The sequence below is a fragment of the Rhizobium tumorigenes genome (assembly GCF_003240565.2).
GTDB classification, from domain to species: Bacteria; Pseudomonadota; Alphaproteobacteria; order Rhizobiales; family Rhizobiaceae; genus Rhizobium; species Rhizobium tumorigenes.
In genome coordinates, this window is the sequence record NZ_CP117255.1 from 2,375,822 (window position 1) to 2,606,507 (window position 230,686).

The 230,686-nt window shown below is 60.8% G+C and carries 208 protein-coding genes, 1 tRNA gene, 1 other RNA gene and 3 pseudogenes (2 of these 213 cut by a window edge); 99 read left to right on the forward strand and 114 right to left on the reverse strand.

All coding sequences use genetic code 11. From position 1 onward, the window contains the following. Positions 1–277: the end of a glycosyltransferase gene (locus PR017_RS11635; protein ID WP_111222408.1), read on the forward strand. Its footprint begins 554 nt before the window's first position; 277 of the gene's 831 nt are visible here — the last part of the coding sequence; the start codon falls outside the window, past its left edge; the stop codon is at positions 275–277. Next, positions 274–1,203, forward strand: a complete 930-nt coding sequence (locus PR017_RS11640) for an NAD-dependent epimerase/dehydratase family protein (protein WP_111222407.1) — start codon at positions 274–276, stop codon at positions 1,201–1,203. The genes PR017_RS11635 and PR017_RS11640 overlap by 4 nt, the downstream gene beginning before the upstream one ends. 35 nt (positions 1,204–1,238) lie before the next feature. On the opposite strand, the gene PR017_RS11645 is transcribed toward PR017_RS11640, so the two are convergent. From PR017_RS11645 to ruvC, 6 genes are all read right to left on the reverse strand, one after another. Further along, the gene (locus PR017_RS11645; RefSeq protein WP_111222406.1) at positions 1,239–1,457 is read right to left on the reverse strand and encodes a hypervirulence associated TUDOR domain-containing protein; all 219 of its coding nucleotides are present in this window, start codon (positions 1,455–1,457) and stop codon (positions 1,239–1,241) included. Positions 1,458–1,521: 64 nt separating this feature from the next. After that, positions 1,522–2,562: a Holliday junction branch migration DNA helicase RuvB gene (ruvB, locus tag PR017_RS11650; protein WP_111222405.1), complete on the reverse strand. Its 1,041-nt coding sequence runs from the start codon at positions 2,560–2,562 to the stop codon at positions 1,522–1,524. After that, positions 2,559–2,963, reverse strand: coding sequence for a type II toxin-antitoxin system VapC family toxin (locus PR017_RS11655; RefSeq protein ID WP_111222404.1), 405 nt, complete (start codon positions 2,961–2,963; stop codon positions 2,559–2,561). The genes ruvB and PR017_RS11655 overlap by 4 nt, the downstream gene beginning before the upstream one ends. After that, positions 2,960–3,247: an AbrB/MazE/SpoVT family DNA-binding domain-containing protein gene (locus PR017_RS11660; protein WP_206423231.1), complete on the reverse strand. Its 288-nt coding sequence runs from the start codon at positions 3,245–3,247 to the stop codon at positions 2,960–2,962. Before PR017_RS11660 ends, PR017_RS11655 begins: the two co-directional genes overlap by 4 nt. A gap of 73 nt (positions 3,248–3,320) precedes the next feature. After that, positions 3,321–3,935, reverse strand: a complete 615-nt coding sequence (gene ruvA, locus PR017_RS11665; protein WP_111222403.1) for a Holliday junction branch migration protein RuvA — start codon at positions 3,933–3,935, stop codon at positions 3,321–3,323. 42 nt (positions 3,936–3,977) lie between these two features. After that, positions 3,978–4,493 carry a crossover junction endodeoxyribonuclease RuvC gene (gene ruvC / locus PR017_RS11670; protein WP_111222980.1) on the reverse strand — a complete coding sequence of 172 codons (516 nt, stop codon included), beginning with the start codon at positions 4,491–4,493 and terminating at the stop codon, positions 3,978–3,980. 234 nt (positions 4,494–4,727) lie between these two features. Here ruvC and PR017_RS11675 point away from each other — a divergent pair, with 234 nt between their 5' ends. Then, the gene (locus PR017_RS11675; protein WP_111222402.1) at positions 4,728–7,043 is read left to right on the forward strand and encodes a methyl-accepting chemotaxis protein; all 2,316 of its coding nucleotides are present in this window, start codon (positions 4,728–4,730) and stop codon (positions 7,041–7,043) included. 133 nt (positions 7,044–7,176) lie between these two features. On the opposite strand, the gene PR017_RS11680 is transcribed toward PR017_RS11675, so the two are convergent. After that, positions 7,177–7,923, reverse strand: a complete 747-nt coding sequence (locus tag PR017_RS11680; RefSeq protein ID WP_111222401.1) for a YebC/PmpR family DNA-binding transcriptional regulator — start codon at positions 7,921–7,923, stop codon at positions 7,177–7,179. Positions 7,924–8,080: 157 nt separating this feature from the next. Here PR017_RS11680 and PR017_RS11685 point away from each other — a divergent pair, with 157 nt between their 5' ends. After that, the gene (locus PR017_RS11685; protein ID WP_111222400.1) at positions 8,081–8,584 is read left to right on the forward strand and encodes a pyridoxamine 5'-phosphate oxidase family protein; all 504 of its coding nucleotides are present in this window, start codon (positions 8,081–8,083) and stop codon (positions 8,582–8,584) included. A 58-nt stretch (positions 8,585–8,642) separates the two neighbouring features. On the opposite strand, the gene PR017_RS11690 is transcribed toward PR017_RS11685, so the two are convergent. From PR017_RS11690 to PR017_RS11730, 9 genes are all read right to left on the reverse strand, one after another. After that, positions 8,643–9,467: a TIGR00282 family metallophosphoesterase gene (locus tag PR017_RS11690; RefSeq protein ID WP_111222399.1), complete on the reverse strand. Its 825-nt coding sequence runs from the start codon at positions 9,465–9,467 to the stop codon at positions 8,643–8,645. Between the two features lie 17 nt (positions 9,468–9,484). Continuing rightward, entirely contained in the window at positions 9,485–10,057 is a 573-nt protein-coding gene (locus PR017_RS11695) for a 5-formyltetrahydrofolate cyclo-ligase (RefSeq protein WP_111222979.1), read from the reverse strand. Positions 10,058–10,101: 44 nt separating this feature from the next. Further along, on the reverse strand, positions 10,102–10,773 hold the full coding sequence (locus PR017_RS11700) for an HAD-IA family hydrolase (protein ID WP_111222398.1): 672 nt from the start codon (positions 10,771–10,773) through the stop codon (positions 10,102–10,104). A 151-nt stretch (positions 10,774–10,924) separates the two neighbouring features. Further along, the gene (locus PR017_RS11705) at positions 10,925–12,304 is read right to left on the reverse strand and encodes a virulence factor (protein WP_111222397.1); all 1,380 of its coding nucleotides are present in this window, start codon (positions 12,302–12,304) and stop codon (positions 10,925–10,927) included. Beyond that, positions 12,301–14,844, reverse strand: coding sequence for a bifunctional lysylphosphatidylglycerol flippase/synthetase MprF (gene mprF, locus PR017_RS11710; protein ID WP_275113055.1), 2,544 nt, complete (start codon positions 14,842–14,844; stop codon positions 12,301–12,303). The genes PR017_RS11705 and mprF overlap by 4 nt, the downstream gene beginning before the upstream one ends. A gap of 330 nt (positions 14,845–15,174) precedes the next feature. Continuing rightward, positions 15,175–15,333: non-coding RNA, 6S RNA (gene ssrS / locus PR017_RS11715), on the reverse strand. A 103-nt stretch (positions 15,334–15,436) separates the two neighbouring features. Continuing rightward, entirely contained in the window at positions 15,437–15,943 is a 507-nt protein-coding gene (locus tag PR017_RS11720) for a class I SAM-dependent methyltransferase (protein WP_111222395.1), read from the reverse strand. A gap of 135 nt (positions 15,944–16,078) precedes the next feature. Next, positions 16,079–16,456 carry a cell division protein ZapA gene (locus PR017_RS11725; RefSeq protein WP_111222394.1) on the reverse strand — a complete coding sequence of 126 codons (378 nt, stop codon included), beginning with the start codon at positions 16,454–16,456 and terminating at the stop codon, positions 16,079–16,081. A gap of 54 nt (positions 16,457–16,510) precedes the next feature. Next, positions 16,511–16,786: a DUF4164 domain-containing protein gene (locus tag PR017_RS11730; protein ID WP_111222393.1), complete on the reverse strand. Its 276-nt coding sequence runs from the start codon at positions 16,784–16,786 to the stop codon at positions 16,511–16,513. Between the two features lie 390 nt (positions 16,787–17,176). Here PR017_RS11730 and tkt point away from each other — a divergent pair, with 390 nt between their 5' ends. From tkt to PR017_RS11755, 5 genes are all read left to right on the forward strand, one after another. Beyond that, positions 17,177–19,159 carry a transketolase gene (gene tkt, locus PR017_RS11735; RefSeq protein ID WP_111222392.1) on the forward strand — a complete coding sequence of 661 codons (1,983 nt, stop codon included), beginning with the start codon at positions 17,177–17,179 and terminating at the stop codon, positions 19,157–19,159. Positions 19,160–19,229: 70 nt separating this feature from the next. After that, positions 19,230–20,240, forward strand: coding sequence for a type I glyceraldehyde-3-phosphate dehydrogenase (gene gap, locus PR017_RS11740; RefSeq protein WP_111222391.1), 1,011 nt, complete (start codon positions 19,230–19,232; stop codon positions 20,238–20,240). 568 nt (positions 20,241–20,808) lie between these two features. Beyond that, positions 20,809–22,659, forward strand: coding sequence for a potassium/proton antiporter (locus PR017_RS11745; protein WP_111222390.1), 1,851 nt, complete (start codon positions 20,809–20,811; stop codon positions 22,657–22,659). A gap of 71 nt (positions 22,660–22,730) precedes the next feature. Further along, positions 22,731–23,939 carry a phosphoglycerate kinase gene (locus PR017_RS11750; protein WP_111222389.1) on the forward strand — a complete coding sequence of 403 codons (1,209 nt, stop codon included), beginning with the start codon at positions 22,731–22,733 and terminating at the stop codon, positions 23,937–23,939. A gap of 329 nt (positions 23,940–24,268) precedes the next feature. Continuing rightward, positions 24,269–25,165, forward strand: coding sequence for a fructose bisphosphate aldolase (locus PR017_RS11755; protein ID WP_111222388.1), 897 nt, complete (start codon positions 24,269–24,271; stop codon positions 25,163–25,165). 105 nt (positions 25,166–25,270) lie between these two features. Here the strand turns inward: PR017_RS11755 and PR017_RS11760 are convergent, their stop codons facing one another. Next, entirely contained in the window at positions 25,271–25,432 is a 162-nt protein-coding gene (locus tag PR017_RS11760; protein ID WP_164498262.1) for a hypothetical protein, read from the reverse strand. 132 nt (positions 25,433–25,564) lie between these two features. On the opposite strand from PR017_RS11760, the gene PR017_RS11765 reads away from it, so the two are divergent. From PR017_RS11765 to rcdA, 3 genes are all read left to right on the forward strand, one after another. After that, the gene (locus PR017_RS11765; RefSeq protein ID WP_111222387.1) at positions 25,565–26,842 is read left to right on the forward strand and encodes an MFS transporter; all 1,278 of its coding nucleotides are present in this window, start codon (positions 25,565–25,567) and stop codon (positions 26,840–26,842) included. Positions 26,843–26,855: 13 nt separating this feature from the next. Continuing rightward, positions 26,856–27,047: a DUF1192 domain-containing protein gene (locus PR017_RS11770; RefSeq protein ID WP_111222386.1), complete on the forward strand. Its 192-nt coding sequence runs from the start codon at positions 26,856–26,858 to the stop codon at positions 27,045–27,047. Positions 27,048–27,427: 380 nt separating this feature from the next. Beyond that, the gene (rcdA, locus tag PR017_RS11775; protein ID WP_111222385.1) at positions 27,428–27,940 is read left to right on the forward strand and encodes a protease adaptor protein RcdA; all 513 of its coding nucleotides are present in this window, start codon (positions 27,428–27,430) and stop codon (positions 27,938–27,940) included. Positions 27,941–28,079: 139 nt separating this feature from the next. Here the strand turns inward: rcdA and rpmE are convergent, their stop codons facing one another. Continuing rightward, entirely contained in the window at positions 28,080–28,301 is a 222-nt protein-coding gene (gene rpmE / locus PR017_RS11780) for a 50S ribosomal protein L31 (protein ID WP_111222384.1), read from the reverse strand. Between the two features lie 192 nt (positions 28,302–28,493). On the opposite strand from rpmE, the gene PR017_RS11785 reads away from it, so the two are divergent. Then, positions 28,494–30,296, forward strand: coding sequence for an ABC transporter transmembrane domain-containing protein (locus PR017_RS11785; RefSeq protein ID WP_240539147.1), 1,803 nt, complete (start codon positions 28,494–28,496; stop codon positions 30,294–30,296). A 169-nt stretch (positions 30,297–30,465) separates the two neighbouring features. Further along, positions 30,466–30,654 carry a YegP family protein gene (locus PR017_RS11790; RefSeq protein WP_111222382.1) on the forward strand — a complete coding sequence of 63 codons (189 nt, stop codon included), beginning with the start codon at positions 30,466–30,468 and terminating at the stop codon, positions 30,652–30,654. Between the two features lie 94 nt (positions 30,655–30,748). Here PR017_RS11790 and PR017_RS11795 read toward each other — a convergent pair whose 3' ends face one another. The 14 genes and pseudogenes from PR017_RS11795 to PR017_RS11855 form a co-directional block, all read right to left on the reverse strand. Next, the gene (locus PR017_RS11795; RefSeq protein WP_111222381.1) at positions 30,749–31,780 is read right to left on the reverse strand and encodes a peptidoglycan -binding protein; all 1,032 of its coding nucleotides are present in this window, start codon (positions 31,778–31,780) and stop codon (positions 30,749–30,751) included. A gap of 2 nt (positions 31,781–31,782) precedes the next feature. Continuing rightward, entirely contained in the window at positions 31,783–32,823 is a 1,041-nt protein-coding gene (locus PR017_RS11800; protein ID WP_111222380.1) for a MotA/TolQ/ExbB proton channel family protein, read from the reverse strand. A gap of 134 nt (positions 32,824–32,957) precedes the next feature. Next, positions 32,958–33,758, reverse strand: coding sequence for an inositol monophosphatase family protein (locus PR017_RS11805; RefSeq protein WP_111222379.1), 801 nt, complete (start codon positions 33,756–33,758; stop codon positions 32,958–32,960). Positions 33,759–34,019: 261 nt separating this feature from the next. Then, positions 34,020–35,114: a protein-glutamate methylesterase/protein-glutamine glutaminase gene (locus PR017_RS11810; RefSeq protein ID WP_111222378.1), complete on the reverse strand. Its 1,095-nt coding sequence runs from the start codon at positions 35,112–35,114 to the stop codon at positions 34,020–34,022. Between the two features lie 15 nt (positions 35,115–35,129). Continuing rightward, complete coding sequence (locus PR017_RS11815; RefSeq protein ID WP_111222377.1) at positions 35,130–35,984, reverse strand: CheR family methyltransferase; 855 nt, start codon at positions 35,982–35,984, stop codon at positions 35,130–35,132. 11 nt (positions 35,985–35,995) lie between these two features. Further along, positions 35,996–36,484: a chemotaxis protein CheW gene (locus tag PR017_RS11820; RefSeq protein WP_111222376.1), complete on the reverse strand. Its 489-nt coding sequence runs from the start codon at positions 36,482–36,484 to the stop codon at positions 35,996–35,998. A 2-nt stretch (positions 36,485–36,486) separates the two neighbouring features. Next, a complete protein-coding gene (locus PR017_RS11825) occupies positions 36,487–38,298 on the reverse strand; it encodes a methyl-accepting chemotaxis protein (RefSeq protein WP_111222375.1) in 1,812 nt (603 codons plus the stop codon). A gap of 199 nt (positions 38,299–38,497) precedes the next feature. After that, a pseudogene (locus tag PR017_RS11830) lies at positions 38,498–39,844 on the reverse strand (methyl-accepting chemotaxis protein); the annotation flags it as partial. 132 nt (positions 39,845–39,976) lie between these two features. Next, a pseudogene (locus PR017_RS28650) lies at positions 39,977–40,699 on the reverse strand (MCP four helix bundle domain-containing protein); the annotation flags it as partial. Between the two features lie 9 nt (positions 40,700–40,708). Further along, complete coding sequence (locus PR017_RS11835) at positions 40,709–42,403, reverse strand: methyl-accepting chemotaxis protein (protein WP_111222373.1); 1,695 nt, start codon at positions 42,401–42,403, stop codon at positions 40,709–40,711. A 38-nt stretch (positions 42,404–42,441) separates the two neighbouring features. Continuing rightward, positions 42,442–42,939: a chemotaxis protein CheW gene (locus tag PR017_RS11840; RefSeq protein ID WP_111222372.1), complete on the reverse strand. Its 498-nt coding sequence runs from the start codon at positions 42,937–42,939 to the stop codon at positions 42,442–42,444. Continuing rightward, a complete protein-coding gene (locus PR017_RS11845) occupies positions 42,936–44,948 on the reverse strand; it encodes a chemotaxis protein CheA (RefSeq protein ID WP_111222371.1) in 2,013 nt (670 codons plus the stop codon). The genes PR017_RS11840 and PR017_RS11845 overlap by 4 nt, the downstream gene beginning before the upstream one ends. Beyond that, complete coding sequence (locus tag PR017_RS11850; RefSeq protein ID WP_111222370.1) at positions 44,945–45,313, reverse strand: response regulator; 369 nt, start codon at positions 45,311–45,313, stop codon at positions 44,945–44,947. Before PR017_RS11850 ends, PR017_RS11845 begins: the two co-directional genes overlap by 4 nt. Continuing rightward, the gene (locus PR017_RS11855) at positions 45,310–45,639 is read right to left on the reverse strand and encodes a hypothetical protein (protein WP_240539146.1); all 330 of its coding nucleotides are present in this window, start codon (positions 45,637–45,639) and stop codon (positions 45,310–45,312) included. Before PR017_RS11855 ends, PR017_RS11850 begins: the two co-directional genes overlap by 4 nt. A 351-nt stretch (positions 45,640–45,990) precedes the next feature. Here PR017_RS11855 and PR017_RS11860 point away from each other — a divergent pair, with 351 nt between their 5' ends. Next, the gene (locus PR017_RS11860) at positions 45,991–47,733 is read left to right on the forward strand and encodes a chemotaxis protein (RefSeq protein WP_111222369.1); all 1,743 of its coding nucleotides are present in this window, start codon (positions 45,991–45,993) and stop codon (positions 47,731–47,733) included. Between the two features lie 76 nt (positions 47,734–47,809). Here PR017_RS11860 and PR017_RS11865 read toward each other — a convergent pair whose 3' ends face one another. The 3 genes from PR017_RS11865 to PR017_RS11875 all read right to left on the reverse strand — a co-directional run bounded on the left by PR017_RS11865 (position 47,810) and on the right by PR017_RS11875 (position 50,131). Continuing rightward, on the reverse strand, positions 47,810–48,955 hold the full coding sequence (locus PR017_RS11865) for an SEL1-like repeat protein (protein WP_111222368.1): 1,146 nt from the start codon (positions 48,953–48,955) through the stop codon (positions 47,810–47,812). Between the two features lie 9 nt (positions 48,956–48,964). Next, the gene (locus tag PR017_RS11870) at positions 48,965–49,618 is read right to left on the reverse strand and encodes a thiamine phosphate synthase (RefSeq protein WP_111222367.1); all 654 of its coding nucleotides are present in this window, start codon (positions 49,616–49,618) and stop codon (positions 48,965–48,967) included. 339 nt (positions 49,619–49,957) lie between these two features. Then, positions 49,958–50,131, reverse strand: coding sequence for a YdcH family protein (locus PR017_RS11875; protein ID WP_111222366.1), 174 nt, complete (start codon positions 50,129–50,131; stop codon positions 49,958–49,960). 233 nt (positions 50,132–50,364) lie between these two features. On the opposite strand from PR017_RS11875, the gene PR017_RS11880 reads away from it, so the two are divergent. From PR017_RS11880 to PR017_RS11905, 6 genes are all read left to right on the forward strand, one after another. Continuing rightward, positions 50,365–50,568 carry a YdcH family protein gene (locus PR017_RS11880; protein ID WP_111222365.1) on the forward strand — a complete coding sequence of 68 codons (204 nt, stop codon included), beginning with the start codon at positions 50,365–50,367 and terminating at the stop codon, positions 50,566–50,568. Positions 50,569–50,582: 14 nt separating this feature from the next. Continuing rightward, positions 50,583–51,077, forward strand: a complete 495-nt coding sequence (purE, locus tag PR017_RS11885; RefSeq protein WP_111222364.1) for a 5-(carboxyamino)imidazole ribonucleotide mutase — start codon at positions 50,583–50,585, stop codon at positions 51,075–51,077. Further along, a complete protein-coding gene (locus PR017_RS11890; RefSeq protein ID WP_111222363.1) occupies positions 51,074–52,129 on the forward strand; it encodes a 5-(carboxyamino)imidazole ribonucleotide synthase in 1,056 nt (351 codons plus the stop codon). The genes purE and PR017_RS11890 overlap by 4 nt, the downstream gene beginning before the upstream one ends. A gap of 169 nt (positions 52,130–52,298) precedes the next feature. After that, on the forward strand, positions 52,299–52,424 hold the full coding sequence (gene ykgO, locus PR017_RS11895; protein ID WP_111222362.1) for a type B 50S ribosomal protein L36: 126 nt from the start codon (positions 52,299–52,301) through the stop codon (positions 52,422–52,424). Positions 52,425–52,547: 123 nt separating this feature from the next. Next, positions 52,548–53,162 carry a tetratricopeptide repeat protein gene (locus PR017_RS11900; protein ID WP_111222361.1) on the forward strand — a complete coding sequence of 205 codons (615 nt, stop codon included), beginning with the start codon at positions 52,548–52,550 and terminating at the stop codon, positions 53,160–53,162. 85 nt (positions 53,163–53,247) lie between these two features. Next, positions 53,248–54,249 (forward strand): alpha/beta fold hydrolase, encoded by a 1,002-nt coding sequence (locus PR017_RS11905; RefSeq protein WP_111222360.1) that lies wholly within the window; start codon positions 53,248–53,250, stop codon positions 54,247–54,249. Here the strand turns inward: PR017_RS11905 and PR017_RS11910 are convergent. Then, positions 54,242–55,162: a LysR substrate-binding domain-containing protein gene (locus tag PR017_RS11910; RefSeq protein WP_111222359.1), complete on the reverse strand. Its 921-nt coding sequence runs from the start codon at positions 55,160–55,162 to the stop codon at positions 54,242–54,244. The two genes, PR017_RS11905 and PR017_RS11910, sit on opposite strands and share 8 nt — an antisense overlap. A 105-nt stretch (positions 55,163–55,267) precedes the next feature. On the opposite strand from PR017_RS11910, the gene PR017_RS11915 reads away from it, so the two are divergent. The 4 genes from PR017_RS11915 (at position 55,268) to PR017_RS11930 (ending at position 57,712) form a co-directional block, all read left to right on the forward strand. After that, positions 55,268–55,657 (forward strand): tautomerase family protein, encoded by a 390-nt coding sequence (locus PR017_RS11915; RefSeq protein ID WP_111222358.1) that lies wholly within the window; start codon positions 55,268–55,270, stop codon positions 55,655–55,657. Positions 55,658–55,661: 4 nt separating this feature from the next. Next, entirely contained in the window at positions 55,662–56,066 is a 405-nt protein-coding gene (locus PR017_RS11920) for a cupin domain-containing protein (protein WP_111222357.1), read from the forward strand. Beyond that, on the forward strand, positions 56,063–56,635 hold the full coding sequence (locus PR017_RS11925; protein WP_111222356.1) for a DUF4865 family protein: 573 nt from the start codon (positions 56,063–56,065) through the stop codon (positions 56,633–56,635). The genes PR017_RS11920 and PR017_RS11925 overlap by 4 nt, the downstream gene beginning before the upstream one ends. 108 nt (positions 56,636–56,743) lie before the next feature. Then, on the forward strand, positions 56,744–57,712 hold the full coding sequence (locus PR017_RS11930) for a threonine ammonia-lyase (protein WP_111222977.1): 969 nt from the start codon (positions 56,744–56,746) through the stop codon (positions 57,710–57,712). A 99-nt stretch (positions 57,713–57,811) separates the two neighbouring features. Here the strand turns inward: PR017_RS11930 and PR017_RS11935 are convergent, their stop codons facing one another. The 9 genes from PR017_RS11935 to PR017_RS11975 form a co-directional block, all read right to left on the reverse strand. After that, positions 57,812–59,086 carry a PQQ-dependent sugar dehydrogenase gene (locus tag PR017_RS11935; protein ID WP_240539161.1) on the reverse strand — a complete coding sequence of 425 codons (1,275 nt, stop codon included), beginning with the start codon at positions 59,084–59,086 and terminating at the stop codon, positions 57,812–57,814. Positions 59,087–59,151: 65 nt separating this feature from the next. After that, positions 59,152–59,598, reverse strand: a complete 447-nt coding sequence (locus tag PR017_RS11940) for a DUF2231 domain-containing protein (protein ID WP_111222354.1) — start codon at positions 59,596–59,598, stop codon at positions 59,152–59,154. 147 nt (positions 59,599–59,745) lie between these two features. Beyond that, positions 59,746–60,120 carry an outer membrane lipoprotein Omp10 gene (omp10, locus tag PR017_RS11945; RefSeq protein ID WP_111222353.1) on the reverse strand — a complete coding sequence of 125 codons (375 nt, stop codon included), beginning with the start codon at positions 60,118–60,120 and terminating at the stop codon, positions 59,746–59,748. A 173-nt stretch (positions 60,121–60,293) separates the two neighbouring features. Next, the gene (locus PR017_RS11950; RefSeq protein WP_111222352.1) at positions 60,294–61,745 is read right to left on the reverse strand and encodes a homospermidine synthase; all 1,452 of its coding nucleotides are present in this window, start codon (positions 61,743–61,745) and stop codon (positions 60,294–60,296) included. A gap of 133 nt (positions 61,746–61,878) precedes the next feature. Continuing rightward, positions 61,879–62,250, reverse strand: coding sequence for a nuclear transport factor 2 family protein (locus PR017_RS11955; RefSeq protein WP_111222351.1), 372 nt, complete (start codon positions 62,248–62,250; stop codon positions 61,879–61,881). Positions 62,251–62,253: 3 nt separating this feature from the next. Next, positions 62,254–62,538, reverse strand: a complete 285-nt coding sequence (locus PR017_RS11960; RefSeq protein ID WP_111222350.1) for a YciI family protein — start codon at positions 62,536–62,538, stop codon at positions 62,254–62,256. Between the two features lie 124 nt (positions 62,539–62,662). Beyond that, complete coding sequence (locus PR017_RS11965) at positions 62,663–63,340, reverse strand: aminotransferase class IV family protein (RefSeq protein ID WP_111222976.1); 678 nt, start codon at positions 63,338–63,340, stop codon at positions 62,663–62,665. After that, the gene (locus tag PR017_RS11970) at positions 63,289–64,446 is read right to left on the reverse strand and encodes an aminodeoxychorismate synthase component I (protein WP_111222349.1); all 1,158 of its coding nucleotides are present in this window, start codon (positions 64,444–64,446) and stop codon (positions 63,289–63,291) included. The genes PR017_RS11965 and PR017_RS11970 overlap by 52 nt, the downstream gene beginning before the upstream one ends. A gap of 40 nt (positions 64,447–64,486) precedes the next feature. Continuing rightward, positions 64,487–66,343: a M3 family oligoendopeptidase gene (locus tag PR017_RS11975; RefSeq protein WP_111222348.1), complete on the reverse strand. Its 1,857-nt coding sequence runs from the start codon at positions 66,341–66,343 to the stop codon at positions 64,487–64,489. 215 nt (positions 66,344–66,558) lie between these two features. Here PR017_RS11975 and PR017_RS11980 point away from each other — a divergent pair, with 215 nt between their 5' ends. Both PR017_RS11980 and PR017_RS11985 read left to right on the forward strand, forming a co-directional pair. After that, a complete protein-coding gene (locus PR017_RS11980; protein WP_111222347.1) occupies positions 66,559–68,139 on the forward strand; it encodes a sigma-54-dependent transcriptional regulator in 1,581 nt (526 codons plus the stop codon). A gap of 175 nt (positions 68,140–68,314) precedes the next feature. Further along, positions 68,315–70,252 carry a peptidoglycan L,D-endopeptidase MepK gene (locus PR017_RS11985; protein ID WP_111222346.1) on the forward strand — a complete coding sequence of 646 codons (1,938 nt, stop codon included), beginning with the start codon at positions 68,315–68,317 and terminating at the stop codon, positions 70,250–70,252. Between the two features lie 95 nt (positions 70,253–70,347). Here PR017_RS11985 and PR017_RS11990 read toward each other — a convergent pair whose 3' ends face one another. The 3 genes from PR017_RS11990 to PR017_RS12000 all read right to left on the reverse strand — a co-directional run bounded on the left by PR017_RS11990 (position 70,348) and on the right by PR017_RS12000 (position 71,878). Beyond that, a complete protein-coding gene (locus PR017_RS11990; protein WP_111222345.1) occupies positions 70,348–70,602 on the reverse strand; it encodes a DUF2312 domain-containing protein in 255 nt (84 codons plus the stop codon). A gap of 166 nt (positions 70,603–70,768) precedes the next feature. After that, positions 70,769–71,074: a DUF1244 domain-containing protein gene (locus PR017_RS11995; RefSeq protein ID WP_111222344.1), complete on the reverse strand. Its 306-nt coding sequence runs from the start codon at positions 71,072–71,074 to the stop codon at positions 70,769–70,771. Positions 71,075–71,083: 9 nt separating this feature from the next. Beyond that, complete coding sequence (locus PR017_RS12000) at positions 71,084–71,878, reverse strand: N-formylglutamate amidohydrolase (protein ID WP_111222343.1); 795 nt, start codon at positions 71,876–71,878, stop codon at positions 71,084–71,086. Between the two features lie 198 nt (positions 71,879–72,076). On the opposite strand from PR017_RS12000, the gene PR017_RS12005 reads away from it, so the two are divergent. From PR017_RS12005 to hemH, 4 genes are all read left to right on the forward strand, one after another. Further along, on the forward strand, positions 72,077–72,562 hold the full coding sequence (locus tag PR017_RS12005; RefSeq protein ID WP_111222342.1) for a DUF1036 domain-containing protein: 486 nt from the start codon (positions 72,077–72,079) through the stop codon (positions 72,560–72,562). Next, positions 72,562–74,001, forward strand: a complete 1,440-nt coding sequence (gene pyk / locus PR017_RS12010) for a pyruvate kinase (protein WP_111222341.1) — start codon at positions 72,562–72,564, stop codon at positions 73,999–74,001. Before PR017_RS12005 ends, pyk begins: the two co-directional genes overlap by 1 nt. A 212-nt stretch (positions 74,002–74,213) precedes the next feature. Continuing rightward, positions 74,214–76,226, forward strand: coding sequence for a 5'-nucleotidase C-terminal domain-containing protein (locus PR017_RS12015; RefSeq protein ID WP_111222340.1), 2,013 nt, complete (start codon positions 74,214–74,216; stop codon positions 76,224–76,226). Positions 76,227–76,351: 125 nt separating this feature from the next. Then, positions 76,352–77,386, forward strand: coding sequence for a ferrochelatase (hemH, locus tag PR017_RS12020; RefSeq protein ID WP_111222339.1), 1,035 nt, complete (start codon positions 76,352–76,354; stop codon positions 77,384–77,386). An 85-nt stretch (positions 77,387–77,471) separates the two neighbouring features. On the opposite strand, the gene PR017_RS12025 is transcribed toward hemH, so the two are convergent. Beyond that, a complete protein-coding gene (locus PR017_RS12025; protein WP_206423230.1) occupies positions 77,472–78,377 on the reverse strand; it encodes a LysR family transcriptional regulator in 906 nt (301 codons plus the stop codon). A 97-nt stretch (positions 78,378–78,474) separates the two neighbouring features. Between PR017_RS12025 and PR017_RS12030 the strand changes: the two genes are divergently transcribed. Next, the gene (locus tag PR017_RS12030; RefSeq protein WP_111222337.1) at positions 78,475–78,846 is read left to right on the forward strand and encodes a DoxX family protein; all 372 of its coding nucleotides are present in this window, start codon (positions 78,475–78,477) and stop codon (positions 78,844–78,846) included. Between the two features lie 18 nt (positions 78,847–78,864). Here PR017_RS12030 and queE read toward each other — a convergent pair whose 3' ends face one another. From queE to queC, 3 genes are read right to left on the reverse strand one after another with little or no spacing between them, the layout of a single operon-like run. Beyond that, entirely contained in the window at positions 78,865–79,602 is a 738-nt protein-coding gene (gene queE / locus PR017_RS12035; protein WP_111222336.1) for a 7-carboxy-7-deazaguanine synthase QueE, read from the reverse strand. Continuing rightward, positions 79,599–79,955: a 6-carboxytetrahydropterin synthase QueD gene (gene queD / locus PR017_RS12040; protein ID WP_111222335.1), complete on the reverse strand. Its 357-nt coding sequence runs from the start codon at positions 79,953–79,955 to the stop codon at positions 79,599–79,601. The genes queE and queD overlap by 4 nt, the downstream gene beginning before the upstream one ends. A gap of 2 nt (positions 79,956–79,957) precedes the next feature. Then, positions 79,958–80,665, reverse strand: coding sequence for a 7-cyano-7-deazaguanine synthase QueC (queC, locus tag PR017_RS12045; protein WP_111222334.1), 708 nt, complete (start codon positions 80,663–80,665; stop codon positions 79,958–79,960). A 190-nt stretch (positions 80,666–80,855) separates the two neighbouring features. On the opposite strand from queC, the gene PR017_RS12050 reads away from it, so the two are divergent. Next, positions 80,856–81,881 carry an SPFH domain-containing protein gene (locus PR017_RS12050; protein WP_111222975.1) on the forward strand — a complete coding sequence of 342 codons (1,026 nt, stop codon included), beginning with the start codon at positions 80,856–80,858 and terminating at the stop codon, positions 81,879–81,881. Between the two features lie 3 nt (positions 81,882–81,884). Then, the gene (locus tag PR017_RS12055; protein WP_111222333.1) at positions 81,885–82,343 is read left to right on the forward strand and encodes an NfeD family protein; all 459 of its coding nucleotides are present in this window, start codon (positions 81,885–81,887) and stop codon (positions 82,341–82,343) included. Here PR017_RS12055 and PR017_RS12060 read toward each other — a convergent pair whose 3' ends face one another. Next, the gene (locus PR017_RS12060) at positions 82,344–83,339 is read right to left on the reverse strand and encodes a KpsF/GutQ family sugar-phosphate isomerase (RefSeq protein ID WP_111222332.1); all 996 of its coding nucleotides are present in this window, start codon (positions 83,337–83,339) and stop codon (positions 82,344–82,346) included. Positions 83,340–83,492: 153 nt separating this feature from the next. Between PR017_RS12060 and PR017_RS12065 the strand changes: the two genes are divergently transcribed. Then, positions 83,493–85,013 carry an outer membrane beta-barrel protein gene (locus PR017_RS12065; protein WP_111222331.1) on the forward strand — a complete coding sequence of 507 codons (1,521 nt, stop codon included), beginning with the start codon at positions 83,493–83,495 and terminating at the stop codon, positions 85,011–85,013. Positions 85,014–85,067: 54 nt separating this feature from the next. On the opposite strand, the gene galU is transcribed toward PR017_RS12065, so the two are convergent. Then, positions 85,068–85,955 carry a UTP--glucose-1-phosphate uridylyltransferase GalU gene (gene galU, locus PR017_RS12070; RefSeq protein ID WP_142830588.1) on the reverse strand — a complete coding sequence of 296 codons (888 nt, stop codon included), beginning with the start codon at positions 85,953–85,955 and terminating at the stop codon, positions 85,068–85,070. 199 nt (positions 85,956–86,154) lie between these two features. Between galU and PR017_RS12075 the strand changes: the two genes are divergently transcribed. Both PR017_RS12075 and PR017_RS12080 read left to right on the forward strand, forming a co-directional pair. Then, entirely contained in the window at positions 86,155–87,378 is a 1,224-nt protein-coding gene (locus PR017_RS12075) for a lytic murein transglycosylase (RefSeq protein WP_111220942.1), read from the forward strand. A gap of 52 nt (positions 87,379–87,430) precedes the next feature. Further along, entirely contained in the window at positions 87,431–88,636 is a 1,206-nt protein-coding gene (locus PR017_RS12080) for an SGNH/GDSL hydrolase family protein (protein WP_111220941.1), read from the forward strand. Between the two features lie 12 nt (positions 88,637–88,648). On the opposite strand, the gene PR017_RS12085 is transcribed toward PR017_RS12080, so the two are convergent. The 5 genes from PR017_RS12085 to gltB all read right to left on the reverse strand — a co-directional run bounded on the left by PR017_RS12085 (position 88,649) and on the right by gltB (position 96,231). Then, positions 88,649–89,221 carry a nucleoside 2-deoxyribosyltransferase gene (locus tag PR017_RS12085; protein ID WP_111220940.1) on the reverse strand — a complete coding sequence of 191 codons (573 nt, stop codon included), beginning with the start codon at positions 89,219–89,221 and terminating at the stop codon, positions 88,649–88,651. Positions 89,222–89,293: 72 nt separating this feature from the next. Beyond that, positions 89,294–90,748: a glutamate synthase subunit beta gene (locus PR017_RS12090; protein ID WP_111220939.1), complete on the reverse strand. Its 1,455-nt coding sequence runs from the start codon at positions 90,746–90,748 to the stop codon at positions 89,294–89,296. Positions 90,749–90,780: 32 nt separating this feature from the next. Beyond that, on the reverse strand, positions 90,781–91,167 hold the full coding sequence (locus PR017_RS12095) for a type II toxin-antitoxin system VapC family toxin (protein WP_111220945.1): 387 nt from the start codon (positions 91,165–91,167) through the stop codon (positions 90,781–90,783). An 8-nt stretch (positions 91,168–91,175) separates the two neighbouring features. Further along, entirely contained in the window at positions 91,176–91,448 is a 273-nt protein-coding gene (locus tag PR017_RS12100) for an antitoxin (RefSeq protein WP_161959337.1), read from the reverse strand. A gap of 58 nt (positions 91,449–91,506) precedes the next feature. Then, positions 91,507–96,231 carry a glutamate synthase large subunit gene (gene gltB / locus PR017_RS12105; RefSeq protein ID WP_425069996.1) on the reverse strand — a complete coding sequence of 1,575 codons (4,725 nt, stop codon included), beginning with the start codon at positions 96,229–96,231 and terminating at the stop codon, positions 91,507–91,509. A 522-nt stretch (positions 96,232–96,753) separates the two neighbouring features. Here gltB and PR017_RS12110 point away from each other — a divergent pair. Further along, positions 96,754–97,800, forward strand: a complete 1,047-nt coding sequence (locus tag PR017_RS12110) for a threonine aldolase family protein (RefSeq protein WP_111220936.1) — start codon at positions 96,754–96,756, stop codon at positions 97,798–97,800. A gap of 299 nt (positions 97,801–98,099) precedes the next feature. Here the strand turns inward: PR017_RS12110 and PR017_RS12115 are convergent, their stop codons facing one another. Then, positions 98,100–98,957 (reverse strand): LysR substrate-binding domain-containing protein, encoded by an 858-nt coding sequence (locus PR017_RS12115; RefSeq protein WP_111220944.1) that lies wholly within the window; start codon positions 98,955–98,957, stop codon positions 98,100–98,102. 95 nt (positions 98,958–99,052) lie between these two features. Between PR017_RS12115 and PR017_RS12120 the strand changes: the two genes are divergently transcribed. After that, positions 99,053–100,087 carry a bile acid:sodium symporter family protein gene (locus PR017_RS12120; RefSeq protein ID WP_111220935.1) on the forward strand — a complete coding sequence of 345 codons (1,035 nt, stop codon included), beginning with the start codon at positions 99,053–99,055 and terminating at the stop codon, positions 100,085–100,087. Positions 100,088–100,165: 78 nt separating this feature from the next. Here PR017_RS12120 and PR017_RS12125 read toward each other — a convergent pair whose 3' ends face one another. Continuing rightward, positions 100,166–100,630 carry an Hsp20 family protein gene (locus PR017_RS12125; protein ID WP_111220934.1) on the reverse strand — a complete coding sequence of 155 codons (465 nt, stop codon included), beginning with the start codon at positions 100,628–100,630 and terminating at the stop codon, positions 100,166–100,168. A gap of 390 nt (positions 100,631–101,020) precedes the next feature. Between PR017_RS12125 and PR017_RS12130 the strand changes: the two genes are divergently transcribed. Continuing rightward, positions 101,021–101,998 (forward strand): alpha/beta fold hydrolase, encoded by a 978-nt coding sequence (locus tag PR017_RS12130; protein ID WP_240539018.1) that lies wholly within the window; start codon positions 101,021–101,023, stop codon positions 101,996–101,998. A 22-nt stretch (positions 101,999–102,020) separates the two neighbouring features. On the opposite strand, the gene PR017_RS12135 is transcribed toward PR017_RS12130, so the two are convergent. The 3 genes from PR017_RS12135 to PR017_RS12145 form a co-directional block, all read right to left on the reverse strand. Then, a complete protein-coding gene (locus PR017_RS12135; protein ID WP_133255605.1) occupies positions 102,021–102,680 on the reverse strand; it encodes a hypothetical protein in 660 nt (219 codons plus the stop codon). A gap of 186 nt (positions 102,681–102,866) precedes the next feature. Then, positions 102,867–103,640 carry a histidinol-phosphatase gene (hisN, locus tag PR017_RS12140; RefSeq protein WP_111220931.1) on the reverse strand — a complete coding sequence of 258 codons (774 nt, stop codon included), beginning with the start codon at positions 103,638–103,640 and terminating at the stop codon, positions 102,867–102,869. A 241-nt stretch (positions 103,641–103,881) separates the two neighbouring features. After that, complete coding sequence (locus tag PR017_RS12145; protein WP_111220943.1) at positions 103,882–104,766, reverse strand: N-formylglutamate amidohydrolase; 885 nt, start codon at positions 104,764–104,766, stop codon at positions 103,882–103,884. Positions 104,767–104,949: 183 nt separating this feature from the next. Here PR017_RS12145 and cpdR1 point away from each other — a divergent pair, with 183 nt between their 5' ends. The 6 genes from cpdR1 (at position 104,950) to PR017_RS12175 (ending at position 113,725) form a co-directional block, all read left to right on the forward strand. Next, positions 104,950–105,312, forward strand: coding sequence for a response regulator CpdR1 (cpdR1, locus tag PR017_RS12150; RefSeq protein ID WP_111162680.1), 363 nt, complete (start codon positions 104,950–104,952; stop codon positions 105,310–105,312). A gap of 83 nt (positions 105,313–105,395) precedes the next feature. Next, positions 105,396–105,470: transfer RNA gene (locus PR017_RS12155), tRNA-Val, on the forward strand. 695 nt (positions 105,471–106,165) lie between these two features. Beyond that, the gene (locus PR017_RS12160) at positions 106,166–110,170 is read left to right on the forward strand and encodes a beta strand repeat-containing protein (protein WP_279619506.1); all 4,005 of its coding nucleotides are present in this window, start codon (positions 106,166–106,168) and stop codon (positions 110,168–110,170) included. A 214-nt stretch (positions 110,171–110,384) separates the two neighbouring features. After that, positions 110,385–112,433 carry an O-linked N-acetylglucosamine transferase, SPINDLY family protein gene (locus PR017_RS12165; protein ID WP_111222038.1) on the forward strand — a complete coding sequence of 683 codons (2,049 nt, stop codon included), beginning with the start codon at positions 110,385–110,387 and terminating at the stop codon, positions 112,431–112,433. Between the two features lie 114 nt (positions 112,434–112,547). Beyond that, positions 112,548–113,324: a hypothetical protein gene (locus PR017_RS12170; RefSeq protein WP_111222037.1), complete on the forward strand. Its 777-nt coding sequence runs from the start codon at positions 112,548–112,550 to the stop codon at positions 113,322–113,324. A gap of 152 nt (positions 113,325–113,476) precedes the next feature. Then, entirely contained in the window at positions 113,477–113,725 is a 249-nt protein-coding gene (locus PR017_RS12175) for a hypothetical protein (RefSeq protein ID WP_111222036.1), read from the forward strand. Positions 113,726–113,744: 19 nt separating this feature from the next. On the opposite strand, the gene PR017_RS12180 is transcribed toward PR017_RS12175, so the two are convergent. Continuing rightward, on the reverse strand, positions 113,745–114,056 hold the full coding sequence (locus tag PR017_RS12180) for a hypothetical protein (protein ID WP_111222035.1): 312 nt from the start codon (positions 114,054–114,056) through the stop codon (positions 113,745–113,747). A 353-nt stretch (positions 114,057–114,409) separates the two neighbouring features. Between PR017_RS12180 and PR017_RS12185 the strand changes: the two genes are divergently transcribed. Continuing rightward, positions 114,410–114,652: a hypothetical protein gene (locus PR017_RS12185; RefSeq protein ID WP_111222034.1), complete on the forward strand. Its 243-nt coding sequence runs from the start codon at positions 114,410–114,412 to the stop codon at positions 114,650–114,652. An 11-nt stretch (positions 114,653–114,663) separates the two neighbouring features. After that, positions 114,664–114,879 (forward strand): hypothetical protein, encoded by a 216-nt coding sequence (locus PR017_RS12190; RefSeq protein ID WP_111222033.1) that lies wholly within the window; start codon positions 114,664–114,666, stop codon positions 114,877–114,879. Between the two features lie 57 nt (positions 114,880–114,936). Here the strand turns inward: PR017_RS12190 and PR017_RS12195 are convergent, their stop codons facing one another. After that, positions 114,937–115,332: a hypothetical protein gene (locus PR017_RS12195; protein ID WP_111222032.1), complete on the reverse strand. Its 396-nt coding sequence runs from the start codon at positions 115,330–115,332 to the stop codon at positions 114,937–114,939. A gap of 216 nt (positions 115,333–115,548) precedes the next feature. Between PR017_RS12195 and PR017_RS12200 the strand changes: the two genes are divergently transcribed. After that, the gene (locus tag PR017_RS12200) at positions 115,549–116,022 is read left to right on the forward strand and encodes a hypothetical protein (RefSeq protein WP_111222031.1); all 474 of its coding nucleotides are present in this window, start codon (positions 115,549–115,551) and stop codon (positions 116,020–116,022) included. Between the two features lie 55 nt (positions 116,023–116,077). Here the strand turns inward: PR017_RS12200 and PR017_RS12205 are convergent, their stop codons facing one another. Beyond that, positions 116,078–116,284, reverse strand: a complete 207-nt coding sequence (locus PR017_RS12205; protein WP_111222030.1) for a hypothetical protein — start codon at positions 116,282–116,284, stop codon at positions 116,078–116,080. Between the two features lie 331 nt (positions 116,285–116,615). On the opposite strand from PR017_RS12205, the gene PR017_RS12210 reads away from it, so the two are divergent. The 13 genes from PR017_RS12210 to PR017_RS12270 all read left to right on the forward strand — a co-directional run bounded on the left by PR017_RS12210 (position 116,616) and on the right by PR017_RS12270 (position 139,368). After that, positions 116,616–117,734, forward strand: coding sequence for a DUF475 domain-containing protein (locus PR017_RS12210; RefSeq protein WP_425069997.1), 1,119 nt, complete (start codon positions 116,616–116,618; stop codon positions 117,732–117,734). Between the two features lie 258 nt (positions 117,735–117,992). Next, the gene (locus PR017_RS12215) at positions 117,993–119,420 is read left to right on the forward strand and encodes a mannose-1-phosphate guanylyltransferase/mannose-6-phosphate isomerase (RefSeq protein WP_279619507.1); all 1,428 of its coding nucleotides are present in this window, start codon (positions 117,993–117,995) and stop codon (positions 119,418–119,420) included. A 149-nt stretch (positions 119,421–119,569) separates the two neighbouring features. Continuing rightward, complete coding sequence (locus tag PR017_RS12220) at positions 119,570–122,890, forward strand: transglutaminase family protein (RefSeq protein ID WP_111218752.1); 3,321 nt, start codon at positions 119,570–119,572, stop codon at positions 122,888–122,890. A gap of 12 nt (positions 122,891–122,902) precedes the next feature. Continuing rightward, complete coding sequence (locus PR017_RS12225) at positions 122,903–125,320, forward strand: circularly permuted type 2 ATP-grasp protein (protein ID WP_111218754.1); 2,418 nt, start codon at positions 122,903–122,905, stop codon at positions 125,318–125,320. A gap of 3 nt (positions 125,321–125,323) precedes the next feature. Next, positions 125,324–126,202, forward strand: coding sequence for a transglutaminase family protein (locus PR017_RS12230; RefSeq protein ID WP_111218756.1), 879 nt, complete (start codon positions 125,324–125,326; stop codon positions 126,200–126,202). A gap of 120 nt (positions 126,203–126,322) precedes the next feature. Then, entirely contained in the window at positions 126,323–127,513 is a 1,191-nt protein-coding gene (locus PR017_RS12235) for a pilus assembly protein (protein WP_111219017.1), read from the forward strand. 278 nt (positions 127,514–127,791) lie between these two features. Then, positions 127,792–130,251 carry a glycogen/starch/alpha-glucan phosphorylase gene (locus tag PR017_RS12240; RefSeq protein WP_111218758.1) on the forward strand — a complete coding sequence of 820 codons (2,460 nt, stop codon included), beginning with the start codon at positions 127,792–127,794 and terminating at the stop codon, positions 130,249–130,251. Then, complete coding sequence (glgB, locus tag PR017_RS12245; RefSeq protein WP_111218760.1) at positions 130,251–132,458, forward strand: 1,4-alpha-glucan branching protein GlgB; 2,208 nt, start codon at positions 130,251–130,253, stop codon at positions 132,456–132,458. Before PR017_RS12240 ends, glgB begins: the two co-directional genes overlap by 1 nt. A gap of 20 nt (positions 132,459–132,478) precedes the next feature. Continuing rightward, positions 132,479–133,741: a glucose-1-phosphate adenylyltransferase gene (gene glgC / locus PR017_RS12250; protein ID WP_111218762.1), complete on the forward strand. Its 1,263-nt coding sequence runs from the start codon at positions 132,479–132,481 to the stop codon at positions 133,739–133,741. A 4-nt stretch (positions 133,742–133,745) separates the two neighbouring features. Next, the gene (gene glgA / locus PR017_RS12255; RefSeq protein WP_111218764.1) at positions 133,746–135,188 is read left to right on the forward strand and encodes a glycogen synthase GlgA; all 1,443 of its coding nucleotides are present in this window, start codon (positions 133,746–133,748) and stop codon (positions 135,186–135,188) included. A gap of 4 nt (positions 135,189–135,192) precedes the next feature. Then, complete coding sequence (locus PR017_RS12260) at positions 135,193–136,824, forward strand: alpha-D-glucose phosphate-specific phosphoglucomutase (protein WP_111218766.1); 1,632 nt, start codon at positions 135,193–135,195, stop codon at positions 136,822–136,824. 8 nt (positions 136,825–136,832) lie between these two features. Next, positions 136,833–138,800: a glycogen debranching protein GlgX gene (gene glgX, locus PR017_RS12265; RefSeq protein WP_111218768.1), complete on the forward strand. Its 1,968-nt coding sequence runs from the start codon at positions 136,833–136,835 to the stop codon at positions 138,798–138,800. A 76-nt stretch (positions 138,801–138,876) separates the two neighbouring features. Further along, entirely contained in the window at positions 138,877–139,368 is a 492-nt protein-coding gene (locus PR017_RS12270; RefSeq protein ID WP_111218770.1) for a MaoC family dehydratase, read from the forward strand. Positions 139,369–139,511: 143 nt separating this feature from the next. On the opposite strand, the gene PR017_RS12275 is transcribed toward PR017_RS12270, so the two are convergent. The 5 genes from PR017_RS12275 to PR017_RS12295 all read right to left on the reverse strand — a co-directional run bounded on the left by PR017_RS12275 (position 139,512) and on the right by PR017_RS12295 (position 146,007). After that, complete coding sequence (locus tag PR017_RS12275) at positions 139,512–140,060, reverse strand: sarcosine oxidase subunit gamma (RefSeq protein ID WP_111218772.1); 549 nt, start codon at positions 140,058–140,060, stop codon at positions 139,512–139,514. Beyond that, positions 140,053–143,046: a sarcosine oxidase subunit alpha gene (locus tag PR017_RS12280; protein ID WP_111218774.1), complete on the reverse strand. Its 2,994-nt coding sequence runs from the start codon at positions 143,044–143,046 to the stop codon at positions 140,053–140,055. Before PR017_RS12280 ends, PR017_RS12275 begins: the two co-directional genes overlap by 8 nt. Beyond that, positions 143,043–143,384: a sarcosine oxidase subunit delta family protein gene (locus PR017_RS12285; RefSeq protein WP_111218776.1), complete on the reverse strand. Its 342-nt coding sequence runs from the start codon at positions 143,382–143,384 to the stop codon at positions 143,043–143,045. Before PR017_RS12285 ends, PR017_RS12280 begins: the two co-directional genes overlap by 4 nt. 235 nt (positions 143,385–143,619) lie before the next feature. Beyond that, positions 143,620–144,873, reverse strand: a complete 1,254-nt coding sequence (locus tag PR017_RS12290; RefSeq protein WP_111218778.1) for a sarcosine oxidase subunit beta family protein — start codon at positions 144,871–144,873, stop codon at positions 143,620–143,622. A 258-nt stretch (positions 144,874–145,131) separates the two neighbouring features. Continuing rightward, a complete protein-coding gene (locus tag PR017_RS12295; protein ID WP_111218780.1) occupies positions 145,132–146,007 on the reverse strand; it encodes a helix-turn-helix domain-containing protein in 876 nt (291 codons plus the stop codon). Positions 146,008–146,114: 107 nt separating this feature from the next. Here PR017_RS12295 and PR017_RS12300 point away from each other — a divergent pair, with 107 nt between their 5' ends. The 3 genes from PR017_RS12300 to PR017_RS12310 all read left to right on the forward strand — a co-directional run bounded on the left by PR017_RS12300 (position 146,115) and on the right by PR017_RS12310 (position 149,757). Then, positions 146,115–146,888 carry an SDR family oxidoreductase gene (locus PR017_RS12300; RefSeq protein WP_206423145.1) on the forward strand — a complete coding sequence of 258 codons (774 nt, stop codon included), beginning with the start codon at positions 146,115–146,117 and terminating at the stop codon, positions 146,886–146,888. A 746-nt stretch (positions 146,889–147,634) separates the two neighbouring features. Continuing rightward, the gene (locus PR017_RS12305) at positions 147,635–148,498 is read left to right on the forward strand and encodes a tetratricopeptide repeat protein (RefSeq protein WP_240538943.1); all 864 of its coding nucleotides are present in this window, start codon (positions 147,635–147,637) and stop codon (positions 148,496–148,498) included. Between the two features lie 158 nt (positions 148,499–148,656). After that, positions 148,657–149,757, forward strand: coding sequence for an NAD(P)/FAD-dependent oxidoreductase (locus PR017_RS12310; protein WP_111219021.1), 1,101 nt, complete (start codon positions 148,657–148,659; stop codon positions 149,755–149,757). Positions 149,758–149,779: 22 nt separating this feature from the next. Here the strand turns inward: PR017_RS12310 and PR017_RS12315 are convergent, their stop codons facing one another. The 4 genes and pseudogenes from PR017_RS12315 to PR017_RS12330 all read right to left on the reverse strand — a co-directional run bounded on the left by PR017_RS12315 (position 149,780) and on the right by PR017_RS12330 (position 154,680). Further along, positions 149,780–150,004: an aa3-type cytochrome c oxidase subunit IV gene (locus tag PR017_RS12315; protein WP_111218784.1), complete on the reverse strand. Its 225-nt coding sequence runs from the start codon at positions 150,002–150,004 to the stop codon at positions 149,780–149,782. 134 nt (positions 150,005–150,138) lie between these two features. After that, positions 150,139–150,890: pseudogene (locus PR017_RS12320) on the reverse strand (N-acyl amino acid synthase FeeM domain-containing protein). Positions 150,891–151,077: 187 nt separating this feature from the next. After that, the gene (locus PR017_RS12325; RefSeq protein WP_111218786.1) at positions 151,078–153,381 is read right to left on the reverse strand and encodes a putative bifunctional diguanylate cyclase/phosphodiesterase; all 2,304 of its coding nucleotides are present in this window, start codon (positions 153,379–153,381) and stop codon (positions 151,078–151,080) included. A gap of 189 nt (positions 153,382–153,570) precedes the next feature. Continuing rightward, positions 153,571–154,680, reverse strand: a complete 1,110-nt coding sequence (locus PR017_RS12330) for a TRAP transporter substrate-binding protein (protein WP_111218788.1) — start codon at positions 154,678–154,680, stop codon at positions 153,571–153,573. A gap of 193 nt (positions 154,681–154,873) precedes the next feature. On the opposite strand from PR017_RS12330, the gene PR017_RS12335 reads away from it, so the two are divergent. Beyond that, entirely contained in the window at positions 154,874–155,632 is a 759-nt protein-coding gene (locus tag PR017_RS12335; protein ID WP_111218790.1) for a gamma-glutamyl-gamma-aminobutyrate hydrolase family protein, read from the forward strand. Between the two features lie 13 nt (positions 155,633–155,645). Here the strand turns inward: PR017_RS12335 and PR017_RS12340 are convergent, their stop codons facing one another. The 3 genes from PR017_RS12340 to PR017_RS12350 all read right to left on the reverse strand — a co-directional run bounded on the left by PR017_RS12340 (position 155,646) and on the right by PR017_RS12350 (position 158,258). After that, entirely contained in the window at positions 155,646–156,605 is a 960-nt protein-coding gene (locus tag PR017_RS12340) for a 2-hydroxyacid dehydrogenase (RefSeq protein WP_111218792.1), read from the reverse strand. A gap of 20 nt (positions 156,606–156,625) precedes the next feature. Beyond that, positions 156,626–157,648, reverse strand: a complete 1,023-nt coding sequence (locus PR017_RS12345) for a LacI family DNA-binding transcriptional regulator (protein WP_111218794.1) — start codon at positions 157,646–157,648, stop codon at positions 156,626–156,628. 94 nt (positions 157,649–157,742) lie between these two features. Beyond that, a complete protein-coding gene (locus tag PR017_RS12350; protein WP_111218796.1) occupies positions 157,743–158,258 on the reverse strand; it encodes a MarR family winged helix-turn-helix transcriptional regulator in 516 nt (171 codons plus the stop codon). 85 nt (positions 158,259–158,343) lie between these two features. Here PR017_RS12350 and PR017_RS12355 point away from each other — a divergent pair, with 85 nt between their 5' ends. The 5 genes from PR017_RS12355 to PR017_RS12375 all read left to right on the forward strand — a co-directional run bounded on the left by PR017_RS12355 (position 158,344) and on the right by PR017_RS12375 (position 162,080). Beyond that, a complete protein-coding gene (locus PR017_RS12355; protein ID WP_111218798.1) occupies positions 158,344–159,135 on the forward strand; it encodes a creatininase family protein in 792 nt (263 codons plus the stop codon). A gap of 69 nt (positions 159,136–159,204) precedes the next feature. Then, positions 159,205–159,474, forward strand: a complete 270-nt coding sequence (locus PR017_RS12360) for a type II toxin-antitoxin system Phd/YefM family antitoxin (RefSeq protein ID WP_111218800.1) — start codon at positions 159,205–159,207, stop codon at positions 159,472–159,474. Further along, complete coding sequence (locus PR017_RS12365; RefSeq protein ID WP_111218802.1) at positions 159,471–159,860, forward strand: type II toxin-antitoxin system VapC family toxin; 390 nt, start codon at positions 159,471–159,473, stop codon at positions 159,858–159,860. The genes PR017_RS12360 and PR017_RS12365 overlap by 4 nt, the downstream gene beginning before the upstream one ends. A 112-nt stretch (positions 159,861–159,972) precedes the next feature. Then, complete coding sequence (locus PR017_RS12370) at positions 159,973–161,091, forward strand: CobW family GTP-binding protein (RefSeq protein WP_111218804.1); 1,119 nt, start codon at positions 159,973–159,975, stop codon at positions 161,089–161,091. Next, complete coding sequence (locus PR017_RS12375) at positions 161,091–162,080, forward strand: WD40 repeat domain-containing protein (protein WP_111218806.1); 990 nt, start codon at positions 161,091–161,093, stop codon at positions 162,078–162,080. Before PR017_RS12370 ends, PR017_RS12375 begins: the two co-directional genes overlap by 1 nt. Before the next feature lie 233 nt (positions 162,081–162,313). On the opposite strand, the gene PR017_RS12380 is transcribed toward PR017_RS12375, so the two are convergent. Together PR017_RS12380 and odc2 are read right to left on the reverse strand one after the other, a co-directional pair. After that, positions 162,314–162,904 (reverse strand): GNAT family N-acetyltransferase, encoded by a 591-nt coding sequence (locus PR017_RS12380; protein ID WP_111218808.1) that lies wholly within the window; start codon positions 162,902–162,904, stop codon positions 162,314–162,316. Positions 162,905–162,997: 93 nt separating this feature from the next. Beyond that, complete coding sequence (gene odc2, locus PR017_RS12385) at positions 162,998–164,131, reverse strand: ornithine/lysine decarboxylase (protein ID WP_111218810.1); 1,134 nt, start codon at positions 164,129–164,131, stop codon at positions 162,998–163,000. A 643-nt stretch (positions 164,132–164,774) separates the two neighbouring features. Here odc2 and PR017_RS12390 point away from each other — a divergent pair. The 3 genes from PR017_RS12390 (at position 164,775) to PR017_RS12400 (ending at position 167,475) form a co-directional block, all read left to right on the forward strand. Next, a complete protein-coding gene (locus PR017_RS12390; RefSeq protein WP_111218812.1) occupies positions 164,775–165,668 on the forward strand; it encodes a LysR family transcriptional regulator in 894 nt (297 codons plus the stop codon). Between the two features lie 89 nt (positions 165,669–165,757). Then, complete coding sequence (locus PR017_RS12395) at positions 165,758–166,402, forward strand: DUF1007 family protein (protein ID WP_111218814.1); 645 nt, start codon at positions 165,758–165,760, stop codon at positions 166,400–166,402. Next, a complete protein-coding gene (locus tag PR017_RS12400) occupies positions 166,396–167,475 on the forward strand; it encodes a nickel/cobalt transporter (RefSeq protein ID WP_111218816.1) in 1,080 nt (359 codons plus the stop codon). Before PR017_RS12395 ends, PR017_RS12400 begins: the two co-directional genes overlap by 7 nt. A gap of 3 nt (positions 167,476–167,478) precedes the next feature. Here the strand turns inward: PR017_RS12400 and PR017_RS12405 are convergent, their stop codons facing one another. Together PR017_RS12405 and PR017_RS12410 are read right to left on the reverse strand one after the other, a co-directional pair. Continuing rightward, positions 167,479–167,694: a hypothetical protein gene (locus tag PR017_RS12405; protein ID WP_111218818.1), complete on the reverse strand. Its 216-nt coding sequence runs from the start codon at positions 167,692–167,694 to the stop codon at positions 167,479–167,481. Positions 167,695–167,793: 99 nt separating this feature from the next. Next, complete coding sequence (locus PR017_RS12410) at positions 167,794–168,432, reverse strand: 2-dehydro-3-deoxy-phosphogluconate aldolase (protein WP_111218820.1); 639 nt, start codon at positions 168,430–168,432, stop codon at positions 167,794–167,796. Between the two features lie 158 nt (positions 168,433–168,590). Between PR017_RS12410 and PR017_RS12415 the strand changes: the two genes are divergently transcribed. After that, on the forward strand, positions 168,591–169,049 hold the full coding sequence (locus tag PR017_RS12415; protein ID WP_111218822.1) for a CYTH domain-containing protein: 459 nt from the start codon (positions 168,591–168,593) through the stop codon (positions 169,047–169,049). Positions 169,050–169,142: 93 nt separating this feature from the next. Continuing rightward, positions 169,143–170,081, forward strand: a complete 939-nt coding sequence (gene trhO, locus PR017_RS12420; RefSeq protein ID WP_111219023.1) for an oxygen-dependent tRNA uridine(34) hydroxylase TrhO — start codon at positions 169,143–169,145, stop codon at positions 170,079–170,081. A 27-nt stretch (positions 170,082–170,108) separates the two neighbouring features. Here trhO and PR017_RS12425 read toward each other — a convergent pair whose 3' ends face one another. The 3 genes from PR017_RS12425 to PR017_RS12435 all read right to left on the reverse strand — a co-directional run bounded on the left by PR017_RS12425 (position 170,109) and on the right by PR017_RS12435 (position 175,526). After that, positions 170,109–172,340 carry a bifunctional diguanylate cyclase/phosphodiesterase gene (locus tag PR017_RS12425; RefSeq protein ID WP_111218824.1) on the reverse strand — a complete coding sequence of 744 codons (2,232 nt, stop codon included), beginning with the start codon at positions 172,338–172,340 and terminating at the stop codon, positions 170,109–170,111. A gap of 158 nt (positions 172,341–172,498) precedes the next feature. Beyond that, positions 172,499–173,872, reverse strand: coding sequence for a GH1 family beta-glucosidase (locus tag PR017_RS12430; RefSeq protein WP_111218826.1), 1,374 nt, complete (start codon positions 173,870–173,872; stop codon positions 172,499–172,501). A gap of 301 nt (positions 173,873–174,173) precedes the next feature. Next, complete coding sequence (locus tag PR017_RS12435) at positions 174,174–175,526, reverse strand: HD-GYP domain-containing protein (RefSeq protein ID WP_111218830.1); 1,353 nt, start codon at positions 175,524–175,526, stop codon at positions 174,174–174,176. Between the two features lie 464 nt (positions 175,527–175,990). Between PR017_RS12435 and PR017_RS12440 the strand changes: the two genes are divergently transcribed. Beyond that, positions 175,991–176,950, forward strand: coding sequence for an acetylxylan esterase (locus PR017_RS12440; RefSeq protein WP_111218832.1), 960 nt, complete (start codon positions 175,991–175,993; stop codon positions 176,948–176,950). Beyond that, a complete protein-coding gene (locus tag PR017_RS12445; protein WP_111218834.1) occupies positions 176,947–177,675 on the forward strand; it encodes an esterase family protein in 729 nt (242 codons plus the stop codon). The genes PR017_RS12440 and PR017_RS12445 overlap by 4 nt, the downstream gene beginning before the upstream one ends. 36 nt (positions 177,676–177,711) lie before the next feature. Here the strand turns inward: PR017_RS12445 and PR017_RS12450 are convergent, their stop codons facing one another. Together PR017_RS12450 and PR017_RS12455 are read right to left on the reverse strand one after the other, a co-directional pair. Beyond that, complete coding sequence (locus tag PR017_RS12450) at positions 177,712–178,899, reverse strand: Gfo/Idh/MocA family protein (protein ID WP_111218836.1); 1,188 nt, start codon at positions 178,897–178,899, stop codon at positions 177,712–177,714. 153 nt (positions 178,900–179,052) lie between these two features. After that, positions 179,053–180,105: a sugar phosphate isomerase/epimerase family protein gene (locus PR017_RS12455; protein ID WP_111218838.1), complete on the reverse strand. Its 1,053-nt coding sequence runs from the start codon at positions 180,103–180,105 to the stop codon at positions 179,053–179,055. A gap of 372 nt (positions 180,106–180,477) precedes the next feature. On the opposite strand from PR017_RS12455, the gene PR017_RS12460 reads away from it, so the two are divergent. Next, positions 180,478–180,828: a hypothetical protein gene (locus tag PR017_RS12460; RefSeq protein WP_240538944.1), complete on the forward strand. Its 351-nt coding sequence runs from the start codon at positions 180,478–180,480 to the stop codon at positions 180,826–180,828. 453 nt (positions 180,829–181,281) lie between these two features. Further along, complete coding sequence (locus PR017_RS12465; protein ID WP_111218840.1) at positions 181,282–182,073, forward strand: aldolase; 792 nt, start codon at positions 181,282–181,284, stop codon at positions 182,071–182,073. A 252-nt stretch (positions 182,074–182,325) separates the two neighbouring features. On the opposite strand, the gene PR017_RS12470 is transcribed toward PR017_RS12465, so the two are convergent. The 3 genes from PR017_RS12470 to PR017_RS12480 all read right to left on the reverse strand — a co-directional run bounded on the left by PR017_RS12470 (position 182,326) and on the right by PR017_RS12480 (position 185,886). Further along, complete coding sequence (locus PR017_RS12470; protein WP_111218842.1) at positions 182,326–183,273, reverse strand: substrate-binding domain-containing protein; 948 nt, start codon at positions 183,271–183,273, stop codon at positions 182,326–182,328. A gap of 73 nt (positions 183,274–183,346) precedes the next feature. Further along, complete coding sequence (locus PR017_RS12475; protein WP_425070029.1) at positions 183,347–184,321, reverse strand: ABC transporter permease; 975 nt, start codon at positions 184,319–184,321, stop codon at positions 183,347–183,349. A 44-nt stretch (positions 184,322–184,365) separates the two neighbouring features. Further along, positions 184,366–185,886, reverse strand: a complete 1,521-nt coding sequence (locus tag PR017_RS12480; RefSeq protein ID WP_111218844.1) for a sugar ABC transporter ATP-binding protein — start codon at positions 185,884–185,886, stop codon at positions 184,366–184,368. Between the two features lie 251 nt (positions 185,887–186,137). Between PR017_RS12480 and PR017_RS12485 the strand changes: the two genes are divergently transcribed. Together PR017_RS12485 and PR017_RS12490 are read left to right on the forward strand one after the other, a co-directional pair. Further along, positions 186,138–186,443 (forward strand): type II toxin-antitoxin system RelE/ParE family toxin, encoded by a 306-nt coding sequence (locus tag PR017_RS12485; RefSeq protein WP_111218848.1) that lies wholly within the window; start codon positions 186,138–186,140, stop codon positions 186,441–186,443. Continuing rightward, positions 186,436–186,726 carry an addiction module antidote protein gene (locus PR017_RS12490; protein ID WP_111218850.1) on the forward strand — a complete coding sequence of 97 codons (291 nt, stop codon included), beginning with the start codon at positions 186,436–186,438 and terminating at the stop codon, positions 186,724–186,726. The genes PR017_RS12485 and PR017_RS12490 overlap by 8 nt, the downstream gene beginning before the upstream one ends. 44 nt (positions 186,727–186,770) lie before the next feature. Here PR017_RS12490 and xylA read toward each other — a convergent pair whose 3' ends face one another. The 6 genes from xylA to PR017_RS12520 all read right to left on the reverse strand — a co-directional run bounded on the left by xylA (position 186,771) and on the right by PR017_RS12520 (position 194,784). After that, positions 186,771–188,081: a xylose isomerase gene (xylA, locus tag PR017_RS12495; RefSeq protein WP_111218852.1), complete on the reverse strand. Its 1,311-nt coding sequence runs from the start codon at positions 188,079–188,081 to the stop codon at positions 186,771–186,773. 114 nt (positions 188,082–188,195) lie between these two features. Next, entirely contained in the window at positions 188,196–189,650 is a 1,455-nt protein-coding gene (xylB, locus tag PR017_RS12500; protein WP_111218854.1) for a xylulokinase, read from the reverse strand. A gap of 24 nt (positions 189,651–189,674) precedes the next feature. Beyond that, on the reverse strand, positions 189,675–190,700 hold the full coding sequence (locus PR017_RS12505) for a LacI family DNA-binding transcriptional regulator (RefSeq protein ID WP_111218856.1): 1,026 nt from the start codon (positions 190,698–190,700) through the stop codon (positions 189,675–189,677). A gap of 108 nt (positions 190,701–190,808) precedes the next feature. Beyond that, entirely contained in the window at positions 190,809–191,816 is a 1,008-nt protein-coding gene (locus PR017_RS12510) for an alpha/beta fold hydrolase (RefSeq protein WP_111219029.1), read from the reverse strand. A 132-nt stretch (positions 191,817–191,948) separates the two neighbouring features. Continuing rightward, entirely contained in the window at positions 191,949–193,547 is a 1,599-nt protein-coding gene (locus PR017_RS12515; protein WP_111218858.1) for a DHA2 family efflux MFS transporter permease subunit, read from the reverse strand. Between the two features lie 16 nt (positions 193,548–193,563). Further along, positions 193,564–194,784, reverse strand: coding sequence for an HlyD family secretion protein (locus PR017_RS12520; protein ID WP_111218860.1), 1,221 nt, complete (start codon positions 194,782–194,784; stop codon positions 193,564–193,566). A 149-nt stretch (positions 194,785–194,933) separates the two neighbouring features. Here PR017_RS12520 and PR017_RS12525 point away from each other — a divergent pair, with 149 nt between their 5' ends. The 4 genes from PR017_RS12525 (at position 194,934) to lysS (ending at position 199,866) form a co-directional block, all read left to right on the forward strand. Beyond that, positions 194,934–195,611: a TetR/AcrR family transcriptional regulator gene (locus PR017_RS12525; protein WP_111219031.1), complete on the forward strand. Its 678-nt coding sequence runs from the start codon at positions 194,934–194,936 to the stop codon at positions 195,609–195,611. Between the two features lie 94 nt (positions 195,612–195,705). Beyond that, positions 195,706–196,452, forward strand: a complete 747-nt coding sequence (locus PR017_RS12530; RefSeq protein WP_111218862.1) for a TerC family protein — start codon at positions 195,706–195,708, stop codon at positions 196,450–196,452. Between the two features lie 258 nt (positions 196,453–196,710). Further along, positions 196,711–198,168, forward strand: a complete 1,458-nt coding sequence (gene gltX / locus PR017_RS12535) for a glutamate--tRNA ligase (protein ID WP_111218864.1) — start codon at positions 196,711–196,713, stop codon at positions 198,166–198,168. 201 nt (positions 198,169–198,369) lie between these two features. After that, positions 198,370–199,866 (forward strand): lysine--tRNA ligase, encoded by a 1,497-nt coding sequence (gene lysS / locus PR017_RS12540; RefSeq protein WP_111218866.1) that lies wholly within the window; start codon positions 198,370–198,372, stop codon positions 199,864–199,866. 46 nt (positions 199,867–199,912) lie between these two features. Here lysS and PR017_RS12545 read toward each other — a convergent pair whose 3' ends face one another. Further along, positions 199,913–200,746, reverse strand: coding sequence for a hypothetical protein (locus PR017_RS12545; RefSeq protein ID WP_206423146.1), 834 nt, complete (start codon positions 200,744–200,746; stop codon positions 199,913–199,915). A gap of 504 nt (positions 200,747–201,250) precedes the next feature. Here PR017_RS12545 and PR017_RS12550 point away from each other — a divergent pair. Further along, a complete protein-coding gene (locus PR017_RS12550; protein WP_111218868.1) occupies positions 201,251–202,678 on the forward strand; it encodes a gamma-aminobutyraldehyde dehydrogenase in 1,428 nt (475 codons plus the stop codon). A gap of 113 nt (positions 202,679–202,791) precedes the next feature. Beyond that, on the forward strand, positions 202,792–202,965 hold the full coding sequence (locus PR017_RS12555; protein ID WP_111218870.1) for a DUF1328 domain-containing protein: 174 nt from the start codon (positions 202,792–202,794) through the stop codon (positions 202,963–202,965). 49 nt (positions 202,966–203,014) lie between these two features. On the opposite strand, the gene PR017_RS12560 is transcribed toward PR017_RS12555, so the two are convergent. The 3 genes from PR017_RS12560 to PR017_RS12570 form a co-directional block, all read right to left on the reverse strand. Next, on the reverse strand, positions 203,015–204,196 hold the full coding sequence (locus PR017_RS12560; RefSeq protein ID WP_111218872.1) for a GAF domain-containing sensor histidine kinase: 1,182 nt from the start codon (positions 204,194–204,196) through the stop codon (positions 203,015–203,017). Between the two features lie 178 nt (positions 204,197–204,374). Further along, positions 204,375–205,055, reverse strand: coding sequence for a DUF1345 domain-containing protein (locus PR017_RS12565; RefSeq protein WP_111218874.1), 681 nt, complete (start codon positions 205,053–205,055; stop codon positions 204,375–204,377). 137 nt (positions 205,056–205,192) lie between these two features. Next, positions 205,193–205,924 (reverse strand): SDR family oxidoreductase, encoded by a 732-nt coding sequence (locus tag PR017_RS12570; protein WP_111218876.1) that lies wholly within the window; start codon positions 205,922–205,924, stop codon positions 205,193–205,195. 283 nt (positions 205,925–206,207) lie between these two features. Between PR017_RS12570 and PR017_RS12575 the strand changes: the two genes are divergently transcribed. Next, entirely contained in the window at positions 206,208–206,996 is a 789-nt protein-coding gene (locus PR017_RS12575) for an IclR family transcriptional regulator (RefSeq protein ID WP_111218878.1), read from the forward strand. Between the two features lie 60 nt (positions 206,997–207,056). Beyond that, positions 207,057–207,893 (forward strand): amidohydrolase family protein, encoded by an 837-nt coding sequence (locus PR017_RS12580; protein WP_111218880.1) that lies wholly within the window; start codon positions 207,057–207,059, stop codon positions 207,891–207,893. A gap of 72 nt (positions 207,894–207,965) precedes the next feature. On the opposite strand, the gene tal is transcribed toward PR017_RS12580, so the two are convergent. Further along, entirely contained in the window at positions 207,966–208,925 is a 960-nt protein-coding gene (gene tal / locus PR017_RS12585) for a transaldolase (protein WP_111218882.1), read from the reverse strand. A 445-nt stretch (positions 208,926–209,370) separates the two neighbouring features. Here tal and PR017_RS12590 point away from each other — a divergent pair, with 445 nt between their 5' ends. Then, entirely contained in the window at positions 209,371–210,360 is a 990-nt protein-coding gene (locus PR017_RS12590; RefSeq protein WP_111219033.1) for a sugar-binding transcriptional regulator, read from the forward strand. Positions 210,361–210,362: 2 nt separating this feature from the next. Here the strand turns inward: PR017_RS12590 and PR017_RS12595 are convergent, their stop codons facing one another. Next, entirely contained in the window at positions 210,363–211,235 is an 873-nt protein-coding gene (locus PR017_RS12595; protein ID WP_111218884.1) for a methylated-DNA--[protein]-cysteine S-methyltransferase, read from the reverse strand. A gap of 67 nt (positions 211,236–211,302) precedes the next feature. Continuing rightward, positions 211,303–211,800, reverse strand: coding sequence for a DUF2244 domain-containing protein (locus PR017_RS12600; RefSeq protein WP_111218886.1), 498 nt, complete (start codon positions 211,798–211,800; stop codon positions 211,303–211,305). A gap of 22 nt (positions 211,801–211,822) precedes the next feature. Here PR017_RS12600 and nth point away from each other — a divergent pair, with 22 nt between their 5' ends. Continuing rightward, positions 211,823–212,590: an endonuclease III gene (nth, locus tag PR017_RS12605; RefSeq protein ID WP_111218888.1), complete on the forward strand. Its 768-nt coding sequence runs from the start codon at positions 211,823–211,825 to the stop codon at positions 212,588–212,590. On the opposite strand, the gene PR017_RS12610 is transcribed toward nth, so the two are convergent. After that, positions 212,564–213,277 carry a sulfate transporter family protein gene (locus tag PR017_RS12610; RefSeq protein WP_111218890.1) on the reverse strand — a complete coding sequence of 238 codons (714 nt, stop codon included), beginning with the start codon at positions 213,275–213,277 and terminating at the stop codon, positions 212,564–212,566. The two genes, nth and PR017_RS12610, sit on opposite strands and share 27 nt — an antisense overlap. A gap of 231 nt (positions 213,278–213,508) precedes the next feature. Here PR017_RS12610 and PR017_RS12615 point away from each other — a divergent pair, with 231 nt between their 5' ends. Beyond that, complete coding sequence (locus PR017_RS12615; RefSeq protein WP_111218892.1) at positions 213,509–214,360, forward strand: MurR/RpiR family transcriptional regulator; 852 nt, start codon at positions 213,509–213,511, stop codon at positions 214,358–214,360. A 116-nt stretch (positions 214,361–214,476) separates the two neighbouring features. On the opposite strand, the gene PR017_RS12620 is transcribed toward PR017_RS12615, so the two are convergent. The 9 genes from PR017_RS12620 to PR017_RS12660 all read right to left on the reverse strand — a co-directional run bounded on the left by PR017_RS12620 (position 214,477) and on the right by PR017_RS12660 (position 224,242). Continuing rightward, positions 214,477–216,060: an FGGY-family carbohydrate kinase gene (locus tag PR017_RS12620; RefSeq protein ID WP_111218894.1), complete on the reverse strand. Its 1,584-nt coding sequence runs from the start codon at positions 216,058–216,060 to the stop codon at positions 214,477–214,479. After that, a complete protein-coding gene (locus PR017_RS12625; RefSeq protein WP_111219035.1) occupies positions 216,060–216,752 on the reverse strand; it encodes an HAD family hydrolase in 693 nt (230 codons plus the stop codon). The genes PR017_RS12620 and PR017_RS12625 overlap by 1 nt, the downstream gene beginning before the upstream one ends. Before the next feature lie 57 nt (positions 216,753–216,809). Beyond that, complete coding sequence (locus tag PR017_RS12630) at positions 216,810–218,288, reverse strand: mannitol dehydrogenase family protein (RefSeq protein ID WP_111219037.1); 1,479 nt, start codon at positions 218,286–218,288, stop codon at positions 216,810–216,812. Between the two features lie 126 nt (positions 218,289–218,414). Further along, positions 218,415–219,419: an ABC transporter ATP-binding protein gene (locus tag PR017_RS12635; RefSeq protein ID WP_111218896.1), complete on the reverse strand. Its 1,005-nt coding sequence runs from the start codon at positions 219,417–219,419 to the stop codon at positions 218,415–218,417. 18 nt (positions 219,420–219,437) lie between these two features. Next, entirely contained in the window at positions 219,438–220,268 is an 831-nt protein-coding gene (locus PR017_RS12640; RefSeq protein ID WP_111218898.1) for a carbohydrate ABC transporter permease, read from the reverse strand. 1 nt (position 220,269) lies between these two features. Then, the gene (locus PR017_RS12645) at positions 220,270–221,142 is read right to left on the reverse strand and encodes a carbohydrate ABC transporter permease (RefSeq protein WP_111218900.1); all 873 of its coding nucleotides are present in this window, start codon (positions 221,140–221,142) and stop codon (positions 220,270–220,272) included. Positions 221,143–221,287: 145 nt separating this feature from the next. Further along, a complete protein-coding gene (locus tag PR017_RS12650) occupies positions 221,288–222,598 on the reverse strand; it encodes an ABC transporter substrate-binding protein (protein ID WP_111218902.1) in 1,311 nt (436 codons plus the stop codon). 145 nt (positions 222,599–222,743) lie between these two features. Beyond that, a complete protein-coding gene (locus PR017_RS12655) occupies positions 222,744–223,697 on the reverse strand; it encodes a sugar-binding transcriptional regulator (RefSeq protein WP_111218904.1) in 954 nt (317 codons plus the stop codon). 89 nt (positions 223,698–223,786) lie between these two features. Further along, the gene (locus PR017_RS12660; protein ID WP_111218906.1) at positions 223,787–224,242 is read right to left on the reverse strand and encodes an RbsD/FucU family protein; all 456 of its coding nucleotides are present in this window, start codon (positions 224,240–224,242) and stop codon (positions 223,787–223,789) included. Between the two features lie 233 nt (positions 224,243–224,475). Between PR017_RS12660 and PR017_RS12665 the strand changes: the two genes are divergently transcribed. The 6 genes from PR017_RS12665 to PR017_RS12690 form a co-directional block, all read left to right on the forward strand. Continuing rightward, the gene (locus PR017_RS12665) at positions 224,476–225,135 is read left to right on the forward strand and encodes a response regulator (protein WP_111218908.1); all 660 of its coding nucleotides are present in this window, start codon (positions 224,476–224,478) and stop codon (positions 225,133–225,135) included. Then, positions 225,135–226,499: a sensor histidine kinase gene (locus tag PR017_RS12670; RefSeq protein ID WP_111218910.1), complete on the forward strand. Its 1,365-nt coding sequence runs from the start codon at positions 225,135–225,137 to the stop codon at positions 226,497–226,499. The genes PR017_RS12665 and PR017_RS12670 overlap by 1 nt, the downstream gene beginning before the upstream one ends. Before the next feature lie 62 nt (positions 226,500–226,561). Continuing rightward, positions 226,562–227,488: an ROK family protein gene (locus tag PR017_RS12675; RefSeq protein ID WP_111218912.1), complete on the forward strand. Its 927-nt coding sequence runs from the start codon at positions 226,562–226,564 to the stop codon at positions 227,486–227,488. After that, the gene (locus PR017_RS12680; protein WP_111218914.1) at positions 227,460–228,188 is read left to right on the forward strand and encodes a copper homeostasis protein CutC; all 729 of its coding nucleotides are present in this window, start codon (positions 227,460–227,462) and stop codon (positions 228,186–228,188) included. The genes PR017_RS12675 and PR017_RS12680 overlap by 29 nt, the downstream gene beginning before the upstream one ends. A 165-nt stretch (positions 228,189–228,353) precedes the next feature. Further along, positions 228,354–229,172, forward strand: a complete 819-nt coding sequence (locus PR017_RS12685; protein WP_111218916.1) for a DUF6030 family protein — start codon at positions 228,354–228,356, stop codon at positions 229,170–229,172. Between the two features lie 304 nt (positions 229,173–229,476). After that, on the forward strand, positions 229,477–230,686 hold the 5' portion of the coding sequence (locus tag PR017_RS12690; RefSeq protein ID WP_111218918.1) for a UDP-glucose dehydrogenase family protein. 116 nt of this gene lie beyond the right edge of the window; the window shows 1,210 of its 1,326 coding nt (coding positions 1–1,210); its start codon is at positions 229,477–229,479; its stop codon lies off the right edge, out of view.

Genomic DNA, 230,686 nt, shown 5'->3' on the forward strand with positions numbered 1-230,686 from the left:
GAAGCGCACCGACCAGACCTTTCTGGAAACGTTTTTCCCGGATTGGCACGGCCTGCCCGTTTATATGAACATGCTGCAATATGTGTGGTTTACCATGCCCTTGCTTTGGGACTGGAAGAGTATTTCGATCCTGCACTACCAATATGAAAAGCCATGGGAGACGAATCATCCCAAGGCTGACAGACTGGCACCGCTGATCGATCTCTGGCAGCGATTCCATCAGGATCTGGACATTCCGGACATCGCGGCGTTGGCCAACCCGAAAGTAACGACATGAAAGTTTTGGTATCCGGTGGGACGGGCCTCGTCGGTCGCTACATCGTCGAGGATCTTCTCGCCCATGGCTATGCGGTCGCAGTCGGTGGCCGGCATCAGCCGGAGCCCGGCCTGTTTTCAAAGCCCGTCAGCTTCGTTCCGCTGCGGCTCGATCCGAACGCAGAGCAGGGTCACGCATTCGACGACGCCTATTTCTTCGTCCACGCCGGCTTCCATCATGTCGCTGGCCGTTATCGTGGCGGGGAAGGCGACGACCCCGCATCCTTCCAGAGGCTCAATCTCGACGGCAGCGTCAAACTGTTCGAGACTGCCCAGCGCGCCGGAATCCGCCGCTGTGTCTTCCTGTCGACGCGCGCCGTCTATGGCGATCGCTCCGCCAGCGAGGTGCTTTTTGAAACCTCGGAGGCCAACCCGAATACGCTCTATGGCCGCGTCAAGCTGGACGCCGAGCGCGCGCTCTCCGCGATCAACGCCCCCGGCTTTGCCGCCGCAAACCTCCGCCTGACCGGCGTCTATGGCGATCTCCGGCCCAACAAGTGGACCGACATCTTCGGTAATTACCTTGCCGGCAAGCCTGTCCCGTCGCGCGCCGGCACCGAGGTTCACGGACGCGACGTGGGACAGGCCGTCCGTCTCATGCTCGAAACCGACACTGCCCGCATTGCCAATGAAGTCTTCAATGTCTCCGACGTCCTGACGGAAACCCACGAGATCCTCGCCATTCTGCAGCGCGTCACCGGCAGCAGTCACCCGCTGCCAGCCCGCGCACCGGCCAACATCGTCAGCGAGATGGACACATCCAAGGTTACAGCACTCGGTTGGCGCGGCGGCGGCAGAGCGCTGCTGGAAAAGACGATCACATCGCTGGCGCGGGGACTGCCGCATGCCCCGGAGGCGGTTCCGGCAATGTCCTCTAAGCGGGTCTAGTCCTTCCGACATTGACGGAGGCTTTCACCCCGACCTCAGGAAGCAGCCTTGATTTCGGAGTGGCTTTTCAGCACTCGCCCGCCGTCTTCCTGTTCGATAAGATAAGCTGGCTCTTCGGCGCTGGCCTTACGCTTGATCACCGACCCCTCGATAGTTCTCTCCACATCGTCGGTAAAACTCTCCGTCACCTTGCCAGTGCCGGTTCCCTTGCCCCACTTCCACTCGACCTTGGACCCCACGCGAAATTTATGCATTGCGATGCTCCTCTCGAAGCCTCCCAAATGCAAACGCCGGGCTCGTTGTTCCCTCAACTGGCGATCATTCCTCTTCCTGGAACAGCCGGAACTGGGCCGCTTCCAGGTCTTTGGGCGGCTGCAGGTCCAGATGACGCCAGGCGGTCGGTGTCAGCACGCGGCCACGGGGCGTGCGCTGGATGAAACCCTGCTGGATCATGTAGGGCTCAATGATATCCTCGATGGCATCGCGCGGCTCGGACAAGCCGGCTGCGATGGTCTCGATACCAACCGGTCCGCCACCGAAGTTGACGGCGATCATGTTGAGATAGCGCTTGTCGAGCTGGTCGAGCCCAAGATTATCGACCAGCAGCCGCGTCAGCGCCTCGTCGGCAATCTGCCGCGTGACTGATTCCGCCCGCGCCACCTCGGCGAAATCGCGGACGCGGCGCAAAAGCCGGCCTGCGATACGCGGTGTCCCGCGCGCCCGCCGGGCAATCTCCCGCGCCCCGTCATCGGCAATCGGCAGACCCATAAGCCTAGCGCCACGCCGGACGATCAGCTCCAGCTCCTCGACCGTGTAGAAGTTGAGCCGCACGGGGATGCCAAACCGGTCGCGCAACGGTGTCGTCAGCAGACCGAGCCGGGTGGTGGCGGCGACCAGCGTGAATTTCGCCAGGTCGATTTTCACCGAACGCGCCGCCGGGCCCTCGCCGATGATCAGGTCCAGCTGGAAATCCTCCATCGCCGGATAGAGAATTTCCTCGACTGCAGGGCTCAGCCTGTGAATTTCGTCGATGAACAGGACATCGCGGTCCTCGAGATTGGTCAGAAGTGCGGCCAAGTCGCCGGCCTTGGCAATGACCGGCCCTGAAGTCGAGCGGAAATTGACGCCGAGCTCCTTGGCCATGATCTGCGCTAGCGTCGTCTTGCCGAGACCGGGCGGACCGACGAACAGCACGTGATCCAGCGCCTCGCCCCGGTTCTTCGCTGCCTCGATGAACACTTTCAGGTTGGCGCGGGCATCCGCCTGGCCCGTGAACTCGTCGAGCGACTGCGGCCGCAGCGTCGTATCCAGGTCTTCGCCACGCTTCTCGGGCGTGATCAGGCGGGCGGGTTCGGTCATACGAGCAGTTCCATTCCAGGGACGCGGGACGCAGCTTTCTTGTCAAACGTCTTCGTCGACCGACACCCGGCCTCCTCCGAACGAAACGAGATCAGAGCATCGGCGAAATCGATATTTTCATTGGAGACGAATCGCAGGGCTTTGATAATCAGGTTGTGCGATTCAAACTCGAGCCCACGCACCTGCAGCAGCTTACCCACAGCCCGCACGACATCCCGACGGGAAAATCCAAGTCCCGAACGCAAGGCCCAGTCGAGTTCGACAACGGTCAGCAACGAGACGAAGGCGGTGTAGTCTCTTCCTAGTCCTTCGGCAAATTCGAGGGCTAAACGACGCTGCTGCGGATCGTCGTTCGTCAGAAGACGAATGACCACGTTGGTATCCAGACCATACATGGTCATGCCGCGACATCCGAGCTGTCGTCATCCCTTGTATCGAACACGCTTGCGCCGGCAGCGGAAACCGCAGCAGCATCGATATCGGCAATGTCAGCATGTCCCTTCGGCGAATTGCCGAGGTAACCGGCCAGGTCCTTGAGCTCGATCGTCTTCGCCGTCATGACCACCTCGCCGTCGATCACGCTATAGACCAACTGGTCGCCAGGCCGCAAATTGAGGGCCTCACGCATTTCCTTCGGGATCGTCACTTGCCCCTTGGCCGACAACGTCGCTTCCCAGATGGTCATCGCAATTCTCCCGCCCTACATGCTGGGAAGAAAATAACACGTTTTTCCGACGAAATCAAAAATGTCGGAATTCTCACTTCGACAGTTCCCTTAGCCCCAGCCTGATGAGCTTGGCGCTGTCCGCATCTTCGCCCGCCGTCTTCATGGCGGCGGCAACGGCGTTGGCGGCCTGATCGCGCGAGTAGCCGAGATTGGTGAGGGCCGAAACGGCATCCGACACCGGCGCTGCGGCAACGCCCTCGCCGATCTCCTGCTTGAGGCCCATGTTCAGCGCCTCGCCTGCAAACGCCGGAGCCTTGTTCTTCAATTCCAGCACCATGCGCATCGCCACCTTGGGGCCGACACCGGGTGCTCGCGAAATAACGGTCTTGTCCTGTAGGGCAATGGCGTTGGCAAGCTCCGAGGTGGTCAGCGTCGACAGCACCGCCAGCGCCACCTTGGCCCCGACGCCCTGAACGCTCTGCAGCAGAGTGAACCACTCGCGCTCCAGCACGGTGAGGAAGCCGAACAGCTTCAGCTGGTCCTCGCGCACATAAGTTTCGATGAACAGCACGCAGGCCTCGCCAACGCCGCCCAGTCTTGCCAGCGTCCTGCTGGAGCAATAGGCGACATAGCAAACTCCGTGGACATCGACGAGTGCATAGTCCTCGCCGATCTCCTCGATGGTGCCTTTAAGTTTGCCGATCATGGGATATCCATCAGGGTTTGGGGGTGGTCGCGTCTCGAAGCGCTATCCGGCGGCCAGCAGGGCCTGCCGCATGCGGTTGCCACCACGATTATGGGCATGGCATATGGCGATAGCCAGCGCATCGGCGGCATCGTTGCCCTTGAACTCCGCCTTCGGCATCAGGATCTTCAGCATCATGTGAATCTGCTGCTTTTCGCCATGGCCGACCCCTATGACCGCCTTCTTGACCGCGTTCGGGGCATATTCGGCTACTGGGAGACCTGCCCGAGCCGGCACCAGCATGGCGATGCCGCGGGCCTGGCCGAGCTTCAGCGTTGCCACAGCATCCTTATTGACGAAAGTCTGCTCCACCGCCGCCTCATGGGGCTGGTGGGTGTGCACCACATCCGACAGCCCGTCATGAAGCTGGCAAAGCCGCGACGCCAGATCCATGTCGCCATCAGACAGCACCGTGCCCGAGGCAACAAAACGCAATGAGTTGCCGAGCACGTCAATGATGCCCCAGCCCATGCGGCGCAGGCCTGGATCTATGCCGATGATACGAATCGTGTTCTGCATGGTCGTCAACCTACCGTTCATGGCAACCATGTGCCAGAAAAATGTGAACAAAGCGAAAACATCGCGATAATTCATCACGCGTCTTTACGTGTGATTAAGCCATTTTGCGGACTCTTCCCCGATATTGCCTTTGCAGGTGGTTCGGCTGAGTCAGGACCCCAGTTTACATTTGACAGCTTTTTCACTGCACATCGTTTCGCGCCATCGACGAAACGAGAGTTTAGAGGTTACGCCATGTCGCGCCGGTTCCAGTCACTGTCCTTCAAGGTGATCGCCACCTTCCTGCTGCTGACGCTGTTGTCGGTTGCCGTCCTCGACGGCCTCGCCTATATCGCCAGCAACAGGCTTTCGGACGATCAGGCGCTCGAGGCAAAGAAGAGCGTGCTGGTTTTCCGCGGCGACATGTTGCAGGACCAGTTGCAGCAGATCGGCACGCAGGCGGATTCGATTGCCCGCATCGAGGCGGTACAGATGACGATCACCAGCCTTAGAAGCGGCTGGAAAACCATCGAGAAGACCTCCGGCGACGCCCGCGCGGAATTGCAGAAAGTATTTGTCAGCCAGAACCCCAATCCGGCGGACCAGCGTGAAAAGCTTCTGAAGCCCGTCGGCCCCAGCGGGTTCTATTACTCCAGCCACGAGACCGCCCAGACGGAAATCGGCCGTGACCTTCAGGGCTCGCCCTTCAGCGACCTGCTGATTGCCGACATGGATGGCGCGGTAATCTATTCCTACAAAAAGGGCCCCGCCTTCGCAGAAAACCTCAAGAGTCCGGCCTGGATCGCATCGAGCCTCGGGAAAACCTACGCCGATGCTGTCGCAAACGTCGCCAAGGCAACCAGCGACACGGCCCCAAGCGCCTTTTCCGGCCTGCATGTAGACCCCGCGACCCAAAAGGGCGCGGTCTACTTTGCTGTCCCCATCCTCAAGCTTGGCGCGCCCAAGGGCGTGATGATTTTCCAGGTGCGCGACGACATCCTCGCCTCCATCCTGTCCAAGGGCAACGCCGCCACGAGCACGGCCCGATCCGTCGTCGTTTCGGAAGACGGCTCGGTTATCGGCGTCGACGAAGCTGGACACCTCATAGCTGTCGATGGCGCCGCTTATAGTTTTGCGGCTGAGGCATTGGCCGGCAACGATATCAGCGTCGCTGGCCTCATGCGTCCCGATGGTGAGGCGCGCGCCTATGCCCGCCCGATCGCTTTCGCCGGCAAGCATTTCCTGATCGTCGAGAGCCTGCTTAAAAGCGAACTGAATGCCGGGTCGATCGCGGTTGCCAAGTTGCTGACGCTCATCGGCGTCGGCATACTCGTTCTCGTGGCGCTGGCAACAGGCGTTGTGATGAAGCTGCTCTTTGCGCCGCTTGCCCGTCTGGCCGCTGTTACCCGCGATGTCGCGGATGGCAAGCTCGACAGCGAGATCGGCAGTCAGGATCGCAACGACGAGATCGGGACGATGGCGAAGGCCCTTGCACGCTTCCGCCAGTCGCTCGTCGATCAGCGCCTGCTGGAGGCGGCCAGCGCCGAGGCTCGTAGAAACGCGGAAGCCGAGCGCCAGGCAAGGCTGACGGAGCGCGAGTCGGAAGCCCGCGTGCTGCAGGATGTCGTCGAAAACCTGGACGAGGGTCTGCACCATCTGGCCACCGGCGATCTCGCCTACCGCTTCGACACCGCCTTCCCCGTGGAACTCGAAGGCCTGCGCGTCAATTTCAACAAGGCTCTGGCAACGCTTAGCGAGACCATGACGGCGATCGGCGGCAACTCCATGGCTGTCCATTCCGGCTCGGAGGAAATGCGCGGCGGTGCCACCGAGCTTGCCGGCCGCACAGAACGCCAGGCCGCCTCGATCACCGAGACGGCAAGTGCTGTCGGCGCCATCACCGATGCCGTCCGTCTGCAGATCACCCGCGCGGAGCAGGCCGAGCGCATAGCACGCGACGCACAGGCCGAAACGCAAGGGTCGGGTCGCATCATGCGCGAGACGATCGCCGCCATGGAAGCCATCCAGGGCTCGTCGCGACAGATGAACCAGATCATCAGCGTCATCGACGGCATTGCCTTCCAGACCAATCTCCTGGCACTCAATGCCGGCGTCGAAGCGGCCCGTGCGGGTGAAGCTGGCAAAGGCTTTGCAGTCGTCGCCCACGAAGTGCGGGAACTGGCACAGCGCTCGTCCAGCGCCGCCAAGGAGATTGCTGGACTGCTGGCGAAATCGACCGGGGAAGTTGAAAACGGCGTAGCGCTGGTCGAACGCGCCGGCGTCGCACTCGACGGCATCAGCACCCATGTCGAGAACATCAACGTTCAGATCCGCGAAATCATGCGCTCGACGCACGAGGAAGCCGAGACGCTTCGACAGATCAACAGTGCCGTCACCGATCTCGACGCGATGACACAGCAGAACGCCGCGATGGTGGAGGAAACGACCGCCGCAATCCATCGCCTCGCCTCCGAGGCGGGCGAGATGGACAACAGGCTCGGCAATTTCACGCTGACAGATCCCGTACGACGCAAGACCGCCGAGATCCACTTCCTGCACCGCCGCCGCTGAGGCTGCGGGCACGGCTGTTGGATCGGCCACCTTGCCAGCTTGCCACGACGGACCTGGCCTAAAAGCAAAAACACCCACCGTCCGCAGTCGCGGAGGTGGGTGTTGTAGCCCGCTAGCCCATTAAACTAAAACGTCAGGCCGACAGCTTGGCCATGACCTCGTCGGAAACCTCGAAGTTCGAATAGACGGACTGGACGTCATCGTCGTCCTCCAGGCTGTCGATCAGCTTCATCACCGACAGCGCCTTTTCCTCGTCAACAGGCACTGTGTTTTGAGCCTTCCAGACAATCTTGACGGTTTCCGCCTCGCCCAGCGTTGCTTCCAGCGCCTTGGAAACTTCGTTCAGCGCTTCGAAGCCGCAGATGATCGTGTGGCCTTCTTCATCGGTGGCGACGTCGTCGGCGCCGGCCTCGATTGCCGCTTCCATCACCTTGTCTGCATCGCCGACCGCAAGCTTGTAGGTGATTTCGCCGACATGGTCGAAGGAGAAGGAAACCGAGCCTGTTTCGCCAAGCGTGCCACCGGCCTTGGTGAACGTCGAGCGCACGTTCGAGGCGGTGCGGTTGCGGTTGTCGGTCAGCGCTTCGACGATCACTGCAGTGCCGCCGGGGCCGTAGCCTTCGTAGCGGATCTGCTCGTAGTTTTCGCCTTCGCTACCCGATGCCTTCTTGATCGCACGGTCGATGTTGTCCTTCGGCATCGACTGCGCCTTGGCGTTCTGGATAGCGAGACGCAAGGCAGCGTTCATCGTCGGGTCGGGCAGTCCGGCCTTGGCGGCGACGGTGATTTCGCGCGCCAGCTTGGAGAACATTTTCGACCGCACGGAATCCTGGCGACCCTTGCGATGCATGATGTTTTTAAACTGTGAATGGCCAGCCATGGCACCCCTGCTCAGTCTTTTGATGTGAATGGCGCCTTATAGGTGCGAAGCCACACGCATTCAAGCGAAAAGCCCTGCATCGCCGGTGGTTGGCGGAAGGAACAAAGGTGGCCTACCTCACGTTTCAGGACGCATTATCAAAACGAAAGGATTGGCCATGGCCAGCTTCAGCGAAGCACAGGAACATCCGGCAAAGCAGTTGTGGGAGCAGATCGATATGGTGCACGCCGGCATGCTGGGCATCGACGGCATCGACATGCACATGCAGCCTATGGCGCCCCACGCCGATCCGACGACGAACACCATCTGGTTCTACACCAAGACCGATGCCGACATCGTCAAGAGCATCAAGACCGGCGCCCGAGCCCGCTTCTGCGTGGTTGGCAAGGATCACGATTATCATGCCAGCCTCGCCGGCAAGATCGAGGTCCGCGCCGACCAGGCGAAGATCGACGAGTACTGGAGTTCGGTGACCGCAGCTTGGTATCATGACGGCAAGAAGGACCCGACCCTGGCGATGCTTGCGATGCATGTCGAAGATGCGGAACTATGGATCTCGACCGGCAGCAAGCTGAAATTCGGCTGGGAGATCGCCAAGGCCAATCTCGACGATGACAAGATGCCGGACGTCGGCGTCAAGCGTCATCTGACGTTCGCCTGAACGAAAGTAGCCCGGGCGGTCAAAGGACAACCCGGGCTACTTCATGATCTCTTATGGATCAGTTCCAGAACGAGGGAACAGTCTCAGCGAGGCGAGGCCCGATCCGCAACGGCGCGATCTTTTCCGCCAGGCCGGTCGAATCGGAGATTTCCACGCCGACCCCACATATCGTCGCCGGCCCGGATGCGGCTTCGAAGCGGCCTTTCGGCATCTTCGAAATAAACCGGTTGAGCGGCTCTTCTTTTTCCATGCCCAGCGAGGAATCATAGTCGCCACACATGCCGGCATCGGACATGTAGGCGGTTCCGCCGTTAAGGATCTGCGCATCGGCTGTCGGCACATGGGTGTGGGTCCCGACGACGAAGCTGGCGCGGCCATCGACGAAATGGCCGAAGCACTGCTTTTCGCTGGTAGCCTCCGCATGAAAGTCGAAGACGATCGCATCCGCTTGCTCCTTCAGGGGGCAGGCAGCGAGAATGGCTTCAGCCGACTTGAACGGATCGTCAAGTTCGGGATGCATGAACACGCGGCCCATGATGTTGGCGACCAGCACGCGGGCGCCATTGCGCGCATAATAGAGGCCGGAGCCGCGTCCGGGCGTTCCGGCCGGATAATTGGCCGGGCGCAGGAACTGGTCGTGTCGGCCGGCAAAGGAAACCGCTTCCTTCTGGTCCCACACATGATTGCCGGTCGTCACAACGTCGGCGCCGGCATTGATCGTCTCGAGGAAAATTTCTTCGGTGATGCCGAAGCCGCCCGCCGCATTCTCACCGTTGACGATGACAAAATCGAGCTTGAAATCGGACACCAGCCCCGGCAGGCGGTTCCAGACACTCACGCGCCCGGTCTTGCCAACCATGTCACCCAGAAATAGCAGTCTCATTCCACGTCGGTCTCCGGTCAGAAAATGCGAAGGCCGCTTTCGGTCAGAATGGCGTCAAGGGGAACGTCGTGCGGCTCGGCGGGTACTGATGGCACTTCTTGGCAATCGAATGCAATGCCGATCAAGCGACGCGCAAGGCCTTTCCGTCGTAAAAGCGCAATCGCCCTGTCATAATAGCCGCCACCGTAGCCAATCCGCCGTCCGGCAGCGTCGAAGGCCGACAGCGGCACCAGCAGGATTTCCGGTTCGAGCAAGACTGCGGTCTCGTCAGGGCCGAGGGTACCGAAGGCACCGGGAACAAGCGAACGGGCATCTGCCAGTTCGCGAAAGACGATCGTTTCCCTGTCGACAACTACAGGGAGGCAGACCCGCGCGCCCCGCGATCGCAATAGATCGAGCAACGGCCGGATATCAGCCTCGGAGCGGATGGGCAGGAAGCCAGCAATAACTGCTCTCGGCTCGAAGCGGATTTCCGCATCACCACACCGCACCATGGTGGCGCTTTTTTGCGCCCGCAAGTGCCCCGGCAGCGCGTCGCGCGTCGCCAGCCGTTCCTTGCGAATCTGTGCTTTTATCTCACTCGAAGCCATGTCGTCCATCCCGCAAGCCAACGCCACGGGCGTGGCTGCACCCCTCAGGCGCGCACGACCGCCAGTTTTCCGTTGGCGCCGATACGGGCGCGAACATTATCATAATTGGGGATCGTCGCGTGCGGTGTCTCCATCGGGTGGCTATGCGTCGCGGTGATGACCATGACGTCGGCGCCTGCCGCCTCGCCAGCCTTGATACCAGCCGGCACGTCCTCGAACACCAGGCATTCGGCAACGCTTACGCCCAGCCGTTCGGCACCCAGAATGTAGCACTGCGGATTGGGCTTGCCGACCTTGACGTCTTCGGCCGTCACGATGAAACGCGGCATCGGGATCCCCGCCTCCGCCAGGCGCGCCTTGGCAAGCGCAATCGGCGACGAGGTAACGATGGCCCAGCGGTCGGCAGGCAGCGAGGCAAGGAAATCGATGGCACCCGAAATCGGCACGACGCCGGCAACATCGGCGATCTCGTCCCTCTCGATTGCAGCGGCTTCGACGGCCGGATCTACGCCGGGAAGATTGAGGTTGCGGATCGTATCGATACCACGGGCGCCGTGCATGGTGGGCATGAATTTCTCGACATCCAGGCCCTGACGCTTAGCCCAGGCACCCCAGACCCGTTCGGCAGAAGCGATCGAGTTCATGATTGTCCCGTCCATGTCGAACAGGAAGGCGGCGTAGCTTTTATCGAAGACGGAAACGTTATCAGCGGACAAGGAGTATCTCTTTCGGTTGGCGGACGATCGACCGGGACAACGCAGGCGTCGCAGGTCGAAGATTGCCCCAGACACCGTCGCCGCAGTCACATGCAAAGCTAGATAGTCTTGCCGGGGCACTGCGACAAGCAATGACCCGGCGGGATGTTCCCTATTCGCCGAGGCGGCTTTTGACGCCGGCGATGATCGTCTTCGACAATGTCTCGTAATCGTCGTCGAAATGGTGCCCGCCGGCCATGGCGACGACTTCGGCGCCGGTGCCCTTCAGATCGGGGCAGGCAACGTCCTCGTCGTCATCCGTGCCATACACGCACTGGACAATCTTCGGGTTGATCTTCTTCAGGTCCTTGAGCGGATCGCCGCCCTTGCCCTCGCTGGAAGCGCCGAGCCAGCCCATTACCGAGATGACGTAGTCGACCTTGCGCGACAGCGACAGCAGCGACATCTGCACCACCTGGCTGCGTTCCTTCGGCTTCAGCAGATTGTAGCTGGCCGGGATGACGTCGGCACCGAAAGAATAGCCTACCAGCACGACGTGCTGCACATTGAAGTGCTTGGTGTAGTAATCGATGATACGGCCCAGGTCGTCTGCCGTTTCCTGCGGCTTACGCTCCGACCAGAAATAATGGAGCGTATCGACGCCGACCACCGGGATCCCCTGATCCTGGAGGTAGGAGCCGACTTCCTTGTCGATGTCGCGCCATCCGCCGTCGCCGGAATAGATGATCGCCAGCGTGTCCTCGGTCGGCTTGGTTTCAAGCACGTTGATGGGCAGGCCCAGCGGCGACTTTTCGGCGCTCAGCGACTTCACCAGATCGACCAGGGTGTTGCTGAGGGTCGTCATGGCGTCGTCCGTGGAATCGCGGATTTCGATTTCCGGATGATCCTTCTGCATCGCCTCGACATGGTCGCGGCCATCCTTGGGCGCTGCAGGGGTGAAGCTGGCAATGATCGGGTTTGGCAGCACGCCGTCCATCAGGCCGATGACGACGTTGTCGCCGGTCTTGACCTTTTCGGCGGGCGTGCAGAGATCCTTGGTGAGGGCGATGCCTGCGGCAGGATCGACGGCCAGCGTCTGTGACACAGTGGCGTCCGGTGTCTGCGCGGCAATTGCCAGCGCCATGGTGCCACCAGCGCCAACGCCGGCGATGATCGGCAGCTCGTAGGCGCTGTCGGCGACAGACCGCTGGACCTGCTGGCTCAGCGACTCGATGTCCGACACCATGTAGATGCAGCCATCGTTTTGGCTGACGTCGTAATTGTTGAGTGCCTTCAGGAAGGACGGGTAATCGATGCCGATGACCATCGAGCCCTTCGCCAGCAGCGTCTGTGCAACGGCGTTTTCCTTGTCGCCCCAGCCACCGATATCCGAGATCAGCACGACTTCGCCGACCACCTTGCCGGTCGGCACGAGGATGTGCGGCGACGGGATGATGCCGGTGTCGTATTTCTTGTTGACCTCGTCCGCATGGGCGACACCCAGTGTGAACAAGGCCGCCATTGCGAAGGAAGCTGCGTATTTCAAGATCATTTCCTGACGACTCCTCTTAGTCCGCCGCCGATCAGGAACGTCGCGTCCATCAGCGCAATCATCGGACTGACCCCGCCTGAAACCGCAAGATAGCGCGGCTGCCAGTCGGGATGAAATTTTGCTTTGAAGGCTCTTAGCCCTTTGAAGTTATAAAACCGTTCACCGTGTTCGAAAACCGTGCCGCCGATCCGGTCCCAGACCGGCGCCGATTCGCGCTTCGACATTCCGGATAGAGGTGCCATCCCGAGGTTAAAGCGCTGAAATCCGGCATTCCTAAGATGCTCCAGGATCTGGACGAAGAGAAAGTCCATGGAACCCTTCGGTGCGTCGGGCGAAAAGCGCATCAGGTCGATCGAGCCCTCTTCATGGGTCGACGTCACGAGTATGTTTGCAAAGGCAACGATGCGGCCTTCCTTCTTGAGAACGCCCACCGGCTGCGACAGTATATAGTCTGGATCGAAGGCGCCGAGGGAGAAGCCCTTTTCCTTGGCGTTGTGATCTTCCAGCCAGGCATTCGAGACTGCCGCGAGTTCGTCCAGCACCTCGCCCACGTCCTGCGGCTCGATGACCGAGAATTCAAGCCCGTCGCGCACCGCACGGCTTGCCGTCTGGCGGAGATTGGCCCACTTGCCGCCCTTCAGCTCGAATGTATTGAGATTGACGACGGCGAGTTCGCCGAGCTTGTAGGCCCGCATTCCAGCATCGGCGCAGTGCGACAGGAGCCCCGGCGAGATCTGGTAGAACACCGACCGACAGCCCGCCGTACGGGCGGATTCGACAAAGCGCCAGACAAGATCGGCCAGCGCGTGCCGCGGTCCGATCGGGTCGAACAGGGCGATCCAGGAGCGACCGCGCTTGCCGTACATGATGAAGGCATCGCCCTTTTCGGAGAACATGATGCTCTTGTCGCGCATCCGAACCAGATTGGCGTCGGCAATGCCGTGCGCCTCGACGATGGCAACCGCCCGCTCGACATCGTCGTCCGAGACAGGCTGCAGCCGCGAGGTCGCCGGACGGAGCAGGCTGAACGCGGCAATACCGGAGGCAACGATGCAAAGGCCGAGCACGGCACGCAGGCCGCGTGGCGCTTCATCGGCAAACTCGAACTGCCACCAGAGCTGGTTGCTGTAGGCGACGTCGCGATAGACGAAGAACAGGATGACAATGGCGCAGATGCAGATGACCGCAATGGCCATCAGCCATCCGGCAGTCAGCGCCTGATTGACGAGCGAAGCCGGGCGATTGAACAACTTTCGGCTGACGAACAGGCCGAAGATGAAGAACAGCAGGAACGACGCCTCGACGAGCGCGATTGCCTTCAGCAGCGACAGCGTTACCGCCGCGACCGCGCAGCACACCGAAACCCACCAGGCGCCATCGAGGCGCTGGCCGAGGCCACGGGCTGCGACGACCATGGCAAGGCCGACGAGGCTCGACAGGAAGTGGGCTCCTTCGACGACAGGCAGGGCCAGATAATCCGACAGGAATTCAAGATTTTCATCGGGCGTCGGCGTGACGCTCGAAAAGATCAGCATGACGCCCAGCAACAGAGCGAAAGTCGACAGCAGTTGCGGCATAAGCCGCCCACCGACGCGTCGCACGCTGGAAGCGGCGGGATGGTCGACGAAGCGGCGAAGTTCGGTGGCCGCTACGACCATGATCGCAAGCAGCAGCGGGATCACGTGGTAGATCACCCGGTAAAGAACCAGCGAGCCCAGCACCGCATCGACGTTGACGGCGCTGCCGAGCGACGCGACGATCACGGTTTCGAACACGCCAAGACCGGCCGGAACATGGCTGAGAACGCCGAGGCCGACGGCGATGGCATAGACCGCGAGGAATGTCGGCCAGCCGATCGACGATTCCGGCAGCAGCACGTAGAGAACGGTCGCCGACGCCGCGATATCGAAGGCGGTGACAAGGAACTGGCGCGACCAGGTGCGCGAATCCGGCAGGCGCAGTGTGAAGCTGCCGATGGAAATCACCCGCCCGCCGCGGCCCATGTAAAGCAAGACCGCCAATAGACCCAGGATGACGCCGGCGACGCCGCGCAGCACGAGGCTGTCGACATTGATCAGCGGCCCCATTTCATCGGCAATGATCATCAGCGCGATCGAACCTACGGCGGCAAGGCCAAGGCCGAACGATAGCGTCACAAAGGCGACGATGCGGCCGATGTCTTCCGGTGTCAGCCCCATGCGCGAATAGGCGCGGTAACGGATCGCGCCTGCGCTCAACGCGCCGAAACCGGCGGTGTTGCCGACGGCGTAGGCGCTGAACGCCGTCAGCGCCACATGCGGAAAAGGCACCTTCTTGTCGATGAATTCGAGCGCATTGGTATCGTAGAAAATCAGCGCGAAGAAGCTGAGGCCGGTAAACAGCAGCGCAAGCAGGATCGCACGGGCGGAGGTGTCGCTCAATGCGAGCACGATATCGTCGTAGCGGACTTCAGTCGTCAGGTGAAAAATCGCGTAGGCGACCATCCCGAAGACGACGACGCTGCCCAGCGCCAGCAACTGCGTGCGGTAACGGCGCAACATCGTGACCAGCCAGCCGCGCTCCTCGAGGTCGTCTTCGGCTGGTTCCAGATCGATCGGGCTCGACATACTTTACCTGTTTGAATGGGTCACTTCTGCGCCCCGCTTAGCAGATGTACGTCAACGCGAATATTTCTATTCGGCGGTTGTACGCAGATTCTTTCAAGGCGACGACATGTCGTTGTCACATCTCTCTGAATTCAGGCATTTTTGGCGCAGCGCATTGATACGCGACAATATTCTCTTCGAAAAAGGGAAGTTTAAAGTGCGCGCGCCGGGCGCAAAGACAGAAGTCGCAGGGCAAATTGCGTAAAACCCGCCCGAAGGCAGAAGGTGCGATCCACGACGACCGGTGGTTTTTTACGATCCTGGGTGCCTACAAACGTAGGTGGGCGCCATATGTCCAAGCCCACGGGCCTGGCCAGGGACAGCTCCCTTTGGATCGAGTATGGCCCCAGGGATTGTGGTACCTGCCGGGAAGCGCAGACCGCAACTCGACATATAATGCGCTTTGCGTTTGCGCACCAGTGGCATCTGCGGAGAATTAACGGTCGGCGATTTCATCGACGAACGGAACTCTCCACGGCTTTGCCGTTCAGGGTTTTATCGCCGTCATGTTCAAATGCCAGGGTTCGCAATCTATGCCGGAGAGCTGGCGCGCAATCTGCCAATAACCGAATTCCGAAAGCAGCGCGGTCATCGTCCGCTCCGTATATCCCCATCGATGTGCGTCTTCGCGATTGCCGCCGCGGCTCTCGTCGCGCCATCCGAAGAACCCGGCAAACGCGTGCGCCTGTTGATCGGCAAACGTGCTGAAGCTGGAGCCCAGCAACTGACGGCAATGAAATTCCAGATCGGGGACGACGATGTTGAGCGCTCCTCCCGAGCGCAGCGCCTGAAACCAGCGTGCCAGCGTCCGCCGGGCATCGTTCGGATCCAGATGCTCCAGCATGTGTCGCGTATAGATTTCGTCCACGCTGGCGTCGTCGATCGTTTCGAGACCCCAGGCATCGGACACGATGTCAGGCTTGGCATCGGCACGCACGTCCACGCTCAAAAAGCCTTCACGGCGCGTAGAACCTGCACCTATATTCAGTCTCATCGGCAACCTCCAAAGGGTAGGATCTGGACACACGGGCGAACACAGAACCGGGTTCAGGCAGGCATCCTTATATCAAGGGCGTCATATACGGTGACAATAGTGAGCCTCGTCGGCTAGAGGCACCGTTATCTTACCTCAGTGCGCTTCCGCACCCGGCTTGGCGACCAGTTTTTCGGTGATGCCGCGAATGCTGCTGGCAACTTCGTCTAGAACGCCGGCCAGCTCCTCTTCCGTCTGTGCACTGGCAGCCAGCGCGGTGTCGCGGTTACCGCGCAAAGCGTCCAGTTCTGCCTCAAGCCCGGTCACCTTGCGCGTCAGGTCGGACACTTCGTCCATAATCATGATGCCGGCCATGACGGTCACCCGGAGATCGCCGATCTCGCCGAACTGCTCCTTCAGGTGGCTGACGTAGCGATCGAAACGGGTGGCGAGATCCGTCAGGTGATCTTCCTGCCCCTCCTCGCAGGCCATGCGATAGGCCTTGCCGTCGATCGTTACCGTTACCTGCGCCATGCGATATTCCGTCCTGTCTTGCCCGATGCGGCAAAGGTTGTCTGCAACGCTGCGTCAGCGATCGAGCACGGCCCTGATCGTTTCCATGGCGGTGACCAGCCGGCGGGAAACCTCGCGATTGACCTCCTCCAGCCGATTGGCGCGAAACTCCGCCTGGTCGAGTTCCTGTGCCAGCCTTGAGCGGTCGGCGTGGGTCCGGCGCACCTCAGCGTCGATCTCGCTTCTCTCGCGCTCCCGTTCGAAGCGCACGTCGACCGCATTATCCAGCGCTGCCAGCGCCTGACGCAGTGACGTGATGGCCGCGTCCACTGTCTTGCCTGTGGGCATCATGTCTTCCCGGTTCCACGCACAATGCTCCGAATCGCCATGGTGGCGCATTGCCCTGATCTGTCACAGTATTCAACTCGGCAACTGGCCGTCAATAAAGGCCTGCATGCGGCAAGGCCGCTAAACTGTGGATGACATGCGACTTTCCTCTATTCTGGCAGCCAATCACGCTCATGTCGTCTTTTGTACAAGACAAAAGGCAAATGTTAAATATTTGCGACGGAGGCCGGGTTTGGCCGCCGGATTTATTGACTTGCTCGCCCCAACTGCTATGTCTCAGCCGCCTGAGGCAGACTGTGATCCAGGGTTCAAAGCATCCCTCCATCGCTGTGCCTTCCAACCGGTGGTCCATCCTCTCGAGACCGAGACCATCCCAAACCTTGCGGAACGACCATGATCTCTCGCGAAAAACACGACCGGATGGCAAACGCGATCCGTTTCCTTGCCATGGATGCCGTTGAGAAGGCCAATTCCGGCCATCCCGGCCTGCCGATGGGCATGGCTGACGTCGCCACCGTACTCTTCTCCAAATACCTGAAATTCGATCCGAAATCGCCCCATTGGGCTAACCGCGACCGCTTCGTGCTGTCGGCCGGCCACGGCTCGATGCTGCTTTACTCGCTTCTGTATCTGACCGGTTATGAAGACATGTCGGTTGAGGATCTGAAGAATTTCCGCCAGCTCGGCTCCAAGACTGCCGGCCATCCGGAATACGGTCACGCCACCGGCATCGAAACGACCACGGGTCCGCTCGGCCAGGGCATTGCCAACGCCGTCGGCATGGCGATTGCAGAACGCAAGCTCGCCGTCGAGTTCGGCTCAGAACTGCAGGATCACCACACCTACGTGATGTGCGGCGACGGCTGCCTGATGGAAGGCATCAGCCACGAGGCAATCGCGCTTGCCGGCCACCTGAAGCTCAATAAGCTCATCCTGTTCTGGGACAACAACTCGATCACCATCGACGGCGCCGTTTCGCTGTCGGACTCGACCGACCAGGTTGCCCGCTTCAAGGCTGTCCACTGGAACACGATCGAAGTCGACGGCCATGAGCCGGACCAGATCTCTGCCGCGATCGAGGCAGCCCAGAAGTCGGACCGTCCGACCCTGATCGCCTGCAAGACGATCATCGGCTTCGGCGCTCCGCACAAGCAGGGCACCCACAAGGTCCACGGTTCGCCGCTCGGTGCCGAGGAAATTGCGGCTACCCGCAAGGCACTCAATTGGGATGCCGAGCCCTTCGTCATTCCGGCCGACGTTCTCGACGCCTGGCGCGAAGCCGGCAAGCGTGCCGTTCCGGATATGAAGGACTGGCAGTCGCGTCTCGCTGCAGCAGATGAAGCCAAGAAGGCCGAGTTCAACCGCCGTTTCGCCGGCGACCTGCCGGCTGGCTTCGACGCCGCCATCAGCGACTACAAGAAGAAGCTGGCCGAGACCAAGGCGAGCGTCGCGACTCGCAAGGCGTCGGAAGACGTGCTTGAGGTCATCAACGGCTTCCTGCCTGAAACGCTCGGCGGCTCAGCCGACCTGACGCCGTCGAACAACACCAAGACCAGCCAGATGGTGTCGATCACGCCAACGGATTTCGCCGGCCGCTACATGCACTGGGGCATCCGCGAACACGGCATGGCATCGGCTATGAACGGCATCGCGCTGCACGGTGGCCTGATCCCTTATGGCGGCGGCTTCATGATCTTCTCGGACTATTGCCGTCCGCCAATCCGCTTGGCTTCGCTGATGGGTATCCGCGTTATCCACGTTCTGACCCATGACTCGATCGGCGTCGGCGAAGACGGCCCGACCCACCAGCCCGTCGAACAGATGGCCTCGCTTCGCGCCATCCCGAACCTGATGATGTTCCGCCCTGCCGATGCCACGGAAACGGCCGAATGCTGGCAGATTGCGCTGAAGACCAAGGACCGCCCATCGGGTCTGGCACTCACCCGCCAGAACATGGTCGCAGCCCGTCTGGAATACAGCGAGAAGAACCTCTGCGAGCTTGGTGCATACAATCTGGCCGGTTCTGCCGATGCCAAGGTGACGATCTTCGCTTCGGGCTCCGAAGTTGAAATCGCCGTTGCCGCCCGCACAGCGCTTGAAGCCAAGGGCATCACGGTCCGCGTCGTCTCGGTTCCCTCGACGGAATTGTTCTTCGAGCAGCCCGATGCCTACAAGGCGGAAATCCTCGGCAGCTCGCCAGTCAAGATCGCCGTCGAAGCCGGCGTCCGCGAAGGCTGGGATGCCTTCATCGGACCGGAAGGCACGTTTATCGGCATGAAGGGCTTTGGCGCTTCCGGCCCGGCCAAGGAAGTCTACAAGCACTTCGGCATCACGACGGAAGCCGTCGTCGCTGCTGCGGAAGCGAAGCTTTCCTGACCAATTCAGGGCGCTTCGGCGCCCTGCACCATCACATAGAAAAGTCCTGTCCGATTTGGGAGTGTCCACCATGACTGTAAAAGTTGCCATCAACGGCTTCGGCCGCATCGGCCGCAACATCCTGCGCGCCATCGTCGAATCCGGCCGCACCGACATCGAAGTCGTTGCCATCAACGACCTCGGCCCGGTCGAAACCAATGCTCACCTGCTGCGCTACGACTCGATCCACGGCAAGTTCCCGGCTTCGGTCAAGGTCGAAGGCGACACGATCATCGTCGGCAACGGAAAGCCGATCAAAGTCACCGCGATCAAGGATCCGGCAGCACTGCCCCACGGCGAACTCGGCGTCGACATCGCCATGGAATGCACCGGCATCTTCACGTCGCGTGAAAAGGCCGCCCTGCACCTGGCCGCAGGCGCCAAGCGCGTCATCGTCTCGGCCCCTGCCGACGGTGCAGACCTCACCGTCGTCTTCGGCGTCAACGACGACCAGCTGACCAAGGAACACCTGGTCATCTCCAACGCCTCTTGCACCACCAACTGCCTGGTGCCGGTCGTCAAGGTCCTGAACGACGCCATCGGCATCGACCATGGCTTCATGACCACCATCCACTCCTACACCGGCGACCAGCCGACGCTGGACACGATGCACAAGGACCTGTACCGCGCCCGCGCCGCAGCCCTCTCCATGATCCCGACATCGACCGGCGCTGCCAAGGCCGTCGGTCTCGTGCTGCCGGAACTGAAGGGCAAGCTGGACGGCACTTCGATCCGCGTTCCGACGCCGAACGTTTCCGTCGTCGACTTCAAGTTCGTCGCCAAGCGCAACACCACGGTTGAAGAGATCAACCAGGTGATCAAGTCTGCCTCCGACGGCAAGCTTAAGGGCATTCTCGGCTACACCGACGAGCCGCTCGTCTCGCGCGACTTCAACCACGACAGCCACTCGTCGATCTTCGCCTTCGACCAGACCAAGGTCCTGGAAGGCAATTTCGTCCGCGTGCTCTCCTGGTACGACAACGAATGGGGCTTCTCCAGCCGCATGTCCGACACCGCCGTCGCCTTCGCCAAGACCATCTGAGTATCGAATATATCGACATTTCCGAACGGCCCGGGCAACCGGGCCGTTTGCGTTTGCGACGCGCAGATGCGCGCATCGCCCCTTCTCGTGCAGAGAATAACATATCGCCCACCCCTCATTCCTGTGACTGTCACAGGAATCCAGTGCAGCGCGTCTGCGCTGCGGGAAGCTCCGATGTGGCTGCAAGAGTTCTTTCACCGCGCAGACGCGCGGTTGCTGGATTCCTGTGACAAGCACAGGGACGAGTGAAGTGGGAGGCTTCTGCGGGTGGAGGAAACTCAGAAGGCCGAGGCTGACAGGGGGTATTGCAAACTGACACTCGGCGATAACCAAATCCAGAACCATTATCGGCGGCGCGGACACTTGATACTCACCATTTCGCCCCGCTCTCGACCAGATTGCTCATTAGGCCTTGGAGAGCGAATCCTGATCGCCTACACTTTAGCGGTCATCGGTCGCGCTGGGGGATTCGGCGTCGGGGACGGGAGCGCAGGGAGGGCTCGCGTCGCGGCTACGGGCTGACGTGGGGCGTTCGGCATCGGCCGGATGCGAGAAAAGGGAAGTGTCCGTGGAAGCATTTTATGTCGTCGTCCTGGTCTGCACCGTCCTGATCCTCATCGCCGCCTTTTCCAGCCTTCTCGCCTTCCGCTTCGGCGCGCCATTGCTGCTGCTGTTTCTCGTCATCGGCCTTCTGGCCGGCCAGGATGGGCTCGGCATAGCCTTCAGCAACAATTACCTCGCCTATATCCTTGGCTCGATCGCGCTGGCCGTCATTCTTTTCGATTCCGGCTTCGGCACCTCGCTATCCTCCTTCAAGGCCGCCGCCGTCCCGGCTCTGACGATCGCTTCGCTAGGCGTCATCATTACGGCGTCCATTTTCGGGCTGGCCGCATCCTGGCTTCTCGGTTTCAGCTGGATGGAAGGCCTGCTGCTCGGCTCGATCGTCGCCTCGACGGATGCTGCCGCCGTCTTCTTCCTGCTGCGCATCGGCGGCATCAACATCCGCGACAAGGTGCGCTCGACGCTGGAGGTCGAATCCGGCACCAACGACCCGATGGCGATCTTCCTGACCATTGCTCTGGTGCAGGCAATCGGCAGCGGCGAAGGCGTCGGCGGCGTCAACATCGCCATGCTCGCCATGTTCGTCCAGCAGATGGGCCTCGGCGTCATTCTCGGCCTTCTCGGCGGCATGATGATCGTGCTGGTCGCGGGCAAGCTCGAAACCGACCGCGGCCTGACACCTATCTTCGTGCTGGCACTCGCGCTGCTGGTGTTCTCGTTCACCGGCGCCGTCGGCGGCAGCGGCTTCCTTGCGGTCTATGTCGCGGGCATCTACGCCGGCAACCACAAGATGCCAGCGTCCGCCACCATCAAGCGCTTCCAGGACGGCATGACCTGGCTTGCCCAGATCATCATGTTCCTCGTGCTCGGCCTCCTCGCCTCGCCGTCGGAGTTTCCAGCCATCGCCATCCCGGCCGTGCTGCTGGCGTTGGTGCTGATCTTCGTGGCACGTCCGGTTGCCGTCTGGCTCTGTCTGCTGCCGTTCGACTATACCCAGCGCGAGACGGGCTTCCTCGCCTGGGTCGGCCTGCGCGGCGCCGTCTCCATCCTGCTTGCCATCATGCCCATCCTCGGCAATCTCGATTTCGGCCAGACCTATTTTAACGTCGCCTTCATCATCGTGCTCGTCTCGCTGATGATGCAGGGCTGGACAATCAAGCCGGTGGCAAAAAAGCTCGGCCTGATCATTCCGCCGCGTATCGGTGCCGTCGACAAGGTGGAAGTCGACCTACCCGGCGCTGCCAACCACGAGCTTCTTTCCTACCGCGTCGTCAAGGACAGCCCTGTGCTGCTGGGCGAGCGGATCCCGCGCTGGGCCATGCCATCGCTGGTGGTGCGCGACGGCAAGTCGATGCGCTATCAATATGCCGGACGGCTGCGGGAAAACGATCTGGTCTACCTGTTCATCGCGCCAAGCTTTTCGCGGCTGCTCGACCGGCTTTTCGCCACCCGTGCACCGGTAGATCCCGAAGATACGGAGTTCTTCGGCGCCTTCTCCATCTCACCGCAGCGGCATGCAGCGGATCTCGATGCGGCCTATGGACCGGGGCTTCTGAACGAACACGAAAAGACCCTGACGATCGCCGAACTGATGCGCCAGCGCCTGGGCGGCAAGGCGGACTATGCCGACCGGGTGCGGCTTGGATCGCTGATATTGATCGTCCGCGACCTCGACGAAAACGATCACATCAAGGCGGTCGGCATGTCTCTCGAAGTGGTCGATTCCACTGATGCGCTGCCGCTGTTCATCAACATGCGCGAGATCGCCCACCGCATTCGCGATGCCCTGAGACGCCGCCGCGCGCGGGCCGCAAAAGCGATTTCAAACGATTCGAATAGCGACGAAAACCAGGGTTGACCGCCTTGCGTCTCGGACCATCCGTAGTATGGTCGCGCATCTTCCGACCATACCAATTCCGGATATTTGCCATGCCAAGCTTCAAGACCCTCGACGATCTCAACGATATTGCCGGCAAGCGCGTGCTCGTGCGCGTCGATCTCAACGTGCCGATGAAGGACGGGAAAGTCAGCGACGTAACGCGCATCGAGCGTGTCGCGCCGACCATTCTCGAACTGTCGTCCAAGGGCGCCAAGGTCATCCTGATGGCCCATTTCGGCCGCCCCAAGGACGGCCCGACACCGGAATTTTCACTCTCGCAGATCGTCTCCTCGGTCAAGTCGGTGCTCGGCCACGACATCCTTTTCGCCTCCGATGCCATCGGCGCGCCCGCCACGGAAGCGATCGCCAAGATGAAGGACGGCGATATCCTGCTTCTCGAAAACACACGTTTCCACAAGGGTGAGGAAAAGAACGATCCTGCCTTCACCCAGTCGTTGGCCGACAACGGCGACATCTACATCAACGACGCCTTCTCGGCTGCCCATCGCGCCCATGCCTCGACCGAAGGTCTGGCAAAGCTTCTGCCGGCCTATGCCGGGCGGACAATGCAGGCTGAACTTGAAGCCCTCGAAAAAGGCCTGGGCAATCCCGTCCGCCCGGTAGTTGCCATCGTCGGTGGCGCCAAGGTGTCGAGCAAGATCGATCTGCTGATGAACCTCGTCAAGAAGGTCGATGCACTGGTGATCGGTGGCGGCATGGCCAACACCTTCATCGCCGCCCGTGGCACCGAAGTCGGCAAGTCGCTCTGCGAGCACGACCTTGCCGATACGGCACGCCAGATCATGCTTGAAGCAGCCCAGTCCGGCTGCACCATCGTGCTGCCGGAAGACGGCGTGGTTGCCCGCGAATTCAAGGCCGGCGCTGCGAACGAAGTCGTCACCATCGACAGCATTCCAGCCGACGCCATGGTCCTCGATGTCGGCCCGAAGACGGTCGAGCAGATCAAGGCCTGGGTCGGTCGCGCCGAAACGCTGGTCTGGAACGGCCCGCTTGGCGCGTTCGAAATCACGCCTTTCGACGCAGCAACCGTGGCAGTTGCCAAGTTTGCCGCCGAATGCACCCGGTCGGGCAAGCTGACGTCGGTCGCCGGCGGTGGCGACACGGTCTCCGCGCTTAACCACGCAGGCGTTTCGAATGACTTTACATACGTCTCTACCGCTGGCGGCGCCTTCCTCGAATGGATGGAAGGCAAGGTCCTGCCGGGCGTTGCAGCGCTGGAAGCTCAAGCCAAGGCGTGAGTTGCATGATGGCGGTCGGCCGCCCAGTTGAAGTTTTGATGACCGTGAAAGCGAAAGCTTTCGCGGTCTTTTCGTTGGTGCTAGTGTAGCCGCAGACATTACAAACGATTGAATTCATTTCAATCGTTTCAGTAGCTTAACCTAGGATTTTCCTTTTAAAATTCTTCTGGTATCGCAGGTCCGGCAGTGTTGGGAGAGCATGAAAGGACCGAACGTCTTGGAGATGCAGATCCGTTAGTTTGATCGATTGAGGCGTTGCCGGTCGGTCGTGAAATGAAACAACATCCGTGCGTGCGCAAAGCGCCGCTTCGAGGGATAGGGAGTGAACTATGGTAGACGCGAAGATGCTGGACAAGATGAGCTCTGCACCCGGATTCATCGCGGCGCTGGACCAGAGCGGGGGTTCGACGCCGGGTGCGTTGCGTCTCTACGGCATTTCCGAGACCGACTACCAGGGCGACGATGAAATGTATCGCCTGATGCACGCCATGCGCGTCCGCATCATGAGCGCGCCTGCCTTTACCGGTGACAAGATTATCGCCGCCATCCTTTTCGAGCGGACCATGGACGGCGACGTCGACGGCCAACCAGTTCCCTCATTTCTTTGGGAAAAGCGCGGCGTCGTGCCTCTCCTCAAGGTCGACAAGGGATTGCTTGCCGAAGAAAATGGCGTCCAGTTGATGAAGCCGATGCCGGAGTTGGACACCCTCCTGAAGCGCGGCCGCGAAAAGGGAATTTTCGGCACCAAGATGCGCTCGGTGATCGGCAATGCAGACAAGACCGGCATTGCCGCCGTCGTCAAGCAGCAGTTCGAGGTTGCCCGCCAGATCATCAGCCACGGACTGATGCCGATCATTGAGCCTGAAGTCTCCATCAACAGCGCAACGAAGGCAGAGGCCGAAGCCATTCTTCGCGACGAGATCGCAAAGCAGCTCGATCTGCTGCCTGCATCCGAAACCGTGATGCTGAAGCTGACGATCCCGACGGTCGCCGATTTCTATGCTCCGCTGATCTCCCACAAGTCGGTCATCCGGGTCGTGGCCCTTTCCGGTGGCTACAGCCGCACAGATGCCTGCGAGAAGCTCAGCCATAACCATGGCATGATCGCCAGCTTCTCTCGCGCGCTGACAGAAAACCTGCGCGTCACGATGAGCGACGCCGAATTCGACGCCAACCTGGCCGAAACGATCGATGAGATCTATTCAGCCAGCGTCAACAAGGCCTGATACTTTCCAGGCGCGGCAAGCCTTGCGAAGGTTGCCTGACCGAATGCTTGTAGACCCCATGGCCCGGCTGACCACAGCCGGGCCATTTCTATGGCTACATCAGCGTCAGAGGGCTTCGCGAAACACCAGCGCGAACGTCCAGATGGCGAAGGCTAAAATCGCGATCTTCCAGAAGTCGGATCGTCGCCGCAGTCCCGGCAGGCCGAGGGGCCGGATCAGATGCACTACCATCGCCAGAAGCAGCAGCAAGCCTATGAGTTTGGACATAAAATTCTCTGTTGTCTGGTCACGGCCACAGACAGGACATTTTTCTCCTCGAAAAACTGGCCTGACGGGTCGACCGATGCCTGTCCCCGCCGTCTTATCTGATTTTTAAGCCTGATCAGCGGACAATAGGATATGAAAAGAAATATTCTGCCCGTCCTCGCGCTCCTGTTCGGAACCCTGTTCCTGTTCATGGGCAACGGCCTTCACAGCCTGCTGCTACCCGTTCGCGGCACCGCCGAGGGCTATGCAACGACGACGCTCGGCCTGCTCGGAACGACATGGGCAACAGGCTTCGTGCTGGGCTGCCTGACGGCGCCCAAGCTCGTCCGCCGGGTCGGCCATGTCCGCGCCTTTTCCGGCTTTATCGCCGTCATAGCCATCATCGCCCTGCTGACCGGCCTGGTCGTCGATTCCGCCTGGTGGGTGGCGTTGCGGGCCGTCACCGGCTTCTGCACCGCCGGCACTTCGATGATCATCGAGAGCTGGCTGAACGAGCGCGCCACCAACGAAAGCCGCGGCGCGATCTTTTCGCTCTACATCGGCATCACCCTGATCGGCGCCGTCGGCGGGCAGATGATGATCCCGTTCGGCGACATCCATACGCCGATGCTCTTCATGGTCTGTGGCATCTGCTACTGCGTTGCCATGCTGCCGACGACGCTGTCCAACGCCGCCTCGCCGCAGCCCCTGAAGGCCATCAAGCTCGACCTCCCCGCCATCTACAGAAACTCACCCGTCTCGTGCATCGGCATCCTGCTGGTCGGCATCGCCAACGGTGCCTACGGCACGCTCGGCGCTGTCTTCGGCGCCCGTGCTGGCCTTGCCGAAGGCAATATCGCCATCATGATGAGTTCGACCATTTTTGCCGGCGCGATGATGCAACTGCCGGCGGGGCGGCTCTCCGACCGCATCGACCGCCGTTACGTGCTGGCCATCATGGCCGCGATTGCTGCCGTCGATGGGCTGCTGTTGTTTATCTTCCAGCCCAGCACGCCCTATTTGCTGATCAGCCTGGTCATCGTCTACGGCGCAGCGGCCAACACGCTCTATCCAATCACCGTCGCCCATGCGAACGACTTCGCCTCGCCGGAGGAATACGTGAAGGTATCGGGCGGCCTGCTGCTGCTCTATGGAATAGGCACCATCATCGGACCGACCATGAGCGGCCCCATCATGTCTGCCGTTGGCCCCTACTCTCTGTTCCTCATCACCGCGATAGCCCATCTGGCGATCAGCGCCTATTCCATCTTCCGCAGCCGCCAGCGCGCGGCCATTCCAGCCGGAGAGCGCGATGCCTATACGAACATGCCGTCTGCCAATACGCAGATGATCACGCCGGAAAGCATGTCTATGGCCAACCCCATGGACACGCCGACAGAAACGGACGATCCTGCCGTCAAATACGGATGAAGGAGAAACCGCGATGAGCCTGTTTGACGACGACCGGCCGAAAAAGCCGGGTATTCACGACATCGGCAGCGATATCACTCTGCTGTCGGTCGATGAATTGAAGGAACGGATCTCTCTGCTTCACGAGGAAATCGCGCGTCTCGAGCTTGCCTGCAACGAAAAGGCCTCCGGTCGGAAAGCAGCCGAGAGCCTTTTCCGTTCCTGAAAGTCACCCGCCGCCGCGCGACTATGCATAGCCGCAAGTACATTTTTGGGGCGTCATTAACTAAAAATTAAGCTTTATCATTCATTACTGTGAACATCCGGATTTTGTCTGGACTCAGACAGTTTTTCACCATTTGGCGAATTGGTCTGATTTTTCTCCCTGTTTCACCTTCAGAGCCGCTTTTTGCGGCTCTTTTTTTGTCTTTGCCTGCCGGTGCCGGCCAAGGAAACTGTGGAGATTAACCTTCTATTAAGAATCGACTTGCGGATTTGAGGTAAAACTACCATCTTGAAGTCAATAAGCGCCGCCTAATCGAAACCTTTTGCGACCTGCCGGCGTTACATAAGCAAAACTGACTGTCTGCAACAGGGACTACTCTGATGTCTGAACTGGGATTAAACACCGTTAGCTTCGCAGGTCGTGCCGCTTCGTCGTCGCAATTCAAGGCGCTGTATGCAGAGGGCATGTCCCTCGTCGAGGAGACCGCTGCTTACCTTGATGGTAACGGTCGCGCTGCCTCCAAGGTGCTCCCCCGCATGGCGTCGGTGCTTTACGCAGCGGAATCGATGCGCCTCACCACACGCCTCATGCAGATGGCCTCGTGGCTCCTGCTGCAGCGTGCTGTCAACAACGGCGAGATGTCGCGCGACCAGGTGCTGACCGAAAAGAACAAGGTTCGTCTGGACGGCTTTAACGTCGACAAGACGGCGCCGGGCTGGGGCGATCTTCCGGAATCCTTCCGCGACCTCGTCGAGCGCTCGCTTCGCCTCCAGAACCGGGTGGCAATCCTAGATCGCGAGATCTATCGTCCTTCGGAGACCATCGTTCCGGACAACCAGAATAGTGTAAAGGCGCAGCTCAGCCTCCTCCAGACAGCTTTTGGCATGAACTGATCCATTTGAACTTCGCTTTACGCAAAACCGGCCCGCTGATCGCGCGGCCGGTTTTTTTGTTGTCAGCTGCCTTTCGACAGGACAAAGAAAAGCCCGGCAAACACCGGGCTCTTCAGAAACAAAACGATAAAGCGACGTATTAGACGCCGAGACCGCCGAAACGCTTGTTGAACTTCGAGATACGGCCACCGCGGTCCATCATCTGCTGATTGCCGCCGGTCCATGCCGGGTGCGACTTGGAGTCGATTTCGAGGTTCATCGTGGCGCCTTCAGAACCCCAGGTGGAGCGGGTTTCATATTCGGTGCCATCGGTCATGACGACCTTGATGGTGTGGTATTCGGGATGGATGTTTGCCTTCATAACAATATTCCTGCCATGCCAGGGTCCATTTGTCGCATGCCATTGCAGCGACCGACCCGATTGAATAAATGAAGCCGCAGCAGATGGCGGCCACGGCTTCCAATTACGATGCGGTGCCTATACAGCAAGGCCAAGCAGATAACAAGAGCCGATCAGGGCCCAGCGCCTGGCTTTCCAGGGATAGGAGACGACGTGTCAGAAACGGGAGAGGCAGGCGCCAAGCCACGCAAATCCATTCGACCGCTCGGACGCCTGCTGCCCTATCTGCGGCGCTACCGTCGCATGGTTACCGGCGCCGTCATCGCCCTCGCGCTCGCAGCCATCACGTCGCTAGCCCTGCCGCTTGCCGTCCGCCGGCTGATCGACCACGGGTTTGCACAGAGCGACGGAACCTTCATCAACAGCTACTTCGTCATGCTGATGGTGATGGCCGTCGTGCTCGCCATGTCGAGCGCGCTGCGCTACTATTTCGTCATCACGCTGGGCGAGCGCATCGTCTCAGACCTGCGCCGGGAAGTCTTCGACCATGTGACCCGCCTGTCCCCGTCCTTCTTCGATATCAACCAGTCCGGCGAGATCATGTCGCGGCTGACCGCCGACACCACGCAGATCAAGTCGGCCGTCGGCGCCACCGCGTCGGTCGCGCTCCGCAACATCATCCTCTGTTTCGGTGCCATGGGCATGATGATCTTCACCAGCCCGAAACTGTCAAGCATCGTGCTGATCGCCATTCCCTTGGTGGTGTTCCCACTGGTCGCCTTCGGCCGCAACGTCCGCAAGCGTTCGCGCGCGGCGCAGGACATGTTGGCGGACGCCTCTGCCTATGCCAACGAGACAATCGGCGCCACCCGCACCATCCAGGCCTTCAACGGCGAGAACGCCGCTGCCGCCCGCTATGGCGGCGCCGTAGAGAACGCCTACGAGGCCGCTCGCTCGGCCGTCAAATCCCGCGCCCTGCTGACAGGATTTGCCATCACCATGATCTTCGGCAGCGTCGTTGCCGTCCTCTGGGTCGGCGCCCAGAATGTTCTGTCAGGAACCATGTCGCCGGGAACGCTCAGCCAGTTCCTGCTTTACTCCGTCATATCAGCCGGATCGCTTGGTGCCCTTTCAGAAGTCTGGGGTGAGCTTTCTCAGGCCGCCGGCGCCGCAGACCGGATTGGAGAACTGCTGGCGGAACGCTCGGCCATCGCAGAGCCGGAATATCCCCTCCCCCTGCCGACGCCCCGCGTTGGCCGCGTCGAATTTTTGGATATCAATTTCGCCTATCCGTCGCGCCCCGGCAAGGCAGCCCTTCATGGTCTGTCCCTCGGGGTCCGGCCGGGCGAGACTGTTGCCATCGTCGGACCCTCCGGTGCCGGCAAGAGCACCATATTCTCGCTGATCCTGCGCTTCTACGACCCGCAGAGCGGCACCGTCTCTGTCGACGGTATCGATACCCGCCAGCTATCGCTCGATACACTCCGCTCGCAGATCGCCATCGTTCCCCAGGATGTGACGATCTTTGCGGCCTCTATCCATGACAACATCGCCTTCAGCCGCCCTGGAGCGACGCGCGAGGAGGTCCGCTCGGCCGCCATTGCGGCCCAGGCGGATGAATTCATCAGCCGCCTCGACGAAGGCTATGACACGCCCACCGGCGAGCGCGGCATCACGCTCTCCGGCGGCCAGCGCCAGCGCATTGCGATTGCCCGCGCCGTGCTCAAGAACGCACCCATCCTGCTGCTCGACGAAGCAACGTCGGCGCTCGATGCCGAGAGCGAGATGCTCGTCCAGAAAGCGCTCGACGACCTCATGGAAACCCGCACCACCATCGTCATCGCCCACCGGCTGGCGACCGTCCTGAAAGCGGACCGCATCCTCGTGCTCGATCATGGCCGCATCGTCGAGGAAGGCACCCACCAGAGCCTCGTCCAGCACGGCGGCATCTACGCCAAGCTTGCCCGGCTGCAATTCGACACCGGCATCGAGCAGCGCCTGACGATGGTCAACTGACACCTCCCGCGACTGCGCGGAACCTGAACTCTTTTCCCGATCCAGGGCTCGCGCGCCGAGCTTGCATTTTGCCGCCCGCGCCACCTTGACAGACTTCCATCTTTCAGGCGGCATTGGCAGGTGCTGCAAGCAGCCGAAAGAGGAACGTCCAGACAGGGAGACGGGCACCATGTACAAATTTGAAGTCTACAAGGACAAAGCCGGCGAATTTCGTTTCCGGTTCAAGGCATCAAACGGGGAATCGATGTTCTCGTCGGAAGGCTACAAGGCAAAGGCCTCCGCCATGCACGCTATCGAGTCGATCAAGAAGAACACACCCGGCGCCGAAATCGACGACCAAACCAGCGCAACGGTCTGACGCTGACTGAAGACTTCCCCGTCAGCAAAGCCGGCGCCCGGGCCCCGGCTTTGCTTGATCATGGGTTGTCTGTTCAGAAAACCCATGATCGCGCCTATTTCTCGGTCAGTTTAAGCTCGATGCGCCGGTTGGTAGCGCGCGCTTCCGGCGTATCGCCGGGTGCGATCGGCTGGAATTCGCCAAAACCTGCCGCTACCAGCCGGTCTGCCGGCACACCTTGCGAGATCAGGTATTTGACGACTGCGATGGCGCGGGCGGACGACAGGGCCCAGTTATCGGCATACTTGCCATTCCCGGACAGCGGCACATTGTCGGTATGACCGTCGACACGCAGCACCCAGTTGATCTCCGGCGGGATTTCCTTGGCGACGTCGATCAGCGCTTTCGCGAGCTTGGTCATTTCGGTCAGGCCCTGCGGATTGAGGTCTGACCCGCCCGACGGAAAAAGAACTTCCGACTGGAAGACGAAGCGATCGCCGACGATGCGGATATTGTCGCGGTCAGACAGGATTTCGCGCAGGCGCCCGAAGAAGTCCGAACGGTAGCGGTTGAGCTCCTGCACCTTCTGGGCGAGAGCGACGTTCAGCCGCCGGCCGAGATCGGCAATCTTCACCTGCGAGGAATCGTCCTTGGCTTCCGAAGCCTGCAGGGCCGCCTCGACCGCCGCAATCTGGTTGCGCAGCGCGGCGATCTGCTGGTTCAGCAGGTCGACCTGGCTGAGCGCCCGAGTGCTCGCCTGCTTCTGATCATCGAGTTGCTGTGTGAGGCTGCCGATCTTGCTTTGCGAAGCTTCCGTGCTGCCGGAGCCTGCCGCCAGCAACGTCTGGAGCCGCGACTTCTCGGTTTGCGCCGAGGCCAGCGACGCCTGCAGGTTGGCAACTGAATCCTCGAGATCCTGCTTGCCGCTCTTTTCCAGAGCCAGTAGTTGAGTCAATTCGTTGATCTGGCCGTTCAGCCGGGCAAGAACCTCGTCGCGACCGCTGAGCTGGCGGCTGAGGATGAACTGGCCGATGACGAACACGGTCAGCAGGAACATGATCGCCATCAGCAGCGTCGACAGCGCGTCGACGAAGCCGGGCCAGTAGTCGATGGTTCGCTGGGTCCGGCGGTTGCGCGAGAGCGCCATGGCTACTTGCTCCCGGTCTTTTCGATACTGCCGATGCGATCCGACAGGCGATCCAGCGTCCGTCGCATCGACTTTGCCTCTTCCTGCTGCGCTTCGATCCAGTCCCGGAGCATCTGCTGCTCGTTGCGCATGTTCTTGACCAGTCCCTGGATGCCGTCGGCAAGGTTGGCCATGGCCGCGACCGATCGCTGGCCGCTGCCGCCTTCTTCGGCGATCTGGCGCATCTGTTCGGACAAGGCGCGGACATCATCCGCAGAGGCTCCATTGGCGGCGTCTGGCACCGATGACATGTCGGAACCGACATCGGTGACCGACGACAGCCAGTTTTCCAGTTCCGTATAGAAGCGGTTCTGCGCCCGGCCTGCCTGAAGGTCGAGGAAACCAAGGATCAGTGACCCGGAAAGACCGAGCAGCGAAGACGAAAACGCCGTACCCATGCCGACCAGCGGAGCGGCGAGGCTTTCCTTCAGCGTGCCCAGGATATCGCCACCCTCTGCCACATCGAGCGACTGGATGACCTTGTTGATCGATCCGATCGTGCCGATCAGGCCCCAGAAGGTGCCGAGCAGGCCGAGGAACACCAGCAGGCCGATCAGATAGCGCGAAATATCGCGGGATTCGTCGAGCCGCGAGGCAATTGAATCGAGGATGGAGCGCAACGTGGCAGTCGAGAGCGACATCGACTTGCGGCTGCCGAGAAGCGCGCGCATCGGTGCCAGCAGTTTCGGATTGAGGTCGACCTTGTCGGCATCGCCGACGACGCGGAACGAATTGAACCAGCGGACTTCCGGTCTGAGGGAAAGTACATGGTTGAAAACAAGGATGATGCCGACGACGAGAACGCCGAGGATCAGGCCGTTCAGGCCCGGATTGTGCATGAAGGCTTCCTGCCCCTGGCGGAACAGGATGGCTACGATAAAGCCGACGATGATGAGAAACAGGATCATCGTCCAGAAGAAGGCCATCGGGCTCGATAGCCTGTATGCGCGGCTCTGCATCGGATCGTCAGTCGACCCAAGATCCGACAATTTCACATTTTTCATGAATACCTCAGCCACCGCAGATTTTCCGCCTGCGAAGACTAAAGCATCATTGCGCCGAATTGAAGAGTATGGCCCCACAAAACATGTGCGTTGCGGTAGGCTATCCGACGGTCCTAAGCTGAGTGTTTGCTGCCTTAACGGGTCGGGATCGGCCGTTTGACGACTTCCGACAAAGCCTTCTGGATGTACTCGTTGCCGCAGATGATCGAGCCCTTCGCAAGCATCTCGGTGCCGCCGTCGAAATCGGACAGGAAGCCACCGGCTTCACGGATCAGGAGCACGCCGGCAGCGATATCCCAGGCGTTCAGTCCGGTTTCCCACATGCCGTCGAAGCGACCGGCTGCCACATAGGCCAGATCGAGCGCCGCAGAGCCCAGCCGGCGAACACCGGAGACTTCGCCCATGACATGGCGCAACTCGACAAGGAACTTGCCGTGGCTGCCGCGACCGAGGTGCGGGACGCCGCAGGTGATGACGCAATCCGACAGCACGCGGCGGCCGGCAACACGCAGGCGACGATCGTTGAGGAAGGCACCGCCGCCACGCTCGGAGGTGTAGAGTTCGTCCGTCGCCGGATTGAAGATGACGCCGGCGACGATTTCGCCGTTGCGTTCCAGGCCGATCGAAACCGCAAACAGCGGAATGCCGTGCAGGAAGTTCGTCGTTCCATCAAGCGGATCGACTATCCAGCGATGGGCACCGTCGGTGCCGATGATTTCCTGGCTCTCCTCGCCAAGGAAGCCATAGGTCGGCCGCGCCTTCATCAGCTCTTCCCGGATGATTTTTTCAGCCTTGAAATCCGCCTGCGAGACGAAATCGCCGGGGCCCTTGACGGAGACCTGCAGGTTCTGCACCTCGCCGAAATCGCGGCTCAGGGACTTGCCTGCCTTGAGGGCGGCCTGGACCATGACATTGAGAAGAGCAGAGCGAGCCATATGGCAATTCCTTGAAACACGAAAGACGCCATCCGGACCCGGATCAGGGTCCCGGCGGAGCGGGATCGGCGGCGCGATAAAGATTGGCGGCCTCAAGACCACAAAATCGTGCGCATTTCAAGGGCACAGCCGCATAGCTGCGTTGCGCCGCTCAAGGATCGTTAATTTAACGAGCCCCGATCCCGCCGCTGGAGGCGATTGCCAAATGCGGATGTCGCCGACGCGGGAAGCAGCGCGAGGCGCCAACCACGGTCTCTGCCCCTAGAACTTCTGCTGCGCAATCAGGATTTCGCGCGCCAACTGGTCAAGCGGCAGGATACGGTCCACGCCGCCATGGGCGATGGCTTCCTTCGGCATGCCGAACACCACGCAACTTGCCTCGTCCTGGGCAACCGTATAGGCGCCGGCTTGCTTCATTTCCAGCATGCCGCGCGCACCGTCGTCCCCCATACCGGTCATGATGACACCCATGGCATTCGAGCCGGCAGCCCGTGCGGCCGACCGAAACAGCACGTCGACCGAAGGCCGGTGGCGGGAAACGAGCGGCCCCGGCTTTACAGACACGGAATATCGGGCACCGTGGCGTTCGAGAAGCATGTGCCGGTCGCCGGGCGCAATCAGCACGTGGCCGCGCAGCACAGGATCGCCGTCGACAGCTTCCTTGACCTCGACCTCGCAGAGGCCATTCAGCCGCTTTGCGAACGCAGCAGTGAATTTCTCCGGCATGTGCTGCACGATCACCATGCCCGGAGAGTTCGCAGGCAAAGCCTCGAGCAGCGCACGCAGCGCCTCTGTCCCGCCTGTCGAAGCTCCGACGCAAACAACCATTTCGGTGGTCTTTGCCATCGCCCTGCCGGTTGGCGGTGGCAGCATGACGTCGGCCGTCAGCTTTGCTGCGGGGGCGCCAGCCCGTGCGGCAATTCCCTCGGCCGCCCGCTTGCTGCCGGGAATTCGAGCGTGCGACGCGGCCTTGACGACCTCGCGTATCCGCACCGCCTCGTCGGCAAGGTAGTCTGCAGCGCCAATCCGCGGCTTGAGGATGATATCGACGGCACCCGCTTCAAGCGCCTGCAGCAAGGTCTCCGAGCCCGCCTCCGTAAGCGACGAGCACATGACGACCGGGATCGGCCGCTGCAGCATCAGCTTGCGCAGAAAGGTGATGCCATCCATCCTTGGCATCTCGACATCGAGGGTGATGACATCCGGAATTTCCTCCTGGATCTTGCGTGCCGCTGCAAACGGGTCGGCCGCAACTCCCATGACTTCGATTTCGGGATCGTCGGACAGGATCGCGCTCAAGGTCTGCCGGACACTGGCGGAGTCATCGATAATCAGAACGCGAATTTTCTTTGGCATACCTTTTCCATGCATTTAGAGGCGCTGAAAGACCGTATTTGATACCTGCTTCAACGGCAGGTCGATGCCGGCAAGCGATTCCGAGTGGCCGATAAACAGATAGCCGCCCGGCAGCAGGCATTCGCAGAGGCGGCCGATGACATCTGCCTGGGTCGGTTTGTCGAAGTAGATGAGAACGTTGCGGCAGAAGATGATGTGCATGGGACCGCCCACACCGTAGGACTTGTCCATCAGGTTCATCCGCCCAAAACCGACATGCGACCGCAAACGCGGCACGATGCGCACCTCCCGCCGTTGCTGCTGCTTCGAGCTCATGACATATTTCCGCCGAAGATCGGCCGGAACTGGTTCGACGAGACTGTCGGCGTAGATCCCGATGCGGGCCGCTTCCAGCACGTCGGTGCTCAGATCTGTCGCAAGCACCGAATAGTCGATACCGGGCACGCGTTCGGCAAACTCAGACAGCACCATTGCCATCGTGTAGGGCTCGGCGCCTGTCGAGCAGGCAGAACTCCACGCCCGCAGCCGCCGTTCCCCGCGTTTGACGAGATCGGGCAAGGCCACGGCTTCCATGTATTCGAAGTGCTTCGGCTCACGAAAGAAGTCGGTCTTGTTGGTCGTGACCGCATCGATCAGGTGCACCGTCTCGGTTTCGAGCCCATCGCCGTTGAACAGGAAATCGCAATAGTCGTCGAAGGAAGTGATCCCCGTTGCCCGAAGGCGCCGGCGCAGGCGGCCCTCGAGCATCGTCAGTTTCGTCGTCGGCATCTTGATGCCGCTATACTCATAGATGAACTGGGCAAGCTTTTCGAAATTACGCTTGCTGATGTGATCGCCGAAAGCCTGGCTTTCCTGTTGGGCCACTCTCATCCGCTGCCCGCTCACGCTGCTTGGCCGGTGCGCGGGGAGAGCATCGCAGTATCCTCGTACGACAGCAATTGCGCCAGGTCGACGATGACGACGAAGCCGTTCTCGCGGCGGACGACGCCGGCGATGTAGTCGGAACGCCAGCGAATGCCGATATCCGGAGCCGCTTCGATCTGGTCACGCAGGAATGGCGTCACCTCGAAAACCCGGTCTGCGACGAGGCCAAGCGTCAGGGTTTTCGGACCGATCGGAATGTCGAGAACCAGCACGCGGGTATGTGGTGTCGGGATGGTCTTCGAAAGACCGAGCTTCAGCCTGAGATCGATGGTGGGTACCCCCTGCCCGCGCACATCGCGCAGGCCGAGCAGGTAATCCGGACCGTTGGGGATCTTGAAAGCCTCGGCATAATCGAGAATTTCGCGAACCACTTCGACCGGCACGGCGAAGACTTCCTCGCCGAGGCTGAAGGTGACGAATTGCGATTCGAGCGGTGCTGTGGCCATGATTATGCGCTTTCCTTGAAGTCCATGTCGCCATCGTCCGGGCCGCCCATGGAGAGATCGAGTGCGTAGCCCTTCAGCCGCGCCTGCTGGCCTGCGACCGTATTGCTTGTTTTCGAACCCGGAGCCTTGCGGGCGGACGTGACCGGTGCGCGGGCGGTGGTCCGCACGGCAGGGGCACGGGTAACTTTCTTCGAACCCTGGTCGACCTTGAAGAAGGCGATCGACGTCTGCAGCTCTTCGGCCTGGGCAGCGAGTTCTTCCGACGTTGCCGACATCTGCTCGGAGGCACCGGCATTCTGCTGGGTGACCTTGTCGAGCTGCTGGATGGCTTCGTTGATCTGCGAGGCACCGATATCCTGCTCGCGGCAGGCGGCACTGATCTCAGAGATGAGCTCGGCGGTCTTGCGGATATCCGGCACCAGGCGGCTCAGCATGTCGCCGGCTTCAGCGGCCGCCTTCACCGTATCGCTGGACATCGAGCCGATTTCCGCCGCAGCCGACTGGCTGCGCTCGGCAAGCTTGCGGACTTCTGAGGCGACGACCGCAAAGCCCTTGCCATGTTCGCCGGCACGAGCCGCTTCCACGGCTGCATTCAGGGCCAACAGATCAGTCTGACGAGCGATTTCCTGGACGATACCGATCTTCTCGGCAATGGTCCGCATGGCGCTGACAGCGCGGGTAACGGCTTCACCAGAGGCTTCCGCATCCTTGGCCGACTGGCGGGCGATCTTTTCCGTCTGGGCGGCATTGTCGGCGTTCTGCTTGATGTTCGAGGCCATCTCTTCCATCGCAGCCGAGGCTTCTTCGGCAGAGGCTGCCTGCTCGGTTGCGCCCTGCGATACCTGCTCGGAGCTGGCCGAGAGTTCCTGGCTACCGGAGGAGACGTTATCGGAAGCGGACAGGGCATCGGCAACGACGCCACGAAGGCGGTCGACCATTTGCTCCAGTGCCATGCCGAGCGTATCCTTGTCCGACAGCGGCTTCGGTGCAACCGTCAGGTCGCCGTCCGAGATCTGCGATGCGATCGTCGCTGTGTTGCGAAGGTTCGCCGTCATCCGGCTCATCGAGGTCACCAGATCGCGGATTTCGTCGTTGCTCTTGTGCTGGATCTCCTGATCGAGATCGCCAATGCTGACGGCATCGGCGAGGCTTACCGCGCGCTTGAGGCCGCGAGAGATGTTGAGCAGTATCCAGAGTGCGGAAATGGACGCCACGATGATCAATCCGATGGTCATCGACACCAGGAGATTTCGCGAGTTGGCATACTGGTCGTTGGTCGCCGAATCCGTTTCGGCGACGTTGCCGGTAACAGTAGTGCTCAGCTTCGACAGGACCTGCAGAAGCTGGACCGTGACCTGCTGGCCTTCGCCCATCGAGATGGCACCGGCCTGGCTGTTGGATTCGGTGGTATTTGCCTTTGCAAGGGCGATGACGCGATCCTGCAACGGTATCCATTTGCCATAGAGATCAGCGAACTGGGCGATGCCGTTGCGGACGTCCGGGTCAGGCGATGTGGAAAGACGTTGCAGCAGAGTTTTGACCAGTTCGCGCTGCTGCGTGACCTCGTCGATATAACCATTGATTTTGGACGCATCGGTGTTGATGATGGCGTCCTTTTCCGAGCGTATCGAGCGCAGGACGGCATCCGAAAGCTCTCCGGAATCCCGAAGGTTGGCAACGGGGCCTGCAACCATTTCGGAAATGTCGTTGTTGAGAGAGGACAGGTTGTAGATCGACAACCCTGCCATGGCGCAGGTGAGGAGGACGATGAAACCGAACACTAGGCTCAGTTTTAATTTGATCGTGAAACGCATGAGAAGGCTCCAAGCGGGGGTGTTTTCAGGGACAAGCCTATGACCGGCGGCCACCAAGGCTCGCCGGAAGTTGATGATTAAGTGAAGAGCTTGACATCTACTCCCGCGTCGATCGGCTCGGAGCCTTTCACGCATCCAACGGCCACATCCGTTGGCTCAGGCACTTTCGGGGCCGCATGGACCCCGTATCGTGAAAAACTCAGGCGCTTTCGCGGAAGTCGTCGTCGTCCGCGTCAGGTCCGCCCATGGCCATATCGAGCGCAAAACCCTTGGCACGGGACTGTTGCGAAGCAACGCTCTGTGAGGACTTGCCGTACGATGGTGCGATGGACTTTCGTGCCTGGGCCGGGGCGGAGACGACCTTCGTTGAAGCCCTCACCGGTGTCTTCTTCGAGGCCGAAGCCCGCGAGTTCGACGTCTCGACCTTGAAGAAGGCGATCGACGTCTGCAGCTCTTCGGCCTGGGCAGCGAGTTCTTCCGACGTTGCCGACATCTGCTCGGAGGCACCGGCGTTCTGCTGGGTGACCTTGTCGAGCTGCTGGATGGCTTCGTTGATCTGCGAGGCACCGATATCCTGCTCGCGGCAGGCGGCACTGATCTCAGAGATCAGCTCGGCTGTCTTGCGGATGTCCGGCACGAGGCGGCCAAGCATCTCACCGGCCTCTGCCGCTGCCTTTACCGTATCGCTGGACATCGAGCCGATTTCCGCTGCAGCCGACTGGCTGCGCTCGGCAAGCTTGCGGACTTCGGAGGCGACGACTGCAAAGCCCTTGCCATGTTCACCGGCACGAGCGGCTTCGACGGCTGCGTTCAGGGCCAGGAGGTCGGTCTGGCGAGCGATTTCCTGGACGATGCCGATTTTCTCGGCAATGGTCCGCATGGCGCTAACGGCGCGGGTAACGGCTTCGCCAGAGGCTTCCGCATCCTTGGCAGACTGACGGGCGATCTTTTCCGTCTGGGCAGCATTGTCTGCATTCTGCTTGATGTTGGACGCCATCTCTTCCATCGCCGCAGAGGCTTCCTCGGCAGAGGCTGCCTGCTCTGTTGCGCCCTGCGATACCTGCTCGGAGCTGGCCGAGAGTTCCTGGCTACCGGCAGAAACGTTGTCGGCTGCAGAGATCGCGTCGGCGACGACGCCGCGCAGGCGTTCTACCATCTGCTGGAGCGCGATACCGAGCGTGTCTTTCTCCGACAGCGGCTTCGGCGAAACAGTCAGGTCGCCTTCCGCAATCTGGCCGGCGACATCAGACGTCGTCCGCAGGTTGGCGATCATGCTCTGCATGGCAAAGCCTAGAACGTCCTTGTCGGACAGCGGCTGCGCCATGACTGACAGGTCACCCTCGGCGATCTTGCTTGCCATAGCCGCCGTGCCGCGCAGGTTGACGGCCATCCGGCTCATTGAATCGACGAGATCGCGGATCTCATCGTTGCTCTTGTGCTGGATCTCCTGGTTGAGATCGCCAATGCTGACGGCATCGGCCAAGCCGACCGCGCGCTTCAGACCGCGGGAAATGTTGAGCAGTATCCAGAGCGCCGACGCCAACGCGACGATGATCAATCCGACGGTCATCGCTACCAGCAGGTTGCGCGAGTTGGCATACTGTTCGTTCGTCGCTGTATCCGTCTCGGTCACGTTGCCCGCTACGGTGTCGCTGAGCTTCGCCAGCACTTGCAGAAGCTGCACCGTGATCTGCTGGCCCTCGCCCATGGAGACGGATCCGGCCTGGCTGTTGGATTCAGTGGTATTCTGCTTGGCAAGGCCGGTAACGCGATCCTGCAGCGGCACCCATTTGCCGTAGAGATCTGCAAACTGCGTCATGCCGTTGCGGATATCCGGATCCGGCGAGGCGGCGAGACGTTGCACCAGCGACTTGATCTGCTCGCGCTGCTGCGCGATCTCGTCGATGTAGCCGCCAATCCTGGCTGGATCGGTGTTGATGATGGCATCTTTTTCCGACCGGATGGAGCGCATGACAGCATCCGAAAGTTCACCAGATTCCCGCAGGTTGGCGACGGGGCCGGCCACCATTTCGGAGATATCGCCATTGAGCGAAGACAGATTGTAAATCGATAGGCCGGCCATCGCGCAGGTGAGCAGGACGATGAAACCGAATACAAGGCTCAGCTTTAACTTGATCGTGAAACGCATGAGGAGACTCCAAGCGGGTGGCATTGATCGGGACAAACCTGTGACCAAAAGCCACTCAGGATCGCCAATTTTAGATCGGAGGTTCAGAGCTTGACATCTACTCTCGCGTCGAACGGCTCTCGGCCCTTCGCGCATCCAACGGCCACATCCGTTGGTTAAGACATTTCGGGAGACGGTAGTTTCCCGAAGAAAAACCAGCGCATAGACGCGTTGGGTCAGTTGACCGGCGGCCTCGATAGCCGCCGGTGACATGCAGTCCGATCAAGCGCTTTCGCGAAAATCGTCGTCGTGTGCATCCGGTCCGCCCATCGACAGGTCGAGTGCGAAGCCCTTGGCGCGGGCCTGCTGGGCGGCAACGCTGTTCGGCTTGCTGGCGACAGCGGGCCGGCGGGCATTTGCTGCAGCCGTTGGCGCCTTCACGAACGCACGTACGGCGATCTTCTTGGCGGCCGGCTTGTGAGCGATGCTGTCGACCTTGAAGAAGGCGATGGATGCCTGCAGCTCTTCGGCCTGGGCAGCGAGTTCTTCAGACGTCGCAGACATCTGTTCCGAGGCGCCGGCATTCTGCTGGGTCACCTTGTCGAGCTGCTGGATGGCTTCGTTGATCTGCGAGGCACCGATATCCTGCTCGCGGCAGGCAGCGCTGATTTCCGAGACCAGTTCCGCAGTCTTGCGGATATCCGGCACCAGGCGACCGAGCATTTCACCGGCTTCGGCAGCGGCCTTGACGGTATCGCTCGACATTGCGCCGATCTCGGCAGCCGCCGACTGGCTGCGTTCGGCAAGCTTGCGGACTTCGGAGGCGACGACTGCAAAACCTTTGCCATGTTCACCGGCACGTGCCGCTTCGACAGCTGCGTTCAGGGCCAGCAGATCAGTCTGACGAGCGATTTCCTGGACGATACCGATCTTCTCGGCAATGGTCCGCATGGCACTGACAGCGCGCGTAACGGCTTCACCAGAGGCTTCCGCATCCTTGGCAGACTGACGGGCGATCTTTTCCGTCTGGGCGGCGTTGTCGGCGTTCTGCTTGATGTTGGACGCCATTTCTTCCATCGAAGCCGAGGCTTCCTCGGCGGAAGCGGCCTGTTCGGTGGCGCCCTGCGATACCTGCTCGGAGCTGGCGGACAGTTCCTGGCTACCGGACGAAACGTTGTCGGAAGCGGACAGCGCATCGCCGACCACGCCGCGCAGGCGTTCGATCATGACGTTGACGTTTCCGAGCATCTCGCCGATTTCGTCGCGATTAGTGATTTCGGCGGTCTTTGTCAGGTCGCCTTCGGCAACATCGCGGACCACGGCGTTGGCACGGGCAAGACCTTTGCCGATTGTGCTGGCGATCCAGTAGGCGGTGATGGCAGCAATGAGCAGCGCCGCGCCGGCGACTGCCAACATCATCATGCGGATATGGGCGTACTGAACGTCCGCATCATCGTCCGCAAATTTCATCTTGGCCTTTTCGTCCTCGAGCTTCTCGTTGAGGCTGGCGCCGATGGAGTTGGCGGCCTTGCGGGCTTCGCCGACAGAAACGGCATAAGCGCCTTCCTTGTCGCCGGCATTCAGCAGGTCGCGGATCTGATCGTCGGCTTTGACGAACATCTGCGACATCTTTTCGGTTTCGCCCCAAGCCGCGCGGCTATCCGGCGACAGGATCTTGTTGAGCGTCGCAAAATCGTCCGTCAGGGCCTTGCGAGCAACGTCGCCGGCGGCAATCGCCGCCTTGCTGTCATCGGCCGTGCGCGCTGCCAGCAGGTTCTTCTGCTGACGGATGATCTGCAACTGATCGATGTTGATCTGCTGTGTCAGCTCAAGCCGTGCGGCTGGACCCTCGAGGACGTCGCTGATGGTGTCGTTGAAATTGCTTAGGCTCATGATCGCATAACCGGAGGTGCCGATCAGCATGAGTATGATAAAGGTGAAGGCCCCTACCAGTTTGGCCTTGATCGTAAATCGCATAACATTGTCCCCTATATTTCGTCTCATGGCTGCCTTTGTCAGGCAGCCAGCGCGTGATCCCGTCGCGTCGCGAAAATGGCCTGCAGGTTTGGAAGGATGATGAATTCGCCGCCTCGCTTGACGAGGCAGCTGATGTAGTCCGGCCGCCAGCGCATGCCGACGCTCGGAGGCGCTTCGCTGGAGGCTTTCGCCAGCGTGGTGACTTCATTCACCTTGTCCGTTCGCAACCCGACCAGTGTCGGTTCGTCCTGGATCGTCAGGGAGATGACGACGATACGGCTGTCGATGGTCGCTGCTGCCGCTTCCATGCCGAAGGCAAGGCGCAGATCGGCGAGCGGAATGACTTTGCCGCGAAAGTTGATGACGCTGGCAACGAAGGGCTGGCTTCCCGGCACCGCAGTTTCCGGCAGGAGATCGAGGATTTCCTGAACCATTGCCGCCTCGAGCGCAAATGTCTCGCCGTTCAGATCGAACGTCAGGACCTCGAGTTCGTCGGCGTCGTTCCAGTGATTGTCGTTCTGAAGGAACTGGCTCATCCTGCTGCGCGCAACTGCGCCTCCTGTTGCTGACCGGCGGCGACCAGGTGGACGACGTCGAGAATAAGCGCGACATTGCCGTCGCCGAGAATGGTGGCACCGGAGAATGTCGAGACATCCTGATGCAGCTTGGACATCGACTTGATCACCGTCTGGTGGTCGCCGATGATCTGGTCGACGACGAGCCCCACCCGCTCCGTGCCGGTCGAGATGACCACCACCTTCTGGTGCACATCCGGCTTTGTGCCGGTGCGGAACAGCTCGCGCAACCTGAGGAAAGGTACGAGGCTGTCTCGCAGCGAGATGAAGCTGCGACCGCGCGAGCGCAGATCCTCTTCCAGCGACAGTTCGAGGCATTCCTCGACCGCTGAAAGCGGAATGACATAGCGACCGGTGCCGACCCGCACGAGCAGGCCATCGATGATCGCCAGCGTCAGCGGAATGCGCAAGGACACTTCCGAGCCCTGCCCGTCATGGCTGGTAACGTCGATGGCGCCGCGCAATGCTTCCACGGTTTTCTTGACCACATCCATCCCGACGCCACGGCCGGAGAGATTGGTGATCTGGGCCGCAGTGGAAAATCCCGGTGCGAAAATCAGCTGCAAAAGGTCCCCGTCGGACAATACCTGGCCGGGCTGGATCAGCCCCGAGCTTTCAGCCTTGGCACGGACCCGCTGGCGGTTGATGCCACGGCCGTCATCCTTGATCGAGATGATGACCTCGCCACCCGATTGCCGCGCCGACAGCGTGACTGTACCACCCTCGAATTTGCCGGCAGACAGGCGCTCGGCCGGCGGCTCGAGGCCATGGTCGATCGAATTGCGCACCAGATGCACCAGCGGATCGGCGAGGCGTTCGATGACCGTCTTGTCGACTTCCGTGGTTTCGCCTTCCGTCACCAGCTCGATGACCTTGCCGGTCTCGCGGGCGAGATCGTGCGTCAGGCGGCGGAAGCGGCTGAACAGAGTTGCGACCGGTACCATGCGCAACACCATCATCGTGTCGCGCAACTCGCCGGACAACCGTTCGATTTCTTCTGATACGGAGCGCAGCGCCAGATCGGAGCTGGAATTGGCCAGCTGGCGGAGGCGTGACTGGGCGATCACGAGTTCGCCGACCCGGTCCATCAATTCGTCGAGCCGTTCGGCCGGAACACGGACGCTTTCGGATGCCTTGGCCTGCCGGGCATCGGTCGGCGCCGGCGATGGCGTCTCGGCCTTGGCAGGCACGGTCTCGGCAGCGGCCGGTGCAGGTGTGGCGAAAGGCAGCGACACTACCGCGGCAGGCTGTTCGACAACTGCGACGACCGGAGCCGGCGCTGGCGTCTCGCTCAGCGTCTCGACCTCGAGTTGCATGTCGTCCATGACGAAAATGAACACGTCGTCGATGGCGGAGCGCGGCTGGTCGGAGGTCAAGAGCACCTCCCAGGAGAGGTGCAGTTCCGTTGGCACCAGCACGTCGAGCGGCGGAATTCCGGCAGTATCGGCAACGATCCGGCATTCGCCGAGATCGCGCAATTCATCCAGCAGACCGAGCGGGTTGGTGCCGTTGATCATAGCGTTGTGCGGCAGGCTGAAGCGGATGCGCCAACGGTTCAGCGCGTCTTTTGCAGGAGCCGCGACCGGCTCTGCCGATTTACCATCGACGGCAGCGCGCAGCAGTTCCAGAAGGCGATCGCCCGCCGCCTGGTGATCGCCGTTCGGCGTCTCGACCAGGGCACGCATATGATCCTGCGCCGCCAGCACGGCGGCGACCAGTTCGGCAGTTGCCGGCACTTCGCCCTTGCGGACACGGTCGAATGCGGTTTCGCAATGATGGGTGAACGCGGCCAGCGCGTCGAAGCCGAACATTGACCCGGAGCCTTTCAGCGTATGCAGTCCGCGGAACACCGCGTCGATCTGCGCCTTGTCGTCGAGCCTGTGGGTGAGGTCGAGAAGACCGCTTTCGATCTGTTCGAAAACCTCGGCAGCTTCAATGCGGAAGACGGCAACCGGATCGAGCGTGTTCATCGGCCGAGCACCTTGCGGGTTATCTTGATCAGGTTTTCAGGATCGAAAGGCTTCGTCAGCCAACCGGTGGCACCGGCAGCCTTTGCGCGGGCCTTCAGGTCGGCATCCGATTCCGTCGTCAGGAAGATGATCGGCACGCCCATGTGCTCAGGCAGCTTGCGCAACTCCTCGATCATCGTCAGGCCGTCCATGACAGGCATATTGAGATCGGTAATGATGAGATCGAATGCCCCGCCCTTGGCCTTCGCCAGTCCGTCCGAACCATCCACCGCCTCGGTTACGGTATAGCCGGCATTGGAAAGAGAGATCTTGGTGGTCATTCGAATGCTGGCGGAATCGTCAACCGTTAAAATGTTCGCAGTCATACTCGTACCTCTTGATGTAACCAGAATTGCGCGTCTTCCGCCGACTGGGCGTCGGTGAAACCACCGCGCTTCAATACCTTCAGCACCGACCCTGTTGCAGGGGACGCCAGCCGCATCGTCTTGCCGGCAGCGCGGGCATCCATGCGAGCGGATTCAACCAGCTGGACAAAGCTGAGATCAGCCTCGGCATCCTCGGGGATCTCAAGCGTAATTTCCGGGCTTTCCGTGAGGCGCACATGAATAATTCCATGCACCTCCGACATATTCTTAATAACCAAAGAATTCGGAAGCTTCACAACGTCCTTATACTTACGATCCGCTGTCAAAATTGCCTCCTGAGTGGACAGATGCATAACCTTTGATAGAGGAATCTCATGACAGCCTTAACAGGCAGTAAACCTGAGTTGCACCGGAGCACAATTACAGCGAGTCCCAATGGTGCGATTTATTACCTGAAATAAATTGGGATTTAGTTTAAGGATTTCGGTAAAAATGAACATTTTCAGTTATTTAGGATATCTTGCAATAAATCTTAGTATAACTGATGAGTGATTGTTAACGATGCTTCGAGATCGATGCCAATACAACGTCTGCGAGTCGCTGCAGTTTACCGGAACTTTCCATCCTTGAGTCTAGTATTGAGCCATAGAAGACGAGATTCAAGTAAAGGAAGAACAATGACAAGTGGAACAGCTCTGGCGCATCGCCCTATACAGATGCCGGTCGCCGACGTCCGCGACACATTGGAGTCGGCTCGCAACCAGGTCGAGAAGCGCTTCCTGGACGGCGGCGGCGTGCTGGTTTCGGTGATGGAGGTCATCAACGAGCTGCTTGCATCTCTGGATCGTCTGACGAAATCACTGGACAGCGATGGCTCGAGCGACACGGCGACGGATCTGCTGCAGACCGTGACGACGCTGGTCGACCTGCCTGACCTCGAGGCCAGGCGCCAGGAGAATTTTTCGGTTTTGTCGGCGGCGGGCGCCGTGCTGAGCACCCACGTCACGGATATGCAGGAAACCATGCGCTACCTGCGGACCTTTGCCATTACCGTCAAGATTACCGGCGCCGGCATCGCCGAATTCGGCGGCTTCGCGCAGGAGATACTCGAGCGGATCCAGTCCGGCACCAACGAGGTCAACAGTTTCGCCGACCAGTTGACGGCGCTGGAGCGTGACCTGAAGGTGGCGATGAATGTCGGGGCAACAACGACCAAAGACTATGGTCACACCATTCCAAAAGTCGTCGATGCTCTCGAAAAGGACGTAAAAACCATCGCCAGCCACCGCAAGGATCTTGCCGCGATTGCCGGCCAGGTCGGCGCGATCGCCCGCGGGGTTCAGGGCAAGGTCGCCTCCACGCTGTCTGCGCTGCAGATCGGCGATATCACCCGCCAGCGTATCGAACACGTGCAGAGCGCCTTTACCTTCCTTGAGGAGTTCCTCGAAACCGAGGAAGGTCGCGCACTCGACAACGATGCGCGCTACCGCCTCGAAAACCTCATTTACCACCTGACGGCGGCGCAAATGCGCGACATGGTCGAAGACTTCCAGCGCGAATCCCGCAATGTCGTCCAGACGATCACCAGCTTCAGCCACGATACCCAGGAAATCCTGAAACTGCGCGATGACATGAAGGGCAGCGGCGAGGAAACCGGCGGCAATTTCATGCGCACGCTGGAAGACAGCGTCTCCACCGCCCTAGGCATCGTCAAGCAGGTGGAAACGGCGCGCACGCAGACAAACCGGATCAGCCAGTCCACCCTCGACACGACATCCAACCTTTTGAAAAGCATCGCCAATATCCGCGCGGTTAAGACCGATATCCACTATATGGCGCTGAACACAAACCTGCGCTGCAGCCGCATGGGCGAAGAAGGCCGTTCGATCAACGTCATCACCGCCGAACTGCGCATCTTTGCCGCCAAGCTCGACGATTCAGCAGACTCGCTCGTTACCGGTCTTTGCGATCTCGAGACTGCCGGCAATGGCGTCGCCTCTACCCATGAGGCCAACGCCCGCCGCCTCGACGAACGGCTTGGCGGCGCCGTCGGCAATATCCGCGCCGGCGCAGACGTCATGGAGAAGGAACTGGCGATCCTGTCCGAGCACGGGCGCGAAGTGGCCACCAAGATCAGCCTGTCGCTCAGCAAGCTCGATTTCCAGAACGATCTCGGCGAGATCCTCGCCACTTGCGCCGATACGTTGAGCGATATGGCGGGCCCGCAGCAGCCTGACGTCAGCGACCTTGCCGACAGCCTGGGGCCGCTCGCAGCCCGGATCCTGAAGGTCTACACCATGGCGCAGGAACGCAATGTCCACCACGACATCGTCCCGGCCCAGAGCGGCGCCATCCTGCATGTCGTAGAAACAGCGGCCGCCGCGAACGACGAGGACTTGTTCGAAGACGCGCTTTTCTAGAGCAAGGCCCGGCTATAAACGACGACGACGTGGGTATCAAACGCGCGTCTCACACTGCGAAACGCTTTGAGCGCACTCAGCGCGCGCTGCGGAATTTGTTGGCCGCGTTGATCGCGGCCTTCTGCTGGTCGTCCTCGATGCCGAGATAGAAATCCTCGAGTTCGGGATCCTTCAGTCCGGCACGGCGCGAAATGACGTACCATTTGGCAGCCTCGACAGCATCCTGAGGCGTTCCGAGCCCATTGACATAAAGGTGCGCAAGCTTGTTCTGCGCCACCACATTGCCGCGATAGGCTGCGACCTTCATCCACTTGAAGCCTTCTTCGAGCTCTGTCTTGCCGCCGACACCGTTGACCAGCCAGACGCCCATGTCCAGCTGCGCCGTGTCGAAGCCGGCATTCGCCGCCCGCGCAAGCCACATGCGCGCCTGTGCTTTCTTCTCCGGCGGCACGCTTTCGAGCGAAATATAGAGTTGCGAAACAGCGTATTGTGCATCCGCGACGCCCTGGGCGGCAGACTTTTCGTAATAGGGCAATGCCAGCTCGAGCCCCTTTATGCCGGCGTTGTCCGCAGTCAGGCTTTGTCCCCAGTTGAACTGCGCCGTCGGCTCGCCGGCATCGGCTGCTTTTTTCATCCATTGATCGGCAGACTTGCGGTCGCGCGGGACATCGCGGCCTTCCATCTGCGCCAGGGCAAATTTGAACATCGCGGTAGGATTTCCGCCTTCCGCTGCCTTGCCGTACCAGAAGGCGGCGTTCTTGCTGTCGCGCCGGACGCCCAGTCCCTGCGACAGCAATTCGGCGATCAGCGTCTGTGCCGCCGGGTCGCCGAGTTGGGCGCGCGGCAGGGCTTTCTGGAATGCCGTGAGATAGTAGCCGCGCTGGAAGGCACCATAGGCCTCGTCGACCACGCCGGTATAAGGCTTTTCCGGCGGAAGCGACGGCAGGCCTACGCCCATGCGATCGAGGACGCCTATGCCACCCGAAGGCTTGGCTGCCTTGGGATCGGCAGGCACAGGTGGTGCCTCGCCGCCTTTCTTGAAAGGCTGCGGCTTCGGCTCGTTCGAGGGTAAAATGTGCTCGGTCGGAAAAGCTCCGACATTAGGGGAATTCGAGACCCCGTCCGCAGCAGACTGCGCTCTTGCCATGGGGGGAAGAACAGCAAACCCGGTGAGGAGCGCCAGAAACAGCAAGGGTGGATGATAGCGGTGCGAGATCGACATGAACTGCTATCAATCTTCAAACCGTGGCGCTTTTTCGTCCAGCAAGGCATTCACGGCAGAAACAACAGACGATGCCTGTGCGGCGTCGGCAAACACAGCGGATCTCAACGCCACGAACTCCACACCGGCGAGCGCCACATCGAGCGCGGAGTTCGGGTCGGTGCCGCCCATGACGATGCAGGGGATCTCGATCATCGATGCCCACCATTCGCCGAGATCGACGTTTTTTGGATGGGCCTCGGGCTTGAAGTCGCCGTCGAACTTGCCGAAAAAGATATAGTCGGGTCTCAGTTCGCCGATTTCGAGCGCGGTATGGCGATCCTTCGCCGTTCCGCCCCCGACCATGAAGCTTGCCGTTTGCTTTTCCATCGCCTCGGTGAACTCGGCGATATCGGCAGCGATATGCAGCCCATCCGCCTTGGCGCGCGCCGCGACGCGGCTGTCGCCGGCAATGAGGGCTGCAGCACCGGCAGCCTGAACGATGGGTACCAGCTTTTCGGCCGATTTCTGGAAATCGAATTCGTTCACACCGTATTGCGGGATGATCACAGAGGCAACGTCGCCCCCCTCCAGTGCCTTTGCCACGAGTGCATGCTGTTCTGCGATGTCGGTCATCTCGGGCACGATGAGAACCAGACGGCAGCGGCTTGGGGGCAAGGTCATGCAGGCTTCCTATTCGGCGCATCCGGCCGGAACACGAAGTCCGGCATTCCGGTCTGTGAGTAAATCCGTTGGGACCTGCTGACAAGGGGAGCGTCGCGGAAAACCGCAACGGCATTACTGGCCGGGAACGCGAACAGAGCCGCGATCAACGCCTTTCCGGCCGCTCTATATGTAGTGCTGATCGCAAAGCGCGGAGGCCATCATCGACCCCCATCCAAACGATTGCGCCAACTCCTGTTAAAGGAAGCTGGCGCAAAAATTTCTCTAATTCAGTGCAAAGGCCGCATTTCAGTCGCAAGTGAGCAGGATGCCCGGCCTTGCCGGAAAGCGGCTACGGCATCAGTGTACCGATGTGGCAATACGCTGGATCTGGTCTTTGATTTTCAGCTTCATTCGCTTGATGTCCGCGATTTCACGGTCATCCACCGAGGGCGAGTTCATTGCAAAGTGCAATTTTTCCTCGAGGGCGACATGCTTTTTCTGGAGCGATTCAAGATGAGCCTGAACTGTCATTTGACCTTCCTTCTGCTTGCCTTTCCCCAGCCATCCATCGCTGGAGTTCTAGGCTTTAACGACAATAGTGTGACATACTAATTCTTCAATGTCGAAGGCCAAAAAGTGACTTGAACGGGGCAAATTCATGATCACGGATAACTTCCCGTTACCGTTATTTGGTGATAGGAGCTTGCGAAATTAAACCGCTGGATCCAAAGGGTTCCGCGTGACGACGACTGGGGACGAACACCATGCCCGATCAGGATCAAGCCGACGTGAGACTCATCATGGCGCGCCTGCGCCAGGAACATGAGGATTTCGACGTCGCTATCAATGCGATGATCGAAACCGGCTGCGATCAGCTTCGGGTCCAGCGCATGAAAAAGAAGAAGCTGGTCATCAAGGACAAGCTGACCAAGCTCGAAGACCAGATCATTCCAGACATCACCGCTTGAGGGGACGCGTCGCCATGACCGAAAGACCGCCTGTCGCCATTATCATGGGCAGTCAGTCCGACTGGGAAACCATGAAGAATGCAGCCGACACCTTGGAAGCCCTTGATATCACGTATGACGCCCGCATTATCTCGGCGCACCGTACGCCCGATCGGCTGGTGCGCTTTGCCAAGGGCGCGCGCGACGAGGGCTTCAAGATCATCATCGCCGGCGCTGGCGGGGCAGCTCACCTCCCCGGCATGGCCGCATCGATGACATTGCTGCCGGTGTTTGGCGTGCCCGTGCAATCGAAAGCCATGTCCGGCCAGGACAGCCTTCTCTCCATCGTCCAGATGCCGGCCGGCATTCCCGTCGGCACGCTGGCCATCGGCAGGGCCGGCGCCATCAATGCTGCGCTGCTCGCCGCCGCAGTGCTCGCGCTCAACGACGAGGATATCGCCAACCGGCTGGATGCATGGCGGGCGGCCCAGAGTGCTGCAGTCGCTGAATACCCGATGGATGACCTATGACGGCACAGACGATCGGCATCATCGGCGGCGGCCAGCTTGGCCGCATGCTCGCCATGGCCGCAGCCCGACTGAACTTCCGCACCATCATCCTCGAGCCGCAGGCCGATTGTCCGGCAGCCCAGGTCGCCAGCCGCCAGATCGTCGCTGCCTATGACGACCCCGCAGCACTGGCGGAACTCGCAGCGGCATCGGATGTGGTGACCTACGAATTTGAAAACGTGCCCGTGTCTGCCGTAGAGTCTTTGTCGCTGAGCGTGCCCGTGTATCCGCCGCCAAAGGCACTGGCCATGGCCCAGGACCGCCTGACGGAAAAGCAGTTTCTCAATGGGTGCGGCGTTGCAACGGCGCGCTTTCATGCCGTCGACAGCCAGGCTGACCTCGAGGCGGCACTTGCCGATTTTGGCGGACAGGGCGTGCTGAAGACGCGCCGGCTGGGCTACGACGGCAAGGGGCAGCGCGTCTATCGATCCCTCGCCGACAGTCCGGAAGGCGGCTATGCCGCGCTCGGAAACGTCCCCCTGATTCTCGAAAGCTTCGTGACGTTCGAGCGCGAGATCTCTGTCATCGCGGCCCGCAACCCGGAAGGCACGACCGAAAGCTATGATCCGGCCGAAAATGTTCACCGCGACGGCATCCTGCACACCTCGACGCTGCCGGCTCGGCTGTCGCCAGAAACCGCAGCTGCTGCTGCTGCTGCTGCCGAAACGATTCTCACGGCGCTCGATTATGTCGGCGTCGTCGGCATCGAGTTCTTCGTGTTGCCCGATGGGCAATTGATTGCCAATGAAATGGCGCCACGCGTGCACAACTCCGGTCACTGGACGGAAGCTGCCTGCGTCGTCTCGCAGTTCGAGCAGCATATCCGCGCTGTCGCCGGCCTGCCGCTCGGCAATCCCGTCCGACACGCCGATTGCGTCATGCAGAACCTGATCGGCGACGACATCCTCGCGGTTCCGGACTGGCTGGCGCGCGACAACACGCTCGTGCATCTCTACGGCAAGACCGAAGCCCGGCCCGGCCGCAAGATGGGGCATGTCACGACACTTCTTTAGTCTGTGCATGACCTGCAGCATCGGGAAAAAGCCCGGATAGTCGGTTGACAGGGCGAAAGCGACACGGTATTTGCTCCCCACCCTAAAAGAGCGCGCCAAGAGCGCGCTTTTGATTGTTTAAAGATACGGGCGAATGTGACATTCCCCCTAAAACCCGCGGATCGAAAAAATGAAGATCAAGAATTCGCTCAAGTCGCTTAAGGGCCGTCACCGCGACAACCGTCTCGTCCGTCGCAAGGGCCGCGTTTACATCATCAACAAGCTGAACCCACGCTTTAAGGCTCGTCAGGGCTGATTTGCGGATGCCGTTTGGTTGTCGGTCGTCCCGCGCTGCGTGTGCGGGCACATCGACGGCAAGGTTTCTGACGGCATGACGTTCAATCGAATTTGTTTTGATCTTCTGCGGTGGCGGGCTAATATGCCCGCCATGTTTGTTCGTGCCCTGTTGCGCTCCACCCTGCTCCTGCCGGTCTTGCTTGCTGCCTCTGTCCCGCAAATGGCAGCCGCCGATGACGCGCGGATCGTCGAGCAGCAAAACGAAAGCGTATCCCCGAAACAACGCCTCGACGATCTCTTCACTGCACTTAAGCGCCAGCACGATCCGGATCAGGCCGCGGGCATTGCCAACCAGATCAAGGTGGAGTGGTCGCAATCGGGCAGTGCAACCGTCGATTTGCTGATGCAGTGGGCGGCCAAGGCCATCGCCGAAAAGCGCAACGCCGCCGCTTTCGATTTTCTTGATCAGGTCATCGCCCTGAAGCCACGCTATGTCGAAGGCTGGAACCAGCGCGCGACGCTGAACTATGCGCTTGGCGACTACAACAAATCCATGGCCGATATCGAGCAGGTCCTGCGGCTGGAGCCACGCCATTTCGGCGCGCTTGCCGGCATGGCAGCGATCCTCACCGAAAATGGCAAGGACCAGCAGACGCTGGAAATCTGGCAGCGGTTCCTTGCTATCTATCCCGCAAACCGCGCGGCCCAGCAGCAGGCCGACCAACTCAGCGAAAAACTTGCGGGCAGCCGTACCTGACTGTGCAACCGGATGCCGCGCTCAACCGTATAGAATCACGAGGCCCGGCGACCGCGTTCCGGGCATTTTTGCGAGTTGCCTGTCGATGCTGAGTTTTCTGGTTCCGATTGCCCTTCTGCTCGCAGCGGCGTTTGCCTACACCACCGTCAAGAGCCGGGCCATCACCGAGGCCAATCCGAACATCGGCACCCTCACCGACATCGGCGGCTACAATATCAATGCCCTCCACCTGAAACGCCCTGATGGCGCGGACCTGCCGCCTCTCGTCTTCGTCCATGGCGCGAGCGGCAATCTGCGCGACCAGATGCAGGCCTTCGCCGGCCCCCTCAAAGGCCGCGCCGAAATGCTGTTCGTTGACCGCCCGGGCCACGGCTATTCTGAGCGCGGCGGGCCAGACAATGCCTTTCCGTCGGGACAGGCGGATGCCGTCGCAAAGTTGCTGGATAAACTGCAGGTCGGCCCCGCCATAATAGTCGGCCACTCCTTCGGCGGTGCGATTGCCGCAGCCTTTGCGGTCCGCCATCCCCATAAGACCGCTGGCCTGCTGTTTCTTGCACCTGCCACCCATCCGTGGCCCGGCGGCGTTGACTGGTACTACCGGCTTGCATCGATGCCCGTTCTCGGCTGGCTCTTCGCACACACGCTGGTCATTCCGGCTGGCCTGCGAAAGCTCGATCAAGGCACTATCAGCGTCTTCAGCCCCAACCCGCGGCCGCACGACTACATCGAAAAGACTGCGCCGGCGCTGGTCTTCCGGCCAGCCGTCTTCCGCGACAATGCCCGGGACGTCGTTAACCTGCTTGACTATGTGACGCGCGAATCGCAGCGATACCGCGAGATAACGGCGCCCACCGTCATCATCACCGGCGATTCGGACGACGTGGTGCTGGCCGAACTCCATTCCATCGGCTTGGAGCGCGACATCGTCGGCTCCGAACTGATCACCATTCGCAACCTCGGCCACAAGCCCGACTACATCGCCACCGACGTCGCCATTGCCGCCATAGAATGTCTTGCCGGTGCGCCACGTGACCTGCAGCAGGTGGCTCGCCTCGCGGAAATACGAATTGCCGCCGAGATCAGTTAGGACCCGTCTCCAGCGACCGGTGCCTGAATGCTGCAAGTGACGGACGCAACGCTTCCAGTATGATGGCAGCCAGGCGCTGGGTGGCGGGACTTTGCTCCGCGGCAGCACGGTGCAGCACGAGGTCGAGCTTCGGCAATGACGGCAGCCCAAGCTCTCCGTCAACCAGCGGCCGCAGCGTGCCGGGCAAACCGAGCGGCGTGCGCACCGTTATCCCGAGACCGGCCTCTGTCGCTGCCCACAGGCCACCGAGACTGGGGCTGACGAAAGCGACCCGCCAGCCGAGGCCAACACTATCCATCGCCTTGGTCGCAGCGGTCCTGAGCAGGCAAGGCGCCTCGAGCGTGGCGAGCGGCATCGGTTCGCCGCTATCGATCGTCCAGTCTATCCGGCCGTCCATCGGCCCCACCCAGCACATCGGCACCTCGCCGACAAGCTCGCAATGGGCGGTCCGCTCGCCATTGCTCCACGCCAGTGCCAGATCGAGCCGGCCGGACCGGACCCGCTCTATCAACTCGACGTTGCGTACCACCCGAGCCTCGATGCGCACTTTCGGATGAGCGCGGGCAAAGCGACCGAGAACTTCGGGAAGCAGCGCTTCGCCAAAATCCTCCTGCAAGCCGAGCCGGACCCAGCCTTCGAGTTCCATCCCCTGCACCGCCGTAAGCGCTTCATCGTTGAGGTCAAGCAGCCGGTGCGCATAGGCGAGCAGCGTTTCGCCGGCTTCGGTCAGCGCCAGCCCGCGGCCAGCCTTGCGAAAGATCGGCCTCCCCGCCTGCTCCTCGAGTTTCTTGATCCGCGCACTGACGGCAGACGTCGACCGCCCGACACGCTCTGCCGCCTTGGCAAAGGTACCGAGCTCGATGCCCGCGACGAAGCTTCTCAGAATATCGAGATCGAAGACGGGGTTGCTCATATCACTGTCCAGTTTATCAGGATTATTTATCCACTAATATCTGATTATCCGGACGGATAAAGGGTGCGATAGAAGTTGCGTCAACTTGTTTCCGAGAGAACCCTCATGCCCATTACCCGAATTTCCCTGATGCGCGGCAAATCGCCAGAATACCTCGCGATGCTGTGCGACACGTTTCACCGCGCCATGGTCGAGACTTTCGATGTCCCTTCCGCGGACCGGTTTCACGTCATCCACCAATGCTCGCCCGGCGAACTGGTCTTCGACCGCGACTACCTCGCCGGACCGCGCTCGGACGACTACCTATTTTTCGACGTCACCATCGGCAAGCCTCGCACCGCCGAGGTCAAGCAGGCATTCTATAGACGGGTGACGGAGCTGCTCGGCGACACCCTGGGTGTCCGTGCGGCGGACGTGATGATCGTCATTACCACCACCGGGCGCGAGGACTGGTCGTTCGGCAACGGCCGCGCCCAGATGACAGAGGCGGCATAACGTCATGCCGCAAAGCAAATTGGACCGCGTCCATAGAGCAGGCGAGGCTCTGCAGCAGGCACCCGACGGGATATCCAGCAAGCCATTTCTGCTCGAGACGCTCATCCCGACGCCGGAGGATGGTCTCGGCGCCATGATCGCCAAGCTGGAGCCGGGAACGCTGACCCACTGGCACAGCCATCCGCACGGCCAGATCCTCTACGTGCTCTCCGGCATCGCCTTGGTGCAGTGTGACGGCGGAGCGGTCGAGCATCTGCATGCCGGCGACTGCATCCGTTTCGAGCCAGGCGAGCACCACTGGCATGGATCCGGCGCGACGACGAGTTTGACCTATCTCAGCGTCCAGGCCGCACATGAAGGCACTGCCGTCACCTGGTTCGAGCCCGTCAATGAAGGAGACCGACAGTGATCGCCATGCAATACAATTTCGTGCTCCCCGCCGACTACGACATGGACATCGTCGACCGGAGAATCCGCGATAAAGGCCCTTTGCTGGACAACTTTCCGAATCTCGTCTTCAAGGCCTATCTCACTGCCCGCAAAGGCGACGCGACCACGGGGTCGAGAGACAATCTCTATGCGCCGCTCTATGTCTGGAACGGTGTCGAGGGACTGAACGATTTTATCTGCGGCTCCGGCTTTGCGGGCGTCAGCGCGGCCTTTGGTCGGCCGCAGGTAAACACATGGATCCTCTGGAATACCGCGATCGCCGCTGACATCCGAAAGGCTCGCTTCGCCACCCGGGAGATTTCCGATATCGCACCGGATGCCGATCTCGGCATGATGCGTGCGGCAGGCAGCGCGGATGCGACAGCTGACATCGAAACGGGTGCAGCACTGGCCTCGGTTTCGGCCTTCGATCCCCATAGCTGGAAACGTCTTCGCTTCCGGCTATGGCGGGAGATGCCACAGGCGCCGTTGCCGACCGACACACTTGGCTATCGTCTCGGCCATCTCTCGTTGCCCGAACGCGCCTGAAACCTCGGCGTTGGCCTAAATGCTGTCACCGGGACAATGTCTCTGTTCCATCGGGGATGACGAGATCCTATGCAGGGATGCCGCTACTTTTTCGAGATGGAGCTTTTCTTGGTCGATATCGCAATGATCGAAGCTGCCCGGGTGCGCCTTTCAGGCAAGGCACGGCGGACGCCTCTGCTGTCTTCGCCCTTTCTCGACGAAATTGCCGGGCGGCGCCTGTTCGTTAAGGCTGAGTGCCTGCAGCACACCGGCTCTTTCAAATTCCGTGGCGGATGGTCGGCGATCTCGGCGCTGTCGCCCGACGTTCGCGCACGCGGCGTCATCGCCTTTTCCTCCGGCAACCATGCTCAGGGTGTGGCGCTGGCGGCCCGCATGCATGGTATTCCCTCGGTCATCATCATGCCGTCGAATGCACCGAAGATGAAGATCGACAATACCCGCGCCTTCGGCGCAGAAGTGGTGCTCTACGACCGGGCCACTGAAGATCGCGACGAGATCGGCGCCCGGCTGTCGAGAGAACGCGGCCTGACGCTGATCCGGCCCTATGACGAACCGATGGTCATAGCCGGGCAGGCAACGACGGGGCTCGAGATCGCCGAGCAGGCGCTTGAAAACGATATCGGCGCGGCCGAAGTGCTGGTGCCATGCGGCGGCGGCGGTCTGACGTCGGGGATCGCACTGGCGCTCGAGGCCCGCGCGCCAGCCATGAAGGTGCGCCCCTGCGAGCCGGAAGGCTTCGACGACGCAACACGGTCGCTGGCGTCTGGCCGGATCGAACGCAATCTTTCGCTCTCCGGCTCGATCTGCGACGCGATCATCACGCCTCAGCCGGGCGAGATTACCTTCCCCATCATGCAGCGGCTCTGTGGCACCGGTCTCGTCGTGACGGACGCCGAAGCTCTGGCCGCCATGGCCTTGGCGTTTACCCGGCTGAAACTGGTGGTCGAACCGGGCGGCGCCGTCGCTCTGGCCGCCGCCCTCTTCCACGGCAGCGAACTCGCCGGCGACACGGTGATTGCCGTCACTTCAGGCGGCAACGTCGACAACGACGTCTTCCTGAAATCCCTCGGCCACTGACGGGGAGACTACCTCTCACGACCAGATAAGCCTTCAGACAAAAAAGTCCGGCGCTGAGACATCAGCGCCGGGCTTGTTTTACAAAGAATGTCGCCGCGCCTACTTGGCGGAGACGCGCCAGACTGTGTTGCCGGCATCGTCGGCAATCAGCAGGCCACCGGTTTTGTCAACGGCAAGGCCGACTGGCCGGCCACGTGTCTTGTTGTCGGCACCCATGAAGCCGGTGACGATATCCTGCGGCTTGCCATTCGGGCGACCATCGGCAAACGGGATGAAGACGACCTTGTAGCCGTTAAAGGTCTGGCGGTTCCAGCTACCGTGCTCGCCGACAAACGCACCGCCCTGATAGGCTACAGGCAGGTTTGTTCCCGTATAGAACGCCATGCCGAGAGGCGCGACGTGCGAGCTGAGCGCATAGTCCGGAACGACGGCCTTCTCGACGAGATCAGGCCGCTGCGGCATGACACGCGGATCGACGTGCTGTCCGTAATAGCTGTAAGGCCAGCCGTAGAACGCACCATCCTTCACCGAGGTCATGTAATCCGGCACCAGATTGGGGCCGAGTTCATCACGTTCGTTGATAACAGCCCAGAGCGCATGGCTCTTTGGCTCGAAGCTCAGCCCATTCGGGTTGCGCAGGCCGGTTGCAAACAACCGCGAACGACCGGTTTCCCTGTCGACTTCCCAGATCGCCGCACGGTCCTTCTCGGCACCGATGCCGTTTTCGGTGATATTGCTGTTCGACCCAACGCCGACATACAACAGCTTGCCGTCATCGCTGGCAACCAGGCTCTTGGTCCAGTGGTGGTCGATGGGGCCGCCCGGCAGGTCGACAAGCTTGACACCCGGCTCGGATATCTTGGTAGCGCCCGGCGTATAGGGAAACCGCATGATTGCATCGGTGTTGGCAACATAGAGATCGTTGCCAACAAGGGTTACTCCGAACGGCGAGTTCAGGTGATCGAGAAAGACTTCGTGAACTTCAGCCACCCCGTCCCCATCGGCATCGCGCAACAACGTGATCCGATTGCTTGCCTGCTGTGGCGGACTTCCGGTTGCGAAAGACTGAACCCAGCCCATGATCAGGTCCTTGGGACGTGTAATGGCGGCCGCAGGCGGCGCAACGGATTCCACCACAAGAACGTCGCCGTTCGGCAAGACGTAAAGGGATCTCGGGTGAACCAGCCCGGAAGCCAGCGCCTTGATCTGCATGCCCTCGGGCACAGTCGGCGTCTCGTCCTTCTGCCAGCCGACCACTGGGGCGACATGCATTGGCGGCACCAGGTATTGCGATTGTTCCGGCAGCGTCGGGTTGGCGCCGATTTCGCTCGTCGGATCCGGATCGCTGCCACCGCAGCCGGCGAGAGCGAACATCGAGGTGTAGGCGAGCGCGACAGCGAGCGAGCGGCGAATGGTTCTTGGGAAAATCACGGTGCGCATCACTCGACTACTCCTAGATCTTGGCGATAGACCGGCGTGCGGCCGAGCAAGCCACCGAGGATCAACACGATCAGCGTGGCTGCAGAGAGTACCAGGCCCGTTGGGACAACCGAGGTCCAGGCATCGCGGCTATGGATCAGGGCATTGAAAATGGCTAGCACCAAGGCAACACCGTTACCGAGCACGTAGATTGCCGAGAGACGGTTGACGCCGACAAGGCGGCCAATAAAGAAATCAACGAGGCAGACCAGCGCTGCCACTGCTCCGACCATCAGGCCGGCCGTCAGCAACCAGGCTGAAAAATTGGCCCACATCATTTCGGCAGTTCGCCAATAGGTGATGTCGGTGATCATCGTGCCAATGAAACAGGCAACGGCGAAATGCCACAGAATGGGAAATAGCGGAGGTTTAACGATCCTCACGGGATAGATAATGGGGTTTGTCATGGGGTTTTCTTCCAATGCCGCCAAATTGCGTCGTTGGCAAACCAGTTAGCCAGCCTTTCGTTCCGTCATTCCCGGTGCGACGCTGAATCCCCTCAAAACGGAAAAAGCTCCCGCGAAGGGAGCTTTTGAATATCTGACCGAAAAACCTCAGCCGCGACGCGCGAGCGAGAACTGTGCGCCGCTGTCAGACGTGCAATTTAGCTGGCTCGAGTTGACAAGCGCGCAATTGACCTTCGAAGTCGTCTTGCGGAGCATTGACGTCATGTTGATCTCGACGAGTCCGGGCGCGGTGTTGACATAGGTGCCGGAGGCGAGCAGCTGGTTGCTGTCGGTAGTCCGCGTGGAGAAGCCGCCGCCCTGGAAAGTCGAGATGATGCCGTTCGGATCGGCCCATGTGCCGTCCACCGTTTGCGGTGCCTGGCGGGTCGCGACCTGCATCGGCATCTGGCGAGGACCCTGATCCATACAGGAGGCGAGCGACAAGGCCGAGACAAGGAGGGCAAGGCTTGCTTTGATCTTCATGGTTCTTCCCCGAAATTCAGAATCGGCATCCGCCGCACACTTTGCAAAAAGATGGAGCGGCACCCTTCTGAAAGCAAGGCTCGGGCCGCCAATCCGCAGATTTATCCTTGAGGCGTAACAAAAATGCCCGCACCAACGATGCGGGCATTCCAAGTGCTAATCAGCCAGTCTTATCAACGAACGAGAACGTTCTTGAACTGCCATGGGTCCTTAGTGTCGATATCTTCCGGGAACAGCCCGGGACGACCGGTGAGCGGCGTCCAGTCCGTGTAGTGGCCTTCGACCGGACCGAGATAAGGCATCTGCACTTCGAGGCAGCGCTTGTAATCAATCTCGTCCGCCTCGACGATACCGGCATTCGGGTTCTCGAGCGCCCAGACCATGCCGGCGAGAACGGCCGAGGTGACCTGCAGGCCGGTGGCGTTCTGGTATGGCGCAATCCGGCGCGTTTCTTCGAGCGAGAGGCGCGAGCCGAACCAGTAGGCGTTCTTGTCGTGGCCATAGAGCAGCACGCCGAGTTCGTCGACACCCTCGACCAGTTCGTTCTCGTCGAGAACATGCATGACCGGCTGGGCGTTGCCACCATTGCCGAACATTTCATGCAGCGACAGCACGGCATCGTTGGCAGGATGGTAAGCATAGTGGCAGGTCGGACGGTAGGAGACGTCTCCGTCCTTGTCAGTCACCGTGAAGTAGTCGGAGATCGAGATCGACTCGTTGTGGGTGACGAGGAAGCCGTACTGCGCGCCGGGCGTCGGGCACCAGGTGCGAACGCGTGTGTTGGCGCCGGGCTGCTCGAGATAGATTGCCGCCTGGCAACCCTTCTTGTGCTTCTTGGCATTCTTCGGCATCCACTCTTCATGGGTACCCCAGCCGAGTTCGGCAGGCTGCAAGCCCTCCGAAATGAAGCCTTCGACCGACCATGTGTTCCAGAACACGTTGAGCGGCTTCGGGTTCTTGGTCAGCTGCGTATCGCGTTCGGCAATGTGGATGCCCTTGACGCCGACCTTCTTCATCAGCTTGGCCCAGCCTTCGCGGTCATGCTGGTCCGGCGCGTCGAACTTGATGTCGAGATCGTGGGCGAGATTGACGAGGCCCTGCTTGACGAACCACGAGACCATGCCCGGGTTCGCGCCGCAGGTGGAAACGGCCGTCGTGCCGCCCGGGTTCTTCTTCTTCTCATGGCGCAAGGTTTCGCGCAGCGCATAGTTGGTGCGGTCGGCGTTCTTCATGCTCTTGTCGAAATAGAAGCCAAGCCATGGCTCGATGACGGTGTCGATGTAGAGGACGTCAAGCTTGCGGCAAAGCTTCATCAGGTCGAGCGAGCCGGTGTCGACAGAAAGATTGACGCAGAAGCCCTGGCCGCCGCCTTCCGTGAGAAGCGGCTTCAGCAGCTCCTTGTAATTGTCCTTGGTGACGTATTCCTTGATATGGCGGATGCCATGCTCGGCAAGAATAGCCATGTCGCCTTCGTTTTCACGCGGGTCGATGACAACCATCCGGCTCTTGTCGAATTTGAAATGGCGCTCGATCAGGGGCAGCGTGCCGCGGCCGATGGAGCCAAAGCCGATCATCACGATCGGGCCGGTTATTTCGGCATATACCGGGTAGTTTTCCTGCTTCATTCTTTTCTCCTTCAAAGAGCGGAGGCTCTTTGGTGTCTGTCGATTCATCAGCAAACGCTTGACGATGGGTGAAGGGCTCTAATCACAAAACCCTGTCACAATAAAGGGTGGATGACCACCTCGCCGAGCGTAACTATAGCCTATCCGTCAAAGTCCCCTGGTGGAAAACCATAAGCCAGCGCTCGTCTTCTTCCCGCCGCCAGATCGAACTGCGCAGGGAGTGAACCGCATAACCCTCCATAGTCTCTCTGGTCGATCCGTAAGTCACCAGCGCAACATGCTCCGACAGCATGACTAGCCTCGGATTGTGCAAGGCACGTGACATGACCGGCTCTTCCGTCAGCAAGGCCGAAATGATGTCCGCAAAGCCGAACATGCGGCCGGAGCTGCCAATCTCCCGGAATTCCGGCGACAGCAGACCTTCAAGCGCCTCACTAGACGAGCGCACGACCGGATCGAACAGCCTTTCCTCAAGCTGGCGAAGATGCTCGAGCAATCCGTCCATGCCTCATCCCCTCAACAACTCAAGCCCATCCACCGTCCTCGTCAGCGCCACCTCGATGATCTCGTATCGGGCAACTCCATGCACCGTGAACGGATCGGCGGCGACATAGGCTTCCAGGTCGGCGCGCTCGCCCCGGGCAAGGATGACGCCGCCGGTGCGCGGGACTTTGCGACCGGATGCAAGAAACCAACCCTTGGCATATCCTTCGGCCACCCAGGCGATATGCGGCTCCATGACGGCGTCGGCCTCTTCATTGCTTTTGAGGTAGGTCAGGGAGAGGATAAACATGAAATTATTCCGGCGATAGGAGGGATAAGGCACCTGGAATACTTAGGCGATCGAAGCACCACCATCTACCACAAACCTCAGATTTCGCCCATATTTCCAGCAGTTACGAAAGTGAAGCGGGCCGCTAGCCTTGCACGAATATCGCCGGGATAAGGCCGCGCAAGGAATTTCCGACGTAGAGCTTGGCCTCAGCAAGATCCGACACCGTCAGCCGAGAGGTCCGGGCTTTGCGCGCGCAGATCAGTTCGCTGCGCAACACGCCGGCCAGCAGGCCGCAGGCAATCGGCGGCGTCAGCAGCATGCCGGAGCCGTCGTCGACAAAAACCGAGGTAATGGTACCTTCGCAGACGTCGCCCTTCTTGTTGAGCAACAGAACTTCATCGGCCTCGTCAGGGCTGAATTCGGCACGGGCGCGGTCATAGACCCCGCGTCGCGTGGTTTTCGCCCGAAGCAGCTTTTCGCTGGAATCGAGACGTGTGGCGGCGATGCGGACCCGCCATGTCACATCGGCAGCCAAAGGAACAAAACCGGCCGTGGTAACTGCAACAGTACCGGTACGGTTCATCGTCAGGCGGACACGCTGCGGGCTGGATGCGTCGCAAACGGCCGCGTCAAGCGCCGCTTCCACCTGCTCCGGTGCCGCAAAACCAAGACGTCGGGCAGAACGCTGCAGCCGCGCCAGGTGCAGCTTCAACCTGAGGAAGCCGAGGCCCGGCTCGTAGCGCAGGGTTTCGATCAGCGAGAAATCATCTACTGGGCTATCCACGCGTCCCCCACGGCAAACCGCGCCTTCAGCAAGCATTCCGCGTACTCCGCCTCGGCGGTCGAATCGAAGATGATACCGCCGCCGACGTTGAAGACAGCCTTGAAATCGTCGAACAGCGTGATCGTCCGGATGGCCACGGAAAAGCGCATGGGACCCTCAGGCGCAATCATGCCGATAGCACCGCAATAGGCGTCGCGGGGACCGACCTCCAGCCCATGGAGGATTTCCATCGCCCACATTTTTGGAGCGCCGGTGACCGAACCGCACGGAAAAAGCGCGGCAAAGATATCCCGGATCGACAGGTCAGGAAGGAGCTTTGCCTGGACGGAACTCACCATCTGGTGGACGGTCGGATAGCTCTCGATATCGAAAAGCCTCGGCGCCTCGACGCTGCCCGTCTCTGCGATCAGCGAAATGTCGTTGCGCAGGAGATCGACGATCATCCGGTTTTCAGCCTGGGTCTTGCCGTCCTGGCGCATCGCCTCGACGATGGCGGAGTCTTCGTCCGGCGTCAGTCCGCGCGGCGCCGTCCCCTTCATTGGACGGGTTTCGATCCAGCCGTCGGCGTCGACCCGGAAAAACAGTTCCGGCGAGCGCGACAAGATGACCGGGCCGGTGAGATCGACAAGCGCTCCATACTTGACCGGCTGTCGTTCGATCAGGGACCAGAAGGCGGCGCACGGATCGCCATTCCAGCGCGCCTCGATCGGCATCGTCAGGTTACCCTGGTAGCAATCACCGTTCCGGATGTGGCGGTGAAGCCGGTCGAAGCTTTTCTGATAGGCGACGAAATCCCACGCGGCCTTCGGATCCGTCAGAAAAGCCTCGTTTTCAAGACGACGCTGCGGCTGCGAGAGCGGATGGTCCGCAGCTGCCGGTCCGTCGAAGACCCCGAAAACCATCAGCGGCGTCTGGCGTCCCTCGGCAATCAGCGGCGCGAGCCTGTCCTCGAAGACGAAGCCGGCCTCATAGGCCATGTAGCCGGCCAGCCACCGGCCCGCCGCCTTCTCCCGCTGCATCCGCGCCAGACCGGCCAGCACCTCGGCGCCCGTATGAGCGACGATCACATCCAGGGGTTCGGCAAACAGCATCACCTGGCCGGTAGTATCGTCTCGGAAAAGGACTGATGCGGTGCTGGCCATGTGTGCGGCGTGGTTTGTCCTGCGTTTACACTTCGTTGTTTTATGACTCGTCCAGGGCCTCGAGTTCGTCGATAAGCCCTTCGATCATCGAAAGCCCCCTCGCCCAGAACGATGGATCGGTGGCGTCGAGGCCGAACGGCTTCAGCAATTCGGAATGATGCTTGGTGCCGCCGGCCTTTAGAAGCTCGAAATACTTGTCCTGGAACCCCGGCTCCGCCTTCTGGTAGACGGCATAGAGCGAATTGACCAGGCAATCGCCGAAGGCATAGGCATAGACGTAGAAGGGCGAATGGATGAAGTGCGGGATATACGTCCAGTAGGTCTCGTAGCCCTCTGAAATACGGATCGCCGGCCCGAGGCTTTCCTCCTGCACGGATAGCCAGAGCGCCCCGATATCCTCCGACGTCAGCTCGCCAGCCTTGCGCGCAGTGTGCAGTTTGCGTTCGAATTCGTAGAAAGCGATCTGGCGCACGACCGTGTTGATCATGTCCTCGACCTTCTGGGCGAGCATCGCCTTGCGCTCGCGCTTGTCAGTGGTCTTTTCCAGAAGAGCCCGGAAGGTCAGCATCTCGCCGAAGACCGAAGCGGTTTCGGCCAGCGTCAGCGGCGTCTGGCACATCAATGCGCCCTGCCCGCCGGCCAGCACCTGATGCACGCCGTGGCCGAGCTCATGGGCAAGGGTCATCACGTCGCGCGGCTTGCCGAGGTAGTTGACCAGCACATAGGGATGGGCGGAAGGCACTGTCGGATGCGCAAATGCGCCCGGTGCCTTGCCTGGCCGCACCGGCGCATCGATCCACTGCTCATCGAAGAAGCGGCGGGCGATTGCGGCCATCTCAGGCGCAAAGTCATTGTAGGCCGATAGCACTGTCTCCTTGGCGTCGCCCCAGGGAATGAGCACATTCGAGGTCTCCGGCAGCGGCGCGTTGCGGTCCCAGAAATCCATCTGCTCCATGCCGAGCCACTTGGCCTTCATCTTGTAATAGCGGTGCGACAGTCGCGGATAGGCATCACGAACCGCAGCGGCAAGCGCATCGACGACCTCGCGCTCGACCCGGTTGGCAAGATGCCGGCTGTCGGCGATGTCCTTGAAACCCCGCCAGCGGTCCGAAATGTCCTTGTCCTTGGCGAGCGTGTTTGTAATCAGCGTGAAGACCCGCAGATTAGCCTTGAAGGTGGCGGCCAGCGCCATGGCGGCTTTCTTGCGGACTGCCGTGTCGGGATCCTGCAGCAGGTTGAGCGTCATCTCCAGCGGCAACATCTCGCCGTCGATCTCGAAGCGCAACTCGGCCATGGTCTCGTCGAACAGACGATTGAAGGCGGCGGCCGACGTCATCGACTTTTCGAGGAACAATTGCTCGATCTTGTCCTCGAGTTGGTAGGGCTTGTCCTGGCGCAGGTCGACCAGCCAAGGACGATAGTGGCCGGCTTCAGGATCGTTCTGCATACAGGCATCGATCAGCACGTCGTCGAGCCTGTTGAGCTCAAGCGCGAAGAACAGCAGGTGCGAACTGGCTTCGGTAATCTTCGCCTGTACATCACCGTAGAGCTTGCCGTTGGCCGGATTACTGGTGTCCGAGAAGTAAGTCAGGCCGGCGAAGGAGGCGATCCGGCCCATGAGGTCGTCGAGCGCCTCGTATTCGCGCAGCGCCGCACCGATACCGGCTTCGCCCGTGCTCATCGCCGCGGTGCCGAGCCTGCCCTTCCACTTTTCCGCGAACGCAACCGACGCTGAAGCAGCCTTTTCCATGTTGGCGAGAAATGCTGGAGACGTTGCCGAGGGATAGAGATCCGCGAGCTTCCAGACGGGCAGATCTCCCAGTGCTGCATCTGCAGATGCTTTGACGGCAATGTCGGCCGAAAGGTTAAGAAAGGCGTGGAGCGAATGGCGGCTCATGGGCAGTTATCCTCTGCTTTCCTGGTCTGGCACGGTCATCTGTCGTGTCTAATGGGCCCTAACGATGGCGGCAAGCCGATTTTCGCGGTAAAATCACTGCCCCAGGCCGAAGTTGTGCTGATCGTGCATTGATTAAAATGCCGTTATTTCTCAGAACTGGATGTTCAATCCTGTCTGCCAAAATCACCTCAAGTTTCGCATGAGGTGAGGCACTAATGACCATACATAATGACGCCAAGGTCGGCGCGCAGATTCTCATCGTCGAGGATGATCCGGTCCAGCGCCGGCTTCTGAAGAACGCTGTCGAGCGGCATGGCTATGCGACGTTGCTGGCCGAGAACGGTCGGCTCGGGCTACAGGTCCTCAAAGAGAACAGCGGCCGCGTCAATGTCATCGTGCTCGATCTGATGATGCCGGAAATGGGCGGGCTGGAATTTCTGGCCGCCCTTCACGAGATGGGCACCGACATACCGGTGATCGTCCAGACAGGCCAGGGCGGCATCGAAACCGTGGTGCAGGCGATGCGCGCCGGCGCTTTCGATTTCGTCGTCAAGCCGGTTTCGCCCGAACGCATCGCAAGCGCCATTCACGGCGCCCTGAAGCTCGACCAGCGCGAAGCCAAAGCGCGGGCCGGCCGCAAGACGCGCTCCGGCAGCATCGGCTTCGACGACATCATCTCCGCCAGTCCGGCGATGATCCGCATCACCGACCTCGCCCAGCGGGCAGCGCTTTCGAACATCCCCGTGGTGCTCGAGGGCGAATCCGGCGTCGGCAAGGAATTGGTGGCACGCGCCATACAGTCGGCCAGCGACCGCGCCAACAAGCCTTTCATCACCGTCAACTGTGGCGCCATCCCCCACAACCTCGTCGAAAGCATCCTCTTTGGCCACGAAAAGGGTGCGTTCACCGGCGCCACAGAGCGCCATGTCGGCAAGTTCATGGAAGCCGATGGCGGCACGCTGTTCCTCGACGAAGTTGGCGACCTGCCTGTCGAGGTGCAGGTGAAGCTGCTGCGCGCCGTACAGCAGGGCGAAATCGAAACGATCGGCGCCCGCACGACGCAAAAAGTCAATGTCAGGCTGATCTCCGCCACAAACAAGGACCTGATCGAGGAAGTGAAGGCCGGGCGGTTCCGCGAGGATCTCTATTACCGCCTCAACGTCTTCCCGATCACCATGCCGGCGCTGCGCCGGCGCAAGGAAGATATCCCGCATCTGGTACGCGTCTTCGTCGAGCGCTTTTCCGCCGAGCAGAAGATCGGTCACACGCTCGGCATCAGCGCCGGCGCCATGGCGCTGCTGACAGCCTACGACTGGCCCGGCAATATCCGCCAGCTCGAAAACGCCATCTTCCGCGCCGTCGTCCTGGCGCAGGGCTCCGATCTGGTCGAAGCGGATTTTCCGCAGATCGCCGCTCAACTGCCGGGCTACCTCACCTCGGAACAGATGGCTGCCGGCGGCATCTCCAGGCGTGCCATGGGCGAAGGCGGTCTTTCGCTCGTGGGCGGGCGAGAATCGGACCACGTCGAGAGCGTCACCAACGAATCACCGGCGCCCCAACCGGCTGAAAAAACCGATGTTTCGGTTCCCGACAATCAGATCGCCAGCACCGGTCCGTCCGGAGAAGTGCGGAAACTGGCCGACATAGAGGAGGAATTGATTCGTTTTGCACTGAAATTTTACCGCGGCCAGATGAGCCAGGTAGCCCGAAAACTAGGCATTGGCCGCTCTACCCTCTACCGCAAATTGAAGGATTACGGTATAGATCCGGATGACCCACAGAAAAACGCTGCCTGATCGCCTTCTTAACGTTCGGGCAAGCATATTCCGTTACTGGTCGTAAAGCTCTTGTTAGTGGATCGTTCACTATGTAAGAAGTGGTTGAACATGTGTGGCATTTTTGCCATCGTGTGACCGCAATTGACAGACATTTGGAACGTTATGCGGCATTTGCTGTCGGACGGGGATCGACTTGCAGAAACTGAATGGGAATTCCAAGCGTAAAGGCTTGAACTGGCGCACCGTATGTTCGGATATTTGCGTGAAGACGGCCAGGGCGCTTGCCATTGGTGCGGTCGCCATCGCAGTTTCGACGCCGGTTTTCGTGGGTTCACCTTCACAGGCGGAAGGCGAGACGCGCAGCCTCAAGATCTACTACGTCCATACGGGCGAAAAGGCTGTGATCACCTACAAGCGCAATGGCAAGTTCGACCCGCGTGGTCTTGAGCAGCTCAACCGCATCCTGCGCGACTGGCGCAAGAACCAGCCGACCAAGATGAACCCCCGGCTTTTCGACCTGATCTGGGAAGTCTACCGCGAGAGCGGTTCGCATGAATTCATCAACGTCGTCTGTGGCTTCCGCTCGCCCGATACAAACGAGATGCTACGCACCCGCAATGCCCACACTGGCGTTGCGAAGAAGAGCCAGCACATGCTTGGCAACGCAATGGATTTCTACATTCCCGACGTCAAGCTCGCCAAGCTGCGCGAACTCGGCATGAAATTGCAGACCGGCGGCGTCGGCTACTATCCGACATCGGGCTCGCCTTTCGTTCACATGGACGTCGGCGGCGTTCGCGCCTGGCCGCGCATGGATCGCCAGGATCTTGTCCGGCTGTTCCCGAACGGCAAGACGATGCATATCCCGGCCGACGGCAAGCCGCTTCCAGGCTACGACCAGGCAGTCGCCGACTACAAGCGCCGCATGTCTTCAGACGATATCCAGGTTGCCAGCGTTTCGCCCACCAAGCATCGCGGCTTCTTCGCGACGCTGTTTGGCGGCGGCGGGGCTGACGAGGCCGAAGATAATTCCGATGCAGAATCCACGCCGACAAAGGCAGTGGCCACGACAACGTCCACGCCGCGCCAGCAGGCTCCGGCAGTCGTCCAGCCAACGGATGATGAGGAAGCACCTCAGACTGCCGTGGCGAGCCTCAATGCGCCGATCCCGGCTGTCCGGCCTTCCTTCGGCAATCTGGCTGGTGGCAGCGATGTCGCTTCTGCGCTGGTCTCGCCAAACCATAGCGCCGCCCAGGATGCGCTCTCCGCAGCTCTGCCGGCAAACGGCTCCTCATCCCTGCCGCAGTATACGGACCTGAGCTCGTTCAGCGTGCCTGTGCCATCGCTGCTTGGCCAGAGACGCGCACCCGGCGACGCCGAAATGCAGACGGCGTCCGCCGATCCGCTTAATTCGCAGGCCGACTCGCAGCTGTCTTCCGTTCCGGTTCCGGTGGAGCGTCCTGCGGTGGCTGAAAACCTTCTCGCTTCGGCGCAATCCGATACCGATGCCGAAGAAGACAATGCGGATGAAAATGCGTTGTCGCCTTCGGTCGTTGCCGCGCTCGAGCAGCATCGCAAGGACGAGGAAGTGCTGAATGCGCTTGCCGCAACGCCGATGCCGCCTGCAGCCCAGGCAATCGCCTCGGTGACGCCGCAGGTCGTTCCGACACAGCGGCCGGCTCAGCAGCGCCCGACGACGTCGGCACCGATGCAGATGGCGGCACTGGCTCCACAAACGAAGATAGCGCCGGCGACTAACAATGTCCGCTTCTACGACGCCTTCGATGCACCGACCGCCGATGACAGCAATATCGCCGCAGGTATCCCGACAAAGGGCGGACGCCCCAGCAAGAAGGACGCCGTTGTTGCAACGGCAGGCCGCGCCACCCTTCGCACTGAACCGAAGCTGACCGAAAAGATGGTCGAGCACTGGGCTCTCAGCAACGCCCGCCTCGAAACCGCGAGCCGCCCGGTAAAGGCTCCGCGTTTCGTCAGCCAGCAGCTACGCGCCCAGCCGACCACCGTCTATACGGAAGGCTTCAAGCAGCAGACCGCTGCTATTGACCCCGAACGCTTCAACGGCTCCGCCGTCAACTTCCTGCCGGTCAAGAAATTCGACACGCTGCAATAGCCATTACCCAAGCTTATAAAGAAAACCCGCCGGATCGCTTCGGCGGGTTTTCTGTTTGAATGCTGAAGTGCTTTCTGGAGAAGGGCCCGAGTGGGCTATTCCATACCCAGTGCGGCCATGTAGGTCTGCAGGATGGTTTCTTCTTCCATGCGCTCGTTGGCGTCTTTCTTGCGGAGGCGGATGATGGTGCGGATGGCCTTGGTGTCGTAACCGCGGCCCTTGGCTTCGCCCATGACATCCTTGATATCGCCGCTGATGGCTGCCTTCTCTTCTTCCAGACGCTCGATGCGTTCGATGAACTGCTTCAGTTCGGCGGCCGCGACCGGCTCTGCGCCCATTACTTCACTCATGGATTTCTTTCCTCGCTAGACAGATGATGCGGGCCGTTAAACGCAAGCAGCTGGCCGACAGCCGTGTCGACGGCAGGTGCCGCTTGTTGGACGGACGGGTGGTTTGATCGCGGGATGACGTGCCGCGAACGGCGCTGGAGGTCAAGCCGATTTGGTAAAGGTTGACCTATTCTTTTGGCTTGCTGGTTTCAAACGCGGCTTTTTGCACAGGCGTCGCCTCGATCTGGTGGAGGCTCTGCCACTCTTCGTAGGGCATGCCGTAGATGATCTCGCGCGACTCTTCCTTGCTGAGCGGCACGCCGCGCTCATTGGCCGCCTCGCCATACCAGCGCGACAGGCAGTTTCGGCAGAAACCGGCAAGGTTCATGAGGTCGATGTTCTGGACGTCGCTGCGCTCGGCGAGATGAGCGACCAGCCTGCGAAAGGCGGCAGCTTCGAACTCGGTTTGCTGTTCCTTGCTGAGTTCGGTCATTTTGTCTCCTTAAGCCGTTGGATAGGGGCCGGTGCGTGACGGAAATACCTTATACTCGTGCAACGCAGGATCGGCATTCATGGCCGCGAAGATCGGTGCCAGCCGATCGGCCCAGTCTGCAACGCCTTCGGCGTCGCCGATCAGGTCCTGGCGCACCTCCAGTAGAGTGTGCGGAATGCCGGTCACCATGCAGTGCCGGTAGAGCGTGTCACCGCGCAGCGCACCGTCATAGGGTTCGTTATCTCCGACAACCAGGCCTTCGGCCCGCAGCATGGAGAGCAGCGGCAGGACGGCGCGATCGTCGGTGTCCCAGAGGACCGCCGCATGCCAAGGACGCGGCACGCCCTTCCAGGCGGGCGTATAGGAATGCAGAGACAACACCAGCGGTGCCTTCCCGCTTTCAGCCGCCACACTGGCAATCACCTCTGCCAAGGCATCGTGATAGGGACGGTGATAGGTTGCAATGCGGTTCATCCATTCGGCGTCCGAAATCGGATGATTGCCGGGAATGATCGCGCCATCGGAGATTTTCATGATCAGCGTCGGATCGTCTTCGCCGCGATTGGGATCGATCAGCAATCGCGAAAAACCGCTGAGCACGGCGGGCACGCCCAGCATGCGCGACAGCCTCCGGCACAAATCCTCGACGCCGATGTCATAGGCAATATGCCGCTCGAAAGCAGCGGCCGGCAATCCGAGCTGATTGTAATGTGGCGGCAGCCGGTTCATGGCGTGATCGCCGAGGATCACCATGCCCCTGTCACGATTGCCGTCTATGATTTCGAAAGCGTTGAAGTCATGCATGCGCGGGTGCTGCCAGCCTCATTTCGGTCCGCTGCTTGATCGCATGCAGGACGCCGAGGTGCAAGGTTTGCATGATATCGTGGCGGGTTTGGGGTTGCCGATGACAATGGCGTGAACGAATATAATCGATTAGCATTGCGTTGACATTCCGGGGATGGCAGCGCAAGAAGACGGGAGAACGAATAATCATGGAGCCCATTGGAAGCAGTGTCCAGCCAAGTCGCGCCCAGTTTCGTTAAGCGGTCAAATCCGCTCGTCAAGCTCGCCCTTTTTGCCCTGGCCGCAGCCTCGCCGTTTATCCTGCCGAATGTTGCACTTGCGGATTTCCGCGTCTGCAACGGCACGCAAAACCTGGTCGGCGTAGCCATCGGCTACCGTGCAAAGCAGGGTTGGGTGACGGAAGGATGGTGGCAGGTCCCAGCCACCACATGCGCCACTCTGATCGAAGGTCCGTTGCAGTCACGTTATTATTATCTCTACGCCGAGGACGCTGCCCGTGGTGGCCGCTGGACTGGCGATGTGGAAATGTGCGTGGCTGAAAACGAGTTCAAGATCGAGGGCGTCAAGGACTGCTACGCACGCGGTCACCAGAAAATGGGATTCAAGGAATACGACACGGGGAGGCAGGCGAGCTGGATGGTTCAGTTGTCCGACACCCCGGGAAGCCAAGAAAGCCAGAATTGATGAAACGCAATAGAAACGTCAAAATCCTCGCCACACTCGGTCCCGCTTCTTCTGACGAGGCGATGATCCAGAAGCTTCATGAAGCAGGCGCCGATCTGTTCCGCATCAACATGAGCCATTCCAGCCATGAGATGATGCGCACGCTGGTGTCTCGCATCCGCGCCGTCGAAGCCCGCTGCGGCCGGCCGATCGGCATTCTCGCCGACTTGCAGGGACCAAAGCTGCGCGTCGGAAAATTCGCCGATACCAAGGTCACGCTCGTCCCAGGCCAGACCTTCACGCTCGACGGCAACGACACGCCGGGCGACAACAAGCGCGTCTTCCTGCCGCATCCTGAAATTCTGGAATCGGTGAAGGCCGGCGACCGCCTGCTGATCGACGACGGCAAGTTGCACCTGCGCGCTGAAACATGCGACGGCAAGACGATCGTCACCAAGGTCATTTCCGGCACCACCATTTCCGACCGCAAGGGTGTCAGCCTTCCCGATACCCTGCTGACGGCAGGCGTGCTTACCGACAAGGACCGCGCCGATCTCGACGCCGTTCTCGCAGTCAACGATGTCGACTGGGTTGCCCTGTCGTTCATCCAGCGCCCGGAAGACCTCACGGAAGTCCGCGAGATCGCCCAGGGCCGCGTTGGCCTGATGTCGAAGATCGAAAAGCCGCAGGCTATGGAGCGGATCGACGAGATCATCGAACTCTCCGACGCTCTGATGGTTGCCCGTGGCGACCTTGGCGTCGAAATGCCGCTCGAAGCCGTTCCCGGCATCCAGAAGCAGCTCATCCGCGCCTGCCGCAAGGCCGGCAAGCCGGTCGTCGTCGCCACGCAGATGCTGGAATCGATGATTTCGGCTCCTGTCCCGACCCGCGCCGAAGTGTCGGACGTTGCCACCGCCGTCTTTGAAGGCGCCGATGCCGTCATGCTGTCGGCCGAATCTGCCTCCGGCGATTATCCCATCGAAGCCGTCGCCACCATGGCGTCGATTGCCCGCACCATCGAGCGCGAGCCGCATTATCCTGGCATCATCTATGCTCAGCGCCCTCAGCCTGAGGCAACCGGCGCCGACGCCATCTCGCTGGCCGCCCGCCAGATTGCCGAAACGCTGAAGCTGACAGCCATCGTCTGCTACACATCGTCCGGCGGCACAGGCCTGCGCACCTCCCGCGAGCGCCCGAACGTGCCGATCCTGGCACTCTCGCCAAGCGTCCAGACAGCCCGCCGCCTCTCCGTTGTCTGGGGCCTGCATTGCGTCGTCACCCACGATGCGACCGACCTCGACGACATGGTCAACCGCGCATGCCGCATCGTCGTTGCCGAAGATTTCGGCAAGCCCGGCGACCGCGTCATCATCTCGGCCGGCGTTCCGCTTGGAACACCGGGCGCCACCAACATGCTGCGTCTGGCCTATATCGGCTCGGACGGCCAGGGCGGCATCTGATCGATAGCCTCCGATAAAGACAAGCCCGCTGCCTTGCAAAAAGGCGGCGGGCTTTTTCGTGGCTGCGACCCGCCGACTTTCAAGGCTGCACCGGAGCCGTCACGGGTTGCACCGAAGCCAGAACATCATCATTGTACGGCTGCCATGAAGAGGCTCTAGGAGAGACGGCGGGGGGCTGCGCCGCAGCGCGACTTGCCAAACAGGAGAGAGAGATGAGGAAAACCGCCAGGTTCGGTCTTTTGACCATTGCGGTAGTGGCGCTCAGCGCCGGTACGGCCTTCGCCGACTATCAGCTCAATATTCTGCACATCAACGACTTCCACTCCCGCGACGAGTCGATCAACAAATTCGACGCCACCTGCTCGGCAGACGAAGAGAGCAAGAACGAATGCTTCGGCGGCGCAGCCCGGCTGAAGACGGAAATCGACCTGCGCCGCAAGGCGCTTGCTGGTCAAAACGTCATCCTTCTCGACGCCGGCGACAATTTCCAGGGCTCGCTTTTTTACACGACCTACAAGGGCCAGGCAGAGGTGGAACTGCTGAATGCCATGAAGTTCGACGCGATGACCGTCGGCAACCATGAATTCGACGATGGCGAAAGCGCACTGGCGCCGTTTCTCGACAAGGTCCAGTTCCCGGTACTCGGCGCCAACGTGCTGACCGATTCGGAATCGAAACTCGGCGACCGCATCAAGAAATCAGTCGTGCTGGATGTCGGCGGACAGAAGATCGGCATCGTCGGCGTCGTAACAACGGATACGCCTGCCCTTGCCTCGCCCGGGCCGCACGTCAAGATCACCGATGACGCCCAGGCGATCAACGCCGAAGTCGACCTGTTGAAGTCGCAGGGCGTCAACAAGATCGTGGCGCTCACCCATGTCGGCTACCACAGGGACCTGGACGCGATTGCCAAGATCCCCGGCGTCGACGTCGTCGTCGGTGGCCATTCGCACACCCTGCTGTCGAACACCGACCCGAAGGCGGAAGGCCCCTACCCGACCATGGTCGACAATCCCGGCGGCTACAAGGTCCCGGTCGTCACCGCCGCATCCTACAGCCGATATCTCGGCGACATCGTGATCACCTTCGACGACAACGGCGTCGTCAAGGAAGCCAAGGGTGACCCCATTCTGCTCGATTCCTCGGTGACCCCTGATCCGGCCATGCTGGCCCGGGTCCAGGAGTTGGCAAAGCCGATCGCCGAGGTTCGCAAGAAGGTCATCGGCAAGTCCGAAGGCCCCATCGAGGGCGCTCGCGAAGTCTGCCGGGCGCAGGAATGCTCGATGGGCAATCTCGTCTCCGATGCGATGCTCGACCGCACCAAGGCGCAGGGAATCAGCATCGCCATCCAGAACGGCGGCGGCCTCCGGGCCTCCATGCCATCGGGCGATCTGACGATGGGCGATGTCCTCACCGTGCTGCCCTTCCAGAACACTGTCGCCACCTTTCAACTGACAGGCGCCGACGTTGTCGCCGCACTTGAAAACGGCCTTAGCCAGATCGCCGACGGCGCCGGCCGCTTTCCGCAGGTGTCCGGCATCAAATACACCTTCGACAAGACCGAGCCCGCCGGCAGCCGCGTCGTTTCGGTCGAAGTCATGGAGGGCGATCGCTACGTGCTGCTCGATCCGAAGAAGACCTACGGCGTCGTCTCCAACAACTACATGCGCTCCGGCGGTGACGGCTATACGGTGTTCTCGACAAACGGCCAGAATGCCTACGACTTCGGTCCCGATCTCGAGCAGGTCGTCGCCGACTACCTGGCGGCCCATAATCCCTACAAGCCTTACCTCGACGGCCGCGTGACGCAGGTCGCCGCCGCCTCGCCCAGCGCCCAGCCGGACGTGGTCAAGCCGACGGAAACTCAAATCGCTCCCTCTGGCGAGAAGCCGGCTGAAAAGCCGACGGTGGCAACCACGCCGACACCCGCGCCGATCACTCCGCCGCCTGCAGCGTCGACCACCACAGCGGCTTCACCGACACCGCCAGCACCGGCACCGGCACCGGCACCGGCGCCCGCCGCGAACCCGCCGGTTGCTGCAGAGCCAAGCGCCAAACCGAAGCTTCCGACGACCCACGTGATTGCCGCCGGCGATACGCTCTGGGATCTGGCCCAGACGTTTTACGGCGATGGCACCGACTGGAAAAAGCTCGCCGCCGCAAACCGCAATGCGAGCCCACGCCGCCTCTTGGTCGGCCGCGAACTGCAGGTTCCGGCCAAATAACGCCGTCGGGCCAACGCCAATCGCCGGTCCGGACTTTCCGGGCCGGTTTTTGTTTCTACATTTGAACCGATCCGCCGGGCCTGCGTAGAATAGATAACAATTTTTGAGATGAACGGACATTTTCCATGACGATAGACGTTTCCGCCCTCCCGGCAGGCCACCCGACTGTATCGATCGGCAAAGTCGGCGTCCTGATCGTCAACCTCGGTACACCCGATGGCACCGATTACAAATCGATGCGCCGTTATCTGCGCGAGTTCCTGAGCGACAAGCGCGTCATCGAGTGGTCGCGCTTCCTCTGGTATCCAATCCTCTACGGCATCGTCCTCAACACCCGCCCCGGCAAGGTCGGCAAGGCTTACGAGCAGATCTGGAACAAGGATCTGAATGAGAGCTACCTGCGCACCTACACGCGCAACCAGGCAACCCGCCTCACCGAAGCGCTGAAGGACCTGCCCAACGTCACCGTCGACTGGGGCATGCGCTACGGCCAGCCATCGATCGCATCCCGCATCGACGCGCTGAAGGCTGCCGGCTGCGACCGCATCCTGCTTTTCCCGCTCTATCCTCAATATGCCGCCGCAACGACGGCGACCGTCAACGACAAGGCCTTCGAGACGCTGCTGAAGATGCGCTGGCAGCCGGCACTGCGCACCGTGCCGCCCTATCACGACGACCCGGCCTACATCGAGGCTCTGGCGAACTCGGTGACCAACCATCTGGCAACGCTCGACTGGGAGCCGGAGATTATCATCACGTCGTTCCACGGCATTCCGATGTCCTACTTCAAGAAGGGCGATCCCTACCACTGCGCCTGCATGAAGACCGCCCGGCTGCTGCGTGAACGGCTCGGTTTCTCCAAGGAAAAGCTGATGATCACCTTCCAGTCGCGCTTCGGTCCGGAGGAATGGCTGCAGCCCTACACCGACAAGACCGTCGAGCGGCTGGCCAAGGAAGGCGTCAAGCGAATTGCCGTCATGAACCCCGGCTTCGTCTCGGATTGTCTGGAGACACTGGAAGAAATCGCCGGAGAGGCAATGGAGATCTTCCATCATGCCGGTGGCGAAAAATTCTCCCACATTCCATGCCTGAACGACAGCCCAGGCGGCGTCGCCGTGCTGGAAAAGGTCATCCGTCGTGAACTGCAGGGCTGGGCCTGAGGCTTGCAAGAGGTCAAGTTCATGCTTCGGGGACGCCTTGTCGGTCCATCTTATTCCCGTGGATCGGCAAGCGTCAACTCGATGACTACCTACACCGCTTGAAATCTTCGACCAACTCGTTCAGCAGCCATCTCGCCGCATTGCCGAGCGGTCGGTTTCGATTGCGGACAGCATAGATCGGGATTGAAACGGGAAGAACGCTGGAATCCTTCACATCGAGCCGGACGAGAGAGCCGTCCTGCAGATAACGTTCGACCAGATGGAGCGGCATGGAGCACCAGCCAAAGCCTGCCAAGAGAAACTCCAGTCGGCGGAGCATGTCCACGAACCGCCAGAAACGCGCGCTGACGACGCCATGGCTCGGCCCATCCGGCGCGTGTGGATCGGTCAGGATGAGTTGTACGTAGTCGGCCAGGGTCTCCCGGGTGATCTCCCGACTTTCAGTTGCAAGCGGGTGAGATGGAGCGACGACGGGAACGAGGGTGATCTTCGTCAGGACGTGCGCCTCGAGATCCTGTCCCGCTGTCGGAAAAAGCCCACAAAGCGAAATCATCGCCGACCCGTCGCGTACGCGTCGCTCTGCCGCCCAGATACTTTCGGTGAAGAGCGTCACGGGAAGATCGGGAAATGTCGACTGCAGCTTTGACAGGGTCCGCAGCACAGGGCCGGTAGGCGTCATGCTGTCGATGGCGATCGTCAGTTCCGGCTCGAGGCCGCCGGCGATGGCGCCTGCCGTTCTTTCGAACAGTTCTGCCTGTCGCAGAACCTGCCGCGCCTGCGCAACCAGCACACGCCCCGCTTCCGTCAACCGGGGCGAACGGCCGGATCGGTCGAACAGGAGCACCTGCTGCGTGGTTTCCAGCGTCCGGACCGTATTGCTGATCGCCGACTGGACCCGTCGCAGCTTCCTTCCAGCCGCGGAAAAGCTCCCCGTATCCGCGATCGTCACAAGCACCGTCAACTGGTCGAGCGTCAGGGACCCAATCATCATCTATCTCCATTAGAGATAGTTCGTATCACCAATCCATCGCTTTTCATACAGTCAGAAGCGTTTACGGTGGGCGCCAATCTCATCTGGAGCAGATAATATGAACACCACCACTCTAAACTCACCCCGAATCCTGACGATCTCGATCTGGATTTTGCGCGTCCTCGTCGCGTTGATGTTCCTCGCAGCAGCAACGATGAAGCTGACATCGCAGCCGATGATGGTTGCGGAATTCGAGCAGGTCGGCATCGGACAGTGGTTTCGCTTCCTGACAGGCGGCCTCGAACTGATCGGCGCTATCGCCGTGCTCGTCCCCCGGACATCCATCCTGGGAGCCCTGCTGCTTTTGCTCGTCGATGCCGGCGCTTTCGTCGCGCAGATAGCCGTCCTGCACATGGACTGGGTCCACACGATCGTCATCGGCGCAGTCATCGCCCTGCTGATCTATCTCCAGCGCCGGGCCACGGCCTAAGCTTTACCCACGCGGCAACTAGACGCCGCGCCGGTTTCCCCAGAGGATGACGTGGAGCTGTGGCAAGACGCGGGCGGCAAACCAGCCGTCCTCGGTCACCCGGTCGATAAGCCACAGCATCCTGTCGGTGATGCCGTCGAGATCGATGACGGCATTTTCCTCGGTTCCCTTCGGCGGCGTATGATTGCCGGGCTGAAGGTAGACCGGCAGATGCGGATGGCGCGCTGCCGCATCGCGTGCATAGGCATAGTCCGCATCGTCGAAGACGACGAATTTCAGCACGGTCTCCGGCCGACCGCCAGCTGCATCCAGACAGTGTTGCAAAGCATCCCAATCCGTATCCATGCCGCTCGACGGTGGCTTCGGACTGAGCACCAGCACGTCGAGATCGCTGAACCAGGGCTTGGCGATCGATCCCTGGGTCTCCAGTGCGAAGCGATAGCCTTCGCCATGTCCACGAGCGATCAGCGGTGCCAGCGGCTGGATGGCAGGATTGCCGCCCGACAGCGACACGGTGAGCGGACGATGTCCGGACAGTCGCCTCACCTCCTGCCAGATATCATCCACGGACATCGGCGCCCACGTGTCGCGAAAGGCGCTTTCAACCGCATGCAAACTGTCGCACCACGTACAGCGATAATCGCAGCCGCCGGTGCGCACGAAGACGGTGGGCAGGCCGATCAGCACGCCCTCCCCCTGGATCGTCGGCCCGAAGATCTCGCTGATGCGGATGGGTGTCTCGCTTTCCAGTCTCATGGCCGGTATTCCGCCCAGGTCTTCGGCGTCTCGCTGACCCTGACGGCCGATGTTTCCGGCAAGATAGCCCGGCACCAGTCAAAGAAGTGCTTCGCCAGATATTCAGACGTGACCGCATCATGGCCGAGCACATCGTTGAGATGCCGATGGTCAAAGGTATCGTCGATGTAGCGCTTCAGCGGGGCCAGTTCATGATAATCGCGCACGAAACCGTCTTCGTTGAGATCGGGCGACGAAAGCTCGACGATGACGATGTAGTTGTGGCCATGCAGGCGCGCACATTGGTGATCGGCAGGCAGCCGCGTCAGCTGATGCGAGGCCGAGAAATGAAATTCCTTGGTGATGCGAAACATGGCTACACCTCCGTCGCCCGGAAGGAGCCCGTGGCGGCAACCCAGAAGTCTGCATCCTCGTAGTCGGTAGGATCGACGACGCCGGCGATGGAAAAGGCTTCGCGCCGCTCGACGCAGGTGCCGCAACGACCGCAATGGCGCTCCCCGCCCTTGTAGCAGGACCATGTTTCGACGAACGGCGTGCCCTGCTTCACGCCATCTGTGACGATATCGGCCTTGGACACCGTGACATAGGGCGCCAGCAACGCCACGTCTGCATAGCCGTCGAGCGCTTCCGCCTGCATCCGCTGGAAGCTGTAGATGAAGCCCGGCCGGCAATCCGGATAGATGAAGTGATCGCCGCCATGCACTGCGACCGCGACTGCATCGGCCTTGCGGGCTGCCGCGACGCCGAAGGCAATCGCCAGCATGATGGCATTGCGATTGGGAACGATGGTGGATTTCATCGTTTCCTCGGCATAATGGCCGTCCGGCACCGCGATATTGTCGGTGAGAGCCGAGCCAGTGAGGTGGCGGCCTATGCCGCTGATGTCGATGATTTCATGCCAGACGCCGAGGCGCTGGGCGCAGGCGGCGGCAAAATCGAGTTCCTTGCGGTGTCTTTGACCGTAGTCGAAGGAGAGCAGTCCGAGGAGAGATCCCTCTGCGGCTGTTCTGTAGGCAAGCGAAACGGAATCCAGTCCGCCGGAGCAGACGACGATGGTTTTCATAACAGGTGTCCTTGTTTTTACCGGGTAGGCTGCGACCGGTTAGTTCAATGGGCGTTCTCTAGGGCAAACATCCTCAGCTGGAAACGGCTTTTTTACGACCTGCGACAAATCGTTTGTCGCAACTTCGTCGGCAACGGGTGTGCTTCCACCATCGGCTGGGCTATGCTGCGGTGGAACAGGGATGGGAAAAATAATGCTGGGTGGATTTGATATTGTCGTAATCGCGATCGTCGTGCTTGTCGTGCTGGTTCTGTTTGCCGGCATCAAGACGGTGCCGCAGGGCTATCGCTACACTATCGAGCGGTTCGGCCGCTACACGCGCACGCTGGAGCCGGGCCTGAACCTGATCCTGCCGTTCATCGAGCGCATCGGCACCCGGATGAATGTTATGGAGCAGGTGCTGGCCGTACCGACGCAGGAGGTCATCACCAAGGACAATGCCAGCGTGTCAGCCGATGCCGTGTGCTTTTACCAGGTGCTGAATGCCGCCCAGGCCGCCTACCAGGTGTCCAACCTCGAAAACGCCATTCTCAACCTGACGATGACCAACATCCGCTCTGTCATGGGCTCGATGGACCTCGACGAACTGCTGTCCAACCGCGAGATCATCAACGACAAGCTGCTGCGAGTCGTCGACGAGGCCGTTGGCCCCTGGGGCATCAAGGTGACCCGCGTCGAGATCAAGGATATCCAGCCACCCCGCGATCTCGTCGACGCCATGGGCCGGCAGATGAAGGCCGAGCGCGAAAAGCGTGCCCAGGTACTCGAGGCCGAAGGCTCGCGAAACGCCCAGATCCTGCGCGCCGAAGGCGCTAAGCAGGCGGCGATCCTGCAAGCGGAAGGCCAGCGCGAGGCCGCCTATCGCAATGCCGAAGCCCGGGAACGCCTAGCCGAAGCCGAGGCCAAGGCGACGCTCGTCGTCTCCAAGGCGATCGCTGCCGGCGACGTGCAGGCGATCAACTATTTCGTCGCCCAGAAATACACCGAGGCCCTGACGGCCATCGGCTCTGCCTCGAATTCGAAGATCGTGCTGATGCCGATGGAGGCATCCTCCATTCTGGGCTCGCTCGGCGGCATCGGCGCTATCGCCCGCGAAGTGTTCGGCGGCGAAGCACCGAGCAACCGACCCGCTGTCGAGCAAGCGCCTCGACCGCGCTCCACGCCGGCACGCACCACGCCGCTGGTCAACCCGCTGAACCCGCCGCGGGAGACCTGACGCATGCTGAGCGATCTGGTCGTCCAGCTCGGCCCCTGGAGTTGGTGGGTGCTCGGGCTGGGGCTGCTGGCGGCAGAGCTTCTCGTTCCCGGCGTATTTCTCGTCTGGATCGGACTTGCCGCAATCGTCGTCGGTGCCCTGTCGCTTGGCCTTTGGGAGGAGCGCATCTGGAGCTGGCAGTTGCAGATGCTGTTGTTTGCCGCTCTCGCCGTCGGCGCAGCGCTACTCGGACGACGGTATGTCTATCGCAAAAGGCATGAAACCGATGAGCCGTTTCTCAACCAGCGCAGCGCCGGTCTTGTCGGCCGCACCACGGTCCTCAACGAACCCATCGTCGAAGGGCGCGGACGCGTCAATCTCGACGATACCTACTGGAAGGTCATCGGCCCCGATCTGCCCGCAGGAACCCGCGTCAAGGTCATCGGCAGCGATGGCCGCCAGTTGACTGTGGAGCCTGCCTGATCAGGCGACCCCGATCCGCAAGAGATCGTGGAAATGCACGAGCCCGATGGGCCGGCGGTCTTCGTCGACCACCAGCAATGCCGAGATATTGTTGTTGTTGAGCACTGCCATTGCGCCTGTCGCAAACGTCGTTGCCCGCACCGTCTTCGGATCGGCGGTCATGATATCATCGACATTCAGCTCGGCGAGGCTCCGGCCCAGATTGCGCGCGATGTCGCCGTCTGTGACGATACCGCAGAGCCGTCCGTCAGCATCGAGCACGCCGACGCAACCGAAGCGCATCTTTGACAGCGTGCTGATCGCCTGCGGTAGCGGCGTACCTTGCGGCACGAGCGGCACACGCTCGCCGGTGTGCATGATATCGGCGACGTGGGTCAGGCTTGCGCCCAGCTTGCCACCGGGATGGAAGACGTGAAAGTCGCTTGCGGTAAAGCCCCGCGCTTCCATAAGCGCCACGGCGAGCGCATCGCCTATGGCCAGTTGCAGCAACGTCGATGTCGTCGGCGCCAGGCCATGCGGGCAGGCCTCCTGCTCCTTCGGCAGCAGCAGGACCACATCGGCTTCGCGGCCGAGCGAGGACGTCGCGCCAGAGGTGATGGCGATCAACGGCACAGAGAAGCGACGGCAATAGTTGAGGATGCCCTTGAGCTCGGCGGTCTCGCCGCCCCACGACATGGCAATGATCACATCGTCATGGGCAATCATGCCGAGATCGCCGTGATTGGCTTCGGCGGAATGCACGAAAAAGGCCGGCGTTCCCGTCGAGGCCAGCGTCGCCGCCAGCTTGACACCGACATGCCCGCTTTTGCCGACACCGGTAACGATGACGCGGCCGGTGATATCGCCGATCAGCGCCACGGCGCGTGAGAACGGCTCCGCCAGTCCATCGGCCAAGGCACGCTCCAGCGCCTCGAGGCCCCGTCTTTCGGTTTCGATGGTCCGCATCGCCGATTGGATTGCGCCGTTCTCGACCGGATTGAAAGCTCGCTTGTTCATGGCTACGGGTTAGCGCTTTTTGCCAAATCTGTCCATGCGAGAAAGCCGGCTAACACCCGCGCGCCGACACCGAGGCCGGCCTTTCGCAACGAAGCGTTAACCACATGCCTTTACGGTGGGTTAACGACTTCGAGCTTCCGGGCACGGGATAGCATGGCAATTGGCAAAGACAAGGGGGCTGACCACTCGCGCAGCGTGACGGCATATGCCGTCACGGCGGCGCTCGGTTGCGGCCTGTTGATGGCGCCGATGCAGTCGGCTGCGCAGGCTGTGAACCGAGCTGCCACCGCCACGACGCCCGTTGCTGCCGATCCGAATGCGCCCGTTACCCCAACGACGGATACGGCCGGCACCGCAACAGCAACCGCAACGGCTACGACACCGGACGTCAGGACGACCGACGCCGATGCCCGGCCCAATCCCCGGCTGGTGTTCGACGCTCCCGACACACTCAGGACGGGGTCGATCCTTGACGACGACATCGGCCGCGTGAACATGCGTGGCAGCGACCTGAATAGCCTGCGCTCCAAGGCAAGACCAACCGACGACCAGCAACTTGGCATAAAGCTCGGCACCTTCACGCTCCGACCTTCGGTCAACCAGACCTACAATGTCGAAACCAACAAGGGTGGCGGCACCAACGATCACCGAACCTACCTGCAGTCGGACTTCGAGAACACGCTGACATCGGACTGGGATCGCCACCAGCTGACGATCACCGGCAACGGCATCTGGCAGCGCAATGTCAGCGGCACCGGCGAGGAGCAGCCAAGCATCAACATCGGCGCCGACCTGCGCCTTGATCTTGCCGAACAGACCACGGCCCACCTGACAGGCGGATACAAGTTCTTCCGAGAGGACACCGACGATCCCAACGCGCTGAGCGGCGCGACAAAGCAATCCAATGTCAACGAGTACGATCTCGGCGCGTCTATAGAGCGCGACTTCGGCCTGCTGCGCGGCACGACCGCCGTGACCCTCGCCCGCACCGTCTATTCGGACGCTACTCTGGCGGATGGCACGCTGGTGTCGCTCAGCGATCGCAACCAGACGGCGGGCACATGGCGCGGTCGCATCGGCTATGAGCTGTCTCCGGCCCTCATCCCGTTTCTCGAGGTCCAGGTTGGCAAGGCGCTCTATGACGACGAGCGTGACAGCGCCGGCTATGAACGCTCGAACAGCAGCTATGGCGCAAAGGCTGGCGTACAGCTCGATCTTGGCGAAAAGCTGAGGGGCGAACTCGGGATAGGCTACCAGCATACCGGCTTCGACGACGCCCGGCTTGCGTCAATCGATTCGCCGACGGTGGATGGCAGCATCGCCTGGTCGCCGCAACGAGGTACGGATGTCAGCCTCGGTTTTGCGACAACGGTGCAGCCTTCGACCACCGCCGGCGAGAGCGGCTATGTCGCCTATCAGCTGACCGGCACGGTAGCCCATCAGATCCTCGACACCGTTACCGGTAAGATTACCGGCGGCACCACGTGGCGCAATTATACGGATGGCAGAACGACCAGCGACCAGCAGGTCTACGATGCTGCCCTCGGCTTGACGTGGGGAATAAATCGCTACCTCGATATGACCAGCAATATCGGCTACGAACTGACGACCCAGAATTCCGGCGACGATACGCGCCAATTCCGTGCGGGCCTGGGTTTGACTGTAAAACGGTAGAGACGTTCTGAAACGGGAGCCGCCCGCCCCGAGAGGCGAGCAGCACTTTGGTTGTTATTTCAGGGCTGCGAGCAGCGCCTTGAAACCGTCTTCGACGGTTGGACGGATATCGGCACGCGAAAGGGCGAAGGCGACGTTGGCGAGGATGAAGCCATCCTTGGCGCCGCAGTCGTAGGTTTCACCCTTGAAGTGGTAGCCAGCGAAATCCTGCTGCTTGGCAAGCTTCAGCATGCCGTCGGTCAGCTGGATCTCGTTGCCGGAACCGCGCTCCTGATGCTCGAGGATGTGGAATATCTCGGGCTGGAGAATGTACCGGCCGTTGATGAAGAAGTTCGACGGGGCAGAACCCTGAGGCGGCTTCTCGACCATTTCGGTCACCCGGAAGCCGTTACCGATGCTTTCGCCGACGCCGACGATGCCATATTTATGGGTCTGGTCCGGCGCGCATTCCTCGACGCCGATGACGTTGCCGCCGCTCTGCTCGTAGAGTTCGATCATGCTTTTCATGCAGCCGACATCGGATTGCATGACCATGTCGGGCAGCAACAGCGCAAACGGCTCGTCGCCAACGATTTCACGCGCGCACCAGACCGCGTGGCCGAGGCCGAGCGGCTCCTGCTGGCGGGTAAAGCTGGCCGTGCCGGCAATCGGCAGCAGGTTGTTGAGCAGCGTCAGCTCGGCCTTCTTGTTACGCTGGCGCAACGTCTGCTCGAGTTCGAACTGGATGTCGAAATAGTCTTCGATGACGTGCTTGCTGCGTCCGGTGACGAAGACAAAATGCTCGATGCCGGCTTCCATGGCCTCGTCTACGACGTACTGGATGACCGGCTTATCGACGACCGTTAGCATTTCCTTCGGTACTGCCTTTGTTGCCGGCAGAAACCGCGTTCCAAGACCAGCGACCGGAAACACAGCCTTACGTACTTTCTTATGCAGTCCCACACGTACCTCCTGGGCGATCCGCCCGTAGTTGATCAGGCAAACGAAGCCATCGCTAATTTAAAATTGCTACGATTTGGCGAAAGATGACCGCGGCCTCGTTGCATGGTAAAGATTTTGTTGACTTTGTTTGTCTAAACTTAAGCTTGGCCTATGCGGCGCAGTGCCGTTACGAGCCATCATGATGACGGACACGGCTTCTATGACCCAAGCTCGCAAACACTCCTTTTCTAGTCTCTCCCTCGCGGTTGCGGTTGGCGTTTTTGCGGGGCTAGCGCCCCATAACGCCTTTGCAGACACAGGGTTCCGGAAGTGGATCACCGGTTTTTACGACACAGCCGAAAAAAGCGGCATCAGCAAGGCGACCTATCAGAGGGCCTTCGCCGGCGTGAACGACCCGGATCCGACCGTACTGGAAAAAGCCGGCTCTCAAGCCGAGTTCACGACGCAAATTTGGGACTATATGGACTCCCGCGTCAACCCCTATACCGTTGAAGTCGGTCGAAAAATGGCGTCCAAATACGGGACGACGCTGCGGACGATCGAAAAGCAATATGGCGTAGACCGTAACATTCTCCTCGCCATCTGGTCGATGGAATCCAATTATGGTGCAGTTCTGGAGAAGGATGAGCGGCTGCATTACGTGCCCCGCGCTCTCGCGACACTTGCCTACGCCGACCGCAAGCGTGCCAAATATGCCCGCACGCAGCTGATCGCCGCGCTGAAGATCCTGCAGAGGGGTGAAGTGTCTCCGGATAACCTGACGGGATCCTGGGCCGGCGCCATGGGCCACACCCAATTCATTCCGACGAGCTACCTTCTCTACGCCGTCGACGAAGACGGTAACGGCCGCCGCGACATCTGGCATTCCGTCCCAGACGCCCTTGCGACATCGGCAAACCTGCTGATGAAGAATGGCTGGCAGACGGGCAAGACATGGGGCTACGAGGTGGTCGTTCCAAAGGGGGGCAGTGCCCAGGCCGGCAAGACCCATACGCTGAAGGAATGGGCGGCACTCGGTTTCGCAAAGCCGGACGGCAAGGCATTCCGCCTCTTAACCGATCGTGCCCAGCTGAAAATGCCCGGCGGCGCCAACGGTCCCGGCTTCCTGATGACCAACAATTTCTTCACCATCAAGCGCTACAACGCCGCCGACAGCTACGCCATCGCCGTTGGCATGCTGGCGGACGAGATTGCCGGCTATGGCGGCATGCGCCAATCCTGGCCCCGGCCATCGGGCGCCCTCGACGTCAAGCAGAAGTTCGAACTCCAGACGCGACTGAAATCGCTCGGTTATTACGATGGCATCGTCGACGGCAATTTCGGTTCCGGTTCGAAGGCAGCCATCGCAGCAGTCCAGGGCCGGCTGGGGCTCGGCGCCGATGGCGAGCCGTCGATGGAATTGCTGAAGGCATTGCGCCGCTAGCACCCGCCGTGCCGTTCCGCCAGTGTCGCCCAATATCCCGGAGACGAGTAGGATGCGATCCCGGATGATCCACTCGCTGAAGACGGCAAGAGAAGTCGCGAGGCGGCTCGTTGCAGCGTTTGCGGCGGGCTGCCTTGTGCTTGTGATGGTGATTCCCGCAAGCGCCCAGCAGCGCTACGAGCGACGCACGCTCATGGACTTCTTCTTCGGCCGGCAAGCTCCGCCAGAACGCCAGCCCCGGTATGACGAATATCCCTCACAACCCCGCCGCCAGCCTCGCCCCCCGAAGAGGGCCGCACCGCCAGTGGCGAAAGCAACGAATGCGAGGCCCGATACGCCGCAGCCGACTGCCAAGCTTGACACCGCAAAGACAGTGCTCGTAGTCGGCGACTTTCTCGCCACGGGCCTCGGCGACGGTCTGCAAGACGCATTTTCTGCCTCCCCGGGCGTCGCCATCCAGACGCGCGGCAATATCGCCTCCGGCCTGGTGCGTACCGATTACTACGACTGGCAGGCGCAACTGCCGAAGATGCTGGATGCCTTGAAGCCGGCCGTCGTGGTCGTTACCATCGGCGCAAACGACCGCCAGCAAATGATCGCGCCTGGCCTCAACGAGAAATTCGGCAGCGATATCTGGTCGCTCGCCTACGAGGAGCGGGTCCAGGCCTTCGCAAAGCTTGTCAGCGCACGCCACATCCCGCTTCTCTGGGTCGGTCTTCCGCCATTCGGCTCCGACGACATGACCGCGGATGTCGTCAAGCTCAACCAGATCTACCAGAGCCAGGTGGAAAGCACCGGCGGCGAGTTTGTCGATCTCTGGGGTGGTTTTACCGATGATGATGGCAAGTTCATCGTCACCGGTTCCGACATCAACGGCCAGCAGGTGCGCCTGCGCACTGCCGATGGCGTCAATATGACCGATGCCGGCCGGCGCAAGATGGCCTTCTACGCCGAAAAGCCGATCCGCAGGCTACTCGGAGATCAGGCAAGCCCCGATATCGTGCGCCTCGACACGGATACGACGATTGATCCGGCTACGATGCCCGAGAAAGAAACTGTTGCGCCGGAAACCCGCACCCCTCCCATCAGCCTTTCCGACCCCGAGCTGGATGGCGGGTCGGTGCTTCTCGGAAATGCGGCACCCTCCACCTCTGGCCCGCCATCGCCGCGCGACCTGCTCGTCGAGAAGGGCGAAATCGCCCCCGCGCCTGCAGGCCGCGTCGACGATTACAGGTTGCCTGACGGGACGAAGCCCTGACCGCGTCGAAATTTACGTTTTGGAGCGTTCGGCCAGCACAACGAGACACGCCTCGAAGGCTGTGAGGTCCGAGTAGAGCCGGCCAGCATCGGCTGCATGCACGGCAATATGGCCACCGCGACGCTCGATGCCACCATGCAGCATGAGGTTTTCGATCATCTCGAAATCCTCCAGGGACATCCCGTCCGGGCCGCGCTTGCGTCCGTCGGCTCCTTCACGGATATCACCGGCATAAAAATCGCTGGTTCTGGCAAAGTGGTTGGCGGTCATGTTTGTATAGGCGGCAACCAGCTTTCCCTGCGCGCACATGTAGCCGAGTTCGAAGGCCGTGCCGACATCGGCGGCAATGCCGCGAAACGGCGTCAGGTTGGCAATCACGCCATCCGCGCGGTTCATCATGTCCTCGTCCACAGCGCTGATCTTCAGGCCGAATACATGGCGGGTCGGCGCCGGCTCGATCGAGATATCGCCGGGGCAGATCGGTTCGAAACCGTAGGTGCGGGTCAGTGCCGCCTTGGCATCGAGGACTTCGCGGGCGTTGGGAAGGAAAACCTCCGGCCCTGCAAGGTAGAGTTTCAAAGCCATGTCCGAGTTTCCGCTAAAGAGCTGACAACAAGAAAACAGCCCGGCGAACCGGGCTGCCAGGGAGACAATGCATCAGGCAGGAAGAACGGTGCTTCCCATCAACGCCTCGTCGATGGCGCGTGCCGCCTGGCGGCCTTCGCGGATGGCCCAGACGACCAGCGACTGGCCGCGACGCACATCGCCGGCAGTCCAGAGCTTGTCGACCGAGGTGCGGTAGTCCTTGTCGTTGGCAACGACGTTGGTCGATCCGCGACGGTCGGTGTTGACTGTCATCTTGCCTTCCATCTCCTTCAGCACACCGTCTGCAAAGGGTCCGCGGAAACCGATGGCGATAAAGGCGAGATCGGCGCGGATGACGAATTCCGTACCGGGTATCGGCTTGCGCTTGTCATCGACTTCGCAGCACTTGACGCCTGTCAGCACGCCGTCCTCGCCGACGAATTCAAGCGTCGCCACCTGGAATTCGCGAACCGCACCTTCTGCCTGGCTCGAGGATGTGCGCATCTTGGTCGCCCAGAACGGCCAGACGGCGAGCTTGTCTTCCTTTTCCGGCGGCTGCGGGCGGATGTCGAGTTGGCTGACCCGGACCGCGCCATGGCGGAAGGCCGTGCCGACGCAGTCCGATGCCGTATCGCCGCCACCGACGACGACGACATGCTTGCCGCCGGCAAGGATCGGATCGGACGGCCAGCCGACGCTGTCGATATTTTCACGGCCGATGCGGCGGTTCTGCTGCACCAGATACGGCATGGCATCGTGGACGCCGAACAATTCTGTGCCGGGCACGCCGCTTTCGCGCGGCGTTTCGGAGCCGCCGCAATAAAGCACGGCATCGTGCTCGGCGATGAGCTTCTCGACCGGCAGATCGACGCCGACATTGGCGCTGTAATGGAAGGTGACGCCTTCGCCGGTCATTTGCTCGACGCGGCGGTCGATGAAGTTCTTCTCCATCTTGAAGTCCGGAATGCCGTAGCGCAGCAGTCCGCCGGCCTTGGATTCCCGCTCATAGACATGGACCTCATGGCCGGCACGACCGAGTTGCTGGGCGGCAGCAAGTCCAGCCGGGCCCGATCCGATGATCGCGACCTTCCGGCCGGTATGGACCGTCGCCGGCTGCGGCCGGATGAAGCCAAGTTCATAGGCCTTGTCGGCAATCGCCTGTTCAACCGTCTTGATGGCGACCGGCGCATCCTCGAGGTTCAGCGTGCAGGCTTCCTCGCAAGGCGCGGGGCAGACGCGGCCGGTGAATTCCGGGAAGTTGTTGGTCGAATGCAGGTTGCGGATCGCCTCTTCCCAGTTGTTGTTATAGACAAGGTCGTTCCAGTCGGGGATCTGGTTGTGCACCGGGCAGCCGGTCGGTCCGTGGCAATAGGGGATGCCACAGTCCATGCAGCGGGCGGCCTGTTTCTGGACCTCGGGATCCGACATCGGGATTGTGAATTCGCGGAAATGACGAATACGATCGGACGCCGGCTGGTACTTGCCAACCTGCCGGTCAATTTCCATAAATCCTGTAACCTTACCCATACCCTGGTCTTCCCTTGCCCTCATGACTGCGTTTAGAGCAGCCAGTTTTCAACTTTCAATCCCGGCACGCGGGAGAATTCTCTTTCGTTGTTCGTCACCAGCACCGCATCTAGCGCCAGGGCGTGGGCCGCGATCCAAAGATCGTTATGCCCGATGTTTTTGCCCTGCCTCAAAGCCAGCCGCACGTCCGCATAGCGCTTGTCGCTCGGCATAGTCAGAGACGCGACATGCAGCCGCCGCGTGATCGCAAAGACCCTTTTTTTCAGCAGTTCAGAACCGCTTTTTTGCACGCCATAGCAAATCTCACCGTAGCTGATGATGCTGATGAGCACGTTCTCCTCGCCCACCTCGATCATCTTTTCCAGCACCTTGCCCCGGGGATCACGTACCATCGCCGAAACGATGTTCGTGTCGAGCATGAAGGTTGTCAAAGATCCACCTCTCGTAGCGGTCTCTCATCGTCGTGGCCGATGAGGAAGTCCCCGCCATCCCATGCCTCAGCTTGCTGCAGATAGTTGATCAGCCCAGCCGTAACCGCCGTCCTCATCAGGATGGAACCGTCCGGCTGGCGAACCAATATCGCTCGATCTCCCTCGAACTCGAATTCCTTCGGTATGCGGACTGCGCGACTGCGCCCATTCTTGAAGATGCTGACCGTGACGCCAACGCCCTCGTCTGGCTCATTTTCACGTTCGTTCATGCCAACCTCCCTCGCCGCCATATGCCAACAGCATATCACGACGAGGAAGTTTGGTAAATCACTCCGCGGCGACGCCCATCCGGCTGCGTTCCATCTCCTCCAGCGCCCGCCGATATTCGACCGGCATCACCTTGCGGAACTTCGGACGATATTCCGTCCAGTTGTCGAGGATCAGCTTGGCGCGGGTGGAGCCTGTGTAGTGCAGGTGGTTGGAGATCAGCTGATAGAGCCGCTCCTCGTCGTGGCGGGTCATATCGCCTGATACGTCGACGCGGCCCTTGTGCATGAGGTCGCCACCGTGATGGTGCAGCTTCTCCAGCATGTCGTCTTCTTCCGGCACCGGCTCGAGCTCGACCATGGCCATATTGCAGCGCTTGGCGAAATCGCCGGTCTGGTCGAGCACGTAGGCGACACCGCCCGACATGCCGGCTGCAAAGTTGCGGCCGGTTTCGCCGAGCACGACGACGACGCCGCCGGTCATGTACTCGCAGCCGTGGTCGCCGACACCTTCGACGACGGCAATCGCGCCCGAGTTACGCACGGCAAAGCGTTCGCCGGCGATACCGCGGAAGTAGCACTCGCCTTCGGTGGCGCCGTAAAGCACCGTGTTGCCGACGATAATCGACTCCTCGGCGAGGATCCGCGAGTTCTCCGGCGGGCGGATGATGATACGGCCACCCGAAAGTCCCTTGCCGACATAGTCGTTGCCGTCACCGATCAGGTTGAAGGTGATGCCGTGCGCTAGGAACGCCCCGAACGACTGGCCGGCCGTGCCGCGCAGCGTGACGCTAATCGTGTCGTCCTTCAGCCCCTTGTGGCGATAGCGCTTGGCAACTTCGCCCGACAGCATCGCGCCGGCCGAGCGGTCGACGTTCTTGATGCCTACTTCGAAGGCGACAGGCGTCTTCGACGTCAGCGCTGGCATCGCCTGCTCGATCAGCTGGCGGTCGAGGATATCGTCGATCGGGTGCTTCTGACGCGCTGTCCAGTAGGTGTCCTTCTTCGGCGCCTCGACCTTGTGGAAGATGCGCGAGAAATCGAGACCCTCGGCCTTCCAGTGCGCCAGCATCTGGTTCTTCTCGAGCAATTCCGAAGCGCCAATGATCTCGTCGAGCTTGGAGACGCCAAGCGAGGCGAGGATTTCACGCACTTCTTCGGCCACGAAGAAGAAGTAGTTGATGACGTGCTCAGGCGCACCCTTGAAGCGCTTGCGCAGCACCGGATCCTGGGTGGCGACGCCAACCGGACAGGTGTTGAGATGGCACTTGCGCATCATGATGCAGCCAGCGGCAATCAACGGCGCCGTGGCAAAGCCGAACTCGTCGGCCCCGAGCAAGGCACCCACGATGACGTCTCGGCCGGTCTTCAGACCGCCATCGACCTGCAGGGCGATGCGCGAACGCAGGCCGTTCAGCACCAGCGTCTGCTGGGTTTCGGCAAGGCCGATTTCCCATGGCGAACCCGCATGCTTCAGCGACGTCAGCGGCGATGCGCCGGTACCGCCATCGAAGCCGGAGATAGTGATGTGGTCGGCGCGCGCCTTGGCAACGCCGGCGGCAACCGTGCCGACGCCGACTTCCGAGACCAGCTTGACCGAAACATCGGCTTCCGGGTTGACGTTCTTCAGGTCGTAGATCAGCTGCGCCAGATCTTCGATCGAATAGATGTCATGGTGCGGCGGCGGCGAGATCAGGCCAACGCCGGGAGTGGAGTGCCGGGTCTTGGCAACCGTCGCATCGACCTTGTGGCCGGGCAGCTGCCCGCCCTCGCCGGGCTTTGCACCCTGCGCCACCTTGATCTGCAGCATGTCGGCATTGACCAGGTACTCCGCCGTGACGCCGAAGCGGCCGGAGGCGATCTGCTTGATTGCCGAGCGTTCCGGGTTCGGTGAACCGTCACGCAGCGGGAAATAGCGGTCGGACTCTTCGCCGCCTTCGCCGGTGTTCGACTTTCCGCCGATCCGGTTCATGGCGATGGCAAGCGTCGTATGCGCCTCGCGCGAAATCGAGCCGAACGACATGGCACCTGTCGAGAACCGCTTGACAATATCGATCGCCGGCTCGACGTCGTCGATAGAGATCGGCTCGCGGCCGAGCGCTTCGGCACCTTTGATGGTGAACAGGCCACGGATGGTGTTCATCCTGAGGTCGGACTGATTGACCATTTCCGCAAATTCGCGGTAGCGATCCTGGGCGTTGCCGCGCACGGCATGCTGCAGCGAGGCAATCGCATCCGGCGACCAGGCATGGGCTTCGCCGCGCATCCGGTAGGCATACTCGCCGCCGATATCGAGCGTCGTGGCGAGGATAGGATCCTTGCCGAAGGCCGCGCTGTGGCGGGAAACGGTTTCCTCTGCGATGGCATCGAGGCCGACGCCTTCGATCATCGTCGCGGTGCCGAAGAAGTATCTATCGACCAGCTCCTGTTGCAGGCCGATGGCATCGAAGATCTGCCCGCCGCAATAGGACTGGTAGGTCGAGATGCCCATCTTCGACATGACTTTTAGGATGCCCTTGCCGACCGCCTTGATGAAGCGGGTGACGATTTCGCTGGCGTCGACTTCCTTCGGGAATTCGCCCTTGGCATGCATGTCGAGCAATGTGTCGAAGGCAAGATAGGGGTTGATCGCCTCGGCGCCGTAGCCGGCGAGCAGGCAGAAGTGATGGATCTCGCGCGGCTCGCCGGTTTCGACGACGAGACCGACGGAGGTACGCAGGCCCTTGCGGATCAGGTGATGATGGACGGCCGCCGTCGCCAGCAACGCCGGGATGGCGATACGATCCGGACCCATTTGGCGGTCGGAGAGCACGATGATGTTGTAGCCGCCCTTGACGGCTGCTTCGGCGCGCTCGCAGAGCCGCTCGAGCATCTCCTCCATACCGCCGGCGCCGCGCTCGACGTCATAGGTGAAGTCGAGCGTCTTGGTGTCGAAACGGTCTTCCGTATGCCCGATAGAGCGGATCTTTTCGAGATCACCGTTGGTGAGGATCGGCTGGCGAACTTCCAGGCGCTTGGCCTTGGCGGCACCCTCGTGATCCAGCAGGTTTGGACGCGGCCCGATGAAGGACACAAGGCTCATCACCAGCTCTTCGCGGATCGGATCGATCGGCGGGTTGGTCACCTGGGCGAAATTCTGCTTGAAATAGGTGTAGAGCAGCTTCGACTTGCGAGACATTGCCGAGATCGGCGTATCCGTACCCATCGAGCCGATTGCTTCCTGGCCCGTTGTTGCCATCGGCGACATCAGGATCTTGGTGTCTTCCAGGGTGTAGCCGAACGCCTGCTGGCGATCGAGCAGCGAAACGTCGCGGCGCAGCGCACGGGGTTCGACCGTGTTCAGCTCCTCAAGGATCAGCTGGGTGCGATCCAGCCACTTGCGATAGGGGTGCTTGGTCGCAAGCTCCGACTTCACTTCGTCGTCGGAAACGATGCGGCCCTTGTCCATGTCGATCAGCAGCATCTTGCCCGGCTGCAGGCGCCACTTCTGGATGATGTTTTCTTCCGGCACCGGCAGCACGCCGGCCTCCGAAGCCATGATGACGCGGTCGTCGTTGGTGACGAGGTAGCGTGCCGGACGAAGGCCGTTGCGGTCGAGCGTCGCGCCGATCTGCGTGCCATCGGTGAAGGCAACCGCAGCCGGTCCATCCCATGGCTCCATCAGGGCCGCGTGATATTCATAGAAGGCCTTGCGGTCGGGCGCCATCGACTGGTTGCCGGCCCAGGCTTCCGGGATCAGCATCATCACGGCATGGGCCATGGAATAGCCGCCCCGCACGAGGAACTCGAGCGCGTTGTCGAAGCAGGCCGTATCGGACTGGCCTTCATAGGAGATCGGCCACAGCTTGGAGATATCCTCGCCGAACAGCGGCGACGACACGGACGCCTGGCGGGCAGCCATCCAGTTGACGTTGGAGCGCAGAGTGTTGATCTCGCCGTTATGGGCGACCATGCGATAGGGATGGGCGAGCTTCCACGACGGAAACGTGTTGGTCGAGAAACGCTGGTGCACGAGGGCGACAGCCGATTCGAAACGCGGATCGGTCAGGTCCTTGTAGTAGGCACCCACCTGATAGGCGAGGAACATGCCCTTGTAGACGATAGTCTTTGACGACAGCGACACCGGATAGAAGCCGCTTTCCTCGCCGTCATATTCGGCATAGATACGGTTGGAGATAACCTTGCGGAGCGTGTACAGCCGGCGCTCGAACTCGTCATGGCTGGCTGCATCGCGGCCGATGCCGATGAACACTTGCACATGGTGCGGTTCCGTAGCGGCAATATGCTCGGCCTTCGACAGCGAAGAGTTGTCGACCGGCACATCGCGGAAACCGAGCAGCACCTGGCCTTCCTCGGCGATGACATCCTCGACGGTCTTCTTGAAATGGGCGATCAGCGTCTCGTCCTGCGGCAGGAAGAAGTGACCGACGCCATAATCGCCGATGGCAGGCAGAGTGACGCCCTGCAGTGCCATTTCCTCGCGGAAGAAGCGATCGGGTATCTGCAAGAGAATGCCTGCACCGTCGCCCATGAGCGGGTCGGCGCCGACGGCACCGCGATGCGTCAGGTTTTCGAGAATGAACAGGCCGTCCTGGACGATCTGGTGGGACTTCTGGCCCTTCATATGGGCGACGAAGCCTACGCCGCAGGCATCGTGCTCGTTACGGGGATCGTAGAGGCCCTGTTTGCGCGGAAGAGCGGACATGGAACGGCGCGCCTTGACCGATGTATCCGTCTCGACGGCTGCGGTCAGGCTCAATGTCGCGGATGGCGTTACGTTCGTCATCGTCTTTCCTCCTGCAAACCCCGCGCCGCGGGCGTCCCTTCGTCCCGCGCGCCCAAGTATAGGGGCGACACGCGACAGCGCTGTTGCATGTTTAAAGATCCGGCCGCAGACATCGCGTTGGGGCGATAGATCGGCTTTCCCACCTGTCACAGTTTCGGATGCGCCATCCGGAAGGACGGGCATCTCAAAAACTATAACGTGAAATCCCAGCTCCGCTAGGATTTTTGGCAGGGTGCGGCGTCAAAGACCAAAATAGGACAGCAGCACTGTCCTAATTCATCAGTCCTATGCCAGAAAGCGAAAAGGTTAGCAAGAGCTGAAAACGAAAATATCGACGTAAGATTGCCGCAGTTTCGAATTCCACGAAACATAATTTCCTTTAAAGGTAAAAATTATCGTCTTGATTGCGTAGTGCACCAGATCCACCGTGCGATGCGGCGCTGCAATTGATCCCCTCAGCCAATCCCCTACTCTGCGACGACACCCTTGCATCTTGTCCCTTCAATACGCGGTAGATCTCACATGTTCTTTGCTTCCGATAACTGGGCTGGCGCCCACCCCTCCATCAACGAACGCCTCTCGAAGGAATCGACCCGTTTTGCCGCTGCCTACGGCACCAGCGAACTCGACAAGGCGATCGAAACCCGTTTCAACGCGGTGTTCGAGCGCGAGGTCGCGGTCTTCTTTGTCGCCACGGGTACGGCTGCCAACTCGTTGTCGCTGGCCAGCATCGCCCGCCCCGGCGGTCTGACGTTCTGCCACACGGAAGCCCACGTGATCGAAGACGAATGCGGGGCGCCCGATTTCTTCTCAGGCATGCGCATGGTTGGCGTCGATGGCCCCGAGGGTAAGATGCTGCCGGATAACCTGGTGGAACGCATCGGCCGCTACCCGCAGGATGCCATTCATCACGGGCGCGCCGCCGCCGTCACCATGACCCAGGCGACCGAGGTAGGCACCATCTACAGCCTCGACGAGATCGATACCATTTCGAAGATCGCCAAGAAAAATGACCTGCCGCTGCACATGGACGGCGCCCGCTTTGCCAATGCGCTGGTATCGCTCGGCTGCTCGCCGGCCGAAATGACCTGGAAGCGCGGCGTCGACGTACTCTCCTTCGGCGGCACCAAGAACGGATGCTGGTGCGCTGAGGCGATCGTCTTCTTCGACCCCGATCTCGCCAAGGACTTTGCCTTCCTGCGCAAGCGCACCGCCCAACTGTTCTCAAAATCCCGCTTCATCGCCGCACAGTTCGAGGCCTACCTGCAGGACGACCTCTGGCTCGACCTCGCCCGCCACGCCAACGCCATGGCGGACCGGATGCGAGCCGGCATCGAGCATACCGACAGCGCAAAGCTCGCCTGGTCGACCACTTCGAACGAGATCTTCGCCGTCGTCAAGAAAACCGCCATCGACAACGCGCGGGACAAGGGCGCCCAGTTCTACGACTGGCCGATCTCCGACAGTGCCAAACACCTCGTCGGCCCCGACGAAGGCCTGATCCGCCTCGTCACCAGCTTCGCCACCAGCGACGCCGACGTCGCCGATTTCCTCGCATGCCTCGCGTGAGTGCGACGGAGCGCCCTGAGGCGCTCCCCCAGACTGCTGAAGAAGGTGGTATCTAACACCTCTGCAGGTCACTCGAAAGACTGAGCCGGTTGCCAAACTTCCCTCATCCTCGCCCTTGTGGCGGGGATCCAGTCAGCTCAAGTCCTTGAGCTGAAAGAGTCTTTGACCCGACAGACGTCGTGTCGCTGGATCCCCGCCACAAGGGCGAGGATGAGGGAGGATAGGGTATCGCTCTCGTCAAGCAAGTTTCTTCAGGGTTTGCAGCAGTCTGACGGAGCGCCGCCGGGGCGCTCCACTTTCTACCCACCCCGCAAATTCCGAACCTTGGAGAGGATGTCGTCGGATAGTGCCTTGACCAGCATCTGGTCGGCGCCTTTGCGGGGAACGAGCACGAATTCGACATCCTCCAGCACGGGCAACCAGCCCGGCGTGATTTCCGTGAGGCCGGATGGTGCCATGCTGCGCGGCTGGACGAGGACGCCCATGCCGGCCCTCGCGGCTGCGGTCAGGCCGCTGAGACTGCCGCAGGTGCAGACGATCCGCCACGGTATCTGCTGGCGACGCAGCGCCTCCAGCGCCACGGCCCGGGTGACGCTCGGGGCCGGAAAGGCAATTAGCGGCAGCGGCGCGCTGGACGCCCTCACCCGATCCGGGTCGCGTGCCAGCCAGATCAATGGCTCGCGGTAGACCAGCGTCCCGCGCGTGTCGCCAAGGCGGCGCTTGGCAAGTACCAGATCCAGCGCCCCGTTGTCCTGCATCTCGTAGAGCGCGCCGCTGAGCGCCACCGTCAGTTCCAGATCGACGGACGGGTGCAGTCGGACGAACTCCTCCAGCACATCAGGCAACTGGCTTGTGACAAAATCTTCAGACACGCCGAGCCGCAGGCTGCCGCGCAGGCTGTTATCGGCAAACAGCGAGCGCATCTCGCCCTCTATCGACAGCAAGGTGCGGGCATGGCCGATCAGCGCTTCCCCATCTCCGGTCAGAACGACCCGGTGGGTGTCGCGGGCAAGGAGCTTTCGCCCGACGGACGTCTCGAGCCGCTGGATATGCTGGCTGACCGTCGATTGCCCAAGCCCCAGCCGCTCGGCGGCGAGCGTGAAGCTGCCCATCTGCCCGACGGTGACGAAACTCTGCAACTGCACCAGATCCAGCATCGCCATCATCCAGATTTACGATAACTGTTATTTCTTGCATCGCATATCGCAATAAGGCAATGCTTGCCCAACATATAATTGCGAGGACGGGCCCGATGCGCCGCTTTTTGCCAGACACTTTTACCATGCTGCTCGTACTGACCGTGCTGACGGCATCCGTCTTTCCCGTCCATGGCGCCGCTGCCGGCTATTTCGGCATTGCTACCGACATCGCCATCGCTCTGCTGTTCTTCCTGCACGGAGCCCGCCTGTCGCGCGACGTGGTAATTGCCGGCGCCCTGCACTGGCGGCTGCACTTGGCCATCCTGCTCACCAGCTTCGTCATCTTCCCGATTCTCGGCTTGCTGATGGGCTTTCTGGTACCGACCATCCTGCCGCAGACGCTCTACATAGGCATCCTCTTCCTCACCGTGCTGCCATCGACGGTGCAGTCGTCGATCGCCTTCACCTCGATTGCCGGCGGCAATGTGCCGGCCGCCATCTGCGCCGCCTCCGCTTCCAATATCTTCGGAATGTTCCTGACACCGCTGCTGGTCGGCCTACTGTTTACGGTCGGTGGCCACGGCGGCGGCGGCTTCTCCTGGACCGTGCTGGAGCAGATCGCCCTACAACTGCTGGCGCCCTTCGTCGTCGGTCAGATCCTGCAGCCATGGATCGGCAACTGGATCCGCGCCAAGAAGAAGATCCTCATGCCGGTCGACCGCGGTTCGATCCTGATGGTCGTCTACTCCGCTTTCAGCGCGGCCGTCATCGAAGGCCTGTGGAACACCTTCTCACTCGGCGACATCATCACCGTCATCATTGCCGACATGCTGCTCCTCGCGGTCGTTATCTGCATCACCATGTTCGGCAGCCGGGCACTCGGCTTCTCGCGCGCTGACGAGATCACCATCACCTTCTGCGGCTCGAAGAAGAGTTTGGCCAGCGGCGTGCCGATGGCCAGCGTCATCTTCGCCGGCTCACCGATCGGCGCTATCGTCCTGCCGCTAATGCTATTCCACCAGATCCAGCTGATGGCCTGCGCCGTCATCGCCCAGAAATATGCCGACGCCGCCAGCCGTGCCACCACACGCAAGGAAGAAGAAGCCCGGCGCCTGCAGGACACTGCCGACGCAACGACACCAGCCTGATCCGATCAAGCGGCGACAAAACACAGAAAAGGCGGCGCCCACCCGGACGCCGCCTTTGTCGTATGCATGTGAACTCGGTTAGTTGACGTGTGCTTCGATCGACTTCGGTGCATCGACGGGTTCGGCGGCGATGGCGATCTTGCGCGGCTTCATCGCTTCCGGGATGTTGCGCAGAAGATCGATGTGCAGCAGGCCGTTTTTCAGCGAAGCCGCCTGGACTTCAACATGGTCGGCAAGCTGGAAGCGGCGCTCGAAGGCGCGCTTGGCGATGCCGCGATAGAGATATTCACTACCCTCGGCAGTGTCATCGCTCTTCTCGCCCTTGACGGTCAGCACATGGGCATGCGCCTCGAGGCTGAGCTCGGTTTCGTCGAAGCCGGCCACCGCCATGGTGATACGGTAGGTTGCCTCGCCGGTGCGCTCGATGTTGTAGGGCGGGTAGGTTTGTGCCTGATCGGGCTGCGACAAGGTGTCGAGCATGGTGAACAGGCGGTCGAAACCGACGGTAGAGCGATAGAGTGGGGAAAAATCAACGTGACGCATGGTGTCCTCCTGTGAGCGACGATTGCGGTTAACATACCCCTGGGGCCCCGTTCTGGCAGCCTTGGGACGGTTTTACAGACCCTCTCGGCGTCCGTGAAAAGGAGATGGGAATGGCCTTTGGCGACTTCAAGAGCCCACAACGCGCCGCGATAATTTTACGTGAACCACCGATGAACAGCCGGTTCGGCTAGGGTTCAGCACCGCGTTGATACACCATGTCCATCGGATGACTGTCCGTGACTGGAGTGTATCGTCCCTTCGTCTTCAGTCAGCTCGGCCGGCCTGCGGTAATTTCAATTTCCGTCAGGTCGGCCTTTTTTCCGCTCACAGTTATACTTATGCGACAATCCATGCGTTATGTTTGGCGGCTTGAGCGAGGCCCTTTCAGTTGTGACGGAATCAATTCTCTTTTCGACCCCCGACAACCCTGTTCCAGACAACAGGACCGAGGGCTATTTCACCACCCATGACGGCCACAAGCTGCGCTATGCCATTTTCCGCAGCAGTCATGCCGTGGCCAAGGGCACCGTCGTCCTGCTGCATGGCCGCAACGAGTTCATCGAGAAATATTTCGAAACCATCCGCGAGCTGACGGATCGGGGCCTGTGGGTCGCAACCTTCGACCTGCGCGGCCAGGGGGGATCCGGACGGCTTACAAAGCATCCAAGCCGCGGCCATGTGCGGCGCTTCTCGGATTATGAGCACGACCTCGAGGACTTCATGGAGCACGTGGTGCTTCCGGACACCCGCCTGCCCTTCTATCTCGTCGCCCACTCGACAGGCGCACTGATCGCCCTTTCCGCAGCGCCGAGACTGACGGGCCGCATCGAGCGCATGGTACTGAGCGCACCTTTTGTCGGCCTTACCGGACAGAGCGCGTCGCCGCGCGTGATCCGCTTCATGGCGAGCGCCGCCTGCGCTGTCGGCCTCGGCAGCATCCCGCTCAATCGAAAATTCAAGGAAAGGCCCTTCGCCACAAACCTGCTGACATCGGACGAGCAACGTTACGACCGCAACCGCGCCATTGCATCGGCCCGCCCCGACCTCGTGCTCGGTTCGCCCTCCGCACGCTGGCTACAGCAGGCCTTTCAAACGATAGACCGTGTCTCTGAGCCCGAGCACCTGTTCTCTATCGCCATCCCGACTTTGCTGCTGGCACCCACCCGCGACGGCATCATCCCCTATGCCGAACAGGAGCGGCTCTCGCGCTCCTTCCGCGCCGCCCAGCTCGTGCCGATCGCAGGCGCAAGGCACGAGGTATTCCAGGAAAAGGACGTCTACCGCGCCGCCGCAATGGCAGCGATCCACGCCTTCATCCCGGGAAGCGACGCCGAAGCCAACACCGACCCGGTCGGCTCGGGGCTTTGAAGATCAGTGTGTCGAAAGTGGCCTAATAATCACTCAACGCGATTGCTGTACAACTGTCGAACAGATCCCAGAAATCCATACCGACCATTGGCTCGTCGTCGTCGACCCATAGTAACATCGCGTCCGGCGCATTGGTGAAGGTGCTTTCATGGCTGACATAGCCCTGCCCCTTGCCGCCGCTATTGAAAACATGAAGATAATCATGGGACTTACGGGATTGGAACTCACTTGCTGAAGGCTCGGTGAGATATTCGTTACCGTCTTGGCCAAGAGGAAGGATATCACGCTCGGGTAGCAAACCGCCCATAGAATGGAAATCGCAGAAACCATCTATAAAATTATAAAATTTGCCGACAGTGCCGCCAAATCGGGAAGCCGCTCGCGGCACGAATCCCTTGTAGGAAACGACCTCCCCATCGACCAGCCGATCGACGACAAGGGCGATATCCTTGTCGATTTTGACAAGATACACATCCGTCGTCGCTTCAAGGAGCGCCTTCCGCGTCTCCGGCATCCGTGCGAAGGCCCGCTCGGCAAAAGGTGCGAAAGCATGCAGACGCTTACCCCGCTCACAGTCGGCAAAAGGCAACCATTGGAGTGGAAGCATCAGGCCTGCAGCAAGCGGATCTGCGAGGATCTCAAAGTCTGCGGTCCAGAATTTCGCGATATAGTCCGGGTTCATGATGCCACCCATCAAACAGCTTACCGGCTGGAATGTAGCTCAATTACTTTTTCTGCAAGGTTCCTCTAACGCGGCGGTACGGCTACCCGGGAGCCGAAAGTCGTCGAAGGTATTTCTCGCGAAAACCTGTATCGGCACTCGCCTAGCAAATAACGGCCGCGGTAAGGCCGCCTTTACCACTGAAAATCAGCGCGCCAGTATCCTCAACGCCTCTTCGTGGACCGCTCGGCTGCCGGCTGCGATGATGGAGCCGCCCTGTTCGGGGCGACCGCCTTCCCAGGTGGTGATGATGCCGCCTGCCTGCTCGATGACGGGGATGATGCCGCCGACGTCGTATGGCTTGAGGACATTCTCGACCACCAGGTCGACATGGCCGGCGGCCAGCAGCGCATAGGCGTAGCAGTCGGTGCCGTAGCGAAACAGTCGCACCTGCTGCTCGATCTCGCGGTATTTTTCCATCTCGATACCAGCGAAAAGGTGCGGCGAGGTCGTGAACAGGATCGCCTTCGACAGACTGCCGCAATCACGAACCTTCAATTGCCTGTCGCCGCCCGGGCCGGTGTAGCTCGACCGGCTGCCGTCGGCAAAATAACGCTCGCCGGTAAAGGGCTGGTCGACAAGCCCCATGATAGCGCGGCCATTGCGGTAAAGCCCGATCAGCGTTCCCCATACGGGCACACCGGAGATGAAGGCGCGCGTCCCGTCGATGGGATCGATCACCCACACATGCTCGCGGTCGAGGCCGACATTGCCGTATTCCTCGCCGAGAATTCCATGGTCGGGAAACCTGTCCGTGATCAGCGCGCGGATTGCCAGTTCGGCGGCGCGGTCGCCCTCCGTCACCGGATCGAAGCCGCCGGCTTCCTTGTTGACGATATCGATGCCGGCACGAAAGCGGGGAAGTGTCTCTGCCTTGGCAGCGTCGGCGAGCTCGAAAAAGAAGGCGCGGTCAGGGAACATGGCAAATATCCGATCGATGCGAGAGGCTTTTCATAGCCATTAAATTTGACGATGCAAACGCGTCCCGTCCAACTATCGCCTCGCCTCTAAAATAGGCACTTCAAAATCTGCTTGACAATTGTGCATCGCAATATTAGACAGGAGCTACAGTCTTCTGACTGTAAATACCCTCCTTGGGTGTTTCCTCCCTAGACTTAGCCGCCTTCGGGCGGTTTTTTTTGGCTGATGCTTCTTGGCGGAGCTACTCTGCCGCCAGCGCGCGGTCGTTGCCATATCGTGCAACGTGCTCCGCCATCTGCCTGATGAAGGCCGTGATAGCACCCGTCATCAGGCCGAAATCACTGCGCTTTTCCAGGGTCATCTCATCGACGTACAGCGCCCGGTTGACCTCGACCTGCAGCGCATGCAGACCGCGCGAAGGCCGGCCATAGTGCTCGGTGATGAACCCGCCGGCGTACGGCTTGTTGCGTACCGCATGAAACCCGAGACCATCGAGAATATCCATCGCCGCATGGGATAGGTCGGCAGACGCACTCGTTCCGTAGCGATCGCCGATGATGAAATCTGGACGCGCGTGGCTGCCGGCGACGCGGATATTGCCGGGCATCGAGTGACAGTCGACCAGCACACCAAAGCCGAATTCCAGGTGGGTGCGGGCCATCAGGCGGCGCAGGGCCGCGTGGTAAGGCTTGTAGATCGTCTCGATCCGCTGGAGCGCATCGGCCACCGGCACACGGCTCGCATAGATCTCCATGTTTTCGGCAACGATTCGCGGGATGGTTCCGAGCCCGCCGGCCACCCGAACCGAATTGATATTGGCATAGGACGGCAGCGCACCCTCGAACATGCGCGGGTCGAGTTCGTAAGGTTCGCGATTTACGTCGATATAGGCACGTGGAAAATTGGCTATCAACAGCGGTGCGCCGAGTGCGCTGGCGGCCGAGAAAAGCTCGTCGACATAGTGGTCCTCCGAGCGCCGGATGGCAACGCCCTGAAGCCGTGATTGCGCAATGAATTCAGGAGGATAAATGCGACCGCTGTGGGGCGATGAGTAGACAAAGGGGATGGTCTGCGACACCGGTTCGAGTATCTCGAAAATCTCGAAACTTCCTACGTCTGCGGGCATCCACGTCTTTACCATGTCAAGAACTTTTCGCAGGTGTATGTTGCCAGTTGCGCACCACCAAGTCCATAGTATGTATGAACTTCAATGTGACCGTCGACGCCGCATTCATCGCTTGTTTACGGCCCGCGACTAACGTGAACGGCTGATTAGCCGCGAGAGAAGATAGTGATTGACGGTCCAGTAATGACTCAGAAGATTTTGCTTGCTGAAGACGACAACGACATGCGTCGTTTCCTGGTAAAGGCCCTCGAAAAGGCCGGCTACAAGGTATCGTCCTTTGACAATGGCGCCAGCGCCTACGATCGGTTGCGCGAAGAACCGTTTTCGTTGTTGCTGACCGATATTGTCATGCCGGAAATGGACGGGATAGAACTGGCGCGCCGCGCCACCGAACTCGATCCTGACCTCAAGGTGATGTTCATCACCGGCTTTGCCGCAGTCGCCCTCAACCCCGATTCGAAAGCGCCGAAGGATGCCAAGGTGCTTTCCAAGCCTTTCCACCTGCGCGAACTGGTCGATGAGGTCAACAAACTCCTTGCCGCATAGGCAATCTCGGCGGCGGGATCAGAAAACTTGAAAAAGGCCATTGACGGCCCCCAGGTTTTTTGATCTATGCGCCGCCATCGGATGGGCGTATAGCTCAGCGGGAGAGCACTACGTTGACATCGTAGGGGTCACAGGTTCAATCCCTGTTACGCCCACCATCCTTTTTTCAAGGGCTTAGCGAGAAATCGCTAGGCCCTTTGTCGTTGGGCCTCTGGCCGCCTGCCGCTGCATTTCGGCCGCCGATCGCCTCGCCTATCGTTCGGGTAAATTTTCTGGCGTCGCTTCGTTGAGCCCTTTATGCCGCGTGTCACTCGTTGAAAAGAGATATGCTTAACAAAACAACTACTCAGGGATGCATTGCAGTTCAGGGTTATCAAAACCGTCGTACCCTAACCATCTCCAAGTATAAGACCAAACTCTATGCTTTCTTACAGTCCAGATTGTCATTGACTAATTTTAATTTTAACGATCTAGACCGAATCAATAGAGGGTTGGAAGGTGCTAGCGGCGACTTATGCAGACCGTTAAATGAAAATTTACAAGTTCTCCAATACATAGTCGTATATCGCGGCACTGCTAACGAAGAATCAGTGCCTTCGATTGTGTGAAAACAGATTCCGGATTGGCGCTGCTGCTATTGCGTAGTGTTTTATTCCGTGGCGTGGGGATCAGAGCTGTAACGGCTTTTGACGCATGATGCTCTCCTAACGTGTTGGCTTATACGAGCCATGTTCTGCGTAACATCTATTTCTCCTGACGAATCCCGATGGCTGATGCTCATGACGGCAATCACGCCTGTTAGACGGTGGGAGAACGATGTCTTGCATTCCGTTAACCCGAGGGGCACGTTTCCATGACTTCCATCATCTCTTCCTTGTCAGCCACGCAGATCCAGAATCTTTCCACAGCCACGATAGCGAGCCTGAAAACCGCCGACATCGCAGCGCTGAACTCGACCCAGATCAAGGCCTTGAGCTCCACCCAGCTCGGCGCCATCACCACAGACGACATGCAGGCCTTCAGCTCGACGCAGCTGGGCAGCATTTCGGCAGCAGCCGTCGTCGGCCTTAGCGCCGCCCAGCTCGGCATTCTCTCCTCCGTGCAGGAAGCCGGACTGAGCTCGACCGCGATCGCCGCGCTGACAACCCAGCAGGTCGCCGATCTCACCACCAGCAACGCCGTCGCGCTGACCTACGGGCAGATTGCGGCACTCGGCACGAAGATCTCGGCTCTGACCACCGATGACGTCGCTCTGCTCTCGACCGGCCAGATCAGCGCAATGACGACCGCCCAGGTCGGCGCCCTCACTTCCGACCAGCTTGGCGCGCTGACGACGACCGAAGTCGCCGCGCTGAACACGAAGCAGATCGCAGCCCTTGAATCGAATGACATCGCAGCACTCTCGTCGGATAACATACTTGCCCTTTCCAGCGGCGCACTTGCTGCCATCACCACCAAGGCTCTCGCCGGCCTGTCCAGCGCCAATCTCGCCCTGCTCAGCTCCGACAAGATCGGTGCCCTGACGAGCGGCCAGATGGCAGCTCTTAGCACCGACCAGATCGCTGCCTTGACGACCGACCAGACCCCTGGCCTGAAGAGCTCGCAGATCGCAGCCCTTTCGACCAAGCAGATCGTCGCCCTTTCCACCGGTGATATCGCCCTGCTGACGACCAGCCAGATCGGCGCGCTCACCACAGCCCAGGTTGGCGCCCTGACCTCCGACCAGCTCGCCGCCCTGACGACGACGGAAGTTTCCGCCCTCAGCAGCAAGCAGATCGCCGCCCTGGACTCCAGCGACATCGCGGCCCTCTCCTCGGACGATATCCTCTCCCTGTCGACCGGTGCCCTGGCTTCGATCACCACCAAGGCCATTGCCGGTCTTGCCAGCGCCAACCTCGCCCTGCTCAGCTCCGACAAGATCGGTGCCCTGACGAGCGGCCAGATGGCAGCCCTCAGCACCGACCAGATCGCTGCCCTGACCACCGACCAGACCCCTGGCCTAAAGAGCTCGCAGATCGCAGCCCTTTCGACCAAGCAGATCGTAGCCCTCTCCACCGGTGACATCGCTCTCCTCACCACCAGCCAGATCGGTGCCCTGACCTCGGCTCAGGTCGGCGCGCTCACCTCCGACCAGCTTGGTGCCCTGACGACCACCGAAGTCGCCGCCCTCAGCAGCAAGCAGGTCGCAGCGCTGGAATCGAACGACGTCGCAGCCCTCTCCTCGGATAACATCCTGGCTCTGACCAGCGGTGCCCTGGCTGCCATCAGCACCAAGGCCATTGCCGGTCTTGCCAGCGGCAACCTCGCCCTGCTCAGCTCCGACAAGATTGGTGCCCTGACGAGCGGCCAGATGGCAGCCCTCAGCACCGACCAGATCGCCGCACTGACCACCGACCAGACCCCTGGCCTGAAGAGCTCGCAGATCGCAGCCCTCTCCACCAAGCAGATCGTCGCGCTCTCCACCGGTGATATCGCTCTCCTCACCACCAGCCAGATCGGCGCGCTCACCACAGCCCAGGTTGGCGCCCTGACCTCCGACCAGCTCGCAGCCCTGACGACGACGGAAGTTTCCGCCCTCAGCAGCAAGCAGATCGGAGCCTTGGACTCCAGCGACATCGCGGCCCTCTCCTCGGACGATATCCTCTCCCTGTCGACCGGTGCCCTGGCTTCGATCACCACCAACGCCATTGCCGGTCTTGCCAGCGCCAACCTCGCCCTGCTCAGCTCCGACAAGATCGGTGCCCTGACGAGCGGCCAGATGGCAGCCCTCAGCACCGACCAGATCGCTGCCCTGACCACCGACCAGACCCCTGGCCTAAAGAGCTCGCAGATCGCAGCCCTTTCGACCAAGCAGATCGTAGCCCTCTCCACCGGTGACATCGCTCTCCTCACCACCAGCCAGATCGGTGCCCTGACCTCGGCTCAGGTCGGCGCGCTCACCTCCGACCAGCTTGGTGCCCTGACGACCACCGAAGTCGCCGCCCTCAGCAGCAAGCAGGTCGCAGCGCTGGAATCGAACGACGTCGCAGCCCTCTCCTCGGATAACATCCTGGCTCTGACCAGCGGTGCCCTGGCTGCCATCAGCACCAAGGCCATTGCCGGTCTTGCCAGCGGCAACCTCGCCCTGCTCAGCTCCGACAAGATTGGTGCCCTGACGAGCGGCCAGATGGCAGCCCTCAGCACCGACCAGATCGCCGCACTGACCACCGACCAGACCCCTGGCCTGAAGAGCTCGCAGATCGCAGCCCTCTCCACCAAGCAGATCGTCGCGCTCTCCACCGGTGATATCGCTCTCCTCACCACCAGCCAGATCGGCGCGCTCACCACAGCCCAGGTTGGCGCCCTGACCTCCGACCAGCTCGCAGCCCTGACGACGACGGAAGTTTCCGCCCTCAGCAGCAAGCAGATCGGAGCCTTGGACTCCACCGACATCGCGGCCCTCTCCTCGGACGATATCCTCGCCCTGTCGACCGGTGCCCTGGCTTCGATCACCACCAAGGCCATTGCCGGTCTTGCCAGCGCCAACCTCGCCCTGCTCAGCTCCGACAAGATCGGTGCCCTGACGAGCGGCCAGATGGCGGCCCTCAGCACCGACCAGATCGCTGCCCTGACCACCGACCAGACCCCTGGCCTAAAGAGCTCGCAGATCGCAGCCCTTTCGACCAAGCAGATCGTAGCCCTCTCCACCGGTGACATCGCTCTCCTCACCACCAGCCAGATCGGTGCCCTGACCTCGGCTCAGGTCGGCGCGCTCACCTCCGACCAGCTTGGTGCCCTGACGACCACCGAAGTCGCCGCCCTCAGCAGCAAGCAGGTCGCAGCGCTGGAATCGAACGACGTCGCAGCCCTCTCCTCGGATAACATCCTGGCTCTGACCAGCGGTGCCCTGGCTGCCATCAGCACCAAGGCCATTGCCGGTCTTGCCAGCGGCAACCTCGCCCTGCTCAGCTCCGACAAGATCGGTGCCCTGACGAGCGGCCAGATGGCAGCCCTCAGCACCGACCAGATCGCCGCACTGACCACCGACCAGACCCCTGGCCTGAAGAGCTCGCAGATCGCAGCCCTCTCCACCAAGCAGATCGTCGCGCTCTCCACCGGTGATATCGCTCTCCTCACCACCAGCCAGATCGGCGCGCTCACCACAGCCCAGGTTGGCGCCCTGACCTCCGACCAGCTCGCAGCCCTGACGACGACGGAAGTTTCCGCCCTCAGCAGCAAGCAGATCGGAGCCTTGGACTCCACCGACATCGCGGCCCTCTCCTCGGACGATATCCTCGCCCTCTCGACCGGTTCGCTGGCTGCCATCACCACCAAGGCGATCGCCGGTCTTGCCAGCGAAAATCTTGCCCTCCTCAGCTCCGACAAGATCGGTGCCCTGACGAGTGGCCAGATTGCAGCCCTCGGCACCGAGCAGATCGCCGCCTTGACGACCGATCAGACGCTTGGCCTGAAGAGCACGCAGATCGCGGCCCTGACCACCAAGCAGATCGCCGCCCTGACGACTGCGGATATCGCCCTCCTGAACAGCACGCAGCTCGGCGCCCTGAGCTCCACTCAGATCGCCGCCCTGACAACCGAACAGGTCGAAGCACTGACCTCAACGGAAGTCTCGCAGCTCAGCAGCAAGCAGATCGCGGCCTTCGGCTCTGAAGACATCGCAGTGATGTCGACGGACGACATCGCAGCCCTGACAAGCTCTGGACTGGCGGCCATCAGCACCAAGGCGCTGGCCGGTCTGTCGACGGACGACATCGCGGCGCTGAGCTCCGCCAAGCTGTCCGCCCTCACCACGGCTCAGGTCCAGGCGCTGACCACGACGCAGGTTGACGCGGTCATCGCCGCCTACAACGCAGTGTAATCCATACGGCGCGGCGCAGGCCGCCCCGACAAGACCAGGACGCCGCGCAAGAAATTGCGCGGCGTCTTCTTTTGTATTGCCGGCTGCAAATTCCGGTCAAGGCTAGACAAAGGCGAGCGCCAGCCCGACGCAAGCTAGTCAAGGTAGCAAGACGCAAGCGCTCTGCGCACTGGCTCACGCTTTGGCCGCCAGGCCGAATTTTCGTAGGATCGTCATGACCATCAATGTCGCATCGGCCACGGCTCAGCTCCCACTGCTCACCAATTCGCTCGAGCGCGCGCGAAATCAGCAGCTGGCCCTTGGCGACCTGTTCAACATTGCGACGATCCTCGCCAACGGCGGCCACCAGGCGCAGGCGGTCGAGCTCTACAAAGGCTGGATTGCCTATAACGACGGCAATCCGCTGCTGCATCTCGCCTATTTCAATTATGCGGTCGCGGCCAACGTGATCGGCGACCGCGCGGGCGCGATCAATGCCTTTCGTGCCTGCCTCAAGCTCGATCCCCAGTTCGGCCCGGCGCATATCAACCTTGGTCGCGTCCTCGAGGACAGCGGATTGATAAACCCCGCCGTCGAGCAGTGGCGTTCCTATGCCGAGATCACTTCCGATATCACTGCCGACCGTCTCGGCCACCGGCTGATGACCCTGAAGCACATCGGCCGCGTGCTGGAAGGTGCCGGCAGGATGGAGGAAGCGGAAAAGGTTCTTTGGCAGGCCATGGAGCTTCAGCCCGAAAAGACCGACGCAGGCCAGCATTGGACATCGCTGCGCCAGCGCCAGTGCAAGTGGCCGGTGCTGGTCCCTTCGGAGCATGTCTCGCTTCGCCAGTTGCTGGATGCCGTCTCCCCCTTGACGCTAGGCTGCTACGCCGACGACCCGCTGTTCCAGCTTGCCAAGGCGCATCGCTACAACAAGTCGCTGATCGGGCAGCCCGATATCGACGAGGCCACTGCCAACACCGTTCCGCGCCACAAGACAGGAACCGGCCAGCGTCTGCGCGTCGGCTATGTCTCGTCGGACCTGCGCGACCACGCAGTCGGCTTTGCCCTCAGAGAAGTGCTGGAGCTGCATGACAAGAGCAGCGTCGAGGTCTTCGCCTACTATTGCGGTGACCGGCGCGCCAACGATGCCACGCAGGAGCGCATCAGGAACGCTGTCGATTGCTGGCGCGATATCGCCGAACTGAGCGACGCAGATGCCGCAAAGCTCATCGCCAAGGACAAGATCGACATCCTGATCGACGTCAACGGCTACACCAAGCTCGCCCGCACCAAGATCTTCGCCTATCGCCCGGCTCCGGTCGTCGTCAACTTCTGCGGTTATCCTGGCTCGCTGGCCAGCCCCTTCCATCAGTATATCATCGCCGACGAGCACATCATCCCGCCCGCCAACGAAATCTACTATACGGAAAAAGTGCTGCGTATCGCCTGCAACCAGCCCATCGACCGCAAGCGCCAGATCGACCCGCGCCCTACCCGCGCAGACGCGGGCCTGCCCGAGGATGCCTTCGTCTATGCTTGCTTCAACGGCATGCAGAAGATCACAGAAAACTGTTTCGACCGCTGGATGACGATACTGTCGGAGACACCCGGCAGCGTGCTTTGGCTGCTTGCCGACGACGACACGGTCAACCAGCGGCTTCGCGAAGTAGCCGCGAAAAGAGGCGTCGATACCGACCGCATCATCTTCGCGGCAAAGGCACCCAATCCGAAGCATCTCGCGCGTATCGGGCTGGCCGACCTGTTCCTCGATACCTTCCCCTACGGTGCGCATTCGACAGCGGCCGATGCCATTACCGTCGGATTGCCGATCCTAACCGTTTCCGGAAAGACATTTGCCTCGCGCTTCTGCGGCAGCATCGTCGCTGCCGCCGGATTGCCCGAACTAATCTGCGGCGGCCCGGACGAGTACGTCCGCCAGGCCATAGCCTTTGCCCACGATCGGGAAAGCCTGCAGGATGTCAGGGACAGGCTGCAGAGCCAGCGTGAAACGAGTGCGCTGCGCGACATCCCCGGCCTCGCACGCCGTCTCGAGCAGCTGTTCTGGCAGATGCAAGACGAAGCTGAACGCGGCGAAGTTCCCGTGCCGGATATGCGCAACCTCGAAATCTATTACGAAATCGGCGTCGACATCGTCCTGTCCAACGTCGAGTTCGAGGACGAAATCGCCTACCGCAACCGATACCTCGAAAAGCTTGGCCAGCTGAACGCGAACACACCTATTCCGTTCGATCGCCGTTTGTGGACCGAACCCGCTGAATAGCCGCCATCGGGAGAAGTGCACCGCCGGCCCCTCTCCCTCGACACCTGGCGCCCGTCATTGAACTACACTCTCGTCCAGAGCGCGTGATCGAGAGGCTTAGAGGAGGCATCTCTCGTGAACACCGTGATTTTGGCGCGATACAACGAATCCCTGGACTGGATTCATCAGATCCCGGATGATTTCGACATCATCATCTACAACAAGGGCGAGAAAATCGTCGCCCCCGAAGTGCTCGATCGCGCTTTTCGCATCATCGATCGACCGAATGTCGGCCGCGAATCAGAGACCTATCTACATCACATGATGACGCAGGTGGGCAACGACCAGGACTTCACCGTCTACGCACAGGCCGACCCGCACGCGCACAGCCCCGATTTCATCGAGCTTCTGCAGAACTGGCGCGACTGGGACGACGTGCAGCCCTTGTCGTGGTGCTGGATCGCTGAGAACAACATTCCACCGGCAGCCCTGCTGGACGATTACCAGGCGCAGCTCGGGGGACGGTTGCGCGTCCGGCCGGAGCGTTTTTCGCTCACGGCCTGGGGAGCTCCAGAATTCGTCGACGCGGGCGCCAACGGCATGGGCATGGTCTACCGCATCCTCCACGGCCTGCCGGATGGCGGCAACATCGCAGCTCACTTCCTCAGGCACTGCAAACTAGACCACATCGCCGAAAAGGCCGACCGTCACTCGCTCGGCGTCTTCTCCTACGGCGCCATCTTCGCTGCCCGAAATGCGCGTGTGGCTGCTATTCCGCCGATCTCGCTGAGGCTGGCAATCGACTTTTCAACTGCAGGTGTCGTTGCACACGGCTACATTCTCGAGCGAATGTGGATGCATATGCTGGGCGTCGATTTCATCCTGCCAAAAAATCAGCCGTCGAAAATATAGCGATCCGAACTGCAAAGGCGGCGGAAAAAGTGCCGTCGATGGCTCTGGCCGGAGATGGTGCTCGCCGTCCGGTTGCTCGACAAATGTAACGCCTGCGCTTGACGATCGTCACCAGGTCGCCAAATAGCTGTCACATCAGATCGAGGAATCATATGACAGCTGACCTGGACCAGGCCATGACCGAATTCGTCCGCACGGCCGCAATGCACGTGCTTGAGATCGATGCGGAAGATCGGGACGACTATATCAACGGTCTGCACGAAAGCTGGGTCAGCATCGGTCTGCAATCGGGCATGGACGACGCTGCAGCCCATGAAAATGCCGATCTGCTAGCCGACAGCACCCGCGAGATGGTATCGGCTATCGAGAAAAGCGGAGGTGCAGGCGGCGGCACCGCCTGAACCAGGTCGATTGTGTAGCTTATCTGTCGATGAAGTGGTCGAGCCCGAGCGTGATCGGCAGCGCGGAGTAGACGCCGCGGTCGATGAAATTGTAGCGGGCGAGGCAGTTCCGCATGGCGACCGTGTGGATGTAGCTGTGGACATCGGTAGAGCCGCGGTCGGGCCGGCTGGCTTCGACTGAGCAGTAGTCCGACGCCCTGTCGAATTTTGCCGCGAGGGTTGGGGTCTGGTCGATGGGACCGCCGAAATAATACTGATATTCGCCCGGGCTTGCAGCGGCCGAAACGCAAGCAAGACTTAAGGCAAGTCCCAGTCCAAGCATAATCTTCATGATGGCTCTCTCTGTCACGACCGAACGGCACGATTGCCCGGTTCGGAATGCTGACCGCGCTCTTTTGTTCCATTGCCGGCGGTCGGTGCGTGATGTTACTAAGCCGGGGTTAAGGAGTTGTCCATGTCACGCGCCATCGTCTTTTCCGTCATCATCATCATGGCCCTACTGTCTATTGCCGGCAGCCTGATAGGGTCCGCGCGTCTCATGGGCTGGTTTTAAACCGCCATCTGAGACGCTACCACCGGCATACGTGGAGCGTGTGTGGCGGCGGAACATCCGCCTGTACCGACGCGTTGCCCTCGCAGTGACTGCGGCTGTCATAGCCGAGCCGTGTACGCGAGGGACAGCCCATGCCGGGATTTCGCAAGATGATCGTCGTGACAGCCTTTGACCGCAATGCGGATGGCAGGCTCGAGCCTGCCTTCGGCCCACGACAAATGGAAACCGAGGAATCAGCCGTCTACGCTGCGCAGACGCTCATCAACGATCACGCCGGTGTGGTGGCATGGAGCCGCGAGGCAAACCCCGCCGTTGGCGAGGAAGGCCCGACGATCATCCTCTACCAGCATGGCCAGATCCCGGAATTCGACTGAGAGGCGCCGCGATGACAAGTTTGCCCAAAGATATCGACGCCGCTCTGGCACGGTACATGGCTGACCACGGCCTCGGTCGCGATGCAGCCGTTTCGAAAATACTGGCTGAATGGCTTGGAGCCCACGATTACCTCGGCGACGCCGGAACGGCACAATCTGGAGACACGCAGCAAACCGTGCAGTACCCGGAATTCATGGACGATGCGTCAGGCGGCGCGGGCGGCTAGGACCGCAGTCGTAACAAAACGGCATGCGCACCCTTGAGCGCACATGCCGGAAAAACACTAGTCGAGGCTTGGGCATCCGCGCACATTGCCGAAAACCATCTCGTCCGGCCCGCGGCGGGTGAAGCCGTCTACCGTAATCCGACGCGGAGAGACATCCACGACGTGAGCGTGCCGGAGCCCGTTGCGACTGGCCATGGCAACGGCCTGACGGGGATCGCACCCGCGCCTTCCATAGTCGCGCGGCGGAGGACGATCATAGTCAGGGCGCGGACGCCGGTAGCCATATTCCGGCTGTGGAGCATCCTCGTCGTCCTGCTGATAATCCGGTGGTGGCGGACGGTGGCGTCCGATTTCAAACTGGACGTCCTGCGCTGCTGCCACCGGCGGCAAGGAAACCACCGTGCCCCCCACCAGCATTGCGGCCAAAATGGCCGTCGAAATTTTTGTTGTCATGGTCCCCTCCTCATTGATCCCGACCTGCGGCGCACCCGGTCGAGCGATGATATCCTTTAATCAGAGCAGAATGAATGGGTCTGGAGCAACGCCTTCATTTTCCATTCATCTGCCTGCCTTTAAAGAAACTGCCCTTGCACCATATGGCTGGGCGTATGCTTCTTGGTCGGCCTCGATGCCGGACGACGCTACAGGTTGAAAATCGGAGACTTTTGAATGCGGACGACAAGCCTGGCACTCGCAACGACCCTTATCGCTCTTACGGCAGGCGCTGCCTCGGCGCAGACCTTTCCCGGCGGGCCCGGCGCCATCGTGCTGAAAGGCAAATGTGCCAAGCTGGTGGTCGGCAAGCTCGACGCCACGAAGAAGTGCAAGAACGAGCTAGCAAGCGTGACCGCCCCGAATGGCACCGTGACCTTCATCTTCACATCCGAGGGCAAGATGCTCGGCTTCGCCGGCGACGGCAAGACGATCAAGGCCGCATCCAACGGCAACGTCCGCCTGGCGCTGAACATGGTCGTCTCCGGCGCCGGCACGACCATGACCGGCCAGGTCAAGGCCGCTGGAACCTGCACGTTCGGAAATCCTTACAGCGGCAAGGAGGTCGCGATTGAATGCTCGGCGGAATCGAAGGATTCGAAGTTCACCGGCAGCTTCCGCACCGGTGGCGACGTCCCCGCAAAGAAGTAGATTTCGCGGCGCCGGTTACCCGGCGCCAGTTGGCCAGTTATCGAGAGACGCTGCTTCAGCCCTGCCGGTCGATACGCTTCGACATCACGCCACCGCTTATGGTTGCCGGCACGCGGAGATCGTCGCGCGGCGCCGACGACAGGGTGATGTCTACCTGGTGTGGCGGCAGGACCTGAGCCTTCCGCAAGGCATTAGGTCGGCCGAACTGTCGTGGCTGCACCGCGTCGAATTTCGTGCCTGTCTGTTGAGTGGTATGCACCATGACTGCCTCCTCCGCAATCCGGTTGCAGGACGCAACCTGCGGTTCAACGTCGACGCGTTGATTTGGTTCCCGCTCCGCTCTTGACCGCGGCGGCAATCTCCTTACCTATGAGGCTCTGCGGATAAAGGACATCTGCCGCGGATAACACTGGTGCCGGGCCCCTCTGGCGAGAGTTTTTACGGCGCTCTCGTGATGTCGGTACCGCCTGCAGACAAGCCGGCGGATTTATCCCCATGAACAAGCTGACCATGCTTTACTCGCATGCCGTCGAAGGCACGCGACGTCGACCCGCATTTCGCCTTCCCGCGTCCCCAACCCCACAGGTGCACCCATGACGCGCCCGACATCAGGCTCAGGGACTGGCCAAGGATCGGGCATGCCGGTCCTATCCTATTTCAGATGGGCCATTATCGTTACCGTCGTCGGTCTGATCGGCGGCGGATTTCTCGGCTGGAAGATGACGGGAACGCTGGGTGGCATGGCCACCGTGTTTTTCATCTGCGTCGTGCTTGCCGTCCTGGAAATCTCTCTCTCCTTCGACAATGCCATCGTCAATGCCAACAAGCTCAAGCAGATGACGCCTGTCTGGCAGCAGCGGTTCCTGACATGGGGCATCCTGATTGCCGTCTTCGGCATGCGGATCGTCTTCCCGCTGGCAATCGTTGCCGTCGCCGGCGAGATCGGCCCATGGGAAGCGCTGCGCATGGCGGCGGTCGAACCCGAACAATATGCCACCATCATGAAGACAGCGCATCTGCCGATCGCAGCCTTCGGCGGCAGCTTCCTGATGATGGTGGGACTGACCTATTTCTTCAACAACGAGAAAGACGTCCACTGGATCGCTTTTCTTGAAAAAGCCATGGCGCGGTTTGCCACCATCAAGGGCGTCGAGATCTCGGTCGTGCTGATCACGATGCTGGGCTTTGCCGCGCTTCTCGATGGCGACGATGCCACCCGCTTCCTCTACGCAGCCATCTACGGCCTGTTGACGTTCCTGCTCGTCGAAGTGCTTGGCGGCCTGCTCGATGCATCGCAGCGGACCATGAGCGAGGCTGCCCGAGGCGGCGTCGGCGCTTTCATCTACCTCGAGGTGCTCGATGCCAGCTTCTCCTTCGACGGCGTCATCGGCGCGTTCGCACTGACCCAGAACCTGTTCGTCATCGCCATCGGCCTCGGAATCGGTGCGATGTACGTCCGCTCCATGACCATCATGCTGGTCGAGAAAGGCACACTTGCCGAATACCGTTACCTCGAACACGGAGCCTTCTACGCCATCCTCATCCTGGCGGTGATCATGTTCGTCCAGACGCTGGTTCACATCCCGGAGGTCATCACAGGCCTTGGCGGTGCGGCCTTGATCGGCCTCTCTTTCTGGTCTTCGGTGCGCTATAACAGGCGTCACGAGAATAGCGCACACTCGACCAGCCTGCGTCCAGACGAAACCCCCTGAGACGGATCGAAGCAAGGTTTTGCGCAGGTCGGACTATGCCGAAATCGCAAACTGCCTTAACCTTGCCTTTGATTTAATGACATATTTCAAAACGAACGGTTGGAGAAACAGAAATACCCGGTAGAATCGCGCTGCTTTTGGCGGCTAAAAAGGGCCGCAGAGATTTGCGTTAGACGACCTTGCAGGAGTTTTGCAGGGCGGCCAGGGCGGCCTCGCCTGCAGAAATTCATCGACGAAGTTTTAAAGAGGATCGAATTCATGGCAGCAAAAATCGTCCCGGTCATCATGGCCGGTGGCAAGGGAACTCGATTGTGGCCGCTGTCGCGCGCCACGGCGCCAAAGCAGTTTATCCAGTTCGTGGGAGACCAGACACTGTTTCAGAACACCCTGTCGCGCGTTTCCGACAGGGACCTTTACGAAGCGGCCATCGTCGTCACCAATGAGGAGTTCCGTTTCCTCGTGGCAGAGCAGGCCCGCGAACTCGGCATCGAACTTGCAGCCGTGCTGCTCGAGCCCGTCGCCCGCAACACAGCCCCCGCCGTCGCCGCCGCAGCAACGCTCGCCAACGATCTTTTCGGCAAGGACACCATCATCCAGGTTCTGGCCTCCGACCACGAGATCACGGCAGACGCCACCTATTTCGAGTGCATCCGCATCGCCCGTGCGACGGCCGCAGAAGGCAAGCTGGTCACCTTCGGCATCACCCCGACAGAGCCTGCCACCGGCTACGGTTACATCGAAGTCGGAAAGTCGCTGGCCTCGGGTGCCCATGCGGTCAAGCGCTTCATCGAGAAGCCACCCGCAGACAAGGCTGAGGCGATGCTCGCTGCCGGCGGCTTTTACTGGAATTCCGGCATCTTCGTTTTCCCGGTGACGCCGTTGCTGGCGGAGTTGAACGAATTTGCACCGGCCGTGGTCAAGGCGGCCAAGGAAGCCCTTTCCAAGGGCGTTCGCGATCTCGACTTTACCCGTCTCGACAGCGAAGCTTTTTCGAAGAGCCCCGACATCTCCATCGACTATGCCGTCATGGAAAAGACGTCGAATGCCGCCGTCGTTCCCTCGTCCTTCCTATGGTCTGACCTTGGAAGCTGGGACTCTGTCTGGAAGGTCGGCAAGCAGGACGAGGACGGCAACGTCTCTGCCGGTAACACGACGCTCGTCAACACCAAAAACTCTCTCGTCATGACCCACGGCACCCATCTCGCCGTGCAGGGTCTCGAGAACATCGCCGTCATCGCATCCGAAGATGCCGTCTATGTCGGACATCTGAAAGACAGCCAGGACGTCGGCAAGCTGGTCAAACTGCTGGCCGCCCACAAGAAGACTGCGACGCTCACCGAAACCCATCCGACGTCCTATCGCCCCTGGGGCGGCTACACGTCGCTGATCAAGAGCGACCGCTTTCAGGTGAAGCGGATCTTCGTGACGCCCGGCAAGAAGCTGTCGCTGCAGAAACACCACCACCGCTCCGAGCACTGGATCGTCGTCAAGGGAACGGCTGAAGTCACCATCGGCGACAAGGTGCAGGTCGTGCGGGAAAATGAGTCCGTCTACATCCCGCTCGGCGAAGTCCACCGCATGGCCAATCCGGGCAAGATCCTGCTGGAGTTGATCGAGGTGCAGACCGGCTCCTATTTCGGCGAGGACGACATCATCCGCCTCAACGACGAATTCGGGCGCACCTGAGGATAGACATCGACATTCTACCAGCGGCGGGCGAAGGCTCGCCGTTGGCGCTTCAGGGCCAGGATATGTGCGCGGCCGGTAAAGCGCCTTGCTTTCTGTCGTTGCATTGCACACTATCCCTTCGGGAATAGCTGGCAGAAGAAAAAAATATGTCCATCAAAGCAAGTATCTACCACCTGACGCACTATAAGTACGACACGCCGGTCCGGCTGGGACCGCAGATTATCCGCTTGAAACCAGCGTCGCATTCTAAGACACGCGTCATCAGCCATTCGCTGAAAATTTCGCCGGAAAATCATTTCGTCAATCTGCAGCAGGATCCTTACGGCAACTACCTGGCGCGCTACGTTTTTCCCGATCCGGTGACCGAATTCAAGATCGAGGTCGATCTCGTCGCCGACATGACGGTCTACAATCCGTTCGACTTCTTCGTCGAGGAGGCCGCGGAAGTCTGGCCTTTCGAATATCCGGAAGATCTGCGCGACGACCTGAAGATCTACATGCAGCCGGAGCCGATGGGCGAGGCACTGGCTGCCTTCATGGCAACCATCGATCGCACGCCTACCCGCACCACCGACTTCGTCGTCGGTCTGAACGCCCGCCTGCAGCGCGACATCAACTACGTGATCCGCATGGAGCCCGGCGTCCAGACGCCGGAGGAAACGCTGCTGGCAGCGCTTGGCTCGTGCCGCGACACAAGCTGGCTGCTTGTCGAAGTGCTGCGCAACCTCGGCTTTGCCGCCCGTTTCGTTTCCGGCTACCTGATCCAGTTGGCCCCGGACCTCAAGGCGCTCGACGGACCCTCGGGCACGGAAGTGGATTTCACCGACCTGCACGCCTGGTGCGAGGTTTACCTGCCCGGCGCAGGCTGGATCGGCCTCGACCCAACCTCCGGCCTGTTGACCGGCGAAAGCCATATTCCGCTGGCCGCCACCCCGCACTATCGCAATGCCGCACCGATCTCCGGCGCCATCTTCGGCCAGGCCAACACCGAATTCGATTTCGCCATGAACGTGACCCGCGTCGCCGAGCATCCGCGGATCACCAAGCCGTTTTCAGAAGAGTCTTGGCAAGCGTTGAACGCACTCGGCGAGGCCGTCGACAAGGTTCTGGTCGACCAAGATGTCCGCCTGACGATGGGCGGCGAACCGACCTTCGTGTCGATAGACGACCTGCAGGGCGAGGAATGGAACACCGCTGCCGTCGGCCCGACGAAGCGCGATCTCGCCGACAAGTTGATCCGCAAGCTGCGCGAACGCTTTGCACCCGGCGGCTTCCTGCATTACGGCCAGGGCAAGTGGTATCCGGGCGAAAGCCTGCCGCGCTGGACCTTCTCGCTTTACTGGCGCAAGGACAGCAAGCCGATTTGGCAGAACCCCGCCCTCATTGCCGCCGAAGGCGCCGACACGGGCGTCAAGGCCGAAGATGCCGGCAATCTTCTGACTGCCATCGCCAGGGAACTCGCCATCGAGCCCGACATGGTGCTGCCAGCGTATGAGGATCCGGCCGAATGGATCATCAAGGAAGGCAGCCTGCCGGAAAACGTCGATCCGTCCAATTCGAAGCTGAAGGACCCCGAGGAGCGCAACCGCATCGCTCGCGTTTTCGAGCGCGGCCTGACGGTTGCGACCGGCTACATCCTGCCGGTGCAGGCGTGGAACGCCAAGGCCAGCGGCCAGCGCTGGATCAGCGAAAAATGGAAGACCCGCCGCGGCAAGATCTTCCTCGTGCCCGGCGACAGCCCCGTCGGCTATCGCCTGCCGCTCGGCACCTTGCCCTACGTGCCGCCTTCGAGCTATCCCTACATCCACGAGGCAGATCCCTCGATCCCCCGCGTACCGCTGCCTGATGTCGTGGTGCCGGCCGGCCGCGCCATGCCGGAAGCCTCCTTCCAGACCGACGACAGCGGCCAATCGCGGGTCGAGCAGACCATCGGTGAAATCGGTGGCGCGGTGCGCACGGCCATGTCTGTGGAGCCGCGCGATGGCCGCCTCTGCGTGTTCATGCCGCCGGTCGAGCGCATCGAGGACTACCTCGAGCTGATCGCTGCCGCTGAAAACGCAGCCGCCGAGCTCAACCTTCCGATCCATATCGAAGGCTATCCGCCGCCCCACGACGAGCGCATCAACGTCATCCGCGTCGCGCCCGACCCCGGCGTCATCGAGGTCAACATCCACCCGGCCGCCAGCTGGCAGGAATGTGTCGCCATCACCACGACCGTCTATGAAGAGGCGCGCCAGACCCGTCTCGGCACCGACAAGTTCCTGATCGACGGTCGCCACACCGGCACCGGCGGCGGCAACCACGTCGTCGTCGGTGGTAAGAACCCTGCCGACAGCCCGTTCCTGCGCCGCCCGGATCTTCTGAAGAGCCTGGTGCTGCACTGGCAACGCCATCCCTCGATGTCCTACCTCTTCTCCGGCCTGTTCATCGGCCCGACGAGCCAGGCGCCACGCTTCGACGAAGCCCGTCACGACAGCCTGTACGAGTTGGAAATAGCCATGTCCCAGGTCCCCGCGCCGGGAATGGGCGAGCCGCCGCTTCCGTGGCTCGTGGACCGGTTGTTCCGTAACGTGCTGATCGACGTCACCGGCAACACCCACCGGTCGGAAATCTGCATCGACAAGCTGTTTTCCCCGGATGGCCCGACGGGCCGCCTCGGCCTCGTCGAATTCCGTGGATTCGAAATGCCGCCGAATGCCCGCATGAGCCTTGCCCAGCAACTGCTGGTCCGCGCGCTCATCGCACGCTTCTGGAAGGAGCCGATTGACGGCCGTCTTGTGCGCTGGGGAACGTCGCTGCACGACCGCTTCATGCTGCCGCACTATATCTGGCAGGATTTTCTGGACGTGCTCGCCGATCTCAAGGCCCACGGCTTCGACCTCAGGCCGGAGTGGTTCCAGGCACAGCTCGAATTCCGTTTCCCGTTCTCGGGCGAAGTCGAATACGAAGGCAACAAGCTGGAACTTCGCCAGGCACTCGAACCATGGCATGTCATGGGCGAGGAAGGGGCAATCGGCGGAACTGTTCGCTTCGTCGATTCATCGGTCGAGAGGCTGCAGGTTAAGCTGGAGAGCAACAACCCGTCTCGCTACACGGTCGCCTGCAACGGTCGCGCCGTGCCGCTCACACCGACGGGCGTGGCGGGCGTCTCCGTCGCCGGCGTGCGTTTCAAGGCTTGGCATCCGGCCTCCGGCCTGCACCCGGTACTGCCCGTCAACACGCCGCTGACCTTCGATATCTACGATACGTGGTCGCAGCGGTCGATCGGCGGCTGCATCTACCATGTTGCGCATCCCGGCGGTCGCAACTATGAGACTTTCCCGGTGAACAACAACGAGGCGGAAGCTCGCCGCCTTGCCCGCTTCGAACCGTGGGGCCACACTGCTGGCGCCTATCCCCTGCGGCCAGAACTGACATCCCCGGAATTTCCGCTGACCCTGGATCTCAGGCGTCCGACCGGAATTTGAACTGAGAACGCGATGTCCAAGAAACCGGCAACTATAGGTACGCAAAAGGCAACGGCTGACATCGGCATAGATCCGGCCTTTGCCTATGCTGCCATGCCCGGCGTCGCCGATGAGATGGTCGACAAATCCGGCGCCGTGCGTCCCGTCTGGCAGAAGTTTCTTGCGGGCCTAAGCCGCATGCCGGAAAAGGAACTGCACGAGCGCTTTGCCCGCGCCGATCGCTATCTCCGCGATGCCGGTGTCTTCTACCGCGACTACGGCACCAAGGGTGTCACCGAACGCAACTGGCCGATATCGCATATTCCCGTGCTCATCGACGAGCGCGAATGGAAAACCCTGTCGGAAGGCTTGGTGCAGCGCGCCGACCTTCTGGAAAAGGTCATCGCCGACATCTACGGCGACAACACCTTGGTCAAGGAGGGCTATCTCCCGCCGGCATTGGTGGGCTCCAACCCGGAATTCCTGCGACCGCTGGTCGGCGTGAAACCGGCGGGCGGCCATTATCTGCATTTCCTGGCCTTTGAGATCGGCCGTGGGCCCGATGGCAACTGGTGGGTGCTGGCCGATCGGACGCAAGCCCCGTCGGGAGCCGGCTTCGCGCTTGAAACCCGCGTTGCCACCACCCGTGCCTTTTCCGATCTCTACGCCGATGCCAGCGTGCATCGGCTGGCCTCGTTCTTCGGCGCCTTCCGCGATACGTTGCAGGCCATGAAGCAGGGCGGTGACGGCAGGATCGCAGTTCTCTCGCCCGGCCCCGCAAACGAAACCTATTACGAGCACGCGTACATCGCCCGCTACCTCGGCTTCATGCTGCTCGAGGGCGAAGACCTCACCGTCGTCAACAATCAGGTGATGGTACGCACCGTCGCCGGACTGAAGCCTATCAGCGTCCTCTGGCGTCGCCTGGACTCCAACTACGCCGATCCGCTGGAACTCGCGCAGCACTCCCATATCGGCACGCCCGGCCTAGTCGAGGCTTTGCGCTCGCAATCGGTGACCATCGTCAATGCGCTTGGCTCTGGCGTCCTCGAGACGCGGGCACTGCTGGCCTTCATGCCCACGATTTCGCGCCACCTGCTGGGCGAAGAGCTGAAACTGCCGTCGATCGCCACCTGGTGGTGCGGCCAGAAGGCCGAGCGCGCGCAGGTCGCGCGCAATATCGAGAAGATGGTAATCGGGCCGGCATACTCCCGCCTGCCCTTCTTCGACGACAACGGCCAGTCCGTGCTCGGCTCGACCCTGCGCGCCACGGCAAAGGAATCGATTGCCGATTGGTTGAAGAGCGACGGCCGCAAGCTGGTCGGGCAGGAGGTCGTCACACTGTCGACCACTCCGGCCTGGATAAACGGTAAGCTGCAGCCCCGACCGATGAGCCTGCGTGTCTTTGCCGCCCGCACCGAGAACGGCTGGAAGATCATGCCCGGCGGCTTTGCCCGCATCGGCAGCGGCGACGATGTGGCCGCCATCGCCATGCAGGCCGGCGGCTCGGCCGCCGACGTCTGGATCGTCAGCGACAAGCCAGTCGAGCGCCACACGCTGTTGCCGGCCGAGGAAACTTTTACGCGCAACATGCCCGGAAGCCTTCCGAGCCGCGCTGCCGACAACCTGTTCTGGCTGGGCCGCTATATCGAGCGGGCCGAAGGAGCGCTGCGCATCCTGCGCGCCTGGCATGGCCGTTTTGCCGAATCCGCCGATCCGAAGCAGCCGCTGCTGGCCGACGTCAGCGACTATCTCGGCATCGTCGACATCGACACCAAGGAGGCCGTGCCGGAAACCCTGCTGCGCAATATCGAGAGCGCCGTGTATTCCGCGAGCAACATCCGCGACCGGTTTTCCCCCGACGGCTGGCTGGCGCTCAACGATCTCGCCAAGACTGCGCGCCGCTTCAAGGGCCACGTCAAGGCAGGCGATGATGCCAGCCATGCGATGACGATCCTGTTGCGGAAGCTTGCGGGCTTTGCCGGCCTGGTGCATGAAAATATGTACCGCTTCACCGGCTGGCGTTTCCTGTCGCTCGGTCGCTATATCGAGCGCGGCCTGTTCATGACCCGCGTGCTCGGCCATATGTCCGGCCCGGATGCGCCGGACGGCTCGCTCGACATGCTGCTGGAAATCGGCGACAGCGTCATGACCCATCGCCGGCGCTACAACGTCAATACCGCACGCCTGACGGTGACGGACCTCCTGGCCCTCGACCCGCTCAATCCGCGCTCGATCCTGTTCCAGCTGAACGAGATCCACCGCGAAGTGGCGCAACTTCCCGGCGCCACCGTCAATGGCCAGATGTCGCCCTTCTGTCGCGAGGCTCTCAGACTACAATCGGGCCTGGCAGTGCTAACGCCTGAAACCATGACGGCCGACGCCTACCAGCGGCTTGAGCGCGAACTCGAACATCTGTCGGACCTTCTGGCTCACACTTATCTGGGATAGATCATGCAATACGACCTGTCCCTGAAAATGGGCTATACCTACCAGATCCCGGCCTCCAACGCCCGTCACATGCTGCGCTTGCTGCCCCTGTCGCTGCCGGGCCGCCAGCGGCTGGTAGCGGGTTCCCTGACGATCTCGCCTGTCCCGGAAGAGCAGAGGCTGTTTACCGACTTCTTCCTGCATCCGACGACCTCGCTCCTGGTGCGCAAGCCCCATGAAAAGCTCGAGATTCGGATGAAGGCCCGGGTGCACGTCGAAAGCCTGGCAGGCACGGCAGATTTTTCACCACTTTTGCCGGACCTAGCAGACGAGATCGCCGATTGCTGGTCTGTCGATGCGCTGTCTCCGCACCATTTCCTGAGCGCCAGTCCGCGCCTGTCGGAAAGCACCGAGATTGCCGACTATGCCCGCCAGTGGGCATCGAGCCCGCTGACCGTGATGCAGATCGCCCGCGCCATGTGCACGAAGATCTACGAGGACTTCACCTATGACGGCAAGGCAACGAGTGTCGACACGACGCCAAACGAGGCCTTCAAGCTGAAGCGCGGCGTCTGCCAGGACTTTTCGCATATCATGATCATAGCGCTGCGCAGCCTCGGCATCCCCGCCGGCTACGTTAGCGGCTTCCTGCGCACCATCCCGCCACCCGGCAAGACGCGGCTCGAAGGTGCCGATGCAATGCACGCCTGGGTGCGCGCGTGGTGCGGTGAAACCGTCGGCTGGATCGAACTCGACCCGACCAACGATATCCCGGCGAGCACAGACCACATCGTCGTCGCCTACGGCCGCGACTATTCCGATGTCGCACCGGTCATCGGCGTGCTGAAGAGCTACGGCAGCCAGAAGATCGACCAGGCAGTCGACGTCATCCCGCTCGGCTAGATTCCCGAAACTGGAATATGCAGCCGGATCGCTCAATTCGTACCTAAGTTGTCAATGCAATGAAAAGGATTACCCAACTAGGGTACCCAGAGTTGTGGGGCAATACTTTAGGTGAACATGATGAGCACCAGTTTCAAATCCGGTTTCGGCGTGCGCCGTTTTTTCAGCGACCGGAGCGGCAATTTCGGCATTCTCACGGCGCTAGCAGTGCCCGTCGTATTTGCCGGCGCCGGAGTGGCGGTAGATGTTTCCAACATGGTGCTGTCGAAGAACCAGGTTCAGAATGCGACCGATGCCGCAGCACTAGCAACAGCCAGCGCATTGGCCGCTGGCGACATTGACAGCACCACGGCAACTCAATTTGGCAAGGACTTCGTTACCGGTCAGATGGCCAACTATATGGCGGGCGACGCAACGGCCTTGGCAGCGATCAAGTCGAGCACCACCGTCAGTGTGACGCAAGCCGCCAATGGTGCAACAGGCAAGATCTTCAGCGTATCGGTCAGCTCCGGATATAACATGAACGTCAACGGCCTGACGCGTCTCTTAGGCTTGAACACCGTCAAAATCGGTGCGGGCAGTTCAACCTCGAGCGCAACGGAAAGCAAGAATGCGCTGTCGATGTATTTGGTCCTCGACCGGTCCGGCTCGATGGATGAGGACACTGCGACCGTCAACGCCACGACTCCGACGAAAACGGTATGCGATTTAGCAATCGGCAACTTTTGTTTCCGCCAGCGGACCGTCACCAACTACTATAGCAAAATGGAATCTCTCAAGATTGCCGTGACCAATCTCACCGCGCAGTTGAAGAAAGCTGATCCGAACATGCTCTATGTCCGAACCGGCGGCGATTCCTACAACAACCAGGCCCAAACCGCATCGGCCCTGACTTGGGGAACGTCAGACATCAGTTCCTATGTCAACAAGTTAACTGCTGATGGCACAACCGATTCAAGCGGCGCCTTTAAAAATGCATACGAAGCTCTAATGGCTTCGACCGAAGACACCGCCCATCACAACAAAAATGGCCAAGTTCCAACCAAATATATCGTTTTCATGACGGATGGCGACAACAACGTTGCCAATGCCGATGCTACGACCAGAACTTATTGCGACAAAGCTAGAACTGCGGGCATGCAGGTCTACACGGTAGCTTTGATGGCGCCGTCAAACGGCCAGGCCTTGCTCAACTACTGCGCGACCTCGCCATCGACTTACTTCAAAGCGGAAAATTCCGATGACCTGATTGCCGCCTTCAAGGCAATCGGCGAGAAAGCCACGCTGCAGTTGACATTGATGACCAAGTAGCGAGTTCGCTCTACCTTATTACCCAACCACCCTACCCGCTCCACCCCTCGGAGCGGGTTTTCTTTCGCGTCCAGGGTGTCGCTTGCTGCCGAAATCTGCCCTTTGGCGCGCGCAATTGTCGTGCCGCACCAACCTCTCCGGCTATTTTCCGCTTTCGCGATATTCCTTTGTTGCAACTGCTCTATATCGGTGCATAAACTGGAGGCAGAGACGCGTTCGGAAAACGATTTATTCAGATTTAACACTCTGATTACAAATCATAAATGGCGAGACCAACCATGAATACGATTTCAAAGGCCTCACTCCCCGCGCCCGCGCCCCGCAGTTCCCGTCCTGAGATTCTGGCCGAAGAAATCATCGAGCGCCTGACCTACCGCATCGGCAAGGATGCCAAGGTCGCCAAGCCGCACGACTGGCTCACCGCAACCATCCTCGTCATCCGGGACCGGATCATCGACCGCTGGATGGAATCCACCCGCAAGACCTACGCATCCGGCGCCAAACGCGTCTATTACCTGTCTCTGGAATTCCTCATCGGTCGCCTCATGCGCGATGCCATTTCCAATCTCGAATTGATGGAAGAGATCACCGAGGCCCTCACCTCGCTCGGTGTCGACGTCAACGTCATTGCTGGCCTCGAGCCGGATGCAGCGCTTGGCAACGGCGGCCTCGGCCGTCTCGCCGCCTGCTTCATGGAGTCGATGGCCACGGTCGACGTGCCCGCCTACGGCTACGGCATCCGCTACGTGCACGGCCTGTTCCGCCAGCAGATGGCTGATGGCTGGCAGGTCGAGTTGCCAGAAACCTGGCTGGCGCACGGCAACCCCTGGGAGTTCGAGCGCCGCGAGAGTGCCTACGAAATCGGCTACGGCGGTGCCGTGGAAATCGTCGCCGGCAACGAGGATGCGCCGCGCTATGTCTGGAAGCCCGCAGAGCGCGTTATAGCGGCGGCCTTCGACACACCTGTCGTCGGCTGGCGCGGCAAGCGCGTCAACACGCTGCGCCTCTGGGCAGCCCAGCCGATCGATCCAATCCTGCTCGACGCCTTCAATGCGGGCGATCATATCGGCGCACTGCGCGAGAGCAACAAGGCTGAAAGCCTGACGCGCGTCCTTTACCCGGCAGACGGCACGCCGGCCGGCCAGGAGCTGCGCCTTCGCCAGGAGTTTTTCTTCTGCTCGGCCTCGCTGCAGGACATCATCCGCCGCCACCTGCAGCAATATGACGACCTGACCTCGCTGCCGGACAAGGTCGCCATCCAGCTGAACGACACCCATCCGGCCGTCTCCGTTCCCGAACTGATGCGCCTGTTGGTCGACGTCCACGGCTTCGAATTCGACGCCGCGTGGGACATCACCCGCAAAACGTTTTCCTACACGAACCACACGCTGCTGCCGGAGGCGCTGGAAAGCTGGCCCATCCCCTTGTTCGAACGCCTGCTGCCGCGCCACATGCAGATCGTCTATGCGATCAACACCACGGTGCTGCTCGAAGCGCGCAAGGTGCATAACTTCACCGACGCAGAAATCCGCAGCGTTTCCATGATCGACGAGAGCGGCGACCGTCGCCTGCGCATGGGCAACCTCGCTTTCATCGGCTCGCATTCCATCAACGGCGTGTCTGCCCTGCACACCGAGCTGATGAAGGAGACGGTGTTTGCCGACCTGAACAAGCTCTATCCCGACCGCATCAACAACAAGACCAACGGCATCACGCCGCGCCGCTGGCTGATGCAATGCAATCCGGGGCTGACAAGCCTGATCCGCGAAACCATCGGCGACGCCTTCATGGATGATGCCGAGAAGCTGAAGCCGCTCGACGCCTTCGCCGGCGATGCCGCCTTCCAGGAAAAATTTGCCAGGATCAAGCGCGACAACAAGGCACGGCTTTCCAATCTGGTCGCCGGCCGCATGGGCATCAAGCTGGATCCGAATGCCATGTTCGACATCCAGATCAAGCGCATCCACGAATACAAGCGCCAGCTCCTCAACATCGTCGAGACGGTGGCCCTCTACGACCAGATCCGCTCGCATCCCGAACTCGACTGGCAGCCGCGCGTCAAACTGTTCGCTGGCAAGGCAGCGCCGAGCTATCACAACGCAAAGCTGATCATCAAACTGATCAACGATGTCGCCAAGGTCATCAACAACGACCCGTCGGTGCGCGGCCTCCTGAAGGTCGTGTTCATCCCGAACTACAACGTCTCGCTTGCCGAAGTGATGGTGCCTGCTGCCGACCTGTCGGAGCAGATCTCGACCGCCGGCATGGAAGCGTCCGGCACCGGCAACATGAAATTCGGCCTCAACGGCGCGCTCACCATCGGCACGCTGGACGGCGCGAATGTCGAGATGCGCGACAATGTCGGCGCCGACAACATCGTCATCTTCGGTCTCACCGCCGAGCAGGTCGCCAAGGTCAGGACAGACGGCCACAACCCGCGCCAGGTGATCGAGCAGTCCCGCGAACTGGCACAGGCGCTGGCCGCCATCTCCTCGGGCGTCTTTTCGCCGGACGACCGCAATCGCTACACTGACCTGATCGAGGGTATCTATGCCCATGACTGGTTCATGGTCGCTGCCGATTTCGACAGCTACGCCGCCGCCCAGCGCGACGTCGACCTTCTCTGGGCTGATAAGGCGACCTGGTACAACAAGACCATCTGCAATACGGCGCGCATGGGCTGGTTCTCATCCGACCGGACTATCCGCCAGTATGCGGATGAGATCTGGAGAGCTTGATGAAGAAACGAAAAGCCGGCGCTGAAGGCACGGCCGCAAAGAATGTCTCCGCCGAGACCATCGCAGCGATACTCAACGCAGAGCATACTGACCCGTTTTCCGTCCTCGGGGTGCAGCAGACGGACGAAGGCTATGTCGTCCGCTGCTTCGTTCCCGGTGCCGAAGCGGTCAGCGCGACCACCATCGACGGTACGTTGATCGGCGAACTCGAGATGCTCGATCCGGCCGGATTTTTCGCCGGTCCGGTAACTCTTTCGAAGCTGCAACCGGTGCGCTACCGCGCCCGCCGCGACGATGCGGAATGGGCCGTCACCGATCCCTATTCCTTCGGCCCCGTGCTCGGCCCGATGGACGATTATTACGCCCGCGAAGGCTCCGATCTTCGCCTGTTCGACAAGATGGGCGCCCACCCGCTGAAGCATGAAGGCGTCCACGGCTTCCATTTCGCCGTCTGGGCACCGAACGCGCGCCGGGTTTCCGTCGTCGGCGAATTCAACGGCTGGGACGGCCGCCGCCACGTCATGCGTCTGCGCAGCGACAGCGGCATCTGGGAAATCTTTGCCCCGGACGTCCGGGCCGGCGTCACCTACAAGTTCGAGATTATCGGCAAGGATGGCGATCTGCAGCCCCTCAAGGCCGATCCCTATGCACGACGCGGCGAGATGCGTCCGAAGAATGCATCGGTGACGACGCCGGAACTGGTGCAGGACTGGGAAGACGACGCCCACAGGAAGCATTGGTCGGATGTCGACCATCGTCGCCAGCCGATTTCCATCTACGAAGTGCATGCCGGCTCCTGGCAGCGCAACGACGATGGCACGATGTTGTCCTGGGACGAGATGGCCTCACGGCTCATCCCCTACGTCGTCGACATGGGCTTTACCCACATCGAATTCCTGCCGATCACCGAGCACCCCTACGATCCCTCCTGGGGCTACCAGACCACCGGCCTCTATGCCCCGACGGCCCGGTTCGGCGAGCCCGAAGGCTTCGCCCGCTTCGTCAACGGCGCCCACAAGGTCGGCGTCAGCGTCATCCTCGACTGGGTGCCGGCGCACTTTCCGACCGACGCCCACGGCCTCAGGCATTTCGACGGCACGGCCCTTTACGAGCATGCCGACCCACGCCAGGGCTTTCATCCTGACTGGAACACTGCGATCTACAATTTCGGTCGCACCGAGGTCGTCTCCTACCTGCTCAACAACGCCGTCTACTGGGCCGAGAAATTCCATCTGGACGGCTTGCGCGTCGATGCCGTCGCCTCGATGCTCTACCTCGACTATTCGCGCAAGCACGGCGAATGGGTGCCCAACGAGTACGGTGGCAACGAAAACCTCGAGGCCGTGCGTTTTGTCCAGGAGATGAACAAGCGCCTCTACGGCAGCCATCCCGGCGTCATGTCGATCGCCGAGGAATCCACCTCGTGGCCCAAGGTTTCGGCGCCCGTGCACGAAGGCGGACTGGGGTTCGGCTTCAAGTGGAACATGGGCTTCATGCACGACACGCTGAGCTATCTCGCCCGCGAGCCAGTGCACCGCAAGCACCACCACAGCGAACTTACCTTTGGCCTGATCTACGCCTACTCCGAAAATTTCGTCCTGCCGATTTCCCACGACGAAGTGGTGCACGGCAAGGGCTCGATGATCGCCAAGATGGCAGGCGACGACTGGCAGAAATTCGCCAACCTGCGTGCTTTCTACGGCTTCATGTGGGGTTATCCCGGCAAGAAGCTGTTGTTCATGGGCCAGGAGTTTGCCCAGTGGAGCGAATGGAGCGAGGAGCGTGCGCTCGACTGGAACCTGCTCCAATACCGCATGCACGAGGGCATGCGACGGCTGGTGCGCGACCTCAACTTCACCTACCGCAGCAAGCCGTCGCTGCATGCGCGCGACTGCGAGGGTGAAGGCTTTGAGTGGCTCGTCGTCGATGACGATACGAACTCGGTCTATGCCTGGCTGCGCAAGGCACCGGGTGAAAAGCCCATTGCCGTGATCACCAATTTCACGCCAGTCTATCGGGAGAACTACGCGCTTCCATTGCCAGCGGAGGGGCGCTGGCGGGAGATCCTTAACACTGATGCCGACATCTATGGCGGCAGCGGAAAAGGGAACGGAGGACGGGTGCAAGCCGTTAATGCCGGGGGAAGCATCATGGCCAACATCACACTGCCGCCGCTGGCGACCATTCTGCTGGAACCGGAATTTTAAGAATCGATTGGGAGGATAAAATGGTAGAGAAACGCATTCAGCCCTTGGCGCGCGACGCTATGGCCTATGTCCTCGCAGGTGGCCGAGGAAGCCGCCTGAAGGAACTGACCGACCGCCGCGCCAAGCCTGCGGTGTACTTCGGGGGCAAGGCGCGCATCATCGATTTTGCGCTCTCCAACGCGCTGAACTCCGGTATCCGCCGCATCGGTGTGGCGACGCAGTACAAGGCGCACTCGCTGATCCGCCACATGCAGCGCGGCTGGAACTTCTTTCGCCCCGAGCGTAACGAAAGCTTCGACATCCTGCCTGCCAGCCAGCGCGTTTCCGAGACGCAGTGGTACGAGGGTACCGCCGACGCCGTCTTCCAGAATATCGACATCATTCAGGACTACGGCGTCGAGTACATGGTCATCCTCGCGGGCGACCACGTCTACAAGATGGACTATGAATACATGCTGCAGCAGCATGTCGACTCAGGCGCTGATGTCACCATCGGTTGCCTCGAAGTGCCGCGCATGGAAGCCGTTGGCTTCGGCGTGGTGCACGTCGACGAGCACGACCGCATCATCGATTTCGTCGAGAAGCCTGCCGATCCACCCGCCATCCCGGGCAAGCCGGAAAGCTCCTTCGCGTCGATGGGTATCTATGTCTTCCGCACCAAGTTCCTGATCGAGGAGCTGCGCCGCGATGCCGCCGATCCGAACTCCAGCCGCGACTTCGGCAAGGACATCATCCCTTACATCGTCAAGAACGGAAAAGCCGTCGCTCACCGCTTTGCCCAGTCCTGCGTTCGCTCCGATTTCGAGAACGAGCCCTACTGGCGCGACGTCGGTACCATCGACGCCTACTGGCAGGCCAATGTCGATCTGACGGCCATCGTCCCGGAACTCGATATCTACGACAAGAGCTGGCCGATCTGGACCTATGCCGAGATCAATCCGCCGGCGAAATTCGTCCATGACGACGAAGATCGCCGCGGCTCGGCCGTATCCTCTCTTGTCGCGGGCGACTGCATCATCTCGGGCGCGACACTGTCGAGCAGCCTGCTGTTCACTGGCGTCAGGGCGAACTCATATTCGCGCCTCGAAGGTGCCGTCGTGCTGCCGAGCGTCAAGATCGGGCGCCGGGCACAGCTGAAGAACGTTGTCATCGACCACGGCGTCACCATTCCGGAAGGTCTGGTTGTCGGCGAGGACATCGAGCTCGACGCCAAGCGCTTCCGCCGAAGCGAAGGCGGCATCTGCCTGATCACCCAATCGATGATCGATAAACTGGATATTTGATAATATGAAAGTCCTGTCGGTCGCGTCCGAAGTCTTCCCATTGATCAAGACAGGGGGCCTGGCCGACGTTGTCGGAGCCCTGCCTGGAGCGCTCAAGAGCTACGGCATCGACACCAAAACCCTGCTGCCCGGCTACCGGGCAGTGATGAGCATCATAAGATCGCCCGTCGTCGTACATGTCTTCAGCGACTTGCTCGGCGCCCCCGCCACCCTGCTCGAGGTGGACCATCACGGCATGTCGGTGCTAGTTCTCGACGCTCCGGCCTATTTCGACCGGGCCGGCGGCCCCTACGTCGATGAACGCGGTCGGGACCACCCCGACAACTGGCATCGCTTTGCCGCGCTGTCGCTCGCAGGAGCCGAGATTGCGGCGGGAGTGATTCCGGACTGGAAGCCGGACATCGTCCATGTCCACGACTGGCAGTCGGCCATGGTGCCGGTCTATATGCGCTACAGCGAGACGCCGGAAATCCCGAGCATCGTCACTATCCACAACATCGCCTTCCAGGGCCAGTTCGGCAACGATATCTTCCCGCAGCTGAAGCTGCCGCGACATGCCCTTTCCATGGAAGGCGTCGAATACTATGGCGACGTCTGCTACCTGAAGGGCGGCCTGCAGGCAGCCCATGCGATCACCACCGTCAGCCCCTCCTACGCCGAAGAAATTCTCACCCCCGAGTTCGGCATGGGGCTGGAAGGCGTCATTGCCAGCCGCCAGAGAGACCTCCACGGCATCGTCAACGGCATCGATTCAGACGTCTGGAACCCGGACACCGATGCGATGATCAGCCAGAACTTCAGCCTCTCGAAGCTCGCAAAGAGAGACGAGAACCGCTTGGCAATCATCGACCATTTCCATCTCGACAACGACGATGCGCCTATCTTCTGCATCATCAGCCGACTGACGTGGCAAAAGGGCATGGACCTCGTCGCCACCACGATCGACGAGATCGTCGGCATGGGTGCCAAACTCGCTATCCTCGGCGCCGGCGATGCAGCTCTCGAGGGCGCATTGCTCGCAGCAACCGCTGCCCATCCCGGCCGCGTCGGCATGGCCGTCGGCTATAACGAACCGATGTCGCACCTGATGCAGGCAGGTTGCGACGGCATCATCATTCCGTCCCGTTTCGAGCCCTGCGGGCTGACCCAGCTCTACGGCCTGCGCTACGGCTGCGTACCGATCGTAGCGCGCACTGGGGGGCTGAACGACACCGTAATCGACGCCAGTCACGCTGCACTACAGGCAAAAGTCGCCACCGGTGTGCAGTTTGCACCGGTCACCGTAGACGGCCTTTTGCAGGCAGTGCGCCGCGCCATCCGGCTGTTCCAGGATCGAAAACTCTGGACGCAGATGCAAAAGCAGGGCATGAAATCCGACGTATCCTGGGGAAAGAGCGCAGAGCGCTACGCCGCCCTTTATTCCAGCCTCGTCTCGAAAGGCAACTAACCCGATGATCAAAGCGGTTCCGACAACACCCTATCTTGACCAGAAACCCGGCACTTCCGGCCTGCGCAAGAAAGTCCCGGAATTTCAGCAGGCGAACTATGCCGAGAACTTTATCCAGTCGATATTCGATTCGCTGGAAGGCTTTCAGGGCAAGATCCTGGTCATCGGCGGCGACGGTCGCTACTACAATCGCGATGTGATCCAGAAGGCCATCAAGATGGCCGCAGCCAATGGCTTCGGCAAGGTAATGGTCGGCAAGGCCGGTATCCTGTCGACCCCGGCCGCCTCCCATGTCATCCGCAAATACAAGGCCTTCGGCGGCATCATCCTCTCGGCCAGCCACAATCCCGGCGGCCCGACCGAAGACTTCGGCATCAAGTACAACACCGGCAACGGCGGCCCTGCCCCTGAAAAGATCACCGACGCGATCTTTGAACGCACCAAGGTCATCGACAGCTACAAGATCGCTGACTTCCCCGACGTCAATCTCGACCGCATCGGCAAGGAAGAAATGCCGGGCGGCATGATCGTCTCGGTCATCGATTCGGTCGAGGACTACGCAGCGCTGATGGAAGAGCTGTTCGATTTCGGCGCCATCCGCAACCTGATCAGCCTCGGCTTCCGCATCTGCTTCGATGCTATGAGCGCCGTCACCGGCCCCTATGCCAAGGAAATCCTCGAAAACCGCCTCGGCGCGCCTTCGGGATCTGTCCGCAACTTCAAGCCGCTTCCCGATTTCGGCGGCCACCATCCGGATCCGAACCTCGCCAATTGCCATGAACTCTACGAAGAGATGATGAGCGACGACGCCCCCGATTTTGGTGCGGCGTCCGATGGCGACGGAGACCGCAACCTGATCATCGGCAAGGGCGCCTATGTGACCCCCTCCGACAGCCTCGCCATTCTCGCCGCCAATGCGAACCTGGCACCCGGCTATTCGCACGGAATCGTCGGCATTGCCCGCTCCATGCCGACTTCGGGCGCCGCCGACCGCGTCGCCGAGAAGCGCGGCATCGGCATGTACGAAACCCCGACCGGCTGGAAATTCTTCGGCAACCTGCTCGATGCCAACATGGCGACGATCTGCGGCGAGGAAAGCTCCGGAACGGGTTCCAACCACGTCCGCGAAAAAGATGGTCTCTGGGCGGTGCTGCTTTGGCTCAACATCCTGGCGGTGCGCGGCGAAAGCGTTGCCGACATCATGGGCCAGCATTGGGCGACCTACGGCCGCAACTACTATTCGCGCCACGACTATGAAGGCGTCGACACCGAGGCCGCCAATGGCCTGATCGACGCGCTGCGCGAAAAGCTGCCAACTCTTCCAGGCACCAAGATCGGCAACCTGACTGTCACGTCCGCCGACGACTTCTCGTACCACGATCCGGTCGACAAGTCGGTCAGCAACAACCAGGGCATCCGTATCCTGTTCGAGGGCGGTTCGCGCATCGTTTTCCGGCTTTCGGGCACCGGCACGTCTGGCGCCACGCTTCGCCTCTACATCGAGCGCTACGAGCCGGACTCGACCCGCCACAACATCGAGACGCAGGCAGCACTCGCCGATCTGATCGCAGCAGCCCAGTCGGTTGCCGACATCAGCGGACGAACAGGTCGCCCTGCACCGACCGTCATCACCTGATCCGGCAGATGGCAAAAAAGCTGCAGCAGGGCGGCGTCGTCCTCACAACCGACGGCGCCGAATTTGCGGTATGGTCCAGCCACGCCACCCTGCTCGAGCTCTGCATCTTTGATAAAGCGGGCACCGAAACCGCACGCCTGCCGATGACGCGTGATGGCGATGTTCACCGCGTCGTCGTGCCGGGATTGAAAGAGGGTGCGCGCTACGGCTACCGGGCGCACGGTCCCTACGATCCCGATAACGGCCTATGGTTCGATCCGGCTAAACTCCTCGCCGACCCCTATGCCAGGATCTTCGACCGTCCCTTCGTCTACGACAGCCGGCTCGGAATTTTCAGCAAGGATACGGCAGCGCTGATGCCGAAGGCGGTCGTCACAGCCGACATCGTCGCAAGGCGCGAGGCACCACGGTTCGCGCCCGGTGGTCTCATCTACGAAGTGGCCGTCAAGCCCTTCACCATCCTCAATACCGATATCCCCGAGGCCCGGCGCGGCACGGTCGGCGCCTTGGCCCATCCCGCAGTTATCCGCCATTTGAAGCGGATCGGCGTCGATGCCATCGAGCTGATGCCGATCACCGCCTGGATCGACGAGCGGCATCTGCCACCGCTCGGGCTGACCAACGGTTGGGGATACAATCCGGTGTCGTTCATGGCGCTCGACCCACGGCTGGTCCCAGGCGGCATGACGGAGCTTCGCGACACGGTCGCAGCGCTGCATGCGGAAGGCATCGCCGTCATTCTCGATCTGGTCTTCAACCACACCGGCGAGAGCGACCGAGAGGGCAGCACCCTGTCCCTGCGCGGCCTCGACAACCTGTCTTTCTACCGTCATGTCGAAGGCCGCCCCGGCGAACTCGTCAACGACACTGGCACCGGTAACACGGTGGCCTGCGACCATCCCTATATCCGCCAGCTGATCATAGACAGCCTGCGTCATTTCGTGCTGCAGGCCGGCATCGACGGTTTCCGCTTCGATCTGGCGCCGATCATCGGCCGTACCGCCGAAGGTTTCCAGGCCCACGGCGAAACCCTCAGCGCCATGCTGGCTGATGACGTACTGGTCGACAGGATCATGATCGCCGAACCTTGGGACATCGGCCCCGGCGGCTACCAACTCGGCAATTTCCCGGCGCCGTTTCTCGAGTGGAACGACCGCGCCCGCGACGACACGCGCCGCTACTGGCGAGGCGACCACGGCATGACCGGCGATCTTGCGACCCTGCTCGCCGGCTCTGCACCATCATTCGAGCGCGACGGCCGCAAGCAGACCCGCAGCGTCAGCTTCCTCGCCGCCCATGACGGGTTCACACTGATGGACCTCGTCTCCAACACCCAGAAGCACAATGAGGCCAACGGCGAGAACAACCGCGACGGCCACAGCGACAATCTCTCCTGGAACAACGGTGTCGAGGGTGAAACCGACGACAGCGAGATCATCACGAGACGTCGCACTGATGTCATGGCGATGCTGTCGACCTTGTTTGCAACGCGCGGCTCGATCATGTTGACATCCGGAGATGAGGCCGGACGTTCGCAGCGCGGAAACAACAACGCCTATTGCCAGGACAACGCCATCACCTGGGTGGACTGGGCGGCATTCGACGAGGAACTCGTCAGCCACACCGCGTTTCTCGCAGACGTCCGCAAGCGCTTCGTGATTTTTTCGCAAACCGACTTCCTTACTGACGGGGACGTCGCCTGGCTCTCGCCTTCGGCAGCGCCGATGACCGTAGAGCAATGGCAGACACCCGATCTATCCACGTTGACGATGGTGTTGAACACGGTCGACCGTCTCGAGCAAAAGCCGGCGCGTCTCGCCGTCGTGATCAACCGCACGCATGCGGAGCAAACGTTCACGCTTCCGGGCTCGGGCAACCATCCGTGGCGCCTACTCTCCGCCGGCAGTGAGGCGGAGGTTCCCGAGCATATTTCGGTCTCCTCACGCAGCGTCCGTTTCTTGGTCCAGAGGCGATAAACCTAAAGAATTCATATCGCTTTCATCGCCTGAGCGATGTACGTCTTGGTCATCGATACCGATCGAAGGAGAGACAATGCCACGCGAGATTTCACTGTCGGACGTCCAGCATATCGTCGGCACGGAAGTCGGACTGTCTGCCTGGATGCTCGTCGACCAGACGATGATCGACGCATTTGCCGATGCCACACACGACCATCAGTTCATTCATGTCGATCCGGAACGTGCCCGCGCCGAGACCCCGTTCGGTGGCACGATTGCCCACGGTTTCCTGACATTGTCGCTGCTGTCGGCCATGAACTACGATTGCCTGCCGAAAATCCGCGAGCAAACGATGGGCATCAATTACGGCTTTGAAAAAGTCCGCTTCATGTCTCCGGTCAAGCCCGGCAATCGCATCCGTGGCCACTTCATCCTCACCGAGGCCCGCTTCCGCGGCGCCGGCATGATCATGCTCACCTACGAGGTGACGGTCGAGATCGAGGACGAACGCAAGCCCGCCCTCACCGCCACCTGGATCACCATTACCCAGTTCGATCCGAAGGACCGGCCGGAGGACCACGAGTAAGCTCATGGCGCTCGACGGCACTTGCTGCCTCGCTCAACGCTTGAACCAAAGAATCCCGTCGAGGTATCCCCGCAACCGTTAAGCAAAACCGAACGAAAAATCCCCGCGCGAGGCGGGGACCATGGCTTCAGCGAAATGTTCGCTCAGTGCGCTGCATCTTCCGAGGCTTCGGCGAGAAGCCCGAAAACATAATCCGAAAACGATCGCCAGCACTCGACCTTGAAAGTCTCCGCATCCAGCCGCACCAGCACGATCTCCACCTTTCCGAACAGCGTGCGCGAGCAGGCGCCGACCGGAAAGACGCCGAGCGACAGGTCCTGCGGGCAGCCGGCCGAAAGGCAGGCTTCGGCATCAGGTCCCGACACGATAATGCCGGTGTTGCGGTGGGACACATCGGCTGCCGAATGCAGCACGCCCGAGCCGCCCGCGATGGCAACCAGATCGACTTCACCGTCGTCGATGACCAGCCATTCGTCCGGCCCAAGCCACAGCGCCATCCGGTTTCCCGTCTGGGCCGACGTCTTCGGGCTTGTCGGCAGGGCCAGACCCAGCGCGGATGACAGGGCTGCAACGGAGGCATCGGGCGCGCGCAGCGATATTCGGCTGGCGGGCTTGGCCGGTGTCAGGCGAACGCCGGCGGAGCCGCCGTGGCGCCCGGCGAGCGGCGATGTGCGAATTGCCTGATCAACCATGAATCCGGCCTCCTTCCTTGTCAAAGAACACCATGTCGGTCACCTCGACGGCGATTGTCTTGTCGGGCATCGGCACATAGAGCGTTTTTCCCATGCGCTCGCGGCCGCCGGCCACCAGCGCGAAGGCGATGGACCGACCGCAATTTTCCGACCAGTAGGCCGACGTCACGTGGCCAAGCATCGTCATCGGCTTAGGCTCGTTCGGATCGGCAACGATCTGGGCGCCCTCCTCCAGAACGACGTTCGGATCCTTGGTAACCAGCCCGACCAGCTGCTTGCGGCCCTGCTTGACGAGATCCGGCCGCTTCAGGCCGCGGATTCCGACAAAATCCGTCTTCTTCTTTGAAACCGCCCAGTTGAGGCCGGCATCGTCTGGGGTAACGGTGCCGTCGGTATCCTGGCCAACGATGATGTAACCCTTCTCGGCGCGCAGCACGTGCATGGTCTCGGTACCGTAGGCACAGGCGCCGAGTTTCTCCGCACGGGCCCAGACAGCTTCGAGCACCGACTGTCCATAATCCGCCGGCACGTTGATCTCGTAGCCGACATCGCCGGTAAACGAGACGCGGAAAAGCCGTGTCGGAACGCCACAGAATTTGCCTTCCGCAACACTCATATGCGGAAATGCCTCGTTAGACAGGTCGATGCCCTCGACGAAGGGCTCGATGATCTCGCGCGCCTTCGGGCCTTGGACAGCGATGACCGCCCATTGCTCGGTTGTCGATGTCAGCCACACCTTCAGATGCGGAAATTCCGTCTGCAGGTAGTCTTCCATGTGATGCATCACGCGCGGCGCACCGCCGGTCGTCGTCGTCACGTGGAAGCGGTCCTCGGCCAGCCGCCCGACGACGCCGTCGTCATAAACGAAGCCGTCTTCGCGCAGCATTATGCCGTATCGGCAGCGGCCGGGCTTCAGCGTATCCCAGGCATTGGTATAGATGAGGTTGAGGAATTCTGCAGCATCCGGGCCGACCACCTCGATCTTGCCGAGCGTCGAGGCGTCGAAGATGCCCGCCACTGCACGCACGGTTCGGCACTCGCGGTTGACCGCCTGGTGCATCGTCTCGCCGGCACGCGGATAGAACCAGGCGCGCTTCCAGTTGCCCACATCCTCGAAGATCGCTCCGTGCGCCTCTTCCCAGGCGTGCAGAGGCGTCTTGCGAGCGGGATCAAAGTGATCGCCACGCGAATGGCCGACCAGCGTGCCGTAGGTGACCGGCGTATAGGGCGAGCGGAAGGTCGTCAGGCCGACCTGGGGAATGGGGCGGTCCAGCACTTCTGCGGCAATCGCCAGCCCGTGCATGTTCGACAGCTTACCCTGGTCGGATGCCATGCCATTGGTCGTGAAGCGCTTGATATGCTCGATCGAGTGCATGCCTTCGCGCACTGCGAGCCGGATATCCTTGGCGCAGACATCGTGCTGGAAATCGACAAAGGCCTTGGCGGAGGTATCCGGGCCGGCACCTTCGGCAGCGCCGACCATGCCGCCAGTCCACTCGAAGGCCTGTTCGCCGGTCAGCAGGATCTTGCCGTCGCCGGTGGCACCTGTGGCCCGCGCCATCAGTTCGCCGGCAGCCAGCGATTCCTCGATGGTCTGCTGCAGGCCGTCGGTACCGTTGCAGGCGCCGATGGACAGGCAATCCTGCGCATAGGTGCCGGGCAGGAAGCGCTGCCCCTCTGCATCGAACCTCAGCTTTCCCCGCGACTGCGAGAACATATGCACCGACGGCGTCCAGCCAGCCGACATCAGCAGCGCATCGACGGCAATCTTGCGCTTGGCACCGCCGCCGTTGCGCGCAACTGTCATCGACGATACCCGAAGCCGGCCCGAGGTATCGATGACCGAATGGCCTGCGAGAACTTCGATGCCGAGACGGCGGGCTTCCGCCAGCACCGCCTCGCCGGGCCGGGTGCGGCAATCGACGATGGCCGACACAGACACGCCGGCCTTTTTGAGGTCGAAGGCAGCTTCATAGGCCGAATCATGGGCCGTATAGACGCCGATCCTGGCGCCGACAGCGACGCCGTAATGGTTGAGATACTCTCGCGCGGCCGATGCCAGCATGATGCCCGGCCGGTCGTTGTTGGCAAACACCATATGCCGCTCGATGGCGCCGGTGGCGAGGATCACGCGCCGGGCGCGAACCTGGATCAGCCGTTCGCGCGGCAGCTTGCGGTCAGGGCGGGCCATATGGTCGGTGACGCGTTCGGCCAACGCCACGAAATTATGGTTATAGTAGCCAAAAGCCGTGGTGCGGGTCAGCACCTCGACATTCGGCAGGGCCTTCAACCGTGCCGCGACGGACTGCGCCCAGTCATAGCCATCGACGCCGTCAATCCGGACGCTGGCATCGAAATGCAGCGCGCCACCGACAGTCGCCTGCTCGTCGCAGAGCAGGACCTTGGCACCTGCTTCGGCAGCAGCGAGCGCTGCCGACAGGCCGGCAATGCCGCCGCCGACCACCAGCACATCGCAATGGGCAAACCGGCTGGCATAGTGGTCCGGATCGGCCTCAGTCGGCGCAACGCCGAGACCGGCAGCCCGGCGGATGATAGGCTCATAGACATGCTTCCACGCAGCCTTCGGCCACATGAAGGTCTTGTAGTAGAAGCCGGCCGCAAAGAACGGCGACAGGAAGTTATTGATGCCGCCGATGTCGAAGCCGAGCGACGGAAAGCGGTTCTGCGAAAGCACCTTCATGCCATCGAAAACTTCCTGCACGCTGGCCCTCACATTCGGCTGGCGACGCGCCGAATCGCGCGAAATGTCGAGCAGCGCGTTCGGCTCCTCGGCGCCCGACGACAGGATGCCGCGCGGCCGGTGATATTTGAACGAGCGGCCCACAAGGTGGACGCCATTGGCCAGCAGCGCAGATGCGGCAGTGTCGCCCTCGAGCGCGGTGTAGGTCTTGCCGTCGAAGGTGAAGCGGGCGGTCTTGGCAGGCGTCAGGCGGCCTGCGCCGGGTATGCGATTGGCGCCGCTCATCGGGCGTCTCCTTCCGTCGCTTCATAGGTTTCGACGGGCGCATTGGTGACTGCGGTGGCGTCGATATCGGGCTTCGGTTCGCCGGCCTTGTAGGTCTGCAGGAACTTGTCGCTGACGGTATCGCGGGCCGCATTGAAGAAGCGGCCGCAGCCATGCATATGGCGCCAGCGCTCGAAGATCAGGCCCTTCGGATTATCCCGCAGGAAGAAGAACTCCTCGAATTCCTCGTCGGAGATGGCTGAAATGTCGGAAGGACGAACGATATGCGCGTCGCCGCAGTTGCGGAACTCGAGCTCCGAACGCTCTTCGCGGCAATAGGGGCAGTAGATCAGCAGCATGGGGAACTCCCGGCCGGGTGGGCATGGCGGATGTGATATTCGGCGGCAGGACGGAGAGTGGCCCGGATGTGGCGGCCTATCCCCCTCTGCCCCTTCGGGACATCTCGCCCACAAGGGGAGAGATCATTCATTTCCCTTATGAAAACCGGCGTCGATGGGGATCCCCCCCCTTGTGGGCGAGATGTCACCGAAGGTGACAGAGGGGGGTGGCTCCGAACTCGAGACATCGTTGCCATCAATGTGCCACCGCCGCAGCTGCCGCTTCGTCGATCAGGCGGCCGGACCGGAAGCGGTCCAGCGCCAGGCCAGCCGAGAACCTGTGCGGTTCGTCGCGGGCGATCAGGTGGGCAAACAGATGCGCCGAACCCGGCGTTGCCTTGAAGCCGCCCGTGCCCCAGCCGCAATTGACGTAAAGCCCCGGCACCGGCGTCCTCGACTGGATCGCCGAACGATCCGGCGTATTGTCGACAATACCGCCCCAGGAGCGCATCATCTTGACGCGCCGGAACATCGGAAAAAGTTCGCAGATCGCATCGAGCGTATGGGTGATGATCTGCAGGCCGCCAGTCTGGGAGTAGGAATTGTACTGGTCGGTACCGGCCCCAATCACCAGCTCGCCCTTGTCGGACTGCGAAATATAGGCATGCACGGTGTTCGACATGACGACGCAGGGGAAGATCGGCTTCAGCGGCTCGGACACCAGCGCCTGCAGCGGCGTCGACTGCAGTGGCACGCGGACATCGGCCATCTTCATCACGGTCGTCGTATGGCCGGCAGCGGAAACGCCGATCTTCTTTGTCCCGATCAGGCCGCGCGTCGTATCGACGCCGGTAACCTCGCCGTTCGGCCCGCGCCGGATGCCGGTGACTTCGCAATTCTGGATGATGTGCACGCCACGATCGGCCGCAGCGCGGGCATAGCCCCAGGCGACGGCATCGTGACGGGCAGTTCCGCCACGGCGCTGCAGGGCTGCACCGTTGATCGGATAGCGGGCGCTGGCTGAGATATCGAGCGGCGGACAGAAAGCCTTTGCCTGCTCCGGCGTCAGCCACTCGTTGTCGATGCCGTAGAGCCGGTTGGCATGGATATGGCGCTTGAAAGACTGCTGGTCGTGGACGTTGTGCGACAGCATCATCACACCGCGCGGCGAATACATGACGTTATAGTTAAGCTCCTGGCTCAGCCCTTCCCAAAGCTTCAGCGAGTGCTCGTAGATGTGCATGCTCTCTTCGTAGAGATAGTTCGAGCGGATAATCGTCGTGTTGCGGCCGGTATTGCCGCCGCCGAGCCAGCCCTTCTCGATGACAGCGACATTGGTTATGCCGTGCTCCTTGGCCAGATAATAGGCCGCCCCAAGCCCGTGCCCCCCGGCGCCGATGATGACGACATCGTATTCCTTGCGCGGCTCGGGCGAGGTCCACTGGGCGTCCCAGCCTTTGTGTCCACGTAACGCCTCGCGAGCCACGGCAAAAACCGAGTATTTCCGCATTCGCACTTACTCCTTGGGGAAGAGCTCTTCCAATGGGCCATACAAATCGCAAATCGAAAACCGACACAACGGTTCTTTTGCGACGCATTTGACGCAGGTGTCGACACCGGGGGAATTGGGGATGGATTGCGGGGATTTTTGGGGAGTAGGATGTGCGGATAGCGGCAGTCTGGCTGAAGAGGAAGGAAACGCAGCCTTCGGGATGCATGGACAGGTGAGCATACCGACTTGCCGAACCGCGTGACGCCTGCGTGACGCTTACACCCTCAACGCGCCGGGGGTCAGGCCATCTTCCCGGCGCATGATGGCCGTGAGGTGGCTTTGGCTGGAGAAGCCGCAGTCGATCGCGATCTCGGCCAGCGGCAGCCGTCCATTGACGATCAGTGCGCGGGCCTGATCGAGGCGCAGGCGGGTGAAATACTGGTGCGGGCTCGTCCCCGTCCGGCGCCGGAAGGAGCGCAGCATCTGGCTCGACGAGAGCTCGACCAGCGCGGCCAGGGCGTCGAGCCGGACGCCGTCTGTAAGATGCGCCTGCATATGGTCGCGCACCTGGCGGAACTGCCGGTCCGACAGGCCGCCCAGATCCTTTTGGGGTCGGGCGACGCCATATTGCCGGATGAGGTGGATGCCGAGCAGGTTGAGCAGCGAATCGAGCTCGAGGCTCGCCATCGTCCCGTGCGTACCCGAACGCAGCTCCTCGCGCAGCATGCCGCCGAGCAGCCCGACACGGCGGTCGACGACCGGCAAGGCGTCCGCGACGACGGTGGCAGACGGCAGGTCGAGGTCGGACTGGGCGAGGTCATCGAGCCACTGCTGCGACAGCGAGAACGCCGCCACCTCCTTGGGCTCATGCCAGCGCGCCCAGTAGTCCGCGCCTGCAGGCACGATTTCGCAGCACCCGCTGGCAGCCGAAGCGGTGCGGATCCGCGTGCCGCCGAGACGCGACTCTCGGTTGCTGAAGGGCTTGAACGACAACAACACAAGATGATGGGGGATCGACTGGCTGATCTCGCCGGCGTTCCGCCGGTTCCACGCCGCCGTCCCGAAATCCGACCGGACAAGCCGGCCCCAGTTCGGCACTGGCGCGTCAGCGGTGGCGACATGGGGAGCTTCGGGTGGAATGGCATCAGACATGTCTGTTCCCCGTACGGCGTGCGGATTTACTAACAACGATGCGCGTATCCTGAAAGCCGCACCCCTCCATGTCGCCTATTGCTTGCTCATCAACAAGGAGAAAGACAATGACAGCGAACGACATGAGCAAAAACATCGATGGCAAGGTAGCGGTCGTGATGGGTGCAACGCGCAACCAGGGGCGGGCCTATGCCGTCATGCTGGCGCGCAACGGCTGCCGCGGCGTGGCGGTCCACTATCATGGCGAAGCATCGCGGGGCGAAGCGGAAGAGACCGCCGCCGAGATCAAGCATTACGGTGCCGAGGCGCTTCTGTTCAGCGCCGACCTGACAGAGGTCGCCGACGTGGTGAAATTGTTCGACGCGGTCGACGAGACGTTCGGCCAACTCGACATCGTGGTGAACACAGTCGGCAAGGTGGTCAAGAAGCCCTTCGTGGAAATTACCGAGGCCGAGTTCGACCAGAGCTTCGCGATCAACAGCAAGGCGGCCTTCTTCTGCATGCAGGAAGCCGCAAAGCGGATCGCCGACAACGGCCGGATCATCAACATCGGCACGACGCTGCAGGCGGCAACGACCGGGCTCTACGCGATCTACGCAGGCTCAAAGGCACCGCTGGAACACTTCACACGCGCTCTTGCCAAGGAGATCGGCCACCGGGGCGTCACGGTCAACACCGTCGCACCTGGCCCGCTCAACACCTCATTCTTCTACCCGGTGGAAACGGACGACTCGAAAGCGTTTCTCTCCGGCATGAGCCCCCAGAACCGCCTCGGCGAGATCGACGAAATCACGCCATTGATCGAGTTCCTGGTCGGCCCGGGCGGCGGCTGGGTGACAGCCCAGACCCTCTTCATCAATGGCGGCTTCATCGCCCGCTAAGCCAATGACCAATCGGCGCCCGCCGCAAGCCGGCGCCGACCCCACCTTGAAAAAAGCCGATGAACCATCCGACCGGGCCATCGGCTGCTCGATTTCACGCGACACCTGACAGAGGCACCACCTCGGCCTTGTCGCTCGTCGGCAAGCACGAACCGCCCGCGCGCAACGTCTCCGACCAGTTCGTCCGGGCGCCCATGTGGCCCCTCACCCTATGACCATATGCGTCCCGCCGATAGAGAGCCGCTTTCGCATTCCGTGGTACAACGTCAGTTGCCTTGATTGGGCCCTGGTCCGGCGCCGAAGCGTACGATAAGAAGCGGGCTTGTCCGTCCCGAATTACGACGTCCGGTACTTCCCTTTTTCCCGGCCTGCCCCGTCCCTCATCTAGACTTCCACCCCCCGATCTGCTATCGCCCACGGCCAATCGCCCGGTCTCGGGCCGGGCGATAGACACAATTTTGCCTTCAGGGTCGCTGACTGGCGCAGGCTGGTTGGCGGGGTGCAATCGAACCGGGGAACGGTGTTCTCGTGCAGGTACTTGTCCGCGACAACAATGTCGACTAGGCGCTCCGCGCGCTCAAGAAGAAGATGCAGCGTGAAGGAAAGATCGGATAGTCGTTATTTCGACGTTTTCGAATGTATCTGTGGCGGGGCGAATCATTCGCCGCCGCCATCTTAGTTTATGAACAAATCTCTCGGCACAGCCCGATCTGACCGCATGGAAAGCGAAATCCGGAATGGCATTTATGACGCATGAACAGTCCCGAACCCCGATCCGGTCCGCTTCTGTTTCCAGGGCCGGCAAGGCAGCATTGCCGCTTCTGGCGCTCGTCGCAGCGATTGGCCTTGCCGGATGCCAGACAAATTCGACCGACGCGGTTATCCGCATCGACAAGGCGCAAGGTTCGCAGGAAAACATCTCCTCGCTGAGCTCCGTCATCGCCACCAATCCATCGGATCCGGAAGGCTACAACGTGCGTGGATCTGCCTATGGCCGCGCCGGCGAGTTTTCCAAGTCGCTGGCCGACTTCAACCAGGCGATCCAGCTCAACCCGAAATTCTACCAGGCCTATGCCAACCGCGCGCTGGTCTACCGCAACATGGGCAAGCAGGCGGAAGCCGCCGCCGACTACTCCTCGGCGCTGCAGATCAACCCGAACTACGATGTCGCCTATATCGGCCGGGGCAATATCTATCGCCTCGCCGGACAGGACGACCAGGCCTTCAACGACTTTTCCAAGGCGATCCAGCTCGGCACGACGGACGGACGCGCCTATCACGGCCGTGGCCTGATCTTCCAGAAGCGCGGCCAGCAGGAGAAGGCGATCGACGATTTCTCCAAGGCGATCTCGCTGTCGCCGAATTCGCCGGAGCCCTACAACGGCCGAGGCATCTCCTATATTGCCAACAAGGATCTCGACAACGCCTTTGCCGACTTCAACCACGCCATCGACCTCGACAACAAGGTGGCGGAATCCTGGTCCAACCAGGCTCTGGTCTATGAACAACGCGGCGACAAGGCGAAGGCACAGAAGTCCTATCAGCACGCGCTCAATCTCGACCCACGCTTCCAGCCGGCCAAGGACGGCCTCGCCCGTCTTCGCGGCTGATCGGACGATACCCCGGCGCAACCAGCGCCGGGCATTGCGGAAGGCGTCGTTTCGCAATGCCTCGTTGCAAGACCTGCCTGCGTGACGCAGTCTTCCCGAAGACGCCGCAGACTTCCTTGAGACGCCACTGACATGCGAGGCACCGCTTGGCCCAGTCTATATCCGCGTCCCCCAAAATCGTCGTCATCGGCGCCGGCATCGTCGGCGCATCCATCGCCTGGCATCTGGCAATGCGCGGCGCATCCGTTACCGTCGTCGCCACGAGGACCGGTGGCGACGCAACGCCGAATTCCTTTGCCTGGATAAATGCCAGCTGGGGCAACCCGGAATTCTATTTTCGGCTACGGCTGCGCGCCATGCAGGAATGGAAGCGAATGGCCGAAGACCTGCCAACGCTGCCGCTTCAGTGGACCGGCGGCCTGTGCTTCGACTTATCCGTTGGTCAGTTGGAAGCCTATGCCGTCGAGCATGGTGGCTGGGGCTACGATCTGCGCTCCGTCACCCGCGACGAAATCCGCGCCATCGAACCGCACCTGACGAATCCGCCGGAATTTGCTCTGTTTGCGGCCGAGGAAGGCTCCATCGAGCCCGAAATCGCTGCCCGCTGCCTGCTGGGAGATGCCTTCCGCCTTGGCACGACATTCCTGCCAAATCTCGTCGTTGAAGCGCTCATCGAGAAAGAGGGTCGCATCGTCGGCATCAGGACGGCCGATGGCCCGGTCATGGCCGATCATGTCGTGCTGGCTGCCGGCACGGGGTCGGCCGCAATCGCTGCTTCCGTTGGCATCCACCTGCCGGTTACATCGCCGCCCGGCCTCATCGTTCATTCGAAGCCATACGCAAAGCGCTTGAACGGCCTTGTCGTCGCGCCGCATCTGCATATGCGCCAGACAACAGAGGGCCGTATTATCGCCGGCGGCGATTTTGGCGGCAGCGATCCCGGCAGCGATCCGCAGGGCGTCGCCGACCGCCTGTTTGCCGAGGTGCGGACGATGCTGGACAATGCTGCGGATCTGGAGCTCGAAACATACACCGTCGGATACCGCCCGACTCCCATCGATGGCTTCCCCATCATCGGCGATACCGGGCAAGCGCCGGGCCTATACCTCGCCGTGATGCATTCCGGCGTCACCCTGGCGGCACTGGTCGGCCTGCTGGCGGCCAACGAAATCATTGGTGGCACGCTCGACGCCTCCCTGGCGCCGCTGCGTTTTAGCCGGTTCACGTCCGGCACCCCTCTGATCAAGCACGGCCGCTGACGCGCGCCGGCGAAATCGGCACTCAGCGGGTCATGATATAGCCGACGAAGGCGACAACCACGAAGATGAGCACGCCACCGACCAGTCCCGCATGTCCAAAAAACCCGCCTGCCATGGCAATCAGCAGTGCCGCCACGAACACGCTCAGCAGTTTGGCGCCGTTCAGGAATAGGGAATAGGTCTTCTCGTGCTCGTTATAGTCCATCGGAGCGCCGGTTTCGGATGGACCGGTCGGATGTTCTGCCATGGTATTTCCTCCTCTTGCGCGCCGATCGACCAATGCCCTTACAACAAGGCGCGGTCGATGGCTCTCCCTCGCCGATGCTCTCATAAAGCGAGACAAGAGGCAATGCGCGACGCCCTCGCAGCAGGAGATGAGGCTCAGGCCTGCCGCAGCGCTCCAGCACGGTTGGCCGCAGCAAAGCGCGCGGTCGGAAGGATCGTCAGCGCGTCGAGCCCATGGCTTCCGAACGCTGGAACATCATGCGTCGCTCGTAGGGCTCGGAAATGAAGAAGGGAAAGCGCTCGTAGAGGGCGCTTCGCACTTCTCGTGTGCGCGTCGCCATCAAGGTCAGCGGTATATTGTATTTTCCGACGCCTATTTGTGCCGGAACAACCGTATCGGCGGAAAACACCCGTTTGTAGAATGGTGCATGTTGCGGACTGACCAGTTGCAGCACGCGGTCGGCATCGAAGTAGTCGGCCGCCATTGAGGCGATCCGCAGGGTGAGATACGGCAAGGCCGGCATTTCACCGATGATCTCGGGATCGGCAGCGAAACGGACAGGATCGATCAGCGTCATGCCGCTGTCGAGAAAAGCATCGATCTCCTTCGGGTACATATCGCGGGTAATGCTGATGCGGTGATCCGGCGTAACATGGTGAATACGCACCGTGCTGATCAGCCGTTCGTCGAAATAGACGCCAAATACATAGGCATGATCGTCGAAATCGACGGCATCGATGAGCTTGGCGCCATCGAGTGTCAGGATGTTGGCGAGCTTGTAGGCGCGGTATCGCATCCTCGCCACCTCTTCCATGTCTTCCTGTGTTTCAACGCGCCGGTATTCGATGTGATCCAGAACTTCCAGAAGCTTGTTTGAGAAACTACTTTGAACAACTTCTTTATGCATGACGCCAACGCCCTGAATTCCCAATAGGCGATTAATGCGTGAGCGCGATCCAACTCGCAATGAGTGATTAAAAATTAATTAAGATACATTTTATTAGGGTTAACGTCATTCAATTAAGCAAATAAAATCAATATCATAAGGAATTCAGTGTATTAAAATGTGATTTTTTAGCGAAATTTCATATTTTCTACGCGACGTATTCAACGACTGTTGCCGCGCGTTTGGCATCGAGAACTGCCACCATCGACAGCAGCGCAGCATTCGCAACGGGCTTCGAAAACACATAGCCCTGCACGAAATCTGCACAGTGATACTGGTTGATGAGGTGGAGCTGGTCCTGCGTCTCGACTCCCTCGACCACGATCTGAAGTCCTAACTCGCGGGAGAGATTGACAGTACCGCGGAGCAGCTTGAGCCGGCGTTCGTCCTCGGTGATGTTGCGCACGAACGAGCGGTCGATCTTGACGACATCGATCGGCAGTGAGTCCAGGTAGGACAGGCTGGAAAAGCCGGTGCCGAAGTCGTCGATGGCAATGGTGATTCCCATGCTGCGCAGCTCGGTCAGGATGGCCCCCACCGTCGCAAGCTCATCCATAAGGCAGCTTTCCGTGACCTCCAGATGGAGGCGCGCCGGCGCCAGGCCCGATCCAGCCAGTGCCTTGCGCACGACAGATACGATGGCACTGCTGCGCAGGTCCTGGACGGAAAGGTTGACAGAAACGGAAATCGTTTCAGGCCAGGTCATGCAATCGTGGCATGCAAGGTCGAGGATATGGTGGGTGATGCCGGAAACGATACCCATGTCCTCGGCAATCTGCACGAAGGTGTCCGGCGGGACCATGCCTCGTTCGGGATGGTTCCAGCGTGACAGGGCTTCGCAACAATCGATGCGGCTGCCATCGGGCAGGAACATAGGCTGATAGACGACATGCAACTGGCCCTTCTCTATGGCCTCGCGCAGATCGTCCTTGAGCTTCTGACGCTCTATGTAGCGCTCGTCCATTTCTTCCTCGAAGGCCGAGCAGCTTCCCTTGGAACGGGATTTCGCCTCGAAAAGCGCGAGGTCGGCCTTGATCTGCCATTCCTCCGGACGGAACTCTTGGCTGCCGATGATGACATAGCCTGCACTGACAGAGATCCGGAAGGTGGTGTCATCGACCTCGTAGTTGCCGCCGATGGCCGCATGCAGCATCCGTATGCGCTGATCGAGATCGGCTGCATCGTCCTCGTTGGGAAAGAAAACCACGAACTGGTCGCCCATCAACCGCGCCACCAGTGCGACGCCCTTCGCCTCCCGTTTCAGCCGGGCTGCGATCATGGCCAGGAGGTGGTCGCCGACGATATGCCCCTTGATATCGTTGACATGCTTGAACTCGTCGATGTCGAGAACGGCAAAGCCGATCGTTCCAGGCTTCGCACGCGCCAGAATGCTCTCCTTGACGCGATCGATGAAATATTCGCGGTTAGGCAGGCCGGTCAGCGCGTCGTAGCGCACCATATGCAGGATCTTGCGTTCAGCGCGGATACGGGAGGTCACATCCTCGAAGATCAGGATGACGACTCCGTCGCCACGGCGGCTGGCCGAAAATTCAAGGAACAGGTTTTCGCTGAACTGGATGAGCGTCCGCGACAGGGAACCGTCGACAAGCTGCGCCAACTGGCGCTGGATCAACCCGGGCAGTGAACCGTCGATAAAGGAAGTGCGCACGCCATAGCGCAGCACCACGTCGAGTTCGCAATCCTTGAGCTGCTCCTGGTTTGTAAGATGAAGCAGTTCGCAGGCCTTGCGGTTGACGACAAGAATGCGATTGTTCGCATCCAGCATGAACAGACCGTGCGTCATGTTGTTCAGCGCCGTGTCGAAGCGGTCGTTGATCAGCGAGATCTCGCGCGCCGCAATCACGTTCATGTAAAGAAATTCCCGCACGCCTGTAGCCATCGATCGCGTCGTCAGAACGAACGGGATGAGCGTCACTGACAACAGCTGCATGTAGGGATCGCGCAATAGCAGAAAGCCGAGACTGATCGGCACCGACACGGAGATTGTCTGAAGGTTGACGGCCTTGGAAGACCCGTAGTTGCGCCCGACAACCGCCACCATCGAGGCGAGCGTCACCGCGACGCAAGCGATCTCGGCGAACATGTCCTGCAGCACCAGCACGGCAAATCCGCTACCGATGCCCAGCAGAGTGGTCGTTGAGACGCCCCCATACAGATAGCGACGCTCCCACAGCGCAATATCCTCACGGCTCATGGCGGCCTTGTCGGAGATGTCGAAGCGGTGGAACCAGTAGATGCGATAGGCACAGACGGCAATGAAGACAGCGGTGAGGTAGAGGTAGAAATGCGACCCGGATTTTGAAAATACGGCAGCGTAGGTCATGATCTGCACGATCATGCCCGTGAAAAGCGTGCTGCGATTTCCAAACAGTGAACTTACGAATGACAGGTAGACATCTGTCGGAACGCCGTTCGGGTCTTGAGGCTTCATCCACAGTCCCCCTGATACGCGGCAGACAATAGGTCAAACCCCTTAAAAAATAATTGCCCAAAAGGCCGTTAACGGACCGGCATTAACGATTGCAACGTCTATCGAGTAAACGCCACAGTATTGAAACTTCTCTTTTACCGCGATTTTTTAATAGCCAAACTCACCCTGCCTTTAGGTCAGCAACACGGCTCACAGCTTGCCCGCACGTTGCTGGATCATCATGAACGTGTCGAATGTGTACTCAGAAAGCTGCATCCATAGATAGGCATCCTTTTTAAAAGCAACCTGATCGTCATAGATCTTCTTGAAATATGGGTTTGCCTTCGAAAGATCGGCGTAGATCCCAACAGCGGCCTGAAAACAGGCTTCCATGATTTCCTGGCTGAACGGCCGCAGCGTTACGCCTTGGCTGACGACCGCCTTGAGAGCCTGAGGGTTTTTGACATCGTACTTTGCCAGCATGTTGGAGTTGGCAAAGGCGCAGGCGTCGGCAAGAACTGTCTGGTATGCCTTCGGCAACGCGTTCCACTTCTCCAGGTTGAAGAGCGCGTGGATGACGGCGCCGCCCTCCCACCAGCCCGGATAATAATAGAATTTCGCCACCTTCTGGAATCCGAGCTTCAGGTCGTCGTAGGGCCCGACCCATTCACAGGCGTCGATTGTGCCCTTCTCCAGCGCCGAATAGATATCGCCGACAGCAAGCTCCTGCTGCGGAACAACGCCTACCTTTGAAATTACCTTACCGGCCAGCCCCGAGATGCGCATTTTCAGCCCGCGCAGGTCATCGAGCGTGTTGATCTCCTTCCGGAACCAGCCGCCCATCTGCACGCCGGTATTGCCAGCCGGCAGACCGTAGAGCCCCTGCGTCGCATAGAACTCGTTCATCAGCGCATTACCGTTCCCCTGGTAATACCAGGCGTTGGTCAGTCGCGCATTCAAGCCGAACGGCAGTGTCGTGCCGATGGCATAGGTCGGATCCTTGTTCCAGAAATAATAGGAGCAGGTGTGGGCGGCATCGACCGTACCCGCGCTGACCGCGTCGGCAACCTGCATGCCCGGAACGATCTCGCCGGCCTCGAACGTCTGGATGGTAAAATTGCCGTCTGTGGCATCCGAGACCCGGCTGGCGATGTCATCGATGCCACCATAGATCGTGTCGAGGCTTTTCGGAAAGGACGACGTCATCCGCCAGGTGACCTTCGGCGCCTGCTGTGCAAGCGCCGGCGCTGCCAGCGCCGTCGAAGCCGTGGCGGCAGCCCCCATCAAACCCGCTTTCCTGATGAAGGAACGACGATCCATCACAATTCTCCCCCGTGGACAAACCGGAAGGGCGTCCACCCGTGCCGGTCTCGGTACGGCCGGTTCGAACTAAACATTTCGACCCCCGCGTTTCAACCCTCAGCATTCCCGCAGACAGCGCGGAATCTTGACTTCGCTGGCATTCTGCGTTCCTAACGATCTTATAAATCGGGCATTTTTACCGGAGACTTGCATGTCCAAGCCAATCATCGCCATTCCTGCCGACTTCCGGACGATGGAGAATGGCGGATGGCATGCAGTCCAGCACCAGTATATCCGCGCCGCCATCAATGCCGCAGGCCTGATGGCGCTGATCGTGCCCGCCATAAAAGAGGGCTACGATATCGACGCCATACTCGACCGCGTCGACGGCGTGCTGGTGTCCGGCGCCGCGAGCAACGTCCACCCATCGCTCTATGGCAGGGAGGCCACCGAAGAACACGGGCCCTTCGACCCGGCCCGTGACGCGACCTCGCTTCCGCTGATCCGCCATGCCATTGATCGCGGCATGCCGCTGCTCGCCATCTGTCGCGGCATCCAGGAACTGAACGTCGCACTCGGCGGCACGCTCGACAGCGAGATTCAGGAGAAGCCCGGCCGCGACGATCATCGTAAACCGCCGGTGCCAGAGCGCGACGCCATGTATGCCATCCGCCAGACAGTGCGGATCAGGGAAGGCTCCTGCATCGCCCGCTATCTCGGCAGCGAGGATATTCTCGTCAATTCGCTGCATCGCCAGGCCATCGCCATCCCGGCTACGCGCCTCCAGGTCGAGGCAACGGCGCCGGACGGAACAGTCGAGGCCGTCTCGGTGATCGATGCCAAGGGATTTGCCGTTGGTGTCCAGTGGCATCCGGAATATTGGGCCGAGACCGATACGCCGTCGCGGCAGCTATTCGAAGCCTATGGCGACGCGGTCCGCGCCTACGTGGCGGCCCGCGCGACGCGGTAGGGCAGGCCCTGCATTAACGCTTGAGAGGCGTTTCCGGGACGGGCGTGACCGCATGCCCCTTGTCTAGCCATGAGATGATATTGCCGGCCACCAGGTCCGCCATCGCATCGCGGGTCTGCACTGTCGCGGAACCGAGATGCGGCAGCAAGGTTGCATTCGGCAGGGCCAGTAGCGCTTCGGGAACGTCAGGCTCATTGTAGAAAACGTCCAGACCGGCTGCACCGAGAGTTCCGTTGCCAAGTGCGGCAGCTAGCGCATCCTCGTCCACGGACCAGCCTCGGCCGACATTGATCAGCACGCCCTTCGGCCCGAGCGCCGACATGATTTCGGCATCGATAACCTTGTGGGTCGCGGCCGTCTTCGGGACGATGGCAACCAGCGTGTCGACCGCCTCGGCCATCTCCTTCAGCGTCGGATAATAGTCGTACTCGACGTCAGGATAGCGGGTGCGCGTATGGTAGCTGATCTTCACCTTGAAGGGCGCCAGCCGATGGGCGATCTCCTTACCGATGCGGCCAAGCCCGAAAATGCCGACATGACGTCCTGTCAGCGAGAACGGGGCCAACGGATAGGACCCATTTTTCCAGTTTCCCTGGCGAAGCCACTGTTCGGCCGTGGGGAATTGCCGGAGCGTGTTCAGCAGCAGGCCGATCGTGGTATCGGCAACCTCGTCGTTCAGCACATCCGGCGTATTGGTGACGACGACGCGCCGCGCCACGGCATGTGCAACGTCGACGCCGTCATAACCGACCCCGAAGCTTGCAATCAGCTGCAGGTTTGGCAGTTGGTCCATCCAGGCGGATTCGAAAGTGCCAGACGAGGCGACGGTGTGGATCCGTTCGGCAACCGCCGGCTCGATCGCCAGTCGCTGACTGCGTCCGACGACCAGGACATCGAAATGCTCCTTGAGTTTTTCGGCAACACGAGGATGAACGTCGGAAAGAACGAGGACGGTGGGACGCGTATCTGGCATGGACTTCTCTCGATGATGGTTCAGGAGCGCGGGCGATAGGGCTCCGTGGATTGGCGGATACGCATCTCGGGCTTTATGAGATGGATACCGTCCGGTTCGTGGCTGCCTGCCAGCCTATCCAAAAGCGCGCGCGCTGCAAGCCTGCCGACCTCTGCCTGGCCGTTCCAGACTGTCGTCAGAGCCGGCGTGGCGATGGCCGCTTCCTCCAGATCGTCGTATCCGGTGACGGAAATATCCTTGCCGGGGACCAGTCCGGCACGGGCGATACCGTTCATCAAGCCGATTGCCACCAGATCGTTCCAGCATACGGCGGCGGTCGGCTTTTGCGGCAGGGAGAGGAAGTGGACGGCGGCCTCGAAGCCCCCCTGCTTGGAGCGGGGCCCCGGAATGCGCAGGTCCGGATCGACCTCGATGCCGGCCTTTCGCAGCGCGTTGACATAGCCATGATAGCGGTCGCGTCCGGTCGAGGTCTGGTCGGTGCCGCCGATCATAGCGATTGAGCGGTGGCCGAGGCTGATCAGGTGATTGGTCGCCAGCGAAATACCGTAGCTGTCGTCGCCCCGGAACGTCGGCAGGCCGAGCGCCTCCATCGAGCGCGCCACGAGGATGGCCGGCATGCCGTTTTCCTCGGCCAGCGCCAGATCTTCCGGCGGCGTGCCGATGGCCGGCGACATGATGACGCCGTCGCCGCCAAGCTGCAGCAGCGTCTCGATGAAGGTCCGCTGCTTCTCGACCGAATCGTAGTGGTTGGACAGGATGAAGGTATGGCGGCTGCGGTCGAGTTCGGTCTCGATAGCCTTCAGGATCTCGCCGTAGAATGGGTTCATGATGTCGTGCACGACAACACCGATGATGCCTGAGCGCGAGGTTCGCAGGCTGGCGGCGCGGCGATTGTAGATGTAGCCGAGCGCCCGCGCCTGGTCCTTGATGCGCTCCCGCGTGGTGGCCGCGACAAGCGGACTGTCGCGCAACGCCAGAGATACGGTCGCCGTCGAAATTCCCAGCGTTCCGGCAATCGTCGATAGTTTTATCTTTTGTACCACGTCATCTCCCCGGCACGCCGTCATTCGCGCCACCGGGATTTAAAATATTTAGTTCGCGATTAAAATCAACGTTATTTTGACGACATATTTGAAATCAGTCCTCGGCTTCGATCTGCTCCTCGCCCTCCCCGGCCAGCAGATTATTATCTATGGCTTTCAGAAGGCGCACCGCGGTCCTGATTTCCTTTTCGGAAAACCCGCGCGTTGCCAGCGCGTCGCAGGCTTGCGCCGAGGCATTGATCTGCGCCACGGTGTTGCGGCCGCTGTCGGTGAGATAGACCTTTGTCAGCCGCGCATCGTCCGCATCGGCGCGGCGTTCGACGAACCCCTGCGCTTCCATCCGACCGATGGTCCGGGTGATCGTCGGCGCCTTGACGCCGAGCTTGTGGGCGAGGCTGCCGGCCGGCAGGCCGTCTTCCTCGGCAAGCGCCAGGATGACACCGTCCTGCCCGGCATAGAGACCGCTATCGCCGAGATTGCGAGTGATGGCCGTGCGCATCGACCGGGCTGCCTGGGTGAGCGCCGGCGATAGATCGGCCAGCGTGTACTCAGCCTGGTCCTTTTTCTTGGCCGACTTGCTTTTCTTGCTGTCCTTGTTCTTCTTCGCCATAGTGTGTCCGCCGTCTTTCCGCTCGTGCCTCACCGGGATATGACATCGCAAACGACGTTGACATAAACAAGGGGCACGTTCGCACATGACGCGACCGTCATTTCGCTTAGCCGATAATGATACCGATTTGCAGCCGCTCGATCGCGCCGGTTGGATTGCCATCCTGCCACTCGGCGCCCACGAACAACACGGCCCGCACCTGCCGTTCGAGACCGATACGCTGATTGCCGCAGGCATCGTCGATCGCCTCGAGCAACGCTTGCCCGGTTACCTGCCCGTCACGGTGCTGCCGGTAGAACCGGTCGGCTACTCCCCGGAGCATCTGCATGTCGCCGGCACCCGGTCCCTCGCCTATCAGGATGCCATCGAACGCTGGCTCGGCATCGCCGCCGACCTGCATCGCCTGGGCATCTGCAAACTCGTCCTGCTCAACGCCCACGGCGGCAACGCGCCGCTGATGACCATCGTCGCCACCGAGGCTCGCATCCGCTTCGACATGCTGGTCGTCGCCACAAGCTGGACACGTTTTGGCGTGCCCGATGACGTGATATCTCCGGAGAACAAGGCGATCGATATCCACGCCGGCGATATCGAGACGTCGGTCATGCTGGCGCTTCATCCGGACGCCGTAGACATGACGCAAGCCGCGGATTTCCCGTCCCGCCAGTCTGGGTTTGCCGGGCGCTTCCGCCATCTTCGGGCCTACGGCCCGCACGCATTCGGCTGGAAGATGTCCGACCTCAACGAACAAGGAGCCGCCGGCAACGCGGCGACAGCTACAGCGGAAAAAGGCGAGGCGCTGATCGCTCATGCCGTTGGCGGACTGATAGAACTGCTGCAGGATGTAGATGCTTTCGAAGTCGCTGAGTTGCGCTAGCCAAAACTTGCGCTGCTGCCGAAGATCGCCCATATTGCCTTAGGCTATATCGCCGAACAGGAGGCGGATATGCGCATTTCCATCGCCGAGGCAGAAGGGCAACTCACCGAGCTGGTGCGTCTTGCGACACAGGGCGAAGAGGTCGTCCTGACCCAGGCCGGAGGCCCTGCCGTAAAGCTTGAATTGGTGCCGGAGGCGAGGGTATCGATAACGCCCGAGGAAAAATCGGAATTGATTGCCCGTCTTCAGGCAGAAGTTCGCCGCAAAAATCTTCCGCCGGGACCGGATGCGGCCCGCAGCCAAGACTTTCTCTATGATGAATACGGTCTCCCGATATGATCGTTATCGACACTTCGGCTCTTGTCGCAATGCTGCTACTTGAGCCGAAGGCATCGGTATGCAGTGAGGTCTTCAATCGCGAAACCGAAATCTTGATATCTGCAGGAACAGTGGTAGAGGCATTAATTGTCGCCAGACGTCGCAACATCTCTGAACAGATGACAGAACTATTAGCATCGCCTTTCATCACGATTGTAGATGTCGATAGGGATCGCGCCCGACTGGCCGGCGAAGCATTTGACCGCTGGGGGAAGAGCATCAACGCCGCCGCCCTCAACTTCGGCGATTGCTTCTCCTATGCCACGGCCCGGGAGTTCGGTTGTCCCCTGCTCTTCATCGGCGATGATTTTGCCCGCACCGACATCGTCCCCGCCATTGCGCCGTGACGGGAATGTGATTCTATTACAATAAAAGCCTTTGAACTGCCGGAACCGTATCCTTATATGGTGACCGACCCCATTTCCGCCCTTGCGGCCCCCTCCAGTTCTCGAGGCTCCCATGACCGAACCAGTCGCTCTTAAGCCAATCCCCGTCACCGTGTTGACCGGCTATCTCGGCGCCGGCAAGACGACGTTGCTGAACCGCATCCTGTCGGAAAGCCACGGCAAGAAATACGCCGTCATCGTCAACGAGTTCGGTGAAATTGGCATCGACAACGATCTGATCGTCGAATCCGACGAAGAAATCTATGAAATGAACAATGGTTGCGTCTGCTGCACGGTGCGCGGCGACCTCATCCGCGTCGTTGAGGGCCTGATGCGCCGCCCCGGCCGCTTCGATGGCATTATCGTCGAGACCACTGGCCTTGCAGATCCCGTTCCGGTTGCCCAGACCTTCTTCATGGACGACGACGTCCGCACCAAGACCGAACTCGATGCCGTCGTCACGTTGGTCGATGCCAAGCACCTACCGCTGCGCCTCAAGGACAGCCGCGAGGCAGAGGACCAGATCGCCTTCGCCGATGTCGTCATCATCAACAAGACCGATCTCGTCTCGCCGGCCGAGCTTGCCCAAATTGAGGATGTGGTGCGCGCCATCAACCCGGCGGCCCGCGTCCACAAGACCAGCCGCTCCGGCGTCGATCTCGCCCACGTGCTCAACCAGGGTGCCTTCAACCTGGAACGGGCGCTTGAAAACGACCCGCATTTCCTGACTGCCGGTGACGAGCACGTCTGCGGCCCGGATTGCGACCACGACCACAGCCACGATCATCACGATCACCATGATCATGGGCATCACGACCATGGGCACGACCACCACGGACATGATCATCATGGCCACGACCATCATAACCACGGCCCCTCGCCGATCCACGACGTCACTGTCCAGTCGGTGTCTCTGCGCGGCGGCGAAATGATTGCCGACCGCTTCTTCCCGTGGATACAGAAAATCACCCAGACCGAAGGCCCGAACATCCTGCGCCTGAAGGGCATCATCGCTTTCAAGGGCGATGCCGAGCGCTATGTTATCCAGGGTGTTCACATGATCATCGAGGGGGACCACCAGCGCCCCTGGAAGGACGGCGAAATCCACGAAAGCCGCCTCGTCTTCATCGGTCGCGAACTTGACCGCGAGAAGCTGGAAGCCAGCTTCAAGGCCTGCCAGGCGGCCGCCTGATGCCGACAGTTGCGCCGATTGATATCGACGGCCATGTCCTGGCCGTCGAGTTCCTGAACGATGTTCCTTATTTCATTGCAGCCGACGGCACGGTTCGGAGGTTCGAGGGCGGCGAGAAGGTGACGGAAGCCCATCAGGGCCTGCTCACCTGCGTCCGCGACACCCATAGCGAAAGCCTGATCGTCGGTGGCGAGAGCGGCAAGGTGCAGCGTATCGCCTCCGATGGCGGCATAACGCAGATTGCCGAAGCACCGCGAAAGTGGATCACCCAGGTGGCGGCGGGTCCCCAGGGCGCCATCGCCTACGCCCACGGCAAGACGACCTACGTCGTGCTTTCCGATGGAAGCATCCGCGAATTTTCCGAGGAACGCACAGTCGAAGGCATCGCATTTGCGCCGAAAGGCCTGCGGGTCGCCGTGGCGCGCTACAATGGTGTGACGTTGCACTGGGTGGGCACGTCGGGAGCCCCCGTCGATCTTGATTGGAAAGGCGCCCATAACGGCGTTACCTTCTCGCCGGACGGCCAATTTGTCGTCACGACCATGCAGGAAAATGCGCTGCATGGCTGGAAGCTCGACCCGAAGGCAGGCTCGGACGCCCGCCACATGCGCATGACCGGCTATCCCGCCAAGGTAAAGTCGCTGTCCTGGTCCGCGAAGGGCAAGTGGCTCGCGTCCTCGGGCGCTCCCGCCGCCATTGTCTGGCCGTTCCAGGGCAAGGACGGGCCGATGGGCAAGGCGCCGCTGGAGCTTGGTACCCGCGCCAACATCATGGCGACCTGCGTGCGCTTCCATCCGGCCGAGGACATCGTCGCCATCGGTTTCATCGACGGCATGATTCTGGCCGTGCGGGTAGCCGACGGCAAGGAGGCGCTTTTGCGCCGTCCGGGCAACGGAGGGATTACCTCAATGAGCTGGAGCAAATCCGGCAAGACGATGGCCTTTGCATCGGCTGCCGGCGATTGCGGTGTCGTCGACATAGCGGCATAGCCGCGTCGAAGGGCTGAGTTGGACGCTCCATCGAGCGCCCGGCGGCTATCTTGCGCGATCCCCGCAGAAGCCAACGGCACGTCGATATCAAACGCGCTACCGCAGCTCAAACACCAGGGATGGAAAAAAGGTTCCGCCGAACGCGAGATTGAAGCCGCGAGCGAGGCGGGTTGTGACGCGCATAACATGGGGGAGCTGGACGACGCTGTCCATGCAGCGTCGTCAGTCCGAGATCAGGCCGCGCGGCGCGATTTGGCCTGCGTGAGCCTGCGACCGCTGGCGACCAGCATGCCGGCAGCGCCCTCCAGCCATGCGTCCTTCAGTTCCAGCGCCAGGAAACGATGACGCTCGAATGGGCCGGGCATGACGAGATGGCACGCTTTTTCGGCAAAGAAGCCGAAGCGTTCGTAATAGGCGGGATCGCCGACCAGCAGGATGGCACCATGGCCGCGCTGCTTGGCCTCGAGAATGGCAGCCCGCATCAGGGCCGCACCAATGCCCTTGCCCTCGTGGTCCGAATCGACGGCGAGTGGCCCGAGCAACAGGGCATCGACTGCCTGTGTTTCGCGGTTCACACCGGCCTCGATGTTCCAGAGACGCACGGTCCCGATGACATGGCCGCTGCGGTCGCGGGCAACAAGTGCCAGGCCTTCGGCCGGAATGCAGCCGCGACGCAGCTTTTCCGAGGATTTCCGTGTACGACCGGCACCCATGGCGCGGTTCAGCAGGTTCTCGCGGGCAACGACGTCGCCTGCGTTTTCGTGATCGATTGCGAAAGTGGACGGCGCAAAGAGTGCGCGTACAGAATCAAGAACAGCGGCCATGTCGGCCTCCCGTACCCAATACCGTTATGAGCGGCGGTGAATGAAAATTGTGAAGGTGCCGCCCCGGTCTTTCCCGGGGCCGGCGAAGTCGACCTAGATGACGTAGGACTTCAGCGGGTCGAAACCGTTGAATGCCACAGCCGAATAGGTCGTCGTATAGGCGCCGGTGCCTTCGATGAACACCTCGTCGCCGATCGTCAGTGACAATGGCAGCGGATAGAGGTTCTTCTCGTAGAGCACGTCGGCCGAATCGCAGGTCGGGCCGGCAATGATGCAAGGCTCCATTTCGTCGCCGTCGCGCTCGGTGCGGATCGGGTAGCGAATGGCTTCATCCATCGTCTCGGCGAGACCGCCGAACTTGCCGATATCGAGGAAAACCCAGCGGGCTTCGTCATTGTCCGACTTCTTCGAGATCAGCACGACTTCCGCCTTGATAACGCCGGCGTTGCCGACCATGCCGCGACCTGGCTCGATGATCGTCTTCGGGATCTGGTTGCCGAAGTGATCGCGCAGGCTCTGGTTGATGGCCTTGCCATAGGCTTCGGCAGCAGGAACGTCGCGCAGGTACTTGGTCGGAAATCCACCGCCCATGTTGACCATCTGCAGGTGGATGCCCTGCTTGCCCAGCGAAACGAACACGCGCTTGGCATCGGCAAGAGCCGAGTCCCAGGCATCGACCTTGGTCATCTGCGAGCCGACGTGGAACGACACGCCATAGGATTCAAGGCCCAGCTGATGTGCATAAACGAGGACGTCGACAGCCATCTGCGGAACGCAGCCGAACTTGCGCGACAGCGGCCATTCGGCACCCTCGCCATCCGTCAGGACACGGCAGAATACGCGGGCACCAGGAGCGGCACGGGCCATCTTCTCGACTTCTTCATGGCTGTCCACGGCGAAAAGGCTGACACCGAGTGCATGCGCACGGGCGATGTCCCGTTCCTTCTTGATCGTGTTGCCGAAAGAGATGCGAGCAGCCGTTGCACCAGCGTCGAGCGCCATTTCGACTTCAGCGACGGACGCGCAATCGAAGTTGGAGCCCATGCCGGCCAGAAGCTTCAACACTTCAGGAGCCGGATTGGCCTTGACGGCATAATAGATAGAGCTGTCCGGCATGGCGTGACGGAAAGCGTGAAAATTGTCGCGGACCACGTCGAGATCCAGCACGAGGCAAGGGCCGTCGGGACGTCGGGTTGCAAGAAAGTCGCGGATGCGCTGAGTGGTCATGGTTAGTCCCTTCAATACAGGCTCCGGCGGTCAGACCGGAGGACAAAGGGCAAACGGGAATCCGCGCTAGGACCCAGCCGGTGGAGACCCCGGATCCTTGGCGAACGCACGATGCTCGATCAGTGAACCAACGCCATAGGATGGCATAGGTTCGGCTTTGTCTGCCTTGGATTGGAGGTTTCCCTACCGCACTTCCGGCAATGATGGTGTGCCTCTTCAGTAACCCCGGCTGATGGAAAGCCGGAAGAGAACAAAAAGGCCCGCACCGTCGTTGCTTCAGATGTCCTCGCATTTCTCGGAAGGCCGAGATAGCGACTGGAGGGGTTAATTCCAGGTACCTTACCGTATCCTCACCAATTAGAGGACCAGCGGACACCCATGGGCACGTGCGACTTTGGGCTGACCGGGAGATAAGAACATTCGTTGTAACAATCAAGAATTTTCTTGGCTGAAGTCAAAAAAAATGCGCGGCGTCAACTGGATGCCGAAAATCGTTACCGACGAGGGCGAAAAGCTATCCGAAGGAAATAGCAGGGTCGTGGCTCTAAGACCGCCACCCACCTGAAGACACTTGGTAAAACTTGACACCATCCCGGGATTCGTCATGGGTCTATCCGGTCGAAGAACAGGATTACCGCGAAAAATGGATACCCTCACCCGCATACGCGCCTTCATCGATGTCGTCGAAGCCGAGGGTTTTTCGGCCGCCGCCCGCAAGACCGGGCGCTCGAAGGCGCTGCTGTCGAAATATGTGCGGGAACTCGAAGACGAACTCGGCGCGCTGCTGCTCAACCGGACCACCCGGCAATTCTCCATGACGGAAGCTGGCCACACCTATTTTCGCACCGCCTCCGATATCCTGAAAGAGATCGACAATCTCGCCGACCTCGTCCGTGAAAACAATGTCCAGCTCAAAGGCCGACTGAAGGTTTCGGTGCCGCGCACCTTCATGGATGCCGATGTCGGCCAGTCGCTGATCGACTTTGCCAAGGAAAACCCGGATCTTTCGCTGGAGATCGCTGCAGAGGACCGCTTCGTGGACCTGATCGAGGAAGGCTTCGACGTCGCCGTGCGCGTCACCAAGCTCGAGGATTCCGGCATGATCGCCCGGAAAATCTCGGATTTCCGCGTGCATATCTGCGCCACGCAGGAGTTTCTCGACCGCCATCAGCCCCTCGATCATCCGAGCGACCTTTCCCGCATCCCCTTCATCATCGACACCAACAACCGCGCGCAGGGCAGCATCCGATTCTGCAACGCCGACAGCACCTGGTTTAATGTCCCCGTTACCGGCCCGATGGAGGTCAACAGCCCGCATGCGACATTGCGCGCCGCGCTGGTCGGCATCGGTTTTGCCATCGTCCCGGACTTTATCGCCCGCAAGAGCATCGAGAGCGGCGCACTGGTGACATTGTTCAACGACTATATACCGACAGATCGCGGCATCTACGCCGTCTACCCCCATCGGCGCTACCTGCCGGCAAAGGTACGCATCTTCGTCGACTACCTGCACAACTGGTTTCGCAAGAACGGCTAGCTCCCTGCCCACTCGGACCGGTCCCAATTCCGTCTCATTTTTTCACGAAGTTGCACCATGAACGATGACCTGCGATGCGCCGAGGGCTCATGAAGAAAACAACCCTCCTGCTCGCCGCAATGCTGTTGATGGCGCCCGCCGCAGCATTTGCCCACCCGCATATTTTCGTGCAGGCGCGGCTTGAGGTGGTGGCCGGCGATGATGGCAATGTCAAGGAGCTACAGAATGTCTGGCGGTTCGACGAAGTATTCTCGTCTTCGGTGCTGATGGATTTCGACAAGAACGCCAATCTGAAGCTCGACCCGGACGAACTGACCGCAGTCGGCGCCACCGTGCGCGATTCGCTTGCCGACTACGATTACTACGTGAACATGTCGTTGAACGGAAAGGCGATTAAGGTGAACAAGCCTGATGTCATTCACGTCGACTACAAGGACGGACAGTTGTTGATGTTCTTCAAGGTCTCGCCAGCCGAGCCGATGCCGATGAAGGGCAACCGCCTTTCCTTCGGCATCTACGACCCGACGCTCTACACCTCGATCGACTTCCCGACAGACGGCGACCTGGTGACCATGGGCAGCACCTTCAAATCCTGCACCACGAAGGTCGTGCGCCCCGACCCGGACGAGGTCATCGCCGAGAACAAGTCATCGCTGACCGACGCCTTCTTCAACGACCCAACCGGGACGACCATGTCGAAACTGTTTGCAACACGGATCGATGCCCAATGCTGAACCGCCGCCTTGCCTTTGCGTCGCTTGCAGTTGCGCTCCTCCTTGCCGCAACCGGCTTCGCGCACGCCACTGGATCACCCCTCGGCATCGGCACCGCCGAACCGAGCTTCCAGCCTATCGGCGGTCCACTTGCGCCTATCTTCCTCTACGTCAACGAACAGCAGCAGGCATTTTACCGCGCCCTGACCCAGTCGATTGGCGCCATGCGCAAGGATCCCTGGCAACTCTCGACGCTGATCGGGCTATCCTTTGCCTACGGAATTTTCCATGCTGCCGGTCCCGGCCACGGCAAGGCGGTGATCTCGTCCTACATGGTTGCGAACGAGATCCAGTTGAAACGCGGCATCGCGATTTCCTTCGTGTCCGCCTTCGTCCAGGGCGTGGTTGCCATTGCCGTCGTTGCTGCCGCCTATTTCGTGCTGCGGGGTAGCGGCATCACCATGACCGAAGCGACCAACGCCATGGAGATCTCCTCCTTTGTTATGGTCATACTGTTCGGCTGCTGGCTGCTGTTTCGGAAATTGCGCTCTATGATGCGCGCGATGCCCGAGCGCCGCATGGAAATGGCGACCCCTGCCGGCCCTGTCAGCGTGGCGCTGTTCGACAGCGGCGCCTTCGCGCGCAATGACGCAACCGTGGCATCTGCCGGCCAGTTCAACTGCGATGCCCCGACCCTTGGAACGGCCGGGGTGGTCTGCGAGGATTGCGGACGCCCGCACCTGCCCGATCCCTTGCTTCTGAAGGCGGAGCATTTCAGCGCGCGTGAAGCCTGGTCGGCCATTGTCGCAGTTGGCCTTCGCCCCTGCTCCGGCGCCCTACTGGTCATGACCTTCGCAATGCTCAATGGCCTGCTGCTGGGCGGCGTGCTGTCGGTGTTCGCCATGTCGCTTGGCACGGCCATCACCGTATCGATGCTGGCGATCATGGCCGTTACTGCCAAGGGGCTCGCGATGCGACTGGCCGGCCCGGGATCGGCGAAATCCACCTGGGTGGGCAACGGCATAGAACTGCTCGGGGCTGTCTTCGTGATTGCAACGGGTATCGTCCTGCTGGGCGCGTCGTTGCAGACCTAGAGATCAGGACCGGTTGCGTCGCTGGTACCGCGCCCGCAGCCAGAAGATCAAGAAGAAGCAAAGAATGACGGCTGCGCCAAAACCCGTCGCCAGCCAGGGCGAAAACTGCCCGATCCACAACACCGCGTCCGGCATGAGGTAAAGCACCGTGCCAGCGCCGAGGAGAATGATCGCTGCAGCAATGGCTGACGATCGGTTTTCCGACTTTTTATCGGTCAAGCAGCCTACCCCTTGAAGCGCCGACGGCGCCGTGACGCTTCGGTAGCCGATCGATGGCGAACTGCAGGTCCGACCCGGACCGGCAGTCTCGAACGCGTATCAGCCGCGCAGTGCCGCAGCTTCGGCCGCGAGCTTCGTGATGCCGGCCCAGTCGCCCGAAGCGATCAGTTCCTTTGGCGCCACCCAAGACCCGCCGACGCAGATCACATTCGGCAACGACAGATAATCGCGAGCATTTTTGAGAGATACGCCACCCGTCGGGCAGAACATCGTGCCGGCCAGCGGCGACGAAAGCGCCTTGAGATAGCCGGCACCGCCTGCCTGCTCGGCGGGGAAGAACTTCAGCACCTGATAGCCTTCTTCGCGCAGCGCCATGACTTCGCTCGCGGTCGCTGCACCCGGCAGCAGGGGAACGCTCGACTGTCTCGCGACATCGAGCAACTCCTGCGTCGTGCCGGGGCTGACGATAAATTTCGAACCGGCTTCGACGGCCGCTTCCCAATGGGCGACGTTGAGGATCGTGCCGGCGCCAACCTCGGCGCCTTCGACTTCGTCGGCAACGGCGCGCACCGCATCCAGCGCTGCCGCCGTGCGCATGGTGATCTCGATCGCCTTCAGTCCACCGGCGACCAATGCCCGGGCAAGCAAGACTGCCGACTTCACGTCGTCGACGATCAGCACCGGCACGACCGGTGCATATTGCAGGATGGCTAGCAGCTTTTCGGTTTTTTCACCCATCGCCGACACTCCAGGAAACGATTGAATTTCAGACTTCGATAACCCTCCTGAACATCCTTGTCGAGACAAAAGCGGGCAACCGCCCGCCCGGGTAGGAAATGCCGCGGACATCGGTTAGCCTGTCTGAAATAGGACGAGGCCCGGGGAGGCTGACACCATTGGCAAAAGAGATTGAACGCAAATTCCTGGTCCGGCATGACGGATGGCGGGATCTCGTGGCTGAGACGATCGAACTGCGACAGGCCTACATCGCCTCGATGGAGGATCGATCCGTTCGTATCAGGCTTGCCAACGGCACGCTGGCGACGCTGACCGTCAAGATCGGCAAGCGCATGACGCGGGACGAATTCGAGTATCCTATCCCCCTGGCCGACGCGGAGGAATTGATGACGAAAGCAGTCGGCGTGCCGATTATCAAGACCCGTCACAAGGTGCCCTACAAGGGGTTTACCTGGGAAATCGACGTGTTCGACGGTGTGCATGCGGGCTTGCAGATAGCCGAGGTCGAGATGGGGCACGAGGATGACAACCCCGAGCTACCGGATTGGCTTGGCGAAGAGGTCACCGGCCAGCACCGCTATTCAAACCAGGCGCTGGCGATGCGCTCTAAAGTCTAGGATGCCCGCCATCGACCCACAGTCGAGCAAGCTTTGCCACAGGGGTCGCAAATCGACATTGCGTCAGAGGTCTCAAGGCTGTATTTCGACCGCATGACCGACATCACCTCGTCCACGCCCTCAGGCGTCAGCCCCTTTCTGGTGGCAGCGCTCTATCATTTCGCCGATTTCTCGCGGTTTGCCTCCATGCGCGACACGCTGCAGAGGCTGTGCGAGGAACAGGGCGTCAAGGGCACGCTGCTGCTCGCCCATGAGGGGATCAACGGCACCATCGCCGGCACGGACGCCGGTGTATCGACGGTTCTTGCTTTCCTGCGCGCCCTGCCGGAATTTTCCGCGCTGGAGCACAAGGAGAGCCGCGCGTCGAAGATGCCTTTCGTGCGCATGAAGGTGAAGCTCAAGAAGGAAATCGTCACCATGGGCGTCGAGGACATCGACCCCAACAGCATCGTCGGCACCTACGTCGCGCCGAAAGACTGGAACAGCCTGATTTCCGACCCCGATACCATCCTGATCGACACCCGCAACGACTATGAGACGGCCATCGGCGTCTTCAAGGGCGCCCTCGACCCGAAGACCAGGACCTTTCGCGAGTTTCCGGAGTGGGTTCGGCAGAACACCGGGCTGCACAACAAGCCGAAGATCGCCATGTACTGCACCGGCGGCATCCGTTGCGAAAAGGCGACGGCCTTCATGAAGCAGCAGGGCTTTGACGAGGTCTATCACCTCAAAGGCGGCATTCTCAAATATCTTGAGGAAGTGCCCGAGGAAGAAAGTCTCTGGGAGGGCGCCTGCTTCGTCTTCGACGAGCGCGTCTCTGTCGAACACGGGCTGAAGGAAGGCGAACACAGGCTTTGCCACGCCTGCCGCACGCCGATCACCGCCGAAGAGGTCACCTCGCCCTACTACGAGGCCGGCGTCTCCTGCAGCCAGTGCTACGATGTCAGAAGCGAGAGCGACCGGGAACGGTTCCGCGAACGGCAGCGCCAGATAGAGCTTGCCCGCAAGACCGGCCGCGCCCACAGAGGCTAGAGTTTCGAGCAACAGTGCGTGGATGCGCTACGCCGGATATCGTCCCGAAACGGCGATCCGTTGCCCGTTGTCCTCAGCATCGCGGAGTTCAGCCTGATAACGCTTGGTGATATCGGCGGCCGGCATCGGCTTGCCGTGGAAATATCCCTGCAACTCGTCGCAGCCGAATAGCCGCACCGCGATCCCCTGCTCCTCGGTCTCGATCCCCTCGGCGGTCACCGGGATATCCAGCGATCGGGCGAGTGCAACCGTTGCCTGCAGCATGTCGCGGGCGCTCTTGCCTTCCAGCACGCCCATGGTCAGCGATTTGTCGATCTTGATGCGGTCAAAGCCGAACTGGCGGAGATAGCCTATCGATGAGAACCCCGATCCGAAATCGTCGAGCGCCACCTTGACGCCGAGCGCCTTCAGACGCTCGATTGCCACGCGTATTCGCTTCGGGTTCTGGATGATGTAGCCTTCGGTGATCTCCAGCGTCACGCGCTCGGGATCGATCTCCGTCTGCTTTAGTACATAGCGCACATAGTCGGCGAAGGCCGGATTGCGGAACTGGCTCGGCGAAACGTTGACCGCGATACGCATGCCTGGCCAGGCGACGGCCGCCTCGCAGGCCCGCCGGAGAACCAGCAGCCCCAGCCCCTCGATCAGGCCGCTGGTTTCGGCCACCGGGATAAAAACTTCAGGGGATATCGGCCCGTAGCCGGGGCGATCCCAGCGCACCAGCGCTTCGACCCCGATCATCGCATGCGTCGCCGCATCGACCAGCGGCTGGTAGACCACACCGAGGGTTTCCCCTTCGATCGCAGCACGCAGATCGAGCTCCATGGCATTGCGACCTTCGCGATCGGTGTCCATGTCGCTGTCGTAGCACATCATGCGGGAGCGGCCTGCTTCCTTGGCCTTGTACATCGCGAGATCGGCGCGACGCACCATTTCCTCGCGACCGACACGACCTTCCGGGGACATGGCGATGCCGATGCTGGCGCCGACCACGATGACGCGGCGACCGATTTCGAGCGGTTCCGACAGGAAATCGAGCACCTGTTCGGCAAGGCCAAGTGCTGGGCCGTCACTCAGGTCTTCGCCGGGGAAGGCAACAGCAAACTCATCGCCGCCAAGCCGCGCGAGAATTGCGTTTTTCGGCACGAGGACTTTGAGCCCGGCAGCTATGGCGCGGATAAGCTGGTCGCCGGTACCATGGCCATAGGAATCGTTGATCTCCTTGAAGCCGTCGAGATCGAGATAGAGAAGAAGCACGTTGCTGCGATCGAGAGATGCCTGCTCGATCATCTGGTCGACATGCACCCGCATGCCTTCCCGGTTCAGCAGGCCGGACAGCCGGTCCTGCAGGGCCGCCTCGCGCGCTGCTGCTTCCTCTGCCCGTAAACGCTTGTTGGCAAGCGACCCGAGCATCAGCAGCACCACGAAGAACATGCCGACCAACCCGAGCGCACCGGCCACCAGCGGCCGCGCCTGCTGGTAGCTCATGTCGCCGGGAATGCTCGACTGCCAGACCATCTTTCCGAGCGTCCTGCCCAGAGGATCGACGACCGGCACCGCAATTTCCGACGCCGTGTCCGCCGAGACGAGATGCAGGCCGTTGATGACATAGTTATCCGCCATCACCCTGATCTGATCGGCGTCAAGGTGGCGGATCAAAACGAGGTAGCGCCGCTGGCCTGCCGGGACCGGAACGGCGCCCGATTTTTTGCGCACCAGCGCTACGCCGGCAACCGCCAACCCGCCGCTGGTGTCGATAAAGCCAGCCGCTTCCGGCACTGCACCTGCAGGCGCAGCAAGGGCCGTATCGAGCAAAGACCAGATGGCAGGGTCGAGCATGCTTTTGATAGGTTCGTTACTGGGCTTGCCGTTCTGGTACGTCAGGACAGGCTTTCCGCCCTCATCGACGACGAGCACGCTGTCAAAAAGCGGGTTGTTCGCCGACATCTCACCGAAGTTGCTGGCCACCCAATCCATGCCATTGGGCGCGTAGACGAATTTCGCCGCATCGTCCCACGCAGCATAGTCGCTCAGCGTTGCTTTCAGTTGGGTCTGGAATGTCTTCAGGGCGCCAGTCGTTGTCTGGAAGGAGCGTTTCTCATCGAGCCTGTTGGAATAATCGGCCACACGGGCGACGGCCGTCAGAACCATCAGCGTCACGACAGCAACCACGAGCGCGAACGAAAACAGCACAGCCATCACGATCGAATGACGGTCGCGTCCAATATCCCGCTGAAACAACTTCGAAAACGCGCCCATACGGCACTCCTTGAGCGCGGAATATGCAGAACAGGTCTTCAAGAACCGTTAAGGAAATTGAGAACGCGCTTGAAGGACAGAAATAATGCAACCTTTTGCTGCATTTCCCTATGCTTCTACCGCACTTCCAAGGAGTTAGCATCCCCTCATTTCGGGGATCAGATCGCGGTATGGTTGCCCTTTGGAAACAGCGACGCCAGTTCGGAAAACCATTTGCCGCTGTCCTTGACGGTGCGCACCTGCGTCTCGTAGTCGACATGGACAAGGCCGAAGCGCATGCGATAGCCCTCCGCCCACTCGAAGTTATCCATCAGGCTCCAGGCGAAGTAGCCGCGCATCGGATATCCGTCCTTGATGAGATCAGCGACGATATTGAGATGGTCAATGTAATAATCGAGCCGCGGCTGATCGTCGACTACACCGTCCACGACGCCCATGTTATAGGCGGCCCCGTTCTCGGTGATGTAGCATTCCGGCATCTCGTAGCGCCGGTAAAGGTCCTCGATCAGCAGCTTCAGGCCGGGCGCATAGACTTCCCAGCCGATATCCGTCTTGACGTCGCTGACCGGCGGCGCCTCTTTCGTCCATGGAAAGTCGCCCGATTTCTCCGCGTCGTCGAAGACACGATCCGGCTTGTAGTAGTTGATGCCGACCCAATCGAGCTTCTGGTTGATCAGCGCCATGTCGCCATCGGCGATCTCGGGCATGCGATCGCCCAGCGCCGCCACGAAGGCCTCCGGATACTGGCCCTTGAAGACCGGATCGAAGAAAGCGCCGTTGTGGAACTGGTGCGCCCGCTCTACAGCCGCATGATCGGCTGCACTGTCCGAGCCTGAAACGATCGATGCGGCGTTGAGCACCAGCCCGACCGGCACCTTCGGCGCCTCGGAGCGGATCGCCTCGACACCGAGCCCATGGGCAAGATTGATATGGTGCATGGCAGCCAGCGCCGCTTCCATATTTCGTTCGCCCGGCGCATGGATGCCCCAGAGATGGCTGAGCCAGACGATGCACCAAGGCTCGTTGAATGTAGCGACCGAGTCGAGACGGTCTCCTAGTCGTGCCATGACCGTCTTGGCATAGCGCTGGTATGCATAGGCCGTCGAGCGCGCCGTCCAGCCGCCGTCACCCATTAGCGAAAGCGGCAGATCCCAATGATAAAGCGTCGCGAAGGTCTTGATGCCGCGTGCCTTGCAACCGTCGACCAGCCGGTCGTAGAAATCCAGCCCCTTCTCGTTGATCGGCCCGGTACCCTCGGGCACGATGCGCGGCCAGGCGATCGAGAAGCGATAGGCCTCGACGCCCATCTCCTTGATAAGATCGAGATCCTCGTCCAGCCGGTTGTAGTGATCGCAGGCGACATCGCCGTTATCGCGCTGGAAAACCCTGCCCGGCATATTGCAGAACGCGTCCCATATCGACGCCTTGCGGCCATCGGTCCTGGTGGCGCCCTCGATCTGGAAGGCGGCCGTCGCCACTCCGAATGTAAAATCCCCTGGAAACCGCGCGGCCATCGTTTTTGGATCGATCATGGAAATTCTCGTTTTCTTGAACTGCTGGTGGACGATTTAGACCAGCAACTGCCCGGTTGTACAGATGATGAATGTCAAAACTGCAACGTTGCAGACAAGCCCATGCCGGCCGCCCAAAAACCGGCCCGCAAGGTACTCCAGGAACTCATCGATGTCGCCGTGATCCTAAACTCTCTGCGAGCCCTATGGACCAACCCCGAGATCGCACGAGTCGTGGCAGAGGGTTGATTGTGGGCATCGCCGTCCGCTTTGCAGACGACCGTTCCATTACGTCCTGTGCAACGCGGGCATTGAAACCGATCTAAACGGCCTGCGCCAGAACGGTTTTGGAGAGCGCGCGTTGTAGGGCTTCGATACAAATCGGATCATGCGATTGCCCCGCGCCTTCCCAGAGGATCGACATCGCCTTTGCAACGGACATGGCAGGGCGATAGGGCCGATCTGCGGTCAGCGCATCGAACACGTCAGCCGTCGAGACGATCCGGACTTCCATCGGAATATCCTTTGCGTGCAAGCCACGAGGATAGCCCTTGCCGTCCAGTCTTTCATGATGCGCTCCACCAACGAGCGCAGCAGCTGAAAAGGCACCGATATTCGAGAGGATTTTCTCGGACAGTTCGGCGTGGCGCCTCATCTGCGTCCACTCATTGTCATCCAGCTTGCCAGGCTTGTCGAGTACGCTGTTGCTGACGCCGAGCTTGCCGATATCGTGGAGCAAGGCGGCGCGTTTCAACAACCGGCGCCCGACGAGATCGAGGCCCATCTCTTCGGCAATCAAATCTGTAAACAACGCGACCCGGTCGCTATGACCCGAGGTAAACGGGCTCTTGGCGTCGATTACCCTGGCAAAGCCAGCCGCGATATCGTCCAGATAGTCCTCGTCCGCCATGATCATCTGCTGGCCGGGCTCGGCAGCCAGAACGAACGCCTCGATGTCGTCGGCGTTCAGGGCCTCCCAGAACCCTTGTGTTTGCGCAACGCGAGAAAATGCGTCGGTCAGCGATGGATCGAACCAGCGGCCTTTGCGCAGGCGAATTTCCTTCAACGCATTCTGTGGCCCACCGCTGCGCTGGAAGACATCGATCACCTGTGCCAGCAAGGCTATGCGAGAGAAAAGCGGGATGTCCTCGCCGGCCATGCCCTCCGGTTTGCCGCCACCGTTCCAGTGCTCATCGAGACCCATGATGCCTTGTGCTACACTCTCCGAGAAGCGCATTTGCCGAGCAATTTCGGCGCCGCGCTGGCAGCGCGTCTGGATGAGTTCGGTGGAAAAATCTCCGCCGTTCTGAAGGACATGGACGATGCTGCGAAAGCGCTCCGCAAGGCCCGCCTGCATGCCAGTGTGACCGATGACAAAACGCAGCATCTGGCCGAGACTGCTGTCGACCAGTTTGAAGTCGCGCTTGAAGCTCAGGTCATCGGCGAGATAAAGCTCGCATATCCTGGCCGCATTGCTGCTGCAGCCGAGATCTTTCAGGAGTAGCGTGTAGTAGAGGTCCTGCAGTTGGCTGTCGCTCAGACCGATTTCACGGCCTATCAGAGTGCCGATGTAGCAGCAGCGGATGCAATGCCCCGGAGGCTGTCCTTCCGTCATATCGAGCGCCTGGCTGAGAGCCTGTATAATTTCTGCCAAACGAATGTTGATGCCGGCCATCGGATCAGTCTCCTCGACGCCGCAGATTAGCAGAGGAAAATTGACAAAAATTGAACCCGCCGCCCGAACCGGGTATTGCGGCACTCTTCCGCTTACACAATGCGGTCGGATCATCGCCTCTGTCGGGGCGCGCCTTCGGATTGGCGACAGCATCAACTATGCGGCATCCGGCCTCATCGACTGGAGACTTGCATCCGAATTTGCCGGCGGTGGTAACTATGGGCGGTGTCCGCGGCTTGAGGCTATCGGCACGGCTGAGCATTTACAACGGCCTGCTCAACCGTATGTTCGCTCTGCTGATCTTCGTCGTCGGCTGTACGTGCTGTATCGGAGCATGCTGGGGGTCACTAACCGATAGCATCGGCGGGCGCCGACCTGGTACCCGGTACGCTCGTCCTTACGTCCAACGACGCACCACCTGACAACACTTGCATCAGCCACCATTCCGCAGGAAACCCGTTTGCATGAGCGTTCCGACAACTTACCCCTTCGACTTCGACCCCACCTACGGCATGCAGATCGAAGACCTGCTGGCAATCAGGCCACCGCCATCGCCGCCCGGTTTCGACGCGTTCTGGAAAGCCCGCTATCGCCGCGCCATCGCTGCCGATCCGAAACCAATATTGCGGCGGAGCAAGGCGGCGCACCCGGACTGGCATGTCCTCGATATCACCTACACATCGACAGGGGGCTTTCCGATAGGCGGCTGGCTGCTGTTGCCTCGGACCGGACCGGTTCGCCGTGGCCTTGTCGTCGGCCATGGCTATGGCGGGCGCGACCAGCCGGACTACGACCTGCCGGTCGAGGAGACAGCCCTGTTGTTTCCCTGCTTTCGCGGCCTTTCGCGGAGTTCACGGCCTCCCATTCCGGCCGATGCTGCGGGCCATGTGCTCTACGATATCGACAGCGCCGATCACTACATCATCGGCGGCTGCGTCGATGATCTGTGGCTGGGGGTCTCGACCCTGCTGGCCCTCTACCCCTGGCTTTCGGGCCATATCGGCTATAGCGGCATCAGCTTTGGCGGCGGCATCGGCGCGCTCGCGATCCCTTTCGACACGCGCATCGCCCGTGGCCATCTGGTGGTGCCGACATTCGGCGACAGGCGGGCATGGCTGACATTTCCGACCGTCGGTAGCGCCCATTCGGTGCAAGCTTACGCAACCAGCCATCCGCAGGTACTGGAAACGCTGACCGTCCTCGATGCAGCTGTGGCAGCCTCGAGGATCACCGTGCCGATGCTGACAGCCGTCGCGCTTTTTGACCCGGCGGTGGCTCCGCCCTGCCAGTTTGCCATCGCCAATGCGCTGCCAAAATATAATGAAACTTTCATCCTCGATGCTGGCCATTTCGACTATGATGGCAGCGAGGCTCAGGAAGCCGTGCTGCGCGAGAAGGTTAGACAGTTTTTCAAGGACCTATGAACCGCGAATATTTGCGCTGGTACAGCCCGCGCCTGCATCGAGACATGGAGTTGCTGGTGTTCGGGCACGCCGGCGCCAAAGTCCTGATGTTTCCCACGCGCGACGGACGGTTCTGGGAATACGAGGCTCTTGGAATCGTTGCCAGTCTCGCGGACAAGCTGGAGGCCGGCCAGTTGCAGCTGTTCTGCATCGAGGGGCTCGCGAGCGAAAGCTTCTACAACGCCCACCGACGGCCTGCCGAGCGCATCGGCCGCCACGCCGCCTTCGAAGACTATATCCTGCATGAAGTGCTGCCGCTGATGGCCGCAAAAAATCAGGATGGCTGCACCATCGTCCACGGCTGCAGCCTCGGCGCCTTCCAGGCAGCCAACCTGGTCTTCCGCCACCCGCATCTGTTCCGCAAGCTCGTCGCCTTCTCCGGCCGCTACGATCTCACCATGAAAGTCGATTCTTTCGGCGATCTGCTGGACGGCTATTATGACGATCGGGTCTACTTCAACACGCCGCTGCACTTTCTTCCCGGGATGACCAACGACTGGCGGCTGGACAAGCTGCGTCAGGTCGAGATCGTGCTGACGATCGGCAAGGATGATCCGTTCCTCGACAACAACCGTCTGCTCAGCCACGTTCTGGCAGACAAGCAGGTCGGCCACCAGCTTCACCTCTGGGATGGCCGCGCCCACCGGGGAAGCGCCTGGCGAAAGATGGCGGCGCTTTATATCTGAAAGACGGTCGCCACCCTCTTCAACCTCTGGCTAGCCTCAGAGCTTGACCCAGGCACCGTTTCGCTTCGACGAGGCAACGCAAGCATCGACGAAGGCAACACCCTTCACGCCGTCGTCAACCGTCGGATAGACGACATTTTCATCGACAGCCTTGCCAGCCTTCGCGGCATTGATGGCGTGAGCAGCCTCGGTGTAGATCGTCGCGAAGGCTTCGAGATAGCCCTCGGGATGGCCAGCCGGAATGCGCGAGACGCGCGCAGCAGCCGGACCGGAGCCAGCACCGTTGCGGGTGATCAGCCGCTTTTCGCTGCCGAACGGCGTAAACCAGAGATAGTTTGGGTCCGCCTGTACCCATTCAAGCCCGCCCTTGGTGCCGTAGACCCGGATCTTCAGCCCGTTCTCATGGCCCGGCGCCACCTGGCTGCACCACAGCATGCCCTTGGCCGGCTTTTCCGCCCCCTTGGCCTTGAAGCGCAGCATCACATGGGCATTGTCGTCGAGCGGACGACCGTCGACGAAGCTATCGAGATCGGCTGCCAGGCTGTCGAGCTCCAGCCCCGAGACGAAGCAGGCGAGATTGTAGGCGTGTGTGCCGATATCGCCGGTCGAGCCACCGGCCCCTGACTGTGCCGGGTCGGTGCGCCAAACGGCCTGCTTTGCGCCGGTTTGCTCGACCGCCTCGGTCAGCCAGTCCTGCGGATATTCGGCCTGTACGACGCGGATATCGCCAAGTTCGCCATTCGCGACCATTTCCCTTGCCTGCCGGACCATCGGATAGCCGGTGTAGTTGTGGGTCAGCACGAACAGCGCACCGCTCTCGTCGGCGATCTTCTTCAGCTTCTTTGCGTCGGCAAGATTGGAGGTCAGCGGCTTGTCGCAGATGACGTGAATGCCGCGCCGCAGGAATTCCTTGGCGGCGTCGTAATGGACATGGTTGGGTGTCACGATCGACACCGCCTCGATGCCGTTCTTCAGCTTTGCCTCGCGGATCGCCATCTCGCGGTAGCTGCCATAAGTCCGGGATGGCTCAAGACCGAGATCGAGCCCGGAGGCCATCGCCTTTTCCGGCGTCGACGACAGGGCGCCGGCCAACAGTTCGAACTGGTCGTCGATGCGGGCAGCGATCCGGTGAACCGCGCCGATGAACGCCCCCGCCCCGCCGCCGACCATGCCGAGCCGGATGCGCGGTGCACGGGCCTGTTGCTTTGAACCTTCGATTGCCATGGGTTTCTCCTGGAAAATATCTGTTTTCTCTTCTCCCCAGCGGGGAGAATATGTCCGAAGGACAGATGAGGGGGTGGGCGACGCGAACGCCTCGTGCGCCCTCATCCGGCCCTACGGGCCACCTTCTCCCCGCTGGGGAGAAGGGGAAATGGACTAAAGCCCCAGCATCCGCCGGTTTGCCGCATCGTCGGTGCCGCCGGCGGCAAAATCGTCGAAGGCGTGCTCGGTGACACGGATAATGTGCGCCTTGACGAACTCGGCGCCTTCCCGCGCGCCGTCTTCGGGATGCTTCAGCGCGCATTCCCATTCGACGACAGCCCAGCCGTCGAAATCGTTGGCGGTCATCTTGGAAAACACCGCGCCGAAATCCACCTGCCCGTCGCCCGGCGAGCGGAAGCGGCCGGCGCGATTGACCCAGCTCTGGTAGCCGCCATAGACGCCTTGGCGGCCGGTCGGGTTAAACTCGGCATCCTTGACGTGGAACATCTTGATACGGTCTTTGTAGATGTCGATGTTGTCGAGATAATCCAGGCACTGCAGGATATAGTGCGAGGGATCGTAGAGCATATTGGCGCGGGGATGGTTGTTCACCCGCTCCAGGAACATCTCGAAGGTGACGCCGTCATGCAGGTCTTCGCCCGGATGGATCTCGTAGCAAACGTCAACGCCGTTTTCCTCGGCATGGTCGAGGATCGGCGTCCAGCGCTTGGCAAGCTCCTCGAATGCCGTCTCGACGAGACCCGCCGGTCGCTGCGGCCATGGATACATATAGGGCCAGGCCAAAGCCCCGGAAAAGGTCGCATGCGCCGAGATGCCGAGGTGCTTCGACGCCGTCAGCGCCATTTTCACCTGCTCGACCGCCCACTCCTGCCGTGCTTTCGGATTGCCACGCACCTCCGGCGCCGCGAATCCGTCGAAAGCCTCGTCATAGGCAGGATGCACCGCCACCAGCTGGCCCTGCAGATGGGTCGAGAGCTCCGTTACCTCGACACCATTCTGGCGCGCCAAGCCGGCAAATTCGTCGCAATAATCCTTCGAGCTGGCAGCCTTCTTGAGGTCGATCAGCTGTCCGGCCCAGGTCGGCACCTGCACACCGACATAGCCTACATCGGCCGCCCATTTGGTGATCGAGTCCCACGAATTGAAAGGTGCGGCATCGCCTGCGAACTGGCCGAGAAAGAGGCCGGGCCCCTTGATGGTCTTCATGTCAGATTCCTCCCTGAACAGATACCGTAAACGTTTCCAATGCGGTCCTGCTGCGCCCTGGGCACGCAGAGGGCTCCTCAACCCACCGCAGAGACTCCAGCCTTATGGCCAGAAGTCAACGTGCATCGAACTAATCACGGGCGTCCGACATACGCAAGAGGTACGTACCGCATTTATGGATGCACGACTGAGGGTACGACAGAATTTTGACTGTGCCACCTATGACTTCGGTCACTCCAGGGCCTCTGGCTGACCACTCAACAACAGGATGCAATCACGAACTCGTAAAAGATGTATTAAATAAAATTAAAGCCTATAGATGCAATTAGAAAAACGTGTTTATATGCCTTGTCGCAACCTGAGGTAATAATCATGCAACTCAACACAACATCCGTTAACTTAATGTCTGCTGCAAAGTCCCCGGAGGATGCCGCAAAACTGTTTCTTGGCGCGGTTAGTCAAGGCCTCGCCATCGTCGTCGCCGACGCACTTTCCAAAGCCGTATCGACTACGGTAGCGAGTGCTGCAACAAGCACATCCATTGTCGGCTGGGAAAGCCTGATTGGCGGGCTTGCAATGGAACTGGCTTGGGCTACTCCGGCTCTCGTCGATGCGAAACCAATGGTCAGAGTTATAGGCTATGCACCATGCTTACCTGCGGGAACCGTGTCGTCGCTCGGTATTAGCGTCGGCATTGGGGTTAGCATCTCAGCAACATTCTAAACATAGTGGTAGTGACGATGCCTGTCGCCACTACCAACCCCCGTAGTCTGCCATTCGGTCGTTGCAGCACCTACACCCACTTGAACCTGATCAGCTACGCGAAGGTGGGAACCAAGTTATCTTGGCGTTACCCTTAGTCGTCAGCGTCGCATCTTCCGCAGTGGGTCGCCGTTATTCACCGGACCTATAGAGCATCCTCGGCACCTACAGGCCATCAACGCGATTTTTCCACCAAACCGCGGGGAACCTGCCCCCCCCAATTGGGATCGTGTGCATATTTGCCGCGCCTCACATCCTGACGCTATATAGACCTCCGGAGTTGGCTTTGGGTCGATCTGGGTGGATCGCGGCGATGGCTGCACGCGACTGGCCGAGGCAATTCCACGATACTTGACAAGTCTCCTGTCCTCCTTAGGGCTACAGGCTGGATTTTGCTTTCAGGAGATCACAGAGATGGCACACGAACTCAATGTTCCTCCCGGCACCCCGGCTATCCTGCGGAACGCGTCGCTGGAAACGCCGGAAATCTGGGAGGCACGCGTCGATCTCGCGGCTTGCCTTCGGAGCGCCGCGCGGCTGGGCCTTGAGGAAGGCATCTGCAACCATTTCTCGGCGCTGGTGCCCGGTCACTCGGACCTGTTCCTCGTCAACCGGCTGGGCTGGGCCTTCCAGGAGGCAACCGCCTCGTCGCTGCTGATCTGCGACTTCGACGGCCACGTGGTCGCCGGTGACGGTGTGCCGGAGGCGACGGCGTTCTTCATTCACGCCCGCCTGCACAAGATGCTGCCGCGCGTTGGCGCTGCCTTCCACACCCATATGCCGAATGCCACCGCGCTCAGCATGGTCGAAGGCGAACCGCTGGTCTGGGCTGGCCAGACCTCGCTGAAATTCTATGGCCGCACCGGCATCGACGAGCACTACAACGGCCTGGCGCTTGATGAGCGTGAGGGCGACCGCATTGCCGCGACCCTTGGCGATAACGACATATTATTCATGAAGAACCACGGCGTCATGGTCTGCGCGCCGAACATCGCCGAAGCCTGGGACGATCTCTATTATCTGGAGCGCGCCGCCGAGGTGCAGTTGAAGGCCATGAGCACCGGCCGCCGTCTGCTTGCCGTCCCCGCCGAAGTCGCCTCTGCCGCCGCCCGCCAGATGCGCGAGGGCGACCCGGAAAGCGCCCGGATGCATCTGGAAAGCCTGCGGCGCGTGCTGGACAGGCAAGAGCCGGAATATCGGAATTAATAACCGCGCTGCTGAGATGAGATTTCTTCTGTGGTGCGGTCCCCTCATCCGGCCCTTCGGGGGACCTTCTTCCCGATGGGAGGAGGGGAGACCTGCGCAGGTCGCGTAAATTGCCGTCAGCCACCGGCTGATTAAATAGCAACCCGGTTCCGCGAGAGAAATTGCCCTTCCCCTTCTCCCCGAGGGGAAGAAGGGGCCCGAAGGGCGGATGAGGGGGTCTCCCCCCTCACCACTCACTTGTGGACAATGACCTTAGAAAGGCGAATCCGGGAAATAGAAATCCTTGGCATTCTCCTTCGTCACCAGCGTCGCATCGACCAGATAGGTGCCGCGCACCGGAACCTGGCCGTAGAAGTTGGCGACCGTAAGTTCCAGCGCCGTTCCGACCATGGCCGGCGGATAGAGCACGTCGACGGGGATCATCTTGTCGCCGTCCATGACCTTCTTGATCATATCCTTCGAGCCGGCACCGGCGATCACGTATTTGATATCCGTGCGCTTGGCCTGGTCGATGGCCTGCAGCACGCCGACGGCCATGTCGTCGTCCTGGCACCAGACTACGTCGATCTTCTTATACTTGGTCAGGAAGTCCTGCATCACTTTGAAGGCATCGTCGCGGTTCCAGTTGCCGTACTGGCGGTCGAGCACCTTGACGTTGGAGCCGGCAATGCCCTTGTCGAAGCCGTCCTGGCGCTGCTGGTCGATCGGGATCGGCAGGCCGCGGATGACGACGACCTCAGCATCCGGAGTGTTGGCCTTGATATATTCGCCGGCAGTCTGGCCGAGCGCCGGATTGTTGCCGGCAACATAGAGGTCGCGGATCGTATGGTCGTTGACGCTGGGCGCGCGGTCGACGATGGCGACGAACTTGCCCTTGTCCTTGACCTCCTGCATGGCGTTGACTAGCGGATCCGGATCGGATGGCAGGATGACGAGGGCATCGATGCCCTGCGTCGACAGGTCCTGCACGGCATTGGCCTGGCTTGCCGGATCAGCCGAGGTCTTGACGATGATGTTGAGGCCCGGATGTTGTGCCATCAGCAACTTGGCGACACGGTTGGCATGGAATACCACACCGGACGTCCAGCCATGGTCGGCGGCAGGGATAGACACGCCGATGGTGACTTTCTTGTCTTCCGCATGGGCAGCACTCACCAGCGCGGCAAGGGCGACAGTCGTCGCCAACAGGATTTTACGCATATCTGTTCTCCTCCCAGAGAGTATCGGGGTCGATATCGCAGAAGACCGGGCGACCCCACCACCCGGTCCTTTTTCACGACTTGCCTATCAGCGACCGCTGAACGAGCATCGCAATGATAATGATCGCGCCCTGGATGGCGCCGATCAGGTATTCGCTGACGAAATTCGACAACAGCATGATATTGCCGACGATTTCGAGAATGAAGGCGCCGCAGACCGTCCCCCAGATACGCCCGACCCCTCCCCGGAGCGCCGTACCGCCGACGACGACAGCCGTGATCGCCTGGAGTTCCCAGAGAATGCCGGTGGTCGCCGATGTCGACCCCAGCCGAGGCACATAGAGCAGCACGGCAACGGCAACGCAGATGCCCTGAATGACATAGGCGGCGGTGCGTACCCGGTTGACCGAGATGCCGGAATAGCGCGCCACATCCTCGTTCGAACCGACAGCCGCGACATGCCGACCGTAGCGGGTGCGATAGAGGATGAAGGCGCCGATGGCAGCCATGGCGAAGATGACGATCACAGGCACGGGCACGCCGAGCACCTGGCCGAAATAGGCCGGCCGGTACATCTTGACGATCTCCGGGCTGCGCACCGTGATGGCACCACCTTGCGACAGCCAGGTGGTCAGGCCACGAAAGATGCCCATCGTGCCGAGCGTCGCGATGAACGGCTCGATGCGGCCGACTGTCGTGATGAGGCCATTGGCCAGTCCGCAGGCACCCCCGAGGGCGATGGCGAGCAGCATGGCGACAATAAGCATGCCGGCGGGATCGGCGATAACGCCGCTGTTGATGAACAGGATCATCAGGCTGGCAACGAATGCCACCATCGAGCCAACCGACAGATCGATCCCGCCCGCCGAGATGACGAAGGTCGCGCCGATGGCAATGATGGCGATGAATGCACTGCGTGTGATGACGTTCAGCAGGTTGTCGATGCTGATGAAATTCGGATTGGCGAAGGCGCCTAGCACCAGCAACAAGGCGAGCGCCACGAATGGAGCCACGGCCCGTAGATCGAGATCCTTCCACGAGCGTTTCATCTTGACGGATTCGGCTGTTGTCACATTGCTCATGGTTGCTCCGCTCATGCGGCCTCTCCGGCACTGGCACCGGTGGCCAGCACGACGATTTCGTTTTCGGTCATCATTTCGCCGGCAACCTCGCCGACGATCCGGCCGCCGCGCATCACCAGTATCCGGTCGCAGATGCCAATGAGTTCGGGCATTTCAGACGAGACGACGATGATCGAGCGGCCCTGTTCAGCAAGCGTGGCGATGAATTTGTAGATTTGTTCCTTGGTGCCGATGTCGATGCCGCGCGTCGGCTCGTCGATGATGACAATGCCCGGATTGAGCAGCATCATCTTGGCCAGCAGCAGCTTCTGCTGGTTGCCGCCCGACAGCTGGCCGGCCAGCATGTCCTTGTCTCCGACCCGGATGTCGAACTCCTTGATGGCGGCATCGAGTGCGGCACGCTCCTTTGCCCGGTCCACCTGGAAGCGGCGGGCAAACCGGCCGAGGGCTGCCAGCGTCAGGTTGACGCGGAGATCCTTGGTGAGCAGCAGCCCCTTGCCCTTGCGATCTTCGCTGAGATAGACGATCCCGGCCTTGAGGCTGGCATGCACGTCGGCGAAGTGCACCGGCTTGCCGTTGAGCTTTACAGCTCCCTGCCCCGTCCGAAGCCCGACCACGCCCTCCATCAGCTCTGTCCGCCCGGCGCCGATCAGCCCGGCAAAACCGAGGATCTCGCCACGATGGAGGGTGAAAGACGCGCGCTCGGCATAGCCCGGAACTGAAAAATTCTCGACGTCCAGCACAGTTTCACGAACCACCGCCGCATGCCGGTCGGGATAGAGCTTGGCCACATCGCGACCGACCATCAACCGCGCCATATCGGCAGGCTCGAGATCGGCAGCCGGATGGGTGGCGACCAACCGCCCATCGCGAAGGATAGTCACCCGGTTGGCAATTTCCTTCACCTCCTGCAGCCGGTGCGAAATATAGAGGACCGCCACCCCCTTGGCGCTGATATCCCTGATGACCTTGAGAAGCGCCCTGGTCTCGGTTGGCGTCAGGGAGGCGGTCGGCTCGTCGAAGATCACCAGCCGGTGCGGCACCAGCAGCACGCGCGCGATCTGCACCAGTTGCCGCTGGGCAATTGACAGCCGCCCGACCACCACAGTGGGTTCGATATCGGCACCGAGATCGCGGATGGCGCGGCGCGCCCCGTCGTTCATGGCGCGGTCGTTTACAATGAAGCCGCGGCGCAGTTCACGACCGAGATAGAGATTTTGTGCCACCGTCAGATCGGGAGCAAGCAGGATTTCCTGGTGGACGAGCACGATGCCGCGCGCTTCCGCATCGACCGGCCCGGACAGGTGCGCGGGCTCGCCATCGACCCGTACCTCGCCGCGCGTTGGTTGAAGGTGCCCCGAAAGGAGCCGCATCAGCGTCGACTTGCCCGCGCCGTTCTCGCCGATGATCGCATGGACCTCGCCTGGCATCACGGAAAGTTCGATGTCGCGCAGGACCTCGACAGGTCCGAATGATTTCGAGAGGCCGACGGCTTGCAGAAGCGGCGTGGAAACATCGAGGCGCGGGTTCATTGCGGCGCATCCTCTGCTGCCGCTTCCCGCCCTTTGGCGCACAAACCTTGGGCCCCACAAAGGGCGACAAGGCTCACGCCATCGTCCTCAAGAACTCTCTCCACCCCGGCACTCCTCCAGGCAAGAGGCTAGCGTATATGATGAGGTACGTAAAGCAGTGGGCGAATGTTTTTTATGGATTACAAACAGGACGTGCATGCGAGGCGGGAATCCGACTTGAGAAGCCGTATTTTATAAACTACATATGAAGCATGTTGGAGCTGCGGCAAACAGCCGCTTTCGCAAAGTGGCGACAACGCCTGACCGATGACCGGGCCCGTGCAATAATCGCCTCACGGCTCGACAGGCTTGCCTATGGCCACAGTGGCGACGCGCAGTCCGTCGGCGATGGCGTTCAGGAGCTTCGAATTCACTATGGCCCCGGCTACCGCATATATTTTAAAACACGCGGCAACACGCTGATCATCCTGCTGTGCGGCGGCGACAAAAGCACGCAGGCAAGAGACATCAGCGCCGCAAAGCGCCTGCTGACGGAGTGGAATGACGACCATGGTTGAGAAATTGACCCCTTACGACCCAGCCGAAGATCTCGTCTCGGATGAGGCAATGGCAGTCTTCATGGGCGAAGCGTTCGAGACGGGCGATGCCGGCTATATCGCCCACGCCCTTGGCGTGGTCGCGCGTGCAAAAGGCATGACGCAGATTGCCACCGAAACCGGCCTGTCGCGGGAGCAACTCTACAGGTCTTTCAGTGAGGCAGGAAATCCAACCCTTAAGACAACGATGGCAGTGATGAAGGCGCTCGGCATTACTCTCACCGCGAAGGTCGCAGCCGAATAAGCAAGAGCGTCTCCCCGCAACCAGCGGAGAGACGCTCCCAGCCATCAAACGTAACGATTGACGATGTTTTCCAGCAGTTCCTGCTTGCCGGAACGTGGCTGCGGGTTGATGTCGTTGCCTTCCACCCACTTGGCGATGTCGTCGAGCGCGTATTCGCCGCGGAGCAGCTTCTGGGGCTCGGCGGCGTTCCAGCCGGCGTAACGGTCGTCGAGCGGCTTGGACAAAGCCTTGTCCTCGATCATCTTTGCTGCCGCCTTCAGTCCCCGCGCGCAGCAATCCATGCCGCCGATATGACCGATCAGCAGGTCCTCCGCATCCAGCGACTGGCGACGCAGCTTGGAATCGAAGTTGGTGCCGCCGGTGGTGAAGCCGCCGCCGGACAGAACCTGATAATAGGCCAGCGTCATTTCCGGCACGTTGTTCGGGAACTGGTCGGTATCCCAACCAGACTGGTAGTCGTTGCGGTTCATGTCGATGGAGCCAAAGACGCCGAGTGCGTTGGCAAGCGCCAGCTCGTGCTCGAAGGAATGGCCGGCGAGGATGGCATGGCCCTGCTCGATGTTGAGCTTCACCTCGTTCTCGAGGCCGTATCTCTTGAGGAAGCCGTAGACCGTCGCGACGTCGTAGTCGTACTGGTGCTTGGTCGGCTCCTGAGGTTTCGGCTCGATAAGGATGGTGCCCTTGTAGCCGATCTTATGCTTGTACTCGACGACGAGGTTGAGGAAGCGGCCCATCTGGTCGAGCTCGCGCTTGAGGTCGGTGTTGAGCAGCGTCTCGTAACCCTCGCGACCTCCCCAAAGAACATAGTTCTCGCCACCGAGTTTCTGCGTCGCGTCGAGGCAGGTCTTCACAGTCGCCGCAGCGAAAGCAAAGACGTCCGGATCGGGATTGGTCGCAGCACCGCTCATGTAACGGCGGTGGGAGAACATGTTGGCCGTGCCCCAGAGAAGCTTGACGCCCGTATCGGCCTGCTTCTGCGCAAAGTAGTCGACGATCTCGTTGAGGTTCTTGGTGTTCTCGGCAAAGTTATTGCCTTCCGGCCGGACGTCGGCGTCGTGGAAGCAATAATAGGGAGCGCCGAGCAGGGTGAAGAATTCGAAGGCGACATCAGCCTTCAGCTTGGCAGCTTCCATGGTGTCGCTGAACCACGGGCGCAAAAACGTCTGGCCGCCGAAGGGGTCGCCGCCTGGCCAGGTAAACGTGTGCCAGTAGGCGACGGCAAAGCGGAGATGGTCCTCCATCCGCTTGCCCAGCAGCATCTCGTCCTTGTTGTAGTGCCGGAAGGCCAGCGGATTGGTGCTGTCGGGGCCCTCATATTTTACCTTCTGAATATCTCCGAAAAATCCTGTGGTCATGGTCTACTCCTCCTGGGTTGGTCTGTAGTGTTCGTTATGGCGCGTTGCCTCATCCGGCCCTTGGGGCCACCTTCTCCCCTCGCGGAGAGGGTAGGCTGAGGGGTGTCTCCTTTATTAATGGGCGAGCGACTTGATCGCCGGATAAAGCGCCCGATAGCGCCGGTATGCCTCCTCGTAGGCGCCCGCGAAGGCCGCGTCGGGCTCGATGGTGCCTGCCGTGGCGGGCGGCGTGCAGACGGCGACGGGATCGGCGCCGGTGGCCGCGATCAGTCCCAGCCGGGCGGCGCCGAAAGCGGCTCCGAAGTCGCCGTCGGCGGGCAGGTCGACAGGCACGCCCAGCGCCGTGGCGATCGACGCCAGCCAGTAGCGCGAGCGCGAGCCGCCGCCGATAGCGGTGACGCGGGAGATTTGGGTGCCGGCAGACCGCAGCGCCTCGAGGCTGTCACGGATGGCGAAGGATACCCCTTCGAGCACGGCCTGGGTCAGCACGACACGGCTGCTCTCGTGGCCAAGGCCGATGAAGGCGCCGCGGATCGCGGCATCGTTGTGCGGCGTGCGCTCGCCGGAAAGATACGGGAGGAATGTGACGCCCGACGGCGCCTTCAGTGTATCGCCGAGTTCGCCGGTGAGGTCAGCAGGTGACTTTCCGGTGATCTCGGAATGCCAGTTGAGCGCATCGGTGGCCGACAGGATGACGCCCATTTGGTGCCAGGTGTTGGGAAGCGCATGGCAGAAGGCATGCACGGCGCTCTCCGGCTTCGGCAGATAGGAGCCGTTGGCCGCAAACAGCACGCCAGAAGTCCCGAGCGACACAAAGGCTGCGCCATCGCTGACGGTTCCCATGCCGCAGGCCGAAGCCGCATTGTCGCCTGCCCCGCCGGCTAGGACGACGTCGCCGGACATACCCCATTTCGCCGCCAGTTCGCGACGAAGTTTACCGCCAACCTCGGTGCCTTCGACCAGTTGCGGCATCTGCGCTTCGGTAAGGCCGGTGGCGGCCAGCAATTCAGCCGACCATTTGCGCTTGCCAGTATCGAGCCAGGACGTGCCCGCCGAGTCCGACATTTCCGAGATGTGTTCGCCGGTCAGCCAGAGGCGGAGGTAATCCTTGGGAAGCAGCACGTGGGCCACCTTGGCGAAGATTTCCGGCTCGTGCCTGGCAACCCAGGCGAGCTTGGGCGCGGTAAAGCCCGGGAAGACGATGTTGCCTGTCAGTGCGCGAAAACGCGGATCGGCGTCGAGCGCGGCCGCCTCGACATGGCTGCGCGTGTCGTTCCAGAGGATGCAGGGGCGCAGCACCTTGTCGGCAGCGTCCAGCAGCGTCGCGCCATGCATCTGACCGGAAAGGCCGATGCCGCGCACCGCCGAAAGCTCGTTCGGATGAGCAGCCTTGAGGCCTGCAACAGCCTCCTCGGTGGCACGCACCCAATGCGCCGGATCCTGCTCGGACCAGCCCGGATGCGGGCGCGAAACGTCAAGCGCGCCATTGGCGGAGCCGACGATTTTCTGATCGCCGTCGATCAGCATGGCTTTGACGCCGGATGTGCCGAGATCGAGACCGAGATACATGTGGTTTACTCCTGTTGCCGCCACTCAGGGCAGATTGTCTTTCAAAAAAATATCGAGCCGGATGCGCTCCTGGGCCGCGATGACAGCCAGCCCATCGGCCTTGGCCTTGAGTACACGGACAGCGCTGCGAACCTCATGACCGGCGTCCTGGTTAAGCACCACGTCGATCAGCCCATCCTGCAGGGCCTTGCGGGTGTAATCGGTCAACTCGTGCGCAACGACTGTCAGATCCTTGCCTGCAGCCCGCGCCCGCAAGGCCCTGATCAGGCCTCGGTTGCCGGCGCCGATGCTATAGATGCCGATCACATCGGGATTGTCCGCCAGTGCTTTCGTCACAAGCCCGTTCACCGTCTCCGGATCGTCGAGCCCCTCCAGCACCGGCAGCAGCGTCAGTGCAGAAAACTCCTGCTCTATCATCGCCGAAAAGCCCTCGAGCCGTTCGCGATGGTCGCGTACCAGCAGCGAACCCGCGAGCACGAGGACTTCCCCCTTCCGTCCGCCGAGAAACCGGCCGAGCAAGCGCGCCGCCGTCCGCCCCGCCGCGATGTTGTCGATGCCGGCGTAATGATGACGTGCGGAACCGGTCAGATCGGAAACCAGCGTCACTACGGGAATTTTCGCTTGCACCAGCCTTTCAACGGCATCCCGGACTTCGGGCGCATCGACGGCAACGAGCGCCACTCCGGCGATATCGGCGCCGGCAAGGCTGTCCAGCGCCGCCACCAGTGCCGCGGGGTCGAAAGCCTTGACCTCGATGATGCGGATGGAACACCGCTCCGATCCAGCGCGTGAAATTGCCTGGCGCGCCTCGGCGTGCAAGCTGTGCATAAAAGAATTGTCGCTGGCCGGGAGAATGAAGACTAGCGGATAGAGGCGACCCTTGGCCAGATTGGCGGCCGCCATGTCACGCACATAGCCGATATCGTTGATGACCGCTTCCACCCGCTGCCGGGTGACGCTGCGCACGCCGGCACGCTGGTTCAGCACCCGGTCCACGGTCGCAAGGCTGACGCCCGCTGCAGCGGCGATATCGTGAACGGTTGGCCTCATGTCTCCTCCTTCGAAGACACTTAGCGCCAAATCTGACGTACGTAAATCAGATTTTTCAAGGCGAAGTCTATTGACGCAAGCTTGCCGCCGAAAGACTGCGCTCAGACGTTATTCTTCGCGGTCGTTGGCGATCCCCGCCTCGACCCGCCGGGCGATAGCCGAGAGATCGCGCTTCTCGCCACCGAGGGTCTCGATAGCACCCACCGCGACGTCGCTCGCCACGTAGTCGGATTTGTGGCCCATATTGTGGATCGAGATTAGCCGGGCGCCGCGTATGGCTTTTGCAAGTTGTCCTGCGTGGATTGTGGGCGAGACGACGCTGTCGGTATCGCCCGTTATGATGATGGTGGGCTTTTCTATCTCTGGGTAGCGCGGCGATGTCTTGGCGGTCCAGTCCTTGAGATTGGCAACATCGACGGCGTTGTTGTGAAAAGAACCGGGACGGATCGCCATCAGCGCGTGGGTTCTCGCCACATAATCCGCAGGCGCGACGTTCGGCGCAAAAACGCCCTTCACTGCACGGTCGATCATCACCACGCCGGCTGGCGGTGCAATGAACGTCGAAAACAGCCAGCCCGTCACGGGCGTCGAGGCGGCGCGATAATACCAGGCTATGCCGCCCGGCCAGGGATAGACGGCGGGCGAAAGGAAGACCAGGCCGATGACCTTGTCGGGGTGGCGCAGCGCAAAGCTGGCAACCACGGCACCACCAAAGGAGTGGCCGACGATAATCGCCTTCTTTATCCCCCGCCTGTCCATAACGGCGGCTATCGCATCCGCCTGACCATCCGGATAGGCGTTTTCCGCACCGCCACGGTCCGAGCGCCCGTAGCCGGGGCGATCGACGAACAGCAGATCCGCGCGGCCCTGCAGCTTTGCACGAAACGACAGCATCGGGTCGAACAGGTTAGCGCTGGCCCCATGGACGAAGACGACCGGCGGCAGGTCGGGATGACTGGCGCGCAGGTAGACGCTGTTCATCCTGTAGCCACCGACATCGATCAATTCCTGCGGCACGGAATCTGCAGTCGCCGAGGTCGCGCAGGAAGCTCCGCAAGCGAACAGTGCGAGAAGCACGAGTGCCCGCCTGATGGTGCAGAAAGTCGTTTTGAGCATGTAAACGGGGTCCGGCATGGAGGAACGAATGAGATGTCGATACGTCGCCGAAGGCGCGCCGGTTCACCGGCGGGCACGAAAACGCCGCCAGACAGATACGTCGTGGCGGCGAAAAGGTTTCGGTTGAAGTTGCTAGTGGCCGCCGGCCGGCGCACCCTTGGGTGGCGGCTTCGGCTTGCTGATCATCGCAACGCCGATCAGCATCAGCGTGAAAAGCACCGTCAGGATCATGAACACGTCGCTGAACGACATCACCATCGCCTGCTGGGTCGTCAGGTTGACCATCGTGCGTATGGCAACATTCGAACCGTCCATCCCGTGAGCATCGTAGTTTGCAGCCATGCTGTTCAGTTGGTCGACGGCAACCGGATTGCCCCAGTTGATATTTTCGCGCAGGCGCATGTAATGCAGGTCCTGCCGGTTGGTCAGCACCGTGTTGATGATCGCGAGGCCAACGGCGCCGCCGAGATTTCTGGTCAGGTTGAACAGGCCTGAAGCGCCGCGCATGCGCTCCGGCGCCATCGTGCCGAGCGCGATATTGTTGATCGGAACCATGCACAGCATCAACCCGACGCCACGCAGGATCTGCGGGATGAGCAACTCCCAGAAATCCCAGTCGGTGGTAATCGACGTCATGATCCATGTGCCGGCCGCAAAGAAGATGAACCCGGCGCCCATGATAATCCGCGGATCGAGCTTGCTCGAGAGCATGCCGGCAATCGGCGCGGTACAGAACATCGCCAGGCCGGAGACGAACATGGTCTCGCCGATCATCAGCGAATCGTAGCCGCGTATGCGACCGAGATAGAGCGGATAGACGTAGGTCAGGCCATAAAGGCCGATACCCATGACGAAGGAAAATACGGAGCCGAAGGAGAAGTTCTTGTTGGCGAAAGCCTTGAGATCGACGATCGGAAATGAGGCTGTAAACGCCCGGAAAAAGAAGATCACACCGCCTATCGCCGAAGCGATGGCGGCGATGACGATGTAGCCGTCGTTGAACCAGTCATTGGTGTTGCCTTCCTCGAGCACATACTCCAGCGCACCGAGAAACACGGCCATGCCCAACAAGCCCCACCAGTCGAACTTCTTCATCAGCGACAGCTCAGGTTTGTCGAAGTCGATGAAATTCCATGTGACGAGCGTCACGAGAATACCGGGACCGATGTTGATCAGAAACAGCCAGTGCCAGGAGAAGGCATCGCTGAGATAGCCGCCAATCGTCGGTCCGATGGTTGGCGCCAGCGTGGCGATCAGGCCGATGATGGGCGATATGACATTGCGCTTCGACGGCGGAAAGATCGTGAACGCGGCAGCAAACACGGATGGGATCATGCCGCCGCCGATAAAGCCCTGCATTGCCCGATAGACGATCATCTGGTCGATATTGGTCGCCGTCGCGCAGAGCGCGCTGGATGCGGTAAAGCCGGCAGCACAGATGGCAAAGAGATAACGCGTGGAGATGATCCGTGCCAGCGTGCCCGACAGCGGGATCATGATGACCTCGGCGATCAGATAGGCAGTCTGCACCCAGGCGATTTCATCCGAGCCGGCACTGAGGCCGGCCTGGATTTCGGCCAGCGATGCCGAAACCACCTGGATGTCGAGGATCGACATGAACATGCCGAGCACCATTGCGAAGAACGCGATCAACCGGCGAGGATCCATCCGATCCGACACAGGCTCACCAGGACCGACAGTCGGTCCTGCAGTTGTGGTGACGGCAGCCATGGGTGCTCTCCGCGCTCTACTTGGTTGACTGCGGCGCAGTGCGCGTATCGACATCGACCACGACGCTGAGGCCGGCGCGCAGGCGACCGCTGTCGAGTGCTTCCTGCGGCAGGGCAATGCGAACAGGCACGCGCTGGATCACCTTGGTAAAGTTGCCCGTCGCATTTTCCGGCGGCAGCAGCGAAAACACCGATCCGGATGCCGGCGCGATAGACTCGACGGTGCCGACAATCGGCTCGTCGCTGTAGGCATCGACATGCACCTCGACCTTCGAGCCCGGAACGACGTGCTGGAGCTGGGTCTCCTTGAAGTTGGCGTCGATGTAGAGCTTGCGGGTCGGGACGATGGACATAAGCCGCGTGGTCGAGGAAACATAATCGCCTTCCTGGACCGATCGGTTACCCACGACACCATCATAGGGTGCCTTGAGGACCGTGAAGCTCAGGTCGCGGGCGGCCTTGTCCCGCGAGATTTCGAGTGTCCGGACCGTGCCTTCAGCCTGCTTGCGCTGCGCCTGCAGCAAGGCAATATTCGCCTGTGCCGAGGCAATATTGGCGTCGCCGGCGACGAGGTTGGCGTTGGCCTGGTCGAGCGCAATATTGGCAGAATCGACGTTGGCGGCGGTGCCAGCAGACCTTGATTCCAGCTGGGTGGCGCGGCTCTGGGTGATCTGCGCGCCACGCACCGTTGCCTGCAGCGCCACCTTCTGGGCCTGCGCTTGGGCAAGCGAGGCCTGAGCCCCGACGATTTGCGCATCGATGGTCTGCAATGCCAGCTTCTCGGTTTCGACCTGGGCCAGAGCCTGGTCGAGCGCGTTCTGGTAGTCGCCTGCATCCAGTGTCAGCAAAACATCGCCAGCCTTGACCTGCTGGTTGGCAACGACATCGACCTTGGCCACATAGCCGGCAACCTTTGGCGAGATGACAGCCATGTCGCCGCCGATATAGGCGTCGTCTGTCGACACCATAAAGCGCCCGGTCGTCCACCAGTCATAAACATACCAGCCACCGCCGATCAGCGCGATCACGACGATGATCGGTAGAATGAGGCTGCGGCGCTTTTTCTCGGATTTCGGCGGATCGACTGTCGTTGTAGCCGACGGCGGAGCGTTCAAAGGCGCGCTGCGTGCCTCGGCAGCTGCGGGCTCCCCTTGCACTGCCGCATCAGGCTGGGCAGAATTTGCATCGGTTGGTTCGCTTACAATGCGTGCAACATTGTTCTTCGGAATGGACGACATGTAGAGAGCACCAAGGTTTTACGGAATATATCGAACCGAACGGTTCGGTTCAGTTGACATAGAGCGTTTAACACATCATATCAAGTCGTGCCGAACCAATCGGTTCGATTTGGTTAAACAATCTTCGTTGAGTGACAGTGTCTGACAATATAACCGTCAAAAACAATTCGGCGCCTGAGGATAACTCTTCTTCGGCAACAGGTCGCTGGGCAGCTGGCGAGGATCCGACGAAGCGCGAGCAGATCCTGGATGGCGCCCATCGCGTCTTCATGCGGCTCGGCTTCGATGCCTCGAGCATGAACGATGTAACGCGCGAGGCTGGCGTTTCAAAGGGCACGCTATACGTTTATTTTGCCAACAAGGAAGAGCTGTTTACCGCAATCATCGAGCGGCAACGAGCGGCTTTCATCGCCACGATGCGTATGGCGCTGGCCGAACACGACGATCTCGAAGGCGGCCTCTACGACTTCGGCGTCACGTTCGTGCGGCATATGACCGACGAAAAGGTTATCACGGCGATGCGCACGGTGCTGGGCGTCCGTGAAAGAATGCCTGTCCTCTGCAAGAGGTTCTTCAAGGGGCCGGAAAATCTGCGCACTGTCCTGCAGGATTTTCTGCTGCGGCACATGGCGGATGGCAAGCTGGAGATAGACGATCTCGACCTCGCAGCCGGACAGTTTCTCGACCTTTCCAGCGGCACTTTCTTCAAACTCCGCCTATTCGGCAGCATGGACGAGCCCCCTGAACAAGCGGAAATCGAACGCGTCATCAATGGAGCGGTCAAAACCTTCCTCGCCGCCTATGGAAAGTCTCCGAAGCCTTCGTAAACAGGGCGCCTAGACGACGCTTGCGTTCAAACTTCGAGTTCCTACATTAGCCCGGGTATTTTTCGCCGGTTATTCAATGTGGGGAACACGATCGATGCAGACACTGATGCCATTGTTACAAGATCCAAGCGCCTGGGTGGCGCTCGTCACACTCGTACTGATGGAGGTGGTTCTCGGCATCGACAACCTGATCTTCATCTCGATCCTGACCAACAAACTGCCACCTGAAAACCGCGACAAGGCCCGCAAGATCGGTATCGGCCTGGCTTTGATCATGCGACTGGCGCTGCTGGGCACGGTCGCCTGGATCGTGCGCCTGACGGAACCGGTCTTCGACATAATGGGCCACGGCTTTTCCTGGAAGGACATCATCCTGATTGCCGGTGGCCTGTTCCTCCTGTGGAAAGCCACAAAGGAAATCCATCACAGCGTCGATCCCGTCGATCAGAACGGTGATTTCATCGCCAAGTCCACCACGACGGGCTTTGCCGCAGCCATCGGCCAGATCCTTCTGCTCGACCTCGTCTTCTCTGTCGACAGCATCATCACCGCCGTCGGCATGACGCCGCATATTCCGATCATGTTCGTGGCCGTCATCACCGCGGTCCTGGTCATGCTGCTGGCTGCAGCGCCGCTTGCCAACTTCATCGAGAAGAACCCGTCGATCGTCATGCTGGCGCTCGCCTTCCTGCTGATGATCGGCACCACGCTGATCGCCGACGGCATGGGCTTCCATGTCCCGAAGGGCTACATCTACGCCGCGATGGCCTTCTCTGCCGTGGTGGAGATTCTCAACATGATGGTGCGCAACCGCAGGGAAAAATCCAAGACCCGGCACTGAGCCCACAGACCTTCCCTCAAAAGGCCGGATCGACGCCCGAAAGACTGCCGATCCGGCAGGCCAGCATGCCCCTGGCGCACCGGGAACCGGCGGTTTTTCTTGACCTCGACGGTTGAATATGTCCTAAGGCCAGCCAGACGGAAAATGGCTGGCCTGGCAGTGTTTTTGGCGCTGTTTTGAGGCTGTTTCCGAAACTCGATCCTTGGCGCCGGCCAGTGCCCCGTCTGGATCTCCCGCACGTCATTACGGATAGACATCATGACCACTTCAGGCGTCCGCGTCCGCATCGCACCCTCCCCGACCGGCGAGCCCCATGTCGGCACGGCCTACATTGCGCTGTTCAACTATCTCTTTGCCAAGAAACACGGTGGCGAGTTCATCCTGCGCATCGAGGATACCGACGCGACCCGTTCGACGCCGGAATTTGAGACGAAGGTTCTGGATGCGTTGAAGTGGTGCGGGCTGGAATGGTCGGAAGGTCCTGACGTCGGTGGACCCTATGGGCCCTATCGCCAGAGCGACCGCAAGGACATGTACCAGCCCTATGCCGAGGAGCTTTTGCGGAAAGACCACGCCTTCCGCTGCTTCTGCACGCCAGAGCGCCTGACGGCCATGCGCGAAGCCCAGCGCGCAGCTGGCAAGCCGCCGAAGTATGATGGTCACTGCCTCAACCTGTCCGCCGAGGAAGTCACCTCGCGCGTTGCATCGGGGGAAGCCTCGGTCGTGCGGATGAAGATCCCGACGGAAGGCTCCTGCGATTTCCACGACGGCGTCTACGGCGATGTCAGCATTCCGTGGGACAGCGTCGACATGCAGGTGCTGATGAAGGCCGACAACATGCCGACCTATCACATGGCAAATGTCATCGACGACCATCTGATGAAGATCACCCACGTCGCGCGCGGCGAGGAATGGCTGGCCTCGGTGCCGAAGCACATCCTGCTCTACCGCTATTTCGAATGGGACCAGCCGGTGTTCATGCATCTCTCCCTGATGAGGAATGCCGACAAGTCGAAGCTGTCGAAGCGAAAGAACCCCACCTCGATTTCCTATTACACCGCGCTCGGCTATATCCCGGAAGCGCTGATGAACTTTCTCGGCCTGTTCTTCATGCAGATCGGCGAAGGCGAGGAACTGCTCGATATCGAACAGCTAACAGCCAACTTCGATCCCGAGAACCTGTCCAAGGCCGGCGCCATCTTCGACATCCAGAAGCTGGACTGGCTCAACGGCCGCTGGCTGCGCGAGAAAATGTCGGAAGAGGAATTCAGCCGGCGCGTGCTCACCTGGGCGATGGAAAACAACCGCCTGCAGGACGGCCTGAAGCTGTCGCAGTCGCGCATCACCAAGCTTGGCGAGCTGCCGGACCTGATGGGCTTCCTGTTGAAATCCGATCTGCACCTCGATGCATCGGCCTTCGCCAAGATCAAGTCGACGCCGGAAGAGTTGCTGGAAATCTTCAACACCGTGCAGCCGGATCTCGAAAAGATCCTCGAATGGAACGTCGAGTCCATCGAGGCCGAGCTGCGCGCCATCGCCGATCGCATGGGCAAGAAGCTGAAGGTCATCCTGGCGCCGCTGTTCGTTGCCATGTCCGGCTCGTCACGCTCGCTGCCGCTGTTCGACAGCATGTCGATCCTCGGCCGCTCCGTCGTGCGCCAGCGCCTGAAGCTCGCAGCTACTGTGGTGGCGACGATGGCCGGCAGCGGGAAATGAATGTTTTGGGAGGAGACACCTTTGTGTGTCCTCTCTCATTCCTGTGCTTGTCACAGGAATCCAGCCACGGCGCGTCTGCGCCGTGAGAGTATGAAAGAACTATCCCACGTCCAAGGACTTGGACGTACTGGATTCCTGTGACAAGCACAGGCATGAGGGATACCGAAAGCAAAGCGCGCCCCGGCTACAGGAAATAGAACAATGTCCGACAACAAGACCGAAACTGCCCTGTCCTCCGATGCGACCGAAGTGCGCACCCAGAAGCTGAAGCTGCTGCGCGAACAGGTGGGCGATGTCTATCCGGCCCATTTCCACCGGACCATGACCAATACCGAGCTGGCAGAGAAGTACAAGGACCTCGAGATGGATGTCGAGACGACCGACACGGTCACGGTCGCCGGTCGCGTCTACTCCTCCCGCAATTCCGGCATGTTCATGGACATCCATGACGCCGGCGGCAAGATCCAGATTTTCAGCCACAAGGACACCACGCCGGAAGAAGCCCGCGCACTGCTGCCGATGATCGATATCGGCGACATCATCGGCGTGACCGGCGTCGTGCGCCGTACCAAGCGCGGCGAGCTGACGATCTCGGCCCGCGAGATCACCATGCTGACCAAGTCGCTGCTGCCGATGCCGGAAAAGTGGCACGGCCTGTCCGATATCGAGACCCGCTACCGCAAGCGCCATCTCGACATCATGACCAACGAGGACTCCAAGCTGCGCTTCCAGCAGCGCTCGAAGATCGTCTCCGGCATACGCCGCTTCATGGAAAATGACGGCTTCATGGAAGTCGAGACGCCGATGCTGCATTCGGTCTATGGCGGCGCCACGGCAGAACCCTTCAAGACCCACCACAACACGCTGAAGCTCGACATGTACCTGCGCATTGCACCGGAGCTGTTCCTGAAGCGCACGTTGGTTTCGGGCCTGACCGACAAGGTCTTCGAGATTAACCGCAACTTCCGCAACGAAGGCGTTTCCACCCGGCACAATCCGGAATTCACGATGATGGAGTGCTATTGGGCCTATGCCGACTACGAGGACATCATGGACCTCGTCGAGCGGCTGTTCGAGACACTCGCCCTGTCCATCCACGGCACGACCGAGTTTGCCTTCGGCGACAAGCAGATCTCCTTCAAGGGCCCGTTCAAGCGCGTACCCATGCCGGATGCCGTCAAGGATGCCACCGGCATCGACTTCCTTTCCATGAAGACCGATGAAGAGGCCCGCACCGCCGCCAAGGCTGCCGGCTTCGCCGTCGAGAAGGACTGGACCTGGGGCGAGTGCCTGGCCTTCGTCTTCGAGGAGAAAGTCGAAGGCACGCTGATCCAGCCAAGCCACGTCACCCATTTCCCGAAGGACATCTCGCCGTTCGCCAAGGAAGTGCCGGGCGAACCGCGCCTTGTCGAGCGTTTCGAGACCTATTGCAACGCGTGGGAACTCGGCAATGCCTTTTCGGAACTGAACGATCCGGAAGAACAGCGCAAGCGCATGGTCGAGCAACTCGAGCAGGCCCATGCGCGCGGCGAAAAGGACAAGCAGCTGGACGACGAATTCCTGGACGCGATCGACCAGGGCATGCCGCCGGCCGGTGGCCTCGGCATCGGCGTCGACCGACTGATCATGCTGCTCACCAACGCGCCGTCAATCCGCGACATCATTCTCTTCCCGGCTCGCCGCGCCAAGGCCGACTAGCCAACGGATATGCTGAAGCGCAGGGGAAGCCGCCTGCGCCAATCGGCTACCGGCTTGTTCCTGTCATCTGCGGATCGGCCGGCAAGGTTGCAGCAACTGCGTCGCTCGTCGCAGGCAAGGCAGCGATTGCCTGCAGCGAAGTGGGCATGATCTTCGGCTCGACCTTGACACCTATGAAACTTCCGGTGCTGCCCTGCTCCGGCTTGACGTCGGCTGCAGCAGGCGGATGCTCGGCCGGTGGTGCGCCCGCCGCAGGTGACTTTTCCTCGCCGCTCTCGCTCTTCGCAGCGCCCTCGGCTGTCGGTGGGGTCTTCGGATGCTTGCCGCCTTCAGGCACCTTGGCAGCTCCCGTGGTGACCGGATCGGTACAGTCGCTGTGGTCTTTCAGGGAGGCCATCACGCCGTCGATATCGGTGCTCGTCATATCGACCCGGTCTCCGAAGAACAGGCCTTCGTCGCTGGCGCCGCCATTGTAGTAGCGCGCGGTTATCGGCACCTCGACCGTGCCATCGGCAATCTTCTCAGGGTGGGGTATGTAGACCACCGTGGCGCCGAGTGCGCGGCCGTGAATGTCCGACTGCAGTGTCGGTCCCTTCTTGTCGAGGACCACCACCTGAACCAGATCCGGCTTCTGCGCATCGTAGACGGCCTTTGCCACACGCAATGCTGTCTTGATTCGCGTCAGACCGTCGGTTGCATCGGCAGTGATGTACTTGCGCAGCCAGACGCGATGATTCTTGCGGATCGTCACGAGGTTGAGGTCGGTGCATTGCATGCCGTTCACGGATGTCGTGGAAGGTCCAAGCAGTCTGTCGCGACCTATATAGAGTGCGAATGCGCCGGAGGAGCCCATCAACAAGGCCACTCCGCCGACAATCATAACCAGCTTCCGGGGTAACCGAAAAATGCGCAGTAAGGCCCTCAAGCCAACTGCTCCACCATAAAGAGCTCCAACACCGCGATAGACACTCGCAACGCTAGAGATATGACGTTTCAGAATACTTAAGGAGAGCGTAAAACTCCCTTCCATACAGCCACATTTCGATAAAACAGCTGCCGGAATTTCGGAAATGAAACCAGTAGCTTCAAGTTTGTGCGGACACCCGGATCCACCTGAGGCTGTTTCATTTTGAGACGATTTTCAACCTGATGCTGCGTCGATAAGTTGCTGGCATTCGGCCATATGCAGTGCGCCACCCACGATAGATCATTGCACCGCGATCCCGCCGGCCGACATCGTCATCCAGGCGCTGTTCCCAATCGGCGGGTCCACGACCGATATTGCGGTGCTGGTCACCCTGCCATCGAATGTGGCATCCTACTATCTTGACCCCAGGCGACGATAGATCGCTAGCGGCGGCAATCAATGAAAAGGGAGAACGTCATGGACACTGCAATGCTGATCGGGTCAAGCTTCGAGGCAGGCACGGAAAATGAAGAGCACGTCCTCAACCCGAAGACCGGCGAGACAGTGCTCGACCTCCCAGAAGCTTCGCTCAGTCAGGTTGACAAAGCTGCCAATGCCGCTGAAGCCGCCTTCAGGACCTGGTCGCAGACCACGCCGGCCCAGCGCTCGGCTTACCTGCTGCGGATCGCCGACGCGATAGAACGGGATGCGGAAGGGTTTGCAGCCCTTGAGGCGCTGGATTGCGGCAAACCCATCAACGCAGTCCTCAATGACGAGATACCGGCGATTGTCGATTGCTACCGCTTCTTTGCCGGAGCCGTGCGCAACCTGCACGGACCTGTGGCGGGTGAATATCTTCCGGGATACACCTCGATGGTCCGCCGCGACCCGGTCGGCATCGTAGGCTCCATAGCGCCCTGGAACTATCCCCTGATGATGATGGCGTGGAAGCTGGCTCCGGCGCTGGCCGGCGGCAACACTGTGGTGTTCAAGCCGTCTGAGCAGACACCGCTATCCGCCCTGAAGATGGCGAAGCTGTTCGCCGAGATTTTGCCCGAGGGCGTGGTCAACGTCATCCTTGGACGCGGGGAGACGGTCGGCAGCGCGCTGATAAACCATCCGCAGATCGGCATGGTGTCGATCACCGGCGACATCGGCACCGGCAAGAAGGTTTTGGAAGCAGCCGCCAAGACGGTCAAGCGGACCCATCTCGAACTCGGCGGCAAGGCGCCAGTCATCATCTTCGACGATGCCGACATCGACGCGGTGGTGTCGGGTATTCGCACCTTTGGCTACTACAACGCCGGCCAGGACTGCACTGCGGCCTGCCGCATCTACGCCGACGCCAAAATATACGACAGGTTCGTCGCCGACCTGACCTCGGCCGTTTCCTCCATCAAGTTCAACCTAGCCGACGACACCGAGAACGAGATCGGACCTCTGATCTCGAAACGCCAGCGCGACAGGGTGGAAAGCTTCGTCGACCGTGCAGCGGAACACAAGCACATGGAGATCACCACAGGGGGCAAGGTATCCGGCGACAGGGGCTTCTTCTACACTCCGACCGTCATCGCCGGCGCGACGCAGGCAGACGAGATCGTCCGCCGAGAGGTATTCGGGCCGGTTGTCTCGGTCACCCGCTTCAGCGACGTCGACGACGCGGTCGCCTGGGCCAACGATAGCGACTATGGCCTTGCCTCATCCGTATGGACAAAGGACATCGGTCGCGGGATGCAGACGGCGGCGCGCCTGCAATACGGCTGCACCTGGATCAACACCCACTTTATGCTGACGAACGAGATGCCGCATGGCGGAATGAAGCAATCGGGCTATGGCAAGGACATGTCGATCTACGCACTGGAAGACTACACCACCGTACGCCATGTGATGATAAACCACGGATGAAGCGGCAATCTCGGCGCACTCCACTTCGGTGCGCCGGTTGAATTCAGAGGCCGTTGGAACTTTTCTTTCGCTCGCGCGTATCCCTGCGACAATTGGCGCAGAGGAAAATTTTCATGCTGAAATGGGCTCTTATATTCTTCGTTGTTTCGGTTATTGCCGGCTTCTTCGGTTTTTCAGGCGTGTCAGCCGCGACGGCAACCATCGCACGCGTGCTGTTCGGCATCGCCCTGATCGTGTTCCTGATCTTTGTCGTTCTGGCCATCATGGCTGGCAACGCAATCGTCTAACAAACTGAATTTGCTCCGCCCCCTGTTGGTCGGGCGGAGCATCCGACCTTTAAGGCGGGCAAGCGTCGAAGGTCAGCGTGAACCGCGTTTCTTCCGCGGAAGAGGCAACGGTCAACCCACCGCGATGAGCGCGCGCAATCTCGGATGCGATATAGAGTCCGAGCCCAAGCCCCTGATGACTGGAATTTGCCGAAGCCCGCACAAAGGGCTTGAAAAGGTGCTCGACAATTTCTTCCGGAATAATATCGCCTGGATTTGCGACAGTGAGCTCGAAAAGGCCGTTCTTGACCAGTGCGCTCACAGAAATTTCCCCATCTTCTGACCCGTGTGTCAAAGCATTCGCAAGCAGGTTGGACAACAGCTGGCCTATGCGCGCCGGATCGCAGCGGACGCTGACGTCGCTTATGTCCGCCCGGATAATCCGGTCAGGATGCGTGGAAGCAAGCTCGCTTATGACCTGCTCGATCATTGGCCGCACCGGAACCACTTGAAGGCGTTCCACAAGGAGCCCACTGCCGAGGCGTCCGCGTGCGAAGTCCAGTACGTCGTCGATCAACCCGGACATGCGGCTGACACTCGCCTGCATGAGCGTCAGGATCGAACGCGACTTGTCATCGAGAGGCGAGCGCTGCAGGATCTTCGCACCGGCGTCGATTGAGGCCAGCGGATTGCGAAGATCGTGCCCGAGGACAGCGATGAATTCCTCTCGAAGTGCCGTGTTTTCCTGCTCCGTCCGCAGCCTGTCCTCGCTGTCGAGAATTCGCTGGTTGGCATCGAGATGCAACGCTATCAGGTCGGCAAACAGCCGGAACATGCTGATCGTCGATTGCGTGCTCAGTGTTCTCGGCACCCGGTCGATAGCGCAGAGCGTCCCGAAAAATGTGCCGTCGGGCAGGATGATCGGCATCGAGATATAGCTCTGCAGACCATACATCTGCGGCGTTTGATGCGTGGAAAACACTGGGTCTGTGGCAACGTCATCGATAACCACCGGCTGCCGGTTCTGCCGGATGTCATGGCAGATGGTTGTCTCGACCTTCAACTCTCCGCCGGGCTCCAGGCCAAAGGCAATGTCGTCCCGCACGCCGCAGGCAATCCAGCGATTTTCGGTGACCCTTGCCACCGCCGCAAATCCCATGCCCGTGGTTTTGCAGACGACTTCGAGAATGGTGGGGACGGCGTCAATCCGCGAGATGGCCCGGACCGAGGAGGTCGATAGCTCGTCTGACATTCCACGTTCACTCGCCACGCTTCAACAAAGCGTCTCCCCTCCTGCGGAGGGAAAACAAACCCAATTTGACCTATACAGAACATTGGCCTTTGGATAGTAGCGAACCTGACTAATTGTCGGCCAGCACGCAGACGAGCAAGTCTAGCGCTGGATTGCAGAAGTCCTTATCAAAACGAGCCTAGATCAGACTGGCGCCAACATTGATCGCCAATGCCAATATCGTCGTATTGAACAGGAACGACAACACCGAATGCAGCAGCGCAGTCTTGCGCATGGATGTCGTGGCAAGGGCGACATCGGCGGTCTGGGATGCAACGCCGATCGTGAAGGTGAAATACAGGAAATCCCAATAATTGGGTTCCTTGATATCGTCGGGGAAGCGGATCGGCGGCTTGCCACTGCTGTCTGCATAAAAGCGATGGGCGTAGTGGGTGGTGAACAGCGTGTGCAGGAAGATCCATGAAATCAGGATCGTCAGAAACGCAGTCCCGGCATTCTCCAGAGCCTGCTCAGGCGAGGCATTTTTGACGCCGCTGAGTTCGATGCCGATTCCCCCGATGCTCGCCACTGCGGCTGCGATCGACAGGCAAAGCACCAGTACGTCGGAAAAGTCGCAGTCGGCCGATCGCTGCCGGATGCGGCTGACGTTGGAGCGCAGCATGCGATACCAGGTGAAGGCGATATAGACGACGGCGCCCCAGTTCCAGCTGGCCAGAAAGTTGCCGGCATTGAACTGCCGGGAGGTCGTCAGCGCGAAGACGACCAGGCTGGTCAGGACAGCGATTGCGACGTTCAGATGCTTGCGCACCAGCCTCACGACGGGCGATCGCGCCGCCCTTCGCTCTACACTCTGCTGCATGCCGGCGCTCCGTTCCTGGTCACATTGTCCTGATATACAGTCGCGCGGCAATCTGACAAGCCATTCCACTCGAGCCACTGCACCAGCGAACATGTGCTGTCATCAGCAAAGTCAGGGTTACGTCCGCCGGCTATCTGTCAGCCGGTCCAGCCGCCGTCGACGACCAGCGCCTGACCTGTCGTAAAGCCGGATTCATCCCCGGCAAGATAAGTCACCAAGGCAGCGATCTCGTCCGGCGTGGCGATGCGCCCCATCGGTTGGCGGGCAATGAAATCGGTCATGGCCTTGTCGTAGTCACCGGTGGCCCGAAGGCGCTCATGAAGTGAGGGGCTATCCACCGTACCCGGGCAAATAGCATTGGCACGAATGCCCTTGGCCACGAAATCGGCGGCAATAGACTTGGTCAGGCCGATCACGGCAGCTTTGGAGGCACAGTAGGCAAAGCGGTTCGGCACGCCCTTAACGCTCGAGGCGACCGATGCCATGTTGACGATGACGCCCTTGCCCTTCTCCAGCATGCCCGGCAAGAATGTACGGCATGTGGTGTACATCGCCTTTGCATTGAGATTGAAGGAGAAGTCCCAGTCTTTCTCCTCGCAGTCGAGGATGCTGCCGGCATGCACGAAGCCGGCGCAATTGAACAGCACGTCGATGGTACCGATCTTGCTGGCAAATTCCTTGACGCGATCGCTATCGAGCACATTGAGGACGTGGGTTTCGGCTCCCTCGAGGCTCTCCAGCGCCGCCTCGTTGATATCGGTCGCAATGACCCGTGCACCTAGCCCGAGAAAACGCTCGGCCGATGCTCGGCCGATGCCCTGCGCCGCCGCAGTGATCACGACGGTCTTTCCTTCCAGTCCGTGTCCCATATCGAATTTCCTTGTCCTAAAAATCTGCCGGAACGCCTGGCATAAGCCGGGATCGTTTACCCAATTAACCGATTGAGATTGTCATTTTGAAGTCAAAGCCCACTGATGTGACAGCGTCCAGAGGCATCGTATGCCTGCCCACTGGCATTGGTATCCACATATGCATCGTTGATTTATCTGTAAACGTGGCATATTGCAGCGTCAAGGCACGAGCCCGTAGCTTGCAAACGCTATCCATTCATATATGAATGGCATTCAGTCAAACTGCAGTGACAGAGATGCGATGGCTAGCGCTGACGAAGAAAGTGACCGTTACAGAGCCCCGGCGCTCGATAAGGGTCTCGATATCCTGGAGCTTCTGGCGCGCATCGACGGCGGCCTGACACAGGCGGAAATCGCCAAGCATCTCGGCAAGAGCCCCAACGAATTCTATCGCATGCTAGATCGGCTGGTCCGTCGCGGCTATGTCCAGCGACAGGAAGGCGATCGCTTTTTACTGACGCTGAAGCTGTTCGGGCTGGCACATTTTCATGCGCCCGTGCGCCGGCTTGTGTCGTTCTCAACGCCGCTGATGCGGGAATTTGCCAACCGCGCCGAGCAGGCCTGCCACCTTGCAGTCTACGATCGCGGTTCCGTCGCCATTATCGCCCAGCAGGATTCGCCGACCTATTGGGGGATCTCGATCCGGGTCGGCGCCCAGATCAGCCTTTTCAACACCGGCTCCGGCCATGTGCTGCTCGCTTTCCGCGACGAAAAGCAGCGACAGATGATGATCGACGAGCAGCAGCGCCGCGAAGATGATGTCGCCATGCCCGGCGATCTCATCGGGCGGCTGAAGGTGATAAGGGAGCGCGGCTTCGAGACCATGGACAGCCTGCAGACGACAGGCGTCCGCAACATTTCTGCGCCCATATTGGCGCGAGATGGCAATGCGCTGGCCGCTCTTACCTGTCCCTATATCCAGCCGGTCAGCGACAAGGCACCGAGCTTCGACCAGGTCATAGCGTTTGTACGTGCCGCAGCAGCGGAGATTTCCGAGACGGTTGCCGGAATGGTGGACGAGGCAGGTTGATAACTCTTATATGAATACCCTATTCTTCCGTGAAGCCTGACGGCACATCCGGAGGAAACTATGCTTTTCGATAGCCATCTTCATATCGTTGATCGCACAAGGCTGAACTACCCCTGGCTCGCAGGCTCGGGCGCGCTCAACCGTGACAGCCTCTACGACGACTATGCCCTCGAAGCAAAACGGTGCGGCATCACCGACGTCCTGCACATGGAGGTCGACGTCGATCCTTCCGACATCGAGCCGGAAACAGAGTATGCGCGCGAACTCAGCGCTCGGTCGGACAGCCTCATCCGAGGCGCGATTGCAGCCTGTCGCCCGGAGGACACCGACTTTCCGGGGTACCTCGAGCGTGTGCTGGCCGATCCCTTCGTCAGAGGCCTGCGTCGCGTCCTGCATGTCGTTCCCGACGAGTTGTCCACACGCCCGCTCTTTCGCGAAAACCTCAGCCTCATGGCGGAGACGAGGTTGACCTTCGACCTCTGCGTCCTGCCGCATCAGATCGAGCATGCGATAGGACTCGTCGACCTCAACCCAGAAGTCCGGTTCATTCTCGATCATTGTGGGGTCCCAGCCATCAAGGATGGCATGAGCGAAGCCTGGCAAAATGGCATCCGGGAAATCGCGCGCCGTGACAATGTCAGCGTGAAGATTTCCGGGGTTGTCGCCTATGCCGATCCCCACACGTGGACAGTGGAGACTTTGCGGCCGTTCGTCGAGCATTCGATTGCAAGCTTCGGCTGGGACCGCGTCATCTGGGGTAGCGACTGGCCGGTCTGCACCCTCAGCGGCGGGATGTCGACCTGGGTGGCTGCAACCCATGCATTGATCGCCGGCTGCAGCGAAAGCGAGAGGACACGGATGTACCGGCAGAATGCCCAGCGGCTCTGGAACCTCTGAACCAAACCTAAAGAAAAAGGCCTGGCTGCGTGTTGCAGCCAGGCCTTCAAGAGCATAGTTCAGGCGTGACTGTTAAGCGGCCTGCAGTTCCTTGGAGACCATCAGACGCAGCGTCACCAGATCCTTGCCGAACTGGCGAATGCCTTCGGCAAGCTTCTCGGTGGCCATGGCGTCTTCGTTCATCATCCAGCGGAACGTCTTTTCGTCGACGTTCAGCTTCGGCGTTGCGTGTTTGACGTCGGGCGAAAGCTTGCGTTCGAGCTTGCCTTCGTCCTTCGCGAGTTCGTCGAGCAGGTTCGGGCTGATCGTCAGGCGGTCGCAGCCGGCAAGTGCGGCCACTTCCTCGGCGCTGCGGAACGAAGCACCCATGACAATCGTGTTGATGTCGTTGGCCTTGTAATAGTTGTAGATTTCACGAACCGAGATGACGCCTGGATCTTCTTCCGAGGTGTAGTCCTTGCCGGTCGACTTCTTGTACCAGTCGAGAATACGGCCGACGAACGGCGAGATCAGGAACACCTTGGCGTCGGCGCAGGCAGCAGCCTGGGCCATGCTGAACAGCAGCGTCAGATTGCAGTCGATGCCTTCCTTCTGCAGGACTTCGGCAGCGCGGATGCCTTCCCATGTGGATGCCAGCTTGATCAGGATGCGATCCTTCTCGATGCCGCGCTCCTTGTAGCCGGCAACGATGGCATGCGCCTTCTCGATCGAGGCCTTGGTGTCGAACGAAAGGTCGGCGTTGACTTCGGTCGAAACGCGGCCGGGTACCAGCTTCGACAGCGCGGCACCGACGGAAACTGCCAGACGGTCGGCAACAGCTTCGGCAACGGCCTCGGACGAACCCGACTGCTTCTTGCCCCAGGCAACGGCTTCCTTGATGTCATCGGCAAACATCGGCGTGCCGAGCGCCTTCAGGACGATTGATGGGTTTGTCGTGCAATCCACTGGCTTCAGGCGCGCGACGGCCTCGATGTCACCGGTGTCGGCGACGACGGTCGTCATTTCGCGAAGTTGGTCAAGCTTGGAAGTCATGATGAATATCCTTGTTGATTTCGAACTGAGGACCGGCGCCGTCTTGCGTGGCGTTCGGTAAGGTTGGCAGGCCCTCCCGGACCAAAGTAAACGAGAGGGCAGTAACGATGTTCCGGCGTACGCAAGGCGCGGGCTGGAGGATATGCCGGCGGAGCCATGCGGTGCAAGCGCGGAACTCCGTTCGCTGCATCGCCGCTCCAGCACGCTATCCTATAAGACGCCCGCAGATTGCCCTCCCCGCTGGACAAGAGACTCGGTTTTCCAAGTTTGATATCAACGCTCCACCAAGGAAAAGTCAAGGACATTTGTGCATTTCAATTGACATAAGTCTCATACCGCCCAATATCAATTCCGAAAAGCCGGGGTAGCGGCAAGCAACATGCATGCGAGCGCTGCCAATGTCACGTGGCGGCAAACTCTCGGCGGCCTTGTTGCCGGAGGACATATGGCCAAGCTCAGACGTGGAACCCACATCGCCTATTCGGAAACGGCATCGCTGCGCCTGAGGGCTGCCTGGCTGTACTACAACCAGAGCCTGACGCAGAAAGATGTGGCCGAGCAGCTGGGCATCAGCCGCACCACCGTCATCCGGCTGCTCGACGAAGCGCGGCGACGCAGCGAAGTGCAGATCTGGATCAACGACGGTATCGACGATTGCGTCGAGCTGTCCATCAAGCTGGAGCGTGCTTTCGGGCTGGACGAGGCGATTGTCGTGCCGACACCCGCAGGCGGCGGCGTCGATGCCCAAGCGAAGTGCGTCGGCCTGGCGCTCGGACAGTTCCTGACCGAGGCCATCCCCGACGATTACACCATCGGTGTCGGCTGGGGCCGGACGATGACGGCATCGCTCGGCAGTTTCCGCCCACCACGCCGTGACAATTGCAAGGTAGTCTCGCTGCTCGGCGGCATTGTTGCCGTGCAGCAAACTAATCCGATCGACTATACGTGGCGACTGGCAAGCCAGCTCGGCGCCGAATGCTACATGTTTCTAGCACCGCTGCTGGTCGATTCGATCGAGACGAAACGAAATCTTATCGAGAAATGCGGTCTTGAAGCTATCTATCGGTTGGCGGAAAATCTCGATCTGGCCATCGTCAGCTGCGGCGATATCGGCCCGCACTCCACCTCGCTGTCAGAAGGCTTCATATCCAAGGCCGAACTCGATGAACTCATCGCTGCCGGCTGCGTCTGCGATACCATGTTCAATTTCCTCGATGCCGATGGAAACTCCGTCGACCACACCATCAACAGCCGGGTGATGTCCGTCGATCTCGACACGCTGAAGAAAGCAAAGCACATCGTTCTCGCCTGCGGCGGCGCACACCGGGCGACGGCCATCCATGCCACGATAAGGCGCATCGGCTGCAACACGCTCATCACCGACGAAAGTGCGGCGCGCGAACTGCTCGGCCGCATGGAGCCTTTTGCCGCCTGACCTCAGGCATTGCCGGCTTCCCAGCCGAGCATTGCCCGTTTGCGCGTCAGCCCCCAATGGTAACCGGTGAGCACACCGCCCTTGCCCAGCGCGCGATGGCAGGGAACGACGAACGAAATCGGATTTCGACCGATTGCCCCGCCAACCGCCCGCATCGCTGTCGGCTGTCCGATATCCCGCGCAATGTCGGAATAGGTCATTGCCTTGCCGAAGGGAATTTTCAAAAGGCTTTCCCAGACCCGCACCTGAAAATCGGATCCGATCAACACGACACGCAACGGCTGGTCCGCAGACCATTGGCCCGGCTCGAAAATACGCTTGGCAAAGGGCGCCGTTGCCTGGCTGTCCTCGACATACCGGGCGTTCGGCCAGCGGCAGGTCATGTCTTCGAGACAGGCGACCTCACCACCGGTATCGCTGAACGCCAGGCCGGCCAGACCTCGATCGGTGACCATCACCAGCGCCATGCCGAACGGGCTGCCATGGAAGCCGTAGCGGATGGTCAGACCCCCGCCCTTCGCCTTCCACTCCCCCGGCGACATCGCCTCGTGGGTGACGAACAGGTCGTGAAGCCGGCTCGGCCCGGATAGCCCGACCTCGATAGAGGCTTCGAGCAACGGCAACGCCTCCTGCCGCAGCAGCCGCTTGGCATGATCGAGCGTCACCGCCTGCAGGAAGGCCTTGGGCGACAGCCCGGCCCACCGGGTGAATGTCTTCTGCAACTGTGTCGGCGACTGCCCCAGCCGCGTGGCAAGATCCTCCAGGGACGGCTGGTCGCGATAATCCTCTGTGATCAGCGCGATGACGCTACGCACGACCTCGTAGTCAGATCCTTCCGGGGTAATGTCTTTCGTAAGCAGCGGCGCCATGTTCATCATCGGTCTCCTTGCAACCATGATGAGGGTTCGCAACCCGTCTCGCCACCCGTTTCTTGCACCGAAGCTAAATTCGCCGCTTCACTGTCGCAAGTGCCGCCAGGAATGCCTTGGCGAAGCTTTCGCGGTCATCCGGGTTGAGAAACGATCCAACATCCGCCCGCCGCCCCTCGCCCGATAGATGCATTGAGCGGATGCCGATGCCGGGCTCCCGCCGAACCAGGAAGCGCAGCCAGAACGGGTTGAAACGTTGCTCGACGGAGCGACCGGAGGCCAGCACCTTGCGAATGGAGACATCGGTACGGGACACCTTGACCTCTTCGCGGACACGGCCCGCACGATAGTTCAGCCAGAAGGCGCCATAGAGAAGCAGGAAATCCGCACCGAGGAAAAAGCCGATCGGCCACGCGCCGCTGGCAACGAACAGGCCGCCATAAAACAGGCTGAGAAAGCCGGCCAGGGCGAGCATGACCTTGAACCCCTTTCGGCCAAGCGAGCGATGCGGAAAAAGCTCCGCAGAAAAAACCAGCTTTTCTTCCGGCGCCCCGCCGTTGCCATCGGTCATAATCCGCGATTATAGGTCTTTGATGGCAAATCCCAAGATCAAATCCAGCCTTCCGGCTCCGAAAACGGCCCTTGCGACAGCACGTCGCAAGCCCTCGTTCCGCTGCGTCTACCCAAAGACGGAGATCGACGAGATCTTCCGCCGCTTCTCGATCCAGCGGCCTGAGCCAAAGGGCGAACTGGAGCACGTCAATCCCTTCACCCTGCTCGTTGCCGTGGCATTGTCAGCGCAGGCGACCGATGTCGGTGTCAACAAGGCGACACGCGGCCTGTTCGCCATCGCCGATACTCCCCAGAAGATGCTCGACCTCGGCGAGGATCGTATCCGGGAGCATATCCGCACGATCGGCCTCTATCGTAACAAGGCCAAAAACGTCGTCGCCCTGTCGGCAAAGCTGATCAGCGACTTCGGCGGCGAGGTGCCGCAGACCCGCGAAGAACTGGTCACCCTGCCGGGCGTCGGCCGCAAGACCGCAAATGTCGTGCTATCCATGGCCTTCGGCCATTCCACCATGGCCGTCGACACCCACATCTTTCGTATCGGCAACCGCATCCGGCTCGCACCCGGCAAGACGCCGGACGAAGTCGAGCAGCGGCTGATGAAGGTCATTCCGGACCACTATCTCTACCACGCCCACCACTGGCTGATCCTGCACGGTCGCTACGTCTGCAAGGCCCGGCGGCCGGAATGCGAACATTGCATCATTGCCGACCTCTGTCGCTCGCCGGAAAAAAGCTGCGACATCCCGGCGCCGCTTGTACCCCTACCGCCGCAATTCGTCGGAGAATGAGGGGTCGCGAAGGGTCAGCCGCTTGTGCAGATGAACCATCATGGCGCCGGCAAACAACGGCGTCAGCAGGTTGACGAACGGAATGGCGAGAAACGCTGCAATCACCAGCCCGGCAAGGAAAACCGTGGAGGCATTCTTCTTTCGAAAATTCCGGGCCTGCTGCGGCGAGCGAAAGCGGCTGGCGGCGAATTCGAAAAATTCCCGGCCGAGTAAGTAGCCGTTAACCAGGAAGAAGGCGACGAGATTGACGCCCGGCACGATCAGCAGAATAAGCGCTATGCCGTTGCCGACGATGAGCACTCCGAGAAACTTGATCGAACTGACCATGGCGGGTCCGAAAGGCATCGCTTTGCCGGGGACATCAAGTGGATAGTCCTGGCGCTCGACGACGGCGGCGACGTCATCCAGGAACAGCCCGGCGACCAGACCCGCCACCGGCGCCAGCAGGAAGGCAGCGCCGAGCCCCACCACCGCCGCCAGCAAGACGGCCAACCAGTCGACCCACGCAGGCAGGCCTGAGAAAAAGTAGTGCAGTAATGACACCCCGTAGGTGGCGACAAACGCTTGCAAAGCCAGCCAGAAGCAGATCAGGACGGCGATGGAGAGGCCGAGTACTTTCCAGACCAGCCGGCGCATGTCTGGCGCCAGCAAATTGGCAACCGCCAGGCGTGCAGATTCTATAATCATGAATGACATTCTCGCGTAAAAGGCTTTTGATCTATGTAAGGGAGGCCAGGCACTCCGACAAGAACTCGGTGTGTACAAGCAACGCCAACATTGTAATAAAGGCTGCACTAATATAAAATGAATGATATTACACGAGACAAACCTTACTTTTGACCAAACTGAAAACTAGGCATGCACGCGCGCAGATTGTTTTCATCGGACAGTGCTGGCGCAGTAACATTGCGAGGCAGCATGGACGATCTCAGCCAGAAGCTAAAACAATATATCAAATCCGGCACGCCCGCCGAAAGACGGATTGCGCGGTACTTTTCAGACCATATGAGCGAACTGCCATACGAAACTGCATCGTCCGTTGCCGATAGGCTGGAACTGAGCCCGATGACCGTCGGCCGCTTCCTGCGCGCTCTGGGCTACCAGGGGCTGGATGGCTTCAAGGTTCATCTGCGCGAGACGGTTCCGCCGACCGCGCTGCAGAAGAACCCGACTTCCGTCGAGCAACTCCAGCAGGATGCCGCCGCAGGCCTGCCGCTGGCAGCATTGATGGCAGAGCAGCTGGACATGCTGCACCACGTCTACAATCTCTCGTCCCAGCCGCAATGGGCGGACGCGGTCTCTTCCATCCTGAGCGCAAGCGACGTGTTTGTCGCGTGCCATCTGACATGCCCGATCGGCCAGTATTTTTGCGATCGCCTGAGCTTTGCCCGCGACAACGTGCGGATGGCGGGCAACGGCAATGCCACATACATGGAGCTACTGGCACCATCCACCACGAATTCGCTGCTCATCATAATCGACTCCCACCGCTTCGCGAAATCGAGACTGCTGGCCCGCTCGGCCCGTCGCTCCGGCCTGAAGGTTCTGCTGGTTACCAGCCAATACACCGACTGGGCCCACGAATTTGCCAATACCACGCTGTCAGTCCCCCCGCCCCGCGTTGGACCGCGCGACAACCTGACGGCTATGTCCGCACTACTGGAGTTCCTGGCAACCGCCGTCATCCACGCCGCCGGCCAGGACGCAGAAGTCCGTGCACGGCGACTGGCAGAGCTCGAGAACATGTTTGCTGAAGCACCGATGCGGTAATGCCGAGAGGTGGACGAAACAGTTGCAGCGAAACTGCGTATCGCGCTTTGCGTCTGGAACTGGGCAATAACAACGCTATAGAGCATTTTGCATCCCTATGAGATGCTGAAAATGCTTTACTCCAACAGGTCGAGTTCAGCCCTATGGCGGATCATCGCCAGGAACCGTCTGTACTCGCGATCGTAGCCGGCCTTTCTGCTCGCATCCGGCAGGCGCTCGTTGCCGCCCGGATACATCGCTGCCCCGGCGGTCGCCAGTGTCTCGTGCATGCCACAGGCAACCGATGCCGCAATGGCGGTGCCGAGCAGCACGGCTTCATTCATCTTCGGCACGATCACGTTGCAGCCGGTAACGTCGGCATAGAGCTCCATCAGCACCGCATTCTTCACATGCCCGCCTGCAACATGCAGCGTGTCCGGAACGTGCCCGTGTTCCCGCATCTTTTCGAGAATGTGGCGAATGCCGAGGGCGATGCCGAGGCTCGTGCGCCAGTAGAGCCGGCATAATCCGTCGAACGATGTGTCGAGCGTCAGGCCGCTGATGACGCCGACCGCATGCGGATCGGCAAGCGGCGACCGGTTGCCGTGGAAATCAGGCAGCACGTGAATGCGGGCGCCGAGAGCGGCACCCTCCATATCGCGCAACTCCGCAATCCGCGCGACGATATCGGCATGCAGGGCAGCGGTGGGTGCCCCACCGGCGGCGTGCATCCCGACGATATGGTCCAGCAGCCCGCCGGTTGCCGATTGACCTGCTTCAACCAGCCACCAGTCGGGACAGACCACGTCGAAATATGGCCCCCACATACCGGAACTGGCCGGCATTTCGCGGGAGAAGGCGACCACGCAGCTCGACGTTCCCGCAATCAGCGCAAGTTGTCGCCCGAGTTCCTCCGGCTTGCCGACATGGGCGGCAAGTGCCCCCAATGCACCCGCATAGGCATCGATGACCCCGGCGGATACATGGCAGCCGCGGTCTAGCCCGAGGGCTAGAGCCGCCTCCACGCTCAACATGCCCATGCTCGAGCCGACCGGCGTCGTCTGCTCCGGCAGATGTCCGCGCTCGAGAAGGTCGGAGAGACCGATCTGGTCGAGAAAGTCGTGCTGCCAGCCGGGGTTGCGATGCGCCAGGTAGTTCCATTTCGCCGTCAACGTACAGCGCGAGCGTGCCAGAGATCCGGTCGCCTTGTAGGTCATGAAATCCGCCAGATCGAAGAAGTGGCCGCTCCGTGCCCAACTCTCCGGCAGGTTTTTCTTCAGCCACATCAGCTTCGGTATCTGCATTTCCGGCGACATTACATGACCGGAATGGGCGATGACCTGATGCTGCGTGGCGGTGCAGAGGTCCGCTTCGGCCAGCGCCCGGTGATCGAGCCAGACGATGGTGTCGAAGCGCGCCTCTCCTCCGGACGACACCGTCAGCGGCTGGCCGTCTCGGTCGCGCACCACCAGCGAGCAGGTGGCATCGAAGCCGATGCCGGCAATAGCTTCTGCCGCCACGCCGGAAGCGGAGCGCGCAGCCCGTACGGCGGCACAGACTGCCGACCAGATATCCTCCGAGCTGTGTTCCGCGTGATTTTCCTGCGGCCGGTTCATGAGGATCGGATGCTCGCCCTTACCCAGCATCCGCCCATGCGAATCGAACACGCCGGCGCGCGCGCTGCTCGTGCCGATATCGACCGCAATCACATGATCACGCATTAAGTCCCGGTCCCGTCCGTCCTGTGTTTTTGGACAAGGTGTATCAAATCCGGCATCGCGTCAAACACCACTTCGGGTGCCAACCGCTCCAGTTCCGAACGGTAGTGGGCCGAGGTGGCATGCGCTCCACCGGTGAAGGCAAAGACCGTCATTCCGGCGGCCCGTGCAGCGACGATGCCGGCAGGACTATCTTCAACGACGATACAGTTTTCCGGTGAAACGCCCATCTGCTGGGCCGCATAGAGAAACAGGTCTGGCGCCGGCTTTCCGCGCTTGACCATGCTGGCACTGAATATATGCGGCTCGAGTCGATCGAGCAGGCCCGTCAGGCCCAGCGACAGCTTGATCCGCTCCAGCTGGCTGGACGACGCCACGCAGCGCCTGATATCGAGCCTGTCGAGGGTTTCGCTAATGCCGGCAATCGGCTGCAGTTCGCTGCGAAACCGGGCATAGAGGTCTTCACGGATGCGATCGAGAAAAGCCTGGTCGGCCTGGACGTTAAATTCGGTATCGAGCGTATCGATCAGGGTTGCCAGGCTTTTTCCGAGAAACCGCTGGTAAGCACCTTCAGCATCGATTTCGATACCGCTGTCCCGCATCGCCTGGACGACGACAGCGATGGAGAGCGGCTCGCTGTCGACGAGAACGCCATCGCAGTCGAAGATGACAAGCCCGTTTTCCGCGTCAATCATTGCCGGTCCACCTTCGTCCATCGGGATGCCGGCGCCCCTTGGGACGCCAGCCGACCTTTAATCAGCCAGATTGTTGTCGAGGTAAAGCTGCAGCGTCTCGCGCGTACCCTTTTCCCACAGCGTCTTCAGCGCATGCGCGAACCGCTTGCGGAAAAGATCGGACTTTGCGACCTCGCCGAAAATATCGTCGAAAACGAGGAAAGCCGCCGGATCTGTCTTCGCCTTCAGTGCTGCTGCGTGCAGGCGATCCGAACTGGCATCGTTGAAGACAATCTCCTTGCCGCTGTCCGTCGTACCGGCGAAATAACGGCACCACAGCGCCGATACCAGCGACAAGCCGACAATGTCCCTGCCCTGCGCCAGATTATCGAGCGTCGATGGAAGGATGAATTTCGGCTGGCGGTTGGAGCCGTCCTGCGCCAGCCGCGGAATGGTATCGGCAATCTTCGGGTTCAGCAGCCGGTGCTCTATCAGTTCGAAATAGTCCTTCAGGTCGGTGTTCGGCACAGGCGGGATGATCGGGATGATTTCCTCGTTCTCGAGCTTGGCGAGAAAAGCCCGGATCAGCGGATCCTCCATCGAGTCATGCACGAAATGGATGTCCATCAGCGCCGCCGGATAGGCGATCGCTGCGTGGCCGCCATTGAGGATGCGGATCTTCATGTGCTCGTAGGGGGTCACATCGGGCACGAAGGTGACGCCGACCTTTTCGAGCGCCGGGCGGCCTGCCGTGAACTTGTCCTCGAGCACCCATTGCTTGAATTCCTCGCAATAGACCGGCCAGTTGTCCTCGATGCTGAAAGCATCTTTCAGCAGGTCGATCTCGCGCTGCCCGGTCGCCGGTGTGATCCGGTCCACCATGGCGTTCGGAAAGGCAACGTTGGCCTTGATCCAGTCGGCAAGGTCAGGATCCGAAAGCCGCGCAGTGCCGACGACGGCGTTGGTAGCCACCACGCCATTGTGCGGAATGTTGTCGCAGGACATGACGGTGAACGGGACGAGGCCCTTGTCCTTGCGCGCCCTCAGCCCGGCAACGATCAAGCCAAAGACGGTCTTCGGCTCGCCAGGATTCTCGCCGTCGGCAACGATGGCCGGGTGTGCTGGATTGAACTTGCCCGAGGCATCGATGAAATAACCGCCCTCGGTAATAGTCATGGACACGATACGGATGGCCGGGTCGGCGAGCTTTGCAATGATCGCCGCGGAATCGCCGACTGGCAGGATGTCGATCATCGGACCTGTGACGCGCGCCGACGTCGAGTTGTTGTCCTGCTCGACAACGGTCGTCAGAAAATCCTGCGCCGCAAGCTTTTCACGCATGCTGGCGTCGGACGGCAACATGCCTGCACCGACGATTGCCCAGTCATGATCATGGCCCGCAGTGAACAGGTCGTCCAGATAAACCGCCTGATGGGCACGGTGGAAATTGCCGACGCCGAAATGGACGATACCGGCCGACAGCTGAGACCGGTCATAGGCCGGGATGGCGGCCGTTTCCGAAATGGCTTTCAGGGTTGCCAGCGAGAGTTTGGTCATGGTCGAAAGTCCTTCCGAAAGGTCCTGATGGTCCATATTGTCGTTGCGCCCGTCGGCCACTGCGCTTCCCCGGCTCACTCGCCGGGACATGCGTCATCGCTCGTCGCGGGTGCGGCGTGGCCAGCCTTACGAGGCGATGGCCAGGCCCTTGTCGTCGAACTTGTGGATGCGGGTGCGGTCCGGGGTCATGTAGACGATCTCGCCTGCCTTGACCGGAAATTCGCCGGTACCACGCGCCGTGATGTGGCCGATGCCTTCGACATCGACGTGCAGGAACGTGTCCGAGCCGAGATGCTCGGCAACGGTGACCTTGCCCTGCCAAACGCCGCTTTCGGTCGACAGCACGATATGCTCGGGCCGAACGCCAACCGTCGGCGCGCCGAACGGCTCCGCATAGACGCCGGTGACAAAATTCATCCTCGGCGAACCGATGAAGCCGGCGACGAAGAGGTTTGCCGGGTTCTTGTAGAGCTCCATCGGCGAGCCGACCTGCTCGATGTTACCGCGGTTTAGGACGACGATCTTGTCTGCCATGGTCATGGCTTCGACCTGGTCATGGGTGACGTAGACCATGGTGGTCTTCAGCTGCTGGTGCAATTCGCTGATCTCGAGGCGCATGTTGACGCGCAGCGACGCATCGAGGTTCGAAAGCGGCTCGTCGAAGAGGAAGGCCGCCGGCTGGCGCACGATGGCACGGCCGATGGCGACGCGCTGGCGCTGGCCGCCGGACAGCATGCGCGGCTTGCGGTCGAGATAATCGGTGAGGTTCAGCACACGGGCGGCTTCGGTCACTTTGCGGTCGATCTCGTCTTTCGACATGCCGGCCATTTTCAGCGGGAAGGCGATGTTGCTGCGCACGCTCATATGCGGATAGAGCGCGTAGGACTGGAACACCATGGCAAGCCCGCGCTCCGATGGACCGAGGCTGGTGCCGTCCTTGCCGTCGATGATGATCTTGCCGCCGGAGACATCTTCCAGGCCGGCGATCAGCCGCAGCAGCGTCGATTTTCCGCAGCCGGATGGCCCGACGAAAACAACGAACTCGCCGTCCTTGATTTCAAGGTCGATGGAAGGGATGACCTTGGCTTCGCCAAAGACCTTCGAAACCTTTTGAAGGGTAATGCTGCCCATGTCTCTCTCCCAGATATCTTATTTGACCGCGCCAAAAGTCAGGCCGCGTACGAGTTGCTTTTGGCTGAACCAGCCGAGGATCAGGATCGGCGCAATTGCCATGGTCGAGGCGGCCGAAAGTTTTGCATAGAACAGACCTTCGGGGCTCGAGTAGGAAGCGATGAAGGCCGTCAGCGGCGCCGCCTGGGAAGCTGTGAGATTAAGCGTCCAGAACGCTTCGTTCCAGGCCAGGATGACGTTCAGCAACAATGTCGAGGCGATGCCCGGTATTGCCATGGGGGTCAGCACGTAGATGATTTCCTTCATCAGCGAAGCGCCGTCCATGCGGGCGGCCTCCAGGATCTCGCCCGGAATTTCCTTGAAGTACGTATAAAGCATCCAGACGATGATCGGCAGGTTGATCAGCGTCAGCACGCCGACGAGGCCGATTCGGCTGTCGAGCAGGCCGGTGGCCTGGAAAAGCAGATAGATCGGAATGAGGGCGCCGACCGGCGGCATCATCTTGGTCGAGAGCATCCACATCAGGATGTCCTTGGTCCGCTTGGTCGGCGAAAACGCCATTGCCCAGGCAGCTGGAACCGCGATGATCAGCCCGATGACGGTCGATCCGACGGCTATGATGACCGAGTTTGAAAAGTGCAGGAAATAGTCCGAGCGCGACTGCACCTCGACATAGTTCTCGGTCGTCCAGTGGAAGAACAGGAACAGCGGCGGCGAAGCAACGGCATCGCCTTCCGACTTGAAGCTGGTGAGGAACGTCCAGAGGATCGGGAAGAAGATCAGCAGCCCGAGCGCCCATGCGACGAGCGAGACGATAACCTTGTGGCGGGTGGAAACGCTGCGAGCCATCTCAAGCCTCCAGATTCTTGCCGACGATGCGGACGAGGAAGATAGCGACGATGTTGGCAAGCACGACGGCAACGATACCGCCCGCCGATGCACCACCGATGTCGAATTGCAGCAGCGCCTGCGAATAGACGAGATAGGTCAGGTTCGTGCTATCCGTGCCCGGACCGCCATTGGTGGTGACCAGGATTTCGGCAAACACCGACAGCATGAAGATGGTCTCGATGAGGATGACCACCGTGATGGCGCGCGCCATGTGCGGCAGGATGATGTAGATGAATTTGGACACTACGCCGGCGCCGTCCATCTCGGCGGCTTCCTTCTGCTCTTCGTCGAGCGACTGAAGTGCTGTCAGCATGATGAGCGTTGCAAACGGCAGCCACTGCCAGGCGACGATGACGATCACCGAGGCCAGGGGGGCGTTGGCCAGAAAGTCGTAAGGCTGGAGCCCGACAGCCTTTGCAACATAGGCAAAGAGGCCGTTCACCGGGTTCATGAACATGTTCTTCCAGATCAGCGCCGCCACCGTCGGCATGACGAAGAACGGTGCGATCACCAGTATACGGACGATCCCTTGGCCGAACATCGGCTGGTCCAGCAGCAGCGCGAAGGCAATACCGCCGACAATGGTGATGAGAAGCGCGCCGCCAACCAGCAGCAGCGTGTTCATCAGCGCCTGCAGGAAAGCTGGATCGGTGAGAAAATATTCGTAATTGCTGAAGCCGATGAATGGATGATCACCCGGCATCAGCAGATTGTAGTTCAGCGTCGAGAAATAGATCGTCATTGCCAGCGGCACGATCATCCACGCGAACAGCAGGATCACGGAGGGCGCCATCATCAGGCGGGCAGCGGAACGGGTCTGTAAGGTCGCCATGGAAAGGACCAATCTTGTCTTGAAGCGGGGAGAGTGGCCGCAACAGCGGAATTTTTAAAAGGCCGCCAAGTCACGCTTGGGGCGATCGACGGCGAACAGGAGGGAGGCGCGCAAGGCGCCCCCGCTCCCTAGCCCAGCCGATATCTTACTTGGGATAACCGGCCTTCTTCATTTCGCGGGTCGTCAGTGCCTGGGCACTCTTGAGAGCCTGGTCAACAGTGACCTGGCCGGCAAGCGCTGCAGAGAACTGCTGGCCAACGGCAGTGCCGATACCCTGAAATTCAGGAATAGCGACGAACTGAACGCCGACATAGGGAACCGGCTTGACAGTCGGCTTCGTCGGATCGGCGGAGTTGATGCTGTCCAGCGTCATCTTGGCGAAAGGAGCAGCCTTCTGGTAATCGGCATTCGCATAGAGCGAAGCGCGGGTACCGGGAGGTGCGTTCAACCAGCCGTCCTTTTGCGCAACAAGGTTTGTGTATTCCTTGCTGGTTGCCCAGGCGACAAACTTCTCGGCAGCTTCCGTCTTCTTGGAACCGGCCGGGATGGCGAGGTTCCAAGCCCAGAGCCAGTTTCCGCGCTTGCCAAGACCGTTGTCAGGAGCAAGTGCGAAACCGACCTTGTCGGCAACCTTGGACTGCTTCGGATCGGAAACGAAGGAAGCAGCAACCGTGGCGTCGATCCACATACCGCATTTGCCGGTCTGGAACAGGGCGAGGTTTTCGTTGAAGCCATTAGAAGAAGCACCTGGAGGTCCATCTTCCTTCAGCATCTTCACGTAGAAGTCGAGGGTCTTCTTCCACTCGGGCTGATCGAACTGTGCAGTCCACTTTTCGTCAAACCAGCGTGCGCCGAAGGAGTTGGACATGGCTGTCAGGAAAGCCATGTTCTCGCCCCAGCCGGCCTTGCCACGAAGGCAGATGCCGTAGACTTCGTCTTTCTTGTCAGTGATCTTCTTGGCTGCGTCAGCGATGAAGTCCCAGGTCGGGGCATCAGGCATCTTCAGGCCGGCCTTGTCGAAAAGGTCCTTGCGGTACATGACCATCGAGCTTTCGCCGTAGAAAGGCGCAGCGTATAGCTTGCCGTCCATGGTCAGGCCGCTGCGGATGGCCGGAAGAAGGTCATTCACATCGTAGCTGGCGCCGAGATTGTCGAGTGGCTGCAGCCAGCCTTGCTTGGCCCAGATCGGAACTTCATAGGTACCGATCGTGAGAACGTCGTACTGACCGCCTTTGGTCGCAATGTCGGTCGTGACCTTCTGGCGGAGGATGTTTTCTTCGAGCGTCACCCACTGCAGATCGATGCCCGGGTTCTTGGTCTTGAAATCATCGGTAAGTTTCTGCATGCGGACCATGTCGCCGTTATTGACGGTGGCAATGGTCAGCGTCTCTGCAGACGCCATTCCGGCAAGCATCATCACTGAGCAGGCGCTCAGGAGTAGAGTCTTCAATTTCATAATCTTCCTCCCAGAAGAGAAAATATGAGCATTCGCTTAGCTCGAGGGCAATTACTCATAACATGCGACAAGTTGTCAATGCTTAATCGTTGCTGCGACGCCGAACGAAAAAATAAGTCGTTGAAGAAAATGGGTTAAATTTGCTTCAGTCGTCGATCAAGGATGCGGCAGTCGCCTCATCCGTAATCAGGCCGTTGATCAGCCGGCCTGTCAGCGCCGCTCTGATAGCCTCGAGTTTGCGTTGGCCCTTGGCAATTCCAATCACGGTCGATGTTTCGCGGCTGGGTATCGGCGCGCTGGCGACACGCTCGTTGACGGCGTTTTCGAGCAATTTGCCTTCCCCGTCGAAGATCCAGCCGCAGATCTCCCCGGTAGCGCCTTTTGCAACAAGCTCGACCATTTCGTCCCGGCCGAGGAAGCCATCGACGCAGAGTGGCGCGTCGACGCCCATTTCGCCGATCCCGACAAAGGTCACATCGGCAACCGCGCTGATATCGAGCGTCGAGCGCACCAGCGCCTGCGCGTGCAACAACTCACGCTCGGACGCAGCCGATACGAGAACCGGCAACGGCATGGGATAGTGACGGGCCTTGATCGCATCCGCCATGCTGAAGATGACGTTGTAGTAGGCAGCGGAACCGTCCGGACCGATGTTGCCGGTGAGCGAAACGATCCGATGCTGCGTGCAATCGATGGAGGGCAACTGGTCGACGGCAGCCTTCAGCGTGCGCCCGGTGCCGATGGCAAGCACGATGGGCTCCGGTCGCTTGAGCCAGCGTTCGATCTCGGCGGCGGCGGCCTCCGCGATGCCGACAGTCGTCGACGTCGATCCGGGATCGCTCGGCACCACCTCGACATGGGAGAGGCTGAATTTCCGGCGCAGATCCTCGGCAAGCTGCAGGCAGGCGGCGATCGGATGGTCGAGGCGGACCTTGATCAGCCTTTCGGCGACCGCGAGCGACACGAGCCTCTGCGCCGATTGCCGCGAAATCCCCATGGCCCCGGCGATCTCGTCCTGGGTCCGGCCGGCGACATAGTACAACCACCCGGCTCGTGCCGCGTCGTCGAGCCTGCCCTGGGTTTCCGACTTCCTGGCCATCCTGTCCCTTCTGTGGCGCTGGCCGCAGCATCCCCGACATCGGGTCGAACATCGCTGCAGCCAGGGGCACGATTGTGACGACGCGAACCTTACGCTGCGTCGGGCGGAATGACGCCCTTGGTCAGGGTGAAGCAGCCGTAGAACCGGCGCTCGCCTGTCTGGATAACGCAATAGGCGCTCTTCGCACGCTCATAGAACGCGAAACGCTCGACCGGCACAAGCGGCCAATGCTTGCCTTCGGCGCGATCGATCTCTACCTGCATCTCGACCTGAACGGCCGGCAGTTCACCCGGGGAGCCGACCACCTCCATGCGGGTGGCTGCATCGTCGATGAACGTATCGAGCGGCATCAGCGACAGGATAGCGGCAGCAGCCTGTGGAGAGGTCACGTTGTCGATCCGCAGCAGATGGCCGAGGCTCGTTTCGAGCGCCACCGACTCTGCCGGAAAATTGGTATCGACAATGACAAGCATGTCGCCATGGCCCATGGAGGCCAGCGCGTGCAGCACGTCGGCATTGAGAGCAGGTGAAATTCCCTTGAGCATGATTAAAGCCTCCTCCAGGCACTTCTTTCAGAATTCGCATCGGTGGCGGGAGACCCCCGCACTTTGCGCAGCAGACAAGTAAACGCGGCGCCGCAGTCTGTCCAGAGACGCCCGGATGGGCGTCCGCAAACAAGGCGCCGATACCAGCTTGATACACGGCTTATTTCCGCCTCGATTGACCGCATAGCTCCCGCCATATTAGGACAGACGTACCCGAGCGTTGCGAGGCAATTGTGAGAATTCTCCTGGTCGAAGACGACGACACCCTCGGCAGCGCTGTCCGCGACCACATCGCCGCGAGCGTCCATGCCGTCGACTGGGTGAGAAACCTCGGAGATGCAGAAAGCGCGGCGAACTCGGTTCACTACGGCCTCATACTTCTCGATCTGCAATTGCCGGACGGCACTGGCATCGATTTTCTGAAGACGCTGCGTAAGAATGGCAAGGAAACACCGGTCATCATCCTGACAGCGCGTGACCAGATTTCAGACCGCATCGAGGGTTTGAACAGCGGCGCCGACGACTATCTGGTCAAGCCCTTCAATCTCGGCGAACTCTCCGCCCGCATCATGGCGGTTGCCCGGCGTTATTCCGGCAGTCCGCAGCCGATGCTCAAGATCGGCGACCTCGAAGTCGACCAGACGCAGCGCCGCCTTATCGTATCGGGCAAGGACGTCGTGCTGACCGGCCGCGAATGGGCGGTTCTCGACCTGCTGGTCGCCCGCCCCGGCGCCATGGTCTCCAAGGACCAGGTGGAAGAGGCGCTCTATGCCTTCGGCTCGGAAATCGAGAGCAACACTGTCGAGGTCTATGTCAGCAGGCTGCGTAAGAAGATCGGCCGGGACCGCATCCGCACGGCGCGCGGCGTCGGCTACTCGCTCGGAGAACGATAATGCCGGAGACCCTCGGCCGCCTCAGCCGCATCAGCATCACCCGCCGGCTGATCACCACGCTCACGGGGCTCGTCGTGCTCTTCTGGCTGATCGCGGTGGGCCTGGGCGCCTATGTGATGAACCGGGAATTCGCCGAGATCTTCGACGGCACGCTGCAGGAAACAGCCGAAAGACTGATGCCGCTGGTGCTCGACGACCTCGCCCAGCGCGACGGAGCCACCGATCCGCAGGCTTTGCAGGCCGTGCAGCAGGGCCTGAACAAGGAATATCTCACCTATCAGGTCATCGATTCCAGCGGCAAGGTCATCATCCACTCGCAGGAAGCGCCGGCCACGCCCTATGACGTGCCCCTGAAGGTCGGTTTTCACGACACGCCGAAGCACAAGATTTACACAGAATCGGCGCTCAACGGCACCTTGTTCCTGCATGTAGCCGATGCCTTCCGAAACCGTCGCGAGGCCCTGCGCGAAGGCACCGTGGCGCTGCTCTGGCCGCTGCTGCTGCTGATACCGACGAGCATACTGCTGATCCAGTTCATCGTCAGCCGGTCGCTGGCACCCATCGACCGCCTGCGCGACGAGATTGCCACCAAGGACAGCGGCAATATGGCAGCAGTCGAAGGCGATACACTCCCCCGCGAACTGCGGCCGATTGCCCGTTCCGTCAACCTGCTGCTCGGAAGGCTGCGGTCGGCACTGGAAGCCGAGCGGGAATTTACCGCGAACAGCGCCCACGAACTGCGCACGCCGATAGCCGGTGCGCTGGCGCAGACACAACGGTTGATCGCCGAACTGCCCGAGGGTCCCCTGACTGTCAGGGCCGGACGCATTGAGACAGCGCTCGCCAATCTCGGACGCCTTGCAGAAAAGCTGCTGCAGCTGGCGCGTGCTGAAGCCGGGATCGGCACATCCGACAAGCCACTGGATCTGACGCGCATCGTGGATGCCGTCGTCGGCGACTACGACCGGGACAGCCGCACCGCCGGACGCGTCACGCGGGACTACGCTGCCGGGGTTACCCTTGCGCGCTGCGTCGACATCGACGCCTTTGCCATCGTCGTCCGCAACCTGATCGAAAACGCACTCGTCCACGGACCGCATGATGGGGTCGTCACCATCTCTGTCACCGGAGATGCCGTCAGCGTCGTCAACGGCGGCAATGTCGTCGCGACTGACGAACTCGCCGGCCTCAAGCGCCGGTTCCGTCGCGGAGAAACCAGCGCCGCCGGCTCAGGCCTCGGCCTCGCGATTGCCGACAAGATCGTCACCCAGATGGGCGGCCGACTGGACCTGCTGTCGCCGGCCTCGGGTCAGCCAGATGGCTTCGAGGCCCGCATCGTCCTCACACCGCCGCCCGGAAGCTGATCTCTTGCAATGGCTGGAAAAGGATGCGAGCAACGTCGTCTCAATGCCATAGCGAGTGACGGATGATCGTTTCTTTTGACATCGGCGGGTCCGCCATCAAGGGCGGTTTTGCCCGCTCCCAATCCGACATCACGACGCTGCCGCGCCGGGTTACGCCCGGCCATGATTTCGAGGCTTTCGTCACGGTGCTCCGCGAGATTATTGCCGAGGCCCCGGAAAAGCCTGACGGCATCGCCGTATCGATCGCAGGCGTCGTCGATCCGGACACTCGGACGCTGACCTGCGCCAATATTCCCTGCCTCCACGGCCGCCAACTTGGTAGCGATCTGGAGACGGCACTCGGCTATCCCGTGCTGATCGCCAACGATGCCGATTGCTTTGCCATGGCAGAGGCTTTTTCCGGCGCGGGTCGCGGTCACCGCATTGTCTTCGGCGCCATCCTCGGCACCGGGGTCGGCGGTGGACTGGTCGCCGACGGGCGGCTGGTCAATGCATCCGGTGGTTTTGCAGGCGAATGGGGCCACGGGCCAGTCGTCGCGGCCTTTGCCGGCACCCCCCCTGTCGCCATTCCGGCGTATCCCTGCGGCTGCGGGCAAAGCGGCTGCGTCGACACCATCGGCGGCGCACGCGGCATGGAACGCCTGCACGCGCTGCTTCATGGCACCAGTCTTTCCAGCGAGGAAATCATCGGCCTTTGGCTCGGCGGCGACGACAAGGCGAGTGCAACGCTCGACGTCTATATCGATCTCGTCGCGCCGCCCCTGGCCCTGACCGTCAACATTACCGGCGCAACCATCGTGCCCGTGGCAGGCGGTTTGTCGAATGTCGAGCCGCTACTGGAGCGACTGGATGCCGCCGTGCGCCAGCGAATCCTGCGGAAATTCGACCGCCCTCTCGTCGTCCGCAGTCAGTGCCGCATCGAGCCCGGCCTGATCGGCGCCGCCATTCTCGGACTGCGCGATGTCGAGGATCGCCGCCATGTTGCTTGAGGTCTGCATCGAAGACAGCGCCGGCCTTGCAGCCGCCATCGACGGCGGTGCCGATCGCATCGAACTGTGCAGCGCGCTTGCCATCGGCGGCCTGACGCCGAGCGCCGGCCTGATGCGCGAAGCCGGCCAGCGTCAACTGCCTTGCTATGCCATGATACGACCACGCGCCGGCAACTTCGTCTGGTCCCCGGAGGACATGGAGGTGATGTACGGCGATATCGACATCGCACGCAGCGCCGGATTGGCCGGCGTCGTACTCGGTGCCTCTCTGCCCGATGGCCGGCTGGATCGCGAAAGCCTCGACAAACTCGTACACCACGCGCGAGACCTCGGCCTTACCCTGCATCGTGCCTTCGACCTCGTGCCCGACTGGCGCGACGCCATCGAAATCGCAGTCGATCTCGGTTTCGAGCGGATTTTGACCTCGGGTGGAAAAGTGACCGCTCCTGATGGGATCGAGGAGTTGGAAACACTGGTAGAACTTGCAGCCGGCCGGATATCCATCATGCCTGGCTCCGGCATCAATCCGCAAACCGTGAGCACCTTGATCCCGAGATTGAAGATCACCGACATCCACGCCTCCTGTTCTTCCAGCACAGCATCGAGCGACCCGCGGCTTGTCTCCCTCGGCTTTGCGCCTGCGCTCGAACGACGTACGGACGGCGCGGTGGTTCGCGCCCTGAAGGCGCTGGTCGCCTGAGAGCTGCACTGCCCCAATTGGCAAGCCCAATTGCCAGTGGGCTTCAAAGAGGGCATGAATGCTTCTGTTGCGTAAAGGCGCCCCGTCCGGACGGTCGGGAACCGCTGCGCGAAAACGATGCTTTCACGGCTTGAGTCCCTACCGTGATTTCGCAGAGAGCATTAAATGACGGTTTCACCCCCGCGTCGCAAAAGCCGCATCGTTTTCTGGCTGGCCGCGATCTTCATCCTGACGGGTATCGTCGCAACCGCGCTGCTTGCCAACGACCGGCGGAACTTGCGGTTTCTGGCTGACCGCTACCATATCGGCTGGCTCGGATATGAAACCGTCACGCCGCCGAAGAAGTTACAGCAAGTCAAACAAGGCCCGAAGCGGGTTGCGCCACCGGTATTCCCGCCTGCAGTGGCAAAACCGGTCGCGACACGGCTTTTCACCAACCTGAATTCCGCGCCCAGCTTTTTCCTACGCCGCTGGAAGATCTCCGGCGAGACGGCCTGCGACGCAATCTCACGAGCCGGCTTCGCCGTCGGCCCTTGGCATCAGGGCGCGATCGACAATTCGACATTCGAATGCAGCTACCAGACGCCGGTGTCCGAGACAGCAGCGGATGAACAACCGTCGCTCTTCGTCATCGTCCGCGGCACGCCGAAAGGCGAGGTCAGCAGTATCCGGGTCAAGGCGATCCTGCCCGAGACTGCCGCCGGGCGGGAGCTACAGGCAAAGTTCCAGGGTCTGGTCCACGCCATCGTCCAGGCTGTCGGCTGGAGCGACCTCAGCGATGCCACCGACCGCATTGGAAAGCTCGAGAACGTCACACAGTCGAGCTTCGGCGCAAGGATCGTATTCTCGCACGAGTTCGCCGATCCGCGCCGGTTCAACCTCATTCTCGACATCGACAGGCCCACCGGCGACCGTATCCTAGCGGCCAACTTTTTCGACACGTCCAAGTGGTTGCCGCTGCCCGAAATTACCTCGCGCAGGTGATCCGAATTGGCACAGCAACCGAGTGCAGAGAGGGAGACCGCAATTGCTGCGTTGCAACATACTGCCATTGCACTAAGATGGCATCGTTCTACATGTTCGTTTCACCGTTCATTCCGTAGGGGATTTCGATGAGGTAGCAGGCGTGAAGCCAGCCGGTAAAGCTCTGGCATCATTCATGAAACTGATGACATATCAGTCTATCTGTTTCTTGAGCGATTACGCAGGAGCCGGAAATCTGGCCACGTCAGCAACTTCAAATCGACCAACAGAACGCGTTTGCGTTGTCTGAAAAAGAGGAAAATCGATGCGTATCACGATGATCGGGTCTGGTTATGTGGGTTTGGTGTCAGGCGTCTGCTTTGCAGATTTCGGCCATGACATCATCTGCGTCGACAAGGACGAGAAAAAGATTGCAGCGTTGCGGGCCGGCGAAATCCCGATCTTCGAGCCGGGGCTCGAAAGTCTCGTGGCCGAGAACGTCCGCTCGGGCCGCCTGTCGTTTTCGACGGAAGTGGCGGAAAGCGTCGCAGCCAGCGATGTCGTCTTCATCGCCGTCGGCACCCCGTCGCGCCGTGGCGATGGTCATGCCGACCTGTCCTACGTCTATGCAGCTGCCCGCGAAATTGCCACGCACGTCAAGGGCTTCACCGTCATCGTCACCAAGTCGACCGTTCCTGTCGGCACCGGCGATGAAGTGGAGCGGATCATGCGCGACACCAACCCGGACGCAGACATCGCCGTCGTATCCAACCCCGAATTCCTGCGCGAAGGCGCCGCAATCGAGGACTTCAAGCGGCCGGACCGCATCGTCATCGGCCTCGACGACGATCGTGCCCGGGCCGTGATGACCGAAGTCTACCGGCCGCTCTACCTCAACCAGGCGCCGCTGCTGTTCACCTCGCGCCGCACGTCGGAACTGATCAAGTACGCCGCCAACGCCTTTCTCGCCATGAAGATCACCTTCATCAACGAGATGGCCGATCTCTGCGAAAAAGTCGGCGCCAATGTCCAGGAAGTCTCCCGCGGCATCGGGCTCGATGGCCGTATCGGCGCCAAATTCCTGCATGCGGGCCCAGGCTATGGCGGCTCGTGCTTTCCGAAGGACACATTGGCACTGGCGAAGACTGCACAGGACCACGACAGCCCGGTGCGCCTGATCGAAACGACCATCTCGATCAACGATAACCGCAAGCGGGCCATGGGTCGCAAGGTCATCGCGGCTGTTGGCGGCGACGTTCGCGGCAAGAGCGTCGCGGTCCTCGGCCTGACCTTCAAGCCGAACACCGACGACATGCGCGACAGCCCTGCGATCTCGATCATCCAGACCTTGCAGGATGCCGGCGCCAAGGTGGTCGGTTACGATCCGGAGGGCATGGACAACGCACGCGGCCTGATCGAGGGCATGACGTTCGCAGCCGATGCCTACACGGCCGCCGAAGGGGCAGACGCTCTCGTCATCGTAACCGAATGGAACCAGTTCCGCGCGCTCGATTTTGCCCGCCTGAAGCGGGTCA

Excerpts from the sequence above, each read along its gene's own strand:
- PR017_RS11640 (WP_111222407.1), top strand. The coding sequence starts at position 274 with ATGAAAGTTTTGGTATCCGGTGGGACGGGCCTCGTCGGTCGCTACATC.
- PR017_RS11645 (WP_111222406.1), bottom strand. The coding sequence starts at position 1,457 with ATGCATAAATTTCGCGTGGGGTCCAAGGTCGAGTGGAAGTGGGGCAAG.
- ruvB (WP_111222405.1), bottom strand. The coding sequence starts at position 2,562 with ATGACCGAACCCGCCCGCCTGATCACGCCCGAGAAGCGTGGCGAAGAC.
- PR017_RS11655 (WP_111222404.1), bottom strand. The coding sequence starts at position 2,963 with ATGACCATGTATGGTCTGGATACCAACGTGGTCATTCGTCTTCTGACG.
- PR017_RS11660 (WP_206423231.1), bottom strand. The coding sequence starts at position 3,247 with ATGACCATCTGGGAAGCGACGTTGTCGGCCAAGGGGCAAGTGACGATC.
- ruvA (WP_111222403.1), bottom strand. The coding sequence starts at position 3,935 with ATGATCGGCAAACTTAAAGGCACCATCGAGGAGATCGGCGAGGACTAT.
- ruvC (WP_111222980.1), bottom strand. The coding sequence starts at position 4,493 with ATGCAGAACACGATTCGTATCATCGGCATAGATCCAGGCCTGCGCCGC.
- PR017_RS11675 (WP_111222402.1), top strand. The coding sequence starts at position 4,728 with ATGTCGCGCCGGTTCCAGTCACTGTCCTTCAAGGTGATCGCCACCTTC.
- PR017_RS11680 (WP_111222401.1), bottom strand. The coding sequence starts at position 7,923 with ATGGCTGGCCATTCACAGTTTAAAAACATCATGCATCGCAAGGGTCGC.
- PR017_RS11685 (WP_111222400.1), top strand. The coding sequence starts at position 8,081 with ATGGCCAGCTTCAGCGAAGCACAGGAACATCCGGCAAAGCAGTTGTGG.
- PR017_RS11690 (WP_111222399.1), bottom strand. The coding sequence starts at position 9,467 with ATGAGACTGCTATTTCTGGGTGACATGGTTGGCAAGACCGGGCGCGTG.
- PR017_RS11695 (WP_111222979.1), bottom strand. The coding sequence starts at position 10,057 with ATGGCTTCGAGTGAGATAAAAGCACAGATTCGCAAGGAACGGCTGGCG.
- PR017_RS11705 (WP_111222397.1), bottom strand. The coding sequence starts at position 12,304 with ATGATCTTGAAATACGCAGCTTCCTTCGCAATGGCGGCCTTGTTCACA.
- mprF (WP_275113055.1), bottom strand. The coding sequence starts at position 14,844 with ATGTTGCGCCGTTACCGCACGCAGTTGCTGGCGCTGGGCAGCGTCGTC.
- PR017_RS11720 (WP_111222395.1), bottom strand. The coding sequence starts at position 15,943 with ATGAGACTGAATATAGGTGCAGGTTCTACGCGCCGTGAAGGCTTTTTG.
- PR017_RS11725 (WP_111222394.1), bottom strand. The coding sequence starts at position 16,456 with ATGGCGCAGGTAACGGTAACGATCGACGGCAAGGCCTATCGCATGGCC.
- PR017_RS11730 (WP_111222393.1), bottom strand. The coding sequence starts at position 16,786 with ATGATGCCCACAGGCAAGACAGTGGACGCGGCCATCACGTCACTGCGT.
- tkt (WP_111222392.1), top strand. The coding sequence starts at position 17,177 with ATGATCTCTCGCGAAAAACACGACCGGATGGCAAACGCGATCCGTTTC.
- gap (WP_111222391.1), top strand. The coding sequence starts at position 19,230 with ATGACTGTAAAAGTTGCCATCAACGGCTTCGGCCGCATCGGCCGCAAC.
- PR017_RS11750 (WP_111222389.1), top strand. The coding sequence starts at position 22,731 with ATGCCAAGCTTCAAGACCCTCGACGATCTCAACGATATTGCCGGCAAG.
- PR017_RS11755 (WP_111222388.1), top strand. The coding sequence starts at position 24,269 with ATGGTAGACGCGAAGATGCTGGACAAGATGAGCTCTGCACCCGGATTC.
- PR017_RS11760 (WP_164498262.1), bottom strand. The coding sequence starts at position 25,432 with ATGTCCAAACTCATAGGCTTGCTGCTGCTTCTGGCGATGGTAGTGCAT.
- PR017_RS11765 (WP_111222387.1), top strand. The coding sequence starts at position 25,565 with ATGAAAAGAAATATTCTGCCCGTCCTCGCGCTCCTGTTCGGAACCCTG.
- PR017_RS11770 (WP_111222386.1), top strand. The coding sequence starts at position 26,856 with ATGAGCCTGTTTGACGACGACCGGCCGAAAAAGCCGGGTATTCACGAC.
- rcdA (WP_111222385.1), top strand. The coding sequence starts at position 27,428 with ATGTCTGAACTGGGATTAAACACCGTTAGCTTCGCAGGTCGTGCCGCT.
- rpmE (WP_111222384.1), bottom strand. The coding sequence starts at position 28,301 with ATGAAGGCAAACATCCATCCCGAATACCACACCATCAAGGTCGTCATG.
- PR017_RS11790 (WP_111222382.1), top strand. The coding sequence starts at position 30,466 with ATGTACAAATTTGAAGTCTACAAGGACAAAGCCGGCGAATTTCGTTTC.
- PR017_RS11795 (WP_111222381.1), bottom strand. The coding sequence starts at position 31,780 with ATGGCGCTCTCGCGCAACCGCCGGACCCAGCGAACCATCGACTACTGG.
- PR017_RS11800 (WP_111222380.1), bottom strand. The coding sequence starts at position 32,823 with ATGAAAAATGTGAAATTGTCGGATCTTGGGTCGACTGACGATCCGATG.
- PR017_RS11805 (WP_111222379.1), bottom strand. The coding sequence starts at position 33,758 with ATGGCTCGCTCTGCTCTTCTCAATGTCATGGTCCAGGCCGCCCTCAAG.
- PR017_RS11810 (WP_111222378.1), bottom strand. The coding sequence starts at position 35,114 with ATGCCAAAGAAAATTCGCGTTCTGATTATCGATGACTCCGCCAGTGTC.
- PR017_RS11815 (WP_111222377.1), bottom strand. The coding sequence starts at position 35,984 with ATGAGAGTGGCCCAACAGGAAAGCCAGGCTTTCGGCGATCACATCAGC.
- PR017_RS11820 (WP_111222376.1), bottom strand. The coding sequence starts at position 36,484 with ATGGCCACAGCACCGCTCGAATCGCAATTCGTCACCTTCAGCCTCGGC.
- PR017_RS11825 (WP_111222375.1), bottom strand. The coding sequence starts at position 38,298 with ATGCGTTTCACGATCAAATTAAAACTGAGCCTAGTGTTCGGTTTCATC.
- PR017_RS11835 (WP_111222373.1), bottom strand. The coding sequence starts at position 42,403 with ATGCGATTTACGATCAAGGCCAAACTGGTAGGGGCCTTCACCTTTATC.
- PR017_RS11840 (WP_111222372.1), bottom strand. The coding sequence starts at position 42,939 with ATGAGCCAGTTCCTTCAGAACGACAATCACTGGAACGACGCCGACGAA.
- PR017_RS11845 (WP_111222371.1), bottom strand. The coding sequence starts at position 44,948 with ATGAACACGCTCGATCCGGTTGCCGTCTTCCGCATTGAAGCTGCCGAG.
- PR017_RS11850 (WP_111222370.1), bottom strand. The coding sequence starts at position 45,313 with ATGACTGCGAACATTTTAACGGTTGACGATTCCGCCAGCATTCGAATG.
- PR017_RS11860 (WP_111222369.1), top strand. The coding sequence starts at position 45,991 with ATGACAAGTGGAACAGCTCTGGCGCATCGCCCTATACAGATGCCGGTC.
- PR017_RS11865 (WP_111222368.1), bottom strand. The coding sequence starts at position 48,955 with ATGTCGATCTCGCACCGCTATCATCCACCCTTGCTGTTTCTGGCGCTC.
- PR017_RS11870 (WP_111222367.1), bottom strand. The coding sequence starts at position 49,618 with ATGACCTTGCCCCCAAGCCGCTGCCGTCTGGTTCTCATCGTGCCCGAG.
- PR017_RS11875 (WP_111222366.1), bottom strand. The coding sequence starts at position 50,131 with ATGACAGTTCAGGCTCATCTTGAATCGCTCCAGAAAAAGCATGTCGCC.
- PR017_RS11880 (WP_111222365.1), top strand. The coding sequence starts at position 50,365 with ATGCCCGATCAGGATCAAGCCGACGTGAGACTCATCATGGCGCGCCTG.
- purE (WP_111222364.1), top strand. The coding sequence starts at position 50,583 with ATGACCGAAAGACCGCCTGTCGCCATTATCATGGGCAGTCAGTCCGAC.
- PR017_RS11890 (WP_111222363.1), top strand. The coding sequence starts at position 51,074 with ATGACGGCACAGACGATCGGCATCATCGGCGGCGGCCAGCTTGGCCGC.
- ykgO (WP_111222362.1), top strand. The coding sequence starts at position 52,299 with ATGAAGATCAAGAATTCGCTCAAGTCGCTTAAGGGCCGTCACCGCGAC.
- PR017_RS11900 (WP_111222361.1), top strand. The coding sequence starts at position 52,548 with ATGCCCGCCATGTTTGTTCGTGCCCTGTTGCGCTCCACCCTGCTCCTG.
- PR017_RS11905 (WP_111222360.1), top strand. The coding sequence starts at position 53,248 with ATGCTGAGTTTTCTGGTTCCGATTGCCCTTCTGCTCGCAGCGGCGTTT.
- PR017_RS11910 (WP_111222359.1), bottom strand. The coding sequence starts at position 55,162 with ATGAGCAACCCCGTCTTCGATCTCGATATTCTGAGAAGCTTCGTCGCG.
- PR017_RS11915 (WP_111222358.1), top strand. The coding sequence starts at position 55,268 with ATGCCCATTACCCGAATTTCCCTGATGCGCGGCAAATCGCCAGAATAC.
- PR017_RS11920 (WP_111222357.1), top strand. The coding sequence starts at position 55,662 with ATGCCGCAAAGCAAATTGGACCGCGTCCATAGAGCAGGCGAGGCTCTG.
- PR017_RS11935 (WP_240539161.1), bottom strand. The coding sequence starts at position 59,086 with ATGTTCGCTCTCGCCGGCTGCGGTGGCAGCGATCCGGATCCGACGAGC.
- PR017_RS11940 (WP_111222354.1), bottom strand. The coding sequence starts at position 59,598 with ATGACAAACCCCATTATCTATCCCGTGAGGATCGTTAAACCTCCGCTA.
- omp10 (WP_111222353.1), bottom strand. The coding sequence starts at position 60,120 with ATGAAGATCAAAGCAAGCCTTGCCCTCCTTGTCTCGGCCTTGTCGCTC.
- PR017_RS11950 (WP_111222352.1), bottom strand. The coding sequence starts at position 61,745 with ATGAAGCAGGAAAACTACCCGGTATATGCCGAAATAACCGGCCCGATC.
- PR017_RS11955 (WP_111222351.1), bottom strand. The coding sequence starts at position 62,250 with ATGGACGGATTGCTCGAGCATCTTCGCCAGCTTGAGGAAAGGCTGTTC.
- PR017_RS11960 (WP_111222350.1), bottom strand. The coding sequence starts at position 62,538 with ATGTTTATCCTCTCCCTGACCTACCTCAAAAGCAATGAAGAGGCCGAC.
- PR017_RS11965 (WP_111222976.1), bottom strand. The coding sequence starts at position 63,340 with ATGCTTGCTGAAGGCGCGGTTTGCCGTGGGGGACGCGTGGATAGCCCA.
- PR017_RS11970 (WP_111222349.1), bottom strand. The coding sequence starts at position 64,446 with ATGGCCAGCACCGCATCAGTCCTTTTCCGAGACGATACTACCGGCCAG.
- PR017_RS11975 (WP_111222348.1), bottom strand. The coding sequence starts at position 66,343 with ATGAGCCGCCATTCGCTCCACGCCTTTCTTAACCTTTCGGCCGACATT.
- PR017_RS11980 (WP_111222347.1), top strand. The coding sequence starts at position 66,559 with ATGACCATACATAATGACGCCAAGGTCGGCGCGCAGATTCTCATCGTC.
- PR017_RS11990 (WP_111222345.1), bottom strand. The coding sequence starts at position 70,602 with ATGAGTGAAGTAATGGGCGCAGAGCCGGTCGCGGCCGCCGAACTGAAG.
- PR017_RS11995 (WP_111222344.1), bottom strand. The coding sequence starts at position 71,074 with ATGACCGAACTCAGCAAGGAACAGCAAACCGAGTTCGAAGCTGCCGCC.
- PR017_RS12000 (WP_111222343.1), bottom strand. The coding sequence starts at position 71,878 with ATGCATGACTTCAACGCTTTCGAAATCATAGACGGCAATCGTGACAGG.
- pyk (WP_111222341.1), top strand. The coding sequence starts at position 72,562 with ATGAAACGCAATAGAAACGTCAAAATCCTCGCCACACTCGGTCCCGCT.
- PR017_RS12015 (WP_111222340.1), top strand. The coding sequence starts at position 74,214 with ATGAGGAAAACCGCCAGGTTCGGTCTTTTGACCATTGCGGTAGTGGCG.
- hemH (WP_111222339.1), top strand. The coding sequence starts at position 76,352 with ATGACGATAGACGTTTCCGCCCTCCCGGCAGGCCACCCGACTGTATCG.
- PR017_RS12025 (WP_206423230.1), bottom strand. The coding sequence starts at position 78,377 with ATGATGATTGGGTCCCTGACGCTCGACCAGTTGACGGTGCTTGTGACG.
- PR017_RS12030 (WP_111222337.1), top strand. The coding sequence starts at position 78,475 with ATGAACACCACCACTCTAAACTCACCCCGAATCCTGACGATCTCGATC.
- queE (WP_111222336.1), bottom strand. The coding sequence starts at position 79,602 with ATGAGACTGGAAAGCGAGACACCCATCCGCATCAGCGAGATCTTCGGG.
- queD (WP_111222335.1), bottom strand. The coding sequence starts at position 79,955 with ATGTTTCGCATCACCAAGGAATTTCATTTCTCGGCCTCGCATCAGCTG.
- queC (WP_111222334.1), bottom strand. The coding sequence starts at position 80,665 with ATGAAAACCATCGTCGTCTGCTCCGGCGGACTGGATTCCGTTTCGCTT.
- PR017_RS12055 (WP_111222333.1), top strand. The coding sequence starts at position 81,885 with ATGCTGAGCGATCTGGTCGTCCAGCTCGGCCCCTGGAGTTGGTGGGTG.
- PR017_RS12060 (WP_111222332.1), bottom strand. The coding sequence starts at position 83,339 with ATGAACAAGCGAGCTTTCAATCCGGTCGAGAACGGCGCAATCCAATCG.
- PR017_RS12065 (WP_111222331.1), top strand. The coding sequence starts at position 83,493 with ATGGCAATTGGCAAAGACAAGGGGGCTGACCACTCGCGCAGCGTGACG.
- PR017_RS12075 (WP_111220942.1), top strand. The coding sequence starts at position 86,155 with ATGACCCAAGCTCGCAAACACTCCTTTTCTAGTCTCTCCCTCGCGGTT.
- PR017_RS12080 (WP_111220941.1), top strand. The coding sequence starts at position 87,431 with ATGCGATCCCGGATGATCCACTCGCTGAAGACGGCAAGAGAAGTCGCG.
- PR017_RS12085 (WP_111220940.1), bottom strand. The coding sequence starts at position 89,221 with ATGGCTTTGAAACTCTACCTTGCAGGGCCGGAGGTTTTCCTTCCCAAC.
- PR017_RS12090 (WP_111220939.1), bottom strand. The coding sequence starts at position 90,748 with ATGGGTAAGGTTACAGGATTTATGGAAATTGACCGGCAGGTTGGCAAG.
- PR017_RS12095 (WP_111220945.1), bottom strand. The coding sequence starts at position 91,167 with ATGCTCGACACGAACATCGTTTCGGCGATGGTACGTGATCCCCGGGGC.
- PR017_RS12100 (WP_161959337.1), bottom strand. The coding sequence starts at position 91,448 with ATGAACGAACGTGAAAATGAGCCAGACGAGGGCGTTGGCGTCACGGTC.
- gltB (WP_425069996.1), bottom strand. The coding sequence starts at position 96,231 with ATGACGAACGTAACGCCATCCGCGACATTGAGCCTGACCGCAGCCGTC.
- PR017_RS12110 (WP_111220936.1), top strand. The coding sequence starts at position 96,754 with ATGTTCTTTGCTTCCGATAACTGGGCTGGCGCCCACCCCTCCATCAAC.
- PR017_RS12115 (WP_111220944.1), bottom strand. The coding sequence starts at position 98,957 with ATGCTGGATCTGGTGCAGTTGCAGAGTTTCGTCACCGTCGGGCAGATG.
- PR017_RS12120 (WP_111220935.1), top strand. The coding sequence starts at position 99,053 with ATGCGCCGCTTTTTGCCAGACACTTTTACCATGCTGCTCGTACTGACC.
- PR017_RS12125 (WP_111220934.1), bottom strand. The coding sequence starts at position 100,630 with ATGCGTCACGTTGATTTTTCCCCACTCTATCGCTCTACCGTCGGTTTC.
- PR017_RS12135 (WP_133255605.1), bottom strand. The coding sequence starts at position 102,680 with ATGAACCCGGACTATATCGCGAAATTCTGGACCGCAGACTTTGAGATC.
- hisN (WP_111220931.1), bottom strand. The coding sequence starts at position 103,640 with ATGTTCCCTGACCGCGCCTTCTTTTTCGAGCTCGCCGACGCTGCCAAG.
- PR017_RS12145 (WP_111220943.1), bottom strand. The coding sequence starts at position 104,766 with ATGCCCGCAGACGTAGGAAGTTTCGAGATTTTCGAGATACTCGAACCG.
- cpdR1 (WP_111162680.1), top strand. The coding sequence starts at position 104,950 with ATGACTCAGAAGATTTTGCTTGCTGAAGACGACAACGACATGCGTCGT.
- PR017_RS12160 (WP_279619506.1), top strand. The coding sequence starts at position 106,166 with ATGACTTCCATCATCTCTTCCTTGTCAGCCACGCAGATCCAGAATCTT.
- PR017_RS12165 (WP_111222038.1), top strand. The coding sequence starts at position 110,385 with ATGACCATCAATGTCGCATCGGCCACGGCTCAGCTCCCACTGCTCACC.
- PR017_RS12175 (WP_111222036.1), top strand. The coding sequence starts at position 113,477 with ATGACAGCTGACCTGGACCAGGCCATGACCGAATTCGTCCGCACGGCC.
- PR017_RS12180 (WP_111222035.1), bottom strand. The coding sequence starts at position 114,056 with ATGAAGATTATGCTTGGACTGGGACTTGCCTTAAGTCTTGCTTGCGTT.
- PR017_RS12185 (WP_111222034.1), top strand. The coding sequence starts at position 114,410 with ATGCCGGGATTTCGCAAGATGATCGTCGTGACAGCCTTTGACCGCAAT.
- PR017_RS12190 (WP_111222033.1), top strand. The coding sequence starts at position 114,664 with ATGACAAGTTTGCCCAAAGATATCGACGCCGCTCTGGCACGGTACATG.
- PR017_RS12195 (WP_111222032.1), bottom strand. The coding sequence starts at position 115,332 with ATGACAACAAAAATTTCGACGGCCATTTTGGCCGCAATGCTGGTGGGG.
- PR017_RS12200 (WP_111222031.1), top strand. The coding sequence starts at position 115,549 with ATGCGGACGACAAGCCTGGCACTCGCAACGACCCTTATCGCTCTTACG.
- PR017_RS12205 (WP_111222030.1), bottom strand. The coding sequence starts at position 116,284 with ATGGTGCATACCACTCAACAGACAGGCACGAAATTCGACGCGGTGCAG.
- PR017_RS12210 (WP_425069997.1), top strand. The coding sequence starts at position 116,616 with ATGACGCGCCCGACATCAGGCTCAGGGACTGGCCAAGGATCGGGCATG.
- PR017_RS12215 (WP_279619507.1), top strand. The coding sequence starts at position 117,993 with ATGGCAGCAAAAATCGTCCCGGTCATCATGGCCGGTGGCAAGGGAACT.
- PR017_RS12220 (WP_111218752.1), top strand. The coding sequence starts at position 119,570 with ATGTCCATCAAAGCAAGTATCTACCACCTGACGCACTATAAGTACGAC.
- PR017_RS12225 (WP_111218754.1), top strand. The coding sequence starts at position 122,903 with ATGTCCAAGAAACCGGCAACTATAGGTACGCAAAAGGCAACGGCTGAC.
- PR017_RS12230 (WP_111218756.1), top strand. The coding sequence starts at position 125,324 with ATGCAATACGACCTGTCCCTGAAAATGGGCTATACCTACCAGATCCCG.
- PR017_RS12235 (WP_111219017.1), top strand. The coding sequence starts at position 126,323 with ATGAGCACCAGTTTCAAATCCGGTTTCGGCGTGCGCCGTTTTTTCAGC.
- PR017_RS12240 (WP_111218758.1), top strand. The coding sequence starts at position 127,792 with ATGAATACGATTTCAAAGGCCTCACTCCCCGCGCCCGCGCCCCGCAGT.
- glgB (WP_111218760.1), top strand. The coding sequence starts at position 130,251 with ATGAAGAAACGAAAAGCCGGCGCTGAAGGCACGGCCGCAAAGAATGTC.
- glgC (WP_111218762.1), top strand. The coding sequence starts at position 132,479 with ATGGTAGAGAAACGCATTCAGCCCTTGGCGCGCGACGCTATGGCCTAT.
- glgA (WP_111218764.1), top strand. The coding sequence starts at position 133,746 with ATGAAAGTCCTGTCGGTCGCGTCCGAAGTCTTCCCATTGATCAAGACA.
- PR017_RS12260 (WP_111218766.1), top strand. The coding sequence starts at position 135,193 with ATGATCAAAGCGGTTCCGACAACACCCTATCTTGACCAGAAACCCGGC.
- glgX (WP_111218768.1), top strand. The coding sequence starts at position 136,833 with ATGGCAAAAAAGCTGCAGCAGGGCGGCGTCGTCCTCACAACCGACGGC.
- PR017_RS12270 (WP_111218770.1), top strand. The coding sequence starts at position 138,877 with ATGCCACGCGAGATTTCACTGTCGGACGTCCAGCATATCGTCGGCACG.
- PR017_RS12275 (WP_111218772.1), bottom strand. The coding sequence starts at position 140,060 with ATGGTTGATCAGGCAATTCGCACATCGCCGCTCGCCGGGCGCCACGGC.
- PR017_RS12280 (WP_111218774.1), bottom strand. The coding sequence starts at position 143,046 with ATGAGCGGCGCCAATCGCATACCCGGCGCAGGCCGCCTGACGCCTGCC.
- PR017_RS12285 (WP_111218776.1), bottom strand. The coding sequence starts at position 143,384 with ATGCTGCTGATCTACTGCCCCTATTGCCGCGAAGAGCGTTCGGAGCTC.
- PR017_RS12290 (WP_111218778.1), bottom strand. The coding sequence starts at position 144,873 with ATGCGGAAATACTCGGTTTTTGCCGTGGCTCGCGAGGCGTTACGTGGA.
- PR017_RS12295 (WP_111218780.1), bottom strand. The coding sequence starts at position 146,007 with ATGTCTGATGCCATTCCACCCGAAGCTCCCCATGTCGCCACCGCTGAC.
- PR017_RS12300 (WP_206423145.1), top strand. The coding sequence starts at position 146,115 with ATGACAGCGAACGACATGAGCAAAAACATCGATGGCAAGGTAGCGGTC.
- PR017_RS12305 (WP_240538943.1), top strand. The coding sequence starts at position 147,635 with ATGACGCATGAACAGTCCCGAACCCCGATCCGGTCCGCTTCTGTTTCC.
- PR017_RS12315 (WP_111218784.1), bottom strand. The coding sequence starts at position 150,004 with ATGGCAGAACATCCGACCGGTCCATCCGAAACCGGCGCTCCGATGGAC.
- PR017_RS12325 (WP_111218786.1), bottom strand. The coding sequence starts at position 153,381 with ATGAAGCCTCAAGACCCGAACGGCGTTCCGACAGATGTCTACCTGTCA.
- PR017_RS12330 (WP_111218788.1), bottom strand. The coding sequence starts at position 154,680 with ATGGATCGTCGTTCCTTCATCAGGAAAGCGGGTTTGATGGGGGCTGCC.
- PR017_RS12335 (WP_111218790.1), top strand. The coding sequence starts at position 154,874 with ATGTCCAAGCCAATCATCGCCATTCCTGCCGACTTCCGGACGATGGAG.
- PR017_RS12340 (WP_111218792.1), bottom strand. The coding sequence starts at position 156,605 with ATGCCAGATACGCGTCCCACCGTCCTCGTTCTTTCCGACGTTCATCCT.
- PR017_RS12350 (WP_111218796.1), bottom strand. The coding sequence starts at position 158,258 with ATGGCGAAGAAGAACAAGGACAGCAAGAAAAGCAAGTCGGCCAAGAAA.
- PR017_RS12355 (WP_111218798.1), top strand. The coding sequence starts at position 158,344 with ATGACGCGACCGTCATTTCGCTTAGCCGATAATGATACCGATTTGCAG.
- PR017_RS12360 (WP_111218800.1), top strand. The coding sequence starts at position 159,205 with ATGCGCATTTCCATCGCCGAGGCAGAAGGGCAACTCACCGAGCTGGTG.
- PR017_RS12365 (WP_111218802.1), top strand. The coding sequence starts at position 159,471 with ATGATCGTTATCGACACTTCGGCTCTTGTCGCAATGCTGCTACTTGAG.
- PR017_RS12370 (WP_111218804.1), top strand. The coding sequence starts at position 159,973 with ATGACCGAACCAGTCGCTCTTAAGCCAATCCCCGTCACCGTGTTGACC.
- PR017_RS12375 (WP_111218806.1), top strand. The coding sequence starts at position 161,091 with ATGCCGACAGTTGCGCCGATTGATATCGACGGCCATGTCCTGGCCGTC.
- PR017_RS12380 (WP_111218808.1), bottom strand. The coding sequence starts at position 162,904 with ATGGCCGCTGTTCTTGATTCTGTACGCGCACTCTTTGCGCCGTCCACT.
- odc2 (WP_111218810.1), bottom strand. The coding sequence starts at position 164,131 with ATGACCACTCAGCGCATCCGCGACTTTCTTGCAACCCGACGTCCCGAC.
- PR017_RS12390 (WP_111218812.1), top strand. The coding sequence starts at position 164,775 with ATGGATACCCTCACCCGCATACGCGCCTTCATCGATGTCGTCGAAGCC.
- PR017_RS12395 (WP_111218814.1), top strand. The coding sequence starts at position 165,758 with ATGAAGAAAACAACCCTCCTGCTCGCCGCAATGCTGTTGATGGCGCCC.
- PR017_RS12400 (WP_111218816.1), top strand. The coding sequence starts at position 166,396 with ATGCTGAACCGCCGCCTTGCCTTTGCGTCGCTTGCAGTTGCGCTCCTC.
- PR017_RS12410 (WP_111218820.1), bottom strand. The coding sequence starts at position 168,432 with ATGGGTGAAAAAACCGAAAAGCTGCTAGCCATCCTGCAATATGCACCG.
- trhO (WP_111219023.1), top strand. The coding sequence starts at position 169,143 with ATGACCGACATCACCTCGTCCACGCCCTCAGGCGTCAGCCCCTTTCTG.
- PR017_RS12425 (WP_111218824.1), bottom strand. The coding sequence starts at position 172,340 with ATGGGCGCGTTTTCGAAGTTGTTTCAGCGGGATATTGGACGCGACCGT.
- PR017_RS12430 (WP_111218826.1), bottom strand. The coding sequence starts at position 173,872 with ATGATCGATCCAAAAACGATGGCCGCGCGGTTTCCAGGGGATTTTACA.
- PR017_RS12435 (WP_111218830.1), bottom strand. The coding sequence starts at position 175,526 with ATGGCCGGCATCAACATTCGTTTGGCAGAAATTATACAGGCTCTCAGC.
- PR017_RS12440 (WP_111218832.1), top strand. The coding sequence starts at position 175,991 with ATGAGCGTTCCGACAACTTACCCCTTCGACTTCGACCCCACCTACGGC.
- PR017_RS12445 (WP_111218834.1), top strand. The coding sequence starts at position 176,947 with ATGAACCGCGAATATTTGCGCTGGTACAGCCCGCGCCTGCATCGAGAC.
- PR017_RS12450 (WP_111218836.1), bottom strand. The coding sequence starts at position 178,899 with ATGGCAATCGAAGGTTCAAAGCAACAGGCCCGTGCACCGCGCATCCGG.
- PR017_RS12455 (WP_111218838.1), bottom strand. The coding sequence starts at position 180,105 with ATGAAGACCATCAAGGGGCCCGGCCTCTTTCTCGGCCAGTTCGCAGGC.
- PR017_RS12460 (WP_240538944.1), top strand. The coding sequence starts at position 180,478 with ATGCAACTCAACACAACATCCGTTAACTTAATGTCTGCTGCAAAGTCC.
- PR017_RS12465 (WP_111218840.1), top strand. The coding sequence starts at position 181,282 with ATGGCACACGAACTCAATGTTCCTCCCGGCACCCCGGCTATCCTGCGG.
- PR017_RS12470 (WP_111218842.1), bottom strand. The coding sequence starts at position 183,273 with ATGCGTAAAATCCTGTTGGCGACGACTGTCGCCCTTGCCGCGCTGGTG.
- PR017_RS12475 (WP_425070029.1), bottom strand. The coding sequence starts at position 184,321 with ATGAAACGCTCGTGGAAGGATCTCGATCTACGGGCCGTGGCTCCATTC.
- PR017_RS12480 (WP_111218844.1), bottom strand. The coding sequence starts at position 185,886 with ATGAACCCGCGCCTCGATGTTTCCACGCCGCTTCTGCAAGCCGTCGGC.
- PR017_RS12485 (WP_111218848.1), top strand. The coding sequence starts at position 186,138 with ATGTTGGAGCTGCGGCAAACAGCCGCTTTCGCAAAGTGGCGACAACGC.
- PR017_RS12490 (WP_111218850.1), top strand. The coding sequence starts at position 186,436 with ATGGTTGAGAAATTGACCCCTTACGACCCAGCCGAAGATCTCGTCTCG.
- xylA (WP_111218852.1), bottom strand. The coding sequence starts at position 188,081 with ATGACCACAGGATTTTTCGGAGATATTCAGAAGGTAAAATATGAGGGC.
- xylB (WP_111218854.1), bottom strand. The coding sequence starts at position 189,650 with ATGTATCTCGGTCTCGATCTCGGCACATCCGGCGTCAAAGCCATGCTG.
- PR017_RS12505 (WP_111218856.1), bottom strand. The coding sequence starts at position 190,700 with ATGAGGCCAACCGTTCACGATATCGCCGCTGCAGCGGGCGTCAGCCTT.
- PR017_RS12510 (WP_111219029.1), bottom strand. The coding sequence starts at position 191,816 with ATGCTCAAAACGACTTTCTGCACCATCAGGCGGGCACTCGTGCTTCTC.
- PR017_RS12515 (WP_111218858.1), bottom strand. The coding sequence starts at position 193,547 with ATGGCTGCCGTCACCACAACTGCAGGACCGACTGTCGGTCCTGGTGAG.
- PR017_RS12520 (WP_111218860.1), bottom strand. The coding sequence starts at position 194,784 with ATGTCGTCCATTCCGAAGAACAATGTTGCACGCATTGTAAGCGAACCA.
- PR017_RS12530 (WP_111218862.1), top strand. The coding sequence starts at position 195,706 with ATGCAGACACTGATGCCATTGTTACAAGATCCAAGCGCCTGGGTGGCG.
- gltX (WP_111218864.1), top strand. The coding sequence starts at position 196,711 with ATGACCACTTCAGGCGTCCGCGTCCGCATCGCACCCTCCCCGACCGGC.
- lysS (WP_111218866.1), top strand. The coding sequence starts at position 198,370 with ATGTCCGACAACAAGACCGAAACTGCCCTGTCCTCCGATGCGACCGAA.
- PR017_RS12545 (WP_206423146.1), bottom strand. The coding sequence starts at position 200,746 with ATGATTGTCGGCGGAGTGGCCTTGTTGATGGGCTCCTCCGGCGCATTC.
- PR017_RS12550 (WP_111218868.1), top strand. The coding sequence starts at position 201,251 with ATGGACACTGCAATGCTGATCGGGTCAAGCTTCGAGGCAGGCACGGAA.
- PR017_RS12555 (WP_111218870.1), top strand. The coding sequence starts at position 202,792 with ATGCTGAAATGGGCTCTTATATTCTTCGTTGTTTCGGTTATTGCCGGC.
- PR017_RS12560 (WP_111218872.1), bottom strand. The coding sequence starts at position 204,196 with ATGTCAGACGAGCTATCGACCTCCTCGGTCCGGGCCATCTCGCGGATT.
- PR017_RS12565 (WP_111218874.1), bottom strand. The coding sequence starts at position 205,055 with ATGCAGCAGAGTGTAGAGCGAAGGGCGGCGCGATCGCCCGTCGTGAGG.
- PR017_RS12570 (WP_111218876.1), bottom strand. The coding sequence starts at position 205,924 with ATGGGACACGGACTGGAAGGAAAGACCGTCGTGATCACTGCGGCGGCG.
- PR017_RS12575 (WP_111218878.1), top strand. The coding sequence starts at position 206,208 with ATGGCTAGCGCTGACGAAGAAAGTGACCGTTACAGAGCCCCGGCGCTC.
- PR017_RS12580 (WP_111218880.1), top strand. The coding sequence starts at position 207,057 with ATGCTTTTCGATAGCCATCTTCATATCGTTGATCGCACAAGGCTGAAC.
- tal (WP_111218882.1), bottom strand. The coding sequence starts at position 208,925 with ATGACTTCCAAGCTTGACCAACTTCGCGAAATGACGACCGTCGTCGCC.
- PR017_RS12590 (WP_111219033.1), top strand. The coding sequence starts at position 209,371 with ATGGCCAAGCTCAGACGTGGAACCCACATCGCCTATTCGGAAACGGCA.
- PR017_RS12595 (WP_111218884.1), bottom strand. The coding sequence starts at position 211,235 with ATGAACATGGCGCCGCTGCTTACGAAAGACATTACCCCGGAAGGATCT.
- PR017_RS12600 (WP_111218886.1), bottom strand. The coding sequence starts at position 211,800 with ATGACCGATGGCAACGGCGGGGCGCCGGAAGAAAAGCTGGTTTTTTCT.
- nth (WP_111218888.1), top strand. The coding sequence starts at position 211,823 with ATGGCAAATCCCAAGATCAAATCCAGCCTTCCGGCTCCGAAAACGGCC.
- PR017_RS12610 (WP_111218890.1), bottom strand. The coding sequence starts at position 213,277 with ATGATTATAGAATCTGCACGCCTGGCGGTTGCCAATTTGCTGGCGCCA.
- PR017_RS12615 (WP_111218892.1), top strand. The coding sequence starts at position 213,509 with ATGGACGATCTCAGCCAGAAGCTAAAACAATATATCAAATCCGGCACG.
- PR017_RS12620 (WP_111218894.1), bottom strand. The coding sequence starts at position 216,060 with ATGCGTGATCATGTGATTGCGGTCGATATCGGCACGAGCAGCGCGCGC.
- PR017_RS12625 (WP_111219035.1), bottom strand. The coding sequence starts at position 216,752 with ATGATTGACGCGGAAAACGGGCTTGTCATCTTCGACTGCGATGGCGTT.
- PR017_RS12630 (WP_111219037.1), bottom strand. The coding sequence starts at position 218,288 with ATGACCAAACTCTCGCTGGCAACCCTGAAAGCCATTTCGGAAACGGCC.
- PR017_RS12635 (WP_111218896.1), bottom strand. The coding sequence starts at position 219,419 with ATGGGCAGCATTACCCTTCAAAAGGTTTCGAAGGTCTTTGGCGAAGCC.
- PR017_RS12640 (WP_111218898.1), bottom strand. The coding sequence starts at position 220,268 with ATGGCTCGCAGCGTTTCCACCCGCCACAAGGTTATCGTCTCGCTCGTC.
- PR017_RS12645 (WP_111218900.1), bottom strand. The coding sequence starts at position 221,142 with ATGGCGACCTTACAGACCCGTTCCGCTGCCCGCCTGATGATGGCGCCC.
- PR017_RS12650 (WP_111218902.1), bottom strand. The coding sequence starts at position 222,598 with ATGAAATTGAAGACTCTACTCCTGAGCGCCTGCTCAGTGATGATGCTT.
- PR017_RS12655 (WP_111218904.1), bottom strand. The coding sequence starts at position 223,697 with ATGGCCAGGAAGTCGGAAACCCAGGGCAGGCTCGACGACGCGGCACGA.
- PR017_RS12660 (WP_111218906.1), bottom strand. The coding sequence starts at position 224,242 with ATGCTCAAGGGAATTTCACCTGCTCTCAATGCCGACGTGCTGCACGCG.
- PR017_RS12670 (WP_111218910.1), top strand. The coding sequence starts at position 225,135 with ATGCCGGAGACCCTCGGCCGCCTCAGCCGCATCAGCATCACCCGCCGG.
- PR017_RS12675 (WP_111218912.1), top strand. The coding sequence starts at position 226,562 with ATGATCGTTTCTTTTGACATCGGCGGGTCCGCCATCAAGGGCGGTTTT.
- PR017_RS12680 (WP_111218914.1), top strand. The coding sequence starts at position 227,460 with ATGTCGAGGATCGCCGCCATGTTGCTTGAGGTCTGCATCGAAGACAGC.
- PR017_RS12685 (WP_111218916.1), top strand. The coding sequence starts at position 228,354 with ATGACGGTTTCACCCCCGCGTCGCAAAAGCCGCATCGTTTTCTGGCTG.